Raw genomic sequence first — 230686 nt, forward strand, 5'->3', positions numbered from 1 at the left:
CAATTGTTACACCCCTATGTGCGTTGCCGAACAGACCCTGCCTTGCCACAATCCTATTCTGTAATCGTGCCTGAAACACCCAAGACGTGGCGATACGAAGTCTCACCGGCCCATACCATGCCGGCGCCACGAGGTCCGAATTCATAGGAGAACTATCATGCAAATCATTAAAAAAATCGCCGCTACCACTTCCGTTGCCGCTCTGCTGCTGAGCTTGACTGCTTGCGCCAACATGTCCGGCCAGGATAAAAACACCGCCATCGGCGCTGGCGTCGGCGCCGTTGCCGGCTCCGTGCTGACGGGCGGCAGCGCTGTCGGCGCAGTCGGCGGCGCCGCCGTCGGCGGCGTGATCGGTAACCAGGTCAAGCCGAAGTAATCGTTATCTGAAAAGCGGGGTGGGTGCGCAGGCGCCCGCCCCGCTTTTTTGCGTCCGGCTTCCGTTGATGAAATTGAAAAGTTATTCTGAGGAAATCAGACGAAGACGTTGGCCATGCCGATGGCGCCGCTATCCTTGACCAGCTCGTAACAGCGGCAGGAAACGGCTTCGAGGCCGGCAGAATCGAGAATCTCGATATTGCCGCGGCTGTAGGTGATGAGTTTTTGCTGTTGCAGCGCGCTGGCCGCCTTGGTCACGCCGACCCGCCGCACGCCGAGGGTGTGGGCGAGAAATTCATGCGTGAGGTGAAATTTTTCGGACTGCAGGCGGTCGCGCGTGATCAGCAGCGAACGGGCCAGGCGCGCTTCGAGCACGTGGAAGCGGCTGCACACGGCAATCTGGATGGCTTGCGCCAGCAGGGTGTCCGTGTAGCGGTACAGCAAACGCTGCAGGGATTCGAGCTGGGCGAACTCGGCGCAGAAGTCGGCCCGCGCGATGCGGCTGGCCGTGCCGGAACGCTGCACCACGGCACGCACTTGCGCCAGGTCATGACCGAGCGCGACGGATGCGCCCAGCACGCCTTCGCGGCCGACGGAGCCCACTTCCAGGGTCATGCGGCCCTCCGCCACGGCCAGCAGCGAAATCAGGCAATCGCCGGGGAAATAGATGTGGCCGATAGGCTGGCCCGGTTCGTACAGCACCTCGCCCACCTCGACCGTGACGCTATCGAACAGCGCGGTCAGGTGCCGCAAATCGTGCTCGGGCAGGCTGGCCAGCAAGCGGTTGCCGGCGTCAGGCGCGCCCGCAGGCGACCCCAGGCCGGATCGGCCTGTATCGCGGGACAGGGTCGTGCTGGCGTTCGTTAGTGGCATTGCTTTTCCTTGGTGTCGTTACAACTCGACATAATTTTTACTTAGCCTACGGTGCAGTACCGGCCCTGTATGTACGGTGACGCACGGAAGCGGAGCAAGCGGCACAGCACACTGGCAACAGACGCAAATAACACGCAGAACACGCATCACCCTTTTTATTATTTTAAAAAAACCAAGGAGCCTTCCATGACCACCACCACCAAATCCCTCCATCCGCTGGTGCTTGCCGCCGCCGTCGCCGTCCTGCTGTTTTGCGGCGTCGGCACGGCTGCCCTGATGGGCTGGCTGCCTTCCTCCCAGGGCGATAGCCAGCCGCTGGCGGCCAGCACCTCGGCCGAGCAAATGGCCAACCTGCAGGCGAACCAGCCGCAAGCGAACTTGCAAGCGTCCGGCGCGCAGCCGCTGGCCGCCCTGCCGCCACAGCAGCAACAGCAACCACAGCAGCAGCCGGTGCGCCAGCCGCAACCACAGCCACAATATGCGGCCGCCCCGGCGCCGCAGGTATGCAGCAATTGTGGCGTGATCGAAGCCATCCATGAAGTCAATACGCGCGCCGAAGGCAGCGGCGTGGGCGCGGCCGGCGGCGCCGTCGTCGGCGGCTTGCTGGGCAACCAGGTCGGCGGCGGTCACGGCAAGCAGCTGGCCACCGTGCTGGGTGCCGTCGGCGGCGCCGTGGCCGGCAACCAGATCGAAGGCAGCGTGCGCGCCACGCGCAGCTACAACATCGTCGTGCGCCTGGATAACGGCAAGACACGCACCGTACACCAGAGCGCCGCGCCGAACTGGCGCCAGGGCGACCGCGTGCGCGTCGTCAACGGCGGCTTGCGCGCCATCGGCTAAGTTGGCCAAGGCAGCGGCAGCGCCGCGATGCGTTGCAAACTGAATACACGCCCGGCCTGTCCGGGCGTTTTCTTTTTAACAATGTTCGTTGGCGTACAGATGAGCTTGCCGTCGCGCGAGATGATGCATTCAGGAAAGTTCAACGAAACGTCATCAAGGAGTAGCCATGCAAGACGACAAGACAGGCAGCAACAGTATCTGGCTGGGATTGATTGGCGGCGGCTTGCTGGCCACCGCGCTGGGTTTCTGCGCGCTGGACCTGGCGCCGCAAGCGGGCAGTCCCGTGTTCGGCGTCATGCTGCTGTTGACGGGCGGCATGGTCAGCTGCCTGGCGGGCGCCGTCGGCATGGCCGGCATGCTGGCATGGGTGCCGGGCATGGCCGATGAACACGCCGACCGCTCGCGCTAGTTGAGCCTTGTGTACGACAGCGTACAGAAGGCAAGGGAAACAAAGTAGACACTTAGTCATGGCATCAGCGTTCAGCGACCCGGTCGCCGCGCAATGACAAGACCGATGACGGCGCCACGCGCCAGCGCCTGCAAGGCGAAGGCAGTCGCCGTCATCCACACATTACTCTCGGAGGACACATCATGCTGTATACAATCGCCGTCGTACTCATTATTCTTTGGCTGCTGGGCCTGGTAACTTCCTATACCATTGGCGGCTTCATCCACATCCTGCTGGTGGTCGCCGTGATCATGGTGCTGCTGCGCCTGATCAGCGGGCGCGGTTTATAGAGGCCAATTGACTGGCCAGAGGGGCGGTGCGCGTGCGAACGGGCGCCGCCCTTTTGCGTGCGCTGGCAAGCAGGCCCATTTTGCAGTAACGTGTACGGGTAGTCCTGGGTATGTCCCAATAACAAAACAAGGAGAAAATCCATGAAAGAAACATTCAAAAAAGGCCCTGGCGCCAAATCCCTGATCGGCATGCTGGTGATCGCACTGGCCGCCAGCGGCTGTGCGGATATGTCCTCGACGCAACGTGGCACGGCCACGGGCGCCGGCATTGGCGCGGGCCTGGGCGCCTTGATCGGCGGCACCACCGGTGGCGGCAGCAGCGGCCGCACGGCCGGCGGCGCCCTGCTGGGCGCGGCAGCTGGCGCCGTGGTCGGCAATATCTGGTCGAACCGCATGGAAAACCAGAAGCGCGCGATGGAACAAGCGACACAGGGTACTGGTGTGCAAGTGTCGCAAACGGCCGATAACCGCCTGAAAATGGAAATTCCAAGCGACATTTCCTTCGACACCAACCGCGCCGACATCAAGGGCAACTTCCGCCCCATCCTCGACCGCTTTGCCGCCACCCTGAACGAAAACCAGAACACCACGGTCAGCATCATCGGCCATACGGACAGCACGGGCAGCGATTCCATCAATGAACCGCTGTCGGTGGAACGCGCCGCCCATACGCGCGACTACCTGTCGATGCGCGGCGTCTCGCCGACCCGCGTCGTCACGGAAGGCCGCGGCGCCCGCGAGCCGATCGCCTCGAATGCGGATGCATCGGGACGCGCACGCAACCGCCGCGTGGAAATCTACGTAGCCGAAATGGCGCCGCGCTAAGTTGACATGTTTCAATAAAAAACCCGCCGGCAAGGTAACTTGCCGGCGGGTTTTTTCCATGTAAAACAGCTTATTTCGACGTCGTTGCCTTGGCGCCGCTTTCACCCTCTTTCGCCACCTTGGCGAAGTCGCCCGCCACCACCACCGAGACGGCCGATGGCTTCAGGTATTCGCGCAGGCCCTGGTTCACTTGCGCCAGGGTCAGGGCCGACACCTTCGCTTCCAGGTCCTTGTCGTAGGCCAGGGTGCGGCCTTGCGTCAGGTAGCCGGCCAGGTAGTTGGCCAGACCAGTGTCCTGCGTGCGGCCCACTTCTTCCGATTGCAGCCAGCCTTTCTTCGCTTCGGCCAGTTCCTCTTGCGTGAAGCCGTCGGCCAGCACCTTGGCGATTTCCTCGCGCAGGGCCGCTTCCACCTTGACCGTGTTTTGCGGCGCGCTGATGGCATACGCCATCCAGTAACCGGCCGGTTCGCGCGACGGCACGCTCACTTGCGAGCCGACGCCGTACGACAGGCCTTCCTTCTGGCGGATACGGTCGGCCAGGCGGCTGCGCAAGGTGCCGCCGCCGAGCATGTGATTGGCGATCAGCAAGGCCGGATAGCCAGCGGCGTCATCCTTCAGGGCCAGCGGCTGGATGGCGAACAGCACGCTGTTGGCCTTGTCCGGTGTTTCCAGGGTGACTTTCTCGCCGCTGACGGGCTTGACGGCGTCGGGAATGCGCACATACGGCTGCTGCGCCTTCCAGTTGCCGTACAGGCTAGCCACTTGCGCCTTCAGCGCGACCGGGTCGAAGTCGCCCACGGCGGCAAAAGTCGCGTTCGCCGCGCCATAATAGCCACCATGGAAGGCTTTCACATCCGCCACGTTGACGCCCTTCCAGCCCGCCAGTTCGTCCGGCAAGGTGCTGACATGGCGCACATGGCCTGCCGGCGTGGCGTCGAGCAGGCGACGGAAGGCGTTCGTGGCCAGCGGTTGCGGTTCAGGCAGCTCCTGCTCCGCGCGGCCGACGCGCTCGCGCTGCAGTTCCAGGAATTCCGTTTCACTGAGGGCCGGTTTTTGCAGCACTTGCGCCAGCAGCTCCATGGCGGCCGGCAAGTTCTCGCGTTTGCCCATCAGCACGGCCGTGACGCCCTCGGCATTGCCCGAGACGACCACTTGCGTACCCAGCTGGTCGAACTTGTCCTTCACTTCCTGGCGCGACAGTGTATCCGTGCCACGCACCAGCAGATTGGCCGTGTAGCTGCCCACTTGCCCCTTGCCGCGCAGGCTCTCTTCGCTGCCAATCTGCAATTTCAACACGACGCTGACGGTGCTGCCCTTGGTTTTCTTCGGCAGCAAGGCGCCCTTCAAGCCATTCGGCAAGGTGAAGCGCGTGGTGCGCGCCTCGATATTGTCGGGGCTCGGATCGAACGCTTCGCCCTGCGCCACGATGGCGCGGCCCGTGTAGCCGGCCAGTTGCGGCGCCACGTCGGCGTAGGCCGGCACGACCGTGCGGTCCGGCGCATCGGTAGGAATGAAGCGGCCCAGGGTGCGGTTCGAGCTCTTCAGGTATTTCTCGGCCGCCGCCTGCACCTGCGCCGTCGTCAGCTTGTCGAGCTGGTCGCGCTGCAGGAAGAACAGGCGCCAGTCGCCTGCCGCCAGGGACTCCGTCAGGGCGATCGTCAGGTTGGCCGTGTTCGAAGTGGCCAGTTCGATCTGCTTGTTCAATTGCTGCTTGACCCGCGCCACTTCCGCATCCGTGATGGGCTGCGACTTCAGCTCTTCCAGCACTTTCAGCATGGCCGCCTGCGCCGCATCGAGGTTGCCATCGAGCGGCACCAGCGCGCCGAACACGTTGTAGCCCGGCTCCAGGTTGCTCACGGAGTTGTATTCAATCTTGCTGGCCAGCTTGGTTTCCACCAGCGCCTTGTGCAGGCGGCCAGCGGGCGCGTCCGTCAGCACGTGGCCCAGCACCTCGATGGCGACGGCGTCCGGGTTGCCGGACGGCGCCACGTGGTAGCCGGCGCCGACGAACTGCGTGCCGCCGCTGCGGCGCACCGTCACGGCGCGCTCGCCATCCTGCACCGGTTCGGCCGTGTAGGTCGGCTCGATCACGCGCGTCGGTTTCGGGATCTTGCCGAACAGCTCATTGATCTGCTTCAAGACCTTGGCTTCGTCGAAGCGGCCCGCCACCATCAGCACGGCATTATCCGGCTGATAATATTTATGATAAAACGCGCGCAAACGGGGAATGTTCACCTGCTCGATGTCGGAACGGGCGCCGATGGTCGACTTGCCGTAATTGTGCCAGTCGTAGGCGATGGCCTGGATGCGTTCGCTCGTCACGCTGATCGGGTCGCTCTCGCCCCTCTCGAACTCGTTGCGCACGACGGTCATCTCGCCCTTTTGCGTCTTCGGATTCCACAGGTCGTTCTGGTCGATGGCCGCGTTGACCATGCGGTCCGCTTCCAGGGCCAGCATCTGGCGCAGGTTGTCGTCGTTGGCCGGGAAGGTGGCGTAGTAATTGGTGCGGTCGTACCAAGTGGTGCCGTTGAAATCGGCACCCGTCGAATTCAGGATCTCGACCGGGGTTTTCGTGCCCTTCTTGACGCCGAAGTTGGCGCTGGGCTTGAACAGCAAGTGTTCCAGCAAGTGGGCCATGCCCGTTTCGCCATAGTTTTCATGGCGCGAGCCGACCAGGTAGACGATGTTGGTGGTCAGGGTCGGCTTGCTGGCATCGGGGAACAGCAGCACGCGCAAGCCATTGGCCAGGCGGTATTCGGTGATGCCTTCGACGGACGTGACTTTGACGGCGGCGGCGCGGCTGGGCGCAGCCTTGCCGGTTTTCTGGGTCGGCGCCGCTTCTACGGGGGTGGCGGCAAGGATGAACGAAGGCGAGAGGATGCCGGCGGCAAGCAGGAGGGCGGTAATGGGTTTCAAGGCAGATTCCTGGTAACACTACATGATCGGGCAAGGCGCAACAGCAAGCGCCATGGAATACATACTGAGTGCAAGAATGATCACGGGGCCAACGCTGCGTCTTCGCCGCCACGTGAAATTATTGCTCTCGTAATTTACGGCATGCTTGTCACTTGCGCAAGTCCCTGTCATCAAGCTGTTATGAGCGCGTGCTATACTCCACGGTTCCAGAACTATCTGCCTGTATATGAGACGAGCTCTCGTCCTGCTCTGCCTTTTTGTTTTCATCGCTTTACCCCAGGCGTTCGCCAGCATGGCTTACGCCAGCCCTTCCCCATTCCAGCATGCAATCGCGGCCGGCGCTACCGCCACGCCCGCCTTCAGCATCGACTGTGCCGACGCCAGCCTCCATGCGGGCCTGCCTGGCGACAGCTGCGATACTGAAGAATGCGACAACGACCCCATCACGCTGTACCCGAGCTCGCGCCAGGCCGTGCCGTTTTACGCCATCATTTGGCAAGCGGGACCGGGCGCACTTGCCGAAGCGGACGTGCGGCTGGCCACCCGGCCGCCGCGCGTCCGCCTCTGAAGACATGCATGCAGCACCCACGCGTCCGGGGCTTTAGCCGCCGGGCACGCTTTACACTGATCGACTTTACAAGGTTACACACATGGAATGGTTATTTGACCCGACAATCTGGGTCGGCCTGCTGACGCTGGTCGTACTGGAAATCGTACTGGGTATCGACAACCTGATTTTCATCGCCATCCTGGCCGAGAAACTGCCGCCGCACCAGCGCGACAAGGCCAGAGTGCTGGGCCTGACCCTGGCCCTCGTCATGCGCCTGGGCCTGCTCTCGCTGATTTCCTGGCTGGTCACCCTGACCACGCCATTGTTTTCCATATTGACATTCTCGTTTTCGGGGCGCGACCTGATCCTGCTCGTCGGCGGCCTGTTCCTGCTGTTCAAGGCCACCAGCGAACTGCACGAGCGCCTCGAAGGCGTCACGCACGCCCAGACGGGCCCGAAAGTCTACGCCGGCTTCGGCCTCGTGGTGGCGCAGATCGTCGTGCTCGACGCCGTCTTTTCGCTCGACGCCGTCATCACGGCCGTCGGCATGGTGGAAAACCTGTACGTGATGATGGCGGCCGTCGTCATTTCCATCGTCGTCATGATGCTTGCCTCGAAGGTGCTGACGCGCTTCGTCAACGCCCACCCCACCGTCGTCGTGCTGTGCCTGAGCTTCCTGCTGATGATCGGCCTGTCGCTGGTGGCCGAAGGCCTGGGCTTCCACATTCCGAAAGGCTATCTGTACGCCGCCATCGGCTTTTCCATCGTCATCGAGTTCTTCAACCAGCTGGCGCGCCGCAACTTCCTCAAGCTGCAGTCGAACGCCCCGCTGCGCGACCGCACGGCGCAAGCCGTGCTGAGCCTGTTGGGCGGACGCAAGGGCCGCGAAGCCGTGGAAGAGCACGAAGTCAAGGAAACGCCCGACGTCTCCGCCTTCGGCGTGGAAGAGCGCAACATGGTCAGCGGCGTGCTGACCCTGGCCGAGCGCTCGATCCGCTCCGTCATGACGCCGCGCGGCGACGTGTCGTGGGTCAACCTGAACGACAGCAGCGACAAGATGCTGCAATTGCTGCGCGAGACGCCGCACAGCATGATTCCTGTCTGCAATGATGATCTGGACAACGTGGTCGGCATCGCGCGCAGCAAGGACCTCATCGAAGACCTCGTCTCGCGCGGCAAGATCGACCCGGCCAGCATGCGCGAAGCCGTCGTCGTGCCGGAAGCGGCCGGCGTGTTGAAAGCCATGGAAACATTAAAGCGCTCGCGCGGCCAGCTGGTGCTGGTGGTCGACGAGTTCGGCACCGTGCAAGGCGTGCTCACGCCGATCGATATCCTGGAAGCCATCGCCGGCGAATTCCCCGACGAGGACGAACAGCCCGACGTGGAAGTGCTGGGCCCCGGCCACTGGCGCATCGATGGCGCGACGGACTTGCATTACCTGGAGCAAGTGTTCGAGACGGAAACCCTGGTCAGCGAAGACGGCGAGTACAACTCGCTGGCCGGCTTCCTGCTGGCGCACTTCGAAAACATGCCGGCCGTGGGCGAAGTACTGGAACTCGATGATTTGCGCTATGAAATCCTCGAAGCGGACGAGCGCCGCATCGCCAGCGTGGACGTGCGCCGCATCGAACCCGATCACAGTTTGTAACACAATGGCAAGCGTGCCCCGCTTGCCATGCCGTATGCTGGGGTCTGCCTTTTCTGGAGACGCCAACATGAAACATTCTTTGCTACGCCTGACTCTGCTGGCTTGCGCCGCCTTGGGCAGCCACGCCGGCGCCCAGGCCGCCTCGCCAGCCGCCACCATCAAGCCGGGCCTGTGGCAAGTCGACAGCAAGATGGCCTCGCCCGACGCCGCCACCGACAACGCCATGTCCATGGTGCTGCAGCAGCTGGGCAACCTTCCTCCCGATCAACGCAAGCAGCTGGAAAGCATGGCCGCCAGCCGCGGCATGGCCATGCCCACCGTGGGCGCCGATGGCGCCGTGCGCGTGACGGCCTGCGTGACGCCGGACATGGCGGCGCGCAGGCAGATTCCCACGGGCCAGCCCGGCGATTGCAAATCGAAAAACACGGACATCGCGGGTGGCATGCATGTATCGTTCACCTGCGCCAACCCGAAATCGAGCGGCGAAGGCAAGGTGCTATTCAGCGGCGAGCAGGCGTTCAGCATGCAGCTGGCGGTGACCACCAGCGCGCGCGGCACGCCGGAACAGGTGAATGTGACGAGCAACGGCAAGTGGCTGGGGGCAAGCTGCCCTGCCCCATCGGCGACAGCAGTTCAAAAGCCGTGACGGAAGCCCATGTTGAAGGCGGCGTCGCCGCGGCCCGCATCGCTGGCGTTGCCCACCGTGTAGCGGGCGCCATTCTTGTTGTGGATCTTCGCGTAGGACGCGTAGAAATCGCTGCGCTTTGACAGCGAATACGTGAGGCCGACTGCCACCTGGCTGGCGTCGCGGTTGGCCAGGTCGCGGTCATCCTTGCGCACCCACGACGCCAGCAGTTTGAAGCCGCCCACGGGCACGGACACGCCCAGCAAGGTATCGCGGCTGTCCGACGACGACATCGACAGGGCCAGCGAGCTGTAGGCATTGTTCGGATCCCACGGCGAACTGCCATAGCCCTTGTTCACGCCCACGGCGGCAAAGGCGGTGGCCACTTTGAGGTCGATATTTGCCGCGATCAGGGTGTTGCGGGCCGACATGTCGATGGCGGGCAAGGTGCCGGAGGCGAGGATGAAGTTGTTCTTGCGCTGGTGCGACACACTGACATTCACGGCGCCGGACGAATAGCCGAGGGTGGCGCCATACGCGCGGTTGTTGGCGCTGCTGTACGGCGACTCGCCGAAACTGTAGATGGCGCTGGCGGTCACGCCGCGCAAGGCCGGCGTCACATATTTGACGGTATTGTCATAGCGTTTCACGCTGTAGCCGGCCAGATTGCCGGCGCTGCCGGCCATGCCGCCCTTGAACGGGTCGGCCACGTCGGTCAGGGTCAGGTATTGCAGGTTGTACTGGCGCCCCAGAGTCAGTGCGCCCAGGCGGCTGTCGAGGCCCACGTAGGCCTGGCGGCCGAACAAACGGCCCTCTTCCGACTGGCCCGTGTCGTTCTGGATGCCCGCTTCCAGGGTAAACACGGCGGAGACGTCATTGCCCAGCGCTTCGCGGCCCTGCACGCCCAGGCGCGAGCCGGACGCGACGCCGCCGGACACCTTGGCGCCGGCGCAACTAGCGGCGCAGCCCCGCTCGGCCACGATGCCCGCGTCGAGCACGCCGTACACGGCAACGTTACTGGATGCGGCACTGCCTGCGCCATCGGCAGCCTGGGCCGTCGCGCCCAGCGCGAAAGGCCCCATCCCTATCACAGCAAGCGCAAAATACGAGGTCTTCATGATAAATATCTCGGTGACGTGGGTGAAACTTCCCGGTATTGATCAGGACATGCGCTGTGTGTCTGATCTCAGTGTTACCTTATCCCCGCTTTTTGTCCAGCGTCCGTGCGTTGTACAACAGAAACTTCAGCTTAGCCCCAGGAAACACGTCGCGCACTGACAACACGCAATATTGACCATGATTCAGCTAATTTGCGGCAAAATGGCGTGAAATGCAGGCCCTGCCGTAAAGCAATGTTCGGTGGCGAACGTTGCGCGATTTGACGCAGGCGGTACACTACTGGTTTTACCGACAGCGGCTCGCCCGTTTTTTCTGCATGCTAGCTATCCTCGAACGCATTGACCCCAACTCCAGCAATATCGACTTGCTGGTGGAATTATTCAACTCACTGCGTCCCAAGCGCTCCCACGACAGCGCTACCGCGATTGCCAACGTGCGCACCCTGCGCCAGCTTCTCAAAGGTAACCCCGCCCAGGCGCGCGCCCTGCACGAATACGTGCTGCGCGTGCTGGCCGCGCGCCGCCATGCCAGCCTGTACACCGACATCGGCGTGCTGTCGAACAGCGGTTTCTTCACGGAATTGAAACGCCGCATCGCCTACCGCATGCTGCCGCCCGCCCTCGGCGACGAATACCTGAACGACGCGCTCGACCAGGTGCTGTACCTGAAAACCGATTATTTGTGGATCAGCAACGTGCCCGCCACGGACTGGCTGGAACTGTTCGACGTGCTCACCAGCGACGACATCGAACTGGCCGTCGGCGATGGCAACATCATGCTGCCTGGCATGCTCGACGCCATCCGCACCCTGTCCTACCGCGTCTGCGCCATGGGTCTGGAACCGGAATTGACGCGTTTCCACAATGAAATCGAAGTATTCCAGTCACCGTTCATGGTGCAGAACACGGAAGTGAACGCCTACCTGGATGCCTACACGAATCTGCTGCAAGGCGACATCGAGCACATCGAGGATGCGCGCCATCTGCTGGTGATGCTCGACCAGTGCGACGCCGTCATCGCCAAGATCCGCAAGAAAGCGCTGTACCAGGGCACCAGCATTCCCCTGACGTATTTATTGGTGGCGCTGGCGCAAAGCATCGAGCGCCTGCGCAAGCTGCTGTTCCTCGTCGACACGAGCGGCGAGCTGCCGGCATCGAACAACGTGGACATCGCCGCCATCACGGTCGACGCCACGCAGGATTTGCTGCACCCGCAACCGGTCAGCCGCCGCCGCGCGGGCGCCGTCGGATTGGCGCTGGAACTGATACGCGCGCATAACCACAAGTACAAGGTCAGCGACCTGTTTTCCGACAATATCAACTTGTTGGCGCGCAATGTGACGGAAAACGCCAGCCGCACGGGCGAGCATTACATCGCGGAAAACCGCCGCGAAATGGGCGCCATGTTCCTCTCGTCCGCGGGCGCGGGCGTGATCATCGGCTTCATGGCCCTGTTCAAGATATTGATGTCGTATTTGCGCTCGGCGCCGCTGGTCGAAGCGTTCATGTTCAGCATGAATTACTCGATCGGCTTCATGTTCATCCACTTGCTGCATTTCACGGTGGCCACCAAGCAACCGGCCATGACGGCCTCGCGCATCGCCGCCGGCCTGCACAGCAAGGATGGCCGGAACATCGACCTCGACAGCATGGCCGAACTGATCAACAAGGTCTTCCGCACGCAAAACATGGCCGTGCTGGGCAACCTGGCCACCGCCATCCCCACGGCCTGGCTGATCGCGCTCGGCTACAAGGCGATCACGGGCCACAACCTGGTGACGCCGGAAAAAGCCATGCATCTGCTGCACGATATCGACCCCATCGGCAGCCCCGCCATCTTCTACGCCATGATCGCCGGCGTCTGCCTGTTCGTCGCCGGTCTGATTTCCGGCTACTATGACAACCAGGCCCTGTACACGCGCTGGGCCCAGCGCATCGCGCAATTGCGCGGCCTGGGCCGGGTGATCGGCCAGGAGCGCTTGCAGCGGCTGGGCATGTATCTGGAAAACAACCTCGGTGGCCTGATGGGTAACTTCTACTTCGGTATCCTGCTCGGCTCCATCGGCACCCTGGGTTTCCTGATCGGCTTGCCGATCGATATCCGCCACATCACCTTCTCGGCCGCCAACTTCGCCACGGCCCTGGTGGGCCTCGATCACAACATGAGCTGGCAACTGGCCGTCAAGTCGCTGTCGGGCATCTTCGCCATCGGCACGGCCAATCTGCTCGTCAGCTTCGGCCTGGCCCTGTGGGTGGCACTGCGCTCGCGCCAGGTACGCTTCAAGCACGGCATGCAATTATTGAAGATTCTGGGCAAGCGTTTCCTGCGCTCGCCCATCGTCTTCTTCTTCGGCTCGAAAAACCCGCCACCGTTGGCGCTGGTCGACGAGTCGGCAAACCTGTCACTGACGAACAAGGCTCAAAAATGACCATCAGGCGCATGCAACCCTGCCTCACCGCCCTACTGCTGTGCTGGACCCTGGCTGCATGCGCCTCGCTGCCCGATGTCAAGAATCTCAATACCACCCTGGAGCCGGTGGCCAAGCCCCAGGTGATCACGGGCAAGGGCGCCTTGCTGAACGTCAACAGCCGCGCCGCCCTGCTCAACAAACGCTGGGCCAAGTCCGGCATGGATCTGAAGGCCCAGGCCGCGCTGGAAGAGGCGGCCACGGGCGTGCCTTTGATCAAGGGCAACAAAGTGACCCTGCTGTTTGACGGCCCGCAAACCATGGCCGCCATGTTCCAGGCCATCAGCGAAGCGAAGAACAGCATCAACCTGGAAACGTATATCTTCGACCAGGATCCGCTGGGCCTCAAATTTGCCGACATGCTCATCGAAAAGCAGCAAGCGGGCGTGACGGTCAACGTCATCTACGACAGCGTGGGCACCATCGGCGTGCCGCAAGCGTTCTTTGACCGCATGCGCGCGGCCGGCGTGCACCTGGTGGCGTTCAATCCCGTCAATCCGGCCAAGCTCAAGGGCGATGACTGGAAGATCAACAACCGCGACCACCGCAAGGTGCTGATCGTCGACGGCAAGATGGCGTTTACGGGCGGCATCAATATCAGCGATACCTATGCGAAAAGCTCGCTGTTCCGCTCGAAATCGAAAGCGACCGACAAGAAGGACGTGGGCTGGCGCGACACCCACGTGAAAGTGGAAGGCCCGGCCGTGGCCGCCTTCCAGTGGCTGTTCATCCGCACCTGGGCCCAGCAAGACCAGGCCGACTTGCCGGACGCCAATTATTTCCCTGTACTTTCCGAAGTGGGCGACAAGCTGGTGCGCGTCGTGGCCAGCGAACCGGACGGTGGCTTTGAAATCTACAAGGCCTATATCCTGGCCATCCAGGAAGCCAAGAAATCGATCCACATCACATCCGCCTATTTCGTGCCCGACCAGCAGACGGTCGACGCGCTGGTCGCGGCCGCCAAACGGGGCGTGGACGTGACCGTGGTGCTGCCCGGCGTGTCCGACAGCGGCCTCGTGTTCCATGCGGGACACGCGCTGTACGACCAGTTGCTGGCCGGCGGCATCCGCATCTTTCATTTGAAACTGGCCGTGCTGCACGCCAAGACGGCCGTCATCGACGGCGCCTGGTCGACCGTCGGCTCGACGAATATCGACATGCGCAGCTTCCTGCACAACAGCGAACTGAATGTGATCGTGCTGGGGGACAGTTTCGGGCGCGAAATGGAAAACGCCTTCCAGGAAGACTTGCGCGACTCGGAAGAAATCACCAAAGCGAAATGGGAAACGCGGCCCATCTCGGACCGCATGAAGGAGTGGGCGGCGCGCTTCATGAACTACTGGCTATAAGCCACAGAAGTGTGCCCCGGCAGGTCGGCGTAGGTCGGCTTAGCGCAGCGTAAGCCGACATCACCACAGCCATTACCAAAGCCAACAATATTGTCGGATTACGCCCGGCTTCGCCGCGCTAATCCGACCTACAGGAAACCTACAACGGCCGCAAGCTGGCCCACACGCCGCCCTGGCGCTCGAACGCTTCCGTGCTGACCTTTTCAAAGTCGGCGCTGTCTTCATTCCAGCTGTAGCGCTCGACCCGGATGCAACTGTTTTCCACGCGCAGCACATTGAACGAGTTCGACTCGCCCCTGCCCCGCGTGGACGTGGCCGTGCCCGCTTGCACCATCAGGGCCGCGTAGCCGGCGATCTTGTAGCGTTCGGCCGTGTTGCCCGCCACGCTGGCATGCAAATGTCCTGCCAGCAGCAGATCGACGCCGCATTCGGAAAACATTTGCAGCGCCTGCGGGGCGCGGTCGACCAGGTCATCCTTGTCGAAGTTTTCCGGCAAGTCAAACGGATGATGCGTGACGATGATGCGCGTCAAGCCGGGCGGCAAACTACCCAGGCGTTGACGCAGGAAATCAATCTGCTCGTGGCTGATGCGGCCATCCTTGAAGGTCAGAGAGCGGGCCGTATTGATGCCCAGCACGGCGATTTCCTCGTCCACATATTCGGGCGACAGATCGTCCGTCACATGGCGCCGGTACTTCACCAGCGGTGTCAAAAAGCGGGAAAAGACGTTGTACAGGGGCACGTCATGGTTGCCCGGCACCACGATCTGCGGCCCCGGCAAGCTGTCGAGAAAATGCCGCGCTTCCTGGAACTGGGCGCTGCGGGCGCGCTGCGTGAGGTCGCCCGAGACCACGACCACGTCCGGTTCCAGCCGCTCGACCAGCGCGCGCAAGGGCGCCAGCAGGGCCGCATCGACCCGGCCAAAATGCAAGTCGGACAAATGCACGATGGTACGCATGGCCTACTCCTTGACTGGTGCCGGCACGATCACGTCCAGCGCGGCCGGACGGATGCGGTACTGCAGCGGCGTATTCATGACCGTCACTTCGCCATCGGTGGCCACGCGCAGGCGCCGGTGCCTGGTGGCGATTTCCAGGTCGGTGGCCGTCAGCACATCAAAATCCTTGGCCTGCGACAACTTGCCGAACAGCGCGTGCAAGGCCAGCTTCAGCAAGCCCAAACGGCCCGGACGCTGCGCCACGTACAGGCTCAGCTGGCCGCCATCGAGCCGCTCGCGCTCGCCGATATTCAAGCCTTCCATCAGATATTCATTATTACCGATGAAGACGAAAGGCGTGCGCCGGGCATGCACGGCGTCGTTGAGTGTCAGTTGCACGCTGAGGAACGGGTAGCGGCGCAAGGCAGCCACCAGGGCCCAGCTGAAGGCCAGCCACTTGCCCCGCCCAAGCCGGCGCTGCTGCTTTTCGCGGTCGCGCACGATATCGGGATACAGGCCCAGGCTGGAATTGTTCAGGAAAATGCGGCCATTGACTTCGCCCACGTCGACCTGGTGCGGCACGCCCTGCGCCACGTTGGCGATCGCCGCATCGAGCTCGAGCGGGATATTCAAGTCCTTGGCGAAATGGTTCAAGGTACCCAGCGGCAAGACGCCAAACGGCGTGCCACTGCCGACCACGACGGAGGCGACGGCATTGATGGTGCCATCGCCGCCGCCGGCCACGACGATGGGCGCGCCATCGCGCAGCGCTTGCTCGGCCGTGGCGATCATCTCGGCGCCGCTTTGCGCCAGGGTGATGGCGGCGTCAAGTCCCACGGCGGCGAATTTCGCTTCGAGCTGCTGCGCCCAGTCCGGCGCGTAGCCGCAACCGGCGCCCCCGTTGATGATGACTGCAATCTTGCTCAGGATCGTTTCCCCTTATTTGGTTTGCCGGATGTGCCGGCGGCGGCGCAGGGTGGACACGCCGGCGATGCAGATAGCCAGCCAGCCATAGCTTTCCGCCATGGCCGCCAGCACATCGCTCAGGTAATGCGCGCCCAGGTAAATGCGGCTGAAACCCACGAGTGACGCCATCAGGAAAGCGCCCAGCGCGATGGTGATGCGCTTGCCCCAGGCACCCGGTGCCGTCTGGCAAATCAGGTAGGCGGCCAGCAAGCCGTACAGGGCTGTCGAGGTGGCCGTATGGCCACTCGGAAAGCTGTAGGTGCTCAAGGCCGTCTGCAGGATGGGCTCGTCAAAGCTGGGCCGCGCGCGGACAAAAATATACTTTAACAGCAGGTTCAAAAACATGACGCCCGGCATGGTGATGACCAGGGTAAACAGCCAGTAATCGGCGCCCTTGCGGTGCAGATACCAGCCCAGCAAGAGGGCCAGGGTGATGGCGCCGATCACGCCATGCAGGTGCGTGACGACCAGCAGACAACTGGTGATCCACGGCACGGCATGCTGATTGAACCACTGCGCCACCTGCAGGTCGATCACGGTGATCTGCTCCATGCCCATGACGGCTTCGGCGATCTCGTGGAACACCACGATGGCCACCAGCATCAGCGCCACGCCCACCGTCATATGCAGGCCCAGCTCGCCCTCGGGCGACAGGCGCGCCTCGACGAAGCGGCGCAGTTTCGTGGTCCAGCCCGTGGTCATGCCCATGTCATTTTTCTCTTGCAAACTCATCTCTCTTTCATGTCTCCGGTGATGATCAAAAAAACCACACCAGTAAAAAAATACTGTTTATTCATACAGTAGCTGTGTATTCATACAGTAGTTATGCTATTCTGATGACTCGTTCAACACATCTCCCTCAAAGGAATTGTCATGGCAACATTGAATAGCGGTTTTGGCTCACGGTTCGGCCTGGAATACGCCCCAAGCTCTTTCCTCGTCCGCATGGGCAAGCGCGAAATCCTCGTCTGCCGCGACTTCCGCAAGCGCTACTACACCGTCAATCCCTTGATCGAGTGCGGTACGGGCATCGAGCCGGGCTATGTTGAAGTGCTGCTGATGCGCCGTTGGTTGTTGATCTTATCTAAAGCGCATTAAGTTCACCTTAACCGCGTAGCGGTCCAGGTGCTCCGCCCGGCCACGCCGGGAACGCCTCAGTACCGGCCAGCGGCACGCTGGCCGACCCCTCACTACTGTGTGCGTTCCGGTGCGGCCGGGCTGGCAGGTGTTTGCACTGGCAGCATCTTGTCAACGACATTCGCTTCGTACCACAAGGTAACGAACAGCACCATCACGACGGGGCCGATGAACAGGCCCACGAGGCCCAGGGTTTCCACGCCGCCCAGAATGCCGAACAACACGGCCAGGAAGGGCAAACGGGTGGCGTTGCCGATCATGCCGGGGCGCACGAAGTGGTCGGCGACGAACAGCACGATGGTGCCCCACGCGGCCACGCCGATGGCGGCGCCGACATTGCCCTGGAAGACCAGCAAGGCGGCCGCGCACAGGTAAGCGAGCGGCGCGCCGAACGGGATGATGGCCAGGATGCCCGTGGCAAAGGCCCACAGGGCCGGCGACGGCAAACCGGCGATGGCGTAGGCGATGCCGATCAGCACGCCTTCGGCCAGGCCCACCAGCACCAGGCCGTTGACGGTGGCGCGGATGGCGGTCGGGATTTTTTGCGCATAGCGGCCCCACCGTTCGGGGCGCAGGAAATGGCTGCCGACGGCCGTGATCTGGCGCGTCAGCGCTTCGCCATCCTTGTAAAAGAAAAACAGGCACAAGAAGGCCAAACCAAAGTCGACCAGGCGGTGGAACACGTCCGCGCCCAGCACCTTGAGCATGTCGCGCGCGGAATGAAAGCCGCCCACGGCGCTGCCCGCAAAGAAGTGGCCGAGGCCGTGAGGCTGGCTCAGGGTGGCTTGCCACCAGTCGCCGATGGCGCTGCCGGCCAGGGGAATATGCGCCACCCAGTGCGGCACGGGCAAGCCGTCGGCATTCGCATGCACGATGAAATCGGCCAGCACGGGCACTTCGCGCGCCGCCTGCGCCACGCCAGACAGCACGGGTATGATGAAGATGCAGGCAAACGCCAGGGTCAGCACGGCTGCCGCGATGATGGGTCGCTGCCCCAGCGCCGCGCGCACGCGCAGGTACAGGGGCCAGGTGGCCACGCACAGGATGCCGGCCCACACGAGCGGCAAAAAGAAACGCTGCATGACGAACACCGTCATGGCGATCAAGGCCAGGGAAAAGCCTGCGCTGACAATGTCGCGCTGGGTATCGTTCATGCTACTCCATTCGTGCCCGGCGCCACAGGCCACCAGTATCCGCTACGCGCCAGTTGCGCAGGCATAGCGTAACACGGAGGTTCGCTGCATCACACCAGCCCCAGCTCCACCGGTTTCACGCCGGCAAACACATGGTCGAGCTGCGTCGGGGTCAAGCCGAAGGTGCGGCGCAGCAAGCCGCCCAGCACGGCCCGGTATTCATTCAGCACGGGCATGTCGCGGTTCTGGAACAGCGTCGCCTGCGAAATCGCCACCTGCTCGCCCGCCACCTGCTTGCCTTTGATCCCGCCGCCCAGCACCCAGAACACGCTGCCGTGGCCGTGATCCGTGCCGCGGTTGCCGTTTTCGCGGAAGGTGCGGCCAAATTCGCTGACCACCACCACCACGGTATGGCGCCAGGCGCTGCCCATTTCCTGCGAAAACGCGGCCAGGCCCCGCCCCAGCTCATCGAAGCGCCCCGCCAGGTAGCCGTTGGCGCCGCCCTGCCCCACGTGCGTATCCCAGCCGCCAACGTCGACGAAACCAATGTTGTATTTATCCTTCATCAAGCGGGCGATGCGCTGCGCTTCCAGTTCAAAACCCTTGGTACTGATGGCGTTGCGGTTGGCCGCCTGCATTTCTCCCGTCAACTCCTTCGTCACATCGTCGCGCACGGCAAAGCCCGCGCTGACCGGTTGCTGCAAGGGCGTGCCCTTGTACATGGCGGCGATGACCTGGCTTTGACGCGCATCAATGCCCGCCTTGCCCACGGAGCGCAGCCCCATGTTCGGCACTTGCACGCCGCCCTGGAAAATCAGGGGCAGCTGGTCGGTGAAAGAAATGGCGTGATTGCTGCTATTGAGGCTTTGCGCCAGCCGGTTCAGGAAGCCCGAGCGGAAATCGCGGCGTCCGCCGATCTCCTGTCCCAGTTCGATGCTGTCCTGCGTCTCGAAATGGCTGCGCGTCAAATCCGTCGTGCCCGCAAACGGAATGAAGGCCGCCTCGCCGCTCGTAAACATGGGATAGATGGTTTCGCGCAAGGCCGGATGCAGGGCCCAGTCCGCGTTCAAGGCCAGCGCGCCGTTGTCCTCGCCCGGTTTCGCGATGGCGATATTCGGCCGCGAGGCATAGTAAAAATCACTGCCGACCGGCACCAGCAGGTTGTTCGCGTCATAGCCGCCGCGCAGGAAGACGAACAGCAGCTTCGCATCCGTGGCGGGCGCGGCCAGCAGACTGCCCGCGTGGGTGAACAAGGGCGCGGCGGCCAGGGCTTTCAGCAAGTCACGACGATTCATGGCGATTCCTTCAGTTTCAACTTAGCGGTGCATCATTTCAGGGGATGACAGCAAAAAGGTATTCCACTCCTGCGGCGAAGCGGCCTGCTCCAGGGCCTGGCGCGTGGCCGGACTCAAGCCTGGCTGCAGCGACTGGTAATACAAAGCGCTGGCCAGTTGCGGGAACGCGACCTTTTCCTGCGGCTGCGGGCCATCCGTCTTGAACAGGCCGGCGCTGCCCGAGCCGATGGTGCGGGCGATATCGAAACGCGTCGTCATCTGGCCTGGGCTGGCCCAGGAGGCGTCCGTCAGCGGATAGCCGTCCGGCGTCTGGCGTCCGTACAGGGGCTGACCCATGCGCGACAGCCAGCTCAGCATGGGACCCGCGTTCAGGATGGGCTTGTCGTCATAGCTGAGGCGCACGGCCGACACCACGTAATGCATGGGGTCCTTGAATTTCTTGCCCAGCGATTGCTTGAACTCCGGGCTGCTGAACATGGTTTGCAGCACGTCGGCGATCATGCCATCGCTCTGCTGGAAGGTAGCCGCCATGCGCGCCACCAAAGGCGCGGGCGGATTGTCGCCGACGAAATACTGGGCCAGCTTGCCGCTGATAAAGTGCGCGGTGGCGGGACTGCGGCTCAGGCGATCCAGCGCTTCATCAAGCTCGGCCAGCCCCCGGCCCTTCACCGTTTGCCCGAGGAATTGTTTATCGCCATAATCGTGGCGGTTCGGGTTGAACTCGAACAAGCCCCGGCGCACGTATTGCGACTGCAGCGCCGGCTTGACTTTCGGCGTGTCCGCTCCCAGGTTTACGCCCACCCCGGTCAGGATGCGCGCCAGCTCCTGCACATCCGTCTGGCTATAGCCGCCGTTCACGCCCAGGGTATGCAGCTCCATCAGCTCGCGCGCATAGTTTTCATTGATGCGCTTGACGGCGTTGGCTTCATTGTCCAGGTAGCGCAGCATGGCCGGATGGTGGACCGTGGCGCCCAGCAAGTCCCGAAATTTCCCCAGAGCATGTGGCGCGATGGCGTTCGCCTCGTAATCGCCCACCATGGCGCGCAAGTTGTGCTTGCCCTGGTGCACGCTGAAATGATTGAGCCAAAACCAGCTCAGTTGCTGTTGCAACTGGTTAGGCGAATACACGTCCAGCAACAAGGAGCGCGTGGCCGCCTCGCGCGCCAGGCGGTTCAGTTCCTGCTGGTACTCCTTTTGCGCCTGCTGCTTTGCCATGTCGTCCATCACGCCGGCCGATTCCTTGCGCTTTTGCTCCACCGACATGACGAGTTGATCCAGCGGCACCTGGCTGATGGTCATGGCGTCGATTTGCGCCTGGACGGCGGGCGGCAAGCTGGCTTTGCCTGGGTGCAACTGCGCCCGCAGCCACGCGTTCCAGCCTTTGTCCTGCACCTGGCGCACGCTGACTCCGTTCACGCCCCAGCTGACCCGTTCCAGCATGGCGATGTCTTGTGCGGAACTGCTTTGTGCGGAACTGGTCTGCGCGCGATGATCGGCCTGCACGGCAGGTCCGGTCGCGGCGCAGCCGGCCAGCAAGAGCAGGGAAATCAAGGTCGTCGGCAATAGTCGGTGCGAGGTCATGGCGGTCCTTCAAGCGGTTTCATGCAGAATGCTTGAGGGTACGCCCAGGTTGACCCGCGCATGATTGCCATTTGCAACGAGTTGTAATCAAGCAGGATTGTTCGCCAGCCCAGCGCTCACGGCTACGGGCATATGATGATGAATAATCTCGGATAAAATGTTATCGGGAGAATTGCGTATTGCAAGGGCAGTTGCGTATTTTCTCTCGACCCAGACATTATCCATACAATACGTCCACATTTAAAAGAAATGAAAATATTATTTATCGCTGCATTAGGAATGTTATCGCTGATTCAAACGCCGTCAGCCCTGGCGGAGAATCTGAATGGGAAAACGCTGTATGTGCAGCGATGTGCCGTGTGCCATGGCGCGGAGATCAAGGGCACCGGGCCATTGGCGAATAAAAGCAACCCTCCCACACCGGATCTGACAAGCGCCGCATTCAAAAAACGCCTGAAGGATTATCCTGGCGTGATTGTATCGTCGGTCATACTGCGTCCGAATGGCGATTTGATTCCAAAGACCTTGAAAGAGAATGGCGTCAAGATCGCGCCATATGCCTGGCGGGTAAAGGATTTTCGCGATTTGAATCAATACATGAGTGAGGTGATTTTAAAAAATCGATGATGGATAGCTGCGGCGGGCGCCCCGCGAAGAACCGGTCAATCATGCTGCTTCAATAGCTGCGCGCATTGATCGCGCAGGAAATCGCGCAGCTGCAGCACCAGCGGCGTCACCTGCGCCCGGTGCGTGCAGACCAGGTGCAAGGGCGTCGCCTCGCCCGCCACCTCGGGCAACAGCGCTTGCAAACGGCCGGCGGCCAGGTCGCCAGCCACGTCGAGCCGCGATTTGTAAGCGATGCCCAGCCCGGCCACGGCCCAGCGGCGCACCAGGTCAGCATCGTCGGCGCTGCGGTTGCCGCTGACGGACACCGTCACTTGCTCGCGCTGGGGCAGGCGGTAAAAGGTCCAGCGGTCATGCAAGCCGTCTTCCAGCGCGAAGCGCAGGCAATTGCGCTGCGGCAAGTCTTCCAGCGCGAGCAACGGCCCATGCTCGCGCAGGTAGGTGGGTGACGCCACCAGCACCCGGTCGTTGGCGGGCGCGAGCGGCATGGCGATCAGGCTCGAATCATCTTGCTGGCCATAGCGGATGGCCACGTCGACTTGCTGGCGCACCATGTCGGCCACCCGGTCGCTGACGCTGAGCTGGTAGTGCAGTTTCGGATGGCGCAGCTGGAATTCGTCGAGCCAGCCCAGCATCAGGTTGCGGCCCAGATCCGAGGGCATGGCAATTTTCAAGGTTCCGCCGAAACTGTCCTTGCCGGCCAGCAGCGCATCGTGGCCTGCGCGCAGCAGGCGCAAGGCTTCGCGCGCGTGTTCCAGGTATTGCGTGCCTTCCGGCGTCAGGCTCAGCGAACGCGTCGTGCGGGCCAGCAGGCGCAAGCCCAGCTCCCCTTCCAGGCGCTTGACGGCGGCGCTGGCCAGCGCGGGCGAAATGCCGATCTCGCGCGCGGCCGCCGACAAACTGCCCCGGTCGGCCGTGCGCACAAATACCTGCAAGTCATCGAGTCGCAGCAATTTTCAGCATTCCTTTGAAAGTGTTTCGGTACGCGCCCACTTTTACCGTGGCGAGAAAATGGCCATGATACGTCAAGCCCGTATGGCCACGCCAACAATGGTGTCGGATTACGATCCTTCGGACCTATTCCGACCTACGCCTACCCCACACTGTTTACCCAAGGAAGAACATGAAAGCCATCGCCTACCACCACAGCCTGCCCATCACGGATGCCAACGCCCTGCTCGACATCGAGCTGCCCGTACCCGTCGCCACGGGACGCGACCTGCTCGTCGCCGTGCACGCCATTTCCGTCAATCCCGTCGACACCAAGGTGCGCAAGAACCGCGCGCCGAAAGAGGGCCAGCCGGAAGTGCTGGGCTGGGATGCGGCCGGCGTCGTCACGGCCGTCGGCGCCGATGTGACCCTGTTCCAGGTCGGCGACAAGGTCTGGTACGCGGGCGCCATCAACCGCCCCGGCAGCAACAGCGAATTCCAGCTGGTCGACGAGCGCATCGTCGGCCACATGCCCGCCAGCCTGGACTTTGCTCCGGCCGCCGCCCTGCCTTTAACCGCCATCACGGCCTGGGAATTGCTGTTCGACCGCCTGCAAATTAGCCGCGACAAGAGCCTGACGGGCAAGTCCCTGCTGGTGATCGGCGCGGCAGGCGGCGTCGGTTCCGTGCTCGTGCAACTGGCCCGGCAATTGACAGGTGTCACCATCATCGGCACGGCGTCGCGCGCGGAAACGGCCGACTGGGTGAAGGAACTGGGCGCCCACCACGTAATCGACCACAGCCTGCCGCTGGCACAGGAAATCACGCGCCTGGGTTTGCCGCCCGTCGATTATGTGATCAGCCTGAACCAGACCGACAAGCATTTCGAGCAAATCGTCGAACTGATCGCGCCGCAGGGCAAGTTCGCCCTGATCGACGATCCCGAGCACATCGACGTGCGCAAGTTCAAGGGCAAGAGCGTGTCGCTGCACTGGGAACTGATGTTTACCCGTTCGCTGTTCCAGACGGCCGACATGGTCAAGCAGCATGAATTGCTCGATGAATTGGCGCAGCTGGTGGATGCGGGTGTCATCAAGACCACCCTGGCCGAGCGCTTCGGCACGATCAATGCGGCGAATCTGAAACGCGCGCATGCCCTGTTGGAAAGCAACGCGGCAAAAGGCAAGATCGTGCTGGAAAATTTCCAGTAATCAGGTAACCAATATGGCCCGGAAATCATTGACGTTGGTCAATGTCGGGCCCGTGATCACGGCGTCTCCCAGCGCCTGGAAGAAGCCGTGGCCATCGTTGTTGTCGAGGCTGTCGCGGGGTTTGATGCCCAGCGCCCAGGCCCGTTGCAGGGTATCGGGCGCCAGCACCGCGCCGGCGATGTCTTCCTGGCCATCGACGCCATCCGTGTCGCCGGCCAGCGCGTGGATGCCCGCGTGGCCATCAAGCGCGATGCCCAGCGCCAGCAGGAATTCCACGTTGCGCCCGCCGCGGCCATTGCCGCGCACGGTGACCGTCGTTTCGCCGCCCGACAGCAGCACGCACGGAGCGGGAAACGGCTGGCCCCTAACGGCCGTTTGCAGCGCGATGCCGGCCATGACTTTCCCCACGTCGCGCGCCTCGCCTTCCAGGCTATCGCCCAATATATATGGCGTGACGCCGGCCGCGCGCGCCACCGCTGCGGCCGCTTCCAGCGCCATCTGCGGCGTGGCGATCAGGGTCGTGCGCGTGCGGGCCAGGCGCGGGTCATCGGGTTTCACGGATTCGCCGCGCCCGCTTTCCAGCGTTTTTCTTATGCTGTCCGGCAAATCCATGCCATAGCGGCGCACGATGGCCAGCGCATCCTCGCACGTCGTCGCGTCGCCCACCGTGGGGCCGGATGCGATGTCGCCCAGCTTGTCGCCAGGCACGTCGGAAATGGCCAAAGTGATGACTTGCGCCGGATGGCAGGCGGCCGCCAGTCTGCCCCCCTTGATGGCGGACAAATGGCGGCGCACGCAATTCATTTCGCCGATGGTGGCGCCCGACGCCAGCAATGCGCGGTTCAATGCCTGCTTGTCGGCCAAAGTAATGCCGTCCAGGGGCAAGGCCAGCAGCGACGAGCCCCCGCCCGAAATCAGACACAGCACCGTATCGTCGGCTTGCAAATTGCCGACCAGCTCGAGCATGCGCCGCGCCGCGTCCATGCCGGCCTGGTCGGGAACGGGGTGCGACGCTTCGACGATCTCGATGCGCTCGCACGGCACGGCATAGCCGTAGCGCGTGACGACGAGGCCGGACAGCGGCCCCGGCCAGTGCTGCTCCACGGCTTGCGCCATGGCGGCCGACGCCTTGCCGGCGCCGATGACGATCAGCCGGCCCTTGGGCGCTGGCGGCAAATGGGGCGGGATGCAGTGCGATGGCTGGGCCGCAGCGATGGCGGCCTGGAACATGGCTTGCAGCAAGGCGCGCGGCGGTGGGGTCGTCGTCATGGTCAATTCCTCCGGTTCGATGGCATCAGCGGTTCACTCAACGATTCACAATCCGCGCGGGAACGCGCAGCACCAGTATGGCGCCCAGCAGCATGACTGCGGAAAGAATATACAGGGCCACGTCGGTGCCGCCCGTCGCATCCTTGATCCAGCCGACGAGGAAGGGGCTGACGAAGCCCGCCACCTGGCCCAGCGAGTTGATCAGCGCCAGGCCGCCGGCCGCCGCCGCGCTGCCGAGAAACGCCGTCGGCAAAGGCCAGAACATGGGCAGGCCGGACAGCGCGCCCATGGTCGCCAGCGACAGGCCGATCAGGGCGACGACCACGTTGCCGTGCGCCTGGGTGGCCAGCAGCAAGCCGCACAGCGCCATCAGCAGGGGGCCGCTCAAATGCCAGCGGCGTTCCTTGTGCTTGTCGGCCGAACGGCCCACCCAGATCATGAAGATGCTGGCGCACAGATAAGGAATGGCGCTGATCCAGCCCACGGCGACGGGGCTGGCGAAACCCAGCGACTTGACGATGGTGGGCAGCCAGAAGTTGATCGCATACACGCCCATCTGGATGCAGAAATACACGAGGCCCAGCATCCATACGTGCTTGTTACGCAGCACGCTGGCAAAGGTGTCGGCCGTATTCGCGCTGTTGCGGCGCTGGCGTTCGTCCTCGTCGAGGTCGGCGCGCAGCAGCTGCTTTTCTTCGGCATTGAGCCACTTCGCCTGGGCGATGCCGTCATTGAGCAGCACATACACGAGAAAGCCCAGCAGCACGGTGGGTATTCCCTGCAGCAGGAACATCCATTGCCAGCCGGCCAGGCCGCCGTGGCCCGCGAACGACTGCATCATCCAGCCCGACAAGGGGCTGCCCAGCAAGCCGGAAATGGGAATGGCCGACATGAACAGGCCCATGATGCGGCCCCGGCGCGAAGCGGGATACCAGTTCGTAAAGTACAGCACGATGCCGGGGAAGAAGCCCGCCTCGAACACGCCCGTGATGAAGCGCAGCGAGTAGAACGCGGCCGGCGTGGTGACGAACATCAGGCAGGCCGAGGCGATGCCCCAGGCAATCATCAGGGTGCCGATGACCTTGCGCGCGCCCAGGCGGTGCAGCAACAAATTGCTGGGCACGCCGCTGGCCACGTAGCCGATGAAGAAAATGCCGGCGCCCAGGCCGTACACGCTTTCGCTCCATTGCAGCGCATCGAGCATTTGCAGCTTGGCAAAGCCGACATTTACCCGGTCCAGGTAATTGAACAGGTAGCAGATGAAGATGAAAGGGATCAGATGCAAGGTGACCTTGCGGTAGGCGCCTTCGCGCACGCGGTCCTGCGCGGGCGCGCCGGTGGACAGGCTGGCGCCTGGTTGGGTGGTCATGGGTGTCTCCTGACTATTTTTTTATGGGATGCGACCAGCCCATCGTACAATCGACGGCAGAAACAGTCATCGTGCGGATGCATGAAGAAACTCAGTGCCGAATACGATGATTCCATGCAAATGCACAAAACGGACCACCCCATGCCGAACATCGACCTTCCTCTAGCGCAAGACATCGTGCGGCGCACCATGCACATCATTCCCTTCAGCGTGAACGTCATCGATGCGCGCGGCGTGATCCTGGCCAGCGGCGACCCGCAGCGCGTGGGCGACCTGCATCCGGGCGCGCAACTGGCGCTGGCCCGGCGCGCCAGCGTGGAAATCGGCGCGGCCGACATGGCCCGGCTGCCCGGCACGCGGGCCGGCATCAACCTGCCCCTGACGGTGCGCGGCGAGATTTGCGGCGTGCTGGGCCTGACGGGCGAGCCCGATGCCGTGCGCCAGTTCGGCGAACTGGTGCGCGCCATGGCGGAAATGATGCTGGAGCAGGCGCGGCTGGTCAGCGAGTTGCAGCACGAAAAGCGCTACCGCGAGGAATTCGTGTTCCAGCTCGTCTACCGCACGGGCATTTCGGACGCCAGCATGCAGGCGTGGGCGGCGCGCCTGGCCGTCGATCTGCGCGTGCCGCGCGCCATGTTCGTGCTGGAAATACCTGCGGCGGGAGACGGCCCGGGCGAGCGGCTGGACCAGGTGCTGACGCAACTGCAGCAAGTGCAGTCCGACCTGTCGGCCCGCTGGCCGTCCCTGCTGATGGCCGTCGTCTCGCCGGGCGAACTAGTGCTGCTCGACGCCTTTCCCGCCAGCGGCCCGCAGCAGGCGCGCGCGGCGCAAGCCAGGCAGCGCCTGCTCGAACTGCACCATGTGGCGCAGCAGGCGCTCACGCCGCCCGCCACCTTGTCTATGGGCGTGGCCTTGCCGGGCCTCGATGGCGCGACGGCCTCGTATGAATCGGCGAAGCAGACGGCGCGCGTGGGGCGCGCCCGCGATGCCGGGCAAGCTACTTTTTCCTATCTGGAACTGAGCCTGCCCGTGCTGCTGTCCGGCCTGCAAGCCGGTTGGCAGGCGGAGCAATTGCGCCAGACCCTGGCGCGCCTGCAGGCGCACGACCGCAAGTCGGGCACCCTGATGCGCACCCTGGCCGCCTGGTTCCGCCACCACAGCCACCCGATGGCCACGGCCAGAGCCCTGCACATCCACCGCAACACGCTCGATTACCGGCTGCAAAAGATCGCCGAACTGACGGGACTGGACCTGGATGAGACGGATGACCGTTTGCTGCTGTATGTTGCCCTGCAGCTCAATGAAGGCTCTCCCGTCTACAATGGCGGCTCGACTGAAAAAACAGGAATGCAATGAACGACGCCATTGAATGGACAGGACTGGCCCGCACCTTCGGGCTGTTTACCGTCACGGCCGTGGCCGAACTGCTGGGCTGCTACCTGCCCATGCTATGGCTGAGCAACAAGGGCAGCGCCTGGCTGCTGTTGCCGGCCGCCATCAGCTTGCTGGTCTTCGTGTGGCTGCTGACCTTGCATCCTGCCGCCAGCGGCCGCGTGTATGCCACGTATGGCGCCATCTATATCGCCACGGCGCTGGGATGGCTGTGGCTGGTGGACGGTGTCACGCCGGCCTGGACCGACATCGCCGGCGTGGGCCTGGCCCTGGCCGGCGCCGCCATCATTGCCATGGGACACAAGACGGCTTGACGTGCATCAGGCGGCATGCGCGCGGAAATTCGTTTCCGCCGACCACGCCGCGCCGGCGCGGGCCAGCAACACGGCTTCGCCATCGGCCAGCCAGTCGTCCGCGTCGGCGATTTTCCACATGGCTTGCAGCAGCTTGCGGCGCAAGTCCGGGTCGGCGATTTCGTCGAGCAGGCTGTCGATCACGCCATTGGCCAGCTGCACGGCGCCATGCACGGTCGAGGTCAGCATGTCGTCGCACAAGTCTTGCAGCAGTTGCTGGAAGGCAGCTGGTTCCAGGTCGATATGTTCGAGGATCTTGCTGCGGTGCATCGCTTGCAGCTCGGCGCTGGCCAGGTTGCCATCGACCACCATCATCAGGGCCAGGATACGTCCCGCTGCCTGGGGACTATTTACTTCATACGTACGCATGATTTTCTACTCTTTCTATTAGTCAATTAAAAGGCGCGCCACCGCCAGGCGGGGCGCGCCGTACTGCCGTATTACTTTTTGTCGCTGCGGGTGATGAACACGCTCGCCACGCAACTAGCCACGATCAGGACCGCCACCACCAGCAACGAGGCTTCGACGGGCACGTGATACCACGGCATGATCAGCATCTTGGCGCCGATGAACACCAGCACCATGGCCAGGCCATACTTGAGCATGTGGAAACGGTCAGCCACGTCCACCAGCAGGAAGTACAGGGCGCGCAATCCCATGATGGCGAACAGGTTCGACGTGAAGACGATGAACGGGTCCGTCGTGATGGCGAAAATCGCCGGGATCGAATCGACCGCAAACACCAGATCCGTCACCTCGATCAGGATCAGCACCAGGAACAGCGGCGTGACATAGCGCAAGCCGCCCTTTGCCACGAAGAAACGCTCGCCGTGGTCGCCATCGGCCACCCGCAAGTGGCGGCGGGCAAAACGCAGCACCGGGTTGTTCGCCACGTCCGGCTCCGCATCGGCCGCCACCAGCATGCGCATGCCGGTAATCAACAGGAAGGCGCCGAACAGGTACAGCACCCAGCTGAACTCGCTCACCACCCACGCACCGGCCATGATCATCACGGCGCGCATGACGATCGCGCCCAGCACGCCATAGATCAACACGCGGCGCTGGTACTGGATCGGCACCTGGAAGGCGCTGAAGATCAGCAGGAAGACGAACACGTTATCGACCGACAGGGCTTTCTCGATCAGGTAGCCGGAGAAAAACTCCAGCGCCTTCTGGTTGGCGATCTCGGGACCGGCCGTGCCGTTCAGATACCACCACAGGCCGCCGTTGAACAGCAGGGCCAGGCTGACCCACACGAGCGACCACGTGGCCGCTTCCTTGACGCTGACCTTGTGCGCCTTGTTGCCGCCGAAGACGAACAAGTCCAGCGCCAGCATCACCAGAACAAAGGCGATGAAGCCGGCCCACATGGGCGCCGTAGCAATACTTTCCAGGCCGTTCATCGGCGGCCTCCGCAACTGTCTGTTTGTATCCTGAAGTCCATGGCACTCTCCTTGCATGAATTGAGCAGCCATCATAGTCCGAATATAAACATCGAACAAATCGAATATAATTTAAGAATACATCGAAAAATTCGATGCTCCAACCTGCCGGGAAAGCCCATGTCGACACTCAACTTCAAACACTTGCGCTATTTCTGGATGGTGGCCAAGACGGGCAGCATCGCGCGCGCGGCCGAGCAGCTGCACCTGACGCCGCAATCGATTTCCGGGCAGCTCAGCGAGTTTGCCGACACCCTGGGCGTGGAACTGTTCCGCCGCAGCGGGCGCCAGCTGGAATTGACGGACACGGGGCGGCGCATCCTCAGCCATGCCGAAAGCATTTTCAGCACGGGCGATGAATTGCTGGAAATCGTGCGCGACCAGTCACGCACCACGACGACGACGTTTCGCGTGGGCTGCGCCGATTCCGTATCGAAACTGATCGCTTGCCGCCTCGTCGCGCCGGCGCTGGGACTGGCCGAGCCGCTGCGCATCATTTGCCGCGAAGGCAGGCTGGCCAGCCTGCTGGCGGACCTGGCCGTGCACCGGCTCGACCTGATCATGGCGGACCGCCCCATGCCGGCCCACTTGAGCGTGCGCGGCTTTAACCATTTGCTGGGCGAAAGCGGCATGACCCTGTTCGGCACACAAGCGCTGGCCGCCACCCTGACGGGGGACTTTCCGCAGTGCCTCGATGGGGCGCCGCTGCTGCTGCCCGGCGAAGACTTCGCCATTTACGGGCGCTTGCTGCAATGGCTGGGCGACAACAATCTGCACCCACGCATCGTCGGCGAGTTCGACGACAGCGCCATGATGAAAGCCTTCGGCCAGTCCGGCGCCGGCCTGTTCTTTGCCCCCACCGTCATCGCGCCCCAGGTGTGCGAGCAATACGCCGTCGTGGCGCTGGGCCGGGTCGACAGCCTCGTCGAGCAGGTGTATGCGATCACCACGGAACGGCGTTTGAGCCACCCGGCCACCATCGCCATCAGCCAGAGCGCGCGGCATGAGCTGTTTGTGTAACAGCTGCAAAACTGCAAGCCATAAATACATTCGAGCAAATACATCTATATAATGGCAAGTCTCCCCGACGCCCTGCGCGCCCCTTCCTGGACTTGCCGCAATGAAGCACTTGCACGATATTCCCTCTGCCTTCAAGCATGAATTTGCCAACCCGCGCATGTGGTGGTCGCGCGCCGTCGTCGTCGGCATGGCCGCCATCGCAGGGCTCGTCGTCGTCGGCTTTACGTGGCTGGCGGAGGAAGCGCTGGACCTGTTTCTGTTTTTTAACGGCAAAGCCTGGTGGTTCGCCCTGCTGTGGACACCGGCCTGCGCCGCCCTGCTGGTCTGGCTGACGCGCCGCTATGCGATGGGCGCGGCCGGTTCCGGCATCCCGCAAGTGATGGCGACACTGGATCCGGCCGTGGCGCCCGAGCAGCGCTCGCTATTTGTCTCGTTGAAACTCAGTGCCGCGAAAATCGTCCTGACGGCGGGCGGCTTGCTAGGGGGATTGTCGCTGGGGCGCGAAGGCCCGTCCGTGCAAATCGCCGCCGGCGTGATGCTGGCCGCGCGCCGCTGGCTCCCCCGTCACTCGCAGGTGAGCGCCCATTCCCTGCTGGTGGCCGGTGGTGCGGCCGGCATCGCGGCCGCCTTCAACACGCCGCTGGCCGGCGTCATGTTTGCCATCGAGGAACTATCTCGCTCGCCCGAGCAGCGCAACAGCGGCCTCATCGTGGCCGGCATCGTGCTGGCCGGCATGATGGCCGTGTCCATCCACGGCAACGCCACCCACTTCGGCATCATCCACCCTGGCCCCATCGGCCTGGCGCTGGCCTTGCCGGGTTTAGTCGTCACCCTGGTCGCGGGCGTGGCGGGCGGCCTGTTTGCCCGGCTGCTGCTGGCGTCCGCCCGGGGCAATCCGCTGGGAAAATTGTCCGCGTGGAGAAAGGGCCGGCCCGTGCTGTTCGCCGCCGTCTGCGGTGTGCTGGTGGCGGCCATCGGCATCGCCAGCCACGGCGCCACGTTCGGCAGCGGCACCGTGGCCACGCGCGCCATGCTGGAAGGCTCGTCCGACGTGGCGCCCGCTTTTGTCGCCTTCAAATATGTGGCCACGTGGCTGACCGTCTGGTCAGGCGTGCCGGCCGGCATTTTCGCACCGTCGCTGGCCATCGGCGCCGGCATCGGCCACGATATCGCCGTGCTGCTGCACTACCCGCACGCGCCGGCCCTGATCGCGCTGGGCATGGTGGGTTTCCTGGCCGCCGCCACGCAAGCGCCACTGACGGCTTTTATTATTGTCATGGAAATGGTCGATGGCCACGGCATGGTGCTGAGCCTGATGGCCTGCGCCGTCGTCGCCAGCACGGTTTCGCGCGTACTGAGCGAACCGCTGTATGGGGCGCTGGCGCAGCTGCAGTTGCAGCGGCTGCCGCAGGCCAGCCGGGAAACTACATCGTAAACGGAAATGGTTGCATGCCCGCCTGCCTGTCATCGGGAGCGACGACGGCCAGCAAGGCGCTCAAGCCCTGGTTCAGGTGCGCCAGGCTGTCGGGGTCCAGCTGAGCCAGCGCACTGGGCAGCAAGCCGCGCGCCGGCTGTGGCGCGCCGGTGATCACGGCCTGCCCCTCCGCCGTCAGGGTGAGCGTGACCACGCGCTGGTCGGGCTGGTCGCGCGCCTTGCGCACATAGGCTTTCTTGACCAGCGCCTCGACCAGGTTGCTGGCCGTCGTCTGGTGGATCGACATCTTGCTGGCCAGCTCGCCCATGCGCAGGCCCGGCCGCTCCAGCAATTCCTGCATCACCCACAATTGCGCGCCCGACACGCCGCATTGTTTCTCGATCTGCGCCGAGTGGCGCTGCGCCGCGCGCATGACGACGCGCATGTTTTGCAAGGCCATGCCTTGCGCCCTGGCCAACGCCGAAACTTCCGCTTCCACCACCATTGCCTCCAGTTATCCCACCGGCTTCACGCCTGCTGGCGGGCCGGAATCCCTGCATGATACCTGCAATGGCGGCGCGGAACTAACTGCCTGTTACGGGCTGACCGTCACGCCATGCCTGCTCCAGCACCTGCTTGCCGGCCTGGTCCCACTGGCGCTCGATGCCGTGCTTCTTGCCGTGCTCGTATGGCACGATCTGCCGCAGGCTGCCATCGCTGTACCAGGTTTGCAGCAAGCCGTGGCGCTGGCCTTCGACGAATGGCGTCACGCTGGCGCGCACGCCGTTGGCATGCCAGTCCGTCGTATCGCCATGGTCGCGCCCCTGCGCGTCTTTCTGCCACGCAAACACGGGCCGGCCACTCGGCGCCCACGTTTGCAAGCTGAGCACGACACCTTTCTGGTACAGCGTTTTGTTCGACATGACGCCATTGCCATGGCTTTCAAACGACCAGCCATCGGGCTTGCCGTGCACCCACACGGTCCTGGCCAGCACACTGCCGTCCTCGGCATACGTGACAAACTCGCCCTCGCGCTTGCCATCGACGAACTGTCCCCGTTGGAACAGCTTGCCATCGGCATAAAACGATTCCTGCACGCCCTCCATCTGGCCATTGCGTTGATACGAGCGGCTGCTGACGGCCCCATTCGCGGCATACGACACATGCTCGCCATCGGCCATCTCGTCGCCGTGATACAAGGTGCGGCTCATCAGCTGGCCATTCTCGTGATACGTTTCCGAGATGCTGTCGCGCCCGTTCGGCAAGGCCGTCACCTTTTGCTTGACCTGGCCGTTTTCAAAGTACACGCAGCCGCCGAGCAACTCCTCGCCCTGGGCATTGAAGTAGGTTTCGCGCAGCAACTGGCCATTCTCGTAGTAATACTTGCGGAAACGCACGAACCTGACCTGGCTCAGGTCCAGGTCCGTGGTGTAGGTTTCAAAGGCCAGCACGCCCGGCGTGTCGGGAAATTCCAGCCGCACGTGCCAGGCGCCCAGCGCCTCGTCGCGTACGGGCGGCGTGCGCAGCGCATACACGGCGCGGCGCTGGTTGCTGGGCATGAAATTTTCATCCAGATACATGGCCTGGTCTTCCTCCTGTAGTGTGGGCGTTGGTTTTGGCGCCGCGGACTGCTCCTGTGCCGCCAGTGGCAGGGCTGCACCCATGCCCAGCGCGGCGGCCAGCAGCCAGCGCATCGTCTGTTGATTCTTCATGTTGCTCCATTGATCATATTGCTTTGCGGCCACCATCATAAAGGCAAGCGCCGTTCGCCATGGGCACGATTGCCGCCCCATGAAAAAAGGCCGGGACGAACCTGCTGGTCCGGCTCCGGCCTGGCGGGTGCGCGTGCGCAGTTTCAGCCCAAGCCATCCTTGACGGGAGATAGTTGGCTCGCATGCAGGCGCGCATACGCGCCGCCCTGCCGCAGCAAGTCCGTGTGGCTGCCCGCTTCCACCAGGCGGCCGCCCTGCATGACGACGATGCGGTCGGCGCTTTCGATGGTCGACAGGCGGTGGGCAATGACGATGGTGGTGCGGTTGCGCATCAGCACTTCCAGTGCCGCCTGCACGGAGCGCTCCGACTCCGTGTCCAGCGCGCTGGTGGCTTCGTCCAGCAGCAAAATCGGCGCGTCCTCGTACAGGGCGCGGGCAATCGCCAGGCGCTGGCGTTGTCCGCCCGACAGGCGCGAACCATTCTGCCCCGCCTGGGTCTCGTAACCTTGCGGCAGCTGCATGATGAAGTCGTGGGCGTAGGCGGCGCGCGCCGATGCTTCGATGCGGGCCTGGTCCGGGGCCGGGTCGCCATACGCGATATTTGCCGCCATCGTGTCGTTGAACAGGATCACATCCTGGCTGACGAGGGCGAACTGGCGCCGCAAGGCCAGCAGCGCGTAGTCGCGCAGGTCGACGCCGTCGAGCAGGATCTGGCCGCCGCTGACGTCATAGAAGCGTGGCAGCAGGCCCAGCAAGGTTGTCTTGCCGCCGCCGGAGCCGCCCACCAGGGCCACCGTTTCGCCGGCGCGGATATCGAGCGTGATATCGCTCAAGGCCGTGGGCGCATCGGGATCATCGCTGTTGTAGCGGAAGTGCACGTTCTGCAAGGACAGATTGCCCTGCACCGTGACGGGCGCGATGGTGCCCGGGTCCGGTTCCAGCGGCGTGTCGATCAGGCCGAAGACGGACTCGGCCGCCGCCAGGCCACGCTGCAGCGGTTCATTGATCTTCGTCAGATTCTTGATCGGCGACTGCATCGCCATCAGCGCGCCCATGAAGGCGACGAAGGCGCCCGGCGTGATGGCGCCGCTTTGCGCGCGCAGCATGGCGAAATAGATCACGGACGAGAGGGTGATGCCGACAAGCATCATGATGAAGCCGGAATTCATGGCCGAGGTGGCAGCATGCTTGACGGCCAGCTGGCGGTTGCGCTTGACCACGTCGACGAAGCGCGCCTGTTCATAATCCTGGCCGCCGAAGATTTTCACGACGCGCTGGCCGCCGATGCTTTCGTCGAGCACGGACGTTAGTTCACCCACGGCTTGCTGCGAACTCTTGCTCAGGTGGCGCATGCGGCGTCCCGCCAGGGTCACGACGATGGCCACGATGGGCATCGACGCCATGCAGAACAGGGCCAGTTTCACGTCGATGCTGAACAGCAGGATCAAATAACCGATGGTGGCGACGGAATCGCGCACCATCACGTTGAGCACGTTCAAGCCCGCCTGCGACACCTGGCTGGCGTCGAAGGCCACGCGCGACTGCGTCAAACTGGTGGTGGTGGTATCGAAAAAGCGGCTGGGCAGGCGCATGATGGTGGCGAACATCTTTTCGCGCAAATCGGCCTGCACCCGGCTCGATAGCCAGACGGAACCATAATCGCCGGCAAAGCTCGACACCATGCGCAGCACGGCCAGGCCCAGGATGGTGGCGGGAATCACCCACAAGTCCACCTGCCCCGCCTGTGCCGGCAAGAAACGGTCGACCCAGCCCTGCAACATGCCCATCACGCCGGACGCGGGCGCCACCTGCGTGCTGGCCGTCGCGCGCATGGCGTCGACGACGTTTTGCAACTGACGGATTAACAACACATCGGTGGCGGACGCCACGCCCACGGCCAGCAAGGTGGCGGCAACGATGGCGCCATAGCGGCGAAACTGGCCGGCCAGGCGGAAGAACAGGAGGCGACTTTGCTGCATGCAGGTGAGAAAAGTGAGGGTAAAGCGTGATTCTAACCGCTGCAACACTTACTTATGATAAAGTCGCACCTTGCCGGCGCTGAACCGGCAAGGGAACTGCACGGACGATCAGCTCTTCGCCACTTTCCAGGCGGCCGTGCCGGCCTTGCAGACCTTCAGTTTGAGCGTCTGCTCCTGGCCCTTGGCGCTCAAGTCCACCTGCACCTTGCGGCAGGTTTGCGCATCCGTCTTTTGCGTATCGCTGGCCGTGATGCCGGCAGCGATGCGCACGGAATTACGCAAGCCTTCATTGCTCCATTGCACGGCTTCGCCATCCTTCTTGTCATTGAGCACGTCGGTGACGGCCTTGACGAAGACGGGCGTGTCGTTCTTGTTCAGGTAAGCCATCGGCGTATCGGCCAGGAAACCCAGACCGACGGCGGAAGCGGAAGCGCTGCAGGCAGCCAATGCCAAGGTGGCGACGATATTCTTATAGTGTGTACGCATCATGTCCAGCCCCTTAAAGTGAATTCGATATTACTTGCAATATACGCCTCGATATTACTCTCGATAAGACGTTTAACGCCGGCATTCTATATTTGTTTTCGTAAAGCAAGTGTACGCTTGACTTGCCGCCGCTGCGGGCCAACTATGGCAATAGTTTCCAATTATTAACTTTTCCTGCAGCCACTATGCTGGCGCGGCAGCGATGAAAGGATGGCGGCGATGGCCCTGGCACAAGAGCAGCATCTGATGGATACGTGGCAAACGGGCGGCTTGAAGCCGCGCGCCTGCGATTGCGGCGGCACGGTCTTCACCATCCTGCACCAGCGGGTGATGGCGGACATGCGGCGCCGGCAGTTTCTCGGTGGCGCGGCCGCCATGCTGGCGCCCTTCATCGGGCTGTCCACCAGCAGCGCCATCGCCCAGCAGCCGCAAACATCCCAGCGGCCATTGCTGCTGACCAATCTGCGCCTGTTCGACGGCACGGGCAAAGCGCCCCGCTCCGGCATCCACGTGCTGGTGACGGGCCCGACCATTACCGCCCTGCTGCCGGCCGGCGAGAAGGTGGAAGGCGCGCAAGTGATCGATTGCCAGGGCAAGCTGGTGATGCCGGGCCTGATCGACGCCCACTGGCACACCATGCTGGCCGCCATCAACCAGGTGACGGCCATGACGTCCGACGTCGGCTATCTGTATCTTGTGGCGGCGCAGGAAGCGCAGCGCACCCTGCTGCGGGGATTTACGTCCGTGCGCGACACGGGCGGCCCCTCCTTTGCATTAAAACGCGCCATCGATGAAGGCATCGTCGACGGTCCGCGCATCTTCCCCTCGGGCGCCATGATTTCGCAAACCTCGGGCCATGGCGACTTCCGCTTGCGCTCGGAGATTCCCCGCGCGGCCGATGCACCGCTGGGCATGGCGGAAACGGCAGGCATGGCCATGATCGCCGATGGCGAGGCGGAAGTGCTGCGCCGCGTGCGCGAGCAATTGATGCTGGGCGCGACGCAAATCAAGATGATGGCCGGTGGCGGCGTCGCGTCGATGTACGACCCGCTCGACAGCACGCAATATTCGGAACGCGAACTGCGCGCCGGCGTGGAAGCGGCCGCCGACTGGGGCACGTATGTGATGACCCACGTCTACACGCCGAAAGGCATACAGCGAGCCATCCGCGCAGGCGTGCGCAGCATCGAGCATGGCCAGCTGGCGGACGACGATGCCGTGCGCCTGATGCGCGACACGGGCACGTGGTGGAGCCTGCAGCCTTTTCTGATGGATGCGGATGCGAATGTCTACCCCGATGCGGCGCGCAAGGCCAGCCAGGCCATTGTCTCGGAAGGCACCGTGAAAGCGTATGCGCTGGCGCAAAAGTACGGCATCAGGACGGGGTGGGGCACGGACATCCTGTTCAGCCCTAAAAACACGCCTACCCAGGGCCGCCAGCTGGCCAAGCTCACGCGCTTTTACGATCCACTGACCTTGCTGGCGCAAGCGACGGGGCAAAATGGCGAACTGCTGGCACTGTCCGGCCAGCGTTCGCCCTATCCGGGTACCTTGGGCAAGCTGGCCGTGGGCGCGTTTGCCGATCTGCTGGTGGCCGATGGCGACCCCACGAAGAATCTCGATTTCCTGGCCCAGCCTGAAGAAAATCTGCTGCTGATCATGAAGAACGGGCGCATCTACAAGGACAAATTGAGCGCGCCACTGGCAAGCTGAAGGCGGGCGCGTTGGCAACGGCGGTGGCTTGCAGCATAATGCGCCCATGTTCAAACTGACTTTTCTCGGCACGTCTTCCGGCGTGCCCACGCGCCACCGCAACGTCACGTCGCTGGCCCTGCAAACCACGCACAACCGCGACTGGTGGATGATCGATTGCGGCGAAGCGACGCAGCACCGGCTGCAGCGCATCCCCCTGTCCGTGCACGACCTGGTGGGCATCTGCATCACCCATGTGCATGGCGACCACAGCTATGGGTTGCCGGGCCTGCTGGCCAGCGCCTCCATGACGGGGCGCAAGAAGCCCTTGCTGCTGATCGCCCCGGCCGCCATCAAGGCCTGGATCGAGGCGACGCTATTGCACACGGAACTGTTCCTGACGTATCCGCTGATCCACATCGACGTGGACAGCGCGCCAGTCGTGCATGAGGAAGCGGGCTTGACCATCTCACGCCATGCGCTGTCGCACCGCGCGCCGAGCGTGGGTTATCGTTTCGCGCTGGAAACGAGCCGATGGAAGCTGGACAAACCGGCCTTGCTGGCGGCCGGCGTGCCGCCCGGCCCCGCCTGGGGACAATTGCAAGCGGGCCAGGATGCGATCCTGGACGATGGCACGGTACTAGCGGCCAGCGCTTTCCGCCAGACGGACACGCAGCGCGCCACGGTGGTGATCGGCGGCGACAACGACACGCCGTCGTTGCTGGCGGACGCCTGTGCCGGCGCGCAATTGCTCGTGCATGAAGCCACCTACACGGAAGCGATGCTGCAGAAAGTGGGGCCCGGCCCCACGCACAGCTCCGTGCAGCGCGTGGCGCAGTTCGCCGAAGCGGTGCGCTTGCCAAACCTGATCCTCACCCACTTCAGCGCCCGCTATCACCATGCGGAAGGCATGGCCGAGCTGGAAGCGGAAGCCCGGCTGCATTACTCGGGCGAACTATTCCTCGCGCGCGATTTCGACAGCTATGAACTCGATGCGGCAGGTGTGCTGAGCAAGCTGCCGGCAAAGAAATCTAGTGGGGATTGACGCCGTACTGCGCAGCATATTCAGCGGCCAGCGCGCGCGCCGCCTGCTGCTGTGACGGCGTGAGGATTTCCAGCAACTGATCGCGGTTCTTGACCGATTGCGCGCTGCCCGCCTCGGCCGGCATGGCGATCCACGCATACGCCTGCACGTAATCGAGCTCCACGCCCTGCCCTTGCGCGTACAGCAAGCCGTATTCATTCTGCGCCGACAGGGAACCGGCCTCGGCCGCCTGCTTGTACCAGAACGCCGCCTCGGCAAAGTCTTGCGGCACGCCATCGCCCTTGCGGTACGCCTGCGCCAGGTTGAATTGCGACTGGCCATCGCCCGCCTCGGCCGCCTGGCGGCCATACACAAGCGCTTGCGCCGTATCTTGCGCGACGCCATCGCCGCTCGCATACATCAGGGCCAGATTGGCCAGCGATGGCGGAAAGCCCGCCTGCGCGGCGGCCGTGAACAATTCCACCGCTTTCGGCAAGTCTTGCGTCACGCCATGGCCCTGGTAATACAGGCTGGCCAATAAATGCTGGCCGGCCGGATCGCCGGTGCGCGCGGCCGCGTCGAATTGCCTGAACGCCTCGGCGTAATTATGATCGTTATACGCAAGGATGCCCGCTTCATTCAACGATTCAGGAGAGGATGTCATCAGAATTCCTTATTCGGGGATTTTTGGGCATTGTACACAGCACTGTTCCGCGCAGAATGCACGATAGGAAACGGTGTGGCGCATTGCCCAAATCATGCGTTATCATCATTCTCCGCCTGATGCAATCGGGGCATTGTGCTCCACATTGGCTCCCAGTACCCGCCCAAGAATATCGCCATGAAACTGATTGCTCTGCTTTTATCCCTGATTTCCACCTCGGCTTATTGCGGCACCTTGCACCTGGACAAAGCCGCCACAGGAAAAGTGCGGCAAGCGGCCGATATCCGTTATGCGAATCACGATGAAAAACAAACGTACCAGCTGAAAGTCGGCAGGCAGTGGATCCATGGCAGTTGCAGCACCAGCGGCACGGGCAATTTGCACGCGCTGCTGGTCGACATGAATTTCGACGGCCATGCCGACCTGTGGGTAACCGGTTACACGGATAGCCAGGGGCGCATCCGCTGTTCCGATGTGTGGCTATGGGATGCGCCGGCGAAGCAATACCGTTTCAATCAACCCTTGTCAGCGATTCCGAATCTGGATATCAGCATAAGCGATCAAAAAATCGAAGGCGGCATCCCCAATTGCGGCTGCGCAGCGCAATGCTTTTATGAAGACAGCTATGCGTGGCGGGCTGACAAATTAATCGCCACCGCCCGGCGCGAACAGGATTGCGAGCGCTATCGGGAATATCGCTTGAATGAAAAAGACGCCTTGATCATCGTCAAGGATGAAATCATCGACAGCGGCAATCCCGGCCAGCAGGCCATTGACAACGTAAAAGCATATGACTGGCAGCGCCATGCGCAAACCATGCGCAAACCCTGGGAATGATATTTATCCTGCCATCCGACACCATTGAATAAATAAAACACATGACGACACATCCAGCATCGATTACTTTCCATGCCGCCAAGGCGGAAGATACGCCCGCGTTCATCACATTGCGCGGCAAGACACGGCAAAACGCCATCCCAAAAGAACGTCTGGCGGAAGTGGGCATCACGGCCGTCACCTGGGCGGAAATGATGCGCTCGGGCAGCTTGCCTGGCCAGGTCTGCCATCACGATGGCCAGCTGGTCGGCTACTGCTTTGGCGAGCGCGACACGGGCGAAATCATCGTCCTGGCCCTGCTGCCGGAATTCGAGGGCCTCGGTATCGGCAAGACCTTGCTGGAACTGGTGATGACGGAACTGCGCGCGCAGGGTCACCAGCGGCTGTTCCTCGGCTGTTCCAGCGATCCCGCCTCGCGCTCCTACGGCTTTTACCGTTACCTGGGCTGGACGGCGACGGGCGAGACGGACAAATATGGCGACGATGTGCTGGAGTTTCGCTTTACGGCCTAGGCGGTCAAGCGGTGTGCATCCCACACGCGCATCAACTGCGTGATGGCAGCGTCAAACACGGCGTAGCCAACGCCATCGCGGGCCTGAATCGACACGCCCGATAAAAAGCTGTCGAAGACGGACGCCAGCGCGACCGCATTTGTGTCAGCAGGCAATTCGCCGCTGGCCATGCCCCGCTCCACGCAGCGCACGAAGCCGGTGCGCGTGCGGGCGCGCGAAGCCGTCAGCGGTGCAGCCACGGCCGCATGCTCGGCCGTCGGCGCGCTCATGCAGCCAAGCGCCACCATGCAGCCGGGCGGGTGGCCCGGCTCGGACTGCATGCTGGCCGACTGGCGCAAGGCCAGCTCGATGGCCGCGCGCGGCGCCAGGCCATCGTCCCACAGGCATTCCGTCACGCGGGCAAACGTGTCCAGATAGCATTGCGCCGCCTCACGGAACAGCGCTTCCTTCGAGCCGAACGCCGCATAAAAGCTGGGCGCGGAAATGCCGCCGCCTAGGCTCGCCTTGAGCTGACTCAAGGACGTCGATTCATACCCCTGCTGCCAGAATAAAAACATGGCCTGCTCGACCGCTGCCTGCCGGTCGAACGTGCGCGGCCGTCCCATTTGCGCCATCCATCGCTCCTTCTCATCTGTTCAAACGCCACTTCCATACTACTCGATACAGAAGTCGTTGACAACGCGGCACGCCATCGCCTATATTTATACCGATCGATACATATATACCGTTATAACGGTCGGGGGATTCCTGCGCCCGATTACTTGACAAGGATGTTTGCCGTGAATCACGCTACGCTCACCACCGGAACCAGCCCTGCGCTGGCCGATCGCCTCCCCGTCGCCGGCCTGCTGGCCCTGGCCATGACGGGTTTTATCTGCATCGTGACTGAAACCTTGCCCGCCGGCTTGTTGCCGCAAATCAGCGCGGGCCTCGGCGTCAGCGCCGCGCTGGCCGGGCAAATGGTCACGGCCTACGCGCTTGGCTCCCTGCTGGCAGCCATTCCGCTCACCATCGCCACGCGCGGCTGGCGCCGCCGCAACGTGCTGCTGCTGACCATCATTGGCTTTCTCGTGTTCAATACCGTCACGGCCCTGTCGTCCCACTACTGGCTGACCCTGGCGGCCCGCTTCTTTGCCGGCATGGCGGCCGGACTGGCGTGGAGCTTGCTGGCCGGCTACGCGCGGCGCATGGTGGCGCCCCATCAGCAAGGCCGCGCCCTGGCGCTGGCCATGGTCGGCGCGCCCGTCGCCCTGTCCCTGGGCGTACCGCTGGGCACCTTGCTCGGCTCCCTGGTCGGCTGGCGCGCCGCGTTCTGGATCATTTCCGCCCTGACATTGATCCTGATCGCCTGGGTGCTGGCGAAGGTGCCCGACTACCCTGGCCAGTCCGTGCATGAACGCCTGCCCCTGCGCCGCGTCTTCACGACGCCGGGCGTGCGCCCCGTGCTGGCCGTTGTCATCGCCTGGATGCTGGCGCACAACATTCTCTACACCTACATCGCCCCGTTCGTGGCGCCGGCAGGATTGACGCAGCGAATCGACCTGGTGCTGCTCGTCTTCGGCGCCGCCGCCATGGCCGGCATCTGGATCACGGGCCGGCTGGTCGAGCGCCACTTGCGCGCCACCGTGCTGGCCAGCCTGGCCGTGTTCGCCGCGACGGCCCTCGTGCTGGGCCTCGCATCGCACCTCCCCTCTGTGATCTACCTGGGCATGGCCGTCTGGGGCCTGAGCTTCGGTGGCGCGGCCACCCTGCTGCAAACGGCGCTGGCGGACACGGCCGGCAGCGGCGCCGACGTGGCCTTGTCGATGAATGTGGTGGCGTGGAATGGAGCGATTGCGGCTGCGGGCGTGGTGGGCGGCGCCCTGCTGGAAACCTGGGGCGCGGGCGCCTTCCCGTGGGCCATGGTGGCTTTGCTCATGCTGGCCTTTCTCGTCGCCTGGTCGGCCCGCGCGTACGGTTTCCGGCCGGGACGACGCAGCGGCGGCGCGCCCGTGGCCGGGCATTAAACAAGGCGTTTAATCAGCCGCCGGGACGTTCAGAATGCGGGGCACGTGGCCCGTATGCGCGAGGAAATTGACCAGAATGGCATGCGACAGCGCCACCGTCGCCGTGTTGCGTAGCGGATGGGCTTGCACAGCATCCGCTTCCCACACGGTCTGGTCGAGCACCAGTTCCACCGACTGCGCGTTGTCTTGGATCAGCGCAAACAGGCTGACGGAACCAGGCATGATGCCCAGGTGCTGCAGCAAGCGTTCGGGCGAGGCCATGCTCAGCTTACTGGCTGGCAAAAGCCGCCCCAGCGCCGCCAGGTTGATGCGCTTGTCGAAGGGCACGATGACGAGGAAATGCCGGCGGCCCTTTTCATCGCGCACGAACAGATTCTTGACCATCTGGCCAGGCATGGCCGGCACGTGGATCAGTGCTTCATCGATCGTGTGCACGGCCGGGTGCTCGACGAATGGGCAATCGCCGGCGCTGCTTGCCAGCCAGCGGGACAGGATCTCTTGCATGGGTATTTCCTCAGCTCCGATGAATGGGCGATGAGGCGATTGTAGCGGTGCGCCGCGTGGTGCGCTTGTCGTCAAGACTTGTTCTCGTCCTGGTCGGCCTTGTCGGCCGCCGCCAGTCCCCATTCATTCCAGCCTTCGCCAAACAGCTCGATCGGATGCTGCGTGCGTTCGGAACCATTGCCGCAGCGCATGGCGTCCGGCGGACAATACTTGTCGCAGCCCCAGCAGATGCGTTCGGGATTCTTGGGGTTCAAGGGAAAGGGCTTGGCCATGGGAGGCGATCGTGGTCGTTTGAGGGTTCCTTGTAGACTCTAGACCTGGCGTGGGGGGCGGTCAAACGAATTTCGGCTGGGAACTTGTCCAATGTCAAGCTTGTGCAGAAAATGGAGCGTCGGCATGGCGCCGCCTCCTAATCCGGATCTTTCGTGACGGATATGGCCACTTCCAGCACGGTTCTCGCGTAATTGACATCGCCGTCGACAGCCGGCTGTGCCTTCAGCTCATCGAGCACGTAGACCATCGTCACCATGGCGCCAGGCACGAACAGCCTGGTGTCCTGCTTGTCATTCGTGTAGATGCTTTCGTCGACTGTCGAGCCATCCGCCAGGCGCAAGGTGAAGCTGTTGACCTGATCGCCACGGCGGCTGTCCTGGCCCGCGAAATACGTTCGTTCGATGCTGCCCGTCACGATTTGCGTCTGGAGGCGCCTGGCCTCGATGCTTTCCCACCAGGCTTCGGAAGCGAACAGGCCGTGACTGCCTTTCAGGCCCATGTGGGGTCTGGAACTGTCGAGGGTGAGGGACTGGGTTTTGGCGACGCGGCTGGGGTCTTTTGCCAAAGCCTCGGCAAGGGTGTAGACGGGTTTCATAGGGCGCTCAATATTTGCGCCGGATGACGTAGGCATTGCCTGCAGGCTCAAAACCGAGCGTCGGATAGTAAGACATGGCATCCGGGGCGGACAGCAGTATCAAGGAGACTTCGTCGCCGATGATGGCCTGGGTGCGCTTGACAAGTTCCTTGCCGATACCCAGGCCCTGGTACTGCTTGTTGACGGCCAGATCCGACAGATAGCAGCAGTAGGCATAGTCCGTCAGTGACCGGGCCAGACCCACAAGCTCATTATCCACCCAGGCCGACAGCAAAAGGCAAGGCGCGGCGAACATGCGTGCGATTCTCGGGAGATTGTCGGTAGGACGCTTGATTCCGGATTGATCGAAGACACGCACGACATCGAGCGGATCGAGGGGGAAGTTGTGACGATATTCTACGCTGATGTTTTTCATGGGTTCAAAGGTGGCAGGTAATTGGGCGCAGCTTGTTTCTGCAAACATTGCTCATATCGGCATATGCATTGAATAGTATGCCAGTTGCGACGGAAAAAGGCTGTTCCCGTCCCCGCCATGCATCTGACGCTCAGTCAAATGGCCGGAGCATCAGAAAACGCTGGCCTTCATACGCCACCTCGCAATCAAACAGGAATCCTGCCAGCAAACGAACAAGCTGCGCTAGCTTGTGTGACAATGCACAGATTGGAAATGTGGAACCTTCCATATCTCTATCTGATCTCAAACAGACTTGGCAAGGATTGTAAATATGTCGGCACCGTTACGATTGAATAAACGCATGTACACCTCCTTTGTTGCCGCCCTTTTTCTTGTTGCTGGTGCCTCATCAGCACTCGCTGGCACGCTTGACGAAGACCGGACACGCGGTGACATCCATGGCTTGTTTGAGATCAGGGATGCCGCAGTACAGTTCATGGCAGCTGAAAATGCAAAAAATGGCACAAGCTGGCAAGTCCTGGAGCCGAACCGGAAGATTCTGGTGACGAAATGCGCGGTAGCGTTGCGTGTGCAATGGGTTCCGAAAAGCCATGGCCTGTCCGGACCGAATGTTGCTGTGAGTTGTGCCAAGACCGTCAAACCCACGATACAAGATAAATGGAAAGTGTTTGTGCCGATCGCCAAGGGGCCGGTGGCGCATAAATGATCAGCTCGCGAGGGTATGGCTGGAGGAGCCATCCTGACAGCAACCGATCATCGGAATTCTTCGGAGTGTCATGAATGCGATAAAAAACCAGTCAAATGACTGGTTTTTTTATTATGTCGGACTTTCTTGAAACTGTTTGGCATTATCACAAATTTCATACCATGCAAGCTTGGAGCCAACATGCACATGAAATTGTATTCTTACCTCAGGGTCATCATCCAGGCAGTTAAGCGATATTGGAAATGAATCGCTCTCTGAGCCAATCTCCCCCAAAGAAGTCCCGCATTTTTTGCAAAAAGTTCTAGCGTATTTAAAAGGAGCCTCTGGCTCATATCGTTGAATAAATTCCCGCCCCTCCAGCAAGGTAAATGCATTTTTATCCACGAAGGCCAGGGCACTCGCTCCGGCCTTCCGGCAACGCGAACAGTGACACATGCCCATCATGCCTGGGGGTGAGGCCAATTCAAACTTTACTGAGCCACAGCAGCAACTGCCTTTGATCATGAGGTGTCCTTTTTGAACGTTGATACTGTATTTTTACACAGTACTTCTGCACAAACAAGACACATCGGGAGGAATTTTTCAGCACCGAAGCGAGGGGCAGTTCCCCCACGAGCCGCATCGGGGAATTGCTGCCGCATCAATGTATCTCGGCCGACTATTCTTTGCCATCAAGGGAGGGTCAAGTCCAACTCCAGACCGCCCATCCTGATAAGGAAGAAGGTGGCGATCCCCAGGCCCACGAGCAATAGCACGAAGACTGTGACCACCTTGCCGCTTGCGCGCAGCACCGCGCGATTCTGCTTCGCCTTATCCTTGTCCTTCTTCCCTTGATCGTAATGCCACTTGATGGCGAAGAACATGCCCGTGCCGAGCACGAGAGCCTTGAACGTCACGAAGACTATAGGGGTCCAATCCAAATCCGTCATTTTGAGTATTTCCAGTCTATTACTTGACACTATCTATCATGAGGAGCACCACCTCAAAACGCTGCATCAGCAGCTGCTGTTCCAACCATCTCCCAGGCACCCTGTTTGACTCTGTCATTATAGCTACCGATGAAATAACAATGGCATCGGGCGCAGTGATTTTCCATATGCAGATGAGAGAGGCGAAAACGTCAGCGACTGCCATACAAGGACGGTGTTGCTGCACGCTCTGATGCATACTACTTGAAAACAATATCCATACATTGGGACAAAATGTCCTAGTTAAAAACCATGCAAGATGAGAATTTTGCCATCTGTTTGCCGCGCTTGGCCGGGAACAAAAGGCCAGGTTTTTGGCAGATTGCGTATGCGTTGCAGGCGGCGGTGGCGGACGCATCCTTGACTCCGGGTGACCGTCTGCCTTCGCAGCGCAAGGTCGAGTAGACGGGGCGGACCAGGTTTATGCGGTGCCTTCGCCCCCAACAAAAGCCGTACCTACTAACCTACCTACACAAAGGCATCGGTCCAAAAAAGGCTTTGCGTACTCATCAAATACCCCGGCTTCGGGCAGAGGCGCCATCTAGTCCGAAAAAACATGGCCAACTGCGATAGTCGCCGCCTTCAACGCGATCATCTCGGCCCCCGGAAGGCCCCTGTCGGCATTGCTCAGCACCGCCACATACAATTGTTTCTCAGGCAGACGCAAAGCGTAAGTAGAAAAGCCGGGAATGCCGCCGCCATGTGACTGCATTGGCATACCGCGCATCTCGCGCACGCTCCATCCGTAGCCATAGGGGACACTTTTGCCGTCGGCCAGGACATAGGCGGTAAACGCTTTCTGCTGAGTGGAAGGCTGAAGCAGTTTGCCTGCGCTGACGGCGGCATCCCAGCGCGCCAGGTCGTCCACTGTGGACACGAGTGCGCCGGCCGCATACGGCAACGTCATGCTGACCGCCTTGCCTGGTTCGAAGCCAGCGCCGCCACTGCTGCGCGTATAGCCCTGGGCGCGCATCGCGCTGCCACGTTCATGGCCATCGTAAGCGCTGTTGACCATACCGAGCGGCACGAAGATGCGCTGTTCGACGAATTTTGCATACGATACGCCGGACACCTTTTCGATAATCGCACCCAGCAAAAAGTAACCTGAATTGCTGTACGCATAGCGGGTACCCGGTTCGAACTGGAGCGTATCGTTCTTGAAGCTGTCTATCATCTGACTCACGGTCAGATCCGTGTTCATTCCCGCCTCAAAGCCCGGCTTGTTCGTATAGTTGGCGATGCCCGAAGTATGGGTCAGCAGATGTTCGATCGTAATGCGCTGGCCTCCGCTGGGGTAGTCGGGAAAGAACTTGTGGATGTCGTCGCCCAGGGCCAGCTTGCCTTCATCGACCAGCATCAAGATGCCGGTGGCAGTGAACTGTTTGGTGATTGAGGCGATGCGCATCACCGTGTCCGGGGTCATGGGCAAGCCCTTGGCCACATCGGCCATGCCATAGGCCTTGCGAAACACGGTCAGGCCATCCCGCGTGACAATGATCGTCGCGCCAGGCTCGTTGGCTTTGAACAGGGGCGCGATCTCGCTGTTGATGCGTGCGGCCAGCACCTCTTCTTCGCCAAGTGCGGGAGCAGCGGTGGCGGTGGAGACGGTGGAGACGGAGTCAGCCTGGCTGGCAGGAGCTTGCAGCAGTAAAAGCAGTGTCAGCAGCAGCGGTGAGGCGAGGCGACGCGTGTGAAGTTTCAGCATGTGGACATCCCCGTTGAAAGGCTCGGCAGCGCGACCGTTCGCGCCAGCTCAACAAGGAAGATAAAGGAGATGGCGACAAAGAACTAACAGCTTGCGACGAACTGCGCTTTCGGCGGACCAGCGGGAGAAAAGCGTCGTTTAGTGGTGAGCGAAATAAAAACCACTGGAGTGAAATGAACCCAAATAGTTGGACGGTTTTTTATTGCCTGGCGGAAGCGGTGTAATACAAATAAATAGGCTACATGCGCCTTCTAGCCATGATGCACAACACCATACCTACCAAAATACCTACGCATGGAAATCGATGTAAATTCCTGGCAAAATCCGCGAAATCATTGCACATCGTAGCCCAGACCACTTAACACTTGACAAAAAAAACATACCGATATAGAATTTCTTCGCCCTAAATTTAGGCAACTCTTCTTTCCAGATTTCATAAGGCTTGTATGTTGGAGATTGCAGTAATCCGATAACCAAAATTCTTCTTTAGCAAGAAGCTTTGGTTGTCAATGCGCAAAAAACACTTGGCGTGCACCTACTGGTGCCTGCTGATTCTGCACATTCAGATTACTGAGTTAGGATTTCTAACATGAACATTTCCAAGCCGGAACAACGGACTCTTCACGTTCTCGCAAAAGGTGGTCGTATCGCTCATATCCGCGATACTTCAGGCCGCATCACATCTGTCGAATGCTACACCCGCGACGGCCATGTACTGTCAGATTGCACAGTAGCCACTTTCACAAAGCTCAAGTCCAAGCGATTGATCAAGTCCAAAGATGGCCAACCATATCAAATCAATGCGACCGGATTGCGATCCGTACGCGCACAGCTCGACAACCGCTAACTTTTTAGTTATCTACACCAAGGAAAAATCAAAATGACAATCAAGATCAACAAAGAGCGCGCGGAGCACATCAATGCCATTACGCTGCTGACAGAAGCTGCTTTTCAACACGAAGAGCACTCAAGCCATACTGAGCAATTTATCGTCAATTCTTTGCGGGATTCCGGTCAATTAACGGTCTCGCTAGTGGCGATAGATGGAGAGTCAGTCGTAGGCCATGTCGCGGTCTCACCAGTTGCAATTTCTTCGGGGGATACTGAATGGTACGGTCTTGGGCCTATTTCAGTTTCTCCTGAACGCCAAGGACAAGGAATCGGCTCGCAGATGATGAAGGCAGCCCTGGAAGAAATTCAACGCTTAGGGGCGGCCGGGTGCGTCGTGCTCGGCAATCCAGCTTACTATGGACGTTTTGGGTTCAAGGCGCATCCAGGCCTTATTCTGCCAGGAGTTCCCCAAGAGTATTTTCAGGCAATTTCGTTTGGCAACAAAGTACCCTGTGGTGACGTCAAATTCCATGAGGCATTCGACGCCACAGAGTGAGCATAAGCAAGTGCCCAAGCTGGAGCCGGCGTCAAAAAAACTGCATTTTTGCGTCACTTTGGCATTCCTGCATCGGCAGGAATGTTACGCGGTTTCGATTCCCGCCGTCTCCACCACTGAATTCTTTAGAATCAAGTAGTTAGCAAGAAGAAGGCTGTCATTATTTGGGTTGTTTTTGGGCTATTTTAGCCTGGGAATGACAACAAAATGACAGCCTTTTTTTTGGTTCATCGCGGTTGATGGGGAAAGACGGGCTTGACGTTTTTTGCTGGGAGGGGGTGGCGGCAAGGGTTTTGAATTGGTAAATTGATTGTCGCCAAACAAACCAATTACCTTACCACTCTCGCCGCCATGCTCAATGCTATGTCGTCTCTTCCATTTTGGGAAGGGCATATTGTCGATTCCGTCGTCGAACAGGACGACGAATCGCTGCTGATCGTTCTCAACGCCTGCCCCACTACCGACGCGCTTTGCGGTAGCTGCCGGCAGCCTTGTGCTCTAGTTCATGAGCAGCGCTGGCGGCGCATCCGGGATCGGGATATTTTGGATCGACGGGTTTGGTTGAAGGTGCCAATCCGGCGCCTGGACTGCCATCACTGCGATGCCCGGATGACGGAGCATATCTCCTGGCTGGACCGGCGCTCGCGGGTGACTCACCGCGTCCGGGTCTGGGTGGAGGCGCTGGCACAGCTTATCCCGATCAAGCACGTGTCCCAGCTGACAGGCCTGCACTGGCACACCATCAAGGCCATTGACCTACAGCGCTTAGCACACCTGCACGGCCAGTTCGCCGCTGGCGACGTGCGGCGCCTCGTCATGGATGAATTCGCTTTGCACAAAGGCCATCGTTATGCCACGGTCGTTCTCGATGCCCAGCGCATGCGTGTGCTCTGGGTTGGCGAAGGCAATAGCCGGGTCGCCATCCGTCCGTTTTTCGAGGCGTTGGGCGCAGAAGGCTGCGCCCGAATCGAGGCTGTGGCGATGGATATGAACACGGCGATGGATCTCGAAGTGCGGGCGCAATGCCCCAACGCCGAAGTCGTCTACGATCTTTTCCATGTCGTTGCGCGCTTTGGCCGTGAAGTCGTCGACCGGGTGCGTGTCGACCAGGCAAACGCGCTGCGCGACGATTCCAAAGCGCGCCAGGTCATCAAGCGTAGCCGTTGGCTCCTGCTGCGCAATCGCGACAACCTTGAAGACGACCGTGCTATCAAACTTGACGAACTGCTCGCGGCCAACGCCCCTCTGTCGACGGTCTATTTGCTCAAAACCGAACTCAAAGAAATCTGGTTCGCGCCATCCGTTCGCGAGGGTGCGCGTCGATGGAAACGCTGGATGCGCCTCGCCCTCGAGAGCGAGATCGCCCCCGTGATTAAATTCGCCAAGCGCTTACGCAAATACGTCCGGGGCATCATCGCCTCCGCCATCTATCCGATGAATTCGTCCATTCTTGAAGGCGTCAACAACCGCATCAAAGTCATCAAACGGATGGCCTACGGATTCCGGGACTCTGCATATTTTTTCCTCAAAATCAAGGATGCCTTCCCCGGTAAAACGCGATGAACCTTTTTTTTCGCCTATTTGCCGCACATTTGTGCTGGATCAATGATGCCAGTGGCCCATCACCCTGAAATGACTAGCAGACCCTAGTTTTCAAGGCTAAATTTCTACCTTCTTGCAAGGCATTCCTTCTCAAACGCGAGCGCCGCCTCTAAATTCCTATTAAGGCGAGAAACACTTTCAACTGTCATGAAACCACCAATTCTATTTTCATGGTGCCCGACAATTAGACCACCTGAACAGTTATGAGCGCTGCAATTTGATATAAATGACGCGTTATTTATAATTAAAATATTAGTTGGCCGCACAAGAATCTCAACACCATTCTTTAAAAATCTACCTCGATTTATAGTTATTTTATTTGGAGGGTTAAATATAATTTCAATCAATATATCCCCCTTCCCTTCTCTAATAGTAAGACACGTACCAACAAGCTGAATATCCCATGGAATAGTTGACTGAAATAATTGATTATTTTTAATGTGCATTACAGGAACATTAAATTCATTAAACACCACCATATTGAGAAGCAAATGTCCATCAGTAAGTACAAAACCTACTAAAGGGACGCCATCAACGCTTACAGGTATCATGAAGGTTCCGTATCCCTGATCCTTGCAAGTAAACTTATTTCCACCAATAACTATTTCTGCTTCAGCTCCCCGAAAGTGTAAATCGTAGGGCTTTTTCACACCTTCGCGCAAATTAAATGGATTTCTGTTAGCCTCCTCCACAATCTCACGTGGAAGGAGGCCGCCAGTCTTTTCCCTGTGATGCTGATCACAAAGCAAGGTTATCTCATCTACCACATGCCGTTTTACTTCTGCCCACTCCATCATATGCTCATACTCATAAAGTGGCATCCCACAGATCACGCATCCAAAACCACACCTTTGACGTACCTCTCGCTGAATAGGAAGTGGAATATTTCTACTTGTACACTTGACCACATCGTTCATCTCAGCACCTAATAAGTTAAAAATACATTGCCTATAGCCTATCCCAATTTCAGGTTCAATTAAAGCTCTGAAGTAACCAAGGAATCAAATAAGCAACTACAACGTAATTTTCGTACGGGACCCGGGGTAAGGCCTGACATTTGGACGCTGCCTCAGCTTTTATAAAACTGGCGTCGTGAAATTGGTCCTGCTTTGAAGCCCAAAGCTGTTTGGCTTTTGTCCGATTGTCAGATCTACTCCTCGCTCACAAGCGCCCAAGCTCGTGTTCATTTTTTCACGCGCGCGGAAGCGGATCAGCTATCGCAACAAGGCGTTCTGCTGGATACTGCTGGAACAAATCCTCTTCGCTCACAAGGGAACCATCGAGCCAGCCGTGATACTGGTCCGGGTGGAGGATCATCACCATGCGCTTTTCATCATCCGGCTTGTGGAAACGCTGCATGAGCGGGTGGCCATCGGCGTTTATCGTCAGCATCGAGAACGACAATAGCAAATCTTGCGGCCGGAATTCCCATATCCCGGCGATGGCGGCCGGCATTCCGTCGGCGCGCTCGATGCGCCAGCGGATCGGCTTGCCAGTCTCATAGCAAGGTTCAAAAAAATTATCGGCAGGAATAATGCAGAACTGTTTGCGCTTCCAGGCATTGCGGAAGGATGGCTTTTGCGCCACGGTTTCGGCGCGGGCGTTGTAGGTCTGGCGCGCCAGCTTCACGTAGAGCGAGGGTCAGGTCCGGATTTCAGACACGGACTGAGGCGTAGGTGCTGTGAAAGCTGGCTCAGTCGAAAAGCTGTGAAATCACGAACGCGCGCCTGCGGCGCGCGGGGCTGCCGCGCAGCGGCAGCAGTTGGAGGATTCGGGGCGGGCTGGGCCGGTAGGCCCAGCCCTTCGAATCTCACACGCAGGGCGCGAAGGCGCCCTGCTCGCTTCCGACAGGCAATAAAAAACCGCCCGAAGGCGGTTTCTTTATTTCCTGGCGGAAGCGGTGAGATTCGAACTCACGAAACTCATTTCCCTTATCTTTCAATGACTTAGGATATCACATCAAGACCATTTTGTCACACCATGTTGTACCACCTCATGGCAAAAAAACAGCGAGACTAAGCGTGAACAGAAGAAGAGTGAGTTATACACAAGGCTAGTTTGCAATGCGTCCGCATAACTTCCTCCCACCATCGCTACCTTGGGAGTTTTCGATAGTTTATCGGAGCCAAGTCGATGAGTAGAGCCCGACGAATTTCAGCAAGGTCTGCCTCATTATATTTTCGCTTAAGCAAATTCTCAACGAGTTCCTGCTGTCGCGGCTGGCCAAACGACAACCGATAAAGCGAGAGGATGCGTAGGACCTCATCCAGGCGCGTCAATTCGGAGCTGAATGGCATCGATGGCACAATACGTTCGATTTTTGCGGAGCCATCCGGAGCGTGCCAGAACGGCACAAGGTCAGTCCTCCGGTCTTCAGTTTTCGCAATATTAAACAATGCCTCCCAAACATCTGCCGGTCGATTTTTCCCCATACGACGCCCATATGCCTCTGCAATACGCTGGCGAACCACCAAAGATTTGAAGCGATTGATTCGCCCCTCACGCTGCTCCAGGTCTATTGGATTAGGCGGTAAGCTCCAATGTACGATACGGCGGCAGTACCAGTGGAAATCGAGTCCCTCTTGCCCAATAGATGTGGAGTTGAGCATGAACGGCCAGAACGGCGAATTGAACGCAGCTCGCGCATTCGTGATTCGGCTGGCACCGGCCTCGTCGGAGCTCTTCTGATTGCCAAGAGGAACCGCGTAGTGGCAGTGGAATCGGACATCATAACTCGTGCCCTTCTTCGGTGGAGGCAGTTGAGTTTGGGCGGTCACGGATACCGCCCCCGTGTCGACAGCGACTTTGAACGCTTTCACCGAGTCAATAAACGTTCTGTGAATTGACTTCAAGAGATGTAAATACTCGTCGAATACGGCTTGAAGATTACCCATAGCACTATACCGGGCGACTGCAATCCAAGGCTTATCGGCGCCACAAACGGCACGTAAAACACGCTGAGACTCGATGCGGTTCATCTTGTCGATGAATGACAGTGCCGCATCAGTCGCGCCGATTAAAAGACTCTCAGCATCTGCGCTCCCGGTATCTGTCCACGCTGCCCGCATACTTCGATTCATACAGACACCCGCGCCTGCTACGGAAAGGTCCACAAGATAGCGCTTGAGGTCTGAAGGCGGCTCTCCAAGCTCGAGCGGCTCTTTTTCGAGTAGAAGAAGCATGGATTGAACCTGAGACTTCCTCATATCAGAACTTTCAGACATCCTTTTCATTCCACTTGCCCATTGTCGTACGTGCGACTTTCCATCTGCGGTGAGCCAATCGAGCAAGATAGGCGCCAAGACGTACCATGATTTCTTTTTCGAAGCTTTGCCCTTGCCAAACGTCGCGCACATTAGCTTGTAGTCGGCCGAGAGCTCTTTTTCAATTCTCTCCCTTAGCTCGTGCAGTCCATACTCACCCGCGAGCTGAACAGCGCTCAACCTCGCTGATGGATACACGAGACCCCATGCTGTAGAAAGCGACTTCGCATCAAATCGAAACGTCCGTGCAAACTCATCACGGCTTTCAAAGTATTGTGGTCGCTTTCCGCGAGTAGGGAGAAGCCTGCGCTCGCATTCATAGGAAACATAACTGCTCAGTGCCCTCGGCGCAAGCACAAGTGACGAAAACAGTAGGGTCTTACTGAAATTTTCCTGCCCTGCAAACGGCCCGTCTGCCTGGTAGTTAGGCATTGCCGGCGGAACCCAAAGCAGCCGCTCAGCCCCTGCAGACACAGCGGCATCCAATACCTCCCTAAAACGAGCGCTTGGCGCATCACGGGTCAAATTAATCTGATATCCACGAAACTTCTCAACGGGAATCCATGCATCGCTAGAGCATTTCAAAGCCGCCGCAACTCCAGGAATCCATTTGTGCGCACGAAGACTTTCGCGCAACTGATAGCCGCCGAGAAAAGACAGACACCAAGGCGCTGCTTTATGCAACTTCATCACGTCGATACCCGCACTGCCGACGGAGGCCGCCTTTAGAGCTTCCGAGAGTCGGTCAAGGGCGATGTACTCATTGATTTCTGTTGGACTTGGTACGCTCGGCTGGGGTACAACGCTGCTAAAGATGCGGTCAATATTGGGCTCAATGCCTGCCCTCTCCGTTCGGCATATATAGGTCCGGAGAACTTTCTCAACAGCTGACTTCGCTTCGCTCTGCAGAGTATTTTCAGCCAATGGACTTTCAGGAAGCGAAAGTATGTCTGAAAGCAAAGCCTCCCGGTTCATCTGGTAGCGTTTCACAATAGTTGGGTCGGCCCTACACAAATACTCCAAGAGTTCAGAAAGCTCCTGTGCGTGCGCAGTCCCCTCCTCCTCCTCACCTATATGAGTCAGCGCCTTGAACGGCGTTGCAGAGAGCAAAAGGGTCGCGTAATTAGTGCCTTCATGCAGCACACGCCTAGCAATGACTTGCTGCTCTGAAGTCTTTCCGTCTGAGCGTTCCGGGTCAACTGAAATGCTAACAAGGTTTCGGAACCGCTGAAATTCATCTAGGATAAAGAGGTCAGCCTTGAGATTTTGGGCGCATGCTTCGACGAACATCTCGCGAATTCTTCCGCGCACCTGCCACTCGAGATGTGATTGATTTTTCTCCTCGTCACCATCAAGTTCTGAAATACCCCGCAGCAAGCTCCGCCAAGAATGCAAGCTGAGTCCAATTACCTTTGCTGCCGCAAATGCTTTGGCATCGAGTTGCGGTGACCCGCCCAGTCGGTCACTAAATTCTGTTAAGGTCTCGGGTTCAAGCCCCTCTGACTTTTCGTAGTACTGTTCCGCTACTTGCCAAGAGTGATTGACACCGTTTCGAAAGAATTCTTGGAGCTCGACGGTATCTTTAACGTATGCCGACTTCGCTACCGCGCGCCAAATGATGTATCGCTCGCGCGCATTTCCACCACCTTGAGTCAAAGAAAACGAAGTTGCAGGCGTCAGAGAGCAAAGTTCTAGCAACAACCCATCTTTTGGTGCCGGCTGCTTCAGGCCTAGTTCTGCAAGGCGGCCAAAGCTTGGGGAACTAACCCATTTTTCAGCCCCTTTTCCGTGAAAAACAGCGAGCTTGTTTGCGTTCTCTTGGGCTAGTGCGAGATTCGAACAGATGTAAACAACCCGGAACGGACGCCTCAACTTGCCCCGATTCAAATAATTTAGCAGAAGCTTTGCGATTACACCTCGCGCCACGAGCGTCTTGCCTAGTCCGACTTCGTCTCCCACTAGAAGACGGCCTTGCGGCCCGGCAGGACCAACAAGGCGTTGACAGGCCTCTTCTACAGTCGCATTCTGAAAATCCGTTAGTTGAGCTAACGAATCGTAAATATGGTCAATAGCGTCCTGGGTCACTTCTGAACCTCTGCATATATAGCAAAACCTTTAAAAAGCTCCTTGAGTCCAGGCGGTGTCGGCACGCCTTCATCGTCAAGTCGCTGGAAAACCCTTAGCGCCCTACCTAAACGGTCGGGCGCGCGAGCAGCCGCACGTAAAAGCTGTTCGTATAACCCTCCTGTACCACCGATACCAAAAATATCAACGTCAGAATCACCGCCATCAGCACGGAACCATTTCGACTTGGATGCGCCCGCATCCAACAGCAATGCTAAGTATTTGAGCAGCTTTTCACTCGATTCAACCGTTTCTCGGAAAATCGCACGTTTGCGGGCGTCCATGATGTCGGCACTAAATGACGCTTGGATTGCGAACGTCTTACTGAACTTATTTTCATCCGAAGTTATTTCGATGGGCACGAAGGCGCTAACATCGGTCAATTTTAGCTTTTCCCACCGGAGCTTAGATGCAAGTTCCCTCCACGCTTGTCGACAGAGAAGCCCCACCTTCACCCGGTAACCCGTTGGAAGCTGCGGCAACGGCGAGACGGAAAGCTCGACTGAGTAATTACCCTCAATACCCTGTTCGACATGGATGCTCCAGCTTGCAGAAGTCAGCGCATAGACCGCTCGGCGGAAGTCCGGATTGGCCTCGGCCGCGATATTCTTTCTATCACTAAAGATGTGCTTTTCAAAGACTCCTGTTTCCCCCCATTCGTCCAAAACCTTCTGCGGACCGACTTTGGAGTTCGAACCGACCAAGCGCAGCATAAGCTCTCGATTTCGAGGTGGAACGCCTTTCGAAGGCTGGCCAAAAGCCGCATTGGTCATGTTTGCAGAGCCGACGTGCCACACTGCTCCCTCAGCTGTTTTTGCCACTATTAGCTTGGCATGCAAATCCTGCTGCGACGGCTGGTCTTGGTGCAATCGTTCTTCACCGTCCACAACTAATTCCGAAACGGACTTTACATCCCAACCATCTAAGGTGGCCTCACCAATGGCATCCAGCGTGTCAGCCCGACTAATAAGGGTCTTCCTTCCTTTGGTTCTAACCCCGAGCTCCCGCAGCAGACTCGTCTCATCAGCATCTACGAAAGGTGAAACCACAAGCAGCTCATCGATTTTCCCCTTCAAATCGATAGGAGCCATAGCGGCATTTTGGGGAGTTGGCGCGAGGCCAGGAAGAATTGAAAATTCGTTGAATGCGGTGGGTTCATCCCATTTAACGGCTTCAAGCGTCTCACACATACTTTCTAGGCTCGCGGCATGTTTTTCTCCATCTAACAATGAGTGTAAAAATTCCACCAATTTAGGGTCCGAGTTAGCACCTCGCTTCACGACTCGGCCATCGATGGCCACCGCAATATCCAAGCTCCGGTCAAACGTCAGATTCCGAGAAAGAACAACTAGCCGGAGATGGACTGGATTCTTGGAATCCTGAGGTGCGAATCGCAGCAACCAGATTTTCGGATGAAACGAAGCGAACGCCCCCTTCGGCCCATCCAACGCAACTGAAGGAACAAGTAATGGTTCAAGTAAGGTGAACAAACGATTGAAATTCTTTGGAACCTTTACATTTCCCTCATGGTAGAACACAAGCAGCCGTTCTTGCAGCTGGTCCAGCGATTCGAGCAAGGCCAGACGTTCACCAGAAATGTCGTCTTCAAGCGTTTCATTGAGATTCAACGCCAGAGATGCAGCTACAAGTGTCTCAAGGTCCAATGAGAACGTCGTCGCTATGCCAAGGTTTAGCCTATATCCAGGCGGTGCCTGCAGCAATTCGCCGTAGTCTAGGCGGTCAGAGGTCACGCTAAGCATTTTTTCCCCTCCATTACGTCGCTCAACATTCCGCGAGCGGTCGACCACCGATATTCAAGCTCCTTCATTCCATACCAAGTAGATTTGGTGCGTGGTAGCCGCACCAACAAAGAACGACCTGGCTTATTCTTCAATGCCTGCGCCCGAACTAGTCCCTCAAGCTTCTTTTTCGGTGCGGCGTTCAACATCGCCTCGTTCCAATCGTCGAGGAAAGCGACAGTGCGAGGATTGACGGTGATGCCTAAGGCGCGCGGCGCATCTAGCCATTCAACTAAAGCACCACTATGAAATATATTGGAATGAGCAACGCGCGCGCGCCAACTCGAAAAATATCCCAGACACTTTTCAGCCAAATCGTCATCCTCCATTTCGTGAGCTAGAAGGCCATTGAAAATAATATGCGCGCCCTCGATTGCGTCGCTAAAGCGCTGAGCCTGGGCGATTCTCCCTTTAGAAATTAGACTCAGGCTCGTCTGTTGGGAAGCCCATACACTGAATGAGGCGAACCTCTTGTACTTTTCTTCTAAAGCGCTGTCAGCCAATTCTGTTGAGAGCAATTGTCCGGCGACCGAGTGCTCCAGCTCTTTCAAAGTACAAAAGTGTACGGACAAAAAATCCGCCTCGGCCTTACTAAGGTTCAGCGTAACATCATCACGCCAAGTACCACGTGCACCCGGCGGACGACGAACGTCCGACTCGAAACGATGGTCAGCATCATCACTCCCTTCCTCGGCATCGACTGCGCTGTAGTCCCCAGCATCCCGCTTCCAATCACGACAAAACTCTGCAAGTGACTTCGGAGAATTGATGATATTAAAAAGCTTCAGTCCGTTCCAATAGGTTGATGAGGGGCGACGGGCAACCCCGCCGCTTTCAACCATCGTGTGCCCGATGATGCCATCGAGCGGAAGGCCGGCTATCTCGTGATTTGTCTTAAGTGTTCGAGCTAGCTCGTTTTCGGCTTCAAGAAGATACCTCTCAAGAGGTAGATTACGACGTTTTTTTGGAGACAAGCTAGCCCAATCGAGCAGAATGTGAGGGACGGCTAAAAAATATCTAGCTCTAGTTTGAATGGTGGAGAAACCAGGGAATAGTAGGTCTGAAAAAGCATCTCGAACCTGCCCTATCCCAAGCTCATCCAAAGTCCCCGGCTCTTTGAGAAGCGCTAGAACCTGTTGTACACGCGTGCGGTCATCTGAAGAAAAGTCTACCCAACCGAACCTAATCATTTAATTCCTATTTAACCGTGATGATACTGCCCCGATTGAAGTCGTTTTTCCAAGTCCTATCTAACCAGCTGTACACATTCTACTGGTGCAAGTAGCTTTCCGGCAAGACTCCTAACTAAATAGCATTGCTAAATTCCGCCAAAAACGAACTGGTGCATCACCATCGCTATGCCATCCGAGCCGATATGCGAGTGGCGATACAGAAATAAATCGAAAAACTTATATAACCGCCAGCGGTGATACTGGCGCCCCGGCATTGTTCCACCCACGTTGTTCGCCGAAATATCCAGCAAAGAGATGAAGGCGGCATGAAACACGATTGTCCAATATTGACAATACACTTCATACCTCAGGGAATTTTGAGACGAACTACGCGTATCGCCTATCGAGTAACGTTCTTCCAAGCCACAGCTTTCCCTGATTCGCTATATGGGATACCCCTCCCCCACCGGTCATCTCCATGCCTCCACGCGAACTCATCTACGAACTCCACTTGCCTGCAGCCACACCATCCAACAACGCAATTAAAGGCATGCATTTCCATGCCTACAAAAAGCTGCGCAACGGCTGGCGCGCCAGTGTGCTCGCGGCCCTTGGGGGCAAGGTGCCCGTGGCAGCGATTACCAGGAGTGCACTGGAGATAGAGAGGTACTGTGCAGGCAGCCTGGACTGGGATAACGCGTATGGTGGCCTGAAACCCCTGCTGGACTGTCTCGTCGCGCCAAGCGCGCGAAACCCGGACGGGTTGGGACTGATTGAGGATGACAGCCCCAGGTTCATGCCTGATGCACCGCGTGTGCTTCAGTTGCCAGCAAAGAGGGGAGATGGCGGCACAGTCGTTCGCATCTATGCCGTCGACTAATTTGCTCAGGCAAAGACGGCGGTACCCGCATTCTATGCAAGACCCTCCGCAGCGAACTTTAGCTTAACGAATCAGCTGACTGACTTTTCTAGCGGTGGCAGGCCTATCGGAGCTACTAGTCGAATTCAAACCGTTCGACCTACGTCTTAACGGTTACAAAGCATTGGAGTTCAGCCCCGTTTGGATTGATTTATTTTCCTGGCGTTTTGCTGACGCACCTGACTTTCCTCGCTACGCCCATTCATCATGTAGTGAACTTCGCATAGGATGCGATACAAAGAGATAAAATCGGCGATGGAATCATGCAGCTCGCCGGCCCACGACAACCGCCCTGCTTCGTCAACAGCAAACTGCAATATAGGCTTAGCATCGACTCGCGTATGGAAAACATTGTTCCGTAGCTCCCTAAGCGGGTCGTCGTGGAGCTTGATTAAGCGTGCAACTTCCACCCACTTAGGAATGACCTCTGCAAAACTTTTCGGACGATTTTTCGTCAGCAAAATGTACATGCCAAGCTTTTCAAAACCTTCGCACGTGGCATGAAGATACCCCAACCAGGATGAAAAATAGATACGAAAATTTACGCCATCGTTCTGGCTCAGGTCATTGTTTTTGTCTAGCTTGTTCCAGAGCTTTTTATAATTTTCTCTCATCAAATCCGCTGCCAGAAAACTATGGGCATAGACGGCCAGAACTCTATCTTGCTCTTGATGTGGAAGGGAGTCGCTCGGGATGTCTCGACTAAGTTCACTGGCTAGTGTTCGCTTTAGTTCCGAAGCATAGTAGAGGATGTATCCGGACGAGACAACTGAACCTGACTTCACTGCACCCTGGAAGCTTGTCTCGATTTCTTCCTTTGTTTCAAATCCATACTTCGCGAACTCAGAGCCGGCAAATCTGGCAAGCCGCCATGCATCAAATCCGTCTATCTCACCTAAACTTCCAAAGTCAAAGTCAACCGCGCCTGAAGGCAGGTCGACCAAACACCCGAAGCCATGCTTGTAGTAGGTCACGCCTCCTACTAGCTCACCATGAGCTGGGATTTCGGTCGCAATCCATTCGCTGGAAGTGACGGGCATTGGTATTCCAGACTGCTGCATGAGTTCAACTGCAGTGCGAACACTGGCTTGATAAGCTAAGACTAATTTTTTGAGCTTCTTGTTCATGGACCTATTGCTTATTTGTTTGTAGAGTGACCCGATGGGCGCGCATGCTGTTAGCAGATGCCCTTCCCAGCAATATTTATATAACCATAGTACAATTTCCACAAGGAAATTATATTTAGGTACAAATAGAATCCGCAATTGATAGGGTCACCGACGAAATCATCGACGCCGAACAGCTTTGGTTGATTGAAAACGTCGACAAGGAACGCTACTCCACTTACAACGCGGACTATGACGTTAGTGGCGAGGCGAAACATCGGCCGCGGCAGGCTGGAAAAACTAGGTTCGAAACTTATGGGCCTCCCAGCGCCCTAGCCTGGACTGGGATAGCGCGTATGGCGGCCTGAAGCCCTTGCTAGATTGCCTTGTGTCTCCGAGCACGCGGAATCCTGACGGTCTTGGGTTGATTGAGGACGATAGTCCAAAGTTCATGCCAGAGGCGCCGCGGATGTTCCAGTTGCCAGCAAAGAGGGGGCGGGATATGCGGTGGCGAGAATTTACGCCATCAATTAACCCGGCGAAGGCAGCTGTAGTGAGGTAGGTTTACGCGTACCTTCCCTCAGCAGTTGAGCATCTGGACTGGTTAGAAAGTATTGGCGCTAAAGACTTAGCGGCACTTATACGCCTGCCGAGGCAGGGTGTTCAGCGTCGGATGAGCAAGCGAGTTCTGGACGAATTGGACCGAGCCTAATGGCCTAGCGGCTGAGATGTTTCGGTGGATTGTAGTAAACAAGCTACTTCTCGCAACCAATGCAATTGACGATGACTTATACTATTTTGACGCAGCGACCAAATCCCTTCGAGGTCCTTCGTCACCACCGGAAAGGTCGCCAGGTGAGAAAAGATTTTTCATATCTTTTACTCACTCCCGGCGTTGACCTCTTTCTCCTCAATCCCTCACATTTTTAAAGTGATTATATGACGGAACTACCACCTAAACGCCTCTTAAAAACTATGACCGGACACTACCATGAACTTATGGCTGTATTTGCACGAACGTCCGCTCACAAATTACCAAGTGCAATGGGCGCGTTGCGAGAGGATGCGGTAGCTAAGTTCGTAAAGACGTGGCTATCCAATCGCTACATGGTCCCGACGAATGTTTTTGCCACTACGAGAGGAGGCGACGAATATCCTTCCGAGCTTGACTTGGTCATCCATGACGGTAACGAAGGCGGAGTTTGGCCTCTGGATGCTGACCACGGCAATAGCGTGGCGAGTTGGGAAGAAATCAGCCTTGTAGTTCAGGTAAAGTCCACCCTCGATAAGGGTACATTCGAGTCCGCGTGTAAAACAATGAGTGATATAGACACCTTCGCCAAGACTTCCGGGACGGAACGGCCATTTACTGCTTTATTTGCGTTCCGCGTGGCAGAGGATTTTCACGCCGACCTTTTAGAGAAATTTGCCTACTCATCTAGCGGAACCTTTCCGTTTGATGCCTTTTTCTTACTAAACGAGGGTGCGTACTTTTCAGACCCACTGAGAGAATTACGCGTGGGTTTAAGGAGCGGCTTAGGACCGATTTTAGTGAGGAACGATGGTCCCTCGCAGGACACGTTCATACTGGAGGACTGTATTGAAACCCGTATCCCTAATGGATACCGATGCGTTGGCTCGTCGCCCGAGGAAGTGCTACTTTCTCTCGCCGCATTAGCTACGTTGGCAACCGGTGGTGAGGAAACCACTCAAGCATTAATCACTGCATGTATGCACTCGAAGCACCACCCTATTTTTTAGGTAGACAGTTTCTTTCCTTACGGCCTACTTGGAAGAAAACTATTTCGCCATTATGCAGAGAATGGTGAAAACCGCCGATTTGCATGTAAACGATGGAAATTCCGATGAGATAGACAGATACTGTCCAGGCCGTATGTACTAGGATATTCACTATCCCAATCATTCACGATGTAATTCGTTCCTAGCTTATACTTTCCCTACGCCCATGTTAGATTTCGCGTATATTTACTCTTTTGAAGCACCAATCCCTTGGAGACACTATGACGTCGTACGCAGAGTATGTTGAACAAATCGCAAAATTGCAATCCTTGGCCGAGGCTGCCCGTAAAGATGAGCTCAGTGGCGCAATCAAGACAATCAAAGACTTGATGCAGCAGCACGGCATTACCGTGGAGGACCTCGCTGGCGGAAGTCGTGCAAAGCCAGTAAAAGTGAAGGGTTCGGTACCGGCACAATTCAAGAACCCTGAAACGGGTGAGACCTGGACCGGGCGTGGTCGTGCGCCACGCTGGCTTGATGGCAAAGACAAAGAAGAGTTCCGTATCAAGGATTAATCCTCAGCATACTGGGGAAGGAGAAATCATTTGATTGATTACACTGCCGTTCGCGCGGAGCTACGAAATTTAAGCCGCGGCAGTCTATTGGTCATTGCAGAGCGCGCTGCGGAACTCCTTCCAGCAGAACAACTGAGTGTGCTGTTAGGCGAAATCGTGAACATTGAAGCGACAACCCTCGCCCCTGTAGCAGCACTGATTGACGACACACGCCAATTCGTCAATGCGGCCATGGCTGGGCATTATTACGAGGCTGTCGAAATCAATAACCGAGGCCGCCAAGAGCAATCCATCGGCACAGATGCTTTCGTTGCGGAGTTCGACCGGCTCGTGCGACGATATGTGCTTGCGCAAGAATACGGACAGTTTGCAGATACGCGGGACAGTATCGAGCTTCTACTTGACTTATTACGCCACATTGACGCAGGAAAAGACGATGTCCTGTTCTTTGCCGACGATGATGGGGTTCTGAATGTCAGCGTCAACTGGCATTCGCTACTTCCCGCGTATTTCAGGTGCCAAGCAACCATCTTGCCACCAGTCGAATTTGCGCGTACCGTTGTGGCGACCATTGATGAATTTGTGAGCTATGGCTGGCCACACTATTTGGCCGCAGCGTATGTCGTCGCCGATGATGCGCAGCGCGATGCCCTGGAGACTTTAGTCAGCACTGGAACTTGATTGCAGGACTTGATTGCGAGTCAACCGGGAAATGAAGTTAGTGGCTTGCTGCCGCCAAGGATGCGGGTTTCTTTGAGCTGGCCACCGAACTGGCCAACCGCAGCCCGTCAGACGCGAGGACACTCACTCGCGCCGCAAAAGACGATGCTGTGAAACAGCGGGAGTTCGCGTTGGCAACTGGCATGACGGCGCTACGTGGCATCGCGGATGGGTGGGCCTACGACATTACTGGCGTTAACGTGCTGGATGCGTACGCTGCCGTGATGGCGGCGGCCAGCGCCTTCAGCTAGGATGAGCACTTAGTTAAGTCGGATGTCCGGTCGCTAGCGGCGGAAAGTCGTCGCAGCGGTGAGTGAATCTAACGACGGTTCCGTTTCTTTGACGCTTGGGCCGCCTTCCTCTTCCGTTTCATTGCCCGCATCTTCTGCTTGTCACCGGTGCCTCCCTCTTTGTGTGGAAAATAATCGCCAACCGAGTCTTTGGGGAATTCATCGGCGTGATTGGCATAGACTGTGTCTTCCGAAAGCATTCGCCCGAAGTCCACGTTACGCATCTGATACGTCTGGTTTGCGGTCAACCGTGCCATCTCGTCGACACTGAGAAAGTCAATTCGACCGTTTGGAAGAGACCGCACATTGAACAGACTATCTTGGCCTCGAAGGCCCTTGGCAAAGTGCATCCTTCCGTTTTCCAGGTGCTCGCGCGCATAGTTCAGGCGCTCCTCAAACTCGCCCCTAGTTGAGGGCGTGTCCATACGGGTAAACTTCATGTAGTTGCTCTCTAAAATTTGTCAAGTATCACTCGAGGCTCACCATTGACCCGAAGAATCCATCGCATCTGCCAGCCTTCTGGCAGTGCAAATGCCTCCCGCTCAATCGCAAGTAAAGCGCACTCATGTCGACGACTTGAAGCAGAGCCGGTAAGCGTACTTCCATCCCTCCAATGGTACCGCACTGTGCTCGACGCCTGGGTCCCCACCAACTGCAGAAATCGCGGCGTTGGAATAGCCGGAGTTATGGAGCCGAAGTAAGCAATGGTTGGCAGGACTCTGCCACAGACAGCGAAGGGCTCATCGGGGCCCGGATGGGGCAGCTCGGTTGCCTTGAAAGTAGGTGGCGTGAGTCGTACTGGCTGTGGCTGCCCAGGAGGTGCGAGGTGTGATGTGAGCTCTACCTGAACGGTACGACATCCAATTTCAAGGAGACATTGAAAATCCAGGAAGACCAAGCCTTCATATGACGGCAGATAGTTTCGTTCCCTGCCGCTTTCAACGCACTCCACGAGGCTTGCCAGCAGGTTCCTTCCGTTCTCGGGTTCCAGAAGACTCTCTGGGTTATAGGCCCTGAGCGAGGCTTCGGCCCTTCTGAGCTTGCTGCCAGGCATGGGCTGAAAGAGCGCGGTGTTGAGCGCATGGCGAACGGTTGATGCCCACCGGCCGGTTGGAAGATTAGGGTCCTCTCGCCCGCCCTCCGCGACAAGCGATTCCAACGAGCAGGCCATATCGACTGTCAGCGGCAAACAGGAGTCGGCCATCTGGGCGGTGAACGCTTTAAGGGAGTCTTCTGTAAGAACACCTAGTCGGGACAAATCCCGCCATAGCTTGCGAAGCGACAACGGTACAAAACTTGGCGGCTCTTTGTCTGTAGCAGGAGTTGAAATGGGACAGCCCTCAGGGAATCGCTCCTGTAGCGTCTTGAAGGCACTCACTGCCGAATCGACACCACGCTTGCTCGCGCGCTCAGCGATTCGCATGAACGTCGCAAACCGGACCAAATGCCGACACTGCTCGAGAACTTGAGCACTCTCGATATGCGGCTCAATGTATTGCCACAACCGCACCGGGTCTTCACGGGAGAGAATGTCCAGCGTTGCAGAAGCGATATCTGCCCGATTACGCCGGTCCATCGAGACAGCAAGACGGGCGAGCTTTGATAGCGAATCTCCGTTCGTACGGGCAACCCACAACACCATAGCCGCGCCGCCGTCACGGCGTTCCCAAGCCGGATGGTCTAGTGTCCAAAGCAACAGTTCAAGGAGGGACTCAGACGCAGCCCCAGCCGCAGAGTTACCGATGTATGCGAACGACGCTGATGAGGCGTCGCCCAAGATTTGCCTGACGTGGTCAATGGCTAGCACTAGAAGTGCCGTTTGCTGGGCTGCATCGGCCTTTTTTCCAACCAGAGATATGAGGTGGGATGCAATCGCCCAACGTTGCGTATGGCGCTCTTCGAGGGCCAGTGGTACATACAGTCTGGCGAGCTCATCGGCGTTCTGCACTTGTTCGTTGATGAGTCGGTCAGCGTCGCGGCCGGCATGACTGTCCGACCAAACCGACCATCCTCCTGCCTGCAGGGTCTGGAGTGCCCCGATGCACTCTTTAGTTGCCGTTGAAAAGTTGCGTCGGCTCAGCTGTATGCGTGCACTCTCAATTTGAGTACGCGCGCCCCTTATCGCTGAACGTTTGCCAAATGTCCCTGCCAGGAATAAACGGTCCTCCTCGGCATCCGCCTCGGCAACGTCACTGGTCGACTTATTGGTGTCAGTTTCAGGTCTTGCTGCCTTGTCTCTGTCATCTTGCTCATAGCGAAGACCGAAACTCGATGTCAGCTGTTCAATCTGGCGCTCATCAAGGTTGGACCTCACCTCATCCAAGAGACGCGCGAAGTCGGGGCGAAGGTCGGTCGGCAAGCTTGGGACAAGGGTCCTTAAAAGCAGCCACGCTCGCTCAGAGTTCAACGAGTTTGTAATCGAGTAGACCCGGGCCTTTGCCCGCGTCAGGTCGTCAGGGCTATTGACCAGTTCCGAAATGATGGCAGCATACTCTCGCCCCCAGTCGGTCAGGTGCCGTTCGTCGCCATGTTGGTAGACCTCGAGGAGTGCCCAACGCAACTGCCAGTTTGCCTGTTCACTCGTTTGGCGCAACAACGCGAGCAGCGCGGCCTGCTCCTCCAGCGCTGCCCCCGGAAACCGCATACCAACAAGGGTTGAAACGCGGTCGAGGTTGCCACTCGTCGCCTGCGCGAACAACTCGTCGAGGGTTCCACAGCTCTGATGTTGGAAGTATCTCACTGCATCCGAGAAAAGGGACCGACGGCAGAGCTGCCCGATGAAATTACCCTTGTCGGCACGGACAAATCGTTGAAACGTCATCTCGCCCGTAGCACCCTCCAAGAGGCCAGCGATTTGCGCGAGCGACGACGCCTGAACCGGCGACGTAGCGGGTAGCGTCTCCAAGGCGCCGGTCATCATCGACAGCTGGTCTTCCTTGTACCAACTCGGCCCCATCGAGCACGACAGCACCGATTTATAGGTTCTAAGCGCCTCCTCGGGCGCTTTCAGCCTGACCAGCAGCGGGACAATTTGCAGAAGCTCTGGTACGAGCTCAAACCTGTTCTCCACATTCGCTGCGACATAGTCCCTCCAGGCCAATACGAGCGAGAAGACCTTGTCTGCGCTCGGTCCTTCGAGTCCTCGCTCGATGAAGATGCGCAGCACCTCTTGGAGCGCCTGCCGAAACCCTTCGTTGTAGAGGCCTAACTGTACGTCGAACCCACGCTCTATAGCGTCGAGCAAAACCGCTGCTTTCGTCGGGAAGCAATCTAGCACCAGCTTTGCGACGCGCCGGTACAGCCGCGGAACCACGGTCTCGGGAATCAAGTAGCTGGACTCCCAGTGGATACGCGATTCAAGCTTGAACGAGAGGCAAGGAAGAAGGGTGTCGGCTACGAACGACCATACCGCGTCCAAGGCCGTTTGGTCTTTTGCCGCCATGGCCCTCCGGCCCTTGCCGTCGCACCATGCAACGGCTCGTGCGATGACCTCGAGCACCCCTTCCCAATTCTCGGTGGTCGGCATTTGCACGAAAGGCTCGGCATATCCGTGCCCAAGGAACGAGGATGCTCGAAGGCGCAGCATCGCATTCTCGAAAATGGCTTCGTCAGGGTGCGCTCGACTCTTCTCATAGAGGAGCAGCGTCCCGTCACCTATATCTAAGTCCGCGGAGTACGTCTCGACAAGGTGGGGAGCCGCGCCCGCTTCAATCAAGGCATCTGTGAATACGAACCGTCGGTCCTCCGGGAGCAGCGGAGCTCCGATAGTTCGTTCAACGTCCAAGAGCACGAGGTCAACCATTTTGCGCTTGAGCGGGATTCCATACTGCTCTGAATGCATTGCGGCATGCCCAAGGGTCTGCAGAAAGATAAGCAGTTGTTGGCGTAAATCTACGTCGGCCGGCACATCCAAATCCAGGAAAGGTCGGTACGTGCCGTTAAGACAAAGCGCCGCTCCCATCATCTCGCCGTTCAGCGCACGAAGTACATCGTCGCCCTCGTCTGGCGAGAAATTACCATCCTGGCGACGCAAGAAGCCTTCAACGATAGTTCGAATGAATCTGCTAAACGGTGGACTACCACCGGCGGCATGTTCAAGCGAGTAAGCGTGCAGTCGCCAGTTCACTGCCCCGAGGAATTCTTGAATACTGCTACCGTCCGAGAAAAGCTTATCAAAGACTGTATTTAGCTCACGTTGGACAAGGTCCAACACTTCTATAGCGTACACAGGGCTGCCCTGCTGCGTCAAGGCATTTGCAACGGCGAAAGCTTCATCCGCCGAGACGACAAGACGACCGTTGCGGACGACGTGCCTAAGGGCGCTATCAGTTTTGCCGAGTGAGATGAGCGCCAGAGCCACGAGCTCGGCTGACTGCACGAAGAGTGTGTTGTACCGAAAGGTGAGCCGCTGGGAGAGAAGAAGCAGGCGAATGATGTCGGTTGCTGTCCCGACACTGGCAGCCGCAGCGAGGGTCTCTTCAATATCCGCGAGCAGGACATCTGGCTCTGCGCCGAGTAGCACAGAGTCGTCAACCCAAGCCTGCTGACAGCCTTGGATGGCCCGAAGAAGACGCTCTCGGCCGCCCCTCAGTCCGTGGTAGACCTTGTTTAGAACTCCATAGTCACCGCTCTCGCTCAGGCTGCAAAAGCCTTCAAGACGCGCGTGCACCCATTCGCTGATGGTTGCTGTCTTGTGAACGACGAACTCTGAGAATGACGGATGATAAATCGCAGTGTTCCCGGGATTGGCAAGCAGATGCCGAACGCGAACGAGCGTGGAAGGAAACACTCCCGATTCGGCAGAGGTCAGCATGCTTGTCAAATTATTGGCCGGGATACCCCAACGCAGTCGGGCAATAATACCTAGTAAATTGACGACGTCAGCATTGGGCACTAACTTGGCCCAGATGGTCTCGTAATAGTCTTGAATGGAGCCGCTGAACACCGGTAGCTCAGCAATGTCACCCTGGGTGGCTCCGCTGTTAACTAAGTCAGCCAAGTACCGAAGGTAGAGCGGGTGTCCCATCGCTCGGTCGCATAGTTCTCCCACGATTTCCGTAGTGCCCTTATCCTCGTCAAGAAATTCGACACAAATCCTGTATTGAATGTCGCGGTCCAGGTTAGGGAGGGTCAAGCGCTCAGAACCCAGAAAAATTGTCCCGAGGCTGTCGGCAATTGAATCTAGTCCGACGCCGGTAATTACCACCACCAGGCCGTCAGGCACCTTTTGCGGCAGCAGATTGACAAATCGTCTTAGAGTTTCTTCGCCTGCAGCGACCGCTTCATTTATGCCGTCAATGAAGAGAAGGCCCACCCTTCCCGCCTTCGCACACCGCTTTGCCAAAGATTGAAGTACCTCGTCGGTCTTCGCAATGAGCTGGCTGTACGAAAGCTCCATCAACCTGGCTGGCTGGCCCGTCGCTCTTTCCGATAGCAGGGAGTTCGCCCAGTCGAAGAATACCTCTGGTTGTGCTTGATGTGCTGGCGTTGAGCCACGGACGCGCTCAGTAAAATGGTACACGCCGAGTCTATCCAGCTCTGGTAACTCTGGCCTGAATTGTTGGCAATACGTAGACTTGCCGACGCCGTGCGAGCCATCGACAAAGACGTATCCACCGCGCTTCCTGACGATGGCAGCCTCGAAGAGCGCGTCAAAGGCTGGCCGCGTTCCAATTGGTCCCGGGTCTTCATTTTCATTTAGCTCCTCGGGCAACACGCCATTCGCCTGCAAGAATGGCTTCATAATCGAGAAGCTCAAGGCTCCGATGGCACTGTCTACGTTGAGTCGCAATAGACCTCTGCAGGCAGAGCCCACCATAAACGCGGAGCCGGAGAGCCCGTGGTAAGCCGACAGATGTGTTCCTGGCTCTACAGACAGGTCCAAGTCGATGCCATGTACCCGCTCTGGCAACACTTGCTGAATCTCGCCTCTGACGACGTGGCCCAGCTGCAATTTTGTCACAGGGTAGCCGAATGCGAACCACTTCTCGCCGGGACGCAGGCCATCGACGTTAATGAGGATGGGTTCGACGCTGAGCGGGGTAGATAGTTGCAGCAGGCAAATATCGAGGTCTTTGTCATGTGGACCAACGACCACCGCGTGTTCAAATGCGGATGAGCCAACTCCAAACCGAACAAAGACGGGTTCGTCAGCACTTATTGCGGTTTCGACGCAGTGATATGCGGTGAGGACGACGTCCGCCGTGATAAGCCACCCGGTTCCGGACTCGTCCTTGCTAAGTACTTGGCACGTGGCCTGCTTGATTTCATCTTCAGTCACAGTTGCTCCCCCAGTTGAATCCAGTCGTTCTCAGCTAAATGGACGCTGAAGGCTGTGCCGGACTTCGATGTATGTGATTCAAGCTCCTTGGAGGCAGCAGTTTCGTAGTTGAAAAATAGGTGTCTCTTGAATGGCGCCGGTCGGTCCACGATTTCGGCCAGCACCTCAAAGTCCGGATGGCCATGGCGGGTCCCATCGGATGAGACGAGGAAACAGGGCGAGTCTGCAACAGATAAGAGGTCTACGCTTGTGTTGTGGCGACTCCCGTGATGCGAGACCTTGATGACATCAAAGATGATGGGCGTCGTCGGCGTATAAAGCGACCGCAGCTTTGCTGCGACATCTTCGGCCCAAGCATCTCCAAGGAAGAGAGCTCGTTTGTTTCCCTTGGAGATGATGAGCGTGATGGAGCTGCCGTTCGCTATTGAGGTGTCGGGCGTGTAGACTTCCTCGAGCCGCAGACTTCCGTTGGCAGCTATGGGGTTGGCCCGAGGGACGGCAGGAGCCGGCGCGCTGGCGCACCACATCTCATACGCATCGTCAATGAGGTCGGTGGGTTGAGATGAACCCTTATAGCCAAGTTTTCGAACCTCTTTCAGCCAGCGGCTGCGCAGTTCTTCGAGACGGGCGGTGGCAGGCCCTATGACTTGGACCCTCACATCACTTGACAAAGCAAGTGCGCCACCTTCACTGATGCAGGTCGAGCCGTTGCCCGAGTTCCAGGTGTAGCCATGCTCCCGAAGGAGCTTGGCGAGGGAACTACCTTGTCGAGCACTTATGGGGGCCGGTGAAGATATTGGGGCTCTCGGAAAACCACGCCGCCGAATGGCCTCAAGAACCATACGGTCATGAAAGCCGTCAGGCTCCGCGGTCGGGGCAGGCAACGACCGTAGGCTGTTGTGCCAGACGGCGTCGACCTCAATGCCTCGTTTGGCTGGAGTGCCGTTGCCCGAGAAGAACTCCAGAAGGCCGCCGATGTGGTCGGCGTCGATATGCGTGCAGACGACCAGGTCAAGCCGCCCCCCACCCTTTGCAAGCTGCGCCAAGTCCGTAGCAATGAAGTTTTGGTAGGTACTCGCGAAACCAGCATCAATGAGGAGGTATGTACCGCCGGCGTCAATAAGGAAGGCATCGCCGTTTCTGGCGGTGTACATTTTCAGTCTAAACATGTAAGTGGGTAAGCAGAGTGGTGTTTCTACGTCAAATGTAATTATCCAGTGTGCACGGTCAGATGTGCTAGCTCCCAAAGCTTCTCGCTTTCGCATAAACCACATAGCACGCCATTTTACGCGCTCTGTCTTGCAGTGCGTTCTTAGGTGCGCCGCAACCTTCAGCATATTTGGTCAGAATTGCTGTTACTTCCTACCATTCTTGCTTAGGTTACCACGACGGCACACCAGTTTGCGGCGGGGTCTCAAACACCGCGGTCGCAGGATGTCCAAAGTAGTCGATTCTGACATCAACAGGTCATAAAAATCCTCGGCACGCACCGCCGTAGTATCGGCTGCCCGGATACGTATTAAGAGAAGCCCTGCGAGCTTGAACTGTAGATTCTTCAGCCAATTGCATTCGACCACCTCGCAGTCGTGATTAAACGAATTCAGTTCAATACATATGATAGGGTCATCATCCGCGGTGCATAAAAGTACGTTGACCTGCGCTGACCAAGCTTAAGCAGCTGGAAATGGTGCAGCAAAAAATCCAGCTTTTAAAAAGCATGTGAATTCTTTGGTATGGTCGCAAAGGTAATGCGGCGCTGACGGCCGGAAAAAAAAGCATGACGGCCTGCTCCCTGAATTTCTAGAATTCCCCATTTCTTGTATAGAGTCCCAAGTCAAATGGTGTTAGCGTATCACCTTGGGGGAACGGCACGCCGCTCCTCGAGATACATTGCCAAAGCTAGATATATCAATGCCGACCGTGCCATTCTTAGAAGATGCTCAGCTCGCGCCGCTAGCTCATCGAATCCTACACGATGGGAAAGGTGGTCTTCGAATATTTCGGACTTGGGGCTGTCGGCCTGAGGCAAACCGTCGATTACGACCTTCAGAGCCTTGTGCTCGAGATGATTTCGCAATGCGTCTAGTTCCTTCGCTATAGGGTCAGCCACCTCTTGAAAATTCTCATCATAGATATCCTTCGCCAGCCAGTACAATGCACGAAGCGGCAGATTCTTAGAGTCCTCAAAGATTTTCCGAACGCGCCCAACCGGTACCGCCTTCCCCTTCTTATCTTCTACCCAAAGCTTTCGAAAGCTGACCTGCTTCTCGGGAATTTCTAGCTTCCAATAGTCATTGATAAAGTATGCCAATTTATCGAGCAGCGAATATGCTAGCCGGAACGATGTTTTTACCTGCTCGACTGAGATAGAGTAGAGAGAAAAATCAGCGTTGGATACAAGCGGCAGCTCCCGGTCTGCAAAGTGCCTCCGCTCTACCGCTGTTCCTTCAAAGAGATTCAAGCGCGCGTAAGCATACTCCTGCTTGAGTTGGTTAAAAAAAGCACGGTATGTTATACCGGCTCCCTCGATTCTGTGACCAGGTAAGAGAAGCACGTCTTGTGCGGCAATCGAAAGCGGGCCGAGGTCATTCAACGGATTTAGAAATAGTTTTCGCCTCAAACACCAAGTCCGATAGGCACGTTCCCTCTTTGAATTCCCGATAGGGAATTCAGGGGGAACTTCGTTAATAGGGCCATCATAACTGCTCAGCTCACGCTCAACATTTGTAGCATGCCACCGAAAGACATCAATAGCCGCCGGGTATGTTGAGCCATCTCGACCAACACCGCCTTCAATTGCCTGTGACAACTCATTCTGAGCGGACCGCAAAAACCAATACGTGTGGCCGTCGTCAAAGAGCTGCATTCCATATCGTGCGAACCCAATGCCCAAGTTGCCGCGTGCCATACCGAGATTTCTTTGTTCATTAAGTGCATTTTCCCACTCAACTAAAGCATCAATAACTCTCCCCGCTTGGCTCAGAGAGTTTCCCAGATTGCAATATATCTGCGCTCGTCGAGGTGCCGGCAACTCGGCAAATCCTGGATGCTGAATCGCTCCTCGCAAACTGAAAATCTGTTTCACCAACTCAGGTTGCTCCCAATCCCAAGCCTGGTCGTCCGTACGCCTAATGCGCTGAAGTGATGCCCACGCATTCGACCGATGATAGAGAACTAAAGTCGCGCCAGCTTGTAAGCTTGCGTTTTCCATTCCTGCCGAGACGTCTATCGCGGCCAAGAGTACCTCTTCGTTACTTTCATCTCCTGCTGTATCGATTGCTAGACCAAGTAATATCTCCCACACTTCCATGTCGGAGCTATCCGCCATCGAACTCTTCAATGCCTGAAGATACTCCGTCGCACTTGATTCTGCCATATTGCTCCCACCGTATCGTAACGAAAGATTAGTCTATCCCACTGATGCTAACTCATTTTCGATTTGGGACGGTTGCCTTAGCCATTGTTAGGCTAGACTTCACTTCACTTCACTTCACTTCACTTCACTTCACCGACCGCTGCACACACCTCGGGTGGAAACATAACCAAACCGCCAGCGCTCTCCATGTGCGGAGAGGTATCTCGGTCGTAAATAATTGCGTCACATTGGGTACTTCGTTGCCCAAGAAGCGGCACCAAAAACCCTTCAGCTACACTAAGCCTGGCTGGCAAGAACTGCTTCAAATAGTTCTGCAGCAGTTTTTCCCTAAAGCGTCCAAACTCGCCTGCATGAGATAACTTATTTCGGTTGGTTTGACTCTCAAATAATGATAGACTTATGTCGAGATATTCATCTTTAAACACCTTGGCTTTGTACCGTGCAATCTGCGCCACCGAAGAATTAATCTAATCTCCAAGCTGGAGCTGCTGACCTTATTGAAAGTACGAATATTGCGTCATTACATTTCTCCATTTTAATTATTCCGACATCCTAATATTATGGTATTTGTGCTCCATATCATTCATCGCACACTACTCAACCTCAGCCGGCTCTCCGCAATTCTGAGGGCTGGCCGAAGTTCGGCGAAGCAAGGATTAGCGTTGGGTATCTACGGCTGCAATAACTCCTTACGGTAGATTTCGTGAATTTAATACAGGGCTGTTACCTATGTGCTATTTTTTGCAATTCTCGCTGCATTATGCTTCTTTTGAAGCCGGACTACGGTAGGACCAACTTGGCGACATTCAAGGCCATCGTGAAGAAGTACCCGGGTAAGCCCCGGGAGACTATATTGCGCGACTTGGTTGCAAGCCAGCCGGGGAATGAAGGCAAGTGGATTGCTGCTGCCAAAGATAACCACGACATAGAAGTGTCGGTCATCCATTGCGGCCGACTTGAGAACAACGACAATTCAGCTTCCTGCCCATTCAGAAGCAGAGTACATCCAGCTGCCTCTTCGTCATGGGACTACCAAATTATCCTGTAACCCGAAAATTCGGTATCGCCCAATACCAGGTTGCACTGAGTCCCAAGGCAAAATTCGATTACATCCAAGTTGGTGGACTTCTCACTATTACGACGACGTTTGGGGCAGTTAACCCCGTCGAGCGGGCACCAGTCCGAAAAGCGAATTAAGTGAAAATTGCAAATCTCGACCTTGCGAATTCTCACCATCAATCCTCCTGTAGGCGTTTGACCGAATTGGCCCGGTGACTGACCGAACTGCCGGTAACGGCAGCGTAACGAGGGGCACATTTTGGAGTGTCTCTTCACGAAGCCACATTCGCCATGTTCATATGACTTTATTCCAGCTCCCTACTCGAGTCACTTGATATATCCAGAAAATTATTCAAGTAAAGAAAGTGGGATGCCAATGCCTCATCAATTCGAAGCTTTGCGTCGCCAGCCAATTCCTCAATATTGTAGAAAGCGCGATGTAGCTTAAACGTACACGTTTTTTGTAAGAAGATTAGCAACTTCCGCAATTTACCTGGCTCAGTTGTTGCAAACCCTACCGGCACACTAACGACATCGGAGGACGGAACCTTCCAATGATACATCGCAGCTGCATACACGCCAGGCAAAATCAGAAGTTCAAACCGTCCAGCGATAGAAGGTGTGGGGCCCAACAACACATCGGTAAATCCAGCCTCCAATAATAAGCGAGCTCGTTTTTTCAATTTATCCTGATTATCGGTCTGCAAAGCACTGCTAATGGCTACAAAGTCGACTGGCTCCCCCCATTCCGTTTCCACGGTCTTTCTCAGACCTTCGACAGTTAAACGAATGAGGTCTGTCCGCCCCCATAATTCGCTGTCAGGTATCACCCAAAACATCTCATTGGGGTAAATGGTCTCCGCTGTTCCCGTACTTTTGAAGTTGCGAAGTGCGACAGCGAGAGACTCAATGACTCGTGCTTGGTTTTTTTCCAAGTAAAGTGCACCTAGGAGTGCCCGGCTGTGATTGGAATCATAAAACAGTCCATCTTTGGCTCCATGCACATCATGGATATATTCAGAAAAATTAAAATGGCTTTCTAACTGCTGGGCTGCGTCTGCGGTTGGAGTGGCGACGTTGGAGGCTTTAGAAATATTAAGAAGGTATCTTGCGAGTATCTCATCATCGAAAACACGAACAAACTCTGAAAAATGGTCCGGAAGCTGAGGTAATTTTCCAACTCTGTCAGCAGTCAACTTTACAACTTTTGACTTCAATTCCGGGGGTAATAATTCAAGCCCTTCCAACGAATACTCAACGCCGCCTTCAATATCAACGTCGAAATGAATCGGTAGCGGGACATTAAAACGCTTTCCGGCCGTAATGGCATCAATCTTATAAACGTCAAACGCACGCTTATGCTCGTCATCCTTGTCGAGTCGCTCGATTTCGTGGAAGTGACGGTGAAAAGCTTCTTGAGCATTGTCGATGGTATGACCAAAGCTCTCACCGCTCGCACTCCAATCAATGTCGAGTGTATTATCCCAATAATTTGATGAGGAAGTACGTGGAAGAGGTGAGAATGAAAGCAGTTCAAAAATCGGTCGGCTTTGGCGTTCGGCAATCTTGGTAAACCTTGGTAATCCGTCATCGCTACCGACAAAGCGAGCAACGGCATACGAAGTCAACGACAAAGTTCCCTCGGTCTCCTCTACCAGCCCTTCTCCACGAAGGATGTCGAGCAAATCTTGGGCTTCGTGTCCACGCAGCCCGAAGTAAGTTCGAAATGCGTCTACATCCATCCGGTTAGTTAACTGCAAGAGCCGAACTGCAAACTCCGTCATCACCGGCACTTGTCGTTCCACCGAGACATGGCAACGTACGAGAAACTGCTGTGCCGGAACACCAATAGCCAAAGTATTGAAACGTTCACGCATTTCCTTTTTCTCCTTTGAGTTCAAGCGACATTACCATCTGTGCAGTGCCATTCCCTTCCATTTTTGAAAATTCGTCCAATACTGTCTTCATCGGCATACCCGTACGCCCGCTCCACATTGAAGTTGAACTGACAATGACCAGACGGTCTTTGGCGCGTGACAACCCAACATTGATGCGTTCCGGCTCATGCAGAAACCCCACGCTACGTTCCGTGTCATTGCGAACCACCGAGACAATAATGATGCGATTCTCCTTACCTTGATAGCTATCAACTGTGCCCACCGTGTAAAAATCACGAATCTCACTTGCCCAATCAGCTTGGTCCAATTTCTTACGGATAAGGTCACGCTGTGACGCGTACATAGCAATAATCCCTATTGCCACCTCCGATGGTTTTAATTTTTCTCGTAACGCGAGTAGAAATTCAGGCGATTTAGCAATGTCCCGCATGACTGCAACTACTGCATTGGCCTCTATTTCATTGAACAGCGCCCCGTCGTGGGTTTCAGCTTCACTATGGAAAGCACGTCGTCCTTGGTCAGAAGTATCAACCCACACAAGCTGCTTTTGCATGTAGGCCGGAAGACCGTTGTACTCATTACCAGGTGCTGCACGTGCGACCTTTAACGCGCCTTCGTAAAAGCATTTAGAAACCAACTGGCTTATGCTGTCTGCCATACGATACTGAGAAAGAAGCGTGCGCCCCACTTGTTTTCCATACTCAGATGCGAACGCGCGCTTGAAGTTATTAAGTCGTCGAAAATCCGACCGTGACACACCCAATATTTGGGAAGTCTTTTCCTCTACCGCGATAGGATAGATTGGAGGCAGCTGCAGGTGGTCTCCGACTAAAAGGACACGCCGACCAGATTGCATAGCGACTACCAACTCCATTGGTGAAGCTCGAGCAGCCTCGTCTACAATCACCCAATCATAGGCATGGTCCACGATACCTAACGCGTGTTTTCCTATACCCACACATGTGCCGGCAACCACACTTGCACTTCGCGACAAGAACGAAGTGAAATTCGACCTTGGGTTGCGTAGGACGCTCGAAAATTCGCTCGATAATCGAACAACTTGCTCGAGTTTTTGACATTTTTCAGGACTTGGCGAGCCACTAGCGAATTCTGCATCTGCCAAGAACTTGGCGAACACATCCGGTAGGTCGTCATGGGGTGATGCGTCAAGCGAGAACTTAGCAGAGGCAATCTCGCAAAAAACTTCCTTTAGCCGATGTGCTTGCGTTAAAGAATGACCATCATCAGTCACGCCGTTTTGCGATGCGTCCTTTTCAAGGATAATTATACGTTCCAGTATGCTGCCCAATGTAACGTGCACTTCTATTGCCAAGTCCACGTACGACCGAGGCAGTCCCATGCTGTATCCGACAGCCTTCACCCGCTCTTTCAACTCCGCGTCAAAGGACTCCCGGTAGAGCTGGCGCCTCGAGTCTTCGTGGATACCGCGTAGGCGCGGCGAAACCATAGAAGGTAATCCTACGCGGACCATCGATACATCCATTTCATGAAGACCGGCTAGGTCCGCCACCTTTTCAAGCGCATTATTTACGGCCTCATGTGACTGACTGACAAGCAATATATTCTTTGCTATCCCCCTGTTCAACGCAAGATGCACGAACGAGGCAATAAATTTAGTCTTCCCGGTACCCGGTGGCCCCTGCAACAATGAAATTGGACCAACCGTCAAACAATTTAATAGTGCCTCCTCTTGCTCCGGGTTGAGTTCGTAGTCAGCAAGACTACCAAGCGCTGGCAACTCAACCCGCCTAGGAGTCAGTCCTAATTCCGGGTCAAAGTATTCGGGAATTCTTGGTATGAGCGCCCCGTTTCCAAGTACCCGTCGCATCGCTGCGACCCGCCTCTCCGAAGCATATCGCTCCTGAGCACCACGGAGATACAGAATCATATTTTCGCGAGGGGTAAAGCGCATGTTCGTCGATGAAACACGCATTAAGTCTTTGCCGATATCAGACGAAACCGCTCCCACGGTGTACCAACGCTCAGTACCTTCTAATGGGTCCGTTCCTCGCTCAATAAGTTCGATACGCTCATCTTCAGAAAAATCAAGAACCCCCTCTTCTACATCGAAGGGGAGTAACCAGTCGCCTGTGCCATCTGATGCCTTTCGAGCTCCTGGACGTACCGTAATTTTTGTCGCGTTAAGCTCGTCTGTGTTCGCCAAAGCGCTCCAAAGGTCACTAGCCGAAACTGCCCCTAATTTCGAACCAACATCCCCGTCAATTAAATACGGGTCAGAAGCGGAGCTTAATTTGACCGATTCACCGTCTTGGCTGTCCTCCTGCACAGCGACGTAGCGTGAATGCAAGGCTTCAGCCAGCGCGGCGCCCTCAACTTCCCGCCCAAACTCTAACTGAATATTTGCATGCAACTTGAACTGGGCTCGCTTGGCGCTTATCACATACGCCTCATGACCGATTTCTTTCACAAAGACATCGGACACACTTTGCGCTTGGCAGTGATATTTGATAATAAGCTGTTGTCTTAACCCACTAACAAAATACGTGGCGACATTTCTATCTGCGCTGAGTTGAACGCCAACGGGGAAGCTAGCATTGTCGCCTTCAAATGCCGACGCGGAAATCGGTTCCTGCCCCTTTCGTCTTAGCGTCACTTTGAAGGACGGACTGGACGCGGCTGCAGGAAATAGCTCAGACTGAATCGTCTCCGTCAACAAGTCAATTGGTGGCAGCGACTCAGTAAGGGCCGCAGCTCTTTGCGCCTCCCGCCGAGACCTCGGAAATTCGGTCTCGTCCAATAGAGCGAGTGCGAGCTGGGCAACAACGAAAAGGTCACGGTGCTGCGGTGCTGCGGCCTCGAGATGTGGGGGAAGGATACCAACTGTGACGCAAATATCCCCATCGGCGCTCAGGTCAGGCACATCCAGTAGGATTGCCTGCTGAGCCCCTTTTGCATCTTCCGATATCACTACATTTGCCCCCTTAAGGTCTCCGTGTGCGAGTCCAATCGCATGAAAACGGCGAACCGCATTCAATAAAGACAACGCAACCGCAGCTCGACTTCGCGGAGAAGGTTCTTTCTTGAGCCACTCACCCAGCGTATCGCCATGCTCCCACCGCGTCACCAATATAAGGCCAAAATCGCTAATGCCGAAATCAAGCACCTCGGGCGCTGCATCAAATCCAGACTGGCGCAACGACCGAGCCTGATGAAGAAATTCCAATAATCGTCCATTGCGCATCGGATGTTTTACATCGTATCGCAATGATGGCCAGCACTTAACTAGGACCTGCTCACCATTTCTCTCGGAGATGTAAACGGTCTTGCCTGGCGAAGACTGGAGCGTACTCTTCTGAGGTAAGGTGAAAATGCTGGCAGTGGTTCCGAAGGTCGAAATGTCGCCCTCAGACACAGTCGGCGCTATGGCCGTAATCAAACATGCATTGAAAGCATCCAAAGCATCCGATGCTGAGCTAAAGCGTTCCTTCGGCTCCCAGTCAAGAGCCTTTGTGTACCAGCTAAGAAGCAAAGGAAGAACCAAAGCGCGGTTATCGTCAAATAGAGGCACACTGTCAACCCGCTCCAACGCGATTCCTTCGATGAGTTCATAGAGTAGAACTCCGAGCAAAAAAACATCACGAGCAAAAGGCGCATTTCGCTCCACTGACCTTTGCTGTTTAGAGTCTTCGGGCAGTGCAATGGAACCAGTTTCCAGCTCAATTCGATGTACCCCAACTGTTCGGGTTTCAGGCGCAAAGGCTGCGGCAAACGATGAAAGGATAACTCGCGACGGCTCGACCACCCATAACGTTTTTGTGGTTATATCACGATGGGCAATACCGAGAACGTGCAACTTTGAAAACCGTGACAGCACGCTCTTAGCCAAGGAAACTCTCTCTGCGGCATCCATATCAGGACGCCGTGCCAGAAGCTCCGCAATTCGTTCGACTCTATCCGGAAGGCGATATGCCTCGACAAAATTGGTAGTCACATCGTCCGCTGTTGCGGATACGACAGGCTCGAGCAAATCCGCGTGAAGGTCCGGCGCCTGTGCGCGAAGCGCTTCGTTGAGACGCATTTCACGCAAACCGATTGTAGCCCGTTCAAGCGCCGACGTGCCACCCGCGGCAAGATTCCCAAAGTCCCATTTGCGCATGAGAGCCTTCGAACGTCTAACCTCAATGTGTTCCGCCCTGTACTCGCTCCAAATCGTCTTCGGATGAATGTAGTCTGGGGTTGTCGAAACCTGCTCAAAGCCATGAAGTACGGTTCTGCGTTGGAGAACCTGAGGGTTCTGCAGCGAGAAAAATCCATCATATTTGGCACGGTCTGGGAGTGGGTTAGCTGACGGGTACGTCATTCCAGTCGGTTTTTCGGGGAAGCGCTCTTTGTATTTAGCGGGCTTGCTGGCAGTCTCACAAAATTCATTGAGAGTTAGAACGAACTTTCGCTCCTCTTCGGGAAACTTCTGCAAGCGGCATTGCGGATGGCACAAGACAACTAAGGACTCGACGATTGGCGAAATAAGCTTCGGATGTTTGGTCCTCAATACCTCCCTCAAGACCCTAGCCTTGTTATTATTTCTTTGAACCGGCGACTTATGCCCTACGCCCTTGTGGAACCACTGGCTATTCGAATACTGAATATCCCCACTCCAGTTTTTGAGTTCAACTATTAGTATCCGATTGTTCGTTAGTACAACCAGGTCAAGGTCCAATGGAGTGAACGAACCACGCTGAATGAGTTGGAAGGCAGCATAACCAATCCAATTGGACGACAATCTTCTTTCAATCTCACGCATCGCGCCTTGCTCTACTTCCAATACGCCTTCAGAGCTCAAATAATTAATTTTCACCTGCGAGTTCCTCCGTTTTTAGCCCTGCGAATTTTTCCATCCACTACTAATACGATGCTCTATCACCTTTTAAGCCGCTCACATAGCGGCTTGAGGCTTCTGCGCAATCGGTCATCAACCTCAACGTCGCCCTGATACTCTCGCGTAGTTGAATATGTCGTTTCTCCACGCTCTGGAAAAGTCGTTCCCAAGAATTATTGAAGGACGTTCGCCCTCCTCTAAACGCTCCAGGGCTTCAATGTACGTCAGCGTAGTGTCTACCAAGAGAAAATTTCATCGCCCCGAAAAAGTAAAACTCTCAGCATACCTAGACCAACTTCAAAAAATACTCATCTCGTGAACTCTCTTCGAATTCGCTATGGCTGTAGTCTCTTCGATATCTAGTGAGGGTACAGTGGTGGCCAAGCAGTTCTCCATGACGAACCAGTGAATGCAAAGCATCGCGTTGAAGCGTCAGCACTGTGCCGCAGCCAGGCCCCTTCAGGCTCCAGTAGACAGGGGACCACTCAGTATTCCAGTACGAGACGTCCCCGAGGTGACCATCAGCGGAGATTATCGAAAGCCCACCATCTTCGGCGATAACAAAAAACTCTTTTTCCTCATCATAGGAAACAGGTAAATAGACACCTCGCTGAAACACCTCGCGATGTAGGTACGCGTATGGGATTACCATAAAGGGGGCCGCAAGTCTTCTCGCACGAGCTCTTAATACAGCCTCAGGACGACGGTCGCAGCGATAGCCCCCCTCATCGGCGACGAGATTCGCCACCAGCAATTGGCTGAACTCATTATCGGACGGTAAGTGTGCAAGTACCTCATCAACATTCATTTCGCGTTGATGGGCGCAGAGGGCAATCTCGATTGAAACAAACTCGTTCTCTGATAAATGAACCGGCACGTTCAGCGCTCCAAGCACCAGCTCGGCCGCACCGGCGAGAGAAACGATTTCCTCGAATATTTCAGCGGGAACTAACGACTCATTTTGAGAGAACATCTTCAGAGCAGTTGACCAAAAATCAGGCTGTCTTGGCTGGATTCCCATGAATAATGGAGCAAGCGGAAGTGCACAACGGCTCCAATCGAGTGATTTCTCGTCAGGGAATCCGCCTACTTGGCAGGCAACGGAGATGGCACGCAAATACGCGGCTCTAGCAATCTGAGTTGCGTTCGTTAACATCGAGCCGCTCATCTGTCCTCGTTCTGCACCGATAAAGAACTGAATACTACTGTCATAGTGAACGATTTCTGCGAGACGCATGGCTTCGAAATTCGCCTGATGTATCACGGGGAAAGGAATCGCACCTTGAAGACGCTTTAAGTCATCAAAAATCGTTCCAGAAAGGCAATCTACTTTAAAGAAATCACGACTAGCGCGGCCCCCCTGCGGCGCAACGAGAATTGGACGGTGCGAGTAGCGGAGTTCTAGCATGTCGCACAGCTCCGCACCGAAAGTTGCACCGACGTCACCAACATCAAATTCGTGTGAAAATTCAAAGCCTTCAACACGAGCCAAACACAGCATCCCTAGAATCTCGATGAGCTCTGTGTCGAGCTTAATGGTTTTTAAATGGGCGTGCAATCCGGCCTCTACGACACTTCGTGTCTCGTCGGACACAAGCAGCCCAGCAAGTTCCTGGATGCCCCAAAGACGAGTCGTCCCAACGCACGATTTTAAGCGTGCAATGAGCAGCTGCAATGGAAGCTCCGCATCTGACGGTGGCAAGGCAAGGGACCACTCTGGCCGAGGCAGACTAAACATTTTCGTCTCGTCTTTCAAGCTAGTTACCATGCGCGCCAAATACGCCTTTGCCAAATCAACTTGCTTCGCGTGTACTAGGAAATAAATCAAATGAGCACCAGGAATCGTATAACTTGGTACAACCACTTCTCTGTACATTTTTTCTTGTCTGGTGCAGCTCTCAGTAACGAATTCCAGAGCCCGCTCTGGATAGGTCTCGGCCACTTTCTTCAATCGCATTCTGGACACTTCAGGTGACTCGGTCATCGCCCAGTTTGACCACCCTCCATTTTCCACATGAGCCAAAACCGCGATACGGAATGCCTTATCGGGTCCAAACAAATTCCACGTACTGTCGAACAACTGGTCAAGCACATACCGCACATCCGCATCGTAGTCATATTGATTTACATATTTATGGAGGGAATTTACCAGATTGATATGGTCCACCTTCATCCAGTACTGATACCAGGACTTTAGGCTTTCACGTTCAAAGTAATGCCCCGACTCACGCATATCTTTCAAGAGCTTCGAAAATTCCAACGGAGGATATTGCTTAAAGTCTCCCTCAAATTTTTTACTCTCAGAAGACGTGTAGTTATCTGCCTTTTCGATGGTCAAGTCGATACCAAGAAAATCTAGCGACGCTCGATAAATAGGATGAGGTACCTGTCCATCCTTTTGCGCCCGCCAAGACCTTGGCATCTCATTTTCAGTCAAACCAGTGCGTGCCAGCGCCGCAGTAAACGGAGACTCGCTGTCGATATTTTTCAAGCCCTCGCGAATCGTTTCTTGCGCTTCGTACCAATCCCCTCGCTCGAGATGGTACCTATATTTTTCCGCCAACAACGATGGACTAGCTTCACGCAACGCTTCAGCAACGTATCGATGAACATTATTAGTCTCATCGCCATCGGTGAAGGTCGTGACTTTTTCGGTCACCCCCGACACTGACAAGAGCTGCTCAGCCGCGAACCCCTTATCTGCAAACGCCATGTACTCAATGGCCTTCAGCAGCTCCAATATCGAGGGGTCTTTATGTTTCCCGTATCCAAGCACAAGCTCCCAAATTCTGTGACAAAGTTTCCGAACGTCGTCCCGACTACGCTGAATAAAACACAGCTGCGCAAGCTCCATTAGGGCCTCAATCATTTCCCCAATTTCCTGATTAGCTGATTGAACATTCGCAAGCTGGGAACTAACTACGTCACCCAATAACTCTGGCTCAAGCAACCGGATGTGCATGTCCGCCGCGTCTGCCATGAGACAGCCAACAGAAAAGTGCTGGCTCTCTTTCGCGCGTGAAATCGAACGCAGAGAAATCAGTCCGGTGACACCTCGTGCCATACAAAATACCTGAAGCTTCATTGCGATTTCATGGAGCGCTCGCTTAACTCGCTGATAGCGCTCCATGCTCTTATAGTCTCGTCCCAAAAAGATGGGGACATGCTTGGTCCGCTCGAAGATAAACTCATAATCTAAGCGTCCCCCAGACTTCAAGATAGCCGCTGCGGCCTGAGCTGCCCGCTCTATCACCGACTGAAATCTCAGCATCTCATGGTCGCCGTGCGAACCTGATGGAGACAAAACGCTGACTGTCACCGTCGGAAGTAGGTGAAGAGCGAGCGAGGTGAAGAATGAGTAAATGAGCAGGCCACCAAACCCATCCTCGAACTGCACGTTATCTTTCCAATCTGTGGGTGCGTTTGGAAGCGCGTCTCGGTTAAAGATTCGGTTGCATCCCCTCTCTTCCAGTGCTAGATGAAGAACTGCTATCTCGCTAGCCCAAAACAGACGGCTCTCGGGCCACGCCGAAAGGTTTGCTGAAGTCTCAACTGCGACTTCCAATATCGACCTTTCGATAAGTTCAGCAGCCTCTCGCGTTGATGCGTGGCCGTGAAGGGTGAACAGTGCGCTTAAGTCCAAGGCCTGAACGAGTCCTCTCAATACTGCCGATAGGAGTTCGCTAGACTCATTATCCAGAACCTCAGGCTCAGTGAAATATTCAATCCTGAGAGCGCCGGACGCGGCTAAACGCTCAATAAGAAACTGGAAGTCTTGGTCGGCCTGTGAACTGTGCTGCCCGTTCTTGAAGCGATACTCGGATTGAAATCTATTGATGGCACGCCTTGCCATTTTGCTCGCACGCGGGTCTTGGTTAAAACTCAACGCAAGACTTAGGCTACCCTGGCGCATCGGTGAAAGCAGTGCCGCATTTGCGATTATCTCATCGTGAAGACTCTCCTCAACAGAGACTGCCCAGCACATTGCACGGAGCAGCTGCATATCATTTATTTGAAATTGAGGGCCTTGATTTACCCGATGCTTGATGGACCTTAGCCGGTAAGCTTCCGCAAGCTCGCCATCGTCGAACATGTACTGCTCGGCCTCTCGAAGCAGACGCTCGATGGTGGCCGCTGGGTAACCTTCAACAAGGCGCTCCAAGACCCACTCGCGACTTAACGTCTGCGCTAGCTGGGCATGGTCCCCCCGCTTGGCTCGCAGCGAGTAGAGCCAACTGTTACGAATGACTGCTGGCGCCGAAGACGCAAGCCATTCCTCAACTTTAGGCAAAAGGCTCGCAATTCGTTCATTGTGCTCCGTCTTGCCTGTAACAAAAACTGCCAAGCTCTCATGAAACGGTCGATAACCCACCGCACACTCGAACAAGAGGTGCGTGATGCCATCGGTGCTTACCACTGCATGGTTGTTTGAAATCACCACGAATGCGTCTACTGGCCAATAGAAGGGCAGCTCACAAATCAAATGTAGGGAATCCTGCTGAGGCCTGCTGAGCTTCAACCAAAGTTCTTCATAGTACTTCCGAATGTCATTGTCAGGACAAGCTGGCAAATTTGGAATGAGATACTCACGAGGCGGATTGCTCCTCCGAAGCAAATCCTCAACCGAAAAAATGAGGTGAAGCGGGTGACCTCCTGTACGCATGTGTAATGCGACACTACAAGCGCGCAACTCCTCAGACTGTCTGATGTTTTTACTGCGCATCCACCTGCGAGACCGAACCAGTGAAACCACATATGCAAGGATGGACTCGACAGACATCAGAGGCAATTCGCTCCACTTGTCCCTCGACCACGATGCCAACAACCTCGAGGGCAACTGCTCGTCAACAACAGGTTGCGTGCCAATAATCAAATGAGTGTTAGCGGGAACCGGAATTAGCTGTTCGAAGAGCTCGTTTAATGGTCGCACGTCTTTCTGGCGTCGCCATACATGGTCGAGACCATCGATAATGATGACCAAGGGGACACCGAGTTTTCGAAACTCCTCAGCGCACTCGGTGATTTCACGCCGCAACTCCTCATGACGGGTACTTGCATGGCCTGAATCGCGAAGGTGAGCTATCTGTGCGAGCAGCGAATTAGCAACCGCGTACAACCGCATCCGGTCAGTTGACCTATCTGTCGTCGACAAAAAATAATGATGCCGTATTACGGGGATAGCCTTCTCATCCAATGTGTGCGTCAGGTAGCTGAGGTAGGTGCTCTTGCCACGACCTGGTGCGCCCCAAAGCACATGAAGGTTTTCGTCACTATCGGACTTGGAGAGCTTGTCGAGCAGGTCGCTATGGAACGTGGCATCCGGAGGTCGGTATCCTGTCGGGACCTCAAACTCCTGCGAAATTGGCTCCGGACGAAGAGTGGACAATACTGACCGCACTACATCTAGCGTAATGTCCCCATTAGGAGCAGGTAAATTTTCATGCGTAGCCCATAAGGAGGACTCGTGAAATAACCTATGAAAAGAGCCCTCGTCATACCCCTGTCGAATTAGCTCGCCCCTCAATATTCCAGGTAGTGCCAAGTAGTCTATGTTGCTGTGCTCAATCTCAAGAGCGTCGAAAATCCGGCGCGCTGCAGACTCATCACCGAGTTGAGACACGACCTCTCGCTGGCGTTCCGCTGACAGCGCATCGAAATCAACTTTTGCGCCTTCAAGACATCTCCCGAACTCTTCGTCCGGCTCCCGGTTGGTAATTAGCCGAACTCGGCCAACGTTCGTCGGGTCTACGGAGTTCAGAGCGTCGGCCCACTTCATCATCAACGACCTAGGTATCTTTGTCGATGGCAGGACAAGAAGCCAGTCCCACGATAATTTGTGGTCGTCGCTATTTACTGTGAATTTCACCTGAGCGTAATCTAGCTTCCCATCACTGCGCCAAGCCACAATGTCGTCCAGACCCTGCGGCGCCGAATCTTTGTCATTACACTCGAACCGCATCCTCAAAAATCGAGAAGGGTTCGCAAGCCAGTCGACTAACCAATAGATGCCTTGATACGTCTGATAGTTGTAGCCAGTGTAAGGAATTGCGGAGGTCTTGACTTTATTCATCTGCGAAGGTCGGTGTCCTGAGCGGATACTCAACGGGGAACTAAAGGTAATTGTCGACGATACTCTTTGGATGAAAAAAATACAACCTATCAATTATGCTTCCTGAGCAAACAAACAGTGTTGACATCAAACTTTCCGTATGGCATCATTAATTCCTCATTCCAGTCCTGAGAATGTAGCGAGTAGTAAAGCAGTACCGACAGTATTGGTAGTGCTAGTAGATTTAGTGGTATTAGCAGTATTGCTTCACAAAATTCACCTTCCGGAGAGTTCCTTCTCTCCGCGACATTAAAGCCTTTTTTTAGCGGGAGCCTACGGCTTCGCTTGGCTTAAAATTAATCAAATTATTGCTTCTTTAACAATTTAAGACGTAACGCAAACCGCCAGCCGAATCGGCGCGCGTTACACCACCACGCTTTGCGTTCGCCTTCCACCTGGCCAACGCCTGAGGCACCCTATTACCTAAAAATTTAAGAACAAACAAAGGAACAACAATATGAACGCAAATCAAATCAAACTGGGCATGTCCCGAAACTCTAAGAACGCTTTGGTCGCCAACGTGTACGTCAATGAAAAAGAAGTATTTGCTACCTCGAAGGGTCACCAACTGGGCTGCGCCCTGCATGCGATGGGCATCGATGGACTTGAGCCATCGAATGAACAAGAAACCTTCTTAGGTCACAAGTTCGGCAATAGCATCAAAGAACGAGCCTTCTTCGGCAGCCTGCTTGGTGGGCTTATGCTGGCGAAGCTTTCTGGCGGAGAAAATGACCCGCAATATCACTTAATCCGCAGCCTGCTTCCACAGCATCTGGTAGCCGAACCAAAAAACACAGCTCCCGAATGCCCAGAGGAGTCCATCGAGTACTTTAAGAAATTCATCTACTACCCTTTCGTTTGAGTAGTACATCACGCAAAACACCGGCCGCAGATAGCGGCTTTTTTACGCCTATAACTGGCCAGTGGCCCATCAAGGGGCTGCTTAGCATCACTCCTGCCAGTTGCGGATATATCAAGCACTGAGGCAATTTTAAAGTGTACCTACACTTTACAGGACATCAAAATTCACTCGTCCCAACAATACCAATATTGCATATTGCCAAATTTCCCTTGGTCAACATAGACCAAAAATAACTAACTGAGGTCATTATGAGTAACAAACAAATCAGAATTGCAGTGCGCGCGGCGAACTGTCTTTCCAAAGATATTTCTGGAAACTTCCTTGCAGGTCAAGAAATGCGCGTAGTAGAGTATCTGAAAATGCTGCGTTCAGTGTTGGATGGACTGCAAGAGAAACTGGAGGCCGGCAGTGATTTCAAAGCCGAGCAAAAGCTGGAAGCAATCATGGTGGCTGGGGATGCCCAATTAGATAAAATGACACCTTTCGATGATGACCTTATGGAATCTTCTTTGGAAAAATGGAAAAAAAAAGGTATCACTGTAGACATGCTACTTGGACCACAAACTTAATAGCTGAGTATTAATTTATTCCAAGAACCCGCTCAGACCGAACTATGGTCTGGCGGGTTTCTTTTTTAAGACAGTACAAGCTCGAGTGGGCGCCGCACGGCTAGAAGATGGAATCAAGCTTCAACGGCTGATAGCGTTGCCATGGACAAACGGTCAATACAACCCTGTTGACCAGCCAACAACAGCCTCGACAACACCTTCAACTCGCATACATGCGGCTTCTAACGCATTGCCGCAAGCACTCGAACGGGCTGGGTACCCCTCCTTAGCCTCCACTCCCCATATATATAGACGTTGCTATACAAGAGGTAACAGAACAACCTCTGTCCACGTAGATAAGCGAGCAGCCGGCACATCTATGTGCAAAAAACTTCTTTTGTGAGCAATGAAAAATGAACCCCAAACCATCCAGCAACTCGAACGGCATCCGCATTTGCGTCTACAAATCAGACAGAACAAAATGGACAACTGTCTTCGCTAGCAAAGCGTACCTGGAGAACGCACTAGCAATCTGTGGCAATGATATCGGCGCAGTTACGCATCAGGCCCGTTACGCCAGCTTAACCTGTGTGCGGAAGGCCGGCGAAACCTGGACGCAGACGGTTCTCAGCGGGACTCGCCGGTTGTTGATTGCAGAAGCAAAGAAACTCGCTATGAAAAATCAGCAATCGGGTGCAGCAGCTGCTATCAAAAGTGAGGCGGATACACTTTCTAAGCTTGCAGCTGAAAATAACGCCACCTGGGAGCAGATTCTTGCTGAAACCCACGGGAACGTACGATGAAGCTTATAAAAGCAGCACATTCCCGCTTGTAGCCAATTCTCTAGTCACTTGAGCCGTACCGCAATGAGGCTAGCCAGTGCGCTAAAAGTTGCTTACTTAGCGTGCTCTTCGTATACTTTAAAAGCAGTTTTTGCTAGCTCAGCAGGATTATCGACTGGCTTAGTTAACGAGGCAATTTCTGGAAAATTAGGATTACAAAACATTTTATGGTACTCAGCCCCCCGTGTTTCAGGAACAATCTTCATTAAATCCCCTGGCTGGTTCGTCGCCGAAATACCATCTCCGCTAGAATTAAAAGAAGCGCTACTCAATGCTTGAATCGTTCTTTTAGAACAATTTGCTTCCCACAATGTCATTCTATAGCTAGCTTCTCCTGGTCGAATGAATTTTTGATTGGATACTTCTTTCACCCAAACACTAACCATTTTTCCTTTTTTCTCTATGGTTTCTTCATCAAGAAAAAATACCTTTTCCTTATATCCAAACTCCAACATAAAACGCAGCTTCTCTGCCTTTACAATGCCTGATGAAAACACAAAAACCAATACGAATATAATTTTTCGCATAAAATATTCCAATAAATATATTTAAAATTCTGTACCAAATAAAAATAGGTCCAAGATAGGTGGCAAGTTTAACTAAGGCTAACTCAGCGAAGTGCTTTACCTTTTTCGTCGTACATCTGGGTGTACTTGAAGCCATACTCTTTTGCACTGACTGGATATAAAGTTCCTGTTTCACCAAAACCACGGTGCTTGCCAATACGAGGTTGACGGTCCAAGCACGAGTCGTACTCAGGGTCTCCGTACTTGCATAAAATACGAACAACAATATTGCCTTCACCGGTTTTAGCAAAGTCTTTGTTTACTTCCCAAGTGCCTGTCTGACGAATTTCAACAATGTCAAATGTATGCAACTTGGGTAGGTGGTCCGGGACGATTGCAGAGGTCGGCCAGACTTTGTCACCCGAGGCCATCCAACCCGCATAAGCCGGGTGGCGAGTGTTCACACGCACGACACGCATCGAGTATTCGGGGTCGCCTTTGTTCACACCCATCGCAACCAGTTGATTCTTGGCTGCGTATGACATGGCACCAGCCCATTCCTCGTCAAACGTGACGCCACCTGCGATGTTGCGACCGCGCATGGCAGGCTCCAGCTCCATGCCCATATTCAGGGTTTTATTGATAGCAACGATTGCTGAAGACTGGCAGCCTGCCAGCAAAGCCAGAGCAATGGCTGGGAACAAAAGACTAATCACATTTTTCATCGAGCCCCTCTAATTTTATTCGTTAACAGCTTATCTATTCAAATACCTTGCCAGGTTGCAAATGCTGCTTTGCGAGCAGCGGTATTAATGACCAACTCGAGGTATATTTTTTCCTCAACCGCTGAGATGGTTGGATATACGACCGTAGTGAATTTTTTCTCACTCGATGCACTGGACACTCCGCGCAAACCAATAATCATGTCACGCGTTACCTGTTGAACATAACGAGAAATATCAGGCTTCCGGTCAGCCGATAATTTATCAATGACTATATCAATATCATCACGAATACCATTTTGATTGGCATCGGGGCCAAGTAGCTCTTGTTCAGCAACCGTGAGATTTCCAAGTACAGGATGATTGATGACAACAGGTACCTGACCGCGAATGTAGTCGTCACCAGTAGCAGAACAACCGCTTAGAATTGCGATGGCAAGCAATGCCATCAAGTTGATTTTCAACACTTTTCCTTTCGTTTGACCGAAATAAAAATTCTGTGAGTGTGAATGGTATTCCCTGCCGGCAGCGTCGTTTTTATTCGAATATTGCCTTATTTACACTACTTCAATCCGGCGCCAAAAATACTGCAGCAAAGTCGATTAGCCACGGCCGAGCTTGTCCACAGCCGGTAACGGCCCTAATTCCGGCTGACCTTCAACATGCACACCTGGTGCGCCGGCTGCACTTTCGATAGCGCGCACAGTGTCAACAATAGTTTTATTGACCCAAGCTTCCGGAGTTCCAACCAACGCGTCAGCGCCGCTTTGGAGCAAACCATTTAAACCGCCACTGGTCTTGGAAAATACGGCATACATGTCCAAGTTGTAGCCAGCGCGATAACGGTAGAGACAGCTATATAGCGTGAGATTGCTGGAGCCAGAGATGTTTCTGACGGCTTTCGATGTCCAGACCGCGCCGTCGCACTTCGCAACCTTCATTGCCGACCCACCGTTTTGAGCAGCAGCAATTTGCATCAGCGCTCCCATTCCACCGCCCATCGCGCTGGCCATGTCGACCAAAACGAATTTTCCAGGCTCCGCTGGTACGGAATTACCAATCTGCAGCGGTGTCGAGCTCTGCACACTGTTCGTGTTTTGAGCAAGACCATTGGCCGCTGCGCGAGACACAGTGGCGACATCGGACTGCGTTTTGAAATCGAAGACGTGATAAATCTCGACTACCTCTTGGCGATTAGCCAGGCTTTGGTTGACTGTGTTACAGCCGCTGAGCAGGGCAACACCAGCAACGGTGGCCAGAATAATTTTTTTTGTCATTCTATTTCCAGAGAGTTCGGTCATTACACGGCAGACGCGGGGTTCAAAAACAGGCGCTATACCGCCTAATTGACGTTAGTTTTAAAAAAACAATTATTTTCCATGTGGCAACATATTGTAGATTTAAAACCAGTAGAAGTAAATAGAGTAGAGTTCTTGGCTGTAGATATAAAGCAAGTATTGCTTGACCCTTCGTCTCATGAACGAACCGTCATCCTCATTAGAACGCCGCACTTTTCGACAGCGATGTGCCGCAGAGCTAAAGTCCAAGCGCGAGACGGCAGCGCTATCGCAGGAGAGCCTTGCAGAACGCGCAGGATTTCATCGCAGCTATGTGAGCCAAGTAGAACGTGCGGTACAGAATATGTCACTCGACAACTTGGAGCGGCTACACCTGGCACTTAACCTGACGCAGCTGAGCGGCGAAATAAAATCGCTGAGAATGAGGTTTGCCGCTAATATGAAGCGCGAGCGGGTTAGCCAGGGGCTATCGCAGGAAAAGCTTGCGGAACTGGCTGGACTGCATAGAACATATGTGAGTCAGGTCGAGCGAGGTGTTACATCTATCTCGCTCGACAATGTGGAGAAGTTGGCAGCAGCGCTGGGGCGGGACGAAGAATCCTTGCTAGACACCCACATGAATGTGTAGGCACTGAACAATCACTGCGCATCTTTGTGGTGTACTAGATGGCAGATTTACAAAGCAAGAGCGGCATTCGCTCCAGTACCGACAGAAGCCCTGCATTGCAGGGCTCTCAACTACATCAACGCCGCCATATTGATTGCAGCCTCTTCAAATTCCTGACAGAAAGAGGCTGCTCCCAACTCGCGCCCCACTCCAGTTGATTCGGCTGCGGCTTTGCATCCCGGTTCGCTTCAAGCTAGACCTGCAGCAGGTCTGTCATTCGTACGAAAAGAGCAAGCGGCGCCATCTTGCGTGGAAATGACGCCGCTCGCTCCTAATGCATTTACGCTGCCAAAACAATCTCTAGAGAAGCTAAAAATTCTCCCATATCACCGCTCATGCCGCGGTGCCAAAGCTGCTCCAGCACGTCGGCCAAGGTCACTTGTTGAACCGAAGTAAGCCCGCGGAGAGTGTTGATGAGCGGGCCGATACCACTGGACTTATACGCATCGAGTTCAATGCCCAAGTCATCGCAGACGTTGGTTGCAATCTTACTCAACTGGTCCGGCGAGAACAAATCACCCTGAAAGCAGTTTAGCAACACGATGACGTCCTGCTTAGTGAACAACCCACTGAGAGATGGGCGCGTTTCTCGCAACAGCCATTCAAGACGCCCAGCCGCGAACAGTGCGACCTCCTGGGAGTTGAGGCAAGCACCATTGTCCGCATGCTCACGAAGATAGCTTGTCATGTAGTACTGCGAGGAAGTCCATCCCTGCTGGGTTCCGAACGGCAGATGCTCCGCCTCCGCAATATCAGTAAATCTTGCGATAGTTGCTTCGACAGTGTTCAGTTGATTGTTTTCCATGAAATACCCCTTAGGTAAAATGAGCGCCAGCCGACGATTCGACCAACTACTCCGTGTAGCTCAATAATTTATATTCGGTAAGAGAAAAGCTCTGGTGAACAGTAATCAAAGCAGATTCCCATATGCTTTAACTACCTCAGCATTTTTTTGGCGACACGAATCCAATGGCATTTAAATGCCAATTAAGAAATCGTGTAAAGAGCACTAAGACGAATGAGGGCGAACGAAACGCCTCCGCAACTGGAAATAAGAACTACGGAAACGTGGTAAACCGCGGCTGACGACAGATGTGAAAAATGACGCAGTTATGCCGTAAGGAAGTAAAAAATGTATTATTTTTGGAAATTTTATTGGCAACAATGAATGCATGACAGCCCTCCTTGTAGAAACGTTATTGAACTCAAATAGAGTGTAATAACGTCAAGGGGGCATGCGTTGCCAAGACGGTGCTTCGATTAATACATGGACTTACAAAATTCTTTCACCATAAGAGTTCGCACTCTTTGCAGCGGCAGGTCATTAATCGCTTTCGCAGTCAACACCTTCAGTCCATAAGTTGCATCATAGCATTATTTTCTTAATTTTGTCAATCGACTTTATGGGATTGTCTCGATTTTTAAGCTTATCTTAATAAAATACAAAAGTAAATCTCTAGAAAACTAGTTCTTTATGGACATCTACGCGGAACACCTTGTCGAAGAAAGTCTCCACAATAATATTTAGACATCTAAGTGGAGCGATTGCAGGTCTGTTCATGGGGCATCCGACATCAAGATTGCTAGTAAGCACCCGTCCTGCTATTGAAGTTGCCAAATATAAAATCGATAGCTTCATTAGACCGACATCTCGTCACTTACCGGCACGTATCGGCGTCCAACGATGGAAATTGGCACGAAATTGCTCCTATAACGAACGAATAGAGGTCTTATGGAAAAGATAATTCTAGATTTAAACGAGCTCAGCGCCTTGCTTGGCCGCAGTCCTGAAACAATTAAGAAAGACCTGAAGCGGAATCGACTTGCGGTACCTCCCTGTCTGCACATCCCTGGCACACGGCTTCTACGCTGGCGGAAGGCTGATGTCGATAGCTGGCTCGCCAGTCACGTCGAAGTCCGGAGTGGGAGCAGCAAATGAGCGCGCGCTTCGAACCTCACCTATACGCTACGACGCTGAGTGCATCGGACAACTATGCAGTTGATGGTGGCCTTATCCATACCTGGACAGGCAGCCATTGGTCAGTTACGAGCGATGATATCGCCTGTAAACAGGCATATCGCTGGATTGCAACGTCCGAACCACGTGATGCCACTGCCGAAAATGCGAAGAAAGCGGTCAATTCTGCGAAACTCTGGCTCCCAGACGTAGCGAAAGAGTCGGCGGATATTGTGATTCCCTGTATGAACGGCTATGTCCAAGTCAAGAATGGTAAGGTCGCGCTCACTTCTCCCGACAAATCATTAGGACTCAAACACTCACTAATTTGTGAGTTCCAGCCGGATTTTGGGCCAGCTACTCAATTTGAAAAATTTCTGGAAATGATTTTGCCTGACCCCGCAGTGCGGTCACGCGTACAGGAATATATCGGCTATACGTTGACCTCGGATGCCCGGTATCAGAAGGCCCAGCTGTGGCTTGGGAGCGGCGCTAATGGTAAAGGTGTACTGGCTAACATAGTTCAGAAATTACACGAAAATACCGCTGCAATCCGCCTAGATGCTCTAGACGGCTTTAACCTCTCCGTCCTCATCGGCGCAAGTCTCATTTACGTTGATGAAGTTCCAAAGGCACGCATCAACGAGCAAATGCTCAAGAGTTTGATTGCTGGCGAGAAAATACAAATTGACCGAAAATATGAAACTCCGCTCAGCACTCACATCCGTGGAAAATGGTTAGTATTGGGAAACCATCTTCCTGCCATTACCGACCATAGCATTGGATTTTGGCGCCGGTGGGACATTGTCCCTTTTAACGTGACGATAAAAGAGAGTGAACGTGACCCGCTCTTGGCAAATAGCATTATTCGTACCGAAATGCCGGGCGTTCTAAATTGGGCTCTGGAAGGATTATTGCGCTTGCAGAAACGTGGAGCATTTGAAGTAACATTGCCAGTGGCGATGCAGAATATTTTAAGCGACGCTAAAAGGGAGTCCAACTCGGTGCAAGCGTGGTTCGAAGAAAATGACATTGTCGCATCTCATTCACTGCAATCGACAAAAGATGAAATATATGAACATTACCGCGAATGGTGTTCACGTAATGGAATGGCATCGATGGCATCCCCGCGCTTTTGGCAAACGATTCGCGGCATCGTGTCCTTGAATGAAGTGCGTAGACGAGAAGGCAGTCAGCAGGTCCGTTACTGCAATCTACTTCTACCAAACAACCGGCAAAGAAATTCAGGCCTGGCCATAGTCGGCGGTTGAGCCGAACATCTACTTTTCTATGCTTTGATGTGACCGGCGTCATTAGAAAAATAATGAACTTGGTCGAAAAAAAACGCCCATATCTATGGGCGTTTTCTTTCCCGGTGTGCCATGTGTGTCAAGCAAATTCGAAAACTATTCCATCCTCATGTAAGAATCGACAATTTACCGTATGTCTATTCGCGTACTATTTTCTAAAATTACCCAGCACACCTGACACACAAAATATCAACTCTCCGATTAAGAAGAATTATGAAGGAGTGACATTGCAATAACGAAATATTTCCAAAGAATAACCTGACACACCTGGCACACCTGGCACATACAATGTCAATTCATCCAGGCAAGCTTGAAGTATGCCGCGGACATTCCTTCATTGGCCAATGCTTCGCAACAGCGCCGCTACCGCGGCAATTGTCCATGGTTCCTAGCCATGTGGCAAGGCTTTGAAAGCGTCCCCAGCTCTGCCCAACACCTCGCCCTGAGCTTGACAATCGAATGGTATCGGCCGGAGGCACTGACCACTTCTAGTACCGCTGCTCCCGTCGCGTTTCTTGGCCAACTGATGCCCCCCCAGGCTGCTTATCGTATGCAAGTGCTTATCGTATGCGAATCGCCGTGCATTCGCAGTGCCCACGCGAAGAACCGGTATTTCTGGCTTCGGCATGTGGGCTCGCGTTTTCTCGCTAAACCGATGCCGGCGAAAAATATAGTGACCGGCGCCATGCGCAAGAGATTTATTCGCTCCCCCCCATCGCGCTGGCTTGCTCTTTCCGACTTACGTAACCACGTCTCGGCCAACGACGTCCACTATCACCACTGTTAAAGCTCTCCTCCACCATCCCAGTTTCGAACATTTGACATCGCCATTGTTGCTTCCCGTCGCACGTTAGCTATACGGTTTCAGGCCACGACGTGAACATGATTTGCAACACATCCTCACGCGCGCCATTGCGCTCGACCACTACCTATTGCGAGTGCCGGTGTCGTCCGGCCAGCGGGGTAATTTAGACAGCGCTTCTCGCCGACGACATAAATCATGTTGCTACATATCAGTAGAACGGATATCACCGTTCCAATCAACCCCACCATTAGTCAAAGGATAATCATATGCATAAACAAGCGCGCATAATTGCAATTTGCCACCCCAAAGGAGGAGTTGGTAAAACCACAACCACGATGGTCCTCGCGGCAGCGCTCGCAGAGCGAGGCTACGGGGTTTTAGTCGCGGACTGCGATGCACAAGCCTCCGCATCCGCCTGGGCAAACGCGGCACCAGAGCTAAAGCCATTTCCGGCTGCGGTAGTCAACCTTTCAGCGTATGCAGGAAAAGTACATCGAGAGATTCAAAAGCAGCTCGATAAGTACGATTTTGTCGTCGTCGATTGTCCGCCAGGCCTGGATTCTTTAAGTCCCCAATCTGCGATTCTCGTAGCCGACTTAGTCATCGTGCCTTTGCCTCCCTCTCCTGCAGACCTTTGGGCAGCACGTGGAGTAAAACTACTGATTGAGCGGGGTTTAGGACTCAACCCATCGTTGAAAGCAGTTATCTTGGCAAATCGGGTCGTTCGGACGTCGCTTTCTAACGCAATCATGCGAGAGCTTAATGAATTCGGCATTCCGCTGATGTCATCGAGGTTATCTAATCGAACTGCCTATCAAGAGGCGGTTATAAGCGGGGTATCAGTATCAGCTCTGGGCCGAGATGCACAGGTCGCGATAGGTGAGGTCAACGCATTCGCCGACGAAGTGTTGGCACTAATCGGAGAATGCAAATGACGAAAAAGATGTTTGATGAGGCCAAGTTGCGCTCAACAGTTGCGCAACAAGATGTAGCCTTAGTAGACCGATTTGATAAAGCAGATTCTATCCTGCTGAAGGCTACGGAACCCACCATGGAATTGAGGCCATCCACACGGAAATCATCCGTGGTACGGGACACGTTTTCCATGCCGCTCGATGACTATGCTCTAATCGAGAAACTACGCCTTATTGCTAACAAGGAAGGTAGAAGTTCGACGAGTAAGAGCGAGGTCGTGCGTGCCGGATTGCAAGCGTTGGGTGCACTCAGTGGTCAACAGTTGGTTCAAGCTCTTAGCAAGCTTGAGAAGCTGGCGCCAGGTAGGAAAAGATAATTTATTTTATACCGTTATAATGATTAAAGTCGTTATAACGGTATTTTGTTAGTAGACCAGCAATAATCTTCTATGTCAGTCGGCCTCTATCACTTCTTTGTAGACGTTCGCTCGAGTGCTAGAGAAAATTCATCGGGGAATTTTCGACCAGCCATATGCATCCACGATTGTGTAAGTTCGGAAAATACCTGCCACCCCATTAACGGTCTGCTCCTTTTCCAGATTAAACAACATCCAGTCAGGCTTACTACCATCAGAAAATGTTTGCAAATCACCATTGCTAGAAATTTTAGTAAGCGGATTAATTATTGCGTCAATCCCCGAGTTTTTGCAAAATAACGCAAGCCGGTTAAACCTATCTGCGTAACTATCTCTTTCTTCACTGCAACGTTCATCAATGCAAAGATTTTTCCCGAGCCACTCAAACCACCCGTTCTTGCGTTGCACATAATTTTCCAATGACCCAAACTTCAGCATAATTTTGCGACCCAGGGGTACTTTAAATTTTTTTGAAGCGTGGAAGCCTTGGACACCTCGCCTTAATCGTTTGAGCATATCATCGGAAACATTTACCGAACTCAAGTCGAGCACTACAAGCTCTGGATGCGAAAGCACAACGGTATATATCATTCTTCCAGGCCCAGGAAGCGGATAGTCATCAAACAATTTTTTATCATTACGCGCAATACATTTTTTGTACGCAATGCATGCCATCCGCTCCGCGTAATTTTGGTCTTCGGTTAACCAAATACCTTCAATTCCATCAGTCGTCTCTCCAAAATACCCCGCGTTTAATTTGAATCCATATGTATTTTTCGGATTTTGTGAGGATAAATTTGGCATGGATAGCCATCCAATAGAGGTTCCGTGGTACAGAGTGGGTATAGTTTTCATTGGAAATTTTTTGAATGCAAAGTCGTCTTTTGGCCGATAGAGGAACAAGAGCATAGCGGATTGCTAAGCAGAAAATCTGACACATTGTCACTCTGCTATAAATGGCAGTTTCTGTCAAAACCTTGGCGCTCGGCTGATTTTAGCATATTACCTAGATGAAAATATAAAAAATAGTCACCACTGACAGCATGCGCTGTACCGCTTCTCTTAATTTTTCAATTTCTGACAGTGTTCAGGTAGATGTTATTATTTGAATTCTTTAAGACCCAGACTTTTTCAGGCTTCTCAGTCAAACATCGAGCAGCCATCAAACATCGAACCAGTATCAAACATAGACCCAACATCCAATATACCCGTAGCGTAGTCTATCGAAGAAAAAGAGCCTTCGCCATCAACGCTGTCAGGCTGACCCCATAAATTTCCCCTCAAGTCAATACCACCAACTCCGCCCACCATCGGCATTGCAGTTGCGGGATTGATTACCATCATCTGATTACTGTCAATACGTACACCCAACGGCTCTGTATCAGAATCAAAAAAGGAGGTCCTTGATAGCGGGAACATGAAGTTAAACAGCGTCGATAAAATACTCATATTATTTCCTTTTCTATTTTTTGGAAAACAATACTAGCATCATATTTTTTATAAAGATAGATTAATTTTTTAGCACCTCTAAAGAACAAGTTCTTTGCAATCAAATACACATAAGAAATTCAGCTCCTACGCGATGCGCTTTTAAATCTGTCGCTACACGATTCAGGAGCAAAAAAACAACTTTGAATTTTTAGGACATACGGTATGAATCGTACAAACCATATATTTGAATTCAGCAAGTCAGGCCGTGTCTTTGCATACATTTCAGCTACGAGCAAAGAACACGCGAGACAGAGAACTCGACATGTAAATCATCTTGTTCACATACCGTTTGATTGCAGAGTAAGAGCTGTCAAGAAGGCGATTGTCGGCAAGGGTGCTATATTTTTTGAAGAGCATCTTCAACGAATGGATGACCTCTTTGAAAAAGCAGAGAGGGACACCGCATTAAGTATACCTAATTCTCAATACGCTTAGCATTACGTCCCAACAATGATACAAGGAGAAAATTATGAAATTATTGGATATTGCAGACATTATTGAAAAACTTTTGGACTTACGTACAAGCCGTCCAGCTTTAGCGCGAAGGATGGCGCACGAAAAAGAGCTCCCCGATGACCCAGTGCCATACTTAATTGAACGCATTGAAACAGCATATACAGCATGCCAAAATGTTACGCCATTGACGAAACCAATAGTGTTTTCTGAGCTAACAACCTGGCTAATTATTAGTCACAGCTTTTACCTGATACGGCTTGTCCGCGAGGAAAACCCTTGGACGTTCTCCTATCCAAAATCAGATATTCATACCTGTCATTGAGCAATTACTTTTCTTACGGCGGAGCCCATGGCTGGACTCTGCCGTTTCTCTATTGAAACGAGGCTAAAACGAGGGCGATAGATTACCTCCACGCGCTATCTGCCAGTCTCAAAATTCCTATTAAAATCTGCAATAATGTATTTCCCACCAACTTCGGAGCAGCGCTTCATCAAGAAGCGCCACCACCTCCGAGCGCACGACATGGCCAATAAGATTTATATGAATAATATCGTTCATACGGTGCATACGGTTTATACGGTTCATACGGTTCATAAGGCTCATACGACTCATATGATTTATATGATTCAGACTTCTGTCCAAGTTATACGTCGAACTATGTCAAGATTACCATTCAAAAAAAGACCCCGCAGCTGCGGGGTCGAATCAATCAGTGCCAAGTATCGGCGTTGTTATCCAAAAACGTCAAAAATTGTTCGCTGAACACGGTGCCGGCGTAGACGCCGTTGAACTCAAAAGCGTTTGATACTTCTGCACCAGAAATACGCTCACCCATCTCCACTGCACGTTCAAGTGACATTGCTTCGATGACCATGTTTCGGTAGTCGCTGACGGGGTGTTCGGTGTGCACAATATAAGTTTTTTCCATGTTGTTTCCTGTGTGATTTTAGATGTCCTGCATTTCCTATAGACACCTGCAAAAAAGGAGGTCAGACAGCCTTCCATTTCTTGCTAATCCCGCCTGACGACAAAAAGCCCCGACATGCGGGGCTTTGGGCGGGTTAGTAGCTTCAGCTGTCGGGGTTAGCTGAGTCGCTCGTGAGCCATGCGCAGCGTTTCCGGCGTCAGGTGCCCGAACAAGTCCAGTGCCAGCAGCTCCACCTCGTCCGCGGTCGGCGCCTTGGTGCGCTTTGCTTGCAGCTTTTTTTTGCGTTCAGCAAGTGCCACTTTTGTTGTTTCGCGTGACGAAGCTGCCGCTTCAATGACAGCGAGCAACTTCTCAGCTCCGACTAGCTCCCCGGTGAAGTTGTCGACCTTGGCAGTGAACACAAATGCTTTGTTCTTGTAGTCGTAGCCGTTTGCCGGGCTCAGCTTTGCGAGGGTTTTGAAGTGCGTCGTGTTCAGTACTTTAGAAGTCCGCAAGGTGAACACTACACCCCGTGGACCGGGGTTAGCCGTGATGGAAAATACGGAAGTGCTGTTGACCGCGGCTACGAATTGATGGAAGTTCATGGTGGCTCTCTCGTCAGTTGCGGGGTTACGCCATTGCTCCCCCGTTACACCCTGTAGCTAGAGTGTTTATATAGATTTGGTCGTCAACTTATATTTCTCTAAGGCAATATTGATGGCGACCGGCTGGCTGAGGAAATTAAGCGCTGAAAGCAAAATGCCCGAGGACGGGGCGTTTCTGAATGAGTGCTACTGATTTAGTATGTAATCCGCGCTATGGGACTGCCAGGTAATCCGACGAACGTCGCCCGCGTGCAGGAACTCCGTGATGACTTTGATACCCCACGCCGCCACCGCCGCCTCAACCAAGTCAATGCCAAGGCCACCAAGGCGATTTCGGCACTTCCTGCACCTACCGACCGCCCGGTCATCCGATTACATCTTGGAACGCCGGCAACACGTCTGCTAGAACTACGCAAGCGGACCGTGATGCAATACGCTCAGCAAGCATTTCGCCATGGCGCGTCAGGTGGTACCAGATTCAAAGTGCATTTCGCGGAAAGACGACAGAGGTCAGATACACAACTGACCTCGGCCGGAACTAAGACCTCTATCGAGGTTCATATAAGGGATGGAGCGCGAACATCGATTTGCATCAGATTTGCTTGCCCGCAGACTGGCGCCTCCGTGTTGAGCGCAAAGGTCTTGCACTGCTCAGTGGCTTGATGACACTGGATGCGCTTCAGATAGAAGCGCCTGCTGGTATCGAACTGTACGCAGCAGTCTGGGCCTGCCAGAGCCGTGGCTATGCTGTCAGAACAGAGCGTGGGTTCATCGCTGTTGCCGGCAGCGACAGTTTTCATAGCGACACGACAGAAGGAGCAATTTTGGGTGTGCAGCGTAAACGTCGCAACGTACCCACAAGGGCAGCAACCATTGCCGACATGACGTCGGCAGTCGATACCTTCATCACAAAATACTCAAGATACGACATTTATGTCAGTCTAGATGACGCACCCAAGACAGGAAGCTGCGAGTACGGCATTCACTCTTGGTGTGCTTCTGTCGGCATTGATATCGGCCGTGCACGGGTGCCAATGATTGAGTTGCTTGAGGGTTTCCGCCGCTTGCCACAAATAGAGGTTCGTCGTGCCGTGCTTGGCGCGGTAAAGCGCAATCGCCGCAAGCTGAATGCCAATATGTCATCTCAATAACGTATTTCTTCGCTTGAAATATAACGCTAACAATTCAATGAACTTGAGTCGTTAGCGTGCTGCTCAGCGATATAGAATCTAAACTCATTGGCCATCAATAATGGCCATGACGAGTAATTTTTAAAAAAATAATCGCGGATTTTTATACAAACTTCCTGAACAGCGATGATTTATCAGTCCAACCATCCGATAATCTCTCATTGTTTTTTCCAGAGATAGAAGTCCACCGGAAAATTAACGTCATCGAAAATAAGTTTTTCCAAGAACGGCAGAGCAGCCGCCGGTTGATATCCGTTGCCATAAGCCTGCTCACTGCCGACTTCACGGAAAAAGTCTCGGTCCCTATCGCGCAAAAGTTGACGACCAGACAGTAATTGAGAAAGCCCTGCAGGCCAAACGCCTCGGCGCGCTTGAGAGTCTCGAATCCGGTCTTCAAACTGATGTCGAAAACTGTGCGGCCCGAAGCCACTTCCAAAGGCGAGCTTGTCGCGCACAAACCGCAAGAAACTCTGCTCAAACGCTCTCCCCCACATCGGACTCTTGCCACCGGGCCTCGGAACTGACGACTCGAACAACGGTACTTCGATGCCTTTTGATTGACGGCGGCCCTCAACATACTTGGAGAATCCAAGCTCAATTAGCTTTGGATGGACTGGTATAGTCCGGAAGACGCTCGGATTCTTTAAGCTTCGCTTGGGCAGCCTTGTATCGTCCATGCCGGAGACACTTTTTCCCAATCCATCATGCTCCACCTGACGATTTTCGTTTGGCATTTCAATTTGAAATTTGAAGCAAAGCACGCCATCGACAAAAAAGATATCGCTAGTCATTAATTGCAAGAACTCGCGTACCCGGGCACCATGAAGCAATCCGATAAGTGGGCCAAAATAACGTGCGGCCAGGTCCACTCCCAGCTTACCGCGAAATTGAGTCGTGTTTGGCGCGTACCAATCTGATGAGAACAAAGTGTTGATTTGCTCGCCAGAAAACGCAAAGCGTGGATTCTGCCGTTTTTTCCGCTCCGCATCTGATAGCTGCGGCATCATCTCAAGTTTAATGACGGGGTTATCTGACGTCATCAAAGCTTTCGTGCGGGCGAGAGCGAACATTTCTTTCAATGCCCGCTTTGCATGCCCATCAACATATCCTTGCGACCATTTTTTTGGAGCTGAAAACAGCTGAAATTCAAAGAACCGAAATACATCGTTTGATGTAACCTTGTCTAAAGCAACATCACCATTGAAGGCAATGAAATTATTCCATATCGAAATTGCCATACTTATGGGCTTCGGCCCCACGGTCTTTGACTTGTACTCAATGAATTCATCATTCATATCGGAAAGGCGCGTTCCGGCTACTTGAACAACAATTGGGTCCACAGGAGCATCCCCCTGGTTACGAGCCGATATGAACTTCTGCGCAGTCCGCTCTGCTTCGGCAAAGGAACGGATGAGGGCTGGAAACTGGGGGTCGGTCAAGGCGATTTCATAACCAAGCGTTTGACACCAATCATTCACGTCCTCGACTACGCCCTTCCAATAGCGCGAAGCACGTCCTTGCGCCAAGACGCTCCGCATCACAGAGTCGGAGCGTATGCAAAAATCTTCAATTTCAGCCAAATGTTCATCATCGACACCGATGTCGCCATGACGTTCGTCATTATCTGTATTGAGCCATGATTGCAGTCGAGCACCGACAATTTGCTGAATTAGCTGGGTAGTTAAAGGCGCAAAAGCAGTCTCCCGCTTTTCCACCAATAGTTCGCACATAGTGTGCCACTCACGACGCTTCTTCGCGACGATTTCGGCGCCAATCACTTTGGCAACGCGCAGGTCCGCAGTTCCGGTTGAGCATCGAAAAGAGTGCTCTTTTTTATCAAGAAAGGGCTGGACAGATGTAGGTGCGGTAAGACGGACGTAGTAGTTTTCACTACGTCCATCGTCTCGACGATAGAGGTATTTTGGCAAGGCGACTTCCTTATCTTTGACACACTTTTTTGTCACACCTGTCTCCAAAAAATCTTTTAGAAACAGTAAGATAAGGGAAATCAACTACTTATGCAATTCTGGCGGAAGCGGTGAGATTCGAACTCACGAACAGTGTAACCCGTCGCTAGTTTTCAAGACTAGTGCCTTCAACCACTCGGCCACGCTTCCAGATGGCAGCATTATACATAAAGGTCAGTGGCTTACCAATGGCTAGCACTCCCACGGCCTTATTTCCCCCAGCGAAGCGGACAGGAGAACGCCCACGGCTCTTCGCCTGCGGGGGCAACGCCTGCGCTGGCACAGCAAAACTGAGCCTTACAGGCCCCAGTTTTCCCGCAGCGCCTTCTCGAACTCCACCGCTGGCAACGGGCGCGAGAACAGATAGCCTTGCACTTCGTCGCAGCCAGAACTCTTCAGGAAGGCCAGTTGCTCGGTCGTTTCCACGCCTTCCGCGATCACTTTATGGTGCAGCTGCTGGGCGATGCTGATGATGGTGCTGGCGATGGCGCAGTCGCTGGCGTCTGTCGGGATGCCGGTGGTGAAGGACCTGTCGATTTTTAACGTGTCGATGGGGAAGCGTTTCAAATAGGACAGGCTGGAATAACCGGTGCCGAAGTCGTCCAGCGACAGGGCCACGCCCAAGGCCGTGATGCGGTCCATGATGCCGATCACGCGCTCGATGTTGTGCATCAGGGTGCTTTCCGTGATTTCCAGCTCCAGCCAGGCCGCTTCCAGGCCGTAGCGGGACAGGGTCGCCGCCACCCTGGCGGGCAAGGCTGCCGTGAATTCGCGGGCGGAGACGTTGACGGCCAGGCGGATCGGCGGCAGGCCGGCCAGTTTCCACGCTTGCGCCTGGGCGCAGGCCGCTTCCAGCACCCATTCGCCCACTTGCACCACCAGGCCCGTCGATTCGGCCAGGGGGATGAATTCGGCGGGCGGGATCATGCCGTGCTGCGGGTGGTGCCAGCGCACCAGCGCTTCGGCACCGATGATGCGGCCGCTGCCCAGCGCGTATTTCGGCTGGTAGTGCAGCAGCAGTTGCTGCTCGGACAAAGCCTGGCGCAAGCCTGTTTCCAGGCGCATGCGCGCCTGCATGCCCAGATTCATGTCCTGGCTGTAGAAGGCCACGCTTTCCGCTTCGCCGCCGCTGTCCTGTTTGGCGCGGTACATGGCGATGTCGGCCAGGCGCAGCAGGGTTTCCGCGTCCTGCCCGTCTTGCGGGTAGACACTGATGCCGATGCTGGCGCCCACGCGCAAGTCGTGGCCTTCGATCAAAAACGGCTCCACCAGCGAGGCCAGCAGCTTTTGCGCCACCATGCTCGCTTCGAAATGCTGGCCGAGGTCGAACAGGCCGACGGCGAACTCGTCGCCGCCCAGGCGCGCCACCAGGTCCTGGTCGCGCAAGGCATGGCGAAAACGCAGCGACACTTGCCGCAGCAGCTCGTCGCCGATGCGCCGGCCCAGGGTGTCGTTGATCAGTTTAAAGCGGTTCAGGTCGATGAACAGCACGCAGCCGAGCATCTTGCTGCGCTGCGCCACGGAGAGGGCCTGGTCGACCAGCTTGGCCAGCAGGGTGCGGTTGGGCAGGCTGGTCAGCGGGTCGTAATACGCCAGGTGGTGCAAGCGCTCTTCGGCCAGCTTGCGCTCGGTGATGTCCGTCAGGTAGGCGATGAGTCCGATGGGCTTGTCGTCCAGGTCTTGCAGCGGCGACAGGGACAGGCTGGCCCAGAAGATCTCGCCCGACTTCTTTCGGCGGCGCACCTCCATCAGGCGCCCTCCCTGCTCCAGGAAGGCGTCGTGGAAACCCGTGTCTTCGTCGTCGTACAGGAACAGGATGTTGCGCCCCACGGCTTCCACCGAGGTGTAGCCGAACAGGCGCTCGGCGCCCTTGTTCCAGCTGGTGATGTAGCCGGTCAAATCCATCGTCAGCACGGATTCGTGCAACTGGTCGAGTATCTGCGTCTGCTGCGCCAGCAAGGCTTCCACTTGTGCGTAGGCGTGCGTGGAACGTTGCGCCAGCGAATGCACTTGCAAGACGCCGGCCGTCAGCGATGCCAGGCTGGCCAGGTGGCGACGGTCGGCGTCGCTGTACACACTGCGTCCCGCCACGCTGTAATGGCCAAAGCAATGGCCATCGAAACTGATTTCCTGCAACAAGGCGGGCGTATCGCGGGGGAAAGGCGCGGGCGGAGCGCCGCCATCGGTGCTGGCCGCAGGCAGGAACTGGCCATGCGGGCTGGCCATCACGGCGCTGGCGATACGGCCCAGCTCGGCCACCAGCGCGGGGCCGCGCAAACGCACGACGGCGTCGCACAGGGCGGCGCTGTCACCAAGGAAATCCGACACCGGAAACAGGGTCATGCTAGAGGTTCCGGCTGACCTGGATGGCCCATTGGTAGGCCTGCAGCAGGCTGCGCCAATAGGTTGCTCCATCGATGCCGGCGCGGCGCAAGCCTTCGGGCGGCGGCGTGGCGCTTTCGACCAGCGCCAGCAAGGTGCCCAGCTCGCCGTTGCGTTCGAGCAAGGCGGCGCTCACTGCGGGCGCCAGGTTCAGGGTGGCGATGATCTCTTCCATCGGCATGCCCAGCAGGACGTCGAGCAGCGAGAACACGCCCGCCATGAAGGCCAGGTCTTGCGCGTCGCGGTCGCCGCCACGCAGCTGGCACAGCGCTTCCATCTGCGCCGCGCGCACGGCCGCCAGCGGCAGCAGCGCGTGGATCTTGCCGTCGTCCTGTTGCCGCGCATACAGCAGCAGTTGCAGCCAGCGCTGCAGCTGGCGCCGGCCCAGCAAGGTGATGGCCTGGCTGAAACTGGTAATCGGCGCCGTGAAACCAAAGGCGGCTGAATTGACCAGTTTCAATAAATGATAGCTGAGCGATGGGTCTTGCTTGAGCGGCACTTCCAGCTCGTGCGCGTCGGCATCACGGGCCAGCAAGCCCAGCAGCGCCAGCAGGCGGCGCCGCGACGTGGCGTCTTCCGGCTCGCTTTGCTGGCGCGCATGGTGCAGGGCGTAATCGCCGGCAAACCAGCTCACGCCAAGTTCTTGCAAGGCAGAAAACTGCCCCGCGTCGGCGATGTTGTAGGCCAGGTGCGGCCCCGCTAGGGGCAGCAGCTGGTGCAGGGCCGGGTGTGCGCCCGCCGCGTCAAAGCTCAGCGCGCGCGCATCGACTTGCGCCGCCGCCACGGGACCGGCTTCGGCCCCATCGAGAAGGATGCGGTAGCCGGCGTCGCGCCATTGCTGGCATTTTTTCTGGAGTTGCTTGTCGCCGGCAAGATGCGCCGGCAAACGGAAGATGGTGCGTTGCGGCGCCAGTTGCGCCAGCACGGCCTCGTCCACGCCATGCGGGTCGGCCAGGGGAATGATGCAGTCGAGCGGCGCCAGGAAGGCATACGCATCGGCGGCGGCCAGCGCCGCCAGCAGCGGCGCCGTCCAGGCCTGCGGACCATGCAAGGTGACAGCGACCCACTCGTTATGAGCATTGGCCACTGCTTGTAATCCCACCAACGGAAACAGGTTTGATTCAGACGCTGACATCGGTATCTCAGTGTGGGTAGGGCGCCATAGTAAATAAACTGACCAGCATTGGCAACCCTGGCCCGACAGGGATGCCCTCGACAGCGAGAATCATTCTATCCGAATCTCACCCATGAAACAGTTTAATTTTGGCAATAAATGTTCAAAAAGAACATTCTCCCGCGAGACCCGCCTGCCATGCGGGTGTGGCAAAAATCCGGCACGGCGCGCGCATGCTCAGGCGCTGCCGCCATGCGCGTGCTCGACCGCATATTTGATCAATTCGGCCTGCCCTTCGATGCCGAGCTTGCGCTTGATGTTCAACCGGTGCGTCTCCACCGTGCGCACGCTCAGGTCCAGCGCGCGAGCGATCTGCTTGTTCGACTGGCCCCCGGCGATGTGCTGCAGCACCTGCTGCTCGCGCGTGGTGAGGAAGGAATCGTGGACTTGCGGACGAGATAGCTGCCGCGCCAGCGCCGCGCTGTAATAGATACCGCCCGACATCACCGTCTCGATGGCGAAGACGATATCTTTCCCAGGAGCATCTTTGAGCACATAGCCGCGCGCCCCGGCGGCGATGGCTTGCGACACATATTCGAGCTTGTCGTGCATGGACAGGATCAGCACGGCGATCTGCGGAAACGCCTGCTTGAACAGCGCCGTCGCTTCGATGCCGTTGATGCCGCGCATATTGATATCCATCAACACGAGGTCCACCTGGTGGAGACGCGCCTGTGCCAGCGCCTCGTCGGCCCCGCCCGCCTCGGCCACCACGTCGAAATGCGCCACCGCTTCCAGGCGCGCACGCAAGCCGTCGCGCACGAGGGGGTGGTCGTCCACCAGCAGGATGTTGATCTTCTCGGTCATGGTTCTCTATTTTAATGTGGTGGAAAGCTCAAGCCGCGCCAGCACTACGGTGCCGGCCGGAGACGAGGTGATGTGCAGGCTGCCGCCGATGGCTTCCATGCGTTCCGTCATGTTGCGCAGGCCGATACCGCGCTGCGGATGCAGGGCGATGCCGTCGAAATCGAAGCCGCCGCCATTGTCCTGGATGCGCAATTCCACGGCCTTGCCCGCTTCGAGCAAGCTCACTTCCACGCCGCGGGCGTGGGCATGGCGCTCGCAATTGGTCAGCGCTTCCTGGGCGATGCGGAACAACACGGTATTGACCATGTCGGGCAAGCCCTCGCCCGCCGCCGCAGGGCTGGCCGTGAAACTGGCTTGCGCGCTGCTGCTGTCGTTAAATTCATGCACCAGGTGGTCGAGCGCGGCGGCCAGGCCCAAGTCGTCGAGAATGGCCGGGCGCAGATTGTGCGAAATGCGCCGCACCTCGCCCAGCACCTTGTTCAGTTGCTCGGCGGCCCGCTCGAAGGTGGCGGGCGCCTTGTCTTTCTGCTCAGCATTGCCACCCAGGCGCGCGATGCCCGCCTCGATCTGCAGCTTGATCGACACCAGCCACTGGCTGATGCCGTCATGCAAGTCGCGCGACAGCCGCGCCCGCTCTTCCTCCTGCGACTCGACCACCCTCTGCGCCAGCACTTTCAGCTTGGCGTCGGCCACGCGCAATTCGCGCAAGTTCAACACGAGGCCGCAGGCGGCCACCAGCAGGGAGCCGAGGATGGCGATGGCGGCGATCAGCTCCATGGTCGAGCGGATATTGCGCGACTGCTGGGCGTCGACCTTGGCCAGCGCCTGGTCCACGTCGTCCATATAGATGCCGGTACCCATCATCCAGCCCCACTCCGGCATCAGGATCACATAGCCGAGCTTGGGTGCGGACTTGTTGCTCGACGGCTTGATCCAGTTGTAGCGCTCGAAACCGCCGCCGCTCTTGGCCCGCTGCATCAGGCGCTGGATGGTGAGATTGCCCTCGGCGTCGCGCAATTGCCACAAATTCTGCCCCACCAGCTCGGGCTGGCGCGGATGCATCAGCGACTTGCCCTGCAAATCATAGATGAAGAAATAGCCATCGTCGCCATAGCTGAGGGCCGACAGGATGCGCTTGGCCTCCTCTTGCGTGGCGTCATCCTTGCGCCCCGACTGGTACAGGGAGGCGATGGAATGGCTGGCCAGGGTCACGTAATGCTTGAGTTCGGCCTCCTTGCTGGCCAAGTACGCCTGCTGGATGGTGGCGCGCTGCTGCTCGGCCAGGGTAATCGCCTGATGCCGCACGGCAAACGCGATGGCGCACAGGGCGAGGATCAGCGGCGTGATGGCCAGGAAGATGACTTTCTGTCTGAGTTTCATGGCCTTGCGCGCTCGGGCGGCGTCGATGCTGGTGGGAATGCGTGATTTTACGTCGCGGCGCGGCAATCGGTCTGCGTAGTAATACTGAGCGTTACTGCGTAGTCGTGCGCTTGCATCGATTATACGATTCCTGAATACTCGCCATAAGCTGCAGATACACCCAATTCACACCCAAACTGGCGACGACCAGGCTCGGCAGCACACATCATCGCACGGCACAGCGCCCGTCAATCTCTGGAGGAAGCATGAACCGCATTTTCAAACAGCTCGGCTGGGCAGCGCTTGCGCTGGCAGGCGCTGGGTCCCTGGGCGTCGTCGCCCTGCAACGTGGCGAACCGATCAGCGCGATCTGGATCGTCATCGCCGCCGTCTGCGTCTATCTGATCGCCTACCGTTTCTACAGCCTGTTCATCGCCGACAAGGTGCTGGGCCTGGATGCCCGCCGCATGACGCCGGCCTTCAAGCACAACGACGGCCTCGACCACGTGCCGACCAACAAATATGTGCTGTTCGGCCACCATTTCGCGGCGATTGCCGGCGCCGGTCCCCTGGTCGGCCCCGTGCTGGCCGCACAGATGGGCTATTTGCCCGGCATGCTGTGGATACTCGCTGGCGTCGTGTTTGCCGGCGCCGTGCAGGATTTCATCGTGCTGTTCATTTCCATGCGCCGCGATGGCCGCTCGCTGGGCGACCTGATCAAGGCTGAACTGGGTGAAATTCCCGGCATGATCGCGCTCCTGGGCTGCTTCATGATCATGGTCATCATTTTGGCCGTGCTGGCCTTGATCGTCGTCAAGGCGCTGACCGGCTCCCCATGGGGCAGCTTCACCGTGATGGCGACGATCCCCATCGCCCTGTTCATGGGCGTGTACTCGCGCTTCATCCGCGTCGGCCGCATCGGCGAGATTTCCATCATCGGCTTTGTCTTGCTGATGCTGGCCATCATCGGCGGCCAGTATGTGCAGGAACACGCCGTGCTCGGTCCGATGTTCACGTTCACGGGAACGGAACTGACGTGGATGCTGATCGGCTACGGCTTCATCGCCTCGGTCCTGCCCGTGTGGCTGCTGCTGGCGCCGCGCGACTACCTGTCTACTTTTCTCAAAATCGGCACGATTCTCGGCCTGGCCATCGGCATCATCGTCGTCGCGCCCTACCTGAAAATGCCGGCCATGACCAAGTTCATCGACGGCTCCGGCCCTGTCTGGTCGGGTAATCTGTTCCCCTTCCTGTTCATTACGATCGCCTGCGGCGCCGTCTCCGGCTTCCACGCGCTGATTTCCTCGGGCACCACGCCGAAGATGATTGAAAACGAAAGCCACGCCCGCTTCATCGGCTATGGCGCCATGCTGATGGAATCGTTTGTTGCCATCATGGCCCTGGTGGCCGCCTCGACCATCGAGCCAGGCATCTATTTCGCCATGAACAGCCCGGCCGCCCTGATCGGCACCACGGCCGAGTCCGCCGCTCAGGCGATCTCGCAATGGGGCTTCTATGTCACGCCGGAAATGCTGACGCAGACGGCCAAAGACGTTGGCGAGCACAGCATCATCTCGCGCGCCGGCGGCGCACCGACCCTGGCCGTCGGCATGGCGCAGATCCTGTCCGGCGCCATCGGCGGCAAGGCCATGATGGCTTTCTGGTACCACTTCGCGATTTTGTTCGAAGCGCTGTTCATCCTGACGGCCGTCGATGCGGGCACGCGTGCCGGCCGCTTCATGCTGCAAGACTTGCTGGGCAGCTTCGTGCCTAGCCTGAAAAAGACGGAAAACGTCATCGCCAACCTGCTGGCCACGGGCCTGTGCGTGGCGGCCTGGGGCTACTTTCTGTACCAGGGCGTGGTCGATCCATTGGGCGGCATCAACACCCTGTGGCCGCTGTTCGGCATCGCCAACCAGATGCTGGCCGCGATTGCGCTGATCCTCGGCACCTGCGTGCTGTTCAAGATGAAGCGTGGCCAGTATGCGTGGGTCACCATCACGCCGACCATCTGGCTTCTGCTGTGCACCTTGACGGCGGGCTGGCAAAAGATTTTCGACGCCAACCCGCGCGTCGGCTTCCTCGCGCACGCCAAGAAATATTCGGCGGCGCTCGATGAAGGCACCCTGCTGGCGCCAGCCAAGTCGGTGGCGCAGATGCAGCAGATCATCTTCAACGATTACCTGGACGCCGGTCTGGCCGCCTTCTTCGTCATCGTCGTCGTCAGCGTGCTGTTCTTCGGCATCCGCACGATTCTGAAGGCGCGCGCCGACAGCCAGCCGAGCACCAAGGAAACGCCGTTCCAGGCCTTGCCCACGGTGCAATGATGATCGACGAAATCATCAAGGCTGGACGGTATCTGGGGCAAAGCATGCGGCTCATGTGCGGCTTGCCCGAGTACGACACCTATGTGGCGCACCGGGAAGTGACCCATCCCGGCGAGCCGATGATGACGTATGAAGAGTTTTTCCGCGAACGGCAGGAAGCCCGCTATGGTGGCGCGGGAAAACGCGGAGGGTGTTGCTAATATAAGTGCTGGGGTCAGATCCGCCGGGTCTGACCCCATTGTTGCGCCCTCGTTGTTTCATCTTCAGTAAGTTCCCCTCCCTTCTCCTCCCTTAGACCCACATCAATATCAGGGTGTGTCTTCGCGTCTATATTTTTCCAATAGGAATTAAATAACAGTCAACGGGCGACCGGGGAAGCAGCGAATTCATGTTCAATTTCCAACGCTCCAGCATCAGCCAGAAGCTGACCATGATTTCGGTACTGTCGTCGGGCTGCGCGCTGCTGCTGGTGTTCGTGGCGTTTGCGCTGACGTCCGTACTCAGCCACAAGAGCGATGAAGGCAAGCAGCTGCTGTCGCTGGCGAGCGTGATCGGCGCGGCCAGCGCGGCGCCCTTGCTGGCGGGTAAATCGGCGCAGGCGCAGGCGGAACAGGTGCTGGCCGCGCTGGCCGCGCGCGACGAGGTGGCCCAGGCGGCCCTGTTCGACAAGGGCGGGCGTTTGTTCGCCCTGTACCGTGCGTCGCAGCACGCAGACGGCCTGGCGGCGCCGGAAGACATGGATCCGGCCTTGCTGGCCGACATGGCCGTGCAGCCCGTCACGCAAGGCTCGGGCACGACCCTGGCGCCGGCCATGCGCTTGTACCGTCCCGTCTACCGGCCAGGCGAGCCGCAACAGATCATCGGCGCCGTGCTGATCGAGGCGGACCTGAACCACATGTGGCGCGACATCGGCCGCCACGTGGGCGCCATCGGCGGCGCCACGGTGCTGTCCTTCCTGATCGCCGTCTTCCTGGCGCGGCGCTTCAAGAGCGTGATCGCCGAACCGATCACCAAGCTGATCGACACGGCGCAAAAGGTGTCGAGCAGCCAGACCTACAGCCACCGCATCGCGCACCAGCGCAGCGACGAGCTGGGCGTGCTGATCGACAGTTTCAACGACATGCTGGCGCAGATCGACAGCCGCGACAGCACCCTGGCCAATTACCGCGACCAGCTCGAGCGCCAGGTGGGCGTGCGCACGGCGCAGCTGGAAAAAGCCAAGGATGCGGCCGAGGCGGCCAGCCAGGCGAAAAGCGCCTTCCTTGCCACCATGAGCCATGAAATCCGCACGCCGATGAATGGCGTGCTGGGCATGACGGAGCTGCTGCTGGCCAGCCCTTTGAGCCCGCAGCAGCGCCACTACACGAGCATGGTGCAGCGTTCGGGACAGAATTTGCTGGTGATCATCAACGACATCCTCGACTTTTCCAAGATCGAGGCGGGCAAGCTGAGCGTGGAATACATCCGCTTCAATTTCCGCGAATTGCTCGACGACATAGAACACGTGTTCGCGCCGCAGGCGGAAGCGAAAAACATCAGCCTGGAATTCGACATCGCGTTTGACATCCCGATCGCCATCTGCGGCGACCCGAACCGCTTGCGCCAGATCATCGTCAACCTGCTGGGCAACGCCATCAAGTTCACGGAAACGGGCAAGGTCACCGTGAAAGTGACCGTCTGCGGCGAAGACGCGCCCAGCGTGGGCTTGCGCTTCGAGGTGCACGACACGGGCATCGGCGTGTCGAGCGAAGCGCAGACGCGCATCTTCGAATCGTTCTCGCAGGCGGACGGCTCGACCACGCGCAAGCACGGCGGCACGGGCCTGGGACTGACGATCTCGAAACAGCTGGTGGAGCTGATGGGTGGCACTATCGGCGTTGATAATGCTTTAACGCAAGGGTCGATCTTCTGGTTCGAAGTAAATTTCGATAAGCGGCGGGTCGACAGCGATGACCCGTCCTTCAACCTGAAAACCACGCGAGGGTTACGCGCCTTGATCGTCGACCACACACCCGCCACGCGCGCCGTGCTGGAGCGGCAACTGGCCAGCTGGCACATCGTCAGCGACAGCGCCGGCACGGCCAGCGACTGCCTGGGCAAGCTGCGCGCGGCCGCGCAGGCGGGCACGCCATATGCCGTGGCCCTGCTCGACATGGAGTTGCCGCGCACCAGCGGCCTGGCCCTGGCCGCCAACATCAAGAGCGACCCGCTGCTGGCCGACCTCAGGCTGCTACTGCTGAGCACGGAACAGGCGGCGGCCGACCCGGTGCAGCGGCGCGAGGCGGGCGTGGCCTACCAGCTGATCAAGCCGGCCCGCGAATGCGACCTGTTCGACTGCATCGTCACGCCGCCGCGCGTCAGCGAGGGCATGCGCATCCATCCGACGCACGCCCCCCGTCAGGTGGGCCGGCGCCAGCGCCGCCGCGTGCTGCTGGCCGAGGACAATCCCGTCAACGTGGAAGTGGCGCTGGCCATGCTCGATAGCCTGGGCCTCGATGTCGTCTGCGCGCGCAATGGCGAAGAAGCCTTGCAGGCGGCACAGGCCGAGGATTTCGATCTGATCCTGATGGATTGCCAGATGCCCGTGATGGATGGCTTTGCCGCCACGGCGGAAATCCGCCGCCATGAACAGCACTGCGGCCACGCGCGCGTGCTGCCCATCGTCGCCATCACGGCCAATGCGCTGCAGGGCGACCGCGAAGCATGCCTGGCGGCCGGCATGGACGATTACCTGAGCAAACCGTTCACGCAGCAGGACCTGGGCCACACGATCGCGCGCTGGATCACCCTGCCGCGCGCGGCTACCGTGCACCACAGCGAAGCGCCAGAGCAACAAACGCCGCCAGAGACGCCTCCCGCGCCGCAGCCCACGCCAGCCGGCCAGCCGCTGAACCGGCAAGCGCTGGAAAACATCCGCGCCCTGTCCGGCACGGATGGCGATGCGCTGCTTGAACGGGTCATCCAGGCCTTCGTCGGCGAGACGCCGCGCCAGTTGAGCGCCATGCGCGCAGCGATTGCCGGCGCCGATGCGGAAGCGCTGCGCAAGGTGGCGCACAGCCTGAAGTCAAGCAGCGCCAACGTGGGCGCCGACGGCCTGGCGCAGCTGTGCAAGGAGATGGAAAAACTGGGCCGCGCCGGCAGCACCGAGGGCGCGGCTCCCCTGCTGCTGCAGATGCAGCAAGCCTTCCTGGCCGTACGCGAATCGCTGAACGCCATCCTCGTGAAGGAACACTGACATGACAGCGCCTCTCTCCCCTCCCCGCGGCTTGGTGCTGGTGGCCGACGACGATCCCGTGATGCGCCTGCTGATGCGGCAGATGCTCACGCAGGTGGGCCTGGACGTGATCGAGGCCGAAGACGGCGTGCAGGCGCTGGCCAGTTACAAGCACAGCGGCCCGGACCTGGTCATGCTCGACGTCGACATGCCGGCCATGGACGGCTTTGCCGTGTGCCGCGAAATCCGCCACCAGGAAGTGGGCGGCACCGTGCCCATCATCATGGTCACGGGCGGCGACGAACTCGAAGCCGTCACGCGCGCCTACGAGGTGGGCGCCACAGACTTCATTTCCAAACCCATCAACTGGCCCATCCTCGGACACCGCGTGCTGTACGTGCTGCGCGCCAGCGACGCCATCGCCCGCCTGCGCATCGCCGACGCGCACAACCGCGCCGTGCTGGCCGCCATCCCCGACACCTTCTTTCGCCTGAACCGCGAAGGCTTTTATCTCGACTACGAACAGGGTCACGACGCCAGCGCCGGCTTTTCCATCACCGACTGCGTGGGCAGCCATATCCGCGACGTGCTGCCGCCCGAAATCGCCGCGCGCCTGCTCGACCAGGCGCACGCCGTACTGGCCACGCAGCATATCGGCTCGGTCGACTACACGCTCACGCACGAAGACAGCACGCGCCATTTCGAGGCGCGCCTGGTGGCGACGGGAGCCGATGAAGTCCTGGGCCTGGTGCGCGATATCAGCGAACGCAAGCGCACGGAAGAGCAGATCCGCCGCCTGGCCTATTGCGACAGCCTGACGGGCATCCCCAACCGGCAAGCGTTCCTGGAAACGCTGGAACGCGAGCTGCTGCGCTCGAAAGAATACGACAAAAAATTCGCCGTGCTGTTCATGGACCTCGATGCCTTCAAGCGCATCAACGACACCCTGGGCCACGACGTGGGCGACCATTTGCTCAAGGTGGTGTCCGAGCGCCTGCGCGAAACCATCCGCCCCAGCGACCTGGTGCTGCGCGCCGAACACGAGTTTGAAGCCGTCTTCGGCGGCAGCAACCTGGCGCGCCTGGGCGGCGACGAATTCACGATCCTGATACCCGATCTGGAGCGCGTGGAAGACGCGCTGAACGTGGCGCATCGCGTCAAGGAAGCCATGCGCCGGCCCTTCATGATCGAGGGGCACGAGATTTTCGTCACGGCCAGCATCGGCATCTCGCTGTATCCGGAAGATGGCGAGGACTGCAACTCGCTGCTCAAATATGCGGACACGGCGATGTACCACGCGAAGAACTGCGGCAAGAACAACGCCAAGCTCTATAGTTCTTCGCTGACGATGGAAATCATGAGCCACGTCAAGATGGAAGTGGGCTTGAGGAAGGCCTTGCAGAACAACGAGCTGTACCTGCTGTACCAGCCGCAGATCGACGTGCCCAGCACGCAGATCGTCGGCGTGGAAGCGCTGATCCGCTGGCGCCATCCGGAACGGGGCATCATCTCGCCCACGGAATTCATCCCGCTGGCCGAAGAGACGGGGCTGATCGTGCCCATCGGCGAATGGGTGCTGCGCACGGCGTGCAACCAGGCCAAGGCGTGGCAAAACGATGGCGGGCGGGCCATCCGCATGGCCGTCAACCTGTCGGCAAAGCAATTCAAGGATGAAAACCTGATGCAAATCGTGCTCTCGGCCCTGGCCGACACGGGCCTCGATGCGCGCCTGCTGGAACTGGAATTGACGGAAGGAACCTTGATGGACGATGCGCGCGCCACCATGGTGACCCTGGAGCAATTGCGCGGCATCGGCGTGTACCTGTCGATCGATGACTTCGGCACGGGATACTCGTCAATGAATTACTTGAAACGCTTCGACGTGCGGGCCTTGAAAATCGACAAGAGTTTTATCGCCGGCTTGCCGCAGGATACGGAAAACGCGGCCATCACGCGCGCCATCATCGCCATGGCGCATGGCTTGAAAATGGTGGTGGTGGCCGAGGGCGTGGAAACGGACGAGCAGCTGCTGATGCTGGAAGAATACGGCTGCGACATGGCGCAGGGATACTTCCTGGGCCACCCGTCGCCGCACGATACGATCACGGCCATGCTGGCCAGGCAGAGGGGCCAGCTGGCCAGCCTGGAAACTAGAGCACTTCGAAGGCAAGGATTTGCGTGACTTGCTGGGCGTTGAAATTATCGTCGGAAATCATCACCAGGCTGCGGCGGCCGTTTTCCAGGCGCGGGCCCCAGCTGATGCCTTCGATATTGTCGACCCGTGCCAGGCCGGTCTTTTCCAGGTCCAGCAACAGGCGCTTGCGCGCCGGCACGTACGTCGCACCTGCCAGGGCCGGAATGGCCTGGATATCGGTGGCGCCATCCGTGTCCATTGCATACACGCGCACGTGGTTCGTATACACGCCATCGGCGTGTTCCACGCCGGCCCGCTCCACCACCAGCAACTGGTGACCGTTGACGGCAAGGATTTCCGACACGCCATTGTCCGCTTCCTTGCCCGGCGCCGGCCGCGACGCCACCGGCTCGATAGCATATGCATACTGGCCCAGCACGGTACCGGCGCGGTCCAGGCGCGTGATGCGCACGACGGAGCCGATGTCGGGCGTGGCCAGCGGGCCATCCTGGTACAGCGCCGCTTCCATGCCCAGCCACAAGCTCTTGCCATCCGACGAAAACGACAGCGCTTCAAAACTCAAGTTGTTGCGCGATCCCGTTGCTTCCTGCGAGACCTTGAACATGGGGGGCGTGTGCAAGGTGCTCAGGTAGTGGCCGCCACTATCGGCATGGCGCACGAACGGGTGCAAGCCCACCTTGCGGTTGCCTTCGCTGCCGTACCACAGGCTGCCGTCCTGCGGATCGACGCGGATGGTTTCGATGTCGGCCACCTGGTCGCCCTGCTCCAGCCTGGCATGCGCCAGGTTCGGATAGCGGCTGCCATCGGGCTGCGTGAAGAAATGCACGCTGTTCAAGGTCACGCCCGTAAACGCCTTGCTGTCGTAGTGCAGCGCGGCACGGTAGAAGCGGGCTGGATTGATTGCCGAGCGGTCATCGCTTTCCATCACCCAGCTGTTGTTGGAAGCGTCGTAATCGATGCCGGACAGGCCGCCCACCGAGGTGCCCTCGAACGCGTATTTGAGTGCGATGCGCTGTTCGCCGATCAGGCGCAGGCCTGTGACCGGCGCGTCGTGGGGGAAGCTGGTACAGGCGGAAAGAAGGATGGCGGCAGACGCCAGGGCAAGCGCGGTGCGGAAAAATCGATGCATGACAAGTATCAGTGAGTTGCGTAGGTCGGCTTAGCGCGAAGCGCGTAAGCCGACAACATTGTTAACTTGGCCGGTGGTGGTGTCGGATTACGCGGCTACGCCGCTAATCCGACCTACCCGACCTACTTTCCAAACATCATCCCACTACACCACCCCATCAGCCTTCAGCCGCGCGATGGCTGCCGCATCAAACCCCAGCGACGCCAGCACCTCGTCGTTGTGCTGGCCCAGGGTCGGCCCCAGCCACTGGGTCTTGCCCGGCGTGGCGGACAGTTTCGGGCTGATGGCGGGCAATTTGACGGGCGTGCCGTCGGGGAACTGGTGCTGTTCGAACATCTCGCGGGCAAGGAATTGCGGGTCGCTCATCATGTCGCGCACGGAGTAGATTTTGCCGGCTGGTACGTCGGCAGCTTTCAGCACGGCCAGCGCGCTATCGATGGTGTGCGTGGCGCACCAGGCGCCGATGGCGTCGTCGATCTCCTGCGTGCGCGCCACCCGGCCGTCGTTGCGCGCCAGTTGCGGGTCACCCGCCATGTCGATGCGGCCCATGGCCAGCATCAGACGCTTGAAGATGGCGTCGCCGTTGCCTGCAATCACGATGTTTTCGCCGTCGCCCGTCGTGTAGGTATTCGATGGCACGATGCCGGGCAAGGAGCCGCCCGTGCGTTCGCGCACGACGCCCGCCTGGTCGTATTCGGGCACCAGCGACTCCATCAGGTTGAACACGGATTCATACAGGGCCACGTCGACCATCTGGCCTTCGCCGGACACCGCCCCACCCGTCACGTCGCGGTGGCGCAAGGCCATCATGGCGCCGATCACGCCGTGCAGGGCCGCCACGGAGTCGCCAATGGACACGCCGACGCGCACGGGCGGACGGTCGGCAAAGCCGGAGACATAGCGCAAGCCGCCCATCGACTCGCCGATGGCACCGAAACCGGGCAAGTCCTTCATCGGCCCCGTCTGGCCAAAGCCGGACAGGCGCACCATGATCAGGGACGGTTTGATCTGCTTGAGCTGTTCGTAGCCGAGATCCCACTTTTCCAGCACGCCGGGGCGGTAGTTCTCGATAATGATGTCCGCTTCCAAGGCCAGCTGGCGAGCGATGGCACGGCCTTCGGGCGACTTCAGGTTCAGCGTTAAACTTTTCTTGTTGCGCGCCTGCACCGACCACCATAGCGAGGTGCCATCCTTCAGCACCCGCCAGGTACGGATGGGGTCGCCGCCATCGGGCGATTCGATCTTGATCACGTCGGCGCCGAATTCGGCCAGCATGCGGGCGCAGAAAGGCCCCGCGATCAGGGTGCCCAGTTCAAGGACTTTGATACCTTTTAAAGGACCAGTATTCGCGGAGGGTTCAGTCATAGAGATCAGTTCAGGTTGCCCTGCGGTCGAGCATCGCGCGGGCAATCGTGCCCGCGTCGACGTATTCCAGTTCGCCGCCCACGGGCACGCCGCGGGCCAGGCGGCTCACGCGCAAGCCCCGCGCCTTCAGCATTTCGCTGATGTAATGGGCCGTCGCTTCGCCTTCATTCGTGAAGTTGGTGGCCAGCACCACTTCACCGACCACGCCATCATTAGCGCGGTTCAGCAGTTTTTCGAGGTGGATATCTTTCGGGCCGATGCCGTCCAGCGGAGACAGTCTGCCCATGAGGACGAAATACAGGCCCTTGTAGGTGAGCGTCTGCTCGATCATCAGCTGGTCGGCGGGCGTTTCCACCACGCACAGCAAGCGCTTGTCGCGCTCTTCGTCGAGACAGGTCTCGCACACTTCATGTTCGGTAAAGGTATTGCACAGGCCGCAGTGATGCACGGCATCGACGGCCTGGAACAGGGCGCGCGACAGCATGGCCGCGCCTTCCCTATCGTGCTGCAACAAATGAAACGCCATCCGCTGCGCCGACTTGGGGCCGACGCCGGGCAGGCGCCGCAGCGCCTCGGTCAAAAATTCAAGCGACTTGGACATGGATCAACCCTGCCCCGTGCCACAGATCGAGCGCATGCGGTAGTGCATCAGAATGGCATTTTGAAGCCGGCTGGCAAGTTCATGCCGCCAGTCAAGCCTGCCATTTTTTCAGCTGACGTCGCTTCCGCCTTGCGCACGGCGTCGTTGAAAGCGGCGGCGACCAGGTCTTCCAGCATGTCCTTGTCGTCGGCCAGCAAGGACGGGTCGATGGAGACGCGCTTGACGTCGTTCTTGCACGTCATGACGATTTTCACCAGGCCGGCACCGGACTGGCCTTCCACTTCCACCAAGGCCAGTTGTTCCTGGGCCTTTTTCATGTTGTCTTGCATTGCTTGCGCCTGCTTCATCAGGCCAGCCAGTTGATTTTTCATCATGAGAATGCTCCGTTCAATTCAGTTTGTGAGTTTTGTTAATCATCAATGCAGGGTCGGCGCGGCGGAGCCGGCCGGTGCAGGGGTAATCGTTCCCGGCACAACAAAAGCGTCGAATGCACGCTTCATGTCGAGCACGAAGGGATCGCTGGCGATGGTTTCTTCCGCTTGCAGCTGGCACGCCTCGCGGTGGGCCTGCGCTTCCGCGCTGGCCGTGTACCAGACGGCGCCCAGTTCCGTGTCGACATTGACCTTGCGGCCGAAACGCTCACTCAGCACGGCCGCCAGTTTTTCCACGTTGGCCGGACTGCGCCACGTGTCGATCGGCACGCGCAGGCGGAACGTGGTGCTGTGGCCGTCGTGCAGGCATTCGATCAGCTCGGCCTGCACGGCCAATTGCTGGGCTATGCCGCGCAGGGGCAGCACGGCGGCGACGGCCGGCCAGTTGCCGTCCCAGTCCAGGCCCGGCACGGGCGTGATCACATACGGTCCGCTGGGCGCGGCTTGCTTGGCGGCACGCTGCGGCATGATGACGGCCGGCTGCTCGCTGCTTTGCGCAGCGGGCGCCGACACGGCGGCCGAGGCGCTGTCGTCGGAAAATTCGGTGACCCACGGCGGCAAGTCGTCGTCGGCGGGCGCCTGCTGTGGCGGAGGTGCGGCAGGACGTGCCTGTTGCACGGGCGCGGGTGCATCCATCACGGCGACCGGTGGCGCATCGTCCCACGGCGCAGGTGCTTTCGCGGCGGCGGGCGTTGGCGGTGCTGCCGGGACGGGTGCAGCCGGGGCTGGCGCAGCGGCGACAGGTTCCGCTGCCGGTGCCGGTGCGGCTGGCTTGGGCGCCGACGATGGCGCCGATGGCGCGCTGCCCGGACGGCCTTTCGAGGCGGCGCGGGCCGCTTCCAGCGCCGCATTGATGGCGGCGCGGGCGGAACTGATCGGGGCGCCCGAGGCTGCCGGGGCAGCCGCAGCGGGAGCAGCGGCAGGCGGCGGCACTGGTGCTGGCGCCGGGGCTGCTACAGGTGCCGGTGCCGGCGCCGCTGCGCGTGGCGGCGGCGCTTCGCTGCGCGCCATGCTGGCGGCGGCTGCGACCACGGCGGGCGGTGTCACGGCCGCGTGGCTGGCCACGCTGTTCGTGGCGGCGCGGGCTGCCGGTGCGGATGCCCCTGCCGCGGCGCGTGCGGCGGCCACGGCAGCGGGACGATTGCCCGGCACGGAGGCTGGTGCTGCGGCCGGCACGCCTTCGGCGCCGCCTATGCCGGGCCGAAAGGCCAGCATGCGCAGCAGGGTCATGGTAAAGCCCGCATATTCGTCGGGCGCCAGGCCCAGTTCATTGCGGCCATGCACGGCGATCTGGTAAAACAGCTGGACTTCTTCCGCGTCAAACGCGGCAGCCAGACGCACGATGTCCGCGTATTCCGGCAAATCCTGCGGCAATGCGGCGGGCACGGTTTGCGCCAGCGCAATACGGTGCAGCAAGGTGCCCAGGTCTTGCAGGGCGCCATTGTAGGACAGGCTGCGCGAGGCCATTTCGTCGGCCACGGCCAGCAAGTCGGCGCCATCCTGCTGCGCCAGCGCGTCGAGCAGGCGCACCAGGTAAGACTGGTCGAGCGCACCCAGCATGCCTTGCACGGCGTCGAGCGTGACTTCACCGGCCGCATACGCGATGGCCTGATCCGTCAGGGACAGCGCGTCGCGCATGGAACCGTGCGCACCCTGGGCCAGCAGGCGCAAGGCCGGCTGTTCAAAGGCGATGCCCTCTTGTCCCAGGATATTGTCCAGGTGGCTGATGATGTGGCCGGGCGGCATCTGCTTGAGATTGAACTGCAGGCAGCGCGACAGCACGGTGACGGGAATTTTTTGCGGATCCGTCGTGGCCAGGATGAACTTGACGTGCTCGGGCGGTTCTTCCAGGGTCTTCAGCATGGAATTGAACGCGTGGTTCGTCAGCATGTGCACCTCATCAATCATGTAGACCTTGAAGCGCGCATTGCTTGGCGCATACACGGCTTGCTCGAGCAGCTGCGCCATTTCATCGACGCCGCGGTTCGACGCCGCATCCATCTCTATATAGTCGACAAAACGTCCCGCATCGATCGCCGTGCACGCTTCGCACACGCCGCAAGGCTGGGCCGTGATACCGCCCGTGCCATCGGGGCCGATGCAATTGAGCGACTTGGCCAGGATGCGCGACAGGGTCGTCTTGCCGACGCCGCGCGTGCCCGTGAACAGGTAGGCGTGATGCAATCGGCCGCTGTGCAAGGCATGCGTGAGCGCGCGCACGACGTGCTCCTGGCCGACGAGCGTCTCGAAATTCTTGGGGCGGTATTTACGGGCGAGGACTTGATAGGACATGCTGAGATTTTACCATGCGATTTTGCGGGTGATCCTGCGCGGCGGGCGCAAGCCTCATGGCCGGGCCATTCCAATATGGCAAACGCGGCAAAGCAGCAATTGTATAACATGGCCAGGTAGAAACAGGGAAAACACGGCAAGCCCGGCAAGCCCGGCAGTGCTGCGGGCCGGCAAGAAAACGGGGCCGTAAAAGCAAAAAAGCTGCCCATGGCAGCTTGATTGTTGATCCTGATAAAACATTCCCGAAGGAGGCGAGCCTGATCTGCGGCACTCATGGTTAATAGCCGTGGCTGCTTCGTTCCCGACCTGACCAGGTTAGCCATGCCACGATGCGCAGGGGCCCGCCGGGGACAATTATAACCGACCTGCGCAAGATTGGGAAATTGCCGCGCAGTCGGGCCAAACCCAGAAGCAAAATCTGGGGTCGTACCCTGAGGGTACGACCCCGGCATCCGAAATCGGGTTGGCCTTACAACCCCAGCTCCTGCCAAATCCCATCCACCTTCGCCTTCACTTCCGGCGTCATGGCAATCGTCGTGCCCCACTCGCGCGTTGTCTCGCCCGGCCATTTATTCGTCGCATCGATGCCCATCTTGCTGCCCAGGCCGCTGACCGGCGAGGCGAAGTCCAGGTAATCGATGGGCGTGTTGTCGACCAGGGTCGTGTCGCGAATCGGGTCGACCCGCGTGGTGATGGCCCAGATGACTTCTTTCCAGTCGCGGATATTCACGTCTTCGTCGACCACGACGATGAACTTGGTATACATGAACTGACGCAGGAAGCTCCACACGCCGAACATCACGCGCTTGGCGTGGCCCGCGTACTGTTTCTTGATCTGCACCACGGCCATGCGGTAGCTGCAGCCTTCGGGCGGCAGATAGAAATCCGTGATTTCGCTGAACTGCTTTTGCAGCAGCGGCACGAACACTTCGTTCAGCGCCAGGCCCAGCACGGCCGGCTCGTCCGGCGGCTTGCCTGTATACGTGGAGTGATAGATCGGGTCGCGGCGCATGGTGATGCGGTCGATGGTGAACACGGGGAAACTGTCCTGCTCATTATAGTAGCCCGTATGGTCGCCATACGGCCCTTCCAGCGCATGCTCGTAGCCGCTCGGATGGTTTTCATCCGGATAGATATGGCCTTCGAGCACGATCTCGGCCGACGCGGGCACGCGCAGCTCGCTGCCAATCGCTTTTACCAATTCGGTGCGGCTGCCGCGCAGCAAGCCGGCGAACTGGTATTCGGACAGGCTGTCCGGCACCGGCGTGACGGCCCCTAATATAGTAGCGGGATCGGCGCCCAGCGCGACGGCGATCGGATACGGCTTGCCCTTGCTTTGAATGGCGTGCTCGCGGAAGTCCAGCGCCCCGCCCCGGTGCGCCAGCCAGCGCATGATGACCTTGTTGCGCCCCAATACCTGCTGGCGGTAGATGCCCAGGTTTTGCCGCTTCTTGTTCGGACCCTTGGTGATCACCAGGCCCCAGGTGATCAGGGGGGGCGACGTCGCCAGGCCAGCAATGCTGGATCGGCAGGCGCGCCAGGTCGACGTCGTTGCCTTCCCAGACAATTTCCTTGGCACTTCGCGCCGCGCAACTCTTTTGGCGACATGTCCCACACCGATTTCACCAGCGAGCCCAGGCCCAGCAGATCCTTGAAATCCTTCGGCGGTTCCGGCTCCTTCAGGCGCGCCAGCACATGGCCGATCTTGCGCAACTCGCTGACGTCTTCCGCGCCCATGCCCAGCGCCACGCGGCGCGTGGTGCCGAACAGATTGCCCAGCACCGGCATGTCGTATCCCGTCGGATTGTTGAACAGCAAGGCCGGTCCGCCTGCGCGCAAGGTGCGGTCGCAAACTTCCGTCATCTCCAAAATCGGTGAAATGGGGGTCGAAATGGGCTTAAGTTCACCCATTTGTTGCAGTTGAGAAATAAAATCTCGCAAATCTGAATATTTCATGTGTTTTTAATTTTTTTTGACGTCGGACGCCGTTGCTGAAGGATCTATGCCAAGTAATTGATTTTATTGGCTTTTGGCACAATGCAAGTCAAAAAGTAAGACATAAAAGTAATAAAGAAACGATTCGTTAGTATTGACTTGATATAAAACGGCTTCTACAATTCGCCCAACTTGAAAGAGCACGCCGGCCCAGAGCTTGATTTTAGCGTTTCTCTTTCATTCACGGAGTCGGGGCTCCACATGACATTTTAAGGAGTGTTTTCAAAAGGCGTCTGCCTTACCCCCGGTAAAAGTTGTATTGCGACTGATCCAATACCAAAACGGGACCGATCAGCTCAAGCAAGCAATGACGGCGTTTCTCGCACGCATCCATACGCGGCGGAAACGATGATATTTCTGATGCACGGCATTGGCAGTACCCACAACACCGCGACACCGCGGAGGGACTGCCTGTTGACGCGACATTTCGGGGAACTCTATGACTCATCGTAGCACTGAAGCAGCATTGCCTGCTTCAACCGTGGCTGGCCAGCCAGCGTTGGCGCGTTTGCGCGCCCGCGCACAAGCCATTTCGGCACGTGGCGTTTTGACCACGGCACAACACGCACTGACAGTGTTCGGCATTTCCGCCCTGGCACTGATCGCCCTGCTGATGTTCCGCCCGGACCTGGGCAAGCAATTGACGCACAGCCTGTTCCCGCTGCCGATGGCGGAAGCGCAAGCCGTTGAAGCACCGGCCCTGTCCGCACTGATGGAAGCGCCCGCTTCCGTGCAAACGGCCGCCGCCAGCGACGCGCCGCTGAGCAAGGAAGAAAAAGCCTTGCTGGGCACGCAAAAGCAGCAGCAATGGGTCACCAACTGGCTCTCCAAGCGCTACCGCGTGGCCAACGATGCGACCAATATGCTCGTCTCGACGGCTTACCTGACGGCCCGCGAAATCAAGCTGGACCCGCTGCTGATCCTGGCCGTGATGGCCATCGAATCAGGCTTGAATCCGTTTGCGGAAAGCCCGGTCGGCGCGCAAGGCTTGATGCAAGTCATGTCGAAAGTGCACCATGAGCGCTTCCAGGAAATGGGCGGCGTACAAGCAGCCTTGAACCCGGTCGCCAACATCCGCGTCGGCTCCCTGATCCTGAAAGACTACGTCACGCGTGGCGGTTCCGTCGAAGCGGGCTTGAAAACCTACGTGGGCGCCGCCAACTTCGCCACCGACTCGGGCTACGGCTCGCGCGTGCTGGCTGAATACCGCCGCCTGAAACAAGTGTCCGCCGGCCAGCGCGTACCGACCACGACGCCGGTGATGGCATCGAACACGCCAGCGCCAGCCAAGGCCCCTGCAGCGGAAAGCGGCATCACCATCAAAGTACTGCCTCACAACGAGATCGCCGGCCTGTGACCCTTTAAAAGCCCTCACAGGGGCATCCAAAAAGCAGCACTCGAAAATAGCACCCAATGAAAAAGCCACCGCACGCAAAAGTGAACTGACCCCAAATAGTTGGACGGTTTAGTTTATTTACTAGGTGGACAAGGGCTGAGTTCTGTATTGCACAGGACTCAGCCCTTTTAATTTGAGCTTGATACGCTCGTGATTATAGTAGTGGATGTACTGTTTGATGCCACGCTGCAATTCATCGACACTGCTGAACTTGTTCAGGTAGAAGAACTCCGTCTTGAGCACGGCAAAGAAGCTTTCCATGGCTGCGTTGTCGAGGCAGTTTCCCTTACGGGACATGCTTTGCTCCACACCCTTATCGCGCAGCATTTTCTGGTAAGCAGGCATCCGATATTGCCATCCCTGGTCAGAGTGCAGCATGGGTTTGTCTTTCGCCTTCAGTTTGGCCAGCGCTTTCTGGAGCATCGCGCTCACCAGTTTGAACACGGGCCGCCTGGACGTTTCAAACGCCACGATTTCCCCGTTGTACAGGTCCATCACCGGCGACAGATACAGCTTCTCGCCGGCAACGTTAAACTCCGTCACGTCCGTCACCCATTTCTGATGGGCTGCCTGCGCCTGAAATTGGCGCTGCAAGACATTCGCCGCCGCCTGCCCCACTTCGCCCTTGTACGAGCGATATTTCTTGGGGCGCACCAAGGACCTCAACCCTAACTGGACCATCTGCCTTTGAACGGTCTTATGATTGACCTGCAGGCCCAGCTGCCGAATCGCCAACGTCACGCGCCGATATCCATAACGCCCTTGATGGCGGGCGAAAATGGAACGAATTTGTTGCTTCAGTGCCTGATGCTTGTCGGCTACCTGCGCCACCTTCTGCTGATAGTAAAAGGTGCTGCGCGGCAGGGCCGCGAGCTTGAGCAAGGCCGCCAGCGGAAATTGTTGCCTTAGTTCGCCAACTACTTGCGCTTTTTGCGCGCTGTTGTCTGCTGCTCTTGCTGCTGAACCAAGGCTTTCAACTTTTTTAGATAGGCGTTCTCCATGCGCAAGAAATTCACCTCGGCGAGCAGTTCTTCGCGGCTACGGGTTGCATCATCCACATGGGGTTGAGGCTGGGGCGGTTGAGAAGTGGGCATCTTTGTCGGTCTGCCGCGCTGTCGCGGCTTCAGGGCGTCTATACCACCGCTATGATAGCAGCGCTCCCAGGCAGGGATGCAAGAGGGACTACGGATATTGAATACCGCCGCGGTCTGACGATAGGAGAGCTGGTTGGCCCACATGTGCTCGAGCACCTGCAACCGTCGCTCGGCCGGGTAGTGGCTAAACTTTTTGCTTAAGCCAGCCTGTCCGTGCAGGTTAAATAAATGAAGCCATTGCCGAACCATGGCATGATCCAGACCATGTTGCCGGGCGATTGTTTGGACTCCTGCCTCACCCCGCATGCATTGCTGAACCACATCCAGCTTGAACTGCGTACTATGCTTAGCCATAGAAAAACCCCGAAAGTTGGTGTCCAACTTTCGGGGTTCAGTTCACAAGTGCCGGTGGCTTTTTTACTGCCCTGCGGCAACAGCCGCAGGAACTACTTACTCGATCACTTGCGCTTGTTGGCGTTGACTTCTTCCTCGCGGAATTTCACTGCCAATTTATCCAGCACGCCGTTCACATACTTGTGGCCGTCGATACCGCCAAACGACTTGGCCAGTTCGACCGCTTCGTTGATGACGACGCGGTACGGGATTTCCATGTTGTTCTTCAGCTCGAAAGCGCCGATCAGCAGGATGCCGTGTTCGATGGGCGACAGTTCCGCGATATTGCGGTCGATCAATGGTGCCATGCTTTCGCGCAGCGCCAGCGAATCCTTGATGGCGCCGTACAGCAGCACCGTGAAATGATCGCCATCGGCCTTGTCGAAACCGTGTGCCGCGCGAATATTGTTCACGACGGTGGTCGCGTCTTCATTGTTCAGCAGCCACTGGTACAAGCCCTGCAGCGCAAACTCGCGCGCGCGGTGACGCGGCGTGCGGTTTTTGCTGGGATTGGCGAGCAAATTTTTCTCAGTCATGATTGTTACCTGTTTTTAAATACGTATGTACTGCAGATAGTGACGAATACCACGGTGTGCTGCCAGGCAGCACACTGCGGCGCAAGCACGATTAGTCCTCGTCTGTGTCTTGCAACTCTTCCAGCGCTTGCGCCAGATTAGCCATTTCCACTGCCACGCGTGCCGCTTCGGCTCCCTTGACCAGCATGCGCACTTCCGCCTGCTCGTCGTTTTCGGTCGTCAACACTGCGTTGGCGATCGGGATGCCGTAATCGAGACCGACGCGCGTGATGCCCGCGCCCGATTCGTTCGATACCAGCTCGAAGTGGTAGGTTTCACCGCGAATCACGGCGCCCAGTGCGATCAGGGCGTCGAATTGCTCGGTTTCCGCCATTTTTTGCAGAATCAGTGGGATTTCCAGGGCGCCCGGCACGGTCACGTGCAGGATATCTTCATCGGCCACGCCCAGCTTGCTCAACTCTTCCAGGCATGCCGACAGCAAGCCACCACCGACGATTTCATTGAATCGTGCCTGGACGATACCGACGCGCAAACCTTCGCCGGCAAAATTGGTTTCGTATGCTCCTACGGTCATCATATGCCTCTTTATAAGTGATCAGCGGCGGCGCCATGCGCCAGGCTGCTGAATAGTGTTAATTAATTACTGCTGGCCAGGATGGCACTGAAAACCTGTCACTTCCAGGTCGAAACCGGCCATCGACGGCATCTTGCGGGGGCTGGCCAGCAATTGCATCTTGCTCACGCCCAGGTCGCGCAGGATTTGCGCGCCGATGCCGTAGCTGCGCAAGTCCATGCTGGCGGCGCGGCCTTTCGGCTTGGCTTGCGGCGTGTCCAGGGCGGCGAACTGGGCAAACAGTTCGCTCGACGTCTCGCCACAGTTCAGCAAGACCATCACGCCCCGCTCGGCCTGCTTGATGGCGGCCATCGAAGCGGCTACCGTCCACGAGTGGGTGGTCGCTTCGCTTTCCAGCACGTCCAGCAGGGAAACGGGCTGATGCACGCGCACCAGCGCTTCCAGGCCAGGGGCCAGGTCGCCATGCACGAGGGCCAGGTGGGCCGATGCGCTAGGCTTGTCGCGGAAAGCGATCAGGCGGAATTCGCCGTGCGCCGTGTGCAGGGTACGCTCGGCAACGCGCTCGACCAGGGATTCCGTCTGGCTGCGGTAATGGATCAGGTCGGCAATCGTGCCGATTTTCAAGCCATGCTGCTCGGCAAATACCAGCAAGTCCGGCAGGCGCGCCATGGTGCCGTCATCCTTCATGATTTCGCAAATCACGGACGCGGGCGTCAGGCCGGCCATGGCCGTCAGGTCGCAACCGGCTTCCGTATGGCCTGCGCGCATCAGCACGCCGCCTTTTTGCGCTTTCAGCGGGAAGATATGGCCAGGCTGGACGATATCGCTGGGCTGCGTGCCCTTGGCCACGGCCACCTGGATGGTCTTGGCGCGGTCGGCGGCGGAAATGCCCGTCGTCACGCCTTCGGCCGCTTCGATCGACACGGTAAAGTTGGTGCCGTAGGCGGTGCCATTGCGCGACGTCATCATCGACAGGTTCAGCTCGTCGCAACGCTCTTCCGTCAGGGTCAGGCAGACCAAGCCACGCGCATGCGTGATCATGAAATTGATGGCTTCAGGCGTCACGAAATCGGCGGCAAGCACCAGATCGCCTTCATTTTCCCGGTCTTCTTCATCGACCAGTATCACCATGCGGCCGGCGCGTAATTCAGCGACGATCTCTTCGGTGCTTGAAATAGACATTGTTCATCCTCTTATGACGCCTGGCGAAACCTGCTGCGCGTCGGTTTTGCCGGGCGTTGTTAGTGAAACTAAAAACTGCAACATCAAGTGCGAATATTCCTCAGATTTCCGGGAATTTTCTTATAACCTGCTATTTTAAAGGATTTAGCGCTTGCAGACCTGAAATAAGACAGCTTTGCGGCACGGATGCCGCAGCCTGCATCACAAAGCGCCGCTTCCCCGATCCTGGGCACACGGCGGCGGCAAGGCGCGCGCCGCCGGCCTTGCAAAGAGCATAAGATCAGCCAGTCACCGCCACGGCGCTGATACCCCACTCGCAGCGACACCCCACACAGGAGCGGCAATATGAAAACCAACGGATCGGCCATCTGGTCAGGCGGCATCAAGGATGGCAAGGGCGCCATCAGCACGCGCAGCGGTGCCTTGCAGGAATATCCCTACGGCTTTGCCAGCCGCTTCGAAGGCAAGCCCGGCACCAATCCCGAGGAATTGATCGGCGCCGCGCATGCGGGCTGCTTCACCATGGCCCTGTCGCTGATCCTCGGTGAAGCGGGCCTGACGGCGGAAAAGATGGAAACGACGGCCGAAGTCACCCTCGACAAGGTCGACGACGGTTTCGCCATCACGGCCGTCCATTTGATCCTGAAAGCGAAAATCCCCGGCGCCGACCAGGCGAAGTTCGAGGAATTGACGGCCAAGGCCAAGGCCGGCTGCCCCGTGTCGAAGCTGCTGAAAGCCAACATTACCCTGGACGCGACCCTGCTGCCCTAGATTTTAGGCACGGGCTTGACAGGTTCCACAGCAGCGACGGGCGCCACCAGCGGCAGGCGCGAGTCGCTGGCCGGCAATGGCCGGTTCATCAAGCCAGGATTCAAGGCTGCATTGTTCAGGTTATAGGCGGCGATGGCTGCCGCCACGGACGGATCTTGCGACGAAGGCGGCGGCACGGCCATGCCCGCGTTTTGCGCAGCCAGCTCTTGAGCCTGGGCATTTTTCTGGGCCAGCTGGGCTTGCGCCGTCGCCAGGCCCGCATCGGCTTGCCCCTGCGCCGCGCGCGCCAGCGACTGCGCCCGGTCACTGGCCGCCTGGGCCGCCATCTGCGCGTCGCTGGCGGCCAGCTGCGCCCGCGCCGCATCATCCGCCGCCGCTTGCGCCCGCTGCTGCAAGCCCTGCTGCTGCACTTGCCCCTGGCGCAGCGCGTCCACCCGTTCTGCTTCCTGCTGCTGCGCCTGCTGATCGGTATTGATCCGTTCGCTGTCCAGCCGTTCGGCCTCCAGGCGCTGAGTATTGACGCGCTGATTGTCCGCGCGCTGCGTCTGCAGTAGTTCCGCTGCAACGGCGGCTTGCGTCGAAGGCTGGGGCCGCAGCTCCTGCAAGTCCAGGTTCAGCTCTTCCGATTCCAGTTGCTGCTGCAGTTCCAGCTGCCGCTGCGCAATCGCGATCGTCTGCGGCGGCGCTGGATCAAAGGGCTGCGGCGGCGCGGTCTGCAAGGCTTGCGCGGCAGTGGACGGCAGTGCCTCACCCGTCAAATCCGCTTCGACACTGGCCGCCAGCGGCGCGCCCTGCTGCCGGGCCAGCACGGCGCCCACCTGCGCCAGCACGTCCGTTCCCTGTTGCAAGGCGTCCAGGGTGGCATTGCTGTCGGTCGCATACGCGGCCTGCAACGTTATCGCATCGACATCTTCATTGCGCAGATCGATGCCGATGCGGGCCAGCTGCGCTTGCGTGAGCAGACTGCCGTCCTGCGCCAGCGCGGCGGCCGCATCCGTCGTGCCATCGCCCGACAGCAAATCGTAGCGCTGCGCCAGGCTGCCCGGCGTGTCGCCGGCCGTCGCCAGCTGGCTGGCGTCGATGCCGCTCGTTTGCAGTTGGGCGAACGATTCCGTCAGCTGCCGCGCCAGCGCCAGCAAGTCGTCATTGACATTCACGGGGGTATTGGCGGCCCTGGCTTCCTCCGTGGCGCCCTGCAAGGCCAGCAGTTGCCGGCGCGACAAGGCCACGCCGGACAGGAACTGGCCCAGCGGGGAGATATCGACCTGGGTCGATGACAGGATGGCAAGGGCCGCCGCCGCGCCGGAGAACGGCACGGGCAGTGCAGGTGCCAGCGGCGCCAGCGGAACCGTCTCGCCCACGCGGGACGTGGCCGGGATGGTGTTGGGCACGGTTGCGCGCGAAATCGGGTCCATGGCTAGCCTCCACTGCGGAAAGCTTCATAGTATGCGCGTCTGCAAGAAAAGCAACACACGCCTGGCAAGGCGGCAGGTGTGTTGCTCTTTTCAGCTACCGTGTCAGGCGGCAGCCTTGTCCAGCGACAACATGCGCTCGACATAGCGGGCGATCAGGTCGATTTCCAGGTTGACCTTGCCATCGACCGTCAAGTGTTTCAAGGTCGTCATGGCGATCGTGTGCGGAATCAGGTTGATCGAGAAGCGGCAGCCGTTGACGGCACCCGCGCCCAGGTCTTCCACTCTGTTGACGGTCAGGGACACGCCATTGACGACGACGGAACCCTTGAAGGCCAGGTATTTCGCCAGTTCGTGCGGCGCCTCAATGACCAGTTCCCACGATTCGCCCACGGCTTCGAACTTGCGCACGATACCCAGGCCGTCGACGTGGCCGGACACCAGGTGGCCGCCCAGGCGCTCGGCCAGGGTCAGGGCTTTTTCCAGGTTCACTTCCGTGGTGGTATCGAGACCCACGGTGCAATTGAGGCTTTCGCGCGAGACATCGACGGTAAAGCCCGTGTCCGATTTTTCCACCACCGTCATGCAGGCGCCATTGATGGCGATGGAGTCGCCCAGGGCCACATCGGCCAGCGGCAAGCCGCCCGCATGGATGTTCAGGCGCACGCCTGCGTCGAGGCCGCCGTCGAGTGCTTGCACGGTTTCAATCTTGCCGATGGCGGCAACAATTCCTGTAAACATGAACTAACCCTATAAAGTATAAAAGTATTAATTGCGCTGGGCGAATCTTGCAAGGATACGCACATCTTCGCCCACTTGCTGAACCTGGTGAAATTGCAAAGTGCGCTGTTGCTTGATATCCGTCAAGGCGGGCAAGGCAAACATGCCTTGCGCGTCGCCCAGCAAGGTGGGCGCCAGATAGACCAGCAGCTCGTCGACGCAGCCTTCGCGTATCAGCGAGCCGTTCAGTTTGGCGCCGGCCTCGACGTGGACTTCATTGCATTGCCGGCGTCCCAGTTCCAGCATCAGCGCGGCCAGATCGACCTTGCCGTCCCCGTTCGGCAGCAGGATGACTTCCGCGCCGAGCGCCTGCAGCTGCGCTTCCTTTTCCGGATTGGCAACGGCTGCCACGATCCACGTGCCGCCGCCCTGCAAGATGCGCGCGTCAAGGCTGATGTCGAGCCGGCTGTCGACGACGATGCGGCGCGGCTGGCGCGGCGTCTCGACGGCGCGCACGTTCAGTTGCGGGTCGTCCGCCTTGACCGTGCCGATGCCAGTCAGGATGGCACAGGCGCGCGCGCGCCAGGCGTGGCCATCGGCGCGCGCTGCGGGACCCGTGATCCACTGGCTCTGGCCATTGTGCAAGGCCGTCATGCCGTCCAGGCTGGCCGCCGTTTTCAGGCGCACCCACGGCTTGCCGCGCTGCATGCGCGAAAAGAAGCCGATATTCATTTCATAGGCCTCGTCGGCCAGCACATCCGTGGTGACGGCGATGCCGGCCGCTTCCAGCTTGGCCAGCCCCTGTCCCGCCACCAGCGGATTCGGATCCGTCATGGCGGCCACGACGCGGCCCAGCCCCGCGCGCACGAGCGCATCGGAGCATGGCGGGGTACGGCCGTGATGGTTGCACGGCTCCAGGGTGACATAGGCGGTGGCGCCGCGCACGTCGTTGCCGCGCGCCGCCGCATTGGCCAGCGCTTGCACCTCGGCATGATCCTGCCCGGCCGCCTGTGTCACACCGGCGCCGATTACCTGGCCATCCCTGACGATGACGCAGCCGATGCGGGGATTGGGCGAGGTCGTGTACAAACCGCGCGCCGCCCATTCCAGCGCCAGGCGCATGCCATCGATATCGTTGAGTATTTCCACGGGCTTCTTTGCTTGAAGGTGAGTAATTGATAAATCTTGCTACGAACTGTCGGCCACGCCGCTGCAATTGGCCGCCTGCTGCTGCGGATCGCACACGCGCACCCTGCCCAGCATATTGATTTTAATATGCCGCACCTGCTTTCCCAAAGCCAGGGACAAGGTACCCCAGCGTGCCGCCAGGCTATTGGTCGCGCTGCAACTGCGTCCTGCGCCATTGTAGGCGATATAAAACGGCGCCGTGGCCGACGAAAACACGAACTGGGCCGTGATGCCCTCCGGCAGCGGCCCTTGGCGGAACAGCAATTCGTCATCGCCATCGAACACGAGGTTGGCATTGCGGTCGATGAAAATCTGCCAGCCCATGCGCCAGTCCGTGCCACCGGGCCCGGCCGGCATCAGCAGCACGCGCTGTCCCCGCGCCATCGCCTGCGCCCGCGTCAGTTCGATGGCCGAGAACAAGTCGGTCGCCGCCGCGCGCACTTGCTGGCGCGCCAGCAGGTGCAGCAAGCTGGGCATGGCGGCGGCCGCCAGCAACGCGGCAATCGCCAACACGGCCAGCAATTCGAGCATGGTGTGCCCTAGGGTGCGGCCGAGGGTGCGCCCGAATTTGTGCCTGCTCCTCGGTAGCCGCTTGCACATGGCCATGGCCTAGGGCCAGCAATGGCTGGCGGGGCCGCTGCTGCCGCGCTGGCCCGTGCTGCTGAACGACAGGACACCGCAATCGGCATCCTGGAACTGCGCATCAACCTTGGACGTGCCCGGCATGGCGCGCAACAGCACGCATTGCCCGATCGCCAGGCCGGGACAGGCCAGCGCCTCGATTTCATATGCACTACCAGCCGCGCCCCCTTCGCCCGACCACCATGGGAATTGCTGCGACTGCTGCGCCGGCGATGCCGAGGAAAATGCCAGATAATGATTGTTCTGCGAGTAATAGCGCTCCTGCTGTTGCATCAGCCGCAGCAGGGCCGCCTGTCCCTGCACCCGTTTGGCACGCACGACATGGCTGTGATAAGCGGGCACGGCCAGCGCCAGCAGCAGGCTAATGATCGCCAGCGCGGACAGCAATTCGATCAGGCTGAAGCCCTGCGGGTTGGCAGCAGGAGTTCCACCGTTTGCAGCGAACCCATTCCGCCTTGCCAGCGTCCCCATGCGATCTCCCTCTTTCCCAAAAGGCGTCAGCCGAGACGCTGCAGCAGCCTTGCCGGCCTATTTTTTCTTGGCCGCCTCGTGCAATTCGCGCCAGTTCGCCACTTCGCGCCAGCTCAGGCGCCGGGCCGGCAGCGGCGCGCTGACGACCTTGAGCCCCGCAACGCTGGTCGCGCCGGGCAAGCCAGGCTGCAGCACGGCCAGTTCCTTGCGCCCCTCGGCCCGGCCTGCCGCCATCGCGGCGCCCACCGTGCTGTTCAGCTCCAGCGCCAGCGGCGGCGCGCGCGCCAGGCCATCGAACAAGCGTCCCGTCTGCTCGCCCGCCTGCACGACACCGGCGCCATCGGCGGCAAAGCCGCTCAGCACGTCGAGCACGTACAGGCGCGTGGCCGGCCTGGCGCAAGGGTCGCGCCCCGGCAGGACGGTATTGAACAGCACCTTGCCGGCGGCCAATACGGGACTGCTGATGCTGCGTTCGCCCGTCTGCGCGGTGTCCATAAAATCGAGGTACCAGCCGCGCATGGCGTCGCTACCCGTATAGCGCAGCTCAGCGCCGTCGACGCGCACGCCACCGGCCGCCGCCCCCAGGCTGCGCGGTTCCAGGTCGGCCCGGCTGCGCGTGAGGGACGACTCGCGCACATCGTCGTGAACGGCGTAAAACGACTGCGACAGGAAGGCGTTGGGCCAGGTATCGGCCGCTTCGACCAGCTTGCCCGTGCCGAACAGCAGCAGATAGCCGCCACCGGGCGCGTACGCCACGCTCAACTGCTGCGTCACGGGCTGGCGCCGGCCCTGGGCATCGCGCGCAACAAAGACGAGTTTGCGCCCATGGCCATCCTTCCACGGCGGCCCGCCAGCCATGTCGAGGCGCCAGATATTGCCCTGCAAATCGCCCACATACAGATAAGCCAGCGCGCCATCGCTGCCGGGCACCACGGCGGGCGGGCCCAGCGCGTGGGGGACGGCGTCGGTGCCCGCATCAGTGTCATGGCCGCCACCGCCACCGCTGGCCACAGGCACCTTGAGGCGGAAGTAATTACTTCCCAACGTCCATGGCGTGCCGGGCGCCTTGTCCAGCGCCAGCAGGAAGATGGCGGCCGCCGCAGCGGGCGCCGTCGTGTCCTTGCCGTCGTTGACATCGTTGTTGTAGCCGCTGGCGACGATGGCAAAGTCGCGGTAGGCCGGCGCGCCCTCCTTGCCGCCCATGTTGATGCGGGCAAACGCGGGCGGCGCGCGCACGTTACCCATCAGCCCGTCGTCGCGGTCCGTAAACTCCCACAGCGCCCCGTCTTGCGCGAAGCGGGCCGGATCGGTGATGTCGAGCGCAAACACACCCTGCGCCCCGCCGCCCATGCCGGACACCAGCACCGTCTTCCAGCGCCCCAGCGCCAGCACTTCCGCCGTGGCTGCAGCGCCGTCGAGCAGCGGTCCGGGGCTGTAGTGAGTGCTCGCAGCGGCTGGAGCAAGGTGCAGCAACGCCTGCGGCAGATAGGCAAACAATTCGCTGCCCGTGCGCGCATCGAAGGCGTGCAGCAAACCGTCGTTGGCGCCAAGGTAGAGCATTTTGCGCCGCTGCAGCAGCGCCTGGCGGTGCAAGCCATAGCCGGCGCCCGGCATGCCCAGTCCGGGCGCGCCCACGTACAGCAAATTGCCGTAGGGTGCCGCCCCCAGACTGCCTGACCTGCGCCGCAGAAATCCGCCCGGCTGGCCCACCTCGTGCGTGCGCTGGCCCAGCAGGTACGCCAGGCGCGCTTCCCCTCGCCCATCGCCGCCGTCGAATGCGCCGCGCTGTTCCGCATCGAGCCGCTTCCAGGCCAGCGGCATCAGGGCGCCCTTGGCGTCGAGCGTATAGACGGGACGCAAGGACGCGGGCGTGCCATCCGGCACGGGCTTCTCTTGTCCGCCAGCGGTCCACGATGACTTACCGGGAAGCAGTGCCCCATCGGCGCCCACGGCAAACGCGGTGCGCGACAAGCTCATGCCGCCATCGGCCAGGCGCATCTGCGACTGGAACCAGTATGCCTCTTCCGTCCCGCTGGCCAGCGCCATCAGGGCCGGTCCAGCAAGCGTCGCCGGCAAGGTAGCCTTGTCGGCGGCCGCAAAAGCCGCGCGCAGTCCCGCGATCAGGGCGACCGGATCGCTGCCGGGCAGGTAATGGGCGGGCCAGCGGCCGTCCAGGCTCCATTCATCGAACGCGCTGCCCGTTGCGCTCATGAAGGGATTCGCGTCGCCGTTCGCATCGAGAAAACCGCCATATTTGGCCGTCAGCAGCAAGGGTGTGGTGACGGGAGTGGCGGCAGATTCGCCCGCCGGATCGCCCTGGCGCAAGTCGCCCGCATAGTGCTCGACCTTGGCAAGGCCGTCGCTCTTGCCAGGACGCAGGGCCTGCACGTGCGACCAGTAGGCAAGGCCTGCCGCATGGTAGCTTGCGCCGCCCGCTCCGTCGGCCAGCCATTCCAGCGCCGCCAGTTCGGGCCGTGGCGCGGGATTGCCTTGCGCGCCGCCGCTTTCCAGGCTGCCCACCGCATGTGTCCAGGCCATCGCATTGAACGGGGGCGGCGCAAAGCCATCGGCGGCGCGGGCGCGGTCGCCGCTTGATGCGGGAGTGTGCGGGGCATTGCCTGGCACGTAACGGTCGTCCGCCATGCCCGCATCGCCGAGACTGACGACGACATGGCGCTGGCAACTGGCCGTTTGCGGGTCGCTCCACGCAATCACGACCAGCAAGCCGTCGTCGATGGCGGGCGGGGCCGTGGCAGGTGGCACGACGGCGCTTGCTTGCCGCCCCTGCAGGTAACGCAGCGATTCGTACAGCAATTCGGCCAGTGGCGCCGCCCTGGCGTACGTGCCGGGATGCCCGGCATTGCCGCGGCCCAGGCCATTGATGTAAGCGGTCACCCCGCCGCCAGGGCCGGAGCTCTGGAACACATACACACCGGTGGCGGGATTCCATTCGGCACCGGCATTGTCTTGCGGCATAAAGTCGGGCGCCGTCCAGCGCTGCGTGCCCACGTGAGCCAATGGCGCGCGCAGCACGCCGCCATACACGGGGCCGGCGCCGGAGCTCACGCCGTTCAAATGGCCAAACACGCCCACGCGCACCCTGCCGCCATGGCGCTGCACGGCGCCCACGGGCTTGTAGTTCTTGCCGTACGCGAGGCATAAATCGTCGCGCAGCGGTCCTTCTTCCGCGTCGCAGACGCGCACGCGCGCGAGGAACACGCCGTGCGTGGCAGCAACGCCGGGCGCGTCGCAATTGCCGCCCGAAGGCAAGCTGGCGTCGCCGAACAGCAGGCGGTTACGGCAGGAAACGATGGCCAGTTGCGCCAGCGCAAACGGTGTCGCCGCCGCCACGCCTGTCTGCAGAACCTTGCGCGGAAAAAAGACGGGGTGGGCAAAGAAGTCGATGGGACCATCCGCATCGGGCAGCCAGGCGCGCTGCAGCACCGTCTTGCGCACTTCGTCGATGACGCGGTCGCCACCCGTCAGCGCATAGCGGACGAGGTCGAGCATGCTGGTGCTGGCCCAGTTGAGAAAGTTGCCGCTAAAACTGTCGCCGCCGCAGCCGTGCAGCGCATCGGCCGGTTTCAGCACGGAGAAGTAAGCGGTCGCTACGCGCAAGTCCGGCAGCATGGCGCCGTCCTTGCTGCGGTAAGGATAGCTGTAGCACATGCGCGCATGGAAGTACCCTGCGTACTCGCGCTGCGGTGCATACTCGCCGCCATGCGCGGCAGCGGCCGCCGCATGCGTGAAGGACAGGTTGAGCAGCAGGTTCGGCGGCACCCTGGCGCCGTACAAACCTGCGTCGGCCCGTGCCAGCGCCACAGGAGGTACGGCCGCGGCAAGGGCGCCGCCGCAAGCCAGGAAAATCCAGCAGAGCAGCAGCCAGGCAAACGACAAAGCCCTCATGGCCCCGCTCCCGCCGCTTGCTTGCGGTAATAACTTTGCAGCACGACTTGCGTGCTTTCCTGCGCGCCAAAACCGATGGCCGTGATGCGGTATACATAGCTTTCCGTCGCCAGGCCGCCAGCGACTGCCGTGGCCTGCGCGCCGGGCGGATGAAACGGCAGCAGTTCGATCAGGTAGCGGGGCCGGCGCGACGGCAGGAAGCCCTGCCCCGTCTGCATGACGGCGCCCGTAAACTGGCCATACGGCACCGTGCGGCTACCCGCTTCGGCGCCATCGAGGTCCGTACTTAACCAGAGCGCCGGTGCGTCCGGCGCGGCGGGCAGGCACAGGCCCAGTGCCCCTCCCTCGCCGCAGCCGTCCGCGAACCCGGCCGCGCTGCCTGGCGCGAAGAGGCTGCTGCGCCCAGGCGTGCCGGGCAAGCCTTCGATATCGTTCTGCGCATCCATCAATGCTTCCTCCGCCGCCTGAAACGCGACCTGCCGGTCGCGCTCGCCCCGTGCCGCCTTTTCGCCCTGCAAGGCCATCTGCGCCGCCGATATGCCCAGCAGCAAGATGATCACCAGCAGGCACAGCACATACACGAGCGTGGCGCCACCGCGGCGCGCACGAGATGCGCAACAAGGTAGGCAACGGCGGACGCCCGCGCCGGCCATCGCGTCGCCCGCCTAGGCCGGTCCGTTGCGCAGCATGATGCTCGTCTGCACCAGTTGCCGCAGCCGCGAGCGCGTCGCGGCAGGCAGGGACGCGCGCGCGATGCGCACGCCCGTGTCGCCGGCGCCGTGCGCCTCGGCATACGCCTTGCCGAACAGGTCGAACTGCGCCGGCCCCAGTTCCGCCATCTTGTCCGCCTGGCCCGGCTCGCCATGCAACAACAAGGCCACGCGCACGCTGGCCACGCGCTTCCAGTGCGTGCGACGGTGAAAATCGCGCTGGCGCGCGGCCGCATCCGCCCCCTCCAGCACCAGCGCCGCATCGTCGGCGTCAAGCGCGCTGGCATTGACATAGCGGTTCGCCACGCCGTCGGGCGGCGTATCCGTGTCGAGGCCATACAGCACCTGGAAAGCGTCGACGCCACGGATGATGGCGTCCGCGCCCCAGCCGTTCGCGCCCCGGTATTTGCAGCGCAGCTCGCCATCGCCATCGGCGCCTTGCGCTACATAGAAAATGCTCCAGCCCCGCTGCGCCTGCGTTTGCGCGGCGCCCACGCCAAAGCCCGCGCAGTTGAGCACGGAGCCGTCGCCGCCCTCTTCCTTGCCGGCGCCGTAATAGCGCAGGGCCAGCACGTCGCTGCCATGCAGGGCGCCGGGCAAAGCGCCACTGATGCCTTCGCTGTTCTTGCCCAGGCTGCGCGCGTCGAGCCCGGCGACGTTGGCGCTGTCGAAATCGGCATGGGCGACGGGCGCGGCGCTGCTGTCCCAGTTCACATACGCTGTCTGGCGCACGGTGCGGGCGATGGTGTCGAGCGCATAGCGGCCGTTGTCGTCGAGGCGCGCGCTGGCGGACTGGTCGCCATAACTGCCGCTGGCCGCCAACAGCACGCTACTGGCGGCCAGCATCAGCAGCGCGCCCAGCGACAGGGACACCAGCAATTCGACCAGGCTCATGCCACGATGCCAGTGCAGGACAGTGTTCATGCGCCGCCTCCGCCCAGCTGGAATGCCAGCCTGGGCAGCGACTCGCCTGCCGCATTCTCGGCGGGTGAGCCATCGGGCAAGCGGCCGCGCCAGCCCAACTTGATGACGATGGGTGCGCCCTTGCCGCCGCTGCAGGCCCACTGCAAGCCTTGGGCGGCGGCATCCCACGCGGAAGTGTCACGGCAAATGCGCAGGCGCGCGCCGGGCAAGGCCGCATGCAGCCGCTGCTGCCATTCGGCGATATCGAATTGCGCCAGTTCGGCCGCGCTGCAGGCGGCAACGCCGAGGCAGTCGGGCGCGCCGCCGCCCGCTTCCGCGCCGTCCGCCGCCGTGTATGCCACGTTCAGGTAGGGATTGCCCGTATCCGGGCCATGCATGAGCACGCTGTTCGCGCGCATGCGTTCGGCCATGCCGGCGGCCAGTTGCACGCCCGCCGACAACAACGCCGACTCATGGCGCGCGCGCAGGGAGTTCAGTTGCAAAATGCTGGCACCGAGCAGGCCCAGCGCCAACAGCAGCAGCGACACCAGCACCTCGACGAGGCTGCTGCCACCCGCAGGAAACATAGTGCGACCGCCCTTGCCCATGCGCTACTCCCTTCCGCAGACAGAGTCGCAGGAACAGGCGGCCCAGCTACAAGATAGGCGTGCGCAAAAAGCCGGGTCTGCGCTAGCGCAAACAGCACGGCGATAAGGTGAGAAGAACAGCGTTGGTGTTGATCAGGCCGCTTGCCAGGCCAACCTGGGCGTGGTGAGCAAGAAGGCGAGCAAGAAGCCGAAGGTCAGGGCTTGCGCGCCTGCCCCACTTCGGCAATCGCATCCTGGAACTCGGCCAGGTCTTCGAAGTTCTTGTAGACGGAGGCGAAGCGGATGTAGGCGATCTTGTCCAGGCGCTTCAATTCCTGCATGACGAGTTCGCCGATATAGCCGGAATCGACTTCGCGCAAGCCGCTGGTGAGCAGTTTTTCCTGGATGGACGCGATGGCCGTATCCACGGAGGCGGCCGCGACGGGACGCTTGCGCAAGGCCAGCATCAAACTGCCGCGCAACTTATCCGCAGCGAACTCCGTCCGGCTGCCATTCTTTTTGACGACCGCCGGCATGATAAGTTCAATGCGCTCGTAAGTCGTAAAACGCTTGTCGCATTTGCCGCAGCGGCGGCGGCGCCGAATGGCATCCCCTTCCTCCGATACACGCGTATCGAGAACCTGGGTGTCGCCGTGCTGGCAAAATGGACATTTCATGGGCTGGCTACAACTTTATAGTAATAATTACGGGAAATCGCCGCTCTTGTGCAAAGGGCGCCCGAATCACTCCGGGCGCCCTTGGGCACGAAGGAATGTGTCATACAGAATCTTACTCCGTATGACACATTCTGGACAAATAATTATGCAGCGTACACAGGGTGCGCGTCGGCCAGCACTTTCACGGCCGCTTTCACGCGCTCGATGGTGGCGGCGTCATGCGGATTGTCCAGCACATCGGCGATCAGGTTGCCCACTTCTTCCGCTTGCGCTTCCTTGAAACCGCGCGTCGTCATCGCCGGGCTGCCCAGGCGGATGCCCGAGGTGACGAATGGTTTTTGCGGGTCGTTCGGGATGCCGTTCTTGTTGCAGGTGATGTGCGCGGAACCGAGGATGGCTTCGGCTTCCTTGCCCGTCAGGTTCTTGGCGCGCAGGTCGACCAGCATGACGTGCGATTCGGTGCCGCCGGAAACAATGCGCAGGCCGCGCTTGATCAGGGTTTTCGCCAGCACGTCGGCGTTCTTGATCACTTGCTTCTGGTATTCGACGAATTCAGGGCTCAGCGCTTCCTTGAAGGCAACAGCCTTGCCGGCGATCACGTGCATCAGCGGGCCGCCCTGGATGCCAGGGAAGATGGCCGAGTTGATGGCTTTTTCGTGTTCGGCCTTCATCAGGATGATGCCGCCGCGCGGGCCGCGCAACGATTTGTGCGTGGTCGAAGTGACGAAGTCGGCGAACGGCACCGGGTTCGGGTACAGGCCGGCGGCGATCAGGCCGGCGTAGTGGGCCATGTCAACCATGAAATAGGCGCCAACTTCCTTGGCGATCTTGCCGAAGCGTTCGAAGTCGATCTTTTTCGAGAATGCCGACGCGCCGGCGATGATCAGTTTTGGCTTGCGTTCGCGGGCCAGGCGTTCCATCGCCTCGTAGTCAATGTCTTCTTCCGCCGTCAAACCGTAGGAGACGACGTCAAACCATTTACCGGACATGTTCAGCGGCATGCCGTGGGTCAAGTGACCGCCTTCGGCCAGCGACATACCCATGATCAGGTCGCCTGGTTTCAACATGGCGAAGAACACGCCCTGGTTCGCCTGCGAGCCGGAGTTCGGCTGCACGTTCGCGCATTCGGCGCCGAACAGCTGTTTCACGCGGTCGATGGCCAGTTGCTCGGCCACGTCGACGTATTCGCAGCCACCGTAGTAGCGCTTGCCTGGGTAGCCTTCGGCGTATTTATTCGTCAGCTGCGAGCCTTGCGCTTCCATTACGGCTGGCGACGTGTAGTTCTCCGACGCGATCAGTTCGATGTGGTCGTGCTGGCGCGTATTCTCTTTTTGAATGACGGCGAACAATTCAGGATCGACGTTGGCGAGGTTGTGATCTTTTGCAAACATGTAAAAACTCCAAGTATGAGGGTGCTTGTACTGGCAGGTTGGATCGAATGAGGGGAGCCGGCGTTAAGTGAATAACAACATTGGACAGGCAGCCTCTTCGTGCTTTTCCATAGTGGCTACCCAGGCGAACGGCTGATGAAAAATCTCACGTTTCCCGGTGGATGCCCACCTTTCGCCGGTTTGCCGATCGCCATTCATGGAGATCGCCCGACTTTTCGCCAGTCACGTGAGACGTAATGGAAGCCAAATTGTAAGTTAAGTGCCCAAATTGAGCAAGGAATGCAACCGTGCGGCTATAATCGCCGCGCGCCACCCCAGCCAGGGTGCGGCCACAAGCTGCCCCTGGGCATGGCTGCGGCTTTTAAGCTGGACTTAAACCTGGCCATGGCATGTAAGCGTATGTTACGAAGCTTGCCATTGCACACGCCGGATTTACAATGCTGCGGTGCAACTTATATGCAGCTTTTGCATGGCTTTCCAGCAAGCGCCCACAGTCACAAGAAGAAAAATCGCGTAAAATGTTGCTCAATCTCACTACTGGCGCAATAAACATGCCTTCAGTCTTTACCTGGAACGTACGTGTCTACTATGAAGACACCGACGCCGGCGGCATCGTCTATTACGCTAACTACCTGAAATTCTTCGAACGCGCGCGTACCGAATGGCTGCGCGCCATCGACGTGGGCCAGCAGGAATTGCTGGAGCAGCACGATGCAATGTTCGTTGTCAAAAGCGTCAACGCCGACTATCATGCGCCAGCCAGGCTCGATGACACGGTAAGATTAACCTTAAGTATAGAAAAAATGGGGCGCGCCTCCATCGTTTTCCTGCAACAAGCCTGGTGCGGCGACCGCCTGCTCAACACGGCCCGCGTCAAGATCGGCTGCGTCGATTCGGCACTGCGCCCGCGCGCCGTGCCTGATGCAGTCGCGGCCCGCATGCGCGCCGCCTGAGCCCTACCCGCCACCCCCGGACAATTCACCCAACAGACTGCCAGCCAATGAACGTTACACAAGATCTTTCTTTCCTCGCGCTCATCTCCAATGCCCATTTGATCGTGCAACTGATCATGGCCCTGCTGCTGCTGATTTCCCTGACCAGCTGGACCTACATTTTCCGCAAGATGTTTGCCGTGCGCCAGGCGCGCAAGCAAACCATCGAATTCGAACGCAGCTTCTGGGCCGGCGGCAACCTGCATGCGCTGCACCAGAACGCCAGCGGCAACCGCGACCAGAGCGGCGCGCTGGCCCGCATCTTCGACGCCGGCATGGGCGAATTCATCAAGGGCAAGGCTTCCTACGGTTCGCGTGAAGCGCTGGACGTGGGCGCCGTGCTCGACGGCGCACGCCGCGCCATGCGCGCCGCCTTCCAGCGTGAAATGGACGTGCTCGAATCGCACCTGGCCTTCCTCGCTTCCGTCGGCTCCGTCTCGCCCTACATCGGCCTGCTCGGTACCGTCTGGGGCATCATGAACGCCTTCCGCGGCCTGGCCAACGTGCAGCAAGCCACCCTGGCAGCCGTCGCGCCCGGCATTGCCGAAGCGCTGATCGCCACCGCCATCGGCCTGTTCGCCGCGATTCCCGCCGTCGTCGCCTACAACCGTTTTTCGCATGACATCGACCGCCTGGCGATCCGCTTCGAGAGCTTCGTCGAGGAATTCTCCAACATCTTGCAGCGCCAGTCGCGCTAAGAGGGAGCAGCGTCCATGGGTTCCTCATTCAATAGCGGCGGCATGCGCGGCGGCCGTGGCCGCAAGTTCAAGTCCGAGATCAACGTCGTGCCGTACATCGACGTGATGCTGGTGCTGCTGATCATTTTCATGGTGATGCCGTCGTCGAACAATCCCAGCGTGGTGAACTTGCCCAACGCGGAAAAGTCGGCCAAACCGCCTGATGACTATATTCAGATCGTGCTGAAGCCGAATGGTTCGCTGTCGATCGGCGTCATCGGCAAAGAACAGCTGTCGCCGGAAACGGAACCGAACCGCGACGCCCTGCTGCGCAAGCTGCGCGGTTTGCATGAAAGCAATCCCGACTATCCCGTGATGATCGCGGGCGACAAGGAAAGCAAGTACGACGATGTGATCCAGCTCATTTCGGAAGCGAAAAAGATGGGCATTACCAGAGTCGGCCTGGCCACCAAGTAAACGCAGCACCCTGTTTCCAGACTTGACCGTTTTTAGATAGACTAGACTTTGCAGAACAAACAAATCGACCATGTACTCGGCAAGCCCTACAGCGTGCCGCGCGAACGCAGCCGCTGGCCCTCGCTGGGCCTGGCGCTGGCGATGCACCTTGGGCTGCTGTTTTTCCTGTGGGTGGGCGTACACTGGCAAAATACGGAACCTGTCGCCGTCGAAGCGGAAGTGTGGGACATGAAAGTGCAGACGGCCGCGCCGCCGCCTGAAGTGGCGACGGAACCGGAGCCGACACCAACGCCGCCGCAACCGCAAGTGGAACAGCCGGCCCCGCCGCCACCGCCGCCCGTGGCCGCGCCCGAGCCGAAGGTCGACCTGCGCGAAGCGGAGATCGCCCTCGAACGCAAGAAGGCCAAGCTAAAAGAAGAAAAAGACAAAGCGGCAGCGGAAGAACGCCGCAAGCAGGAATTGAAGGAACGCGAGGAAGAAAAGCGCGAACTGGAAAAACAGAAGCAGAAAGAAAAAGACAAGGCTGACAAGCTGGAAAAAGAAAAGGCCGACAAGCTGGAGAAAGCCAAGGAAGCCAAAGAGAAAGCGGCGGAAGAAAAAGCCGAGAAAGAACTGTCCGATAAAAAAGCGGCGGCCGAAAAAGCGGCCAAGGCGAAAAAAGCGGCGGAAGAGAAAAAAGCCGCCGACAAGGCGCGCGCTGCGGAAATGAGCCGCATCACGGGGGCGGCGGGCGCCGGCACGACAGGCACGGCCGAGAAATCGACTGCGCCACGCAAGGACAGCGGCTATGTCGCTGCCCTGACGAGCAAGATCAAGAGCAATATCGCGTACAGCGGTAGCACGGACGTGCCGGGCAACCCGCGCGCCGTGTTCAAGATCGAGCAACTGCCAACTGGGGAAATTATTTCGGTCCGAAAGATTAAAAGTAGCGGCCTGCCGGCGTATGACAGCTCGGTGGAAAACGCCATTAATAAATCGTCGCCACTGCCAAAGAAAAAAGACGGCACCGTGGAACGCGAGATTGAACTCATATTCGAGATGAAGGATTTGCCTAAATGATGACCATGAAAAAAATGAGCTATGTCGTGCTCTGCGCCGGCCTGATGCTGGGAGCGTCAAGCGCCCAGGCGCAGCTGCGCGTGGAAATTACGGGGATCGGCAGCAACCAGATCCCGGTGGCTGTCGCCAGCTTCGTCAATGAATCGGCCGCGCCGCAATCGCTGTCGGGCATTATCAAGGCCGATCTGGCGCGCAGCGGCGTGTTCAAGCTGATCGACGCCGATGCACCCGTGTCGGAAACGGCGCCCGTCAGCTATGAGCAATGGAAATCGCGCGGCGCCGACGCGCTGGCGGCCGGCACCGTGCAAAGCATGGCCGATGGCCGCCTGGACGTGCGCTACAAGCTGTTCGACACCATCAAGGGCGCGCAGATTTCCAGCATGAACAATGCGGCCGCGCCGCAGTTCAACCGCTTGCTGGCGCACAAGATCGCCGATGACATCTATGAAAAGCTGACGGGCGTCAAAGGCGCGTTCGCCACGCGCATCGCCTACGTCACGCAATCGGGCCGCGAATACCGCCTGGAAATCGCCGACGCCGATGGCGAAGGCATCCAGGTCGCCCTGCGCTCGAACGAGCCGATCATTTCGCCGTCATGGTCGCCGGACGGCACCAAGGTCGCGTATGTGTCGTTTGAAAAGAAAAAGCCGATCGTCTACGTACAGAATCTGGTGACGCGCCAGCGCACCATCGTGTCGAATGAAAAAGGCAGCAATTCCGCGCCGAGCTGGAGCCCGGACGGCTCGCGCCTGGCCGTGGCCCTGTCGCGCGATGGCCATACCCAGGTCTATACCGTCAATGCCGATGGCAGCGGCTTGCGCCGCGTCAGCACCAGCAGCGGCATCGATACGGAACCCCAATTTTCGGCCGATGGCCAAAGCATTTACTTCACCAGCGATCGCAGCGGCGGACCACAAATCTACCGCATGTCGAGCAGCGGTGGCGAAGCCAAGCGCGTGACGTTTGGCGGCTCCTACAACATCAGCCCGCGGATTTCGTCCGACGGGAAGACACTTGCTTATATTTCCCGTCGCGACGGCAATTTCCAGCTCTACGCGCTCGACCTGGCTAGTGGCCAGGAACTGCGCCTGTCGGACACCGCCAACGACGAATCACCGAGCTTTTCGCCCAACGGGAAATATATCATGTACGCGACCGAATCCGGACGACGCAAGTCGCTGGCAGTGGTATCGGTGGATGGCCGCGTCAAACAGCGTTTGACTACGCAAGCTGGCAATATCAAGGAGCCCACCTGGGGTCCTTTTATGAAGTAAATGCTGTACAGTTTCACCTTTAACCATGACCCGGAGAATAAAAATGAGTAACTTTAAAAGTTTGGCTTTCATCGCCGCTACCGCAGCCCTGCTGTCCGCCTGCAGCACCCCAGTTAAAGTCGCAGAAACCCCAGTGGTTGAGCGCGCTCCTGAAAAAGTCGTCGCTCCAGTTGACACCCGTCAAGTTCAGCCAGTGACGACCGCATCGGTCGATCCACTGGACGATCCAAAAGGCGTGCTGGCTAACCGCAGCATCTACTTCGACTTCGACAAATACGTCGTGCGCGAAGCGGACACCCCAGTTGTGCAAAACCACGCTGGCTACCTGGTGAAAACGCCTAGCCGCAAGATCCTGATCCAAGGTAACACCGATGAACGCGGTGGCGCTGAGTACAACCTGGCCCTGGGCCAGAAACGTGCTGAAGCCGTGCGCAAGTCGATGGCAGCTCTGGGCGTACCAGAAGGCCAAATGGAAGCCGTGTCGCTGGGCAAAGAAAAGCCTAAAGCACAAGGCAGCAACGAAGCAGCATGGGCAGAAAACCGCCGCGCTGACATCGTTTATTGATGTTGATGGGTGAGCGCGCCAGCATTGGCGCTTACCTAACTGGCCAGTCATAGGCATAATAATGGGGCGCAGCGCGGTGATTCACCGCCCGGCGCCCCGTTTGCATGTTTGCGTAACCTTAGAAAGCCCGACCCATGATGACATTCTCGAAAGCCGGCGTCGCCGCCGCCTTGATGGCCGCGTTTGCCTACCTGCCCCTGCACGCCAACGCCGCCCTGTTCGATGACGACGAAGCGCGCAAGGCCATCCTCGAGCTGCGCGCCAAGGTCGACGCCATGGCGCGCGACCTGAACAGCCGCATCGATGCCAAGGCGGACAAGACCAGCACCTTGAGCCTGATCAACCAGCATGACCAGACCATGCAAGAGATCGCCCGCCTGCGCGGCCAGATCGAAGTGCTGGGCAACGACCTGGCGAATGTGCAAAAGCGCCAGAAGGATTTCTACACCGATATCGATGCGCGCCTGCGCAAGCTCGAACCGCGCCAGGTCACCATCGACGGCCAGGAAGCGGCCGTGGGCGTGTCCGAACAAAGTTCATACGAATCCGCGTTCGGCCTGTTCAAGTCGGGCGACTACAAGGGCGCCGTGACGGCCCTGGACGGCTTCGTGAAACGCTATCCGGAATCGGCCTACGCGGCCAACGCGCAATACTGGCTGGGCAACGCTTATTACGCCCAGCGCGACTGCAAGAGCGCCATCACGGCCCAGCAGGCAGTGCTGAAACACTACCCGGACAGTCCGAAGGCGCCCGACGCCATGCTCAACATCGCCAGCTGCTACACGGAGCTGAAAGACAAGCCGAACGCGACCAAGACGCTGAACGCCCTGATCTCGCGCTACCCGGACTCCAGCGCGGCCCAGGCCGCCAAGGAACGGGCCGGTAAAAAGTAAAAACGGGGAAAAAGTTGCCCGTTAGGTTTGACAGAATCCCGGGCACCCCCTATAATCTTTCTTCTTCGGGTCGTTAGCTCAGCTGGTAGAGCAGCGGACTTTTAATCCGTTGGTCGCAGGTTCGAATCCCGCACGGCCTACCACGAATACGCAGTACTGATCTGCTTGCGAGTTGTTATAGCAAGCATTTTTTTACGGCACAGTGTTACCGAAGTTGTTGTAAAAAGTTTTTGGGTCGTTAGCTCAGCTGGTAGAGCAGCGGACTTTTAATCCGTTGGTCGCAGGTTCGAATCCCGCACGGCCTACCAAATACGTCAGAGAAGCCAACCGTTCGCGGTTGGCTTTTTTGTTTTCAGCAGCATCAATTGCACGCGATGCCACCCCTGATACAAATCAAACGCCTTGTCACTCGCGCTACATCTCTGTCGGACTGTCGTATAATCAGACCATCATGAACGACACCTCATCCTCGACCACGTCCGAATTTGCGACAACGGAAGCCGCCGAAACCTATGACCACTGGTTTCGCGCCAAGGTATTGGCGTCACTGAATGATGACCGCCCTGCCCGCCCACATGACACTGTCATGGCGCAACTGAAAAAAATCGTCGCAGCCGGGCCTGATGACCATGCTGCCGATTCAATGGAAGGTTGAAGCCCAGGAAGATTTGACCACGATACTCACGTATATCGCGCAGCGCAACCAGCCGGCAGCACTGCAGCTTTACAACGACATCGACAACGCCGTTTCCCGACTTCCCTGCCACCCACACCTATACCGATCTGGAAGAGTTTCAGGCACACGTGAACTGGTTGCCCATCCAAACTATGTCGTCGTATATCGTGTTGAAGCAAGTGCGATAGAAATTCTTGCCGTCATGCATACACGGCAACTATATCCCTGAGCAACAATACTCTCTGGTAGACGGAACGCCGCTTTTAGCGCGACACCAGCGCCGGCCGCCCGGCCAGATGCGCCACCACGCCACCCATCACCCGCCCCAGCGGCACCTCCACCCAGCGGTAAAACGCGGCGCCGGCCGCCAGGCTGGCGCCCCAGGCCGTCAGCATGCCCAGCGCCTGCCACTCGGGCTCGAGCGGGACATAGCTGATAAACAGAGCATTCACCAGCAGGCTGACGGGAAAGTGCACGAGGAAGACAGCATATGAAATACGCCCCAGGGCGTTGATGACGCTCCAGGCGCCGCCCTGGGACGGCGTGCGGGCGCGGCCGAACAGGAACAGGGCGCAGGCGACGATCAGGGCCAGGGCGATGCGGCTGCGGTAGTCGACGGCCAGGGCCAGCAGGACCGGCACGGCGGCCATGGCCATGAGCACGGTCATGGCGCCCGGTTTGCGGGCCGGATCGCTGGCCCACCAGGCCAGCATGCCAAGGCCATAGCTGCCGAAGAAATACGGCGCCCAGTTGTCCCAGTCCGCGTCGAGATTGAAATACAGCAGGGAAAAAGTGATGCCCACGGTGACGGCCAGCGGCATCAGCCAGTGCCGGCGCCGATGGCCCGTTACGCGGCCGCCCAGCCACAGCAGCGATACCGTCAGCAGGTAGAGCTGGAAATCGATGGCCACGTACCAGGCGCCGGCCGACAGCGATTCGTAGCCCAGCACGCCGTGCAGCAGCAAGGCGTGGGCGCTCAGCTGGCCCAGGGTGACGGCGGCCGACATGGAATCGTGCTGCATCCAGATGCCTGCCACGGGCGTGATGATGGCCGCGAGCAAGGTAGCGGCCAGGAAAGGCGGTGCCAGCTTGGCATAGCGGCGCCAGATCGCTTGCAGCGGGGAAGCAATACCGGGACGGCCGGCGGGAGAGAGCGATTTGGCGACGAGAAAGCCGCCGATGACGAGAAAAACTTGCACGGCGATGCGCGCGCTGCCGCCCAGCCAGCCCAGCAACTCGGGCCACAGCGGCTGCACGTAATCGGACATGGGTCCGTAAAACGCCAGGTGGTGCAACACGATCAACTGCGCCGCGCCCGCCTTCAAACCATTGATCCAGCCAAACTGCGGACGATGTGCCAGGTCCGCCTGTACTACCACTGCTGCTGCCGTCATTCCCTATCCTTGCCGTGCCAGGTAGTATCGCCAGCCCATCGCGCAACAGGCGCGCGGCTGAGGATTTACCGAAAGGCCGACATCATAGCCGAGCCTGGCAAATGGCGGGGCACGGCAGGCGGCTAGACTGCCTGTCCGCCCGCGTCCGGCGCCTCGGGCGCCACTGGCTGCTGCGCCAGGATGGCATCGAGCAAGCCGGGAAAGCGGCTCTCGATATCGGCGCGGCGCAGGGTGTTCATGTGCGTCGTGCCCGCGTTTTCCGTGTGGACGAGGCCCGCTTCGCGCAAGACCTTGAAATGGTGGGAAACGGTCGACTTCGGCCGCCCGCCATCGAGGTCGCCGCAAGCGGCCGCGTCGACTCTGGCCAGGTGGCGCACGATGTCGAGGCGGATGGAATCGCTCAAGGCGTACAGCACTCTTTCAAGCACGAATTCGCTGGCGGGAGGATGTTTGTGTGGGCGCATGAGCAGAATCATACAGCATGCGCTATACTAATTCCATTATTCGAATATTTACGAACTACCGAATCAGTATTTCCATACACCACCATCAACAAAGGCCACCATGTCCGCCCTCTTCCAGCCCTACACCCTCAAAAACGTCACCCTGCGCAACCGCATTGCCGTGCCGCCCATGTGCCAGTACATGGCCGTCGATGGCGTCGCCAACGACTGGCATCTGTCGCATTACGCGGGCATGGCCCGTGGCGGCGCTGGCCTGGTGATCGTCGAAGCGACGGCCGTAGCGCCGGAAGGCCGCATCACGCCAGGTTGCACGGGCATCTGGAACGATGACCTGGCGCAAGCCTTCGTGCCTGTCGTCAAAGCCATCAAGGCGGCCGGCTCCGTGCCCGGCATACAGATCGCCCACGCGGGCCGCAAGGCCAGCGCCAACCGCCCATGGGAAGGCGACGACCACATTCCTGAAGGCGACGCGCGCGGCTGGCAAACCATCGCCCCGTCCGCCATCGCCTTTGGCGGCGGCCTGCCGAAAGTACCGCGCGCCATGGACCTCGACGATATCGCCCGCGTGAAACAGAACTTCGTCGACGCGGCCGTACGCGCCCGCGAAGTCGGTTTCGAATGGCTGGAACTGCACTTCGCCCACGGCTACCTGGCGCAAAGCTTTTTCTCGGCCCACTCGAACCAGCGCGACGATATCTATGGCGGCAGCCTGGAAAACCGTAGCCGCTTCCTGCTGGAAACCTTGAAAGCCGTGCGCGAAGTGTGGCCCGAACACCTGCCGTTGACGATCCGCTTTGGCGTGCTGGAATTCGACGGCCGCGACGAGCAAACCCTGCTTGAATCCATCGGCCTCGTGCGCCAGTTCAAGGATGCCGGCATGGACATGATCAGCGTCAGCATGGGTTTTACCATTCCTGACGTATCGATTCCATGGGGCCCGGCCTTCATGGGCCCGATTGCCGAGCGCGTGCGCCGCGAAGCGAGTGTGCCCGTCTCGTCCGCCTGGGGCTTCGGCACGCCAGCCATTGCCGAGCGCGTCGTCAAAGAAGAACAGCTCGACGTGGTGATGGTCGGCAAGGCACACCTGGCCAATCCGCACTGGGCATATTTTGCCGCCAAGGAACTCGGCGTGGAACGCGCCTCGTGGACCCTGCCGGCACCGTACGCGCACTGGCTGGAGCGCTACTGATCGTCCTTGACCGTTGCCGGATGTCCCTCCAGGGGCAATTCCGGCAGGAACAACAGGCAGACCAGTCCCAATAGCAGCAGCACGGCGCCGGCGCCAAACACGCTGGCGATCGCATGGCGGTACACCTCCACCGTCTGCGTCGCCGCCTGCGAGCCCAGCGCCGAGACGGCTTCCACGCCGTGCTTGTGCAACTGATGCGCAAGGATGGCGCCGGACGCCGTCACGCCCAGCAAGCCGCCCAGCGAGCGGAAAAAGGCCAGCATGGCCGTGCCCACGCCGCGGCGCGCCAGCGGCAAGGCATTTTGCACGGCAATCGTCATGTTCGGCATCACCAGTCCCAGTCCCGTGCCGAGCAGGAAGATGGCCGGCTCGATGACCCAGTAACCACGCGACGTTTCCATGCCCCAGGCCAGCACGGCAAACGCCAGCAGCGCCACGGCCAATCCCATCACCTGCACCATTTTGTACTTGCCCGAGCGCGACAGCACGCGGCCGTTGAAGATCGACGACGCCACCAGCCCCACCATCATCGGCACCGTCATCACGCCGGACTCCGCCGGACTGGTGCCCATCACCAGCTGGAAGAACAGGGGAAAGAAGACGCTGGCGCCCATCAGGCCCATGAAGGTCACGGCCATCACCAGGCTGGCGATATTGAAGGTGCGGTTTTCGAACAGGTCGGGCGGCAGCACGGGTTCATCCACCCGCCCCACGTGCACCGCCAGCCAGATCCCCAGCAGCACGGCAATGCCGCCGCACACCTTGATGGCCAGCCCATCCCACGGCCACTCGGTGCCGCCCAGCGCCAGCACCAGCAGGGCCGCCGTGATGGCGCCCGTCAGCAAGGCCGAGCCCAGATAGTCGATCTTGTGCGCATGCGTGCGCGCCGGTTTGCGCATGGCGCGCGCGATGATGACAAAGGCGGCCGCGCCGATGGGCAGGTTGACATAGAAAATCCAGTGCCACGACAAGGCATCCGTGATGACGCCGCCCAGCACGGGACCGAGCACGCTGGTGACGGCATACACGATGGGCACCATGCCCTGCCGCTTGCCCCGTTCGGCCGGCGGCACGATGTCGCCGATGATGATTTGCGCCAGCGGCATGAAGCCGCCCGCCCCGAGACCCTGGATGGCGCGGAAGATGATCAGTTCCGTCATGTTCTGCGCCAGCCCGCACAGCACGGATCCGAGCAAGAAGGTCAGCAGGGCCGTAATGATCATGGGACGGCGGCCATACTGATCGGCCAACTTGCCGTACAGGGGCATGGTGGCCGTCGAGGCCAGCACGTAGGCCGTCACCACCCACGACAGATGGGCCATGCCGCCCAGGTCATCGACGATGCGCGGCAAGGCCGTGGCGACGATGCTCTGGTCCAGCGCACCGAGTCCCAGCACGGCCATCAGGCCCAGATAGATGGCGCGCACTTCGCGCTCGGTGACGGGTTTGGCAGCACCTTTTTCTGCGCCTGTGGCTTGATCGTGGCCGCTCATGCCTGGCCTATCTCAAGCAGCGGCTGCATGGCGGCGGCCAGCGCATCGATCTGCTGCGGCGACAGGCGGGCGATGCGCTGCGCCAGCGCATCGCGGCGGCGCGCACGCAGGGTTTCGAGTATCGCCAGGCCTTGCGCGGACACCTGTAGCCCCGAGCGCCGCCGGTCTTGCGGATCAGGCGCGCCGCGCTCGACCAGCCCCGCTTCTTCGAGCGACTTGACCTGGGCGCTGACGGTGGGACCGCGCACGTTCTGCAGCCGCGCCAGCGCGGCCACGCCGATGCCGGGCTGCTCGTGAATCAGGGCCAGCAGCATGTATTGCATCATCGATACACTACCCTCCAGCTCGCCCCCTTCGCGCTGCATGGAGCGCAGCAAACGTTTGAACGCCGTGCGCAATTCATCGGACAGCGCCAGCGCGCGTTCGGGGATGGGAAGGTCTTCAGTAGTGGGCATGGGAATATATAAGTAGGTAGGCTATCTACCTATATTAGTGCACCCCCGAGCGCTGCGCAAGGTTTTTTCCATCCCCGCCCTTCCCAAAACCGCCGTTGGCCGTCATAATAGCCGCCCTTGGGTCGTTAGCTCAGCTGGTAGAGCAGCGGACTTTTAATCCGTTGGTCGCAGGTTCGAATCCCGCACGGCCTACCAAGATTCAGTCGTCATCATGCAAGCATGCTGATACGACACAGTGTTACCGCAGTTCAGTTGTAAAAGTTTTTGGGTCGTTAGCTCAGCTGGTAGAGCAGCGGACTTTTAATCCGTTGGTCGCAGGTTCGAATCCCGCACGGCCTACCAAATACTTCAGAGAAGCCAACCGTTCGCGGTTGGCTTTTTTGTTTTTGACTCATTTCCGGTCATCCTTCAACATAGATTTCCAGCAAATTTGGCTAGTCAATTATCTACTGCAATGCGGCGAGAACTTTAACACCACCTCAGTAGCACTCTCACATATCTCGATCTACGGCGTTTTTGACGCTGGTCGGCGTTCTAGTTATCCTATAGATAAGAAAACTAAGGATGACTATGCTTCTACCAAAAACAGCGCTACCAACACAAGAGCAAATTCGACAGTGGCTCAACTATTCCGAGCAAAAAATTATGGCGAAAAGGTTTGCCATGCGAGCGGTTGTCTACTCGGACCATTCCATCGAAAAAACTATCCAATTTTCGTTAAATAAATACGACGTCTCGCTTCACTTCGCTGAGAAAACACCTCAAATGGTTTTTGGAGGTGAACAGAAATACTTTCCCGCATTCATCTGCGAACTAATATCAAAAGATAATACCGACCAAGGCCGCATGGGAACATTGTTTGACTTACACAATGCGCTTGACCGCATCATGCCGTTAATGGGTTTCGACTATGAGCTTGGCCGTAATTTTGAAATGTGGCAGGACTATGAAGGTCAGTGGCTTCCGGTTCAGGCATCTACAGGTGTAATGAGAATGCAGAATAGTCACGGCGATGTGCCAAATTCCAGAATTTACGAGCTAGTCGCTGTATATGAAACACTAGCAATGAGACCTGACGACAGGTCTCAGAAATTTTCTCGAATACCACAGTTGCTAAGGGAAGCGGCCAGTCTGGCAAGTTTCGCCACAAATCATGGCCTACTCGCCTACTACAAGGTAATCGAAATTATTGCTGACGATGTCTTAGCCCCTCCGCTGGACAAACGCCATCACACCCAGCAGGAAAAAATGAGTGGGCTGCTGAAACGTTATCCTCACACATTTAACGTTGCCAACTGCATTAAGATAAGCGTCGCCAGAAATAAACTTGCCCACTCTTCTAATGGCAACGGTTTCCACAAGGAAGCGTGGCTGTGCAAAGAAATAGCATTGTGGGCAGCGGAGCAGATTGCATTGGACATATTGACAAAGTCATCCACAGCACTTCTTGATGCACCTTAGAGGAACGAGCAACTGACTATTCCACCCCTTCCCCATACCTGCCAGGCGTCACCCCCATCACCCGCTTGAACATGGCAATAAAGGCGCTGACGTTGTCATAGCCCAGATCCAACGCAATCGTCGTGACGGGCTGGCCACTAGCCAATAATTCCAGGGCGCGCAGGATGCGGGCGCGCTGGCGCCAGGCCGAGGGGGTAAAGCCGGTCTCCTGAGTAAAACGGCGCGCCAGGGTGCGCGGCGACACGCCGGCCCAGGCGGCCAGCGCTTCCACGCCCCGCTCGTCGGCCAGGTCATCGAGGATGGCGCGCGCCACGCGCAGCAGGCGCGGGTCCGTGGGCAGGGGCAAGCCGAAGGATTCGTGCGGCGCGGCAGCGATTTCGTCGAGGATCACGGCCGCCACCCGAGCCTGCCTTGTATCGAGCGCGCCATCTTCCCAGCTGCTGGCGCGGCCCACCGCTTCGCGCAGCAGGCCCGAGACGCGCATCACGCAAGGCGCAGCGGGCAAGCTGGCGCAACTGGCTTCGTCCACATACACGCTCCAGCCCGCAAACGGTCCATGCGAACGCAGGCCATGGACGTGATGGGGCGGCATCCACACGCAGTGGCTGGCCGGCACTACCCATTGCCCGCTGTCGGCGGCAACGGAGAGCAAGCCCCGCATGGCGCCGAACAGCTGGCCGCTGGCGTGGCGGTGCGCCGCCGTCACTCGCTGCTGCGGCTGGGTAATGCGCATGGCGCGCAGCGGCAGCGATGGCGACAAGATTGGCGGATTTGACGTATTGAATGACATAAACAACACAGGCAAGACAATCCAGCCATCATACAGTGAAGTCTTTCCAACATTCAGGAGTTCACCATGCGCGCAGAAAACGTATTGCCGGATCAACAAAACCAGGGGCAGTTCAATGGCGTGACCGTACGCAAGGGAACGGTGGGCGCCTTCCTGGCCAATGCCCGTGTATGGCTGGATGAGTCCAGCGGCTTCGCCGAACGGACCATCGCCGAGCGCGACATTGTCGACGCCTTGCCCGCCCTGCACGCGCTGGGACTGTTCGATATTGTGCAAGTGCGCGATGCGGCGCTGCGCGAACTGGTGGCCGCTTCCGCCGCGCGAGCAGGCTGACTCGTCCACGGCGCGCATTTCCTCTATCATGCTGCTTTGCCCGCCTTCGCACCCGCCATGCCGTTTACCATTGCCGCCCCAGTCCACAGCGAACTGATCATCAAGAAAAGCCGTTTCATCGGTTGCGTGCAGCCAATGACGGACCGCGCCAGCGCGCAGCAGGTGGTCAATGACTTGAAGGCGCAGCATCCGGGCGCCTGCCATGTGTGCTGGGCGCTGCTGGCGGGCGGGCAGTCGGCGGCCGTCGATGATGGCGAACCGAGCGGCACCGCCGGGCGACCCATGCTCGACGTGCTGCGCCACCAGGACCTGGAAGGCGTGCTGGCGACCGTCGTGCGTTACTTTGGCGGGATCAAGCTGGGTGCGGGCGGCCTCGTGCGCGCCTACACGGACAGCGTGGCGCAGGCACTGCTGCAGGCGGAAAAGACGGCCATCGTGCGCCAGCGAACCCTGCGCTGCACGGTGCCGTATGCGATGGAAGGCATGCTGCGCCGCGAACTCGATGGCGCTGGCGCCACCTTGCTGAACGTGGAACACGGCGAGCACGTGCTGTTCGACTTCAGCCTGGCGGAAGCGGCCGCCACCGCCCTGCTGGCCCATCTGCATGAGGCGGGCAATGGACGGATAGCCTGGCTGAAAGCAGAAGCAGAAGCCGAAGAGGAAGAATAAAACTTACAAATTGGGTGGGCGCTTGATCTGCAGCAAGATGAAATGCGTCCACGCCAGCGCCGGCAGCACCAGCAACAGCAGCATCAGTCCAGCCGGCATGTCCGGCACGAAACGCACGAAGCAGCCGAGGAAACCGGCGATGGCCAGCCAGAAGCGCCAGTTGAATGCGTATGCCTTGCGCGCCACGGTCGCCAGCGCGATGCGCCAGAATTCCAGCAAGGCCCACACCCCGCCCGTCAGCAGCAGCGCGGCCAGCGCATTGGCGCCGGGGGCGTCGGCCCAGGTGCGCACCAGGTTGTACAACAGCACGGGATAGCCGGCCGTGATGGCCAGGGTGGCCGGGCCGGCGGCGATGACAGCTTCAAACAGCTGCCCTTTGGAACGATGATCCACTGATACTCCTCAAGCCACGACGCCGGAATGGGCGGCGATCACTTGCAGCGCGCCGGCCGCGTCCTGCGCCCAGACGCGCGTAAAACGGAAGTCGCCATGCGTTTCCACGTCGTGATAGCGGCCCGTCAGCTGCATGCGCACGGAGACGACGGCCACGTTGCCGCTGATGCGCACATGGCGCTCGGATGCGCGCAGATCCGTGATGGCCAGCAGGCGCTGCTCGTGCGCGGCCAGGTCCGCATGTTTGCTCAGCAAGTGGCCCAGGTGATTGGTAAACAACAAGTCGTCGGCCAGCAAGACATTCAACGCGGCCACGTCGGAGGCCATCATGGCCAGGCGCAAGCGCTCTTCCGCATCGAGTACTTGTACTTCAGTTAATGCATTCATCTTCTTCCTATCAAATAGTCTGGCGCATCTTAGCAAACGGGAAAAGCATGCTTGCACGAAATAGCTAAATTCACAATCAGCCACAAGGCTTATACCTGTGAAGCATATTTATATAGCGTAATATTCGCAGCGGTATTGCGCAAAACGCCACCATAGTACTGTACAGTGCTTGCCCTTCCGCCCCGGGCTGGGGCAGCTGTCAGTTGTAGTACAGTTTATGTGCTCCGTGCAGTCTCGAATAAAACCAAGATAAGGCCCCTTCATGGCAATTAACATCATCCTGAACCTGCTCGTTGCGTTGCTCGTCTTCGCCTTCATGTTCCACCAGCAACGCAAACACGCGACGTTTACCGTGCGCGTCTTCACGGGCCTGGGCCTGGGCGTGCTGCTCGGCGCGGCCGTGCAGTGGCTGTACGGCGCCGGCTCGCCCATCATTGCGGGCACCAATGAATACATCGACATCGTCGGCAGCGGCTACGTCAAACTGCTGCAAATGATCATCATGCCGCTGATCATGGTCTCCATCATTTCCGCCATCCTGAAACTCAAGGACGCGAGTTCGCTGGGCAAGATCAGCGCGCTGACCATCGGCACCCTGCTCATCACCACGACCGTCGCCGCCGCGCTGGGTATTTTGATGGCCAAGCTGTTCGGCCTGACGGCTGTCGGCCTGACCTCGAGCGCCGCCGAAGTGGCGCGCGGCGTGCAGCTGCAAGGCTCGCTGGAAACGGCGAAGGCCCTATCGCTGCCGAAACTGCTGGTCAGCTTCGTGCCGACCAACCCCTTCCTCGACATGACGGGCGCGCGCAAGACGTCGACCATCGCCGTGGTCGTGTTCTCGATTTTCATCGGCATCTCGGCCACGGGTATCGCGGTGAAGAAGCCGGAAATCTTCGCTTCTTTCGAAAACTTCATGAAAGTGGCGCACGCCATCGTCATGCGCATGGTCACGCTGGTGCTGCGCCTGACGCCGTACGGCGTGTTCGCGCTGATGTTTGAAGTGGTGGCGTCGTCGAGCTACACGGACATCTTGAAACTGATCAACTTCGTCGTTGCCTCGTACAGCGCGCTGATTTTGATGTTCCTCGTGCACCTGGCCATCATCGCCGGCGTGGGTCTGAACCCGTTGCGCTTCGTGAAAAAAGTCTTCCCCGTACTGGCCTTCGCGTTCACGTCGCGCACCAGCGCAGGCTCGATTCCGATGAGCGTGCAGACGCAAACCCAACGCCTGGGCACGCCGGAAGGCATCGCCAACTTCGCCGCCTCGTTCGGTTCGACCATTGGCCAGAACGGCTGCGCCGGCATCTATCCGGCCATGCTGGCCGTCATGATCGCCCCGACAGTCGGCGTCGACCCGTTCACGATCAGCTTCCTGCTGCCCTTGCTGGCCATCATCACCATCGGTTCCGTCGGCGTGGCCGGCGTGGGCGGCGGCGCCACGTTTGCCGCCCTGATCGTGCTGTCGGCGATGGACTTGCCCGTCGCGCTGGCCGGCTTGCTGATCTCGGTCGAGCCGCTGATCGACATGGGCCGTACGGCCCTGAACGTGAGCGGCTCGATCACGGCCGGCACCGTCACCAGCCGGGTCATGGGACAGACCGACCTGGCCGTCTACAACAGCGACGATGCGCCCGACCTGGACGAAGCGGAGCACACAGCCTAAGAACGTATCCAGCGGCGCGCCGCGCCTTGCCGCTTTCCTCTATATTGATTCACGATAAATGCAGAGGAAGGCGCAAGGCAATGGAACAGAAATGGCCGCAGCAAATCTGGATCGTGCGTCACGGCCAAAGTGCCGGCAACGTGGCGCGCGATGCCGCCGAAGCGGAAAAACAGCTATTGATCGCCATCGCCGAGCGCGATGTCGATGTCCCCCTCTCCGAGCTGGGCACGCGCCAGGCGCAAGCCCTGGGCGACTGGTTCGCCACCCTCCCCCCTGAACAACAACCGACCGTCGTGCTGTATTCGCCGTACGTGCGGGCGCAGCAGACGGCGCAAGCCGTGCTGGCGCGCATCAATGCGGACAGCTTGAACTCCGTGGTGGCCGACGAGCGCCTGCGCGAAAAGGAATTCGGCATCCTCGACCGGCTGACCGTGCACGGCATCGCCAGCAAATACCCGGAATTGCACGAGCAGCGCCAGCACGTGGGCAAGTTTTATTTCCGTCCACCAGGCGGCGAAAGCTGGTGCGACGTCATCCTGCGCCTGCGCAGCGTGCTCGACACCATCACCCGCGAATACCGGGGAGAACGGGTGCTGATCGTGGGCCACCAGGTCATCGTCAACTGTTTCCGCTACCTGCTGGAACGCTGCGACGAGCAAACCATCCTGTCCATCGACAAAGCGGCCGACGTGCCCAACTGCGGCGTCACTTCGTACGCCTTCAGCCCCGCCCTGGGCAAGCACGGCAAACTGCAGTTGGACCTGTGCAACTTCGTCGCACCTTTGGTCGAATCGGGCACACCCGTCACGGCCCAGCCCGACATGCCGGCCGCGCCCAAATCCTAGTTTTTCGGAGGCATGCATGGACACCACCGACATCACCGACATCACCGCTACCCTGCTGCGTTCCTGGCCCCTGCCCATGCCCCAGCCCGATGGCGACAAGGAAGTGCGCGGCCATTTGCTGATCGTCGCCGGCTCGACGGAAATGCCGGGCGCCATCCTGCTGGCAGCCACGGCCGCCCTGCGCGCGGGCGCGGGCAAGCTGACCCTGGCGACGGGCGCATCGGTGGCGGCGCAAGTGGCCGTCGCCATGCCCGAAGCGCGGGTCATCGGCCTGGACGAAACGGCGCTGGGCGGCTTCCGCCATGAAGCGCAACATCAGCTGGCGCCGCTGGCCGGCAAGGTGGACGCCGTGCTCGTCGGGCCAGGCATGTGCGACACGGCCGCCAGCTGCGAACTGATGCGCCATCTGCTGCCCCTGTTTGCCGGCAGCCGGCTGATCCTTGACGCCTGCGCCATGCAGGTCGTGCGCAAGCCCCCGCACTTCCGCTTCGAGCAGCCCGTGCTGCTGACGCCGCATGCGGGTGAACTGGCCCAGCTGATGGGCCTGTCGAAAGACGCCGTGCTGGCCGACCCGCATGCCTGCGCCATGGACGCGGCGCGGCGCTGGAACGCCGTCGTCGCCCTGAAAGGCGCGCTGACCGTCCTCGCCATGCCCGATGGCACCAGCTGGGCACATGCGGGCGGCAATATCGGCCTGGCCATTTCCGGTTCCGGCGACACCCTGGCCGGCATCATCACGGGCCTGGCCGCGCGCGGCGCGCCGTTGGAACAAGCTTGCGCCTGGGGCATCGCCCTGCATGCGCTGGCGGGCGAACAGCTGGCCCTGCGCTTCGGCATCCTCGGCTATCTGGCACGCGAAATTCCGGCCGAGATTCCCGCCCTGCTGCGCAATCTGGCGGCATAAAAACAACAGCATAAGCATATCCAGAAAGAATCGTTAGCGCCGGCGCGTGCCTCCCTTAAGCTCATTGCAACTGTTTCCACACGAACACTAATCGAGCCCAAAGGACACCGCCTTGTATCCGCGCCATTCAACCACCACGCCTTCCCTTCCCGCCACGCCGCTGCGCGCCATCGTGCTGGCCTGCGCCATGCTGGGCACCGCGCCCGCCTGGGCACAGGACGCGCAGACCACCACCGGCGGCGCCGCTGAAACGGCCGGCGCCAGCATCGACCAGGTCACCGTCGTCGGTTCGCGCGCGCGCAACCGCACGGTGTTCGACAGCAGCGTACCCATCGACCGCTTCGGCGCGCGCGAAGTGAGCAATGCCCTGTCGACGGGCGACGTGGGTGCGGCCCTGCAAAACCTGTCGCCGTCGATCAACTTCCCCCGTATCGAGTCGAGCGGCGCGTCGGACTCCGTGCGCGGCATCCAGTTGCGGGGACTGGCGCCCGACCAGGTGCTGGTGCTGATCAACGGCAAGCGACGCCACACGAGCGCCGTGCTCGACACGGAAAGCAGCTTTGCCGGCACCGTGCCGGTCGATATCAACGCCATTCCGCCGAACGCCATTGACCACATCGAAATCCTGCGCGACGGCGCCGGCGCCCAGTACGGCAGCGATGCCGTGGCGGGCGTCATCAACATCGTGCTGAAAAAAGCACGCACGGGCGGCGCCGCTTCCATCAGCTACGGCGCCAACCACACGCATTTCGAGCCGACCGATCAAACCCTGACGGATGGCCAGACCGTCATCGTCAACGCCGACTATGGCGTGCCGCTGGGCGAGGCGGGCTTCTTCCGCTTCGGCGCGGAAACGCGGCGCCGCTCGCCCACGGAACGGGCCGGCCCCAGCGATGCGGGCTGGACGTCCTACAACTTCACGCCAGCCGACCAGGCGCTCGACGGCAAGGTCGTGTTCAAGTCGGGCGACTCGCGCCAGCGCAACAACTATTTGTTCTACAACACCCAGCTCACCCTGGCCAACGGCCTCGACCTGTACTCGTTTGCCACCTTGAACGAACGCAAGTCGGACGGCAGCGCCTACTTCCGCTATCCGGGCGACCCGTCGAATGTATTGGCCCTGTATCCGAACGGCTACCGCCCCGTCACCAATGGCGACAAGCGCGACCTCAGCATCGTGGCCGGCGTGCGCGGCAGCGCGGGCGAATGGAACTGGGACGCCAGCGCGCGCCACGGCAGCGACCGCTTTGACTACGGCGTGAGCCACTCCGTCAACGCCTCGCTGGGCGCGGCCAGCCCCACGCGTTTCAAGCTGGCCGGTTTCGACTTCCGCCAGAATGCCTTGAACCTCGATGCCACACGCAGCATCGACATCGGCTTGCCCGCCCCCTTGAGCGTGGCGGTGGGCGCCGAATGGATGCGCGAAACCTACACCAGCTCGGCAGGCGACCCTGCCTCGTACGCGGCCGGCAGTTTTACCGGCGCGCCACCGGGCGCGCAGGCGGGACCGGGCTTGCGCCCATCGGACGCCTACGACGGCAGCCGGCAAATCCGCTCCGTATATGCGGACGTGGAAAGCGACCTCACGCCGCGCCTGCTGGTGGGCGCCGCCGCCCGCTATTCCGACTACAGCGACTTCGGCAGCGCCAGCACGGGCAAGCTGTCGACGCGCTATAAAGTAACGAATAATTTCCTCGTGCGCAGCTCGCTGTCGAACAGCTTCCGCGCGCCGGCCCTCGTGCAGACGGGCTTCCGCTTTGCCACACTGAACTTCAACGCCGATGGCACGGCCCTGCAAACGGCGGCCCTGCTGCCGGCCAGCGACCCGCTGGCGCGCAGCTTCGGCGCGCAACAGCTGAAACCTGAAAAATCGACCAACGTCTCGCTGGGCCTGGCCTGGAAACCGGCCGCCGCCACCAGCGTGACGGTGGACGCCTACGTGATCCGCATCCGCGACCGCATCACGCGCTCGAGCGACTTGCAAAGCGACGCCGTCACGGCCTACCTGGCCGCGAATGGCCGCAGCGACATCCAGTCCGTCGCCTACCTGGCCAACCTGCTCGACACGCGCACAAAGGGCCTGGACGTGGTGCTGAACCACGACCTGTCGCTCACGTCAGGCAAGCTGAACCTGAACGCGGCGCTGAACCTGAACAAGACCAGCCTCGACAAGGTACGCCAGAGTGCCGCCGCGCTGTCCAATATCGATCCAAGTCTGACCCTGCTGACGGAGACGAGTTTGTTCCGCATCAAACATGCGTCCCCCAACAGCAAATTGATACTCGGCGCCGACTGGCAGGCGGCCGGCTGGGGCGTGCAGGCGCGCGCCACGCGCTTTGGCGAGCTGAAAGATTTTTCGTACGACAGCGATGCGCCCCTGATCGACGGCATCCCCGCACAGCGCTTCGGCGCCGTCTGGTCGCTGGACCTGGAAGGCCAATTGAAACTGAGCAAGCAGCTGACCTTGAGCGTGGGCGGCAACAACATCCTCGACCGCTATCCGCAGCGCGTGCGTGAAACGAATAACGCCACGTATGGCGGCGCCCTGCCCTACAATTTCATCAACCCCATCGGCGTGAACGGCGCGTATTTCTACGCCAAGCTCAGCTACACGTTTTAACGTTACGGAAAGAACCCATGATCATCAAGAAAATTTTCCACCTCGTCGCCGGCGCCTGCCTGAGCACCCTTCTGCTGTCCGCCGCGCAAGCCGCATCTCCGCTGGTGCTGATGACGGACTTCGGCACGGCCGATGGCGCCGTGTCGGCCATGCATGGCGTGGCCTATGGCGTCGATCCCCAACTGACCATCTCGGACCTGACGCACCAGATTCCCGACTACGACATCTGGCTGGGCGCCTACCGCTTGTATCAGACGGCCAATTACTGGCCGCAAGGCACGGTGTTTGTGTCCGTTATCGACCCGGGCGTGGGGACCAATCGCAAGTCGGTGGTGCTGAAAACCAAGGGTGGACGCTTTTTCGTGGGGCCGGACAATGGCTTGTTCACCCTGATAGCCGAGCGCGACGGCGTGGCCGAACTGCGCGAAATCGATGAAAAGGTCAACCGCCTGGCCGGCTCCGCCGAGTCGTACACCTTCCATGGCCGCGACGTGTACGCGTATGTCGGTGCGCGCCTGGCGTCAGGCACCATCACGTATGAACAGGTAGGCCCGCAATTGCCGAGCGAATCCGTGGTGAAAATCGCGTATCAAAAGCCTGTGCGCGACGGCAACACCATCCGCGGCATCGTGCCCGTGCTTGACGTCAAGTATGGCAATGTGTGGACGAATATTCCGAAATCGCTGCTCGACGAGTTGCAGGTAAAACTGCACGATCCGCTGCAAGTGCGCATCTTGCACAAGGGTAAGCAAGTGGCCAAGGTGACGGCGCCATTCGAGCACACGTTTGGCGGCGTCGCCAAAGGCAAGCCCCTCGTCTACCTGAACAGCCTGCTCGACGTGGCCGTCGCCATCAGCCAGGGTGACTTTGCTGCCAAGCATCACATCGAATCGGGCGTGGATTGGGAAGTGGAAGTGAGCAAGGCCCCTGCCGCCAAATAAACCACCCGAAAACGGCCAGGGCATCCTGCTCTGGCCGTTTTCGTATCCCATGCGGGTTTGCGCTACATCAAACGCAGCGCTCTCCCCGCCTCCGCCAGCACCCAGCACGGGCAACTCGGGTGAACCTGTGCCATCCCACCTACTCTAATTCTTGCAAGCGATGCCAGCCTTGTTCCAGATATGCAATCTGGCGAGGCATGCGTTTCCACGACAGTCTTTCACTGAAAAGGAATCATCATGACGGCTACACTCCTGACCACCAGCAAGCTCGTCCTCGGCAGCGCCATCGTCTGTGCGCTGCTGGGAGGTTGCAACAAACGCAACGACACCAATACCACCGCTACGCCCGCCGCCACCGCGCCGGCGACGCCGCCCGCCACCAGCGGCACATCCGGCACCACGGGCACGACCAATCCGGACACCACCACGCCGGCCACGCCAGGCACCACGCCGGGCATGACACCGGGCACCACCACCAATCCCGATGGCACTACCACGCCCAATAACGGCACGGGAACTGGCACCGGCACAGGAACGACGCCCGGCACGGGAACTGGGACTGGTACGGGAACTGGCACGGGGACCGGGACTGGGACCGGCACCACGCCACCACCGCGCAACAGCTAGCGCGCCCTGGCTGGCTGGCCTGGCAAAAAAAGAGCCTTCCGAGGAAGGCTCTTGAAATACCACGGCACAGCGTAAGCTGCGCCTTGGCCCGGTATTACTTTTGCAGGCTGACCGATGTCGCCTTCGGCGTGCGGCGTCCCATCAGGAACAGCACGGCCTTTTTCAGCATGCGGTAGACGAAGCGCACCAGCAGCAAGGTCAGCACGCATTCGAGCAAGGTCAATATCATGGCCACGGCGACCGGCATGCGCGCGGCGCGGCGGTGGAACTTGGCCACGGCGCCATCGCGGGCGATCTCGATGCTGTCGTAAAAGGTCGGCACGACCAGCAGGGTCAGAATTGTCGACGTGATGGTGCCGCCGATGATGGCGATCGCCAATGGACGATAGAACTCGCCGCCCTCGCCCAGGCCCAGCGCCACGGGGAACATGCCGGCGATCAGCGCAAACGTCGTCATCAGGATGGGGCGCAGACGCATGCGGCCCGCATACATCAATGCGTCTTCGCGGCCATGGCCCTCTTCCTCGCGCTTGCGCGCCGCGTCGAGCAGCAGGATGGCGTTCTTGGCGACCAGGCCCATCAGCATGATGATGCCGATAAAGCTCATCAGGTTGAGGGTGTTGTTCGTGATCACCAGCGCCACTACCACGCCAATCAAACTGAGCGGCAAGGACATCATCACGGCCACCGGCGCCGTGAAGGAACCGAACTGCATCACCAGGATCAAATACATCAGGCCGATACCCATCACCAGCGCGATCAGCATTTCCGTGAACAGCTCTTGCTGGTCCTGGCCGGCGCCGCCCAGCGCCAGGCCGTAGCCGGGCGGGAAGTCGATGGAGTTGGCCAGCTTCATGGCGTCGCTCGTCACTTCGCCATTTGAGCGGCCCTGCGCATTGGCCGACACGGTGATCGTGCGCTTGCCATTCTTGTGCTCGATGCCGGACGGACCCTTGCCCATGGTGATGGTGGCGATCTGGTCGAGCGGCACCATTTGCGACGTGCCCGTCACGCTGATCGGCAGGCGCTCGATGTTTTCCGACGCCACGCGGTCATCGGGATGCAGGCGCACGGCCACGTCGCGCGTTTCGCCCGTCGGATCGACCCAGTCGCCCACTTCCACACCGGCAAACGCCACGCGCAACGATTGCGCCGCGTCATTGACGGAAATGCCCATCGAGTTGGCCAGGCCACGGTTCAGTTCGATCTGCAGTTCGTTCTTCGGATCCTGCTCGGACAAGCCCACGTCGACGGCACCAGGAATGGCGCGCAGCTTGTCCATGTAGGCATTCGTGATTTCCATCAGTTTACGCGAATCCGGGCCCGTGAATTCCACCTGGATCGGCTTTTGCGAACCGTTGCTCAAGTCATCCTGCACCACGTATTCGGCGCCCACCAGGCGCGACATCTTCTCGCGCAACTCGACCGCGATTTCCTTGGCCGAACGCTTGCGGGTATTGCGCTTGCCGATGTCGACATACACGCGTCCGCCACCCGCATTGATGGAGCTGTTGGTATCCTTGGTTTCAGGCAAGGTGCGCGCCAGTACGGCCGCCGCTTCCAGTTTCAGACGCGAATACTCGATGCTGCTCGACGATGGCGTGCGCACATTAATCATCAAGTTGCCCGAATCGGATGCCGGCAAGAAACTCGTGCCGCCATGCGTGGAGTGCAGGACGATGGCGCCCACCAGGCTGCCGAAGGCGATGACGGCCATCCAGCGGCGGTGATGCAGGGCCCAGGCGATCACGCGGCCATAGCGGTCGGCCTGATGGTCGAACCAGTGGTTGAATTTTTCCAGCACACGGCCAATACCCTTTTTCGGCGCCGAATGTTCCTCGACCGGGTCGCCCCAGTAGGCAGACAGCATGGGGTCGAGCGTAAACGAGATGCCCAGGCTGACGAGCACCGAGCACGTCACCGTCAAGGCAAACGGACGGAACCATTCGCCGGAGATACCAGGCATGAAGGCCACGGGAATGAAGACGGCGATGATGGAGAAGGTCGTGGCGGCCACGGCCATCCCGATCTCGGCCGTGCCTTCCAGCGCGGCCGTGCGGCGATCCTTGCCCATCTGCATGTGGCGTACGATGTTTTCGCGCACCACGATGGCGTCATCGATCAGCACGCCAATGGCCAGCGACAGGCCCAGCAGAGTCATGAAGTTCAGGGTGAAGCCGCACAGCCACACGGCAATGAAGGCGGCAATCACGGACGTCGGCAGGCTCAGCGCCGTGATCAGGGTCGAACGCCACGAGTTCAGGAAGGCGTAGACGACGAAAATCGTCAGCACGGCGCCCAGCACCAGCGATTCGATCACATTGTTCAAGCTATGCTGGGCGTTTTCGCCGCCGTCGCGCGTCACTTGCAGGATCGTGCCTTTCGGCAAGGTCTTGTTGATTTCCGCCACCATGTCGCGGATCTTGTTGGCCACGCTGACGGTGGAGGCGTCGCGCACGCGGGTGATCGAAATGCCCACGTTGGGCTTGCCGCTGCGCATGCTCAGGCTGTTGACTTCGGCAAAGCCATCCTCGATGGTGGCCACTTGCGCCAGGCGCACGATTTCCTCGCCGCGGCGCTTGATCACCACTTTTTCGAAGTCGCTTGGCGACTCGATGCGGCCGACCAGGCGGATGCTTTTCTCATCCAGGGTGCCGCGCACCTTGCCCACCGGGGCATTCGTGTTCTGGTTGCGCAAGGCGGTCACGACGTCGCTGACGGACACATTATATTCACGCAATTTTTCCGCCCGCAGCAGCACGGACAGTTCGCGTTTCAGCGAGCCGCCCACGTTGACCAGCGCCACGCCATCGACGGTGCGGAAGCGGTCCGACAGCACGTCTTCGGCCAGGCGCGAAATTTCCGCATGGCTTTGCGCATTCGACGACAGTGCCAGTTGCATGATCGGTTCGGCGGCCGGGTCGATGCGCTGCAGGATAGGCTCGCGCATTTCCGTCGGCAACTTGTAGCGCACGGCGGCAATCGCATTGCGGATATTGTCGGACGCTTCGATCAAATTGGTATTGAAGGAAAACTTCAGGAAGATGCTGGCCGAACCTTCATTCGAATCGCTGTTGACTTCGGTCACGCCGGAAATGCTTTGCAAGGATTTTTCCAGGCGGTTCACCACTTCGCGCTCGACCGTGTCGGGCGATGCGCCCGGGTAAGGAATGCTGACGACGATGAACGGCACTTCGACGTCCGGATTCTGGTTGACGCGCAGTTTCTTGAGCGCCAGCAAGCCGACGCACATCATGGCCAGGATCAGGACGATGGTGGCGGTGGGCCGCTTGATACTGAAATCGGAAAGGAACATGGCTTAGTTTCCTTTACCGGCAACGGCGGTGCTGCTGCTGGCCACGGCGGCCGCTGGCACGGCTTTGGCGGCCGTCAATTCCACTTTCTGTCCATCCTTGAAGGTCGAGCCCGGCGTGCGCAGCACGGTGTCGCCGCTGGCCAGACCGCTTTGCACTTCCCACTGGCCCGTGCGTACATCGCGCGCACCGATGCGCAAGTTGACTTTATGCAAAGCCTTGTCCTTGACTTTCCACGTGTACGTGACGTCGCCCGCCTTCACCAGGGCCGAGTCGGGTATCATCAGCGCGCTGACGGTTTCCGTCTCGATGCGCCCTTCCGCATACAGGCCCGCCACGCGCGGCTGTTCCTTGTCATTGAAATCGACCAGCACGGCCACCTGGCGCGTGACGGTATTGGCGGCAGGATCGACGCGGCGCACCTTGCCCGCGAAATCCTGGCCTGGATAACCATTGATGCGGAACAGCACGGGCTGGCCCACCTTGACGACGCCGATCTTGTCGGCCGACACCAGGCCTTCGAGGCGCATGCTGGTCGGATCGATGACCTTGATCAATTCCTTGCCGATTTGCGCCGTATCGCCATTCGATACCTTGCGCTCGCTCACGATGCCGTCGAACGGCGCGCGCACGAGGGTGCGCTGCAGCTGCTGACGTGCTTGCACGGCGCGGCTTTTCGCGGCGGACAAATCGCTCTGTGCATTGTTACGGCGAATTTCCGCGTCTTCCAGCGCCTGCGTCGACGTCATGCCCGAGGCGCGCAGGGTTTTCATGCGCTGGAACATGCGTTCGGACTGTTCCAGCACCTGGCTGGCGGCGCGGCTGGCTTCTTCGGCCGAGTTGAGGCTGTCGCGGATGGACGTTTCATCCAGGCGCACCAGCACGTCGCCCCGTTTGACGACTTCACCGTTTTCCTTCAGGACCTGGAGCACCACGGCCGACACTTCAGCGCGCAAGTCCGCGTTGCGCTCAGGCTGCACGGAACCGGTGATGACGGGGCCCGACGCCAGCGCATTGCTCTGGATGGTCAGCAAGTCTTCCGGGGATACCAGCAAATTGACGGCAGCGCTCGCCTGTTCCTTGGCATTCTTGCCGCCCTTGCCGGGGTCTTTGGACTCTTTGCCGCAGGCGGCCAGGGCAGAAGCGATTGCCAGAACAAACAGGGTTTTGCGCAACATGGGTAATTCTCCGGATAGATAGCACCACTACCGTCCGCGCGGCCCGGATAGGGCTGCAAGCGATAGCAGGCATAATTTTTTTATTAAAACCACAAGCGCCAAAGTATCCATGAGCGTGTCCGGGCATGTCAATCGACGGTTTCCTGTAATGCTTTAATGAATGGATGAAACGTAGTTTTTACGCCCTGAAACGCAAAACCCCGCCTTCAAGCGGGGTTTTGCGTTTCAGGAGAAGCGAACTTAGCGGCTGAAAACGGTGTTGATCAGGAAGCCGATCGCCACGCCCGTGCACAGGCCGCCGGCGATTTCCACCAGGGTATGGCCCATGCGCTCGCGCAAGGTCTTGTGCGCGGCGCTGGCCGCTTCCCCGGCCAGGCGGTTGATGGCGGCCGCCTGCTTGCCCACGTGCTGGCGCAGGCTGTTGGCGTCGATGATGACGATGAAGGCCAAGGTCACCGCCACGCCGAAGGCTGGATGGCCGATACCTTCGCGCAAGGCGATCAAAGTTGCCATGCTGGAAACGACGGCGCTATGGTTGCTCGGAAAGCCGCCATTGCCGACCAGGCCGAACGCCCATTGCCGCGTGCGGACACTGTTGATCAGGAATTTGATCGGTCCGACCAGGATCCAGGCGATCAGGGGCGTGACGAGGTAAGCGATATCCACGGGGTATTCCTTCTTATATATGTAGAGAGTGTGTCAGGGGCTGCGGCAGCCAGACAGGTGCGCCGCAATTATCGCAGATCATCCGCGCCAGCAGAACTGTCTATCACCAGTCCATAAAAACGCCGCCGGCGGCGGCGATCATATAAAATCATGGCATATACAACAATTGACGTATATCAACACTGAGTGCGGCGCGCACAGCGGCGCGGATAATCAAACGTCTTTCATACTTGCAACGGGGTCCTCATGCGGCATTTCAGAATTTCCTTTTTAGTCACTTTTATCCTGATGGCGGTGTCGGGCTGGTGGGGCTACAGCCATGGCGGCATGGCCGGCATGATCCAGGCGCTGTGGATCACGGGCGTGCTGGGCATCATGGAAGTGTCGCTGTCGTTCGACAATGCCGTGGTGAATGCCTCGGTCTTGCGCCACTGGAATGAATTCTGGCAAAAACTGTTCTTGACGGTCGGTATCCTCGTGGCCGTCTTCGGCATGCGGCTGCTGTTCCCGCTGGTCATCGTTTCCGTCGCCACGGGCCTGGGCCTGGTCGACGTGTGGACCATGGCCACCACGACGCCCGATGTGTATGCCAAGCACCTGACGGACAACCATGCGCAAGTGGCGGCCTTCGGCGGCGCCTTTTTGCTGCTGGTGTTCCTGAACTTCCTGTTCGACGATGAAAAAGAGTTGCACTGGCTGGGCTGGGCCGAGGAAAAAGTCAACGCGCTGGGCACCGAAAGCCTGGCCGTGCTGATCACCATGGGCGCCGTGGCCGCCTGCGTGGCCATGGGCCCTGCGGACGAAAAATACAGCGTGCTGGCGTCGGGCATCGTCGGCATCGCCGTCTACATCGGCGTGAACTGGATCAGCGGCTTGCTGGAAGAAAGCGAACCGGACTTGCAGGATGAGGCGGAAGAAGGCGCAGCACCGGCCAAAAATGGCAATGGCGACCTCGTGAAAACGGTAGCGCGCGGCAGTATCGGCGGCTTCCTGTACCTGGAAGTGCTGGACGCCTCGTTCAGCTTTGACGGCGTGATCGGCGCGTTCGCCATCACCAACGACGTCGTCATCATCATGCTGGGCCTGGCCATCGGCGCCATGTTCGTGCGCTCGATGACGGTGTTCCTCGTGCACAAGGGCACCCTCGACGAATTCGTCTACCTGGAACACGGCGCCCATTATGCGATCGGCATCCTTGCCTTGATCATGCTGGCGTCCGTCAAGTACCATATTCCGGAGTGGTTCACGGGCCTGTCGGGCGTGGCCTTCATCCTGGTCTCGCTGTGGTCGTCCCTGCGTTATCGCAAACGGCAGGCGGCGCAAGCTTGAAATCGGGGGTTCCGCCCCCAATTGAAAGAGTAATGGCACGAGCGCCCTGGCGCTCATCCCATGAAGGAATGTTTGCACTTAATTACTAAAGGAGCACCACATGGCAATCAGTTTGCAAAAAGGCGGCAACGTCAACCTGAGCAAGGAAGCACCGAACCTGAAGAAGATCATCGTCGGCCTCGGCTGGGATCCTCGTTCGACGGACGGCGCCACCTTCGACCTTGACGGTAGTGCTTTCCTCCTGAAAAGCGACGGCAAAGTCCGTGGCGACTCTGACTTCATCTTCTACAACAACCTGAAGTCGACCGACGGTTCCGTCGTCCACACGGGCGACAACACGACGGGCGAAGGCGAAGGCGACGATGAGCGCATCGAAATCGACCTGTCGCGCGTGCCGGCCGACATCGACCGCATCAGCATCACCGTCACCATTCACGACGCCGACGCGCGCCGCCAGAACTTCGGCATGGTCTCGAAAGCCTTCATCCGCTGCCTGAACGCGGAAGGCGAAAAAGAAATCGCCCGCTACGACCTGTCCGAAGACAGCTCGACGGAAACGGCGATGATCTTTGGCGAAATCTACCGCTACAACGGCGAATGGAAGTTCAAGGCCATCGGCCAGGGCTTCAACGGCGGCCTGGGCCCATTGGCTCGCTCGTTCGGCGTCAATGCCTAAACGTTTTATGCGCTAAACATAGCCGCCTGGACGTATTCAGGCGGCTTTTTTTTGGAGATTTATCATGCCAGTATTTAGTGTCACGGGCGACGTCGATCCTTTCCTCCACGTCAGCATGAAGCAGGGCGAAACCATCTATTGCGAATCCGATGCGATGGTGATGATGGAAACGGCACTGGACTTGAAAGGCAAGATGACGGGCGGCCTGGGTAGCGCCATCATGCGCCGCTTCGCCAACGGCGAATCGTTCTTCCAGCAGCACATCGAAGCGGTGCGCGGCAGCGGCGACTGTCTGCTCTCGCCGACCCTGCCGGGCGCCATCGAAGTGGTCGACGTGGGCGCGCGCCAATACCTGCTCAACGACGGCGCCTTTGTCGCCGCCACCTCGGGCACGGAAATGAAGGTGCGCACGCAAAGCATCGGCAACGCCTTGTTCGCCCAGTCGGGCGGCTTCTTCGTCATGGAGACGGCCGGCACGGGACAAGTGGTGGTGTCGGGCTTCGGCTCCATGTTCCAGCTCGACGTCGAGCCGGGCAAGGATGTCGTGATCGACAATTCCCACGTGGTCTGCTGGGACAACAGCCTGAAATACGAGATTTCCGTGACCACGGGCGGCGGCGCCAGCGGCGGCGGCATCGGCGGTTTCCTCGGCAATATCGTCAATAGCGTGACCAGCGGCGAAGGCATCGTGCTGCGCTTTTCCGGCTCGGGCAAGGTGTTCATCTGCTCGCGCAACCGCGATGCATTCCTGAAGTGGACGGCGTCGGGCAAGGCTGGCTGATCCCCACTCTCTAAGGCCAGGTTAAGTTTTTCTGGCTACACTGCCCGCGCGCGCACCTGCGCGCGGCTTCCCCTATTTCCACCCGGTCCCCGTACATGCAAAGAGTCTGGTTCAACAAAACATTTTCCTCGGTCGGCACGGCCATGCGTTTGATCCGCGAGGCCGACATGGCCGCGACAAACGGCGCACCGCGCTATCACATCGTGTGCAGCAATACGAACGCGCATGCCGCCGCCTTTTTGTCGGCGCACGAATACGCGGTCGAACCGTCGGGCCTCACGGGCCTTAATTATGTCGAGTGGTGCCTGGAATTTTGCCGCGAGCGCAACATCACGATTTTCTGGCCCGGCAAGGAAGCGGGCCTGATCGGCAGCGCCAGCGCGCGCTTCGCAGCCATCGGCACACGCGTGCTCAGCGTGGCCAGCGAAGAGACCCTGAATTTGATGCACGACAAGGCGCGCTTCTGCGACGGTCTCGACCTGCCGATGGCGCGCCCGGCCGACTACCGCGCCGTGACCACCATCGAAGAATACGACGCCGCCTACGCCGAGCTGCGCCCTTTGCATCGCAAGCTGTGCATCAAACCGTCCGAATCCGTGTATGCCCTGGGCTTTGCCATTCTCGATGAAGAGCGCAGCAGCGCGCAGCTGCTGCTGGCCGGCGCCGCCTACCAGATCAATGCGCAGGAACTGCGCAATGGCCTGGCGCAAATGGCATCGTTCAAGACCCTGCTGCTGATGGAATACCTCGATGGCCACGAATACAGCGCCGACTGCGTGGCCGACCAGGGCACGCTCATTTGCGCCGTGCCGCGCAAGAAGCTAAACGGGGGCGGCAGCGGCCAGCTGATCGAGCTGCGCGCCGACTTGCTGGCGGCCTGCGACAAACTGGCGCGCGACTACCGCCTGAATGGCGTCTTCAACATCCAGTTCCGTGTAGGCGCGCATGGCCTGGCGCTGCTGGAGATCAACCCGCGCATGTCGGGTGGCATCGGCATGGCGTGCGCGGCCGGCCCCAACCTGCCCTACCTGGCGCTGGCCGGTTTCGACCAGGGCTTTGACAAGCTCACCGTGCCCGCCGTCGCCGAAGGCATGCGCGTGGGCGAAGCCGCCTACGCCGTGGAGCTGCCATGAACATCGTCAAGCAGCAGATGCCCACGGGCGAGCTGACCTTGAAAGTGGACGAGGCGCGCTTTCCGCTCGACTGGCTGATCGGCTTTGCCGCGCGCGCCAACGCCAAACGGGGCTTCCTGTTCCTGTCCAAGGTGCTGGGCAAGCACTGGCCCGTCACGCCGCGCGCCATGCAAACCATCCACGACGACCTGGCCGCGCAGATTCCTCCCAGCCTGCCCGGTCCCGTCGTCTTCATCGCCATGGCGGAAACGGGCGTCGGCCTGGGCCAGGGCGTGTTCGAAGCGTGGCTGCGCGCCAATCCTAACGGAAAAGCGCTGTTTTTGCACAGCTCGCGCTACCGCGTGGGCACGGTGCCCTTCTTCGAATTCGAGGAATCGCACAGCCACGCGCCGCGCCAGTTTCTGCATTTATCCGACGCTGCCAGCGCGCTGTTTTCCACGGCCCGCAGCCTGGTGCTGATCGACGATGAAGCGTCGACCGGCAACACCTTCGCCAACCTGGTGCAAGTGTGCCGCGCACGCTATCCGCAACTGGAAAAGCTGCACCTGGGCGTCATCACCAATTTCATCGGCCAGGCCGCCAACGCGGGTTTGAGTGAGCGTTTCGGCCTGCCCACCAGCATAGGCGCAGCCTTGTCCGGTCAATACGCTTTCCAGGCCGGCGCTGCGCCGGCACCCGTGGCGGCCAGCGCGCAGCGCTTCGAGGCGAATGCGGAACGGGGCGCCAGCCCGGCGTTCGGCCGCATCGGCGTGGGCCGCGCCTTGACTCCGCCGCAAGGCCTGGCCATGCAACTGGCGCAGGAAATCGGCGCCGGCGACTCCGTGCTGGTGCTGGGCACGGGCGAATTCATGCACCCGTCGTTCCTGCTGGCGCGCGAACTCGAAACGCTGGGCAAGAACGTCGTGGTGCAGTCGACCACGCGCTCGCCGATCCTGTCATGGGGCTCCGTCGGCCACATCGTCCACTGCGACGACAATTACGGCGAAGGCATCGCCAACTACCTGTACAACGTGGCGCCTGGCCAGTACCAGCACGTTTTCATCTGCCATGAAACCCCGGCCAGCCCGGCCCTCATGCAACTCGCCGGCCAGTTGAACGGCCGCCTGTTCCACTTTCAGTCAGAGACCAAAATTGAAGAAATTCCTGTTTGTTGATCTGGACGACACACTGTTCCAGACCCCTAAGAAATGCCCGGGCGAGACCGATTTGCAGCCAGCCGCGTATTTGAAAAATGGCGACGCCTGCTCGTTTACGACGGCCCGCCAGCGCGCCTTCTTTGAGTTTGCGCAAAGCGGCATGACCCTGATCCCCGCCACGGCCAGGAATGGCGACGCCTTCCGCAGGGTCGACCTGCCGTTTACCAGCTACAGCGTGCTCGATTACGGCGGCATCGTGCTGCAGCCGGGCGGCGCGCTCGACTCTGGCTGGCTGTCCCTGATGCAGAACGACATGCAGACGGCCCTGCCCGGCCTGCGGGACGCCATGCGCATCATCGACGATTTCCAGGTCAAGATGGGCATGCTTTCGCGCGCGCGCCTGATCGAAGACTACAACACGCCGTTCTACATCGTCGTCAAGGACCATGAGGCGCGCGGCGAACGCCTGGCCGACATCGAAGAGCAAGTGCTGCAGCAGTGGATCGCCACCGAAGGTTCGGACTACTTCATCCACCGCAACGGCAACAACCTGGCTGTGCTGCCGAAGACCTTGAACAAGGCGCGCGCCGTCGCCTACCTGCGCGCGGAACTGGAAGCCGAACATGGCCCCATCGTCAGCTTCGGCATGGGCGACAGCCGTTCGGACGCGCGCTTCATGGCCGCCTGCGACTACGCCATCATCCCCAACGGCACCCAGCTGGCGGCACTCACGGTGGCGGCGCTATGACCGAAGGCACGCAGCATTTCAGCGGCAGCTACCGCCAGGAAGACGTGGAATTTCTGCTCACGCCGATGGCGCTGGAACCCATCCTCGACCTGGCCGAAAAAGAGCGTTTGATCCAGTCGGGCCAGCGCCACTACAGCGAAATGCTGTCGCCCGAGTCCTTGCCTTCGCCCGCCTACCTGGCCCTGTTCCAGAGCGCGTTCGCCGCCAACCGCCTGCAGATGGCGCGCGACTGCCTGCGCCTGGCAGCCCTGATCGCGGCGCGCCGCACGGATTCCATCACGCTGGTGTCGCTGGCGCGCGCCGGCACGCCCGTGGGCGTCATCCTGGGCCACTTGCTGCGCCAGGTGTTCCAGCGCGACTGCAGCCATTATTCCGTCTCCATCATCCGCGACCGCGGCATCGATGCGAATGCCTTGAACCACATCCTGGCGCAAGGCCATGCGGCCGACTCCCTCGTCTTCGTCGACGGCTGGACGGGCAAGGGCGTGATATCGCGCGAGCTGCGCCAGACCGTCAATGACTTCAATGCGGCGCATGGCACGGCGATCGACGGCGGCCTGTTCGTGCTGTCCGACCTGGCCGGCACGGCCGCCTGCGCCGCTTCGGCCAGCGACTACCTGATCCCGTCGAGCATTTTGAACGCCACCGTCTCGGGGCTGGTGAGCCGCTCCGTGCTCAATGAAGCCATAGCCCCCGGCGACTTCCACGGCTGCGTGTACTACGCGCAGTTCGAGCAGCACGACCAGTCGCGCGCTTTCGCCGACGGCCTGGTGGCCGACGCCGTGGCCATTGCCGCCAGCAGCGGCATCCCGCTGGCCGAAGCGAGCGATGCGCCTGCGATGGCGGCCCGTTCGCAAGCCTACATGGCCGCCGCGCAGCAGGCATACGGCATCAGCGACATCAACCTGATCAAGCCAGGCATCGGCGAAGCGACGCGCGTGCTGCTGCGCCGCGTGCCCGAGCGCCTGATCGTGCGCGACACGAATGCGCCGGACGTGGCACATTTGCTGCTTCTGGCGCAGGAAAAAGCCATACCCGTCACAGTAGAACCGGCGCTGCCTTACCAGGCGGTCGCCCTTATCAGGAGCGCAGTCGATGGATAACAACTCCCTACACCCGCAAAGCGAGCATAAAGCGGCGCTCGGCGCCTCCATGTATGTGCCGACCACGCACAAGGACTTGCTGGCGATCGCCAATGGCGACAAATTCAGCCATTTGCGCTCGGTGATCCTTTGCACCGAAGACGCCATCGCGGAACGCGACCTCAGTTACGCGCTGTTCAATCTGTCGCTGGCGCTGCAAAACATGTGCGACGAATCGGATACCTTGCGCTTCGTGCGCGTGCGCAATCTCGACGTGCTGGCGCGCGTGCTGGCCATGCCGGGCGCCGACAAATTGAGCGGCTTCGTGCTGCCGAAATCCACGCGCAGCAATTTCAACGCCTATTTCGAGCTGGTGCGCCACACGCACCACTTGCTGATGCCGACGCTGGAAACGGCGGAAGTGTTCGACGACGAGGAAATGAAGCAGTTCCGCATCATTTTGTCCGCGCCGGAAGTGCGGCGCCGCATCCTGGCCCTGCGCATCGGCGGCAACGATCTGCTGGCTCTGCTGGGACTGCGCCGCCCCACCAGCGGCACCATTTATCAGACGCCGCTGGGCCATGTCATCGGCCGCCTGGTCACCATCTTCAAGCCGCACGGCTTCCAGCTGACGGCGCCCGTCTTCGAGCACCTGTCGCAGGGCAGCTGGCTCGATGCCGAAGTGGCGCAGGACATGGCGCACGGCATGATCGCCAAGACGGCCATCCACCCGGACCAGGTGCCGCAGATCGAACGCCACTACCAGGTGGCGCAGTCGGACATCGAACTGGCGCTGCGCATCATCGACCCGGACAGCCCGGCCGTGTTCCGCATGCAGGAATCGATGTGCGAAGTGGCAACCCACAGTAGCTGGGCGCTGCGCATCATCGAGCAGGCGCGCCTGTTCGGCATCCGCCATGCGGCCGATGGCGCCGCGGCGCACCATCCGACTACCTCATTGATTCAACTCTCAAGCGACGAAGGGATTGCACGACCATGACCAATTTCACACGCGGACAAAAAGGCAAACTGGCTGACCTGGGCTTGAATGGCCCGTTTGCCGTCACGCTCGATATCGTTTCGGGTTCGATGGAAGTGGACGTCAGCTGCTTCGGCGTCGATGCGGCCGGCAAGCTGTCGGATGACCGCTACATGGTGTTCTTCAACCAGAAAAGCGCGCCGGACAACGCCATCACGGTGGACTTGAACGGCCCCCGCTCCACCTTCCAGGTCGACCTTTCGCGCCTGCCCGCCTCGATCGACAAGCTGGTGTTTACTGCGGCGACGGAACAGGGCAGCATGCGCGCGCTGGGCAACTCCAGCATGGCGCTGGGCCAGGCGGCCACGTTCGCCTTCACGGGCAATGACTTCCAGGACGAAAAAGCCGTCATCATCGGCGAACTGTATCGCCGCGACGGCAGCTGGCGCTTCGGCGCCGTGGGCCAGGGTTTCGCCGGCGGCCTGGCTGCCCTGCTGAAGCACTTTGGCGGCAGCGAGGCGGCTTCGTCGTCCCCTGCTCCCGTGCCCACGCCAGCAGCGCCACCGCAACCGGCGAATAAAATCTCGCTGTCGAAAATCCGTCTGGAAAAGCGCGGCGACAAGATTTCGCTCGACAAGCGCGACAGCGGCGGCTATGGCCGCATCCGGGTCAACCTGAACTGGAACCAGAACGCGTCGCAAGGCCAGGCGCCCGCGTCAAAACTGGACACGGGCTTTCTCGGCAAGCTGTTCAACAAACCGGCCGGCCGTTCGGGCGGCATCGACCTCGATATCGGCTGCCTGTTCGAAATGAGCGGCGGCGCCAAGAGCGCCGTGCAGGCGCTGGGCAACAGCTGGGGCGCCTACGACCGTCCGCCGTACATCCACCTGGAAGGCGACGACCGCACGGGCAGCATCAGCAGCGGCGAAAACATCTTCATCAACGGCACCCATTTCGACCAGATCAAGCGCGTGCTCGTCTACGCCTTCATATACGAAGGCGTGCCGAACTGGGCCGCCACGGACGGCGTCGTGACGATCGAGATTCCCGGCCAGCCGACCGTGGAAGTGCGCCTCGACAGTGACAGCCAGCACGCCATGTGCGCCATCGCCATGCTGGAAAACCACGGCGGCAACCTGCAGGTGACAAAATTGGTGGAATACTTCGGCGGCCAAGGTAAAATCACGGCGCACCAGGCCATGGACGAAAGATATAACTTTGGTCTTAACTGGAAAGCCGGACGGAAAGACTGAGTGTACGTACACCACTAGCGGAAGGCTGGGGTCAGACCCGCCGGGTCTGACCCCGGGTTTTCTTCAATTTAACGATAAAAGTCAACATGACCCCTACGACCAAAAAAGTCACCTTCGCCTTCGCCATCTTCCTCGTGGCCGGCTTCCTGCTGCTGGCCGCCTACACGTGGATGGCCCTCAGCTTCTCGTACTCGGAAGGCGAACGGGCGGGCTACCTGCAAAAGTTCTCCAAGCGGGGCTGGATCTGCAAGACATGGGAAGGTGAGTTGCTGCTGACGGCACTGCCAGGCACCATCCCGGAAAAATTCCAGTTCAGCGTGCGCGATGACGAGGTGGCGAAGCAATTGACGGCCGCCGCCGGCAAGCGCATTCTCGTCACCTACAGCCAGCACAAGGGCGTGCCCACGCAATGCTTCGGCGAGACGGAATATTTTGCCGATAAAGTCGTATTGAGCCAGTAATACCGCAATTCCAGTAACTTCAGAAGCATCGCGCCGGCCAGCCTTTCCAGGCCGGCGCCTCCCCCTCCTCAATATCTTCGTGTGCCGCATTCTGGCTAAACCATTTACAAATGTAATCAAACTGCAAGATGCTTGCGCAATCGCATGATGCGCCGCCAGACGACCGTTAGCGTGTCTTCACCTCTGTCACTGGAAACGTCATGCGCATACAAGCCACCTTCCTGACCCTGCTGGCCGCCTCGCTCCCCCTGTCCGCCCAGGCACAGGACCTGTCCGGCATGGCCGGCGCCCTGAAAGTACACTCGACCAGGGAGCGCACCTTTGTCGGCGCCATCAGCTACACGCAGCCCGTGGGCAATTACAATGCGCTGAGCCTGTCGTATATCAACGAAGGGCACCCGGAAGACCATCATCGCGACGGCATGGCGGGCCAGGTCTGGCTGCGCACGAAAAACGTGGCGCAGGGACTGATGCTGGGCGCCGGGGTGGGCCGTTACTTTTTCTTCGACACGGCCAGGACGGACGACGGCCTCCACAACTTCGACAATGACCACGGCTGGGGTTCCATCGTCAGCCTGCAGGCGCGCTGGCAGTTCGACAACCGCTGGTATGCGCAAGCGCAGCTCAACCGTATCAAGCCCGATGGCAAGGACAACACCACGCACCTGCTGATCGGCGCCGGCTACCGCTATGATGGGGTGCCGGGCGCCAAGCTGCACTTGCAGAACTGGGCGTACGACGACACCTTGACCTTATCGACCGGCCACACCATCGTCAACAGCTTGCGCTCCGAGTCCTCGCGCCCGTTCACCCTGGAATACCGGCGCGCGGCGGGAAAATACGTGGACTGGACGGTCAGCGCGCTCGATGAAGGCAGCACGGTGCTGGCGCACCGGCGCGGCGCGGCGGCCCAGCTGTGGCTGATCCGCTCGCTCAATGAAAAGGTGGAATTCGGCATGGGCGCCGGGCCATACGTGGCCTGGGACGGCCGCGACACCCAGGGCCACGACACGCGCCTGACAGGCTTGCTGTCAGCCGTGGCCCGCTACCACGTCAACCGCCACTGGCTGGCGCAAGTGGCGTGGAACCGGGTGGTAACGGATTACCACCGCGATGCGGATGTGTTGCTGGTGGGCGTGGGCAGGAAGTTTTAAACGTTCGAGCCTAGCGCGAACGCCATACGGCGCCGGCTGACTCATTCGGCTGCGTCAATCTCTCGATCACTTCACGCGTCAAACTGGCCGAGCTCACCTGTTCGGCTTTCGCGCGGGCGGCGGTCAGGGAGCTGGAAAACGCGCTTTGCGGTTGCTCCAGGCTGGCGCGCAGGGCGGCCAGTTCCCGTTCCTGCTGCTGCGCGCGTGCCGTTTCCATCTCCAGCAATTGCTGCTTGGCCTCGGCCATCGCGCGCGTCGTCTCGGCTGCCTTGCGCTGCAGGGCGGCATGGGCCTGGGCGCTGGCCAGCAAGGCTTGCTGCGCGTCGAGCTTTTCGCTGGCGGCCCGCTGCGCGGCCAATTCCAGCTGCTCGCGCTGGCGCATGGCGTCGAGCGCCTGCTGTTCCATGGCGGCGCGCGCTTCGGCTGCCGCCGTCGCCTGCTTTTCCACTTCCAGGCGGCCGGCGATGGCTTGCGAGGCGCGTTCTTCGGCACTGCTGGTCTGGCGCTGCTGCACCAGTTTTTGCGCGATCAGGGCCAGCGACTCGCGTTCGGCCGCGACGAAATCGCGCTCTGACGCCAGCAGCGCATCGGCCGCTTGCGCCTTGTCTTCTTCCACGCGGGCGCGCTCGCTATGCACTTGTCCCAGTTCCACGGCCAGGCGCGCCTGCGCCTGCACGGCTTGCGCGGCAGCGGCCTTTTTTTCACCTTCGACCAGCGCCTGGTCCATCAGGATGCGGATGGCGTCCGCTTCCTTTTGCGCCGCTTCCCGCAAAGCCTGTTCGGCCGCGTGCTGGCCGCGCAGCAGTTCCGCTTGCGCGCCTTCGGCGGCGATGCGTTCCTGCGCCGCGTTGCACGCCAGCGCTTCCGCTTCCAGTTTTTCTTTCAGGGCGGCGATGGCGGCTTGTTCGGCGGCCAGGCGCTCCTGCTCCGCCTGCAGCAGCTGCTCTGCCTGACGGGCTTTTTCCTGCGCCAGTTGCGATGCCTGTTCCTGCGCGGCCAAGGTCGCCTTGCCGGCATCGACTTCGGCCTGCTCGGCTGCGTTCTGGCTGGCGGCCAGTTCCGCCGTCTGGCGCGCCAGTTCGGCGCGTTCGTGCGCCAGACTGGCGGCGCGCTGCTGCTCTTCCAGTTCGCGGGCTGCCGCCACGGCGGCTGCCTGTTCGGCCGCTTCGCGTGCCTTGGTCTGTTCGAGTGCGGCCGTTTCCGCTTCCAGCTTGGCGTGGCCGGCGATTTCCGCATCCTGTTCGGCCGTCACGCGAGCCAGCGCCACGGCGCGCAGCTGGCGGTCCACCTCGATGCGCGCCTCGGTGGCGGCCAGGATGCGCACGTCGGCATCGCGGCGCGCCTGCGCGCTGGCCACGGCGACCATTTCCAGGCGCTCGCGGTGGATGGCCGCATCGCGCAATTCCTTTTCCGTCTGCAGGCGCAAACGCAGCGACTGCGCCGCATGGCGTTCCGATTCCGCCTGCGCCAGCGCGATGGCTTCGCGTTCCTGTTCCAGGTGCGCCAGCGCGCGCGCTTCTTCCAGGGCGCGCACTTCGGCGGCGGCGCGGTTGAAGGCCGATTCCAGCGCGATCTGGTCGGCGCGCTCGCGCTGCACCGTCAAGTCCAGCGCTTCGCTTTCCGCTTCGGCCAGCATCTGCGCCGTCTGGCGCGCACCGTGGGCATGGCGCTCGCGTTCGCGCGCCAGCACGGCGACTCTGGCGTCGGCCGAGGCGATGCCCACCATTTCTTCCTTGGCTGCCTGCACGGCGGCGACGCGCTCGACGGCCTGCAGGCGCGCCTGCTCCGTCTGCACCTGCAATTCCTCGGCGGCGCGGGCGGCCTGTTCGGCCAGTTCAGACTGCACCGCCACTTGCTCGCTGGCGCGCAAGCGGCTTTCCTGCTCGGCGCGCGAACGCTGTTCGGCGGCCAGGCGGATTTCATTATCGGATTCCACACGGGCGCGCAGTTCGGCCGTTTCCTGCTTGACGGCTTCCAGGCGGGCCACGCTGGCTTGCGCGGCGGCGCGCATGGTGTCGAGGCGTTCGCGGTTGGCGGCAATCGCTTCTTCGGCGGCCTGCGCATTTTGCTGTGCGGCGGCGGCGGCGGCCGCGTCGATGGCGGCGCGGTCCTCGGCCAGCGAGCGCACGCGCGCTTCGGCCAGCGCGCGGCTTTCGGCGGCGCAGGTGGCCTTCGCTTCCGCTTCCACGCGGGCAATCGCCTCGTGGATGGCTTTCAATTCCATTTTCTGGCGTTCGGCAGCGGGCGCCTTGGCATCGGCTTCGGCTGCCGGCTCGGCTTGCGGCTGGGGTGCGGCGATGGCGACCGGGGCCGGCGCTTCCGCCTTGCTTTCCAGGTCCTTGAAATCATGCAGCGAGACCATGCTGTCCTGGTCGAACTCGTCGTCGGCGCAATACGCGACGGTAAGGGAGGCGGCCTGGCGCTGATTTTGCTGTGCTTGCATGATTTCTCGCTTGTTCGGGTGAATTCCGTTGCTTCTAGGAATTTATTACCACCATTATCGAACAGGCATGCACAAATCAGCGCGGCAAGAAGAGCGCCTTTTACCGCCCTTTTCGGGCGTTTAGGTCAAATGGGCCACAAAGGCGCTTCATCCATCAAGGCAACCTGCTCGCGCAATTCCAGGATGCGGTCCTGCCAGTAGCGCTGCGTGTTGAACCACGGGAAGGCGACGGGGAAGGCGGGATCGTCCCAGCGGCGCGCCAGCCAGGCCGAATAATGGATCAGGCGCAGGGTGCGCAGCGCTTCGACCAGGTACAGCTGGCGCGGGTCGAAATCGCAAAAGTCTTCGTAGCCGGCCAGGATGTCGCTCATCTGGCGAACCTGGTCGCCGCGCTCGCCCGACAGCATCATCCACAGATCCTGGATGGCCGGGCCCATGCGGCTATCGTCGAAATCGACGAAATGGGGGCCGGCGTCCGTCCACAGCACGTTGCCGCCATGGCAATCGCCGTGCGTGCGCAACATGGCCACGTCGCCCGCGCGGTCATAGCAGCGCTTGACGCCGTCGAGCGCCTGCTGCGCCACGCTGGAATACGCGGCCAGCAGTTCAGGCGGCAGGAAATTGCCTTCCAATAGAAACTCGCGCGGCTCGACGCCAAACGTCTGGTGGTCGAGCGCCGGCCGCTCCTTGTAGGTGGACAGCGCGCCGACGGCGTGGATGCGGCCGATGAAGCGCCCTATCCATTCCAGCGTGGCCGGGTCGTCCAGCTCGGGCGCGCGGCCGCCGTGGCGGGGGAAGACGGCAAAGCGGAAGCCCTGGTACTGGTGCAGGGTGCTGCCGTTGATGGACAGCGCCGGCACCACCTGGATTTCGCGCTCGACCAGCTCGGACACGAACGCGTGCTCTTCCAGGATGGCCGTATCGCTCCAGCGCGCGGGGCGGTAGAACTTGGCCACCAGGGGCGCACTGTCTTCGATGCCCACCTGGTAGACGCGGTTTTCATAGCTGTTCAGGGCCAGCAGACGGCCATCGCCGCGCAGCCCCACGCTGTCGAGGGCGTCGAGCACGCAATCTGGGCTCAGGGCGGAAAAGGGATGGACGGGCCGGTCGTCCTCGTGCGGCTGGTTTTCATTGTGCATAAGCGACATTGTAAGGCGCGCGCGGGCCGCCGGTGCAAACACTTCGGCGGCAAGCCGCAGCAAGGCGTATACTGGCGCCTTACATTCAATCAAAGAGCAAGCCATGCAACTCGAACAGCCATTATCAGAAAAAGAATTCGACGAATTAGACCAATTCCTGTTGTCGGAGCGCTGCTCCGAGGACGCGATGACCATGGATATGCTGCACGGCTATCTGACGGCCGTCGCCATCGGTCCGGAACCGATCATGCCGGCCGAATGGTTGCCGCGCGTGTGGGGCGAAAACGCCGAAGATGCGCCAAAATTCAAGAACAGCAAGGAAGAAGAGCGCATCGTCAACCTGATCATGCGCTTCATGAACGAAGTGCTGGTGACGTTTGAAGTGGCGCCGAAAGAATTCGAAGCGCTATTCGTCGAGCACGACTATGAAGGCCAGACCCTGATCGACGCCGAAGCGTGGTGCTGGGGCTTCTGGGACGGCATGGAACTGCGTCCTGGCTCGTGGAACGAGATCTGGGATTCCGAAGTGGCCGAACTGATGCAGCCGATCTACCTGCTGGGCGCCGACGAAATCAAGGAAGAAGAGCTGAAACTGGTGGAAGACCCGGTCAAGGCGCACAAGCTGGCGCAGGAACTGGAAGCGAACCTGCCGGCCATCCACCGTTTCTGGGTACCGCGCCGCAAAGCACCGGTGCAAACCATGAAGCGCGAAGAGCCGAAAGTGGGCCGCAACGACGACTGCCCTTGCGGCAGCGGCAAGAAGTTCAAGAAATGCTGCGGCGCCGAGCCGGCAGCAGAATAATACGCACAGACGCAACTAGTCACGAGAACGCCGGGCACCGTCCCGGCGTTTTGCATTTGCGCTTTCCCGATTGCGTCCGCCCCGGCACTTCGCCTATAATTGCGAATAATTCTTATTTGCATTACTGCCGCATGGCAGCCGAACTCCTGGAGGCATCCATGCCGCTGGCCCATCCCCTATCCACTTCAAACACCCCGGTGCAGACGCTGTATGGCGAGCACCATGGCTGGCTGCTGGGCTGGCTGCGCAAAAAGCTGAACAACCAGCACCAGGCTGCCGACCTCACGCACGACACCTTCGCACGCCTGCTGGGCGCGCCCGCACCAGCCAGCCCCGGCGCGCTGGCGCTGCGCTCGCCGCGCGCCTACCTGACCACCATCGCGCGCGGCCTGATGATCGACAGCTTCCGCCGCGCCGACCTGGAGCAAGCCTACCTGACCGATCTGGCGGCCCTGCCGCCGGCGCTGCATCCTTCGCCCGAAGAACGGCTGCTGGCGCTGCAGACGCTCGAAGCGGTGGGACGCATGCTCGACGCCATGACGCCAAAAACCCGCCAGGCCTGGCTGCTGAGCCGTCTCGATGGATGGGCGCATGCCGACATCGCCGCGCAAATGAAAATCTCGGTGCCGCGTGTGCGGCAATACCTGGCCAATGCCGCGCGCCTGGCCTATCACCTGCAATTTGGCGAGATGCGCTGACATGCACGTCCATGCTCCCGTGCCGGCCAGTGTGCTGGACCAGGCGATCGCCTGGCAGTTGCTGCTCGGTTCGGGCACGGCCAGCGCAGCGGACCGGCACGGCTTGCAAACCTGGCTGGAACAGGCGGCGGAGCATGCGCAGGCCTGGCGGCAGCTGGGGCAAATCGACCAGCACCTGGCGCCGGCCAGCGGCCCGGCCACCCGCACGCTCTTGCTCAAGCGCGGCAAACGGCGCCTGGCGCAGACCGCGCGCGTGGCAGCAGCGACAGCGCTCGCGGTCATGCTGGCCGCCGGCATCGGCAGCATCCATCACGTGCAACCGCTGGACCTGCTGGCTGACTACCGTACGGGCACGGGTGAGCGCCGGAGCGTACTGCTGCCCGACGGGAGTGTGCTGCACCTCAATACCGGCAGCGCCGTGGACCTGGCATTCGACAGCCGCGAGCGCGGCGTGATGTTGCGCAGCGGCGAGATCGCCATCGATACCAGCCACAGCGGCAACGACGGCGGGCGTCCCTTCATCGTGCACACGCCGGACGGCAGCCTGCGCGCGCTGGGCACCAGCTTCATCGTGCGCCGCCTCGACGAGGGCGGCACGCGCCTGACGGTGACGCGCTTTTCGGTCGCAGCCCGCCCGGCCAGTTGCGCGCCGCAGCCGCAGGTGCCGTGCGCCCAGGAGCGCATCGTGGGCCAGGGCGAAACCGTGCGCCTGCACGACGGCGTGGTCGGCCTGCCCGCCCCGGCCGACGGCAATGCCGACGCCTGGAAAGACGGCATGCTGGTGGTGGAGAACCAGCCGCTGGGCGCCGTGGTGGCCGAAATCGCCCGCTATCACCACGGCTACCTGCACGTGACGCCCGAGGCGGCGCGCCTGCGCGTGAGCGGCGCCCTGCCGCTGGGCAACAGTAACGCTGCCCTGCTGGCACTGAGCGCGGCCGTGCCGGTGGAAGTATCGACCACGGCCCGCTGGTGGAGCACGGTGCGCCTGCGGGATGAAAATAAATAATCATACTGCCCCTCTCACTTTCGCGATCTGGCACGGCAAGGAAGGGAAGCCCCATCTTTTTCCCTTTTTCAGGAGTCGCGCCGTGTCCTTGCCTTTCCCATACCATCCCCTGTTTGCCGCCGTCCTCGTGGCGAGCGGCGCCGCACTGGCGCCCCTGTCCGCCCTGGCGCAACACCGTGACGCCACCCAAGCCGTGCAGGAATACGATATCCCCGCCGGCGCGCTGGCCGCCAGCCTGAATAAAATCGCGCGCCAGGCCGGCGTGGTGCTGACCATGGACGCCACCCTGGCGGCCAAGCGCAGCGCCGCCCCCGTGCGCGGCCGCTACGATGCGGCGCAAGCGCTGCGGCTGGCGCTGGCCGGCAGCGGCCTGGAACTGCTGCGCACCGAGGCGGGCGGCTATACGCTGCGCGCCGCCCCGGCCACGCCTGCCGGTGCGCGCGACGCCGTCATGCCCGAAGTGAGCGTCAGCGGCGCGCAGGACGACGCCCTGCCCGGCGCCTATGCGGGCGGGCAGATCGCGCGCGGTAGCCGCCTGGGCGTGCTGGGTACGCGCGACGTGATGGATACGCCGTTTGCCGCCACCAGCTACACGGAAGAACTGCTGCGCAACCAGCAGGCGCGCAGCCTGGGCGACGTGCTGGCAAACGACCCGTCGATCGCCAGCGGCTGGCCGCGCGACAGCTATATCGACCAGCCCCACGTGCGCGGCTTCAATGTGCTGGCCGAGGACATCAGCTACGGCGGCCTGTTCGGCGTGGCGCCGGCTACCAAGATCCCCATGGAAACGCTGGAAAGGGTGGAAGTGCTGAAAGGCACCTCGGCCTTTTTGGCCGGCATCGCGCCCGGCGGCAGCATCGGCGCCATCATCAACCTGGTGCCCAAGCGCGCCGGCGACGAACCGCTCACGCGCCTGACGGGCAGCTACGACTCGCGCGCACAGTTCGGCGCCCACCTGGACGTGGGCCGCCGCTTCGGCGACAACAGGCAGTTCGGCGTGCGCGCCAATGCCGTGTACCGCGACGGCGAAACGGCGCTGAAGGGCAGTGACAAGACCATGGGCACGGCCAGCCTGGGACTCGACTACCGGGGCGACGCCCTGCGCGCCTCGCTCGATCTCGGCTACGACCACCTCGACATGCGGCGCGGCGGCTGGTGGTACTTCCTCGATTCGAACGGCTTCGACATCCCCAAGCCACCGACGCGCAACACCACGCAGCGATGGAACTACGCCAAGTCGACCACCGAATTCGGCATGGCGAGGATCGAATACGATCTCGCACCCGGGTTGACGGCCTACGCCGCGCTGGGCGCCCAGCATGCACAGCAGGACAAACTGTCGCCCGAACCCATCATCGGCAACAGCGCAGGCGACTTTACCGAATACTTTTCATCGCGCCCTTCGCTGACCAAGTCGCGCTCCGGTGAAGCGGGTTTGCGCGGCGTGCTCAGGACGGGCGCCTTGACGCATGAACTGCACGCGGGCGCCAGCGGCACGTGGCAGAAAATCTACAGCGCGCGCGAATACAACGGCGAACTCAACTCCAATCTGTATGCGCCCGTGTTCGTCGATGCACCGGTATTTACCAGTCGCCTGGGCGCGCTGCCCCTGACGTCGCAGAGCACGCTGACCAGCTTTGCCATCGCCGACACCATCACCATGCTGGACGGCCGCTTGCAACTGATGGGCGGCGCGCGCCACCAGCGCGTCGATGTGGCCAGCTACCGCAACGGCGTAAAAACGGCCTACGACAAGAGCGCGCTGACGCCAGGCGTGGGCATCGTCTTCAAGCCCGTCGCCAACGTGTCGCTGTACGCCAACAGCATGCAGGCACTGAACAAGGGCCCCGTGGCGCCCGATATGGCGAGGAACGCCGGCGAAATCTTCTCCCCCTATAAAAGCCGCCAGCACGAGGCGGGCGTGAAGATCGATACGGGCGACTACCTGACCACCGTCAGCGTCTTCCAGGTCAAGCAGCCCAATGGCCAGCTCGACACCGCCAGCATGGTGTACGGCCTGTTTGGCGAACAGCGCAACCGGGGCCTGGAAGCGTCCATCGTCGGCGAACCCGCCAAGGGCTGGCGCGTGATGGCCGGCGCCATGCTGCTCGACGCCGTGCTGACGGCCACCCCGCAAGGCAAGTCTGACGGCGACAAGGCACCCGGCATCTCCAGGCTGAATGTCAATCTCGGCTCGGAATGGGATGCGCCGTTTGCGCCCGGCCTGACGGTGACGGGCAGGATCACGCATGCGGGCTCGCAGTATGCCGGCTCGGGCAACTTGCAGCAGATCCCCGCCTGGTCCATCCTCGACCTGGGCGCGCGCTACACGCTGCGGCTGCAGGACGTGCGTCCGGTGGTGCTGCGGGCTAACCTGGACAATGTGTTCGACCGCCGCTACTGGGCGTCGGCAGCGGGCGTGGGCGGCGGTTGGCTGAACGTGGGCAGCCCGCGCAGCGCGCGTTTCTCGGCGCAGGTGGATTTCTGAAGCGGCGGCCGGGCGCTATAATCGGCGCATGAAACTCCCCGACCTGAACCTGCTCGTCGCCCTCGACATCCTGCTCGAGGAAGGCAGCGCCGTGGCCGCCGCGCGGCGCATGAACCTGAGCGCGCCGGCCATGAGCCGCACCCTGGCGCGCATCCGCGACGCCATCGGCGACCCCGTCTTCGTGCGCTCCGGGCGCGGCCTGGCGCCCACCCCGCGCGCGCTGGAATTGCGCGAGCAGGTGCGCGGCGTGGTAGAGCAGGCGCTCGCCATCTTCACCTCCGGTCGTGAAATCGACTTGCGCACCCTGGAACGCACCTTCAGCCTGTGCGCCAACGACGTGTTTGTCGGTTCCTACGGCGGCAAGCTGCGCGACCTGCTGGCCGTGCACGCGCCGCACACGGTGCTGCGCTTCGTGCCCGAAGGCGATGGCGCCACGGAAAACGACGCCCTGCACGCGGGCCGCGTCGACCTGTACATCAGCGCGCGGCGCGCCTTTGCACCCGACATCAAGCTGCAGCAGCTGTTTACCAGCGGCTTTGTCGGCATCGCCCGCAGCGACCACCCGATCTTCGACGGCCCCATCAACCTTGACAGCTTTACCGAGTACGAACATATCAGCGTCTCGCGGCGCGGCCTGGCGCGCGGCCCCTTCGACACCGCCCTGGCCGAGCGTGGCTACACGCGCCGGGTTTCGCTGATCAGCCCCAACTTCCAGTCCGCCATCTTCGCCGTGGCCGATTCGCGCCTGCTGCTGCCGCTGATGCCCACGCCGCTGCTGGCCATCGTCGAGCGCCTGGGCCTGAAGCTGCGCACCTTCGAACTGCCGATTCCCGTCGACAGCGTGGAAGTGTTCCAGGCCTGGCACCCGCGCCTCGACCACGACCATGCGCACCGCTGGCTGCGCCGCATGATCAAGGACTTGTGCATGGGGTCAGACCCTTGCGGGTCTGACCCCGGCATTTGATTGGGGTTGATCTGAACTCACCCGCCAGACGCCAAACCCAACGATAAAGACCGGAGTCAGACCCACAGGGGCCGACCCCACCCATCATTGCGCCAGACGCAATTCAAACTTCCTTAATTATCAATTTTCACAAGATTAACGGCTACCTATACTGCGTGGACTGATCCTCATCCACGGAGTTCCCTGTGTCTGCTGTACCCCTTCCCGGCGCCGCCCCCGCGGCCGCGCCTCCCGTCCCACCAGCTTTCGGCCTGCGCCTGGCCACCGGCCTGACCGGCGTGCTGCTGGCCGTGCTGGTGTCCGGCCTGAATGAAAACATCACCAAGGTCGCGCTGGCCGACATCCGCGGCGCCATGGGCATCGCGCGCGACGACGCCAGCTGGCTCGTCGCCCTGTATGCGGCCGCCTCGGTGTCGGCCATGGCGTTCGCGCCGTGGTGTTCCGTCACCTTCTCGCTGCGCCGCCTGACGGCCGCCGCCATCATCGTCTGCATGGCCGCCGGCCTGCTGTGCCCATTCGCGCCGAACCTGCCCGTGCTGATGGTTCTGCGCGTGGTGCAGGGCGCGGCAGGCGGCGCCCTGCCGCCCATGCTGATGACGGTGGCGCTGCGCTTCCTGCCGCCGAACATCAAGCTGTATGGCCTGGGCGGCTATGCGCTGAGCGCCACTTTCGGCCCCAGCCTGGGCACGCCGCTGGCCGCCTTCTGGACCGAGTACCTGGGCTGGCAATGGGCGTTCTGGCAAGTCGTCCCGGGCAGCATCGTCGCCCTGCTGATGGTGTCCTGGGGCTTGCCGCAAGACCCGCTGCGCCTCGAACGCTTCCGCCAGTTCGACTGGCGCGGCCTGCTGCTTGGCCTGCCCGCCATCAGCATGCTGGTGGTGGGATTGCTGCAGGGCGAGCGCCTGAACTGGTTCCATTCGCCCCTGATCTGCGTGCTGCTGGGCGGCGGCGCCGTGCTGCTGGTGCTGTTCTTCATCAACGAGTGGTCGCATCCGCTGCCGTTCTTCAAGCTGCAGCTGCTGTCGCGGCGTAATCTCAGCCACGCCCTGCTGACCCTGGGCGGCGTGCTGTTCGTGCTGCTGGCCGTGATCCTGATTCCCTCGTCCTACCTGGCGCAGGTACACGCCTACCGCCCGCTGCAAACGGCGCCCGTGATGCTGATGGTGGCGCTGCCGCAGCTGATCGCGCTGCCGCTGGTGGCCGCCCTGTGCAATCTGCGCGCCGTCGATTGCCGCTGGGTGCTGGCCATCGGCCTGGGCATGCTGGCCGTCTCCTGCGTGCTCGGCGCGCGCATGTCGCCGGACTGGATCCGCACGCATTTCTACCTGCTGCAAGCGGTGCATATCTTTGCGCAACCGATGGCCGTGATTCCCTTGCTGCTGCTGGCCACCACGGGCCTGGCGCCGCAGGATGGCCCGTTCGCCTCGGCCTGGTTCAACACCATCAAGGGCATGTCGGCCGTCGTCGCCACCGGCGTGCTCGATGCGCTGATCACGCGCCGCAACCATTTTCATTCGACGGTGCTCAGCGAACGCCTGGGCAACCTGCCGGCCGGAGTGGACATGGCGGGATTGGATCCTGGCCTGGCGCAGCGCATGCACGCGCAAGTCGTCACCCTGACCTCGTCCGACCTGTACCTCACCGTGGCCGCCATCGCGCTGGCCATGATTGTGATCATCCCCATCCTGCCGACGCGCGTCTATCCGCCGCGCGCCGCTTGAATTTTCATTTTTACGAAAGAGCATCCCCATGCAAAAACCCATACTGCGCTCGCGCGCCTTTCTTCTCGGCCTGGCCTTGCTGGCCGGCGCCCTCGCCTTTTGCGCCTGGAAACTGCTGTTTTCCCCCAGCGAAGAACAAGGCACGGACGACGCCTTTGTCAGCGCCGACTACACCGTGCTTTCCCCCAAGGTGGGCGGCATCGTGCGGGAAGTGCTGGTGGAAGACAACCAGGCTGTCAAGGCGGGTCAGCTGCTGGCGCGCATCGACGACCGCGACTACCAGGCCGCCGCCACCTCGGCCCGTGCCGAAGTCGCGGGCGCCGAAGCGCAGCTGGCGAATGCCCGCGCCACCTTGCAGCGCCAGCAATCGGTGATCGAACAAGCCAGCACCCTGGTCGACGCCAACCAGGCGGAAGACAAACTGGCGCAGCAGGAGCTGGCCCGTTCAACGTACTTGGCTGGCCAGGGCGCGGGCAGCGTGCAGAACGCGCAGCAGGCGCAATCACGCTTCGATGTGAGCCGCGCGCGCCTGGCGCAAAACCGCGCCGCCCTCGTCTCCACGCGCAAGCAGACGGACATTCTGCAAGCGCAGCAAGGCGCGGCCGAAGCGGCCCTGCTGCGCGCCCGCGCCAGCCTGCAACGGGCCGAACTTGATTTGTCGCATACGCAGCTGTGCGCGCCCATCGACGGCATCGTCGGACGCCGCGCCGTGCGCGTCGGCGCCCTGGTGGCTCCCGGCGCCAGCCTGATGGCCGTGGTGCCCTTGAACCGCAGCTTCGTCGTCGCCAACCTGCAGGAAACCCAGCTGACGCACGTGCGCCAGGGCCAGCGCGCCAGCATCGCCGTCGACGCCTATCCGGGCGTGCTCCTGCACGGCACCGTGCACAGCATCGCGCCCGCCACGGGCGTGACGTTCGCCGCCATCGCGCCGGAAAACGCCACCGGCAACTTCACCAAGGTGGTGCAGCGCATCCCCGTGCGGATCGCACTCGATCCGGGCCAGGATGGCGACCGGGACCGGGGCACCCGCCTGCGCGTGGGCATGTCGGCCGAAGTGCGCATCGATACGGCCATGCGCCGTCAAGCATTGGCACAGGTGAGCGCGCGATGAAAGCACTGATACTTTTCACGGCCCTGGGCCTGGCCGGCTGCGGCAGCGTCGGCACCGACTTCCAGCGTCCTCACCATGATCTGGGACAGCAATGGCGCCAGGCGCAGGACGCCCGGTTCGCCGCAAGCCAGGATGGCGCCATCGAGCAGCGCTGGTGGGACAGCTTTGGCGACACGACTCTGTCGTCCCTGCTGCAGCGCGCCGCCGGCGCCAATCTCGACGTGCTGGCAGCCGCCAGCCGGCTGGAACAGAGTCGCGCCGCGCGCGGATTCATCGGCGCCGCGCAAGGCCCGTCGCTGGGCGCGAATGGCAGCTATGGCCGCGCGCGCAACAGCGAACAAGGCTTGAGCGACCCGTCGCGCAACAACGGCCAGTCCGCCTACAGCCTGTGGCAAAGCAATCTCGATGCGGCCTGGGAGCTGGACCTGTGGGGCCGCGTGCGGCGCGAAGTGGAAGCGGCTGACGCGCGCGTCGACGCGGCCCAGGAAACGCAACGCGGCGTGCTGCTGGCCGTGCTGGCCGAGACGGCGCGCGACTACATCGAGCTGCGCGGCGCGCAGCAGACCCTGGCCATCACGCAGCAGCTGCTCGATATCGCCCGCCATACCTTGAACCTGACCCGCCTCCGCCTGCGCGAAGGCGCGGCGACGCAGCTCGACGAAGCCGAGGCGGCAGCCCATGTCGCCACCATCGACGCGCGTTTGCCGCCGCTGCAGCAGCGCGAAGCGCGCCTGTGCAATGCCCTCGCCCTCTTGCTGGCGTTGCCGCCGCAGTCGCTGCGGGCGGAACTGGCGGCCAGCAAGGAGATCCCTGTTGTGGCCATGCAGGTGCAGCTGGGCGTACCGAGCAGCCTGGCCGAGCGGCGGCCCGACATCCGCCGCGCCGAAGCGCAGCTGCACGCGGCCACGGCCGCCATCGGCGTGGCGCAAGGCGATTTTTATCCGCGCATCACGCTCTCGGGCAGCGTCGGCCTGCAAGCGATGCAGCTGTCCGACATCGGCTGGGACGCCAAACGCTTTGCCTTCGGTCCCGGCTTCAGCGTGCCCCTGTTCGATGGCGGCCGCCTGCGCGGCAATCTGCAATTGCGCGAGGCGCAGCAGCAGGAAGCGGCCATCGCCTACCGCCAGACCGTGCTGGCCGCCTGGCACGAAGTGGAAGATGCGCTGTCTGGCTACCAGGCGAACCAGCGCCGCCAGGCCAGCCTCGATGAAGCCGTCAAGCAGGGACGCCGCGCGCTGGGCAGCGCGGAGCTGCAATACCGCCAGGGCGGCACGGACCTGATCAATGTGCTGCATGTGCAAAACACCTTATTGAACAACGAAGCGGCGCTGGTCGACAGCCGCGCCACCGCGTCGCTGTCGCTGGTCCAGGTCTACAAGGCGCTGGGCGGCGGCTGGCAAGCCTTTTCAACCACCTCGCAAGGAAGCACGCCATGAAACCGAATCCCGCACATTTTTCCATCCACGACGTCAGCGACTTTCCCATCGTGCGCTTTCGCCCTGAAACGGCCGTCACCGGCTATGCCCCGCTGTGGGAAAACGACATGGACGCCTTGCTGCGTCATGGCGAACCGTTCGTCATGCTGTTCGAAGAGGAGCGTGGCGACGAAGCGCACGTCGACCGCAAGCGGCGCGGCCTGTGGCTCAAGCATAACAAGGTGGCGCTGGCCACCCTTTGCCGGGGCCTCGTGTCCATCGAGGCGGATGCGGAACGGCGCGCGCGCCTGCAGGCGATGGCGGCCGGCGCCATGAAAGCCTTCGGCATCCTGCAGGAAGTGGCGGCCACGCGCGAACAGGCCGAGGCCCTGATGGTGTGGCTGCTGGCCAGCGGCCAGATGGCGCGGCCGCGCGCGGTGGACGTCTGGTGAGCGAGGGAACACGCGAGTCAGGCGGCCCTGCGCACAGCGCTCCTGGCAGGGATGACGCACACGTGGCCATCGCTGCTGGTGGCCGTCGTCAGGGCGATGCCGTACAGCGCGGCCAGGGCGGGCACGGCGCCGGCATCGCTGGCGATGTCGGCGACCAGCTGGCCAGAACGCACGAGCAGCAGCCGCTCAAAACCCAGCAAGGCGTGGTTGATGTCGTGCAGGATGGCGATGACGGCATGGCCGCGCGCGGCGCAAAACTGCTGCAGGCTGTCGAGCAGATCGAACTGCAGGCCGGGATCGAGTGCCGCCAGCGGTTCGTCGACGAGTATCAAGCCATCTTTGACATCCGACATCTGCGCGAAGATACGCGCCAGCTGCACCCTCGCCTGCTCGCCGCCGGACAGGGTGTCCAGGCGCCGGCCCAGTAGATGCCCAGCGTGCGCCAGGGCGGCGGCATCCTGCACGATCCGTCCCAATTGCGGGTCGACCAGGCGCGCCACTCTTCCCAGGCCGATCACCAGTTCGCACTGCAATCCGAAGGCCACGTGCGAGCCTTGCGGCAGCACGGCGCGGCACCGCGCCAGGTCGGCCAGCGGCCACTGCGCCAGGGGACGGCCGGCAAGCATCACCTGGCCCGCCTGCGGCTGCAGTTCGCGCGCCATCAGTTTGAGCAGGGTCGACTTGCCGGCACCGCTGGGGCCGAGGATGGCGATGCGTTCGCCGGGCGCCACCCGCACATTGAAGGGGCCGAAATACTGCTGGCCCAGTTGGGTGGTGGCGAAGGAGAGTTCCAGCAGGGGCGTCATGTTCACCTCTAGGCGGTGCCGTGGCGGAAGCGCCGCAACAGCATCAGGAAAAATGGCCCGCCCAGCAAGGCCGTGAAAATGCCGACGGGGACTTCCGCGGGAATGGCGACCGTGCGCGCCAGAGTGTCGGCCAACAGCAGCAGCAAGCCGCCGGCCAGCATGGACAGCGGTAGCACACGGCGCTGGTCCGCGCCTAGCCAGGTGCGCACAAGGTGCGGCGCGATCAGGCCGATAAAACCGATGCCGCCGCACCAGGCGACGGCAAAGCCCGTCAGCACGGCCACCAGCACGATCACCTGCGTGCGCAGCCGACCCACGTCGATACCCACGTGCAGTGCCTGCGCCTCGCCCAGCGCCAGCGCGTTCAATGAACGCATCAGGAAGCGCGTGGCCCACAGCGCGCCGGCCAGCACCAGCAGCAAAGCCGCCACCTGGCGCCAGCTGCCGGCCGACAGGGAACCCAAGGTCCAGAAAGTCAGGGTGCGCAGCTGGTCGTCGCTGGCCAGGTAGATGCACAGGCCCATGACGGCCACCGTGATGGCGTTCAGCGCCACGCCCGTCAACAGCAGGCCGACGATGGAACCGGGGGTGGCCCAACGGGCGACCCGGTCGAGCAGCACGCAAATGAGCATGGCGCCGCCAAACGCGGCCCCCGGCAGCAGCCACACGCGCAGCTCGGGCGCCACGTGCAGGCTGGCGGCGAAGACGATGGTGGCCGCGCCCGCGCAGGCGGCGCCGCTGCTCACGCCCAGCAGCCCCGGATCGGCCAGCGGATTGCGAAACAGCCCTTGCGTCAGGCCGCCGGCCAGCGCCAGCGCGGCGCCGATCAGGATGGCGAACAGGGCGCGCGGCAAACGGATATGCCACAGCACATACGCGCCGCCGGACAATGCCTCGTCGCCCGCTTGAAACGGCGCCAGCCAGTCGGCCAGGGTCACGGGCACGGCGCCCGCCTGCACGGCGATGAGCAGACCGGCAAACAACGCCACAGCCAGCATCCCGCCAGCACCCCAGCGTGGCCAGGATACTGCCGGCGTCATCGCGCGCACGTTCATGCAGCCATGGCTTTCGCGAAGGCGGCGTCGAGCTCCATCAGCGCCTGCGGCATGCGCGGACCAAAGCCCAAGAGCAGCATGGCTTCCAGCGACACGATGCGGTGCTTACGCCCGGCCGGCGTCTGCGCCAGCCCTGGCAGTTTCAAGATGCCGTCCACGCCGCCCGAGGCCTTCAAGCCCTGGTCCGTGACCAGTACGATGTCGGGCCGCGCGGCGATCACGGCTTCGGGCGTGAGCGGCTTGTAGCCGGCGAATCCACCCTGCCCGCCCATCACGTTGACGGCGCCCGCATACGCCAGCATGGCGTCGGCGCCCGTCTCGCGCCCGCCCACCATCACCTGGTTCGGCGCATGGGCGAGGATGAACAGCACCCGCACGGGTGCATGCTGGCGCTGGCGCACCTTGCCCAAGGCGCCGTCCCACTGCTGCTGCAAGGCTTGCGCCAGGCGCGCGGCGGGGTCGGCACGGCCCGTGATCTGGCCCACCTGTTTGACCCGTTCAATCAAACCTTCAAACTGGTTATTTGCGTTCAGCACCGCCACCGGCACGCCCGCGTCGCGTACCTGGCGCAGCACCGCTTGCGGCCCCGCTTCCTCGGTGGCGATCAGCTGCGTGGGCGCCAGCGACAGCACGCCCTCGGCCGACAAGGTGCGCGCATAGCCCACCTGCGGCAGCTGTTGCGCCACGGCCGGATACAGCGAGGTGGTATCGACGCCCACCAGCTCGCCCTGCGCTTCGAGCGCATAGACGATTTCCGTCAGGGCGCCGCCGACGCTGACGATGCGCCGCGCTTTCGCCACGGGTTTACCCGCGTCCGACACGGCGGCCAGCACCTGCATCGGCGCGGCCAGCGCCAGCGCGCCCGCCCCCATTTTTTTCAGCGCGATGCGGCGCGCCACACTGGCGGCGATCATGCGGCGCATAGTTCGCCCTCCTGCAGCACGCGCTCGACGACGTTGCGCCATTCGCACAGTTCATGCACGCCCGGCTTGCGTTCGCCGAAGAACATGACGATAGTGTCGCCCTTGGCGTCGAACAGTTCAACCGACGTCACCAGGCCATCGACGGTCGGCTTTTTCACCACCCACGCGCTGGCGATATGGTCTTCGCGCAAATGCAGGTTGAAGCGCGTGTCGAGGACATTGATCCACGGCCCCATCACAGCGATCTTGTGCACGGGTCCCGAATGGATCTGGATCATGCCGGCATTGCCGACGAAGGCCATGATGGCGACCTTTTCGAGGGCGGCGTTATTGAGCAGGTCGAGCACGCAGGATTTGTCGAGCTGCTGCACGAAGCGCGGCTCGGCCAGGCGCAGGCCTTGCAGGCGCGAGACCGAATATTTTTTCAGCAAAGTGAAAAATTCATGCGTGTCGCGCAAGTCGGCCCAGGCGGCGCGAAAGCCGGCCACGTCGATCTGCGCATCGGGCAATTCGGCCGGCGGCGCCGCCGGCGCCGTCACGGCGATGCCGGCCGCCTGGTCCGCATCGGCGAAGCGCGCCACCAGTGCGTCATAGGCGGCCAGGTCGCTTTGCGGCTTGAGAAAAATCTTGTGCACGGCGTGGCCGGCGGCATCGAAAAATTGCAGGCTGCGCTGCACTTCCTTCTCGCTCCCTTTTTCATTCACCTCGCGCACGGCAAAACCATGCGCCCACTGGCGGTAAAACACGCGCAAGTCGATGTCGCCGCCGAGCACCAGGCCCACGTGGTTGGTGTGACTAGCTTTTCGATAGACACCCGTCTTTTCATGCACGCACGAAGCGTTGCGCGTCAGCGCCATGACTTCGCCCAGTGGCTCCAGCGCGGCGATGATGGCGGGCCAGTCGGCCTGCAAGCGCTCCGCGCCCAGCAAGGCGCCATCGGCCAGCGACAGGCCCGCATGCGCGGCGATCAGCTCGCCTTCGGAAATGGCCAGTTCCTCGGCGATGTCGCGATGGCGGGCTTTCTTTTCGCGGCGCAGGCGGGCAAATTCGCTGGCGACCAGCTCGGTGTTACAAATAGGGGGCATGCTCGTCACGGTGTCTCCTTTCAAGGCGAACACTGGCTGGCATGGGCTGGCTGGTGGTAGGGAATCTTGAAATCAATTATAAATGAGAATCATTCGCAATCAAGAGTTATTTGTGCGCGGCCCAAAAAAAGCGCCGCGACAGGAAACCCGTCGCGGCGCAAAGGAGACCGATCAATACAACCGATCAGTTCGGGAAAAAAGGTCAAGCGCTCGCTTGCACGGCCGGCATGGAGACCGGCTTGGCCGTGGGACGCTGCGCCAGCAAGACGACGGCGGCCAGCACCATGGCGCCGCCCAGCAATTGCGTGCCGCTCACGGATTCCTTCAGCAAGGTAACGCCGAACGCCATCGTGATGACGGGTTCAAACGTGGAAATGATGGACGCCTTGGCCGCGCCGATCTGCGCCACGCCGGCAAAGAAGGCGGCAATCGCGATGGCCGTCGAGAACAGGGCAATGGCGCTGACGGCCAGCCAGCCCGTCGCCGTGCCCGGCAAGGACACGCCTTGCCACAAGGCAATCGCGCTGTTCGACAGGCCGGCCGTGCCCAGGATCACCACGCAGGCGGCCAATGGGTGAATATTCTCGCGGCTTTTCGACAGGCTGTTGCCAAACAGGATGTACACGGCATACACGCCGGCGGCCATCAATGCCAGCGCGATGCCGATGGGCTGGCCCTGCAGCTTGCCGCCCAGGGTGATGGCCATGCCGGCAATGGCCAGCGCCATCAGCACCAGCATGCGGCGGTCCAGCTTTTCCCAGCCCAGCGCCAGCGCGAGAATGGTGACCAGCACGGGATACACATACAGCAACATGCCGCACAGGCCGCTGCTGGCATACATCAGGGCATTGAAATAGCCTTGCGACTGGGCCGTGTACATCAGGCCCATCAGCATGTAGCCGGCCAGCAGGCGGCCGCGCGGCAAGCGCCAGCCGCCGAGCCACACGAGCGGCAGCAAGAGCATGGCGGCGATGACGAAACGCAAGGCCAGCATGGTCGACGGGTTGACCCCGGACGCATATGCCGCCTTGGCAAACACTGCGGAACTGCCGAAACCGGCGGCCGACAGCAACACCAGCGCAACAGCGCGGCGATCAGACATGACTAAACCTCTTTGAGTACGCCAGGGCAAACCTGCTGCGCGTCGCGCTTTGCGGCCGGCGATGCTCACCGTACTGAAGTACGGTTGCGCTTCTCGGCCACAAATCACTGCCGCTCGCGACGGTTTTCCCAGGCGTTGTAAATATTAATGCCAAGCAAGGCTGGAAGGTGATGCGTACGTGAAATATATGCGTGAATCATATTGCGGGTCACTTCACGCATAGACGGCATCATATTCGCTTGCGCAAAATGAAACAAACCAATATTCTTCACGGATAGGCCAAATAATACTGAGGCTCAATTCCCTGAAGAATGCCATGTCACGACCCTTGCCCCCACTCGCCGCCCTGCACGCCTTCGAGGCCGCCGCCCGCCATGAAGGCTTCCAGCGCGCGGGCGAAGAATTGCACGTGTCGGCCGGCGCCATCGGCCACCATGTAAAGCAGCTGGAAGCGTGGCTCGGCATCGTGCTGTTCCAGCGCCTGCCGCGCGGCGTGGTGCTGACCAATGCCGGCCAGCGCTATGCGGCCTCGCTGGGGCCGATCCTCAACCAGCTGGCCGACGTGTCCGAGCAGGCGCGGCGCCAGGGCGACGACAAGGTGGTGACGGTGACGGCCACCAGCTCGCTCGTCTCGCGCTGGCTGATGCCGCGCCTGGGCCGCCTGCGCGACCGCTATCCGCAGATCGAACTGCGCGTGCTGGCCTCGATGCACCCGGTCGACCTGGCGCGCGATGGCGTGGACGTGGCCATACGCCTGGGACCGGGCCGCTATCCGGGCCTCAAAGTGGATTTATTGATGGAAGAATGGTTTTCCGCCGTCTGCAGCCCCGATTTCCGCGCCAACGCGGCCAGCCTGCGCCAGCCCGCCGACCTGCTGCGCTACCCGCTGCTGCATGACGAGCCGGAAGTGCATCTGCCCGGCGAAATCGACTGGACGCGCTGGCTGCACAGCTGCGGCGTGCACTACAGCGGCAATAGCGGCAACAGCGGCGCGCGCTTTTCGCACACCTATCTGTGCCTGGACGCGGCCGCCAGCGGCCAGGGCGTGGCCATCGCCGCCAGCCCCCTGATCGGCGACGATTTACGCTCTGGCCGCCTCGTGCGCGTGTTCGAACACGCCGTGCGCGGCCCCCACTGCTATTATCTGCTGCGCTCGCCCCAGGCGGAAACGCGGCCGCTCGTGCATGCATTCTGCGAATGGCTGATCGCCGAGGCGCGCGCCGACCAGGAAACCGTCTGGCCAACAGTGGAGACCGCATGACTCAGCAGGAATTGGCGCGCAGCGCCGAATATATAATTCAACATGAATATGAACAGGCCATGGTGACGGCGGCCGATGGAAGGCAAGCCAGTCTGGGCGAGTTCTATGGCGATCCGGCCGTGGCCTTGATCGATGGCCATGAAAAGTGGTGCGCTGTCGCGGGAGAAGGATTGGTGATTTGCAAGCTGGGGGAAAAATTCGGCCTATGTCAGGCATATTATCGCCAGCCTGGCGAAGTGCGCTGGATTACGGACTTGCGGCAAACGGGGCCGTTTGCGCTGGAGTGGCGGGATGAGGATGAGGCTTGGCACAGTCTTGTCTTTGAGGCGGTGGATGTGTCGGCTTACGCGCCAGGGCGCTAAGCCGACCTACGCCGACCAACGCCGACCTACGAAAGCGGCGGTAATGCCCCGTAGGTCGGGTTAGCGCGCAGCGCGTAACCCGACAACACCACCAAACCAGCCGGAGCCAGTAGCTCGGCTTAGCGCGCAGCGCGTAAGCCGACAACTTCATCACAACTTGATGAAGTGCTCGCGGTAATACTTCAGCTCTTCGACCGATTCCAGAATATCGGCCAGCGCCGTGTGCTTCTGGTGTTTCTTGAAACCGGTGGCGATTTCCGGCTTCCAGCGCTTGCACAGTTCTTTGAGTGTCGACACGTCGACATTGCGATAGTGGAAGAACGCTTCCAGCTTCGGCATGCCGCGCACCATGAAGCGGCGGTCCTGGCCGATGGTGTTGCCGCACATGGGCGACTTGCCTGCTGGTACGTATTTCTTCAGGAACGCGATCAGTTCCGCTTCCGCCTGCGCTTCCGTCACGGTCGACGCTTTCACCTTGTCGATCAGGCCCGAGCGGCCGTGCGTGCCCTTGTTCCAGGCATCCATCTTGTTCAGGGTTTCATCCGACTGGTGAATCACGAACACGGGGCCTTCGGCCAGCAGGTTCAAGTGCATGTCCGTCACCACGACCGCCACCTCGATGATGCGGTCGGTATCGGGCTCCAGACCCGTCATTTCCATGTCGACCCAGACCAGGTTCATCTCATTTGGACGTGCCGGCACGGTGGGTGCGGGGGTGGATGCAGAGGTGGGTGCAGATAAGTCGGTCGCTTGTGACATAATTCTCTCTTGGCCTAATCAAACTAAATAATCAGCCATTTTCTCACAGGCACAGAATGTATTCACTCGCGTTTTCGATTTTGTTTGTATCCGTCCTCGTTTTGACCCTGGCCGTGCGCTTCTGGCTCGCTTCGCGGCAGATTCGCCACGTGCTGGCGCACCGCGCCGTTGTCCCGCCCGAATTCGCGGAAAAAATCCCGCTGGCCGCGCACCAGAAGGCGGCCGACTACACGGTGGCGAAGACCAAATTTGGCCTGCTGACCCTGCTGGTCAACTATGCCGTGCTGACCGGCTTTACCCTGCTGGGCGGCCTGCAATGGCTGGCGCTGCACCTGAATGAATGGATGGGGCCGGGTTCGCCCATGCTGTACCAGATCGGCCTGATCGCCGCCTTTGCCGCCATTTCCGGCCTGATCGACCTGCCCTTCGATTACTACCGCCAGTTCGTGCTGGAGCAGCGCTTTGGTTTCAACACCATGGCGCGCAAGCTGTTCTTCACCGACATGCTCAAGGGCGTGGCCCTGGGCGCCGTCATCGGCCTGCCGCTGATCTGGGTCGTGCTGACCCTGATGGCCAAGTCGGGCGGCCTGTGGTGGCTGTACGCGTGGTTCGTCTGGAGCGGTTTCCAGCTGCTGATGATGGTGCTGTTCCCGACCGTCATCGCTCCCCTGTTCAACAAATTCACGCCGCTGGCCGACGAAGCACTGAAAAGCCGCATCGAAGGCTTGATGCAGCGCGTGGGTTTCGCCTCGAAAGGCCTGTTCGTCATGGATGGCTCGAAGCGCAGCGCCCACGGCAATGCGTATTTCTCGGGCTTTGGCGCCAACAAGCGCATCGTTTTCTTCGACACCCTGCTGTCGCGCCTGGCGCCGCAGGAAATCGAAGCGGTACTGGCGCATGAACTGGGCCACTTCAAGCTCAAGCACATCGTCAAGCGCATCGCCATGATGTTCGTCATCTCGCTCGGTTTCCTCGCGCTGCTGGGCTTCCTGAAGACGCAGCCATGGTTTTACGCGGGCCTCGGCGTCGACCCTGTTGCCCTGGCGCTCACTGGCCAGCCGACGGACGCGCTGGCCCTGCTGCTATTCATGCTGGCCTTGCCCGTCTTCACTTTCCTGCTGGGACCGTTGACCTCGCTCAGCTCGCGCAAGCACGAATTCGAGGCCGACGCCTTTGCCGCCACGCACACGCAGGCGGACGACCTGGTCTCGGCGCTCGTCAAAATGTATGAAGACAATGCGTCGACCCTGACGCCCGACCCGCTGCACTCGGCCTTTTACGATAGCCACCCGCCGGCCAGCGTGCGCATCCGCCACCTGAAAGGGGCTTCCGCATGAATACGCCATCGACTTCGCAAGACCTGGCCCAACTGTCCTGCACGCCGCGCCAGCAAGCGCTGGGCGACACGGATATCGCCACCCTGCACGCCCTGCTGCCGCAGTGGAGCTTGCAAAACGGCAAGCTGTGCCGCGACTTCGGCTTCAAGAATTACTACCAGACCCTGGCGTTCGTGAACGCCCTGGCCTATATGACCCATACGCAAGACCACCATCCGGAGCTCATCATTACTTACAAAACCTGCGCCGTGCGCTACGACACGCACTCGGTCAATCAGGGCGCCGGCGGCCTGTCCGAAAACGACTTCATCTGCGCCGCCAAGGCAGACCTCATCTACCAGAGCAGCCAGGTGACCGCATGAGCGAAGGCAAGTTGACAGGCGTCATCATCGCCGCCCACGGCCGCCACTACCTGGCCGACGTGGACGGCGCCAAGCTGCAATGCGTGACGCGCGGCAAGAAAACCAATGTGGCCGTGGGCGACATCGTGCACCTGACGCGCACCTCGAACGACCAGGCCGTCATCGACCGCATCGAGGAACGCAAGACCTTGCTCTACCGCTCGGATCAGTACAAATCGAAATTACTGGCCGCCAACCTGACGCAGCTGTTCATCGTCGTGGCGACGGAACCGGGCTTTGCCGACGACCTGATCTCGCGCTCGCTGGTGGCGGCCGATGCGGCCGGCATCGAGGCGCGCATCATCCTCAACAAAACGGACGTGACCGCTTCGCTGGAGCGCGCCCGCGAACGCCTGCTGCCGTATTCCTCGATGGGCTATCCCGTCGATGAAGTGTCGGCGCGCGCCGAACCCGAGCACGCCGTGGCCACCTTGGCGCCGCTGCTGGCGGGCCAATCATCGATCCTCATCGGCCAGTCGGGCATGGGCAAGTCGTCCTTGATCAACCTGCTGGTGCCGGACGCCGACATCGCCGTGCGCGAAATCTCGGCCGCGCTCGACACGGGCAAGCACACGACAACCTTTACGCGCCTGTACAAGCTCGATGAACTGGGCGCGAACAGCTCCATCATCGATTCGCCCGGTTTCCAGGAATTCGGCCTGTACCACTTGTCCGAGGGCATGCTGGAGCGGGCCTTCCGCGAATTCCAGCCCTACCTGGGCGGCTGCAAGTTCTATAACTGCCGCCACCTGATCGAGCCGCAATGCGCCATCCTGCAAGCCTTGTCTGAAGGCAAGATCGCCAAGATGCGCCATACCCTGTACGGCCAGCTGCTGCACGAGTCGGCGCAAACGCTGTATTGAACGCGCCTGGTGCCCGCCATCGGCGCGGGCGCCAAACCGACAAAAAAACCAATATTACAACCTAAACAGAATTAAATTCTGCTGAACAGCTCGCTTTCCACCATTCATTCCAAAACCATCCATCGCCCGATTTCGCGTTTCAGCGCCGGATTCCGGCGTTTCATCGCTTTGCGCTGGCATGGCGCCCATCCACTTGCTACCTTGGCATTGTCCCCGCCAGCGAACCTGCTGGAGACAACATTGGTCTAACTCCAACCCGCATTTGATCACAAGGTGAAATCATGAAAGCATCGTTCTCGCGTACCCTCGCCCTCGGTAGCGCCGCCCTCGTCCTCGGCCTGTCTTGCCTCAGCGCCAGCGCGCTGGAAATCGGCGAACAGGACAGGGTGCAGGTCTCCGGCAAGGTCTACAAACTGGCCCCGCAGGAATTCAGCCAGTATGGCAATCGCTACCAGCTCGACACGGGCGATACCTTGCTGCTGCGCCAGCAAGTCAACCGCTATTTCACGCAAATCAAGGGACAGCCCGAAGTAGAACTGTTCGGCCGCGCACCTGGTGTCTTTGAAACGGCCAACGGCACCCGCATGGAATTTCGCAACGATGGCGACGTCATCGCCATCACCGGACTGAACAATATTCCGGGCGCCATCGCCAAGGCGGGCGAAACGGCCGGCAGCGTGCACTTCGCCGGCCGCTAAGCAGGCACATGGCGACCGGCAGGCAGGCCATCGCCAGCCTGTCCACGGGGCGTGCATCAGCCGGCAGGGGCTGGTGCACGCCCCGCCTGCTTTGCGCGGTCCGAACGGGTATGCGCAAAAAATACTGTCGAGTCAGCCAAACAACTGCATCCGAATGCAGCTTACAATGCGATCCAATAAGGTGTCACTGGCCGCGGGCCAACACCATCGCCTTGCGGGAGATTTCGGATGGAAATGTTCGCACTCGAACATGACATTGCACAGTGGGAAGACACACTGCGGCCATTGCGCGCCCTGGAGCGCCTGCCCTTGCTGATGCTGCTGGCATGGCATTTGCGCCAGCGCAACTGCGCGCAGGCGCTGCACCATGCGGCCGAAGCGGCGGCCTTGCTGCCCCAGGCCCAACTGCCGGACCGCGCCCTGGCCATCGCGCAGGCGCGTCTGCAACTGGTGCAGGCGGAAGTATCCTGGCTGCAAGGGGCGCTCGATGCGGCCGAAAGCATGGCCATGGCGGCGCACGCCATCCTGTGCGCGCACGGCGACGGCGCCGCCTGCGCCGATGCGCACTGGCTGCTGTCCTCGATTGCCGTCGACCGGGGCGACCATGCCCGCTGCGATGCCGAACTGCTGGCCGCGGCCGAGCAGGCGCGCAGCGCCGGCGATGCGATGCGCGCCAGCCTGGCCGACGCGGCCACGGCGCGCTGGGCCGTGTTGCGCGATGCGCCGGCCGCCCAGGCGCGCTGGGGCGCCGCATTCCAGGCCGACGGCGCCAGCGGCAAGCTGCCCGCGCCGCTCGCTGCCTGGGTGCATGACTTCCGCGGCTTGCTGGCGCACACCTCGCGCGACTTGGGCACGGCCGCCGGCCACTACATGCAAAGCTATGAAGCGGCGCTGGAAAGCGGCCAGCTGCGCGGCGCGATCACGGCCGCCATCAATATCGGCGATTGTTTTTCCAGCCTTAACGACAACGAATCGGCCCTCGAATGGATGCAGTGCGCGCTGGATCTGGCGCGTCCCACCGGCTGGCCGCGCAGCATCGGCGCCTGCCAGACGCATACGGCCGAAACCATGCGCAAGCTGGGACGTCTGGCCACGGCCGAAGACTTGCTGCGCCAGGCGCTGCACCTGCTGGCGCCCATGTCGGGCGCGCGCACCTATGCCAACGCCCTGTTCCACCTGGGCGAACTGAGCCTGGACAAGGGCGACTACGACACGGCGCTCGATGCCTTCAGCCGGCTGGCGCAGCGGGCCGAAGCGCTGGGCCAGGCCGATTTTCGCAGCATGGCCCAGCGCGGCAGCGCCCACGCGCTGTCTTACCTGGATCGTCCGGACGAAGCGCTGCAGGCGGCCGAACGGGCTTGCCAGCTGGCCGCCGCGCAAGGCGACGCCATGCACCAGGTGGCGGCGCTGCGCGTCCTGTCCATGCTGCATGCGCGCCATGAGCTGCCGCCGCCCGCAGGCATGCTGGAACGCAATCCCGCCCTGCATTTCCTGCACCAGGCGCTGCAGGTGGCCGCCTCCATCGACGGCTATTCGCCGCCTGGCGAACTGCTCGATGCGCTGGCGCGCGAATACGCGCATGCGGGCGACTATGCGCGCGCCTACGATATCGCCCTCGATGCGGGCATGGCGCGCGAAAAAAGCCACACCCAGCAGGCGAGCAACCGCGCCACCGCCATGCAGGTCTACCACCAGACGGAACATGCGCGCTCGGAAGGCTATCACCACCGCGAACTGGCCGCCTCCGAAGCGCGCCGCGCCGAAGTGCTGCAGCAGACCAGCGACACCCTGGAACGCCTATCGGCCATCGGCCAGGAAATCACCACCCACCTCGACGCCAGCGCCGTATTCCAGGTGCTCGACCGCCATGTGCATGCCTTGCTACCTGTCAACACTTTCGCCGTCTACATGCTCGACGCGGCGGGCACGGCGCTGCGCCGCGCGCATGGCATGGAAGCGGGTCGGCCCCTGTCCGACAACGCCATTCCACTGAACAATCCACGCGCCTACTCCGTGCGCTGCCTGCTGGGCCGGCGCGAAGTGTATATAGACCAGGTGCCGCCGCGCCGCCACGCCTACACGGTGCCCGGCACCCTGCACAACCAGAGCGTGCTGTACGTGCCTTTGACGGTGGGCGAGCGCGTGCTGGGCGTGATGACGGTGCAAGCCTGCCATGCCAACGCGTATGGCGAACGCGAGCGGCTGATCTTCCGCACCCTGTGCGCGTATGGCGCCATCGCGCTCGACAACGCCAGCGCCTACCGGCAGCTGCAAGATGCCCAGGCGCAACTGGTATCGCAGGAAAAACTGGCCGCCCTCGGCTCCTTGATGGCCGGCGTGGCGCATGAACTCAATACCCCGATCGGCAACAGTTTATTAATCGCCAGCACCATGCAGCAAAAGACGGAAGACGTGGAACGCCTGATGAACGGTCCCGGCCTGCGCCGCTCGGACCTGGCCGCCTTCATCGACGATGCGGGCAAGGCGTCGGCGCTGGTGATGCGCGGCCTGCGCAGCGCGGCCGACCTGGTCAACAGTTTCAAGCAGGTAGCCGTCGACCGCACCACCGAGCAGCGGCGCCGGTTTGACTTGCAACAAGTAAGCAATGAAATCATCGCCACCGTCATGAACCGCATCCGCAGTTCGGGCCACCGCATCGAAGTGGAGATAGCCTTCGGCATCGCCATGGACAGCTATCCGGGTCCGTTTGGCCAGGTGATCACCAATCTGATCAACAATGCCCTGCTGCACGCCTTCGCCCCCGCGCCCAACGATGGCGGCGCCGGCACGGGCTGCATGCGTTTGTCCGCCACTATGGAGGCGGCGCGCGTGCACATCGTCTTCGAGGACAATGGCGGCGGCATCGCCGAACAGCATTTGTCGCGCATCTTCGACCCCTTCTTTACCACCAAGCTGGGCCAGGGTGGCAGCGGCCTGGGTTTGTCGATCAGCTACAACATCGTCACGGCCCTGCTGGGCGGCACCATCCAGGTGGCCAGCAGCCCCGCCGGCACGCGCTTCACCCTCGACTTGCCGCTGGAAGCGCCGCAGCTGGACGGCGCCGCGCCCGCCAGCATCTATTAGCATCTATTAATTCCCACCCTTTGCCCGGGCGCAGGCTTGCCTATACAAGTACGCGTCCGGCCAGTCTTTCCAATCTAAAAGCAAAACCCTTATAATTGAACGGCTGAAGTCCCTGCCATTGCATGATTTACAACTTGGCAAACCGCATCGACCCGTGCGACAAACAGGCACGGGCACCGATCAACACAGCAGCGCGCCGGGCGAGGCAGTCATCAGACGAGATGTTGTACGCTGATGCAACCCGGCGGGAAAGGCACGCCGCCGGCGGCCTGCGCATCTTCAAGTGGTCATTATGTCGACAAAAAAACCGATCAAGCACTACCTCCAGTTCTCCGATTTCACGTTGGAAGAGTATGAATATGTGATCGAACGCGCCCATCTGATCAAGCGCAAGTTCAAGAACTATGAAATCTACCATCCATTGATCGACCGCACCCTGGTGATGGTCTTTGAAAAGAACTCGACCCGCACGCGATTGTCGTTCGAGGCCGGCATGCACCAGTTGGGCGGCGCCGCCATCTACCTGAACACGCGCGATTCCCAGCTGGGCCGCGGCGAGCCGGTGGAAGACGCGGGCCAGGTCATGTCGCGCATGTGCGACATCATCATGGTGCGTACCTTCGGCCAGGAAATCATCGAGCGTTTCGCCGCCAATTCGCGCGTGCCGGTGATCAATGGCCTGACCAATGAACACCATCCTTGCCAGGTCTTTGCCGACATCTTCACCTACATCGAACACCGCGGCTCGATCGCCGGCAAGGTCGTCGCCTGGATCGGCGACGCCAACAACATGCTGTACTCGTGGCTGCAGGCGGCCGAAGTGTTCGGCTTCCACGTCAACGTGTCGACGCCGAAGGGCTACGACATCGACCTGGCGCAAGTCAAGACCGAACGCTACACCTTCTTCGCCAACCCGTCGGACGCCTGCGAGGGCGCGCACCTGGTCAACACGGACGTGTGGACCAGCATGGGTTACGAGGCGGAAAACGCGGCCCGCATCGCCGCCTTCGACGGCTGGATCGTCGATGGCGCGAAGATGTCCCGCGCCGCGCCCGACGCCCTGTTCATGCACTGCCTGCCCGCCCACCGCGGCGAGGAAGTGGCCGCCGAAGTGATCGACGGCCCCCAATCGGTGGTGTGGGACGAGGCGGAAAACCGCTTGCACGTGCAAAAAGCGCTGATTGAATACCTGTTACTCGGTAAAATCCAATAATTCGCCTGGAACTGCAGAACTCCCGGCAGCATCGCAACACATACATCGACAACGACAACTGGAAGCAATATGAGCGACATTAAAAAAGTAGTCCTGGCCTATTCCGGCGGACTCGACACCTCCGTCATCCTGAAGTGGCTGCAAGATAACTACCAGTGCGAAATCGTCACCTTCACGGCCGACCTGGGCCAGGGCGAAGAACTGGAACCGGCGCGCGCCAAGGCCATCAAGTTCGGCATCAAGCCGGAAAACATCCATATCGAAGACGTCCGCGAAGAATTCGTGCGCGATTTCGTCTTCCCGATGTTCCGCGCCAACACCGTGTATGAAGGCGAATACCTGCTGGGCACCTCGATCGCCCGTCCTTTGATCGCCAAGCGCCTGATCGAAATCGCCAACGCCACGGGCGCCGACGCCATCTCGCACGGCGCGACCGGCAAGGGCAACGACCAGGTGCGTTTCGAACTGGGCGCCTACGCCCTCAAGCCTGGCGTAAAAATCATCGCGCCATGGCGCGAGTGGGATCTGCTGTCGCGCGAAAAACTGCTGAAGTACGCGGAAGACGCCGGCATCGAAATCGACATGAAGCACAAGAACGGCGGCGCGCCGTACTCGATGGACGCCAACTTGCTGCACATCAGCTTTGAAGGCCGCCACCTGGAAAACCCGAGCGCCGAAGCGGAAGAAACCATGTGGCGCTGGACCGTCAGCCCGGAAAACGCCCCGGACGAAGCGGAATACCTGGACATCGAATACGAAAAAGGCGATATCGTCGCCATCAACGGCGTGCGCATGTCGCCTGCCACCGTATTGGCCGAACTGAACAAAGTGGGCGGCAAGCATGGCGTGGGACGCCTGGACCTGGTGGAAAACCGCTACGTCGGCATGAAGTCGCGCGGCTGCTATGAAACCCCGGGCGGCACCATCATGCTGAAAGCCCACCGCGCCATCGAATCGATCACGCTGGACCGCGAAGTGGCTCACCTGAAAGATGACCTGATGCCGCGCTACGCGTCGATGATCTACAACGGCTACTGGTGGGCGCCCGAGCGCGTCGCCCTGCAAACCTTGATAGACCACACGCAGGAAACCGTGAACGGCTGGGTACGCATCAAGCTGTACAAGGGCAATGTTATCGTCGTTTCGCGCGATTCGAAGACGGATTCGCTGTTCGACATGAACATCGCCACCTTCGACGAAGACGGCGGCGCCTACAACCAGGCCGACGCCGGCGGCTTCATCAAGCTGAACGCCTTGCGCATGCGCATCGCCGCCATCGCCCGCGAAAAGCGTGGCCAGAAGTAATTAGTTGCCGGGAGGCACTATCTCCCGCATCCACCGAAGCCGCCCACGGGCGGCTTTTTCCGTTTGCAGCGCACTCTGCCGCGATTTACACCCCGGTACGCCCCCCCATTTTGCTGTCCGCATGGCAAAATGCTACAGTGCAATTGTGCTGACCTTCCCGCTTCCGGAGCCCTCCCATGTTCAAAGACCTGAGTATCAAGAATAAACTGTACCTGGGCTTCGGCTCCATCGTGGTCATCATCCTGATACTGCTGGGCGTGGCCTACAACAGCTTTTCGCGCCTGTCGGAAGCCAATGCCTGGGACCGCCACACGATGGAAGTGCTGGTCGAGATCGACAGGATTCACAATTCCATCCTGCAAATCCAGGTGGAAGCGCGCGGTTTCATCCTGACCGGCAATGAAACATCGCTGACGCCGGAAACGGACGAGGCGGCAATGCTGAGCCAGCACACGCAAAAAGCGGTCGCCATGACGGTCGACAACAAGGTGCAGTCGGAGCGCTTCCGCAAGATCGACGCGCTGACCGCCACCTGGGTCAAGGAGTGGATCGCTCCCCTGATCGAAAAACGCCGCGCGCTGGGCAACGCGCCGGGCGCCACGGAATCGGTGGCGCGCACCATGCCGCCGACCGGCTATCCGGCCGTCGCGCAAGCGAACAAACTGCTCGACGAAGCGGCGGCCGAGGAAACCCGCTTGCTGGCCGAACGCACGGCCACCTCGACAAAATTGCAGGAAACCATGCTGCTGACCCTGGCGCTGGGCGGCCTGCTGTGCGTGGTGCTGGCGCTGGGCATTTCCTACCTGCTCGGCCGTGCCATCCTCGGCCCGCTGAACAATCTGACGGATGCCGTCGGGCGCATCGCCGGCGGCGAGCAAAGCGCACGCGCCGCCATCCTCTCGCGCGACGAGCTGGGCAAGGTGACGGAAGAATTCAACCGCATGGCGCAAACCATTCAGGACAACCAGGCCAACGAACTGGCCGCCACCAACAGCTTGCGGGCCAAGGTCGATTCCCTGCTGGAAGTGGTGTCGAAAGCGGCCTCGGGCGACCTGACGGGCAAGGTCGGCATCACGGGCAGCGACGCCATCGGCCAGCTGGGCAACGGCCTGGCGAAGATGTTTGAAAACCTGCGCAGCCTGCTCAACAACGTGCAAAAAGCCGGCATCCAGGTGACGACATCGGCCACGGAAATCGCCGCCTCGGCACGCCAGCAGGAAGCGACGGGCATTGAGCAGGCACAAACAAGCGTGGAAATTCTCAGCACCACCAAGGAAATCTCGGCTAACACGAGCCAGTTGCTCAAAACCATGGAAGACGCCACCGCCGTGGCCGACTACACGACGAATGCCACGGCCGAAGCGCAAAACAACCTCAAGCGCATGGATTCGACCATGCAGCACATGGTCTCGGCCACCGATTCAATCAACGCCAAGCTGGCGGCATTGTCGGAAAAAGCCAGCAATATCAATAGCGTACTGATCACCATCACCAAGGTGGCCGACCAGACCAACATCCTCTCGCTGAACGCCGCCATCGAGGCGGAAAAAGCGGGCGAGGCGGGCCGCGGCTTTTCCGTCGTGGCGACGGAAATCCGCCGCCTGGCCGACCAGACGTCCGTTTCCACCTGGGATATCGAGCAAATGCTCAAGGAAATGCAGTCGGCCGTCTCGGCCAGCGTGATGGGCATGGATAAATTCTCGGAAGAAATTCGCCGCAGCGTGGGCGAAGTGCGGCAAGTGGCGGAACAATTGTCGTCCGTGATGGACCAGGTACAAAAACTCACGCCGCAATTCGACGCCGTGCTGCAAGGCATGCAGTCGCAGGCGATCGGCGCCTCGCAAATTTCCGACACCATGATGCAGCTCAACGACGCCACCCAGCAGACGGTGGAATCGCTGAAAGCCACCAGCGAGGCGGTGCACCAGCTGCAATATGCGGCGGGCGACCTGCAGTCGAGCGTGTCGACCTTCGCCGTCACCATCTGATCCCATGAAAGTGCTGCTCTTTCACATCGGACGCGACCGCTATGGCCTGCCCCTGGCCGGCATCGTGCGCGTCTTGCCGCTGCTGGAGCTGAAACAGTTGCCGCTCACGCCAGACTACGTGGCCGGCCTGATGGACTTGCACGGCACGCCCGTGCCCGTGATCGACCTGTCGCGCCTGGCCGGGCTGCCGGCCGCCGCTGCGCAATTCGACACGCGCATCGTCATCGTCGACTACCGCGCGCCCGGCGGCGCCACGCATGCGCTGGGCTTGATGGCCACGCAGGTGCGCGGCATCGCCGACATCGCTGCGGAAAAGCTCGAGGATAGCGGCGTGGCGACGGCGCCCTTCCTGGGCCAGGTGGCCAGCGACGCCGACGGCATCGTGCAACTGGTCGAACTCGAGCACCTGCTGCCGCCGGACGTGCGCGCGCTGCTGTTCCAGGGCGGGAGCGCGGCATGACAGCGCAAGCCCTGCTGCGCCGCGCCACCGGCCTGTCCGTCTCCAAGTCCGTGGCCGAGCGGGCCGTCGGCCAGCGCATGGAGCAAACAGGATTTTCCGACAGCGAAGCCTATCTGCACGCCATCACGCCGGCGGAAATGACGCAATTGATCGAACTGGTGGTGGTGCCGGAATCATGGCTGTTCCGCGACCCGCAGGCCTTCTACGCCACCGTCGAACTGGTGCAGGAGCGCTGGGCCAGGGGGCGCGCCACGCGCATCCTGTCGATTCCGTGCGCGGGCGGCGAGGAACCGTATTCGATGGCCATGGCGCTGCGCGACGGCGGCGTGCCGAGACAGGCGTTCAGCATCGACGCCTATGACCTGAGCCCCGGCTGCATCGAGCGGGCGCAGGCGGGAATCTATGGCCGCAACGCCTTCCGCGCGCAGGACGTGGCCTTTCGCGAGCGCTATTTCACGCACGTGGCCGATGACTCCTACCGCATCATCGACTCCTTGCGCGAACAGGTGACGTTCAGGCAAGGCAACCTGCTGCAGTTCGACACGGCCACCTACAGCCGCCACTACGACGTCATCTTCTGCCGCAACTTGCTGATCTACTTTGACAAGCCGACCACGCGCGCCGCCATCGAGAATTTGTCCGCCCTGCTGGCCGACGACGGCATGCTGCTGGCTGGCTATGCGGAAGTGCCGTCGTTCTGCCAGAACGGCTTTGCGACGCTGCAGTTCCGCCAGGCTTTCGCCCTGAAGAAGGAAACGGCGGCGCCGGCCGGGCCGGTGCAGGTGGCGCCACTGCCCTTGCGCAGCGTGCCGCCCGCGCCAAGGCGCGCTGCCGCTCCCGCCTCCCCCATTGCGCCAGCGGCCTTGCGCACGCGTCCCGTGTCCGTGCCATCGCCGGCGCCCGCCGCGCAAGCCGCGCAGGCCGATTTGCTGGCCGAGGCGCGCCTGCTGGCCGACCGTGGCCAGCTGCGCGAGGCGGGTGAAAAATGCCACGCCCACCTGGCGCGAACGCCCGAGGCGGCGGAAGCGTATTTCATGCTGGGCATCATCAATGAACTGGCCGGCAAGATGGATCTGGCCGATGATTACTGGCGCCGCTGCATCTACCTGCAGCCGGACCATTACGAAGCGCTGTGCCACCTGTCGCTGCTGGCTGAACGCAATGGCAACCACACGGCCGCCGCCACCCTGAAGGCGCGCGCGGCGCGCATCTACCAGCGCCGCCAGGCGTCCAACTAAGGGGCAAGCATGACAAACCTCATCGCCACCGAGTCCCCCGCCGCCATCGACGACTGCTGGAACCATATCGGCGTGGTCGGCGACCAGAGCTGCCCCAGGCTGCCGGCCAACGTACATTGCCGTAATTGCGACGTGTATGCGGGCGCCGCCCAGCGCAACCTGCAGCGGCCCGTGGATGAGCACTACCGGCGCGACTGGGCCAGCCACTTCCGCCAGATCGATGCGGGCGGCGAAGTGCGCGACAGCTCGGTGCTGGTGTTTCGCATCGGCCGCGAATGGCTGGCGCTGCCCACGCGCGTGTTCGACTCCGTGGCGCCGCAAGCCAAGCCGCACGTGCTGCCGCACCGTAGCGGTCGCGGCCTGGCGGGCATCGTCAATATCGGCGGCAAGCTGTATCCGTGCATGTCGCTGGCCAGTTTGCTGGGCATCGACGAACAGGGCGCGCCGCCGGCCAAGGGCCGCCACACGTTCGCGCGCCTGCTGCTGATGCGCTGGGAAGATCAAGCCTACGCCCTGCCCGTGGCCGACCTGCACGGCATCGTGCGCTACGCGTCGGGCGCCGTGCAAACGCCGGCGGCCACCATCAACAAGGGCCTGTCGCGCTATCTGTCGGGCGTGATCACCGAGGGCGACCTGCGCATCGGCTGCCTCGACACGGCGCTGATCGGCTTTCAACTTGCGAGACTATTACGATGAGCCAGGACCAGCACGGCGACCTGAGTGCCTTTTCCATGCTGGACCTGTTCCGCATGGAGGCGGACAGCCAGACCCAGATTCTCACCGACGGCTTGTTGGCCATGGAGCGCCATGCAGGCGACGCGGCGGCCGTCGAAGCGATGATGCGCGCGGCGCACTCGATCAAGGGCGCCGCCGCCATCGTCGGCCTGCAGGTGGTGGTGCAGCTGGCGCACGGCATGGAAGACAGCTTTGTCGCCGCCCAGCACGGCCGCTTGAAACTCACGCCGGAGCGGGTCGACGTGCTGCTGTCGGGCGTCGACCTGATCGTGCAGCTGTCGCGCCTGGACGACGCGGGCGCCGAAGCGTGGCTGGCCGCGAATGCGGCGCAGATCAACCAGACCCTGAACGCCATCGCCGGCATCGCCGACCTGCCCGAATTGCCGGCCCTGCCCTCGGCAGCGGCGCCCTTGCCGCCGCCGGTGGCTGAAGCGCAGGCTCCCGTGGCCAGCGGCCTGGCGGGAGATGAACAGGAAACGGCCGCCCTGGCGCCGCGTGCGGGTGCCGCCCCGGCCAAGGCAGCGGCGCAAAATTTCGACAAACTGCTGTCGCTGGCCAGCGAATCGCGCATCAACGCACACCAGATGCACCCGTTCATCGGCGCGCTGCAGCGCTTCAAGCGCAACCAGAGCAGCCTGTTTTCCGCCATCGAGCACCTGCACGAAGCCATCGCCCGCTCGGGCGACGCGGGCCTGATGGAAAAGTCGCTGCTGGCGCTGCAAAAGACGCAGCCCCTGAAGCAGTTCATGCTCGAACACATCGCCGACATCGAAACCTATGAGCGGCGCTTGCTGGCCGTCTCGCAAGGCATGGTCGACGAAGTGCTGGCCCTGCGCATGCGCCCTTTCCGCGACGGGATCCACGCGTTCCCGCGCATGGTGCGCGACCTGGCGCGCAGCCTGGGCAAGGAAGTGCAGCTGGAGATCGAAGGCGAAGACACCCTGGTCGACCGCGACATCCTGGCGAAAATCGAAAGCCCGCTGAACCACATGCTGCGCAATGCCATCGACCATGGCATGGAAGGCCCGTACGAGCGCATCGACGCGGGCAAGGAAGCGCTGGGCACGATACGCATGGAAGCGCGCCACCGCGCCGGCATGCTGAGCATCGAGATCAGCGACGACGGGCGCGGCGTCGACCTGGAGAAAATCCGCCAGTCCGTCATCGAGCGCAAGATGGCCAGCCCCGCCATGGCCGCCGCGCTGTCGCCCGGCGAATTGCTGGAGTTTTTGTTCCTGCCCGCCTTCAGCCTGAAGGAAAAGGCGAATCAATTGTCCGGGCGCGGCGTGGGCCTCGACATCGTGCACGAAACGATACGCCAGCAAAACGGCACGGTGCGCCTGGAATCGGAGCCGGGACGGGGCTTTCGCGCCCTGATCACCCTGCCGCTGACGCAATCGATCGTGCGCGCGCTGGTGATCGACATCCAGGGCGAAGCCTACGCCATCCCCATCGTCAAGGTGGAAAGCGTGGTGCGCGTGCCGCAAGCGGCCATCCATACCCTGGAAAACAAGCAGTTCTTTGAACTCAAGGGCGAACATCTGGGCCTGGTGTCCGCGGCGCAGGTGCTGGAGCTGGGCGAAGCGGCCAGCCAGGCCGACGATTTGCCGGTGGTGGTGATCGGGCGCGGCAAGCAAAGCTATGCGCTGGTGGTCGACGCCATCCGCGGCGAACAAAGCCTGGCGGTGCAGGCGATCGACCCGATCTTCGGCAAAATGCGCGACATTTCCGCCGCCGCCCTGCTCGACGACGGCGAGCCGGTGCTGATCCTTGACGTGCCCGATTTGCTGCTGTCGATCGAAAAGCTGCTGCACGAGGGCGGCCTGCACCAGCTGGCGCAGGCGGGCCACGCGCAGCAGCGCCGCGCCAAGCGCATCCTCGTCGTCGACGATTCGCTGACGGTGCGCGAGATGGAGCGCAAGCTGCTGCTGGCGCGCGGCTTCGACGTCGACGTGGCCATCGACGGCATCGACGGCTGGAACGTGGTGCGCAGCGGAGAATACGACCTGGTGATCACCGACGTCGACATGCCGCGCATGGATGGCATCGAACTCGTTTCGCTGATCAAGAAGGACCTGCACCTGCACAAGCTGCCGGTGATGATCGTGTCGTACAAGGACCGTCCGGAAGACCGCGCGCGCGGCCTGTCCGCCGGCGCCGACTATTATCTGACCAAAGGCAGCTTCCACGACGAGACCTTGCTCGACGCGGTGGCCGACCTGATAGGAGATGCCCGCTTATGAGTTGTACTTCATGAAAATTGCCATTGCCAATGATGTCCCCATGGCCGCCGAAGCCCTGCGCCGCGTGGTCGCCAGCACGCAGGAACACCAGGTGCTGTGGATTGCCCGCACGGGGCTCGAAGCCGTGCGCATGTGCGAGGGCAACCGCCCCGACCTGATCCTGATGGACCTGAACATGCCGGAGATGGACGGCGTCGAGGCGACGCGCCTGATCATGGAGCAAAGCCCGTGCGCCATCCTGGTGGTCACGGGCCGCCCGCAAGACAATGTCAACCAGGTCTTCCGCGCGCTGGGCGCCGGTGCGCTCGACGTCACGGCCACGCCCGTGCTGCAGGGACAAGTGGGCGGCGACAGCGAACTGCTGGCCAAGATCAAGACCATCGGCAAGCTGATACGCCACAGCGCCGAAGCACCGCCGCCGCGCCAGACGAACGGCAATGGCGGCGAACGGGGCGAAGGCCAGGTATCGACCCTGGTGGCCATCGGCGCCTCGACGGGCGGGCCGTCGGCCGTGGCCAAGGTGCTGTCCGGCTGGACGGCGCCGCCCGGCTGCGCCATCGTGGTGGTGCAGCACATCGATGAAACCTTCGCCTCGCACTTCGCCAAATGGCTCGATGACCAGCTCAGCATGCCCGTGCGCGTGATCGCCGAAGGCGACGAACTGATGTCCGGCACGGTACTGATCGCCAAGACCAATGATCACCTGCTGCTAGATCAAAATTATCGTTTGGGTTACGATGCAGCACCACGCGACTATGTTTACCGCCCGTCCGTCGATGTCTTCTTCAACTGCGTGGCGCAGCACTGGCGCGGCGAGGCCATCGGGGTATTGCTTACAGGCATGGGGCGCGACGGCGGCGATGGCTTGCTGGCCATGCGCCGCGCCGGCAAGACGACGATCGCGCAAGACCAGGCCAGCAGCGCCGTGTACGGCATGCCGCGCGCGGCGGCCGAACTCGATGCGGCGCAGCAAATCCTGCCTCTGGATAGAATAGGCGCGAGCCTGCGCAGCCGCCTGGGCGCCAAACTCAACAATGGGTGGGAGTCCTCCCCTAACATCTGAAAAGAATGCAATGCCAGAATTCTCCTCCAGTTTCACCCAGCCTGAGCCCGCATTGACCGAATTCAAGGTCAGCGTGCTGCTGGTGGACGACCAGTTGATCATTGCCGAGGCAGTCCGCCGCATGCTCAGCGACCAGCAGGATATCGAATTTCATTACGCGACCGACGCCACCCAGGCGCTGGACACGGCGCTGCGCTTGCAACCGACCGTCATCCTGCAAGACCTGGTGATGCCGGGTATCGACGGCTTCTCCCTGATCCAGCTGTACCGCGAAAACGCGGCGCTGGCGCATGTGCCCGTGATCGTGATGTCGGCCAAGGATGACCCGAAACTGAAGGCGCACAGCTTTTCCGTCGGCGCCAACGATTATGTGGTGAAACTGCCGGACCGCCTGGAGTTGCTGGCGCGCATACGCTACCATTCCAACGCGCACATCAGCCGCTTGCAGCGCGACCAGGCTTTTCGTTTCCTGCGCGAAAGCCAAAAAAATCTGGCGGACGCGAATATTGAATTACAGAAACTGGCCGCCCTCGATGGCTTGACGGGCATCGCCAACCGCCGCCGCTTCGATGAAACCCTGGAATTCGAATGGCAGCGGGGCCAGCGCGACAAGACGCCGTTGAGCCTGCTGTTTTGCGATATCGACCATTTCAAGAGCTATAACGATCGTTTCGGCCACCTGGCGGGCGACCTGGGCCTGAAAAAAGTCGCCGCCGTACTGACGGAACATTTGAAACGCCCGGCCGACCTGGCTGCCCGCTACGGCGGCGAAGAGTTCGCCCTGATCCTGCCGGAAACGGAAGCGGCCGGCGCGCTGCTGATCGCCGAAGCGTGCCGGCGCCACCTGGAAGGCTTGCAGATCGAAAACCCTGCAGCCAGCAAGGGCATCGTCACCATCTCGATCGGCGTGGCCACCGTCGTGCCGTCGCCGGACTCGACGGTGGAGCAACTGATCAACCGCGCGGACCAGGCCCTGTACGCGGCCAAGCGCGGCGGACGCAACAGCGTGCTGAGCGCCGATGACGTCCAGGACTGATTTTTAACAGCAAGGAAAGTGAAGCATGAGCACACAACTGGACAATGTCAGCGTCGTCAAGAAGTCGAATATTTACTTTGACGGCAAATGCGTCTCGCACAACGTCATCCTGGCCGATGGCACGAAGAAAAGCGTGGGCGTGATTTTCGCGTCATCGTTGCGCTTCAACACGGGCGCGCCGGAAATCATGGAAATCGTCAGCGGCCTGTGCAAGGTACGCCTGGCCGATGCAAGCGAGTGGAACAGCTATGGCGCGGGCACGCAATTCAGTATCCCGGGCAATAGCTATTTCGATATTGAAACCATCGAAACCGTCGACTACGTCTGCCACTTCGGTTAATCAGACAAACACAGGCTCGGGCGACAGGCGCACGCCATATTTCGCCTCTACATCATCCTGTATCGCTGTCGCCAGCCGGGTAATGTCCGCGCCACGAGCGCCGCCATTATTCACCAGAACCAGCGCCTGCTTGGGATACACTCCCGCGGGCCCCAGGTTTTTCCCCTTCCAGCCACACTGATCGATCAGCCAGCCGGCCGCCAGCTTTTCCGTGCCATCGGGCTGCGCATGGTGCACGAGCGCAGGGAAACGTTCCAGCAAAGCAAGACATTGCTCCTTCGACACCACCGGATTCTTGAAGAAACTGCCCGCATTGCCGATCACGGCCGGGTCCGGCAATTTTCGCCGGCGGATCGCCATCACCGTGTCGGCCACCTGTTGCGGCGTCGGCTCGGCAAGATTGCGCTCGGCCACGGCCTGCGCCAGCTCCGCATAGCGCAAGTTTGGCTGCCATTCGGCCGGCAAGGCAAACGTGACTTCCAGCACGATCAGCTCGCGTCCGTCCGCCTGCTTGAAGATGCTGTCGCGGTAAGCGAAGCGGCAAGCGTCGCGATCCATGTCGAAGACGATGCCGCTGGCGCTGTGCATGACGCTCACGCTATGCAGATAATCCTTGATTTCAACGCCATACGCGCCAATATTCTGGATAGGCGCCGCGCCCACCGTGCCGGGGATCAAGGACAGGTTTTCCAGCCCGCCGACGCCCTGCGCCAGGGTCCACTGCACGAAATCGTGCCAGTTTTCGCCGGCCGCGGCCGTGACGAGTATGGTCTCGAAATCTGCCTGCGCCAGGCGCATGCCGCGCGTGGCCATGTGCAGCACGGCGCCGGGAAAGTCGCCGGTCAGGACGATATTGCTGCCGCCGCCCAGAATCAGGCGCGGCATGCTGCTCAGGGCCGGATCTTGCAGCGCGGCCTGCAATTGCGCTTGCGAAGTGATGCGTACGTAGGCGGCCGCGTTGGCCGTGATGCCGAAGGTATTCAGGCGCTGGAGGGAGTAATTGTGTTCGATGGTGAGCTCTGCAGACATGGGATAGCGATTATTTTGTTCGATTATAGAGTGAAACCGACAAAAAACCAGCGCAAGACAAGGGCAGGCCGTCCGTTGTCCGTTAAAATGTCGCATCTTTAACAGGGCCGTCCCATGGCGCGGAATCAGCCGCCAAGGCCCAGCGCACCGAGCGTGCGCTCGCTTTAACAAGAAAAGGAACAGACCATGCCGTCATTTGATGTAGTCTCCGAAGCCGATATGATCGAAGTCAAGAATGCAGTCGAGCAATCCAACAAGGAAATCACGACGCGCTTCGACTTCAAGGGCAGCGATGCCCGCGTCGAGCACAAGGAGAACGAATTGACCGCGTTTGCGGACTCGGAATTCCAGCTCAGCCAGGTGCGCGACGTGCTGACCAACAAATTGACCAAACGCAAGGTCGATGTGCGCTTCCTCGACGAAGGCGACATCAAGAAGATCGGCGGCGACAAGGTCAAGCAGATCATCAAGATCAAGAATGGCATCGAATCGGATGATGCCAAGAAAATCGTGCGCGTCATCAAGGACAGCAAGATGAAAGTGCAAGCGAGCATCCAGGGCGAAGCCGTGCGCGTCACGGGCGCCAAGCGCGACGACCTGCAGGCGGCCATGGCCATGCTGCGCAAGGACGTGCCCGACATGCCGCTGGAATTTAATAATTTCCGCGATTAATTTCGATGCTGCGCATGCTCCGGCCTGCGCTTGCGCCGGCATGGCGGCAAGCTGCCTCGGAGCGTCTGCCCGCTTGGGGTAGAATTGAAGCTGCGCACAGCTACATGCGCCCGCGCGCCCGACCGGCAGCGGGCTTGACCGTACATCTGGCTCAGTGATAACCACGGTAGTCTAAGGATAGCAATGAAACGTGTTGATGATTTCCGCCTGCGATTTGGCAAAAAAGAATATGTGCCCATCATGATAGGCGGAATGGGTGTGGATATTTCCACGTCGGAGCTGGCCCTGGAAGCGGCCCGGCTGAACGGTATCGGCCATATCTCCGATGCCATGGTGGAAGACGTGTCGGATCGCCGTTTCGACACCACCTTCGTCAAAGACAAGACGAAACTGTACAAGTTCAACATCAATAACAGCGACAAGGCCGTGGTGCAGTTCGACCTGGGCCGCCTGGCGGAAGCGCAGCGCCTGCATATCGGCCGCACCATGGAAGCGAAAAAAGGCGATGGCTTGATCTTCGTCAATTGCATGGAAAAGCTGACCATGAACGGCCCGCGCGAAACCTTGCGCGTGCGCCTGAATGCGGCGCTGGACGCCGGCATCGACGGCATCACCCTGTCCGCCGGCTTGCACTTCGGCTCGTTCGCCTTGATGGCCGACCATCCACGTTTCCGTGATGCCAAGCTGGGCATCATCGTCTCGTCCGTGCGCGCCTTGCAAATTTTCCTGCGCAAGAACGCCAAGCTGGACCGCTTGCCCGACTTTATCATCGTCGAGGGCCCCCTGGCCGGCGGCCACCTGGGTTTCGGCATGGACTGGGCCAATTACGACTTGCACACGATCACCGCGGAACTGCTGGCCTACCTGAAAACGGAACAGCTGGACATCCCGCTGATCGCCGCTGGCGGCATTTTCACGGGCAGCGATGCCGTCTCCTTCCTGGAAGCGGGCGCGGCTGGCGTGCAAGTGGCGACGCGCTTTACCGTCACGAATGAATGCGGCTTGCCAAACAAGGTCAAGCAGGAATACTACAAGGCATCGGAAGAAGACATCATCGTCAATGGCGTCTCGCCGACGGGCTACCCGATGCGCATGCTGAAGAACACGCCCGCCATCGGCGCCGGCATCCGTCCAGGCTGCGAATCGTATGGCTACCTGCTCGACGCGACGGGCAACTGCGCGTACATCAACTCGTACAACCGCGAAGTGGCGGCCCATCCGGAACAAAAAACCGTCGTCGTGATGGACAAGACTTGCCTGTGCACGCACATGCGCAACTTCAACTGCTGGACCTGCGGCCATTACACGTATCGCCTGAAGGACACCACGCACAAGCTGGAGAATGGCGAATACCAGATCCTGACGGCCGAACACGTCTTCAAGGATTACCAGTTCAGCGTCGACAACCAGATTGCCCTGCCGGAAAAAGAAATCCTGGCAGCAAGCTAAATCTTGCTAGCCTGAAATAAAAATGGCGCAGCCTGCGAAGGCTGCGCCATTTTTTTATGCGGGGAGCATGTCCCGCAAGGCCCGTTCGATCGCGTCGAACCTGGGCCGTCGCAATATCTCTTCCTGCAGGCAAGCTTCCAGCATGGCCTGCAGGGCGGGCACGGGCGTCGCACCATGCGCGATCAGCTCGCCCAGCAGCACGCCAAAGGCGCGCGCCTCTATGCCCTGCAGCACCTCCCCTTGCGGCGAGCCTGGCGCAAACATCGACGCCGCGCCAAAGTCGCCCAGCAGGCAGGCGCCATTGTCCGCATGCAGGATATTGTGCGCATATAAGTCGCCGTGCACGATGCCGTGCGCATGCAGCTGGCACACGGCCGAGGCGATGCCATGGGCAATGGCCAACGCTTGCTCAGGATCAAAGCGCACACCATCGGCATACACGTCGCGCGTGCATGACGCCAGGCTGGGCGGACCGGCCAGGTTGCGGAAGGCGGCATCGATGAGCGGCATGACGAGACCCAGCGCCCCTTGCGGGTGCGCATCGAGCGTGCCCAGGATGGGAATCAGGCCAGCGTGTGCACCGGCGCCGACACAGGCGGCCATTTCGCTGCGCGGCAAGCCATCGCTGGTCATCGCGCCCTTGAACACTTTGACGGCGACATCATCGACGCCATCCAAACGGGCACGGTAAATCACGCCAGATGCACCCTCGCCCAGCTGCTGCGCCAGTTCCAGGCGCTGCCATGCCACGCCCGCAGCCCCCGTACCGGCCAGGGCCGCCAGCTCACGCGCCTCCGTAAAGAGATTGCCCGCATACGCGAGCCAGCTCAGGCGTGGCAAAGACAGCAGACAGTCGGGCAGCGCCGTGAAACGGTTGGCGGCGATGCGCACCAGTTCCAGCCGATGGCAATTCGCCAACGTCGCCGGCAAGCTCTCGAGGCAATTTCCCGCCAGCATGAGTTTCTGCAATTGCCAGCACTTGCCCAGCTCATCCGGCATGAACTCGATGCAATTATCCGTCAGGGTCAGCCAGCGTAGCCTGGATGGCAAGGCTGCGGCTGACACGTGGTCGATCCGGTTCGCCTTGAAACCAATCATTTCCAGCGCAGCACAGGAACCGAGCACGGCCGGCAAGACGGTGAACAGGTTATCCGAACAAAAGATGATGCGCAGCTTGTGCAGGCGAGGCAAATCGTCGGGCAATGTGGACAGCGCATTGCCCGACAGGTCGAGGATTTCCAGGCTGTCGGCCAGGTCGAAGATTTCGCGGGGGAAGTCCGTCAAGCCGCAGGACAGCTTCAGACGGCGCAGGCCAGCCAGTTGGCCGGCGCGTAATTGTTCCAGTGTATGCACAGCAGACAAGATATCCCTTTCAAGGTAGCACGCGATCGATGCCATGCATAAATCATTGGACGTAAAAAAACCCCAACCGGATCACCGGAAGGGGTTTTTTCGAATAACAAGCCTGACGATAACCTACTTTCACACTGGTTGCAGCACTATCATCGGCGCAAAGTTGTTTCACGGTCCTGTTCGGGATGGGAAGGGGTGGGACCAACTTGCTATGGTCATCAGGCATAACTTGTACTGGCGTTTGTCTCCTGTCGGACGACAAAGCCTGAATCTGGAAGAAGCAAAGATTGGGGTAATGACTGGTAGTATCAACACACACGCAACGTTGTACCGTCTTATCCTCTGTACCTGCTAAGGTTATAGGGACAAGCCGTACGGGCAATTAGTACTGGTTAGCTTAATGCATTACTGCACTTCCACACCCAGCCTATCAACGTCCTGGTCTCGAACGACCCTTCAAAGAGCTCAAGGCTCTGGGAAATCTCATCTCAAGGCAAGTTTCCCGCTTAGATGCTTTCAGCGGTTATCTCTTCCGAACTTAGCTACCCGGCAATGCCACTGGCGTGACAACCGGTACACCAGAGGTTCGTCCACTCCGGTCCTCTCGTACTAGGAGCAGCCCCCTTCAAATTTCCAACGCCCACGGCAGATAGGGACCAAACTGTCTCACGACGTTTTAAACCCAGCTCACGTACCACTTTAAATGGCGAACAGCCATACCCTTGGGACCGGCTACAGCCCCAGGATGTGATGAGCCGACATCGAGGTGCCAAACTCCCCCGTCGATATGAACTCTTGGGAGGAATCAGCCTGTTATCCCCAGAGTACCTTTTATCCGTTGAGCGATGGCCCTTCCATACAGAACCACCGGATCACTATGTCCTACTTTCGTACCTGCTCGACTTGTCAGTCTCGCAGTTAAGCACGCTTATGCCATTGCACTATCAACACGATGTCCGACCGTATCTAGCGTACCTTCGAACTCCTCCGTTACACTTTAGGAGGAGACCGCCCCAGTCAAACTGCCTACCATGCACTGTCCCCGATCCGGATAACGGACCAAGGTTAGAACCTCAAACAAACCAGGGTGGTATTTCAAGGTTGGCTCCACGAGAACTAGCGTCCCCGCTTCAAAGCCTCCCACCTATCCTACACAGATTGGTTCAAAGTCCAATGCAAAGCTACAGTAAAGGTTCATGGGGTCTTTCCGTCTAGCCGCGGGTAGATTGCATCATCACAAACATTTCAACTTCGCTGAGTCTCGGGAGGAGACAGTGTGGCCATCGTTACGCCATTCGTGCAGGTCGGAACTTACCCGACAAGGAATTTCGCTACCTTAGGACCGTTATAGTTACGGCCGCCGTTTACTGGGACTTCAATCAAGAGCTTGCACCCCATCATTTAATCTTCCAGCACCGGGCAGGCGTCACACCCTATACGTCCACTTTCGTGTTT

Annotated in this window: 199 protein-coding genes, 5 tRNA genes, 2 rRNA genes, 1 other RNA gene, 1 pseudogene and 1 riboswitch (1 of these 209 cut by a window edge); of the genes and pseudogenes, 107 read left to right on the top strand and 101 right to left on the bottom strand. The window is 59.8% G+C overall.

Going from position 1 to position 230686, the window contains the following annotated elements; all coding sequences use genetic code 11:
- Nucleotides 1–157: 157 nt before the first annotated feature.
- A complete protein-coding gene (locus tag ACPJXG_RS19850; protein ID WP_034758955.1) occupies nucleotides 158–376 on the top strand; it encodes a glycine zipper 2TM domain-containing protein in 219 nt (72 codons plus the stop codon).
- Between the two features lie 95 nt (nucleotides 377–471).
- Here the strand turns inward: ACPJXG_RS19850 and ACPJXG_RS19855 are convergent, their stop codons facing one another.
- The gene (locus tag ACPJXG_RS19855; RefSeq protein WP_255206177.1) at nucleotides 472–1248 is read right to left on the bottom strand and encodes a Crp/Fnr family transcriptional regulator; all 777 of its coding nucleotides are present in this window, start codon (nucleotides 1246–1248) and stop codon (nucleotides 472–474) included.
- A 186-nt stretch (nucleotides 1249–1434) separates the two neighbouring features.
- On the opposite strand from ACPJXG_RS19855, the gene ACPJXG_RS19860 reads away from it, so the two are divergent.
- From ACPJXG_RS19860 to ACPJXG_RS19875, 4 genes are all read left to right on the top strand, one after another.
- Entirely contained in the window at nucleotides 1435–2088 is a 654-nt protein-coding gene (locus ACPJXG_RS19860; RefSeq protein ID WP_425252090.1) for a glycine zipper 2TM domain-containing protein, read from the top strand.
- Between the two features lie 166 nt (nucleotides 2089–2254).
- Nucleotides 2255–2497: a hypothetical protein gene (locus tag ACPJXG_RS19865; RefSeq protein WP_035826237.1), complete on the top strand. Its 243-nt coding sequence runs from the start codon at nucleotides 2255–2257 to the stop codon at nucleotides 2495–2497.
- 182 nt (nucleotides 2498–2679) lie between these two features.
- A complete protein-coding gene (locus tag ACPJXG_RS19870; RefSeq protein WP_010396376.1) occupies nucleotides 2680–2826 on the top strand; it encodes a lmo0937 family membrane protein in 147 nt (48 codons plus the stop codon).
- Nucleotides 2827–3015: 189 nt separating this feature from the next.
- Entirely contained in the window at nucleotides 3016–3651 is a 636-nt protein-coding gene (locus ACPJXG_RS19875; protein WP_099402790.1) for an OmpA family protein, read from the top strand.
- Nucleotides 3652–3721: 70 nt separating this feature from the next.
- On the opposite strand, the gene ACPJXG_RS19880 is transcribed toward ACPJXG_RS19875, so the two are convergent.
- On the bottom strand, nucleotides 3722–6568 hold the full coding sequence (locus ACPJXG_RS19880; RefSeq protein WP_425252091.1) for a M16 family metallopeptidase: 2847 nt from the start codon (nucleotides 6566–6568) through the stop codon (nucleotides 3722–3724).
- Between the two features lie 292 nt (nucleotides 6569–6860).
- On the opposite strand from ACPJXG_RS19880, the gene ACPJXG_RS19885 reads away from it, so the two are divergent.
- The 3 genes from ACPJXG_RS19885 to ACPJXG_RS19895 all read left to right on the top strand — a co-directional run bounded on the left by ACPJXG_RS19885 (nucleotide 6861) and on the right by ACPJXG_RS19895 (nucleotide 9412).
- Complete coding sequence (locus tag ACPJXG_RS19885) at nucleotides 6861–7136, top strand: hypothetical protein (protein ID WP_035826233.1); 276 nt, start codon at nucleotides 6861–6863, stop codon at nucleotides 7134–7136.
- An 82-nt stretch (nucleotides 7137–7218) separates the two neighbouring features.
- Nucleotides 7219–8766, top strand: coding sequence for a TerC family protein (locus ACPJXG_RS19890; RefSeq protein WP_035826230.1), 1548 nt, complete (start codon nucleotides 7219–7221; stop codon nucleotides 8764–8766).
- 67 nt (nucleotides 8767–8833) lie between these two features.
- Nucleotides 8834–9412, top strand: a complete 579-nt coding sequence (locus ACPJXG_RS19895) for a DUF3617 domain-containing protein (protein WP_425252092.1) — start codon at nucleotides 8834–8836, stop codon at nucleotides 9410–9412.
- Here ACPJXG_RS19895 and ACPJXG_RS19900 read toward each other — a convergent pair.
- A complete protein-coding gene (locus tag ACPJXG_RS19900) occupies nucleotides 9400–10473 on the bottom strand; it encodes a porin (RefSeq protein WP_425252093.1) in 1074 nt (357 codons plus the stop codon). The two genes, ACPJXG_RS19895 and ACPJXG_RS19900, sit on opposite strands and share 13 nt — an antisense overlap.
- Nucleotides 10474–10826: 353 nt before the next feature.
- Between ACPJXG_RS19900 and ACPJXG_RS19905 the strand changes: the two genes are divergently transcribed.
- Together ACPJXG_RS19905 and cls are read left to right on the top strand one after the other, a co-directional pair.
- Nucleotides 10827–12938: a site-specific recombinase gene (locus ACPJXG_RS19905; protein ID WP_035826217.1), complete on the top strand. Its 2112-nt coding sequence runs from the start codon at nucleotides 10827–10829 to the stop codon at nucleotides 12936–12938.
- Nucleotides 12939–12949: 11 nt separating this feature from the next.
- Entirely contained in the window at nucleotides 12950–14326 is a 1377-nt protein-coding gene (gene cls / locus ACPJXG_RS19910) for a cardiolipin synthase (protein ID WP_423221831.1), read from the top strand.
- Between the two features lie 139 nt (nucleotides 14327–14465).
- Here the strand turns inward: cls and ACPJXG_RS19915 are convergent, their stop codons facing one another.
- The 3 genes from ACPJXG_RS19915 to ACPJXG_RS19925 are packed head-to-tail and all read right to left on the bottom strand — an operon-like array spanning nucleotide 14466 to nucleotide 16961.
- Entirely contained in the window at nucleotides 14466–15284 is an 819-nt protein-coding gene (locus ACPJXG_RS19915) for a metallophosphoesterase family protein (RefSeq protein ID WP_099402577.1), read from the bottom strand.
- 3 nt (nucleotides 15285–15287) lie between these two features.
- Complete coding sequence (locus ACPJXG_RS19920) at nucleotides 15288–16190, bottom strand: diacylglycerol/lipid kinase family protein (protein WP_099402576.1); 903 nt, start codon at nucleotides 16188–16190, stop codon at nucleotides 15288–15290.
- A gap of 12 nt (nucleotides 16191–16202) precedes the next feature.
- Complete coding sequence (locus ACPJXG_RS19925; RefSeq protein WP_425252094.1) at nucleotides 16203–16961, bottom strand: phosphatase PAP2 family protein; 759 nt, start codon at nucleotides 16959–16961, stop codon at nucleotides 16203–16205.
- Nucleotides 16962–17102: 141 nt separating this feature from the next.
- On the opposite strand from ACPJXG_RS19925, the gene ACPJXG_RS19930 reads away from it, so the two are divergent.
- The gene (locus ACPJXG_RS19930) at nucleotides 17103–17327 is read left to right on the top strand and encodes a hypothetical protein (protein WP_010396348.1); all 225 of its coding nucleotides are present in this window, start codon (nucleotides 17103–17105) and stop codon (nucleotides 17325–17327) included.
- A gap of 92 nt (nucleotides 17328–17419) precedes the next feature.
- On the opposite strand, the gene ACPJXG_RS19935 is transcribed toward ACPJXG_RS19930, so the two are convergent.
- The 3 genes from ACPJXG_RS19935 to ACPJXG_RS19945 all read right to left on the bottom strand — a co-directional run bounded on the left by ACPJXG_RS19935 (nucleotide 17420) and on the right by ACPJXG_RS19945 (nucleotide 21375).
- Nucleotides 17420–18520 carry an AI-2E family transporter gene (locus ACPJXG_RS19935; protein ID WP_425252095.1) on the bottom strand — a complete coding sequence of 367 codons (1101 nt, stop codon included), beginning with the start codon at nucleotides 18518–18520 and terminating at the stop codon, nucleotides 17420–17422.
- Nucleotides 18521–18609: 89 nt separating this feature from the next.
- Nucleotides 18610–19794, bottom strand: coding sequence for a DUF1501 domain-containing protein (locus tag ACPJXG_RS19940; RefSeq protein ID WP_099402574.1), 1185 nt, complete (start codon nucleotides 19792–19794; stop codon nucleotides 18610–18612).
- A gap of 21 nt (nucleotides 19795–19815) precedes the next feature.
- Nucleotides 19816–21375: a DUF1800 domain-containing protein gene (locus tag ACPJXG_RS19945; protein ID WP_425252096.1), complete on the bottom strand. Its 1560-nt coding sequence runs from the start codon at nucleotides 21373–21375 to the stop codon at nucleotides 19816–19818.
- A 249-nt stretch (nucleotides 21376–21624) separates the two neighbouring features.
- On the opposite strand from ACPJXG_RS19945, the gene ACPJXG_RS19950 reads away from it, so the two are divergent.
- Entirely contained in the window at nucleotides 21625–22002 is a 378-nt protein-coding gene (locus ACPJXG_RS19950; protein WP_099402572.1) for a c-type cytochrome, read from the top strand.
- 35 nt (nucleotides 22003–22037) lie between these two features.
- Here the strand turns inward: ACPJXG_RS19950 and ACPJXG_RS19955 are convergent, their stop codons facing one another.
- A complete protein-coding gene (locus tag ACPJXG_RS19955; RefSeq protein WP_425252097.1) occupies nucleotides 22038–22952 on the bottom strand; it encodes a LysR substrate-binding domain-containing protein in 915 nt (304 codons plus the stop codon).
- Between the two features lie 170 nt (nucleotides 22953–23122).
- Here ACPJXG_RS19955 and ACPJXG_RS19960 point away from each other — a divergent pair, with 170 nt between their 5' ends.
- Nucleotides 23123–24139, top strand: coding sequence for a zinc-binding alcohol dehydrogenase family protein (locus tag ACPJXG_RS19960; RefSeq protein WP_425252098.1), 1017 nt, complete (start codon nucleotides 23123–23125; stop codon nucleotides 24137–24139).
- Here the strand turns inward: ACPJXG_RS19960 and ACPJXG_RS19965 are convergent, their stop codons facing one another.
- Complete coding sequence (locus ACPJXG_RS19965) at nucleotides 24140–25408, bottom strand: glycerate kinase type-2 family protein (protein ID WP_278318276.1); 1269 nt, start codon at nucleotides 25406–25408, stop codon at nucleotides 24140–24142. It lies immediately after the preceding gene.
- 37 nt (nucleotides 25409–25445) lie between these two features.
- A complete protein-coding gene (locus ACPJXG_RS19970) occupies nucleotides 25446–26777 on the bottom strand; it encodes an MFS transporter (protein ID WP_176388601.1) in 1332 nt (443 codons plus the stop codon).
- 114 nt (nucleotides 26778–26891) lie between these two features.
- Between ACPJXG_RS19970 and ACPJXG_RS19975 the strand changes: the two genes are divergently transcribed.
- Together ACPJXG_RS19975 and ACPJXG_RS19980 are read left to right on the top strand one after the other, a co-directional pair.
- Complete coding sequence (locus ACPJXG_RS19975) at nucleotides 26892–28133, top strand: sugar diacid recognition domain-containing protein (RefSeq protein ID WP_425252099.1); 1242 nt, start codon at nucleotides 26892–26894, stop codon at nucleotides 28131–28133.
- Entirely contained in the window at nucleotides 28130–28483 is a 354-nt protein-coding gene (locus tag ACPJXG_RS19980; protein WP_425252100.1) for a YnfA family protein, read from the top strand. The genes ACPJXG_RS19975 and ACPJXG_RS19980 overlap by 4 nt, the downstream gene beginning before the upstream one ends.
- 6 nt (nucleotides 28484–28489) lie before the next feature.
- Here ACPJXG_RS19980 and ACPJXG_RS19985 read toward each other — a convergent pair whose 3' ends face one another.
- Nucleotides 28490–28891, bottom strand: coding sequence for a TerB family tellurite resistance protein (locus tag ACPJXG_RS19985; protein ID WP_225243610.1), 402 nt, complete (start codon nucleotides 28889–28891; stop codon nucleotides 28490–28492).
- 71 nt (nucleotides 28892–28962) lie between these two features.
- The gene (locus ACPJXG_RS19990) at nucleotides 28963–29925 is read right to left on the bottom strand and encodes a TerC family protein (protein WP_307789165.1); all 963 of its coding nucleotides are present in this window, start codon (nucleotides 29923–29925) and stop codon (nucleotides 28963–28965) included.
- A 159-nt stretch (nucleotides 29926–30084) separates the two neighbouring features.
- Here ACPJXG_RS19990 and nhaR point away from each other — a divergent pair, with 159 nt between their 5' ends.
- Both nhaR and ACPJXG_RS20000 read left to right on the top strand, forming a co-directional pair.
- Nucleotides 30085–30984, top strand: coding sequence for a transcriptional activator NhaR (gene nhaR, locus ACPJXG_RS19995; RefSeq protein WP_035826183.1), 900 nt, complete (start codon nucleotides 30085–30087; stop codon nucleotides 30982–30984).
- 100 nt (nucleotides 30985–31084) lie between these two features.
- The gene (locus ACPJXG_RS20000) at nucleotides 31085–32419 is read left to right on the top strand and encodes a chloride channel protein (protein WP_425252101.1); all 1335 of its coding nucleotides are present in this window, start codon (nucleotides 31085–31087) and stop codon (nucleotides 32417–32419) included.
- Here the strand turns inward: ACPJXG_RS20000 and ACPJXG_RS20005 are convergent.
- From ACPJXG_RS20005 to ACPJXG_RS20020, 4 genes are all read right to left on the bottom strand, one after another.
- A complete protein-coding gene (locus ACPJXG_RS20005) occupies nucleotides 32409–32903 on the bottom strand; it encodes a MarR family winged helix-turn-helix transcriptional regulator (RefSeq protein ID WP_425252102.1) in 495 nt (164 codons plus the stop codon). The two genes, ACPJXG_RS20000 and ACPJXG_RS20005, sit on opposite strands and share 11 nt — an antisense overlap.
- 79 nt (nucleotides 32904–32982) lie before the next feature.
- On the bottom strand, nucleotides 32983–34110 hold the full coding sequence (locus ACPJXG_RS20010) for a toxin-antitoxin system YwqK family antitoxin (RefSeq protein WP_425252103.1): 1128 nt from the start codon (nucleotides 34108–34110) through the stop codon (nucleotides 32983–32985).
- Between the two features lie 143 nt (nucleotides 34111–34253).
- A complete protein-coding gene (gene msbA / locus ACPJXG_RS20015; protein WP_425252104.1) occupies nucleotides 34254–36089 on the bottom strand; it encodes a lipid A export permease/ATP-binding protein MsbA in 1836 nt (611 codons plus the stop codon).
- 108 nt (nucleotides 36090–36197) lie between these two features.
- Entirely contained in the window at nucleotides 36198–36578 is a 381-nt protein-coding gene (locus ACPJXG_RS20020) for a hypothetical protein (RefSeq protein WP_425252105.1), read from the bottom strand.
- A gap of 216 nt (nucleotides 36579–36794) precedes the next feature.
- Between ACPJXG_RS20020 and ACPJXG_RS20025 the strand changes: the two genes are divergently transcribed.
- Together ACPJXG_RS20025 and ACPJXG_RS20030 are read left to right on the top strand one after the other, a co-directional pair.
- Nucleotides 36795–38288, top strand: coding sequence for an amidohydrolase family protein (locus ACPJXG_RS20025; RefSeq protein ID WP_425252106.1), 1494 nt, complete (start codon nucleotides 36795–36797; stop codon nucleotides 38286–38288).
- A gap of 46 nt (nucleotides 38289–38334) precedes the next feature.
- A complete protein-coding gene (locus ACPJXG_RS20030; protein WP_425252107.1) occupies nucleotides 38335–39312 on the top strand; it encodes a ribonuclease Z in 978 nt (325 codons plus the stop codon).
- Here the strand turns inward: ACPJXG_RS20030 and ACPJXG_RS20035 are convergent.
- Nucleotides 39299–39955, bottom strand: a complete 657-nt coding sequence (locus tag ACPJXG_RS20035; protein WP_081922739.1) for a tetratricopeptide repeat protein — start codon at nucleotides 39953–39955, stop codon at nucleotides 39299–39301. The two genes, ACPJXG_RS20030 and ACPJXG_RS20035, sit on opposite strands and share 14 nt — an antisense overlap.
- A 177-nt stretch (nucleotides 39956–40132) precedes the next feature.
- Between ACPJXG_RS20035 and ACPJXG_RS20040 the strand changes: the two genes are divergently transcribed.
- A complete protein-coding gene (locus ACPJXG_RS20040) occupies nucleotides 40133–40792 on the top strand; it encodes an XAC2610-related protein (RefSeq protein ID WP_152598875.1) in 660 nt (219 codons plus the stop codon).
- 41 nt (nucleotides 40793–40833) lie between these two features.
- On the top strand, nucleotides 40834–41304 hold the full coding sequence (locus tag ACPJXG_RS20045) for a GNAT family N-acetyltransferase (protein WP_035826158.1): 471 nt from the start codon (nucleotides 40834–40836) through the stop codon (nucleotides 41302–41304).
- Here ACPJXG_RS20045 and ACPJXG_RS20050 read toward each other — a convergent pair.
- On the bottom strand, nucleotides 41301–41918 hold the full coding sequence (locus ACPJXG_RS20050; RefSeq protein ID WP_425252108.1) for a TetR/AcrR family transcriptional regulator: 618 nt from the start codon (nucleotides 41916–41918) through the stop codon (nucleotides 41301–41303). The two genes, ACPJXG_RS20045 and ACPJXG_RS20050, sit on opposite strands and share 4 nt — an antisense overlap.
- A 156-nt stretch (nucleotides 41919–42074) precedes the next feature.
- On the opposite strand from ACPJXG_RS20050, the gene ACPJXG_RS20055 reads away from it, so the two are divergent.
- On the top strand, nucleotides 42075–43310 hold the full coding sequence (locus tag ACPJXG_RS20055; protein WP_425252109.1) for an MFS transporter: 1236 nt from the start codon (nucleotides 42075–42077) through the stop codon (nucleotides 43308–43310).
- Between the two features lie 9 nt (nucleotides 43311–43319).
- Here the strand turns inward: ACPJXG_RS20055 and ACPJXG_RS20060 are convergent, their stop codons facing one another.
- The 4 genes from ACPJXG_RS20060 to ACPJXG_RS20075 form a co-directional block, all read right to left on the bottom strand.
- On the bottom strand, nucleotides 43320–43814 hold the full coding sequence (locus tag ACPJXG_RS20060) for a prolyl-tRNA synthetase associated domain-containing protein (RefSeq protein WP_425252110.1): 495 nt from the start codon (nucleotides 43812–43814) through the stop codon (nucleotides 43320–43322).
- Nucleotides 43815–43885: 71 nt separating this feature from the next.
- Nucleotides 43886–44086 (bottom strand): DUF3079 domain-containing protein, encoded by a 201-nt coding sequence (locus ACPJXG_RS20065; protein WP_425252111.1) that lies wholly within the window; start codon nucleotides 44084–44086, stop codon nucleotides 43886–43888.
- Between the two features lie 137 nt (nucleotides 44087–44223).
- A complete protein-coding gene (locus ACPJXG_RS20070; protein WP_425252112.1) occupies nucleotides 44224–44682 on the bottom strand; it encodes a hypothetical protein in 459 nt (152 codons plus the stop codon).
- A 7-nt stretch (nucleotides 44683–44689) separates the two neighbouring features.
- Complete coding sequence (locus tag ACPJXG_RS20075) at nucleotides 44690–45097, bottom strand: GNAT family N-acetyltransferase (RefSeq protein WP_176388580.1); 408 nt, start codon at nucleotides 45095–45097, stop codon at nucleotides 44690–44692.
- Nucleotides 45098–45437: 340 nt separating this feature from the next.
- Here ACPJXG_RS20075 and ACPJXG_RS20080 point away from each other — a divergent pair, with 340 nt between their 5' ends.
- Nucleotides 45438–45803: a hypothetical protein gene (locus ACPJXG_RS20080; protein WP_225243595.1), complete on the top strand. Its 366-nt coding sequence runs from the start codon at nucleotides 45438–45440 to the stop codon at nucleotides 45801–45803.
- A 111-nt stretch (nucleotides 45804–45914) separates the two neighbouring features.
- On the opposite strand, the gene ACPJXG_RS20085 is transcribed toward ACPJXG_RS20080, so the two are convergent.
- The 3 genes from ACPJXG_RS20085 to ACPJXG_RS20095 form a co-directional block, all read right to left on the bottom strand.
- Nucleotides 45915–46307 (bottom strand): GFA family protein, encoded by a 393-nt coding sequence (locus ACPJXG_RS20085; protein ID WP_425252113.1) that lies wholly within the window; start codon nucleotides 46305–46307, stop codon nucleotides 45915–45917.
- Nucleotides 46308–46474: 167 nt separating this feature from the next.
- Nucleotides 46475–46732, bottom strand: coding sequence for a hypothetical protein (locus ACPJXG_RS20090; protein ID WP_035826142.1), 258 nt, complete (start codon nucleotides 46730–46732; stop codon nucleotides 46475–46477).
- Between the two features lie 580 nt (nucleotides 46733–47312).
- Nucleotides 47313–48476, bottom strand: coding sequence for a serine hydrolase domain-containing protein (locus ACPJXG_RS20095; RefSeq protein ID WP_425252114.1), 1164 nt, complete (start codon nucleotides 48474–48476; stop codon nucleotides 47313–47315).
- 589 nt (nucleotides 48477–49065) lie between these two features.
- Here ACPJXG_RS20095 and ACPJXG_RS20100 point away from each other — a divergent pair.
- The 3 genes from ACPJXG_RS20100 (at nucleotide 49066) to ACPJXG_RS20110 (ending at nucleotide 51426) form a co-directional block, all read left to right on the top strand.
- Complete coding sequence (locus ACPJXG_RS20100) at nucleotides 49066–49323, top strand: YjhX family toxin (RefSeq protein ID WP_425252115.1); 258 nt, start codon at nucleotides 49066–49068, stop codon at nucleotides 49321–49323.
- Between the two features lie 33 nt (nucleotides 49324–49356).
- Nucleotides 49357–49863, top strand: coding sequence for a GNAT family N-acetyltransferase (locus tag ACPJXG_RS20105; protein ID WP_425252116.1), 507 nt, complete (start codon nucleotides 49357–49359; stop codon nucleotides 49861–49863).
- A gap of 351 nt (nucleotides 49864–50214) precedes the next feature.
- Nucleotides 50215–51426 carry an ISL3 family transposase gene (locus ACPJXG_RS20110; protein WP_425254727.1) on the top strand — a complete coding sequence of 404 codons (1212 nt, stop codon included), beginning with the start codon at nucleotides 50215–50217 and terminating at the stop codon, nucleotides 51424–51426.
- A 104-nt stretch (nucleotides 51427–51530) separates the two neighbouring features.
- On the opposite strand, the gene ACPJXG_RS20115 is transcribed toward ACPJXG_RS20110, so the two are convergent.
- The 6 genes from ACPJXG_RS20115 to ACPJXG_RS20140 form a co-directional block, all read right to left on the bottom strand.
- Nucleotides 51531–52382, bottom strand: coding sequence for a hypothetical protein (locus ACPJXG_RS20115; RefSeq protein ID WP_425252117.1), 852 nt, complete (start codon nucleotides 52380–52382; stop codon nucleotides 51531–51533).
- 274 nt (nucleotides 52383–52656) lie between these two features.
- A complete protein-coding gene (locus ACPJXG_RS20120) occupies nucleotides 52657–53094 on the bottom strand; it encodes an SOS response-associated peptidase (protein WP_425252118.1) in 438 nt (145 codons plus the stop codon).
- A 464-nt stretch (nucleotides 53095–53558) separates the two neighbouring features.
- Nucleotides 53559–56813, bottom strand: coding sequence for a helicase (locus ACPJXG_RS20125; protein WP_425252119.1), 3255 nt, complete (start codon nucleotides 56811–56813; stop codon nucleotides 53559–53561).
- Nucleotides 56810–58612 (bottom strand): hypothetical protein, encoded by a 1803-nt coding sequence (locus ACPJXG_RS20130; RefSeq protein ID WP_425252120.1) that lies wholly within the window; start codon nucleotides 58610–58612, stop codon nucleotides 56810–56812. The genes ACPJXG_RS20125 and ACPJXG_RS20130 overlap by 4 nt, the downstream gene beginning before the upstream one ends.
- Nucleotides 58600–59841, bottom strand: coding sequence for a DUF6361 family protein (locus ACPJXG_RS20135; RefSeq protein ID WP_425252121.1), 1242 nt, complete (start codon nucleotides 59839–59841; stop codon nucleotides 58600–58602). The genes ACPJXG_RS20130 and ACPJXG_RS20135 overlap by 13 nt, the downstream gene beginning before the upstream one ends.
- A gap of 128 nt (nucleotides 59842–59969) precedes the next feature.
- On the bottom strand, nucleotides 59970–60158 hold the full coding sequence (locus tag ACPJXG_RS20140) for a hypothetical protein (protein ID WP_425252122.1): 189 nt from the start codon (nucleotides 60156–60158) through the stop codon (nucleotides 59970–59972).
- 143 nt (nucleotides 60159–60301) lie between these two features.
- On the opposite strand from ACPJXG_RS20140, the gene ACPJXG_RS20145 reads away from it, so the two are divergent.
- Nucleotides 60302–60703: a hypothetical protein gene (locus ACPJXG_RS20145; protein ID WP_425252123.1), complete on the top strand. Its 402-nt coding sequence runs from the start codon at nucleotides 60302–60304 to the stop codon at nucleotides 60701–60703.
- Nucleotides 60704–60873: 170 nt separating this feature from the next.
- On the opposite strand, the gene ACPJXG_RS20150 is transcribed toward ACPJXG_RS20145, so the two are convergent.
- Entirely contained in the window at nucleotides 60874–61869 is a 996-nt protein-coding gene (locus ACPJXG_RS20150; protein WP_425252124.1) for a DUF6896 domain-containing protein, read from the bottom strand.
- A 918-nt stretch (nucleotides 61870–62787) separates the two neighbouring features.
- On the opposite strand from ACPJXG_RS20150, the gene ACPJXG_RS20155 reads away from it, so the two are divergent.
- The 3 genes from ACPJXG_RS20155 (at nucleotide 62788) to ACPJXG_RS20165 (ending at nucleotide 64844) form a co-directional block, all read left to right on the top strand.
- Nucleotides 62788–63609, top strand: coding sequence for a DUF6602 domain-containing protein (locus tag ACPJXG_RS20155; protein WP_425252125.1), 822 nt, complete (start codon nucleotides 62788–62790; stop codon nucleotides 63607–63609).
- A gap of 260 nt (nucleotides 63610–63869) precedes the next feature.
- Nucleotides 63870–64163: an H-NS family nucleoid-associated regulatory protein gene (locus ACPJXG_RS20160; RefSeq protein ID WP_425252126.1), complete on the top strand. Its 294-nt coding sequence runs from the start codon at nucleotides 63870–63872 to the stop codon at nucleotides 64161–64163.
- A 30-nt stretch (nucleotides 64164–64193) separates the two neighbouring features.
- Complete coding sequence (locus tag ACPJXG_RS20165; protein WP_425252127.1) at nucleotides 64194–64844, top strand: hypothetical protein; 651 nt, start codon at nucleotides 64194–64196, stop codon at nucleotides 64842–64844.
- Nucleotides 64845–65202: 358 nt separating this feature from the next.
- On the opposite strand, the gene avs1c is transcribed toward ACPJXG_RS20165, so the two are convergent.
- The 8 genes from avs1c to ACPJXG_RS20205 all read right to left on the bottom strand — a co-directional run bounded on the left by avs1c (nucleotide 65203) and on the right by ACPJXG_RS20205 (nucleotide 88714).
- The gene (gene avs1c, locus ACPJXG_RS20170) at nucleotides 65203–65613 is read right to left on the bottom strand and encodes an AVAST type 1 anti-phage system protein Avs1c (protein ID WP_425252128.1); all 411 of its coding nucleotides are present in this window, start codon (nucleotides 65611–65613) and stop codon (nucleotides 65203–65205) included.
- Nucleotides 65614–65624: 11 nt separating this feature from the next.
- Entirely contained in the window at nucleotides 65625–71453 is a 5829-nt protein-coding gene (gene avs1b / locus ACPJXG_RS20175; RefSeq protein WP_425252129.1) for an AVAST type 1 anti-phage system protease Avs1b, read from the bottom strand.
- Complete coding sequence (avs1a, locus tag ACPJXG_RS20180) at nucleotides 71450–72607, bottom strand: AVAST type 1 anti-phage system MBL fold metallo-hydrolase Avs1a (RefSeq protein ID WP_425252130.1); 1158 nt, start codon at nucleotides 72605–72607, stop codon at nucleotides 71450–71452. Before avs1a ends, avs1b begins: the two co-directional genes overlap by 4 nt.
- Before the next feature lie 698 nt (nucleotides 72608–73305).
- Nucleotides 73306–74829 (bottom strand): LA2681 family HEPN domain-containing protein, encoded by a 1524-nt coding sequence (locus ACPJXG_RS20185; RefSeq protein ID WP_425252131.1) that lies wholly within the window; start codon nucleotides 74827–74829, stop codon nucleotides 73306–73308.
- Nucleotides 74830–74948: 119 nt separating this feature from the next.
- Complete coding sequence (locus ACPJXG_RS20190; RefSeq protein ID WP_425252132.1) at nucleotides 74949–75284, bottom strand: DUF6602 domain-containing protein; 336 nt, start codon at nucleotides 75282–75284, stop codon at nucleotides 74949–74951.
- A gap of 909 nt (nucleotides 75285–76193) precedes the next feature.
- Nucleotides 76194–77765, bottom strand: a complete 1572-nt coding sequence (locus tag ACPJXG_RS20195) for a hypothetical protein (protein ID WP_425252133.1) — start codon at nucleotides 77763–77765, stop codon at nucleotides 76194–76196.
- The gene (locus ACPJXG_RS20200; RefSeq protein WP_425252134.1) at nucleotides 77758–82623 is read right to left on the bottom strand and encodes an AAA domain-containing protein; all 4866 of its coding nucleotides are present in this window, start codon (nucleotides 82621–82623) and stop codon (nucleotides 77758–77760) included. Before ACPJXG_RS20200 ends, ACPJXG_RS20195 begins: the two co-directional genes overlap by 8 nt.
- Before the next feature lie 307 nt (nucleotides 82624–82930).
- A complete protein-coding gene (locus tag ACPJXG_RS20205; protein ID WP_425252135.1) occupies nucleotides 82931–88714 on the bottom strand; it encodes an NACHT domain-containing protein in 5784 nt (1927 codons plus the stop codon).
- Nucleotides 88715–89210: 496 nt separating this feature from the next.
- Here ACPJXG_RS20205 and ACPJXG_RS20210 point away from each other — a divergent pair, with 496 nt between their 5' ends.
- The 3 genes from ACPJXG_RS20210 (at nucleotide 89211) to ACPJXG_RS20220 (ending at nucleotide 90966) form a co-directional block, all read left to right on the top strand.
- Nucleotides 89211–89615, top strand: a complete 405-nt coding sequence (locus ACPJXG_RS20210; RefSeq protein WP_425252136.1) for a hypothetical protein — start codon at nucleotides 89211–89213, stop codon at nucleotides 89613–89615.
- 248 nt (nucleotides 89616–89863) lie between these two features.
- Entirely contained in the window at nucleotides 89864–90184 is a 321-nt protein-coding gene (locus ACPJXG_RS20215) for a hypothetical protein (RefSeq protein WP_425252137.1), read from the top strand.
- Nucleotides 90185–90576: 392 nt separating this feature from the next.
- Nucleotides 90577–90966, top strand: a complete 390-nt coding sequence (locus ACPJXG_RS20220; RefSeq protein WP_425252138.1) for a hypothetical protein — start codon at nucleotides 90577–90579, stop codon at nucleotides 90964–90966.
- Nucleotides 90967–91058: 92 nt separating this feature from the next.
- On the opposite strand, the gene ACPJXG_RS20225 is transcribed toward ACPJXG_RS20220, so the two are convergent.
- The 4 genes from ACPJXG_RS20225 to ACPJXG_RS20240 form a co-directional block, all read right to left on the bottom strand.
- Nucleotides 91059–91532: a surface-adhesin E family protein gene (locus ACPJXG_RS20225; protein WP_425252139.1), complete on the bottom strand. Its 474-nt coding sequence runs from the start codon at nucleotides 91530–91532 to the stop codon at nucleotides 91059–91061.
- 83 nt (nucleotides 91533–91615) lie between these two features.
- Nucleotides 91616–92236, bottom strand: coding sequence for a hypothetical protein (locus ACPJXG_RS20230; protein WP_425252140.1), 621 nt, complete (start codon nucleotides 92234–92236; stop codon nucleotides 91616–91618).
- 38 nt (nucleotides 92237–92274) lie between these two features.
- Entirely contained in the window at nucleotides 92275–92697 is a 423-nt protein-coding gene (locus tag ACPJXG_RS20235; protein ID WP_425252141.1) for a hypothetical protein, read from the bottom strand.
- A gap of 138 nt (nucleotides 92698–92835) precedes the next feature.
- Nucleotides 92836–93534 carry a hypothetical protein gene (locus ACPJXG_RS20240; RefSeq protein WP_425252142.1) on the bottom strand — a complete coding sequence of 233 codons (699 nt, stop codon included), beginning with the start codon at nucleotides 93532–93534 and terminating at the stop codon, nucleotides 92836–92838.
- Nucleotides 93535–93694: 160 nt separating this feature from the next.
- On the opposite strand from ACPJXG_RS20240, the gene ACPJXG_RS20245 reads away from it, so the two are divergent.
- The gene (locus ACPJXG_RS20245) at nucleotides 93695–94159 is read left to right on the top strand and encodes a helix-turn-helix domain-containing protein (RefSeq protein ID WP_425252143.1); all 465 of its coding nucleotides are present in this window, start codon (nucleotides 93695–93697) and stop codon (nucleotides 94157–94159) included.
- 319 nt (nucleotides 94160–94478) lie between these two features.
- On the opposite strand, the gene ACPJXG_RS20250 is transcribed toward ACPJXG_RS20245, so the two are convergent.
- Nucleotides 94479–95003, bottom strand: a complete 525-nt coding sequence (locus ACPJXG_RS20250; protein ID WP_425252144.1) for a hypothetical protein — start codon at nucleotides 95001–95003, stop codon at nucleotides 94479–94481.
- Nucleotides 95004–96133: 1130 nt separating this feature from the next.
- Between ACPJXG_RS20250 and ACPJXG_RS20255 the strand changes: the two genes are divergently transcribed.
- The 3 genes from ACPJXG_RS20255 (at nucleotide 96134) to ACPJXG_RS20265 (ending at nucleotide 99561) form a co-directional block, all read left to right on the top strand.
- On the top strand, nucleotides 96134–97426 hold the full coding sequence (locus tag ACPJXG_RS20255) for a DNA primase family protein (RefSeq protein ID WP_425252145.1): 1293 nt from the start codon (nucleotides 96134–96136) through the stop codon (nucleotides 97424–97426).
- Between the two features lie 1110 nt (nucleotides 97427–98536).
- Nucleotides 98537–99205 (top strand): AAA family ATPase, encoded by a 669-nt coding sequence (locus ACPJXG_RS20260; RefSeq protein WP_425252146.1) that lies wholly within the window; start codon nucleotides 98537–98539, stop codon nucleotides 99203–99205.
- Complete coding sequence (locus tag ACPJXG_RS20265) at nucleotides 99202–99561, top strand: hypothetical protein (protein WP_425252147.1); 360 nt, start codon at nucleotides 99202–99204, stop codon at nucleotides 99559–99561. The genes ACPJXG_RS20260 and ACPJXG_RS20265 overlap by 4 nt, the downstream gene beginning before the upstream one ends.
- Nucleotides 99562–99690: 129 nt before the next feature.
- On the opposite strand, the gene ACPJXG_RS20270 is transcribed toward ACPJXG_RS20265, so the two are convergent.
- Nucleotides 99691–100404, bottom strand: a complete 714-nt coding sequence (locus ACPJXG_RS20270) for a hypothetical protein (RefSeq protein WP_425252148.1) — start codon at nucleotides 100402–100404, stop codon at nucleotides 99691–99693.
- A gap of 336 nt (nucleotides 100405–100740) precedes the next feature.
- Nucleotides 100741–101049 carry a hypothetical protein gene (locus tag ACPJXG_RS20275; protein WP_425252149.1) on the bottom strand — a complete coding sequence of 103 codons (309 nt, stop codon included), beginning with the start codon at nucleotides 101047–101049 and terminating at the stop codon, nucleotides 100741–100743.
- Nucleotides 101050–101560: 511 nt separating this feature from the next.
- Here ACPJXG_RS20275 and ACPJXG_RS20280 point away from each other — a divergent pair.
- Complete coding sequence (locus ACPJXG_RS20280) at nucleotides 101561–101869, top strand: hypothetical protein (RefSeq protein ID WP_158301356.1); 309 nt, start codon at nucleotides 101561–101563, stop codon at nucleotides 101867–101869.
- A gap of 388 nt (nucleotides 101870–102257) precedes the next feature.
- On the opposite strand, the gene ACPJXG_RS20285 is transcribed toward ACPJXG_RS20280, so the two are convergent.
- Both ACPJXG_RS20285 and ACPJXG_RS20290 read right to left on the bottom strand, forming a co-directional pair.
- On the bottom strand, nucleotides 102258–102476 hold the full coding sequence (locus tag ACPJXG_RS20285) for a hypothetical protein (RefSeq protein ID WP_099380346.1): 219 nt from the start codon (nucleotides 102474–102476) through the stop codon (nucleotides 102258–102260).
- A 155-nt stretch (nucleotides 102477–102631) separates the two neighbouring features.
- On the bottom strand, nucleotides 102632–103060 hold the full coding sequence (locus ACPJXG_RS20290; RefSeq protein ID WP_099380345.1) for a hypothetical protein: 429 nt from the start codon (nucleotides 103058–103060) through the stop codon (nucleotides 102632–102634).
- 602 nt (nucleotides 103061–103662) lie between these two features.
- On the opposite strand from ACPJXG_RS20290, the gene ACPJXG_RS20295 reads away from it, so the two are divergent.
- Nucleotides 103663–104211 carry a hypothetical protein gene (locus ACPJXG_RS20295; protein ID WP_425252150.1) on the top strand — a complete coding sequence of 183 codons (549 nt, stop codon included), beginning with the start codon at nucleotides 103663–103665 and terminating at the stop codon, nucleotides 104209–104211.
- Between the two features lie 197 nt (nucleotides 104212–104408).
- Here ACPJXG_RS20295 and ACPJXG_RS20300 read toward each other — a convergent pair whose 3' ends face one another.
- From ACPJXG_RS20300 to ACPJXG_RS20325, 6 genes are all read right to left on the bottom strand, one after another.
- Entirely contained in the window at nucleotides 104409–106262 is a 1854-nt protein-coding gene (locus tag ACPJXG_RS20300; RefSeq protein WP_425252151.1) for a hypothetical protein, read from the bottom strand.
- Nucleotides 106263–106277: 15 nt separating this feature from the next.
- Nucleotides 106278–106367, bottom strand: a tRNA-Ser gene (locus ACPJXG_RS20305).
- A gap of 147 nt (nucleotides 106368–106514) precedes the next feature.
- Nucleotides 106515–108560, bottom strand: coding sequence for a putative bifunctional diguanylate cyclase/phosphodiesterase (locus tag ACPJXG_RS20310; protein ID WP_425252152.1), 2046 nt, complete (start codon nucleotides 108558–108560; stop codon nucleotides 106515–106517).
- Between the two features lies 1 nt (nucleotide 108561).
- Nucleotides 108562–109686, bottom strand: coding sequence for an EAL and HDOD domain-containing protein (locus tag ACPJXG_RS20315; protein ID WP_425252153.1), 1125 nt, complete (start codon nucleotides 109684–109686; stop codon nucleotides 108562–108564).
- 264 nt (nucleotides 109687–109950) lie between these two features.
- On the bottom strand, nucleotides 109951–110580 hold the full coding sequence (locus ACPJXG_RS20320; protein ID WP_425252154.1) for a response regulator transcription factor: 630 nt from the start codon (nucleotides 110578–110580) through the stop codon (nucleotides 109951–109953).
- A gap of 6 nt (nucleotides 110581–110586) precedes the next feature.
- On the bottom strand, nucleotides 110587–111960 hold the full coding sequence (locus tag ACPJXG_RS20325) for a cache domain-containing protein (protein WP_425252155.1): 1374 nt from the start codon (nucleotides 111958–111960) through the stop codon (nucleotides 110587–110589).
- 245 nt (nucleotides 111961–112205) lie between these two features.
- On the opposite strand from ACPJXG_RS20325, the gene ACPJXG_RS20330 reads away from it, so the two are divergent.
- From ACPJXG_RS20330 to ACPJXG_RS20345, 4 genes are all read left to right on the top strand, one after another.
- Complete coding sequence (locus ACPJXG_RS20330; RefSeq protein WP_176388547.1) at nucleotides 112206–114266, top strand: carbon starvation CstA family protein; 2061 nt, start codon at nucleotides 112206–112208, stop codon at nucleotides 114264–114266.
- Complete coding sequence (locus ACPJXG_RS20335; RefSeq protein WP_010396213.1) at nucleotides 114266–114466, top strand: YbdD/YjiX family protein; 201 nt, start codon at nucleotides 114266–114268, stop codon at nucleotides 114464–114466. The genes ACPJXG_RS20330 and ACPJXG_RS20335 overlap by 1 nt, the downstream gene beginning before the upstream one ends.
- Before the next feature lie 188 nt (nucleotides 114467–114654).
- Nucleotides 114655–117501, top strand: coding sequence for a response regulator (locus ACPJXG_RS20340; protein WP_425252156.1), 2847 nt, complete (start codon nucleotides 114655–114657; stop codon nucleotides 117499–117501).
- A gap of 1 nt (nucleotide 117502) precedes the next feature.
- Nucleotides 117503–119662 carry a putative bifunctional diguanylate cyclase/phosphodiesterase gene (locus ACPJXG_RS20345; protein WP_176388545.1) on the top strand — a complete coding sequence of 720 codons (2160 nt, stop codon included), beginning with the start codon at nucleotides 117503–117505 and terminating at the stop codon, nucleotides 119660–119662.
- Here ACPJXG_RS20345 and ACPJXG_RS20350 read toward each other — a convergent pair.
- The 7 genes and pseudogenes from ACPJXG_RS20350 to ubiD all read right to left on the bottom strand — a co-directional run bounded on the left by ACPJXG_RS20350 (nucleotide 119631) and on the right by ubiD (nucleotide 127409).
- Nucleotides 119631–120764, bottom strand: coding sequence for an esterase-like activity of phytase family protein (locus ACPJXG_RS20350; protein WP_425252157.1), 1134 nt, complete (start codon nucleotides 120762–120764; stop codon nucleotides 119631–119633). The two genes, ACPJXG_RS20345 and ACPJXG_RS20350, sit on opposite strands and share 32 nt — an antisense overlap.
- A 144-nt stretch (nucleotides 120765–120908) precedes the next feature.
- A complete protein-coding gene (locus ACPJXG_RS20355; protein ID WP_425252158.1) occupies nucleotides 120909–122129 on the bottom strand; it encodes a CaiB/BaiF CoA transferase family protein in 1221 nt (406 codons plus the stop codon).
- Nucleotides 122130–122139: 10 nt separating this feature from the next.
- Nucleotides 122140–122730 carry a recombination mediator RecR gene (gene recR, locus ACPJXG_RS20360; protein ID WP_034786598.1) on the bottom strand — a complete coding sequence of 197 codons (591 nt, stop codon included), beginning with the start codon at nucleotides 122728–122730 and terminating at the stop codon, nucleotides 122140–122142.
- Nucleotides 122731–122777: 47 nt separating this feature from the next.
- Nucleotides 122778–123104 carry a YbaB/EbfC family nucleoid-associated protein gene (locus ACPJXG_RS20365; RefSeq protein WP_034759121.1) on the bottom strand — a complete coding sequence of 109 codons (327 nt, stop codon included), beginning with the start codon at nucleotides 123102–123104 and terminating at the stop codon, nucleotides 122778–122780.
- A 42-nt stretch (nucleotides 123105–123146) separates the two neighbouring features.
- Nucleotides 123147–125453, bottom strand: coding sequence for a DNA polymerase III subunit gamma/tau (dnaX, locus tag ACPJXG_RS20370; RefSeq protein WP_425252159.1), 2307 nt, complete (start codon nucleotides 125451–125453; stop codon nucleotides 123147–123149).
- A gap of 247 nt (nucleotides 125454–125700) precedes the next feature.
- Nucleotides 125701–125799: signal recognition particle sRNA small type (gene ffs, locus ACPJXG_RS20375), an RNA gene on the bottom strand.
- 123 nt (nucleotides 125800–125922) lie between these two features.
- A pseudogene (ubiD, locus tag ACPJXG_RS20380) lies at nucleotides 125923–127409 on the bottom strand (4-hydroxy-3-polyprenylbenzoate decarboxylase).
- 478 nt (nucleotides 127410–127887) lie between these two features.
- Here ubiD and ACPJXG_RS20385 point away from each other — a divergent pair.
- Nucleotides 127888–128805: a transglycosylase SLT domain-containing protein gene (locus ACPJXG_RS20385; RefSeq protein WP_425252160.1), complete on the top strand. Its 918-nt coding sequence runs from the start codon at nucleotides 127888–127890 to the stop codon at nucleotides 128803–128805.
- A 120-nt stretch (nucleotides 128806–128925) separates the two neighbouring features.
- Here ACPJXG_RS20385 and ACPJXG_RS20390 read toward each other — a convergent pair.
- From ACPJXG_RS20390 to ribBA, 4 genes are all read right to left on the bottom strand, one after another.
- A protein-coding gene (locus ACPJXG_RS20390) for an IS3 family transposase (protein WP_425252161.1) occupies nucleotides 128926–130292 on the bottom strand; the annotation gives its coding sequence in 2 pieces (ribosomal slippage) (nucleotides 128926–129789 and nucleotides 129792–130292; 1365 coding nt in all).
- Between the two features lie 104 nt (nucleotides 130293–130396).
- On the bottom strand, nucleotides 130397–130867 hold the full coding sequence (gene nusB, locus ACPJXG_RS20395; protein ID WP_034759129.1) for a transcription antitermination factor NusB: 471 nt from the start codon (nucleotides 130865–130867) through the stop codon (nucleotides 130397–130399).
- Between the two features lie 91 nt (nucleotides 130868–130958).
- Complete coding sequence (ribH, locus tag ACPJXG_RS20400; RefSeq protein WP_034759563.1) at nucleotides 130959–131441, bottom strand: 6,7-dimethyl-8-ribityllumazine synthase; 483 nt, start codon at nucleotides 131439–131441, stop codon at nucleotides 130959–130961.
- A gap of 66 nt (nucleotides 131442–131507) precedes the next feature.
- Nucleotides 131508–132623: a bifunctional 3,4-dihydroxy-2-butanone-4-phosphate synthase/GTP cyclohydrolase II gene (gene ribBA, locus ACPJXG_RS20405; RefSeq protein WP_035826115.1), complete on the bottom strand. Its 1116-nt coding sequence runs from the start codon at nucleotides 132621–132623 to the stop codon at nucleotides 131508–131510.
- Between the two features lie 345 nt (nucleotides 132624–132968).
- On the opposite strand from ribBA, the gene ACPJXG_RS20410 reads away from it, so the two are divergent.
- Nucleotides 132969–133394, top strand: coding sequence for an OsmC family protein (locus tag ACPJXG_RS20410; RefSeq protein WP_425252162.1), 426 nt, complete (start codon nucleotides 132969–132971; stop codon nucleotides 133392–133394).
- Here ACPJXG_RS20410 and ACPJXG_RS20415 read toward each other — a convergent pair.
- From ACPJXG_RS20415 to glyA, 11 genes are all read right to left on the bottom strand, one after another.
- The gene (locus tag ACPJXG_RS20415; RefSeq protein WP_425252163.1) at nucleotides 133391–134809 is read right to left on the bottom strand and encodes a hypothetical protein; all 1419 of its coding nucleotides are present in this window, start codon (nucleotides 134807–134809) and stop codon (nucleotides 133391–133393) included. The genes ACPJXG_RS20410 and ACPJXG_RS20415 overlap by 4 nt on opposite strands.
- 102 nt (nucleotides 134810–134911) lie before the next feature.
- Nucleotides 134912–135547, bottom strand: coding sequence for a riboflavin synthase (locus ACPJXG_RS20420; RefSeq protein ID WP_425252164.1), 636 nt, complete (start codon nucleotides 135545–135547; stop codon nucleotides 134912–134914).
- A gap of 27 nt (nucleotides 135548–135574) precedes the next feature.
- Nucleotides 135575–136675: a bifunctional diaminohydroxyphosphoribosylaminopyrimidine deaminase/5-amino-6-(5-phosphoribosylamino)uracil reductase RibD gene (ribD, locus tag ACPJXG_RS20425; RefSeq protein WP_425252165.1), complete on the bottom strand. Its 1101-nt coding sequence runs from the start codon at nucleotides 136673–136675 to the stop codon at nucleotides 135575–135577.
- A 39-nt stretch (nucleotides 136676–136714) separates the two neighbouring features.
- Nucleotides 136715–137245 carry a GspH/FimT family protein gene (locus ACPJXG_RS20430; protein ID WP_425252166.1) on the bottom strand — a complete coding sequence of 177 codons (531 nt, stop codon included), beginning with the start codon at nucleotides 137243–137245 and terminating at the stop codon, nucleotides 136715–136717.
- 78 nt (nucleotides 137246–137323) lie between these two features.
- On the bottom strand, nucleotides 137324–137827 hold the full coding sequence (locus ACPJXG_RS20435) for a type IV pilin protein (RefSeq protein WP_425252167.1): 504 nt from the start codon (nucleotides 137825–137827) through the stop codon (nucleotides 137324–137326).
- Nucleotides 137828–137884: 57 nt separating this feature from the next.
- Nucleotides 137885–141733: a pilus assembly protein gene (locus ACPJXG_RS20440; protein WP_425252168.1), complete on the bottom strand. Its 3849-nt coding sequence runs from the start codon at nucleotides 141731–141733 to the stop codon at nucleotides 137885–137887.
- Nucleotides 141730–142314, bottom strand: coding sequence for a pilus assembly PilX family protein (locus tag ACPJXG_RS20445; RefSeq protein ID WP_425252169.1), 585 nt, complete (start codon nucleotides 142312–142314; stop codon nucleotides 141730–141732). The genes ACPJXG_RS20440 and ACPJXG_RS20445 overlap by 4 nt, the downstream gene beginning before the upstream one ends.
- A gap of 84 nt (nucleotides 142315–142398) precedes the next feature.
- Nucleotides 142399–143367: a PilW family protein gene (locus ACPJXG_RS20450; protein WP_425252170.1), complete on the bottom strand. Its 969-nt coding sequence runs from the start codon at nucleotides 143365–143367 to the stop codon at nucleotides 142399–142401.
- The gene (gene pilV / locus ACPJXG_RS20455) at nucleotides 143364–143933 is read right to left on the bottom strand and encodes a type IV pilus modification protein PilV (protein ID WP_425252171.1); all 570 of its coding nucleotides are present in this window, start codon (nucleotides 143931–143933) and stop codon (nucleotides 143364–143366) included. Before pilV ends, ACPJXG_RS20450 begins: the two co-directional genes overlap by 4 nt.
- Nucleotides 143934–144148: 215 nt before the next feature.
- The gene (nrdR, locus tag ACPJXG_RS20460) at nucleotides 144149–144610 is read right to left on the bottom strand and encodes a transcriptional regulator NrdR (RefSeq protein WP_034759169.1); all 462 of its coding nucleotides are present in this window, start codon (nucleotides 144608–144610) and stop codon (nucleotides 144149–144151) included.
- A gap of 143 nt (nucleotides 144611–144753) precedes the next feature.
- Complete coding sequence (gene glyA, locus ACPJXG_RS20465) at nucleotides 144754–146001, bottom strand: serine hydroxymethyltransferase (RefSeq protein ID WP_035826086.1); 1248 nt, start codon at nucleotides 145999–146001, stop codon at nucleotides 144754–144756.
- Nucleotides 146002–146112: 111 nt separating this feature from the next.
- A riboswitch (ZMP/ZTP riboswitch) is annotated at nucleotides 146113–146237 on the bottom strand.
- Nucleotides 146238–146552: 315 nt separating this feature from the next.
- On the opposite strand from glyA, the gene ybgC reads away from it, so the two are divergent.
- The 11 genes from ybgC to ACPJXG_RS20520 all read left to right on the top strand — a co-directional run bounded on the left by ybgC (nucleotide 146553) and on the right by ACPJXG_RS20520 (nucleotide 152843).
- Complete coding sequence (gene ybgC / locus ACPJXG_RS20470; protein WP_046682324.1) at nucleotides 146553–146954, top strand: tol-pal system-associated acyl-CoA thioesterase; 402 nt, start codon at nucleotides 146553–146555, stop codon at nucleotides 146952–146954.
- Between the two features lie 47 nt (nucleotides 146955–147001).
- Entirely contained in the window at nucleotides 147002–147691 is a 690-nt protein-coding gene (gene tolQ / locus ACPJXG_RS20475; protein WP_034759183.1) for a protein TolQ, read from the top strand.
- Nucleotides 147692–147706: 15 nt separating this feature from the next.
- Nucleotides 147707–148147: an ExbD/TolR family protein gene (locus ACPJXG_RS20480; protein ID WP_223278896.1), complete on the top strand. Its 441-nt coding sequence runs from the start codon at nucleotides 147707–147709 to the stop codon at nucleotides 148145–148147.
- A gap of 48 nt (nucleotides 148148–148195) precedes the next feature.
- Nucleotides 148196–149206, top strand: a complete 1011-nt coding sequence (tolA, locus tag ACPJXG_RS20485; RefSeq protein WP_425252172.1) for a cell envelope integrity protein TolA — start codon at nucleotides 148196–148198, stop codon at nucleotides 149204–149206.
- A gap of 5 nt (nucleotides 149207–149211) precedes the next feature.
- Complete coding sequence (gene tolB, locus ACPJXG_RS20490; RefSeq protein ID WP_423221848.1) at nucleotides 149212–150480, top strand: Tol-Pal system beta propeller repeat protein TolB; 1269 nt, start codon at nucleotides 149212–149214, stop codon at nucleotides 150478–150480.
- Between the two features lie 43 nt (nucleotides 150481–150523).
- Nucleotides 150524–151045, top strand: coding sequence for a peptidoglycan-associated lipoprotein Pal (gene pal / locus ACPJXG_RS20495; protein WP_034786578.1), 522 nt, complete (start codon nucleotides 150524–150526; stop codon nucleotides 151043–151045).
- Nucleotides 151046–151179: 134 nt separating this feature from the next.
- On the top strand, nucleotides 151180–151938 hold the full coding sequence (gene ybgF / locus ACPJXG_RS20500; protein ID WP_035826081.1) for a tol-pal system protein YbgF: 759 nt from the start codon (nucleotides 151180–151182) through the stop codon (nucleotides 151936–151938).
- Nucleotides 151939–152005: 67 nt separating this feature from the next.
- Nucleotides 152006–152081 (top strand) — tRNA-Lys (locus ACPJXG_RS20505).
- Nucleotides 152082–152170: 89 nt separating this feature from the next.
- Nucleotides 152171–152246, top strand: a tRNA-Lys gene (locus tag ACPJXG_RS20510).
- Nucleotides 152247–152389: 143 nt separating this feature from the next.
- Nucleotides 152390–152593 (top strand): stability determinant, encoded by a 204-nt coding sequence (locus ACPJXG_RS20515; protein ID WP_425252173.1) that lies wholly within the window; start codon nucleotides 152390–152392, stop codon nucleotides 152591–152593.
- On the top strand, nucleotides 152562–152843 hold the full coding sequence (locus ACPJXG_RS20520; RefSeq protein WP_425252174.1) for a type II toxin-antitoxin system RelE/ParE family toxin: 282 nt from the start codon (nucleotides 152562–152564) through the stop codon (nucleotides 152841–152843). Before ACPJXG_RS20515 ends, ACPJXG_RS20520 begins: the two co-directional genes overlap by 32 nt.
- Nucleotides 152844–152877: 34 nt before the next feature.
- On the opposite strand, the gene ACPJXG_RS20525 is transcribed toward ACPJXG_RS20520, so the two are convergent.
- Nucleotides 152878–154008 (bottom strand): acyltransferase family protein, encoded by a 1131-nt coding sequence (locus ACPJXG_RS20525; RefSeq protein ID WP_425252175.1) that lies wholly within the window; start codon nucleotides 154006–154008, stop codon nucleotides 152878–152880.
- A gap of 122 nt (nucleotides 154009–154130) precedes the next feature.
- Complete coding sequence (locus tag ACPJXG_RS20530) at nucleotides 154131–154472, bottom strand: ArsR/SmtB family transcription factor (protein ID WP_425252176.1); 342 nt, start codon at nucleotides 154470–154472, stop codon at nucleotides 154131–154133.
- 100 nt (nucleotides 154473–154572) lie between these two features.
- Here ACPJXG_RS20530 and ACPJXG_RS20535 point away from each other — a divergent pair, with 100 nt between their 5' ends.
- Complete coding sequence (locus ACPJXG_RS20535) at nucleotides 154573–155661, top strand: NADH:flavin oxidoreductase/NADH oxidase (protein WP_425252177.1); 1089 nt, start codon at nucleotides 154573–154575, stop codon at nucleotides 155659–155661.
- Here the strand turns inward: ACPJXG_RS20535 and ACPJXG_RS20540 are convergent.
- Complete coding sequence (locus ACPJXG_RS20540) at nucleotides 155655–157154, bottom strand: MDR family MFS transporter (protein WP_425252178.1); 1500 nt, start codon at nucleotides 157152–157154, stop codon at nucleotides 155655–155657. The two genes, ACPJXG_RS20535 and ACPJXG_RS20540, sit on opposite strands and share 7 nt — an antisense overlap.
- Nucleotides 157151–157609, bottom strand: coding sequence for a MarR family winged helix-turn-helix transcriptional regulator (locus ACPJXG_RS20545; RefSeq protein ID WP_425252179.1), 459 nt, complete (start codon nucleotides 157607–157609; stop codon nucleotides 157151–157153). The genes ACPJXG_RS20540 and ACPJXG_RS20545 overlap by 4 nt, the downstream gene beginning before the upstream one ends.
- Nucleotides 157610–157728: 119 nt before the next feature.
- Here ACPJXG_RS20545 and ACPJXG_RS20550 point away from each other — a divergent pair.
- The 3 genes from ACPJXG_RS20550 to ACPJXG_RS20560 all read left to right on the top strand — a co-directional run bounded on the left by ACPJXG_RS20550 (nucleotide 157729) and on the right by ACPJXG_RS20560 (nucleotide 159070).
- Nucleotides 157729–157804: transfer RNA gene (locus ACPJXG_RS20550), tRNA-Lys, on the top strand.
- A gap of 71 nt (nucleotides 157805–157875) precedes the next feature.
- Nucleotides 157876–157951 (top strand) — tRNA-Lys (locus ACPJXG_RS20555).
- A 228-nt stretch (nucleotides 157952–158179) separates the two neighbouring features.
- Entirely contained in the window at nucleotides 158180–159070 is an 891-nt protein-coding gene (locus ACPJXG_RS20560) for a hypothetical protein (RefSeq protein WP_425252180.1), read from the top strand.
- 16 nt (nucleotides 159071–159086) lie between these two features.
- Here ACPJXG_RS20560 and ACPJXG_RS20565 read toward each other — a convergent pair whose 3' ends face one another.
- Nucleotides 159087–159833 (bottom strand): AraC family transcriptional regulator, encoded by a 747-nt coding sequence (locus tag ACPJXG_RS20565; RefSeq protein ID WP_425254773.1) that lies wholly within the window; start codon nucleotides 159831–159833, stop codon nucleotides 159087–159089.
- Nucleotides 159834–159926: 93 nt separating this feature from the next.
- On the opposite strand from ACPJXG_RS20565, the gene ACPJXG_RS20570 reads away from it, so the two are divergent.
- Both ACPJXG_RS20570 and ACPJXG_RS20575 read left to right on the top strand, forming a co-directional pair.
- Nucleotides 159927–160193 (top strand): hypothetical protein, encoded by a 267-nt coding sequence (locus ACPJXG_RS20570; RefSeq protein ID WP_425252181.1) that lies wholly within the window; start codon nucleotides 159927–159929, stop codon nucleotides 160191–160193.
- 57 nt (nucleotides 160194–160250) lie between these two features.
- Nucleotides 160251–160862, top strand: a complete 612-nt coding sequence (locus ACPJXG_RS20575) for an IMPACT family protein (RefSeq protein ID WP_425252182.1) — start codon at nucleotides 160251–160253, stop codon at nucleotides 160860–160862.
- A 3-nt stretch (nucleotides 160863–160865) separates the two neighbouring features.
- Here the strand turns inward: ACPJXG_RS20575 and ACPJXG_RS20580 are convergent, their stop codons facing one another.
- Both ACPJXG_RS20580 and ACPJXG_RS20585 read right to left on the bottom strand, forming a co-directional pair.
- Nucleotides 160866–161255, bottom strand: a complete 390-nt coding sequence (locus ACPJXG_RS20580) for a hypothetical protein (RefSeq protein WP_035826062.1) — start codon at nucleotides 161253–161255, stop codon at nucleotides 160866–160868.
- A 9-nt stretch (nucleotides 161256–161264) separates the two neighbouring features.
- Nucleotides 161265–161642 (bottom strand): nuclear transport factor 2 family protein, encoded by a 378-nt coding sequence (locus ACPJXG_RS20585; protein WP_035826060.1) that lies wholly within the window; start codon nucleotides 161640–161642, stop codon nucleotides 161265–161267.
- Nucleotides 161643–161904: 262 nt separating this feature from the next.
- On the opposite strand from ACPJXG_RS20585, the gene ACPJXG_RS20590 reads away from it, so the two are divergent.
- The 6 genes from ACPJXG_RS20590 (at nucleotide 161905) to ACPJXG_RS20615 (ending at nucleotide 169242) form a co-directional block, all read left to right on the top strand.
- Nucleotides 161905–163305, top strand: coding sequence for an L-cystine transporter (locus ACPJXG_RS20590; RefSeq protein WP_425252183.1), 1401 nt, complete (start codon nucleotides 161905–161907; stop codon nucleotides 163303–163305).
- Nucleotides 163306–163385: 80 nt separating this feature from the next.
- Entirely contained in the window at nucleotides 163386–164150 is a 765-nt protein-coding gene (locus ACPJXG_RS20595) for a histidine phosphatase family protein (RefSeq protein WP_425252184.1), read from the top strand.
- A gap of 16 nt (nucleotides 164151–164166) precedes the next feature.
- A complete protein-coding gene (locus tag ACPJXG_RS20600) occupies nucleotides 164167–165054 on the top strand; it encodes an NAD(P)H-hydrate dehydratase (RefSeq protein WP_425252185.1) in 888 nt (295 codons plus the stop codon).
- A 112-nt stretch (nucleotides 165055–165166) separates the two neighbouring features.
- Nucleotides 165167–167674 (top strand): TonB-dependent receptor plug domain-containing protein, encoded by a 2508-nt coding sequence (locus ACPJXG_RS20605; protein ID WP_425252186.1) that lies wholly within the window; start codon nucleotides 165167–165169, stop codon nucleotides 167672–167674.
- A gap of 17 nt (nucleotides 167675–167691) precedes the next feature.
- Entirely contained in the window at nucleotides 167692–168615 is a 924-nt protein-coding gene (locus ACPJXG_RS20610; RefSeq protein ID WP_425252187.1) for an SAM hydrolase/SAM-dependent halogenase family protein, read from the top strand.
- Nucleotides 168616–168852: 237 nt separating this feature from the next.
- Nucleotides 168853–169242 carry a hypothetical protein gene (locus tag ACPJXG_RS20615; protein ID WP_425252188.1) on the top strand — a complete coding sequence of 130 codons (390 nt, stop codon included), beginning with the start codon at nucleotides 168853–168855 and terminating at the stop codon, nucleotides 169240–169242.
- 94 nt (nucleotides 169243–169336) lie between these two features.
- Here the strand turns inward: ACPJXG_RS20615 and ACPJXG_RS20620 are convergent, their stop codons facing one another.
- From ACPJXG_RS20620 to ACPJXG_RS20630, 3 genes are all read right to left on the bottom strand, one after another.
- A complete protein-coding gene (locus ACPJXG_RS20620) occupies nucleotides 169337–172558 on the bottom strand; it encodes an efflux RND transporter permease subunit (RefSeq protein WP_099404066.1) in 3222 nt (1073 codons plus the stop codon).
- 3 nt (nucleotides 172559–172561) lie between these two features.
- Nucleotides 172562–173734 carry an efflux RND transporter periplasmic adaptor subunit gene (locus ACPJXG_RS20625; protein WP_035826047.1) on the bottom strand — a complete coding sequence of 391 codons (1173 nt, stop codon included), beginning with the start codon at nucleotides 173732–173734 and terminating at the stop codon, nucleotides 172562–172564.
- 240 nt (nucleotides 173735–173974) lie between these two features.
- Nucleotides 173975–174400, bottom strand: coding sequence for a divergent PAP2 family protein (locus ACPJXG_RS20630; RefSeq protein ID WP_071078753.1), 426 nt, complete (start codon nucleotides 174398–174400; stop codon nucleotides 173975–173977).
- Nucleotides 174401–174646: 246 nt separating this feature from the next.
- Between ACPJXG_RS20630 and ACPJXG_RS20635 the strand changes: the two genes are divergently transcribed.
- From ACPJXG_RS20635 to ACPJXG_RS20685, 11 genes are all read left to right on the top strand, one after another.
- Nucleotides 174647–175729 (top strand): DUF475 domain-containing protein, encoded by a 1083-nt coding sequence (locus tag ACPJXG_RS20635; protein ID WP_425252189.1) that lies wholly within the window; start codon nucleotides 174647–174649, stop codon nucleotides 175727–175729.
- 100 nt (nucleotides 175730–175829) lie between these two features.
- Nucleotides 175830–176405 (top strand): TerD family protein, encoded by a 576-nt coding sequence (locus tag ACPJXG_RS20640; protein ID WP_034785104.1) that lies wholly within the window; start codon nucleotides 175830–175832, stop codon nucleotides 176403–176405.
- A 64-nt stretch (nucleotides 176406–176469) separates the two neighbouring features.
- Entirely contained in the window at nucleotides 176470–177186 is a 717-nt protein-coding gene (locus tag ACPJXG_RS20645) for a TIGR00266 family protein (RefSeq protein ID WP_035826041.1), read from the top strand.
- 95 nt (nucleotides 177187–177281) lie between these two features.
- Nucleotides 177282–178319, top strand: a complete 1038-nt coding sequence (locus tag ACPJXG_RS20650; RefSeq protein ID WP_425252190.1) for an ATP-grasp domain-containing protein — start codon at nucleotides 177282–177284, stop codon at nucleotides 178317–178319.
- Nucleotides 178316–179473, top strand: a complete 1158-nt coding sequence (locus tag ACPJXG_RS20655) for a phosphoribosyltransferase domain-containing protein (RefSeq protein WP_425252191.1) — start codon at nucleotides 178316–178318, stop codon at nucleotides 179471–179473. Before ACPJXG_RS20650 ends, ACPJXG_RS20655 begins: the two co-directional genes overlap by 4 nt.
- Complete coding sequence (locus ACPJXG_RS20660; RefSeq protein WP_425252192.1) at nucleotides 179451–180203, top strand: HAD family hydrolase; 753 nt, start codon at nucleotides 179451–179453, stop codon at nucleotides 180201–180203. The genes ACPJXG_RS20655 and ACPJXG_RS20660 overlap by 23 nt, the downstream gene beginning before the upstream one ends.
- Complete coding sequence (locus tag ACPJXG_RS20665; protein WP_425252193.1) at nucleotides 180200–181306, top strand: cysteine protease StiP family protein; 1107 nt, start codon at nucleotides 180200–180202, stop codon at nucleotides 181304–181306. Before ACPJXG_RS20660 ends, ACPJXG_RS20665 begins: the two co-directional genes overlap by 4 nt.
- Nucleotides 181299–182285, top strand: coding sequence for an HpcH/HpaI aldolase/citrate lyase family protein (locus tag ACPJXG_RS20670; protein WP_425252194.1), 987 nt, complete (start codon nucleotides 181299–181301; stop codon nucleotides 182283–182285). The genes ACPJXG_RS20665 and ACPJXG_RS20670 overlap by 8 nt, the downstream gene beginning before the upstream one ends.
- A complete protein-coding gene (locus tag ACPJXG_RS20675) occupies nucleotides 182282–183517 on the top strand; it encodes a TerD family protein (RefSeq protein WP_425252195.1) in 1236 nt (411 codons plus the stop codon). Before ACPJXG_RS20670 ends, ACPJXG_RS20675 begins: the two co-directional genes overlap by 4 nt.
- Nucleotides 183518–183603: 86 nt before the next feature.
- Nucleotides 183604–183978 carry a hypothetical protein gene (locus ACPJXG_RS20680; protein ID WP_035826012.1) on the top strand — a complete coding sequence of 125 codons (375 nt, stop codon included), beginning with the start codon at nucleotides 183604–183606 and terminating at the stop codon, nucleotides 183976–183978.
- Nucleotides 183979–184178: 200 nt separating this feature from the next.
- The gene (locus ACPJXG_RS20685; protein WP_425252196.1) at nucleotides 184179–185132 is read left to right on the top strand and encodes a hypothetical protein; all 954 of its coding nucleotides are present in this window, start codon (nucleotides 184179–184181) and stop codon (nucleotides 185130–185132) included.
- Nucleotides 185133–185142: 10 nt separating this feature from the next.
- Here the strand turns inward: ACPJXG_RS20685 and ACPJXG_RS20690 are convergent, their stop codons facing one another.
- Both ACPJXG_RS20690 and ACPJXG_RS20695 read right to left on the bottom strand, forming a co-directional pair.
- Nucleotides 185143–187575, bottom strand: coding sequence for a hypothetical protein (locus ACPJXG_RS20690; RefSeq protein WP_278318183.1), 2433 nt, complete (start codon nucleotides 187573–187575; stop codon nucleotides 185143–185145).
- Nucleotides 187576–187700: 125 nt separating this feature from the next.
- Nucleotides 187701–188714, bottom strand: a complete 1014-nt coding sequence (locus ACPJXG_RS20695) for a serine/threonine protein kinase (protein ID WP_099404103.1) — start codon at nucleotides 188712–188714, stop codon at nucleotides 187701–187703.
- A gap of 103 nt (nucleotides 188715–188817) precedes the next feature.
- On the opposite strand from ACPJXG_RS20695, the gene ACPJXG_RS20700 reads away from it, so the two are divergent.
- The 9 genes from ACPJXG_RS20700 to ACPJXG_RS20740 all read left to right on the top strand — a co-directional run bounded on the left by ACPJXG_RS20700 (nucleotide 188818) and on the right by ACPJXG_RS20740 (nucleotide 199371).
- Nucleotides 188818–189516, top strand: coding sequence for a UPF0149 family protein (locus ACPJXG_RS20700; protein WP_035825997.1), 699 nt, complete (start codon nucleotides 188818–188820; stop codon nucleotides 189514–189516).
- Between the two features lie 131 nt (nucleotides 189517–189647).
- A complete protein-coding gene (locus ACPJXG_RS20705; RefSeq protein ID WP_425252197.1) occupies nucleotides 189648–190214 on the top strand; it encodes a sigma-70 family RNA polymerase sigma factor in 567 nt (188 codons plus the stop codon).
- Nucleotide 190215: 1 nt separating this feature from the next.
- The gene (locus ACPJXG_RS20710; RefSeq protein WP_425252198.1) at nucleotides 190216–191220 is read left to right on the top strand and encodes a FecR domain-containing protein; all 1005 of its coding nucleotides are present in this window, start codon (nucleotides 190216–190218) and stop codon (nucleotides 191218–191220) included.
- A gap of 82 nt (nucleotides 191221–191302) precedes the next feature.
- Nucleotides 191303–193708 carry a TonB-dependent receptor gene (locus ACPJXG_RS20715; RefSeq protein ID WP_425252199.1) on the top strand — a complete coding sequence of 802 codons (2406 nt, stop codon included), beginning with the start codon at nucleotides 191303–191305 and terminating at the stop codon, nucleotides 193706–193708.
- Between the two features lie 28 nt (nucleotides 193709–193736).
- Nucleotides 193737–194672 (top strand): LysR family transcriptional regulator, encoded by a 936-nt coding sequence (locus ACPJXG_RS20720; RefSeq protein ID WP_425252200.1) that lies wholly within the window; start codon nucleotides 193737–193739, stop codon nucleotides 194670–194672.
- A 185-nt stretch (nucleotides 194673–194857) separates the two neighbouring features.
- Nucleotides 194858–196393 (top strand): MFS transporter, encoded by a 1536-nt coding sequence (locus ACPJXG_RS20725; protein WP_425252201.1) that lies wholly within the window; start codon nucleotides 194858–194860, stop codon nucleotides 196391–196393.
- A gap of 28 nt (nucleotides 196394–196421) precedes the next feature.
- Entirely contained in the window at nucleotides 196422–197504 is a 1083-nt protein-coding gene (locus ACPJXG_RS20730; RefSeq protein ID WP_425252202.1) for an HlyD family secretion protein, read from the top strand.
- Nucleotides 197501–198940, top strand: coding sequence for an efflux transporter outer membrane subunit (locus ACPJXG_RS20735; RefSeq protein WP_425252203.1), 1440 nt, complete (start codon nucleotides 197501–197503; stop codon nucleotides 198938–198940). The genes ACPJXG_RS20730 and ACPJXG_RS20735 overlap by 4 nt, the downstream gene beginning before the upstream one ends.
- Nucleotides 198937–199371, top strand: coding sequence for a hypothetical protein (locus ACPJXG_RS20740; protein ID WP_219310717.1), 435 nt, complete (start codon nucleotides 198937–198939; stop codon nucleotides 199369–199371). Before ACPJXG_RS20735 ends, ACPJXG_RS20740 begins: the two co-directional genes overlap by 4 nt.
- A gap of 17 nt (nucleotides 199372–199388) precedes the next feature.
- Here ACPJXG_RS20740 and ACPJXG_RS20745 read toward each other — a convergent pair whose 3' ends face one another.
- The 5 genes from ACPJXG_RS20745 to ACPJXG_RS20765 all read right to left on the bottom strand — a co-directional run bounded on the left by ACPJXG_RS20745 (nucleotide 199389) and on the right by ACPJXG_RS20765 (nucleotide 204342).
- Entirely contained in the window at nucleotides 199389–200177 is a 789-nt protein-coding gene (locus ACPJXG_RS20745) for an ATP-binding cassette domain-containing protein (RefSeq protein WP_425252204.1), read from the bottom strand.
- Nucleotides 200178–200185: 8 nt separating this feature from the next.
- On the bottom strand, nucleotides 200186–201232 hold the full coding sequence (locus tag ACPJXG_RS20750) for a FecCD family ABC transporter permease (protein WP_051959483.1): 1047 nt from the start codon (nucleotides 201230–201232) through the stop codon (nucleotides 200186–200188).
- Entirely contained in the window at nucleotides 201229–202155 is a 927-nt protein-coding gene (locus tag ACPJXG_RS20755) for a heme/hemin ABC transporter substrate-binding protein (protein ID WP_425252205.1), read from the bottom strand. The genes ACPJXG_RS20750 and ACPJXG_RS20755 overlap by 4 nt, the downstream gene beginning before the upstream one ends.
- The gene (locus ACPJXG_RS20760; protein WP_425254774.1) at nucleotides 202143–203240 is read right to left on the bottom strand and encodes a hemin-degrading factor; all 1098 of its coding nucleotides are present in this window, start codon (nucleotides 203238–203240) and stop codon (nucleotides 202143–202145) included. Before ACPJXG_RS20760 ends, ACPJXG_RS20755 begins: the two co-directional genes overlap by 13 nt.
- 202 nt (nucleotides 203241–203442) lie before the next feature.
- Entirely contained in the window at nucleotides 203443–204342 is a 900-nt protein-coding gene (locus ACPJXG_RS20765; RefSeq protein ID WP_058051029.1) for a DMT family transporter, read from the bottom strand.
- 316 nt (nucleotides 204343–204658) lie between these two features.
- Here ACPJXG_RS20765 and gcvA point away from each other — a divergent pair, with 316 nt between their 5' ends.
- Nucleotides 204659–205603 carry a transcriptional regulator GcvA gene (gene gcvA / locus ACPJXG_RS20770; protein ID WP_058051030.1) on the top strand — a complete coding sequence of 315 codons (945 nt, stop codon included), beginning with the start codon at nucleotides 204659–204661 and terminating at the stop codon, nucleotides 205601–205603.
- The gene (locus tag ACPJXG_RS20775; protein WP_425252206.1) at nucleotides 205600–205965 is read left to right on the top strand and encodes a hypothetical protein; all 366 of its coding nucleotides are present in this window, start codon (nucleotides 205600–205602) and stop codon (nucleotides 205963–205965) included. Before gcvA ends, ACPJXG_RS20775 begins: the two co-directional genes overlap by 4 nt.
- 150 nt (nucleotides 205966–206115) lie before the next feature.
- On the opposite strand, the gene orn is transcribed toward ACPJXG_RS20775, so the two are convergent.
- On the bottom strand, nucleotides 206116–206724 hold the full coding sequence (orn, locus tag ACPJXG_RS20780; RefSeq protein ID WP_200880321.1) for an oligoribonuclease: 609 nt from the start codon (nucleotides 206722–206724) through the stop codon (nucleotides 206116–206118).
- Between the two features lie 56 nt (nucleotides 206725–206780).
- On the opposite strand from orn, the gene ACPJXG_RS20785 reads away from it, so the two are divergent.
- The 15 genes from ACPJXG_RS20785 to ACPJXG_RS20855 all read left to right on the top strand — a co-directional run bounded on the left by ACPJXG_RS20785 (nucleotide 206781) and on the right by ACPJXG_RS20855 (nucleotide 224728).
- Nucleotides 206781–208061 carry a M48 family metallopeptidase gene (locus ACPJXG_RS20785; protein WP_425252207.1) on the top strand — a complete coding sequence of 427 codons (1281 nt, stop codon included), beginning with the start codon at nucleotides 206781–206783 and terminating at the stop codon, nucleotides 208059–208061.
- The gene (locus ACPJXG_RS20790) at nucleotides 208058–208423 is read left to right on the top strand and encodes a 4a-hydroxytetrahydrobiopterin dehydratase (RefSeq protein WP_425252208.1); all 366 of its coding nucleotides are present in this window, start codon (nucleotides 208058–208060) and stop codon (nucleotides 208421–208423) included. The genes ACPJXG_RS20785 and ACPJXG_RS20790 overlap by 4 nt, the downstream gene beginning before the upstream one ends.
- On the top strand, nucleotides 208420–209325 hold the full coding sequence (gene rsgA, locus ACPJXG_RS20795; protein ID WP_034785059.1) for a ribosome small subunit-dependent GTPase A: 906 nt from the start codon (nucleotides 208420–208422) through the stop codon (nucleotides 209323–209325). Before ACPJXG_RS20790 ends, rsgA begins: the two co-directional genes overlap by 4 nt.
- 281 nt (nucleotides 209326–209606) lie before the next feature.
- Nucleotides 209607–210023, top strand: a complete 417-nt coding sequence (locus tag ACPJXG_RS20800; protein WP_425252209.1) for a hypothetical protein — start codon at nucleotides 209607–209609, stop codon at nucleotides 210021–210023.
- Nucleotides 210024–210257: 234 nt separating this feature from the next.
- Nucleotides 210258–213107: an ATP-binding protein gene (locus ACPJXG_RS20805; RefSeq protein WP_425252210.1), complete on the top strand. Its 2850-nt coding sequence runs from the start codon at nucleotides 210258–210260 to the stop codon at nucleotides 213105–213107.
- Nucleotides 213108–213399: 292 nt separating this feature from the next.
- On the top strand, nucleotides 213400–214320 hold the full coding sequence (gene argF, locus ACPJXG_RS20810) for an ornithine carbamoyltransferase (protein ID WP_139090833.1): 921 nt from the start codon (nucleotides 213400–213402) through the stop codon (nucleotides 214318–214320).
- A 69-nt stretch (nucleotides 214321–214389) separates the two neighbouring features.
- A complete protein-coding gene (locus ACPJXG_RS20815; protein WP_035825961.1) occupies nucleotides 214390–215625 on the top strand; it encodes an argininosuccinate synthase in 1236 nt (411 codons plus the stop codon).
- A gap of 176 nt (nucleotides 215626–215801) precedes the next feature.
- A complete protein-coding gene (locus ACPJXG_RS20820) occupies nucleotides 215802–217613 on the top strand; it encodes a methyl-accepting chemotaxis protein (RefSeq protein ID WP_425252211.1) in 1812 nt (603 codons plus the stop codon).
- Nucleotides 217614–217617: 4 nt separating this feature from the next.
- Entirely contained in the window at nucleotides 217618–218073 is a 456-nt protein-coding gene (locus tag ACPJXG_RS20825) for a chemotaxis protein CheW (RefSeq protein ID WP_425252212.1), read from the top strand.
- Complete coding sequence (locus ACPJXG_RS20830) at nucleotides 218070–219311, top strand: CheR family methyltransferase (RefSeq protein WP_425252213.1); 1242 nt, start codon at nucleotides 218070–218072, stop codon at nucleotides 219309–219311. The genes ACPJXG_RS20825 and ACPJXG_RS20830 overlap by 4 nt, the downstream gene beginning before the upstream one ends.
- 9 nt (nucleotides 219312–219320) lie before the next feature.
- Nucleotides 219321–220007 (top strand): chemotaxis protein CheW, encoded by a 687-nt coding sequence (locus tag ACPJXG_RS20835; RefSeq protein ID WP_425252214.1) that lies wholly within the window; start codon nucleotides 219321–219323, stop codon nucleotides 220005–220007.
- Nucleotides 220004–222289 carry a hybrid sensor histidine kinase/response regulator gene (locus ACPJXG_RS20840; protein WP_425252215.1) on the top strand — a complete coding sequence of 762 codons (2286 nt, stop codon included), beginning with the start codon at nucleotides 220004–220006 and terminating at the stop codon, nucleotides 222287–222289. Before ACPJXG_RS20835 ends, ACPJXG_RS20840 begins: the two co-directional genes overlap by 4 nt.
- Before the next feature lie 10 nt (nucleotides 222290–222299).
- On the top strand, nucleotides 222300–223352 hold the full coding sequence (gene cheB / locus ACPJXG_RS20845) for a chemotaxis-specific protein-glutamate methyltransferase CheB (protein ID WP_425252216.1): 1053 nt from the start codon (nucleotides 222300–222302) through the stop codon (nucleotides 223350–223352).
- Between the two features lie 10 nt (nucleotides 223353–223362).
- Nucleotides 223363–224388 carry a diguanylate cyclase gene (locus ACPJXG_RS20850; protein WP_425252217.1) on the top strand — a complete coding sequence of 342 codons (1026 nt, stop codon included), beginning with the start codon at nucleotides 223363–223365 and terminating at the stop codon, nucleotides 224386–224388.
- A 25-nt stretch (nucleotides 224389–224413) separates the two neighbouring features.
- Nucleotides 224414–224728 (top strand): pyrimidine/purine nucleoside phosphorylase, encoded by a 315-nt coding sequence (locus tag ACPJXG_RS20855; RefSeq protein ID WP_425252218.1) that lies wholly within the window; start codon nucleotides 224414–224416, stop codon nucleotides 224726–224728.
- Here the strand turns inward: ACPJXG_RS20855 and murB are convergent, their stop codons facing one another.
- Complete coding sequence (murB, locus tag ACPJXG_RS20860; RefSeq protein WP_425252219.1) at nucleotides 224729–225757, bottom strand: UDP-N-acetylmuramate dehydrogenase; 1029 nt, start codon at nucleotides 225755–225757, stop codon at nucleotides 224729–224731.
- Nucleotides 225758–225943: 186 nt separating this feature from the next.
- Here murB and ACPJXG_RS20865 point away from each other — a divergent pair, with 186 nt between their 5' ends.
- Nucleotides 225944–226429: a YajQ family cyclic di-GMP-binding protein gene (locus ACPJXG_RS20865; protein ID WP_034759416.1), complete on the top strand. Its 486-nt coding sequence runs from the start codon at nucleotides 225944–225946 to the stop codon at nucleotides 226427–226429.
- A 183-nt stretch (nucleotides 226430–226612) separates the two neighbouring features.
- Nucleotides 226613–227878: a nitronate monooxygenase gene (locus tag ACPJXG_RS20870; RefSeq protein WP_425252220.1), complete on the top strand. Its 1266-nt coding sequence runs from the start codon at nucleotides 226613–226615 to the stop codon at nucleotides 227876–227878.
- Nucleotides 227879–227932: 54 nt separating this feature from the next.
- Here ACPJXG_RS20870 and ACPJXG_RS20875 read toward each other — a convergent pair whose 3' ends face one another.
- The 3 genes from ACPJXG_RS20875 to ACPJXG_RS20885 all read right to left on the bottom strand — a co-directional run.
- Nucleotides 227933–229231, bottom strand: coding sequence for a leucine-rich repeat-containing protein kinase family protein (locus tag ACPJXG_RS20875; protein WP_425254775.1), 1299 nt, complete (start codon nucleotides 229229–229231; stop codon nucleotides 227933–227935).
- 110 nt (nucleotides 229232–229341) lie between these two features.
- A 5S ribosomal RNA gene (gene rrf / locus ACPJXG_RS20880) occupies nucleotides 229342–229454 on the bottom strand.
- A gap of 138 nt (nucleotides 229455–229592) precedes the next feature.
- Nucleotides 229593–230686 (bottom strand): 23S ribosomal RNA (locus ACPJXG_RS20885); it runs 1782 nt beyond the window's last position.

This window comes from Janthinobacterium sp. NFX145 (assembly GCF_049810325.1).
GTDB lineage: Bacteria > Pseudomonadota > Gammaproteobacteria > Burkholderiales > Burkholderiaceae_D > Janthinobacterium > Janthinobacterium rivuli.

What these genes read in the sequence shown, in the direction of transcription:
- ACPJXG_RS19850 (WP_034758955.1), top strand. Translation starts at nt 158, where the DNA reads ATGCAAATCATTAAAAAAATCGCCGCTACCACTTCCGTTGCCGCTCTG.
- ACPJXG_RS19855 (WP_255206177.1), bottom strand. Translation starts at nt 1,248, where the DNA reads ATGCCACTAACGAACGCCAGCACGACCCTGTCCCGCGATACAGGCCGA.
- ACPJXG_RS19860 (WP_425252090.1), top strand. Translation starts at nt 1,435, where the DNA reads ATGACCACCACCACCAAATCCCTCCATCCGCTGGTGCTTGCCGCCGCC.
- ACPJXG_RS19865 (WP_035826237.1), top strand. Translation starts at nt 2,255, where the DNA reads ATGCAAGACGACAAGACAGGCAGCAACAGTATCTGGCTGGGATTGATT.
- ACPJXG_RS19870 (WP_010396376.1), top strand. Translation starts at nt 2,680, where the DNA reads ATGCTGTATACAATCGCCGTCGTACTCATTATTCTTTGGCTGCTGGGC.
- ACPJXG_RS19875 (WP_099402790.1), top strand. Translation starts at nt 3,016, where the DNA reads ATGCTGGTGATCGCACTGGCCGCCAGCGGCTGTGCGGATATGTCCTCG.
- ACPJXG_RS19885 (WP_035826233.1), top strand. Translation starts at nt 6,861, where the DNA reads ATGGCTTACGCCAGCCCTTCCCCATTCCAGCATGCAATCGCGGCCGGC.
- ACPJXG_RS19890 (WP_035826230.1), top strand. Translation starts at nt 7,219, where the DNA reads ATGGAATGGTTATTTGACCCGACAATCTGGGTCGGCCTGCTGACGCTG.
- ACPJXG_RS19895 (WP_425252092.1), top strand. Translation starts at nt 8,834, where the DNA reads ATGAAACATTCTTTGCTACGCCTGACTCTGCTGGCTTGCGCCGCCTTG.
- ACPJXG_RS19900 (WP_425252093.1), bottom strand. Translation starts at nt 10,473, where the DNA reads ATGGGGCCTTTCGCGCTGGGCGCGACGGCCCAGGCTGCCGATGGCGCA.
- ACPJXG_RS19905 (WP_035826217.1), top strand. Translation starts at nt 10,827, where the DNA reads ATGCTAGCTATCCTCGAACGCATTGACCCCAACTCCAGCAATATCGAC.
- cls (WP_423221831.1), top strand. Translation starts at nt 12,950, where the DNA reads ATGCAACCCTGCCTCACCGCCCTACTGCTGTGCTGGACCCTGGCTGCA.
- ACPJXG_RS19915 (WP_099402577.1), bottom strand. Translation starts at nt 15,284, where the DNA reads ATGCGTACCATCGTGCATTTGTCCGACTTGCATTTTGGCCGGGTCGAT.
- ACPJXG_RS19925 (WP_425252094.1), bottom strand. Translation starts at nt 16,961, where the DNA reads ATGAGTTTGCAAGAGAAAAATGACATGGGCATGACCACGGGCTGGACC.
- ACPJXG_RS19930 (WP_010396348.1), top strand. Translation starts at nt 17,103, where the DNA reads ATGGCAACATTGAATAGCGGTTTTGGCTCACGGTTCGGCCTGGAATAC.
- ACPJXG_RS19935 (WP_425252095.1), bottom strand. Translation starts at nt 18,520, where the DNA reads ATGAACGATACCCAGCGCGACATTGTCAGCGCAGGCTTTTCCCTGGCC.
- ACPJXG_RS19940 (WP_099402574.1), bottom strand. Translation starts at nt 19,794, where the DNA reads ATGAATCGTCGTGACTTGCTGAAAGCCCTGGCCGCCGCGCCCTTGTTC.
- ACPJXG_RS19945 (WP_425252096.1), bottom strand. Translation starts at nt 21,375, where the DNA reads ATGACCTCGCACCGACTATTGCCGACGACCTTGATTTCCCTGCTCTTG.
- ACPJXG_RS19950 (WP_099402572.1), top strand. Translation starts at nt 21,625, where the DNA reads ATGAAAATATTATTTATCGCTGCATTAGGAATGTTATCGCTGATTCAA.
- ACPJXG_RS19960 (WP_425252098.1), top strand. Translation starts at nt 23,123, where the DNA reads ATGAAAGCCATCGCCTACCACCACAGCCTGCCCATCACGGATGCCAAC.
- ACPJXG_RS19965 (WP_278318276.1), bottom strand. Translation starts at nt 25,408, where the DNA reads ATGACGACGACCCCACCGCCGCGCGCCTTGCTGCAAGCCATGTTCCAG.
- ACPJXG_RS19970 (WP_176388601.1), bottom strand. Translation starts at nt 26,777, where the DNA reads ATGACCACCCAACCAGGCGCCAGCCTGTCCACCGGCGCGCCCGCGCAG.
- ACPJXG_RS19975 (WP_425252099.1), top strand. Translation starts at nt 26,892, where the DNA reads ATGCAAATGCACAAAACGGACCACCCCATGCCGAACATCGACCTTCCT.
- ACPJXG_RS19980 (WP_425252100.1), top strand. Translation starts at nt 28,130, where the DNA reads ATGAACGACGCCATTGAATGGACAGGACTGGCCCGCACCTTCGGGCTG.
- ACPJXG_RS19985 (WP_225243610.1), bottom strand. Translation starts at nt 28,891, where the DNA reads ATGCGTACGTATGAAGTAAATAGTCCCCAGGCAGCGGGACGTATCCTG.
- ACPJXG_RS19990 (WP_307789165.1), bottom strand. Translation starts at nt 29,925, where the DNA reads ATGAACGGCCTGGAAAGTATTGCTACGGCGCCCATGTGGGCCGGCTTC.
- nhaR (WP_035826183.1), top strand. Translation starts at nt 30,085, where the DNA reads ATGTCGACACTCAACTTCAAACACTTGCGCTATTTCTGGATGGTGGCC.
- ACPJXG_RS20000 (WP_425252101.1), top strand. Translation starts at nt 31,085, where the DNA reads ATGAAGCACTTGCACGATATTCCCTCTGCCTTCAAGCATGAATTTGCC.
- ACPJXG_RS20005 (WP_425252102.1), bottom strand. Translation starts at nt 32,903, where the DNA reads ATGGTGGTGGAAGCGGAAGTTTCGGCGTTGGCCAGGGCGCAAGGCATG.
- ACPJXG_RS20010 (WP_425252103.1), bottom strand. Translation starts at nt 34,110, where the DNA reads ATGAAGAATCAACAGACGATGCGCTGGCTGCTGGCCGCCGCGCTGGGC.
- msbA (WP_425252104.1), bottom strand. Translation starts at nt 36,089, where the DNA reads ATGCAGCAAAGTCGCCTCCTGTTCTTCCGCCTGGCCGGCCAGTTTCGC.
- ACPJXG_RS20020 (WP_425252105.1), bottom strand. Translation starts at nt 36,578, where the DNA reads ATGATGCGTACACACTATAAGAATATCGTCGCCACCTTGGCATTGGCT.
- ACPJXG_RS20025 (WP_425252106.1), top strand. Translation starts at nt 36,795, where the DNA reads ATGGCCCTGGCACAAGAGCAGCATCTGATGGATACGTGGCAAACGGGC.
- ACPJXG_RS20030 (WP_425252107.1), top strand. Translation starts at nt 38,335, where the DNA reads ATGTTCAAACTGACTTTTCTCGGCACGTCTTCCGGCGTGCCCACGCGC.
- ACPJXG_RS20035 (WP_081922739.1), bottom strand. Translation starts at nt 39,955, where the DNA reads ATGACATCCTCTCCTGAATCGTTGAATGAAGCGGGCATCCTTGCGTAT.
- ACPJXG_RS20040 (WP_152598875.1), top strand. Translation starts at nt 40,133, where the DNA reads ATGAAACTGATTGCTCTGCTTTTATCCCTGATTTCCACCTCGGCTTAT.
- ACPJXG_RS20045 (WP_035826158.1), top strand. Translation starts at nt 40,834, where the DNA reads ATGACGACACATCCAGCATCGATTACTTTCCATGCCGCCAAGGCGGAA.
- ACPJXG_RS20050 (WP_425252108.1), bottom strand. Translation starts at nt 41,918, where the DNA reads ATGGCGCAAATGGGACGGCCGCGCACGTTCGACCGGCAGGCAGCGGTC.
- ACPJXG_RS20055 (WP_425252109.1), top strand. Translation starts at nt 42,075, where the DNA reads ATGTTTGCCGTGAATCACGCTACGCTCACCACCGGAACCAGCCCTGCG.
- ACPJXG_RS20060 (WP_425252110.1), bottom strand. Translation starts at nt 43,814, where the DNA reads ATGCAAGAGATCCTGTCCCGCTGGCTGGCAAGCAGCGCCGGCGATTGC.
- ACPJXG_RS20065 (WP_425252111.1), bottom strand. Translation starts at nt 44,086, where the DNA reads ATGGCCAAGCCCTTTCCCTTGAACCCCAAGAATCCCGAACGCATCTGC.
- ACPJXG_RS20070 (WP_425252112.1), bottom strand. Translation starts at nt 44,682, where the DNA reads ATGAAACCCGTCTACACCCTTGCCGAGGCTTTGGCAAAAGACCCCAGC.
- ACPJXG_RS20075 (WP_176388580.1), bottom strand. Translation starts at nt 45,097, where the DNA reads ATGAAAAACATCAGCGTAGAATATCGTCACAACTTCCCCCTCGATCCG.
- ACPJXG_RS20080 (WP_225243595.1), top strand. Translation starts at nt 45,438, where the DNA reads ATGTACACCTCCTTTGTTGCCGCCCTTTTTCTTGTTGCTGGTGCCTCA.
- ACPJXG_RS20085 (WP_425252113.1), bottom strand. Translation starts at nt 46,307, where the DNA reads ATGATCAAAGGCAGTTGCTGCTGTGGCTCAGTAAAGTTTGAATTGGCC.
- ACPJXG_RS20090 (WP_035826142.1), bottom strand. Translation starts at nt 46,732, where the DNA reads ATGACGGATTTGGATTGGACCCCTATAGTCTTCGTGACGTTCAAGGCT.
- ACPJXG_RS20095 (WP_425252114.1), bottom strand. Translation starts at nt 48,476, where the DNA reads ATGCTGAAACTTCACACGCGTCGCCTCGCCTCACCGCTGCTGCTGACA.
- ACPJXG_RS20100 (WP_425252115.1), top strand. Translation starts at nt 49,066, where the DNA reads ATGAACATTTCCAAGCCGGAACAACGGACTCTTCACGTTCTCGCAAAA.
- ACPJXG_RS20105 (WP_425252116.1), top strand. Translation starts at nt 49,357, where the DNA reads ATGACAATCAAGATCAACAAAGAGCGCGCGGAGCACATCAATGCCATT.
- ACPJXG_RS20110 (WP_425254727.1), top strand. Translation starts at nt 50,215, where the DNA reads ATGCTCAATGCTATGTCGTCTCTTCCATTTTGGGAAGGGCATATTGTC.
- ACPJXG_RS20115 (WP_425252117.1), bottom strand. Translation starts at nt 52,382, where the DNA reads ATGAACGATGTGGTCAAGTGTACAAGTAGAAATATTCCACTTCCTATT.
- ACPJXG_RS20130 (WP_425252120.1), bottom strand. Translation starts at nt 58,612, where the DNA reads ATGCTTAGCGTGACCTCTGACCGCCTAGACTACGGCGAATTGCTGCAG.
- ACPJXG_RS20135 (WP_425252121.1), bottom strand. Translation starts at nt 59,841, where the DNA reads ATGATTAGGTTCGGTTGGGTAGACTTTTCTTCAGATGACCGCACGCGT.
- ACPJXG_RS20145 (WP_425252123.1), top strand. Translation starts at nt 60,302, where the DNA reads ATGCCTCCACGCGAACTCATCTACGAACTCCACTTGCCTGCAGCCACA.
- ACPJXG_RS20150 (WP_425252124.1), bottom strand. Translation starts at nt 61,869, where the DNA reads ATGAACAAGAAGCTCAAAAAATTAGTCTTAGCTTATCAAGCCAGTGTT.
- ACPJXG_RS20155 (WP_425252125.1), top strand. Translation starts at nt 62,788, where the DNA reads ATGACGGAACTACCACCTAAACGCCTCTTAAAAACTATGACCGGACAC.
- ACPJXG_RS20160 (WP_425252126.1), top strand. Translation starts at nt 63,870, where the DNA reads ATGACGTCGTACGCAGAGTATGTTGAACAAATCGCAAAATTGCAATCC.
- avs1c (WP_425252128.1), bottom strand. Translation starts at nt 65,613, where the DNA reads ATGAAGTTTACCCGTATGGACACGCCCTCAACTAGGGGCGAGTTTGAG.
- avs1a (WP_425252130.1), bottom strand. Translation starts at nt 72,607, where the DNA reads ATGTACACCGCCAGAAACGGCGATGCCTTCCTTATTGACGCCGGCGGT.
- ACPJXG_RS20185 (WP_425252131.1), bottom strand. Translation starts at nt 74,829, where the DNA reads ATGGCAGAATCAAGTGCGACGGAGTATCTTCAGGCATTGAAGAGTTCG.
- ACPJXG_RS20195 (WP_425252133.1), bottom strand. Translation starts at nt 77,765, where the DNA reads ATGCGTGAACGTTTCAATACTTTGGCTATTGGTGTTCCGGCACAGCAG.
- ACPJXG_RS20205 (WP_425252135.1), bottom strand. Translation starts at nt 88,714, where the DNA reads ATGAATAAAGTCAAGACCTCCGCAATTCCTTACACTGGCTACAACTAT.
- ACPJXG_RS20210 (WP_425252136.1), top strand. Translation starts at nt 89,211, where the DNA reads ATGAACGCAAATCAAATCAAACTGGGCATGTCCCGAAACTCTAAGAAC.
- ACPJXG_RS20215 (WP_425252137.1), top strand. Translation starts at nt 89,864, where the DNA reads ATGAGTAACAAACAAATCAGAATTGCAGTGCGCGCGGCGAACTGTCTT.
- ACPJXG_RS20220 (WP_425252138.1), top strand. Translation starts at nt 90,577, where the DNA reads ATGAACCCCAAACCATCCAGCAACTCGAACGGCATCCGCATTTGCGTC.
- ACPJXG_RS20225 (WP_425252139.1), bottom strand. Translation starts at nt 91,532, where the DNA reads ATGCGAAAAATTATATTCGTATTGGTTTTTGTGTTTTCATCAGGCATT.
- ACPJXG_RS20230 (WP_425252140.1), bottom strand. Translation starts at nt 92,236, where the DNA reads ATGAAAAATGTGATTAGTCTTTTGTTCCCAGCCATTGCTCTGGCTTTG.
- ACPJXG_RS20240 (WP_425252142.1), bottom strand. Translation starts at nt 93,534, where the DNA reads ATGACCGAACTCTCTGGAAATAGAATGACAAAAAAAATTATTCTGGCC.
- ACPJXG_RS20250 (WP_425252144.1), bottom strand. Translation starts at nt 95,003, where the DNA reads ATGGAAAACAATCAACTGAACACTGTCGAAGCAACTATCGCAAGATTT.
- ACPJXG_RS20255 (WP_425252145.1), top strand. Translation starts at nt 96,134, where the DNA reads ATGAGCGCGCGCTTCGAACCTCACCTATACGCTACGACGCTGAGTGCA.
- ACPJXG_RS20260 (WP_425252146.1), top strand. Translation starts at nt 98,537, where the DNA reads ATGCATAAACAAGCGCGCATAATTGCAATTTGCCACCCCAAAGGAGGA.
- ACPJXG_RS20265 (WP_425252147.1), top strand. Translation starts at nt 99,202, where the DNA reads ATGACGAAAAAGATGTTTGATGAGGCCAAGTTGCGCTCAACAGTTGCG.
- ACPJXG_RS20270 (WP_425252148.1), bottom strand. Translation starts at nt 100,404, where the DNA reads ATGCCAAATTTATCCTCACAAAATCCGAAAAATACATATGGATTCAAA.
- ACPJXG_RS20275 (WP_425252149.1), bottom strand. Translation starts at nt 101,049, where the DNA reads ATGAGTATTTTATCGACGCTGTTTAACTTCATGTTCCCGCTATCAAGG.
- ACPJXG_RS20280 (WP_158301356.1), top strand. Translation starts at nt 101,561, where the DNA reads ATGAAATTATTGGATATTGCAGACATTATTGAAAAACTTTTGGACTTA.
- ACPJXG_RS20285 (WP_099380346.1), bottom strand. Translation starts at nt 102,476, where the DNA reads ATGGAAAAAACTTATATTGTGCACACCGAACACCCCGTCAGCGACTAC.
- ACPJXG_RS20290 (WP_099380345.1), bottom strand. Translation starts at nt 103,060, where the DNA reads ATGAACTTCCATCAATTCGTAGCCGCGGTCAACAGCACTTCCGTATTT.
- ACPJXG_RS20310 (WP_425252152.1), bottom strand. Translation starts at nt 108,560, where the DNA reads ATGACCCTGTTTCCGGTGTCGGATTTCCTTGGTGACAGCGCCGCCCTG.
- ACPJXG_RS20320 (WP_425252154.1), bottom strand. Translation starts at nt 110,580, where the DNA reads ATGACCGAGAAGATCAACATCCTGCTGGTGGACGACCACCCCCTCGTG.
- ACPJXG_RS20325 (WP_425252155.1), bottom strand. Translation starts at nt 111,960, where the DNA reads ATGAAACTCAGACAGAAAGTCATCTTCCTGGCCATCACGCCGCTGATC.
- ACPJXG_RS20330 (WP_176388547.1), top strand. Translation starts at nt 112,206, where the DNA reads ATGAACCGCATTTTCAAACAGCTCGGCTGGGCAGCGCTTGCGCTGGCA.
- ACPJXG_RS20335 (WP_010396213.1), top strand. Translation starts at nt 114,266, where the DNA reads ATGATCGACGAAATCATCAAGGCTGGACGGTATCTGGGGCAAAGCATG.
- ACPJXG_RS20340 (WP_425252156.1), top strand. Translation starts at nt 114,655, where the DNA reads ATGTTCAATTTCCAACGCTCCAGCATCAGCCAGAAGCTGACCATGATT.
- ACPJXG_RS20345 (WP_176388545.1), top strand. Translation starts at nt 117,503, where the DNA reads ATGACAGCGCCTCTCTCCCCTCCCCGCGGCTTGGTGCTGGTGGCCGAC.
- ACPJXG_RS20350 (WP_425252157.1), bottom strand. Translation starts at nt 120,764, where the DNA reads ATGCATCGATTTTTCCGCACCGCGCTTGCCCTGGCGTCTGCCGCCATC.
- ACPJXG_RS20355 (WP_425252158.1), bottom strand. Translation starts at nt 122,129, where the DNA reads ATGACTGAACCCTCCGCGAATACTGGTCCTTTAAAAGGTATCAAAGTC.
- recR (WP_034786598.1), bottom strand. Translation starts at nt 122,730, where the DNA reads ATGTCCAAGTCGCTTGAATTTTTGACCGAGGCGCTGCGGCGCCTGCCC.
- ACPJXG_RS20365 (WP_034759121.1), bottom strand. Translation starts at nt 123,104, where the DNA reads ATGATGAAAAATCAACTGGCTGGCCTGATGAAGCAGGCGCAAGCAATG.
- dnaX (WP_425252159.1), bottom strand. Translation starts at nt 125,453, where the DNA reads ATGTCCTATCAAGTCCTCGCCCGTAAATACCGCCCCAAGAATTTCGAG.
- ACPJXG_RS20385 (WP_425252160.1), top strand. Translation starts at nt 127,888, where the DNA reads ATGACTCATCGTAGCACTGAAGCAGCATTGCCTGCTTCAACCGTGGCT.
- nusB (WP_034759129.1), bottom strand. Translation starts at nt 130,867, where the DNA reads ATGACTGAGAAAAATTTGCTCGCCAATCCCAGCAAAAACCGCACGCCG.
- ribH (WP_034759563.1), bottom strand. Translation starts at nt 131,441, where the DNA reads ATGACCGTAGGAGCATACGAAACCAATTTTGCCGGCGAAGGTTTGCGC.
- ribBA (WP_035826115.1), bottom strand. Translation starts at nt 132,623, where the DNA reads ATGTCTATTTCAAGCACCGAAGAGATCGTCGCTGAATTACGCGCCGGC.
- ACPJXG_RS20410 (WP_425252162.1), top strand. Translation starts at nt 132,969, where the DNA reads ATGAAAACCAACGGATCGGCCATCTGGTCAGGCGGCATCAAGGATGGC.
- ACPJXG_RS20415 (WP_425252163.1), bottom strand. Translation starts at nt 134,809, where the DNA reads ATGGACCCGATTTCGCGCGCAACCGTGCCCAACACCATCCCGGCCACG.
- ACPJXG_RS20420 (WP_425252164.1), bottom strand. Translation starts at nt 135,547, where the DNA reads ATGTTTACAGGAATTGTTGCCGCCATCGGCAAGATTGAAACCGTGCAA.
- ACPJXG_RS20430 (WP_425252166.1), bottom strand. Translation starts at nt 137,245, where the DNA reads ATGCTCGAATTGCTGGCCGTGTTGGCGATTGCCGCGTTGCTGGCGGCC.
- ACPJXG_RS20435 (WP_425252167.1), bottom strand. Translation starts at nt 137,827, where the DNA reads ATGGGGACGCTGGCAAGGCGGAATGGGTTCGCTGCAAACGGTGGAACT.
- ACPJXG_RS20440 (WP_425252168.1), bottom strand. Translation starts at nt 141,733, where the DNA reads ATGAGGGCTTTGTCGTTTGCCTGGCTGCTGCTCTGCTGGATTTTCCTG.
- ACPJXG_RS20450 (WP_425252170.1), bottom strand. Translation starts at nt 143,367, where the DNA reads ATGAACACTGTCCTGCACTGGCATCGTGGCATGAGCCTGGTCGAATTG.
- pilV (WP_425252171.1), bottom strand. Translation starts at nt 143,933, where the DNA reads ATGTTTCCTGCGGGTGGCAGCAGCCTCGTCGAGGTGCTGGTGTCGCTG.
- nrdR (WP_034759169.1), bottom strand. Translation starts at nt 144,610, where the DNA reads ATGAAATGTCCATTTTGCCAGCACGGCGACACCCAGGTTCTCGATACG.
- glyA (WP_035826086.1), bottom strand. Translation starts at nt 146,001, where the DNA reads ATGTTTGCAAAAGATCACAACCTCGCCAACGTCGATCCTGAATTGTTC.
- ybgC (WP_046682324.1), top strand. Translation starts at nt 146,553, where the DNA reads ATGCCTTCAGTCTTTACCTGGAACGTACGTGTCTACTATGAAGACACC.
- tolQ (WP_034759183.1), top strand. Translation starts at nt 147,002, where the DNA reads ATGAACGTTACACAAGATCTTTCTTTCCTCGCGCTCATCTCCAATGCC.
- ACPJXG_RS20480 (WP_223278896.1), top strand. Translation starts at nt 147,707, where the DNA reads ATGGGTTCCTCATTCAATAGCGGCGGCATGCGCGGCGGCCGTGGCCGC.
- tolB (WP_423221848.1), top strand. Translation starts at nt 149,212, where the DNA reads ATGAAAAAAATGAGCTATGTCGTGCTCTGCGCCGGCCTGATGCTGGGA.
- pal (WP_034786578.1), top strand. Translation starts at nt 150,524, where the DNA reads ATGAGTAACTTTAAAAGTTTGGCTTTCATCGCCGCTACCGCAGCCCTG.
- ybgF (WP_035826081.1), top strand. Translation starts at nt 151,180, where the DNA reads ATGATGACATTCTCGAAAGCCGGCGTCGCCGCCGCCTTGATGGCCGCG.
- ACPJXG_RS20515 (WP_425252173.1), top strand. Translation starts at nt 152,390, where the DNA reads ATGAACGACACCTCATCCTCGACCACGTCCGAATTTGCGACAACGGAA.
- ACPJXG_RS20520 (WP_425252174.1), top strand. Translation starts at nt 152,562, where the DNA reads ATGACCATGCTGCCGATTCAATGGAAGGTTGAAGCCCAGGAAGATTTG.
- ACPJXG_RS20525 (WP_425252175.1), bottom strand. Translation starts at nt 154,008, where the DNA reads ATGACGGCAGCAGCAGTGGTAGTACAGGCGGACCTGGCACATCGTCCG.
- ACPJXG_RS20530 (WP_425252176.1), bottom strand. Translation starts at nt 154,472, where the DNA reads ATGCGCCCACACAAACATCCTCCCGCCAGCGAATTCGTGCTTGAAAGA.
- ACPJXG_RS20535 (WP_425252177.1), top strand. Translation starts at nt 154,573, where the DNA reads ATGTCCGCCCTCTTCCAGCCCTACACCCTCAAAAACGTCACCCTGCGC.
- ACPJXG_RS20540 (WP_425252178.1), bottom strand. Translation starts at nt 157,154, where the DNA reads ATGAGCGGCCACGATCAAGCCACAGGCGCAGAAAAAGGTGCTGCCAAA.
- ACPJXG_RS20545 (WP_425252179.1), bottom strand. Translation starts at nt 157,609, where the DNA reads ATGCCCACTACTGAAGACCTTCCCATCCCCGAACGCGCGCTGGCGCTG.
- ACPJXG_RS20560 (WP_425252180.1), top strand. Translation starts at nt 158,180, where the DNA reads ATGCTTCTACCAAAAACAGCGCTACCAACACAAGAGCAAATTCGACAG.
- ACPJXG_RS20570 (WP_425252181.1), top strand. Translation starts at nt 159,927, where the DNA reads ATGCGCGCAGAAAACGTATTGCCGGATCAACAAAACCAGGGGCAGTTC.
- ACPJXG_RS20575 (WP_425252182.1), top strand. Translation starts at nt 160,251, where the DNA reads ATGCCGTTTACCATTGCCGCCCCAGTCCACAGCGAACTGATCATCAAG.
- ACPJXG_RS20585 (WP_035826060.1), bottom strand. Translation starts at nt 161,642, where the DNA reads ATGAATGCATTAACTGAAGTACAAGTACTCGATGCGGAAGAGCGCTTG.
- ACPJXG_RS20590 (WP_425252183.1), top strand. Translation starts at nt 161,905, where the DNA reads ATGGCAATTAACATCATCCTGAACCTGCTCGTTGCGTTGCTCGTCTTC.
- ACPJXG_RS20595 (WP_425252184.1), top strand. Translation starts at nt 163,386, where the DNA reads ATGGAACAGAAATGGCCGCAGCAAATCTGGATCGTGCGTCACGGCCAA.
- ACPJXG_RS20600 (WP_425252185.1), top strand. Translation starts at nt 164,167, where the DNA reads ATGGACACCACCGACATCACCGACATCACCGCTACCCTGCTGCGTTCC.
- ACPJXG_RS20610 (WP_425252187.1), top strand. Translation starts at nt 167,692, where the DNA reads ATGATCATCAAGAAAATTTTCCACCTCGTCGCCGGCGCCTGCCTGAGC.
- ACPJXG_RS20615 (WP_425252188.1), top strand. Translation starts at nt 168,853, where the DNA reads ATGACGGCTACACTCCTGACCACCAGCAAGCTCGTCCTCGGCAGCGCC.
- ACPJXG_RS20620 (WP_099404066.1), bottom strand. Translation starts at nt 172,558, where the DNA reads ATGTTCCTTTCCGATTTCAGTATCAAGCGGCCCACCGCCACCATCGTC.
- ACPJXG_RS20625 (WP_035826047.1), bottom strand. Translation starts at nt 173,734, where the DNA reads ATGTTGCGCAAAACCCTGTTTGTTCTGGCAATCGCTTCTGCCCTGGCC.
- ACPJXG_RS20635 (WP_425252189.1), top strand. Translation starts at nt 174,647, where the DNA reads ATGCGGCATTTCAGAATTTCCTTTTTAGTCACTTTTATCCTGATGGCG.
- ACPJXG_RS20640 (WP_034785104.1), top strand. Translation starts at nt 175,830, where the DNA reads ATGGCAATCAGTTTGCAAAAAGGCGGCAACGTCAACCTGAGCAAGGAA.
- ACPJXG_RS20645 (WP_035826041.1), top strand. Translation starts at nt 176,470, where the DNA reads ATGCCAGTATTTAGTGTCACGGGCGACGTCGATCCTTTCCTCCACGTC.
- ACPJXG_RS20650 (WP_425252190.1), top strand. Translation starts at nt 177,282, where the DNA reads ATGCAAAGAGTCTGGTTCAACAAAACATTTTCCTCGGTCGGCACGGCC.
- ACPJXG_RS20655 (WP_425252191.1), top strand. Translation starts at nt 178,316, where the DNA reads ATGAACATCGTCAAGCAGCAGATGCCCACGGGCGAGCTGACCTTGAAA.
- ACPJXG_RS20665 (WP_425252193.1), top strand. Translation starts at nt 180,200, where the DNA reads ATGACCGAAGGCACGCAGCATTTCAGCGGCAGCTACCGCCAGGAAGAC.
- ACPJXG_RS20670 (WP_425252194.1), top strand. Translation starts at nt 181,299, where the DNA reads ATGGATAACAACTCCCTACACCCGCAAAGCGAGCATAAAGCGGCGCTC.
- ACPJXG_RS20675 (WP_425252195.1), top strand. Translation starts at nt 182,282, where the DNA reads ATGACCAATTTCACACGCGGACAAAAAGGCAAACTGGCTGACCTGGGC.
- ACPJXG_RS20680 (WP_035826012.1), top strand. Translation starts at nt 183,604, where the DNA reads ATGACCCCTACGACCAAAAAAGTCACCTTCGCCTTCGCCATCTTCCTC.
- ACPJXG_RS20685 (WP_425252196.1), top strand. Translation starts at nt 184,179, where the DNA reads ATGCGCATACAAGCCACCTTCCTGACCCTGCTGGCCGCCTCGCTCCCC.
- ACPJXG_RS20690 (WP_278318183.1), bottom strand. Translation starts at nt 187,575, where the DNA reads ATGCAAGCACAGCAAAATCAGCGCCAGGCCGCCTCCCTTACCGTCGCG.
- ACPJXG_RS20695 (WP_099404103.1), bottom strand. Translation starts at nt 188,714, where the DNA reads ATGCACAATGAAAACCAGCCGCACGAGGACGACCGGCCCGTCCATCCC.
- ACPJXG_RS20700 (WP_035825997.1), top strand. Translation starts at nt 188,818, where the DNA reads ATGCAACTCGAACAGCCATTATCAGAAAAAGAATTCGACGAATTAGAC.
- ACPJXG_RS20705 (WP_425252197.1), top strand. Translation starts at nt 189,648, where the DNA reads ATGGCAGCCGAACTCCTGGAGGCATCCATGCCGCTGGCCCATCCCCTA.
- ACPJXG_RS20710 (WP_425252198.1), top strand. Translation starts at nt 190,216, where the DNA reads ATGCACGTCCATGCTCCCGTGCCGGCCAGTGTGCTGGACCAGGCGATC.
- ACPJXG_RS20720 (WP_425252200.1), top strand. Translation starts at nt 193,737, where the DNA reads ATGAAACTCCCCGACCTGAACCTGCTCGTCGCCCTCGACATCCTGCTC.
- ACPJXG_RS20730 (WP_425252202.1), top strand. Translation starts at nt 196,422, where the DNA reads ATGCAAAAACCCATACTGCGCTCGCGCGCCTTTCTTCTCGGCCTGGCC.
- ACPJXG_RS20735 (WP_425252203.1), top strand. Translation starts at nt 197,501, where the DNA reads ATGAAAGCACTGATACTTTTCACGGCCCTGGGCCTGGCCGGCTGCGGC.
- ACPJXG_RS20740 (WP_219310717.1), top strand. Translation starts at nt 198,937, where the DNA reads ATGAAACCGAATCCCGCACATTTTTCCATCCACGACGTCAGCGACTTT.
- ACPJXG_RS20745 (WP_425252204.1), bottom strand. Translation starts at nt 200,177, where the DNA reads ATGACGCCCCTGCTGGAACTCTCCTTCGCCACCACCCAACTGGGCCAG.
- ACPJXG_RS20750 (WP_051959483.1), bottom strand. Translation starts at nt 201,232, where the DNA reads ATGAACGTGCGCGCGATGACGCCGGCAGTATCCTGGCCACGCTGGGGT.
- ACPJXG_RS20755 (WP_425252205.1), bottom strand. Translation starts at nt 202,155, where the DNA reads ATGCGCCGCATGATCGCCGCCAGTGTGGCGCGCCGCATCGCGCTGAAA.
- ACPJXG_RS20760 (WP_425254774.1), bottom strand. Translation starts at nt 203,240, where the DNA reads ATGCCCCCTATTTGTAACACCGAGCTGGTCGCCAGCGAATTTGCCCGC.
- ACPJXG_RS20765 (WP_058051029.1), bottom strand. Translation starts at nt 204,342, where the DNA reads ATGTCTGATCGCCGCGCTGTTGCGCTGGTGTTGCTGTCGGCCGCCGGT.
- gcvA (WP_058051030.1), top strand. Translation starts at nt 204,659, where the DNA reads ATGTCACGACCCTTGCCCCCACTCGCCGCCCTGCACGCCTTCGAGGCC.
- ACPJXG_RS20775 (WP_425252206.1), top strand. Translation starts at nt 205,600, where the DNA reads ATGACTCAGCAGGAATTGGCGCGCAGCGCCGAATATATAATTCAACAT.
- orn (WP_200880321.1), bottom strand. Translation starts at nt 206,724, where the DNA reads ATGTCACAAGCGACCGACTTATCTGCACCCACCTCTGCATCCACCCCC.
- ACPJXG_RS20785 (WP_425252207.1), top strand. Translation starts at nt 206,781, where the DNA reads ATGTATTCACTCGCGTTTTCGATTTTGTTTGTATCCGTCCTCGTTTTG.
- ACPJXG_RS20790 (WP_425252208.1), top strand. Translation starts at nt 208,058, where the DNA reads ATGAATACGCCATCGACTTCGCAAGACCTGGCCCAACTGTCCTGCACG.
- rsgA (WP_034785059.1), top strand. Translation starts at nt 208,420, where the DNA reads ATGAGCGAAGGCAAGTTGACAGGCGTCATCATCGCCGCCCACGGCCGC.
- ACPJXG_RS20800 (WP_425252209.1), top strand. Translation starts at nt 209,607, where the DNA reads ATGAAAGCATCGTTCTCGCGTACCCTCGCCCTCGGTAGCGCCGCCCTC.
- ACPJXG_RS20805 (WP_425252210.1), top strand. Translation starts at nt 210,258, where the DNA reads ATGTTCGCACTCGAACATGACATTGCACAGTGGGAAGACACACTGCGG.
- argF (WP_139090833.1), top strand. Translation starts at nt 213,400, where the DNA reads ATGTCGACAAAAAAACCGATCAAGCACTACCTCCAGTTCTCCGATTTC.
- ACPJXG_RS20815 (WP_035825961.1), top strand. Translation starts at nt 214,390, where the DNA reads ATGAGCGACATTAAAAAAGTAGTCCTGGCCTATTCCGGCGGACTCGAC.
- ACPJXG_RS20820 (WP_425252211.1), top strand. Translation starts at nt 215,802, where the DNA reads ATGTTCAAAGACCTGAGTATCAAGAATAAACTGTACCTGGGCTTCGGC.
- ACPJXG_RS20825 (WP_425252212.1), top strand. Translation starts at nt 217,618, where the DNA reads ATGAAAGTGCTGCTCTTTCACATCGGACGCGACCGCTATGGCCTGCCC.
- ACPJXG_RS20830 (WP_425252213.1), top strand. Translation starts at nt 218,070, where the DNA reads ATGACAGCGCAAGCCCTGCTGCGCCGCGCCACCGGCCTGTCCGTCTCC.
- ACPJXG_RS20835 (WP_425252214.1), top strand. Translation starts at nt 219,321, where the DNA reads ATGACAAACCTCATCGCCACCGAGTCCCCCGCCGCCATCGACGACTGC.
- ACPJXG_RS20840 (WP_425252215.1), top strand. Translation starts at nt 220,004, where the DNA reads ATGAGCCAGGACCAGCACGGCGACCTGAGTGCCTTTTCCATGCTGGAC.
- cheB (WP_425252216.1), top strand. Translation starts at nt 222,300, where the DNA reads ATGAAAATTGCCATTGCCAATGATGTCCCCATGGCCGCCGAAGCCCTG.
- ACPJXG_RS20850 (WP_425252217.1), top strand. Translation starts at nt 223,363, where the DNA reads ATGCCAGAATTCTCCTCCAGTTTCACCCAGCCTGAGCCCGCATTGACC.
- ACPJXG_RS20855 (WP_425252218.1), top strand. Translation starts at nt 224,414, where the DNA reads ATGAGCACACAACTGGACAATGTCAGCGTCGTCAAGAAGTCGAATATT.
- murB (WP_425252219.1), bottom strand. Translation starts at nt 225,757, where the DNA reads ATGTCTGCAGAGCTCACCATCGAACACAATTACTCCCTCCAGCGCCTG.
- ACPJXG_RS20865 (WP_034759416.1), top strand. Translation starts at nt 225,944, where the DNA reads ATGCCGTCATTTGATGTAGTCTCCGAAGCCGATATGATCGAAGTCAAG.
- ACPJXG_RS20870 (WP_425252220.1), top strand. Translation starts at nt 226,613, where the DNA reads ATGAAACGTGTTGATGATTTCCGCCTGCGATTTGGCAAAAAAGAATAT.